156 protein-coding genes, 3 pseudogenes and 1 riboswitch (2 of these 160 cut by a window edge) are annotated in these 230,686 nt (G+C 47.7%); of the genes and pseudogenes, 33 read left to right on the plus strand and 126 right to left on the minus strand.

Annotated elements, in window-relative coordinates; translation table 11 throughout:
* A protein-coding gene (locus L6H70_RS14550; protein WP_236334260.1) for a HAMP domain-containing protein crosses the window boundary here: on the minus strand, nt 1-1,548 show its 5' end (the start). Its footprint begins 4,161 nt before the window's first position; the window shows 1,548 of its 5,709 coding nt (coding positions 1-1,548); it begins with the start codon at nt 1,546-1,548; its stop codon lies off the left edge, out of view.
* A gap of 106 nt (nt 1,549-1,654) precedes the next feature.
* The gene (locus L6H70_RS14555) at nt 1,655-2,932 is read right to left on the minus strand and encodes an ATP-binding protein (RefSeq protein WP_236334262.1); all 1,278 of its coding nucleotides are present in this window, start codon (nt 2,930-2,932) and stop codon (nt 1,655-1,657) included.
* A 241-nt stretch (nt 2,933-3,173) separates the two neighbouring features.
* Here L6H70_RS14555 and L6H70_RS14560 point away from each other — a divergent pair, with 241 nt between their 5' ends.
* From L6H70_RS14560 to L6H70_RS14575, 4 genes and pseudogenes are all read left to right on the plus strand, one after another.
* Entirely contained in the window at nt 3,174-4,166 is a 993-nt protein-coding gene (locus L6H70_RS14560; RefSeq protein ID WP_236334264.1) for a YiiG family protein, read from the plus strand.
* Between the two features lie 236 nt (nt 4,167-4,402).
* Complete coding sequence (locus L6H70_RS14565; RefSeq protein WP_236334266.1) at nt 4,403-4,693, plus strand: ArsR/SmtB family transcription factor; 291 nt, start codon at nt 4,403-4,405, stop codon at nt 4,691-4,693.
* A 72-nt stretch (nt 4,694-4,765) separates the two neighbouring features.
* Nucleotides 4,766-5,948, plus strand: a pseudogene (locus L6H70_RS14570) (MFS transporter).
* Nucleotides 5,949-6,056: 108 nt separating this feature from the next.
* On the plus strand, nt 6,057-6,329 hold the full coding sequence (locus L6H70_RS14575; RefSeq protein WP_236334270.1) for a hypothetical protein: 273 nt from the start codon (nt 6,057-6,059) through the stop codon (nt 6,327-6,329).
* 263 nt (nt 6,330-6,592) lie between these two features.
* On the opposite strand, the gene L6H70_RS14580 is transcribed toward L6H70_RS14575, so the two are convergent.
* Nucleotides 6,593-7,501, minus strand: coding sequence for an ArsR/SmtB family transcription factor (locus L6H70_RS14580; RefSeq protein WP_236334710.1), 909 nt, complete (start codon nt 7,499-7,501; stop codon nt 6,593-6,595).
* A 173-nt stretch (nt 7,502-7,674) separates the two neighbouring features.
* On the opposite strand from L6H70_RS14580, the gene L6H70_RS14585 reads away from it, so the two are divergent.
* Nucleotides 7,675-9,165, plus strand: a complete 1,491-nt coding sequence (locus tag L6H70_RS14585) for a glycoside hydrolase family 43 protein (RefSeq protein ID WP_236334272.1) — start codon at nt 7,675-7,677, stop codon at nt 9,163-9,165.
* Between the two features lie 125 nt (nt 9,166-9,290).
* Here L6H70_RS14585 and L6H70_RS14590 read toward each other — a convergent pair whose 3' ends face one another.
* The 8 genes from L6H70_RS14590 to L6H70_RS14625 form a co-directional block, all read right to left on the minus strand.
* Nucleotides 9,291-10,682 carry a PAS domain-containing sensor histidine kinase gene (locus tag L6H70_RS14590; protein WP_236334274.1) on the minus strand — a complete coding sequence of 464 codons (1,392 nt, stop codon included), beginning with the start codon at nt 10,680-10,682 and terminating at the stop codon, nt 9,291-9,293.
* Nucleotides 10,683-10,803: 121 nt separating this feature from the next.
* Complete coding sequence (locus tag L6H70_RS14595) at nt 10,804-10,950, minus strand: hypothetical protein (protein WP_236334276.1); 147 nt, start codon at nt 10,948-10,950, stop codon at nt 10,804-10,806.
* Nucleotides 10,951-11,044: 94 nt separating this feature from the next.
* On the minus strand, nt 11,045-11,980 hold the full coding sequence (locus L6H70_RS14600) for a glycoside hydrolase family 43 protein (protein WP_236334278.1): 936 nt from the start codon (nt 11,978-11,980) through the stop codon (nt 11,045-11,047).
* 35 nt (nt 11,981-12,015) lie between these two features.
* Complete coding sequence (locus L6H70_RS14605; RefSeq protein WP_236334280.1) at nt 12,016-14,400, minus strand: alpha-L-arabinofuranosidase C-terminal domain-containing protein; 2,385 nt, start codon at nt 14,398-14,400, stop codon at nt 12,016-12,018.
* A 306-nt stretch (nt 14,401-14,706) separates the two neighbouring features.
* The gene (locus tag L6H70_RS14610; RefSeq protein WP_236334282.1) at nt 14,707-15,777 is read right to left on the minus strand and encodes an SGNH/GDSL hydrolase family protein; all 1,071 of its coding nucleotides are present in this window, start codon (nt 15,775-15,777) and stop codon (nt 14,707-14,709) included.
* Nucleotides 15,778-15,986: 209 nt separating this feature from the next.
* Nucleotides 15,987-16,889: a carbohydrate ABC transporter permease gene (locus tag L6H70_RS14615; protein WP_236334284.1), complete on the minus strand. Its 903-nt coding sequence runs from the start codon at nt 16,887-16,889 to the stop codon at nt 15,987-15,989.
* Nucleotides 16,886-17,767 (minus strand): carbohydrate ABC transporter permease, encoded by an 882-nt coding sequence (locus L6H70_RS14620; RefSeq protein WP_236334286.1) that lies wholly within the window; start codon nt 17,765-17,767, stop codon nt 16,886-16,888. Before L6H70_RS14620 ends, L6H70_RS14615 begins: the two co-directional genes overlap by 4 nt.
* An 88-nt stretch (nt 17,768-17,855) precedes the next feature.
* Nucleotides 17,856-19,223 carry an ABC transporter substrate-binding protein gene (locus L6H70_RS14625; protein WP_236334288.1) on the minus strand — a complete coding sequence of 456 codons (1,368 nt, stop codon included), beginning with the start codon at nt 19,221-19,223 and terminating at the stop codon, nt 17,856-17,858.
* Nucleotides 19,224-19,372: 149 nt separating this feature from the next.
* Here L6H70_RS14625 and L6H70_RS14630 point away from each other — a divergent pair, with 149 nt between their 5' ends.
* From L6H70_RS14630 to L6H70_RS14640, 3 genes are read left to right on the plus strand one after another with little or no spacing between them, the layout of a single operon-like run.
* Entirely contained in the window at nt 19,373-21,172 is a 1,800-nt protein-coding gene (locus tag L6H70_RS14630) for a cache domain-containing sensor histidine kinase (RefSeq protein WP_236334290.1), read from the plus strand.
* A gap of 14 nt (nt 21,173-21,186) precedes the next feature.
* Nucleotides 21,187-22,767: a response regulator gene (locus L6H70_RS14635; protein WP_236334292.1), complete on the plus strand. Its 1,581-nt coding sequence runs from the start codon at nt 21,187-21,189 to the stop codon at nt 22,765-22,767.
* Entirely contained in the window at nt 22,748-23,740 is a 993-nt protein-coding gene (locus tag L6H70_RS14640) for an AraC family transcriptional regulator (protein ID WP_236334294.1), read from the plus strand. Before L6H70_RS14635 ends, L6H70_RS14640 begins: the two co-directional genes overlap by 20 nt.
* Before the next feature lie 40 nt (nt 23,741-23,780).
* Here L6H70_RS14640 and L6H70_RS14645 read toward each other — a convergent pair whose 3' ends face one another.
* Nucleotides 23,781-25,358 carry an alpha-L-rhamnosidase-related protein gene (locus L6H70_RS14645; RefSeq protein ID WP_236334296.1) on the minus strand — a complete coding sequence of 526 codons (1,578 nt, stop codon included), beginning with the start codon at nt 25,356-25,358 and terminating at the stop codon, nt 23,781-23,783.
* Between the two features lie 272 nt (nt 25,359-25,630).
* Here L6H70_RS14645 and L6H70_RS14650 point away from each other — a divergent pair, with 272 nt between their 5' ends.
* The 3 genes from L6H70_RS14650 (at nt 25,631) to L6H70_RS14660 (ending at nt 28,308) form a co-directional block, all read left to right on the plus strand.
* The gene (locus L6H70_RS14650) at nt 25,631-26,086 is read left to right on the plus strand and encodes a nuclear transport factor 2 family protein (RefSeq protein ID WP_236334298.1); all 456 of its coding nucleotides are present in this window, start codon (nt 25,631-25,633) and stop codon (nt 26,084-26,086) included.
* A 105-nt stretch (nt 26,087-26,191) separates the two neighbouring features.
* Nucleotides 26,192-26,779, plus strand: coding sequence for a TetR/AcrR family transcriptional regulator (locus tag L6H70_RS14655; RefSeq protein ID WP_236334300.1), 588 nt, complete (start codon nt 26,192-26,194; stop codon nt 26,777-26,779).
* Nucleotides 26,780-26,880: 101 nt separating this feature from the next.
* Entirely contained in the window at nt 26,881-28,308 is a 1,428-nt protein-coding gene (locus L6H70_RS14660) for an MFS transporter (protein WP_236334302.1), read from the plus strand.
* A 644-nt stretch (nt 28,309-28,952) separates the two neighbouring features.
* Here the strand turns inward: L6H70_RS14660 and L6H70_RS14665 are convergent.
* The 28 genes from L6H70_RS14665 to L6H70_RS14800 all read right to left on the minus strand — a co-directional run bounded on the left by L6H70_RS14665 (nt 28,953) and on the right by L6H70_RS14800 (nt 57,036).
* Nucleotides 28,953-29,240 carry a hypothetical protein gene (locus L6H70_RS14665; RefSeq protein ID WP_236334304.1) on the minus strand — a complete coding sequence of 96 codons (288 nt, stop codon included), beginning with the start codon at nt 29,238-29,240 and terminating at the stop codon, nt 28,953-28,955.
* Between the two features lie 335 nt (nt 29,241-29,575).
* Complete coding sequence (locus L6H70_RS14670) at nt 29,576-29,881, minus strand: hypothetical protein (protein WP_236334306.1); 306 nt, start codon at nt 29,879-29,881, stop codon at nt 29,576-29,578.
* A 409-nt stretch (nt 29,882-30,290) separates the two neighbouring features.
* The gene (locus L6H70_RS14675) at nt 30,291-30,809 is read right to left on the minus strand and encodes a hypothetical protein (protein ID WP_236334308.1); all 519 of its coding nucleotides are present in this window, start codon (nt 30,807-30,809) and stop codon (nt 30,291-30,293) included.
* 69 nt (nt 30,810-30,878) lie between these two features.
* On the minus strand, nt 30,879-31,076 hold the full coding sequence (locus tag L6H70_RS14680; RefSeq protein ID WP_236334310.1) for a hypothetical protein: 198 nt from the start codon (nt 31,074-31,076) through the stop codon (nt 30,879-30,881).
* Between the two features lie 62 nt (nt 31,077-31,138).
* Nucleotides 31,139-31,233: riboswitch (cyclic di-GMP riboswitch) on the minus strand.
* A 351-nt stretch (nt 31,234-31,584) separates the two neighbouring features.
* The gene (locus L6H70_RS14685) at nt 31,585-31,884 is read right to left on the minus strand and encodes an iron-sulfur cluster assembly accessory protein (protein ID WP_236334312.1); all 300 of its coding nucleotides are present in this window, start codon (nt 31,882-31,884) and stop codon (nt 31,585-31,587) included.
* A gap of 125 nt (nt 31,885-32,009) precedes the next feature.
* Nucleotides 32,010-34,763 (minus strand): hypothetical protein, encoded by a 2,754-nt coding sequence (locus tag L6H70_RS14690; protein WP_236334314.1) that lies wholly within the window; start codon nt 34,761-34,763, stop codon nt 32,010-32,012.
* Between the two features lie 33 nt (nt 34,764-34,796).
* The gene (locus L6H70_RS14695) at nt 34,797-35,651 is read right to left on the minus strand and encodes a copper amine oxidase N-terminal domain-containing protein (RefSeq protein ID WP_236334315.1); all 855 of its coding nucleotides are present in this window, start codon (nt 35,649-35,651) and stop codon (nt 34,797-34,799) included.
* A 75-nt stretch (nt 35,652-35,726) separates the two neighbouring features.
* Nucleotides 35,727-36,575 (minus strand): copper amine oxidase N-terminal domain-containing protein, encoded by an 849-nt coding sequence (locus L6H70_RS14700; RefSeq protein WP_236334318.1) that lies wholly within the window; start codon nt 36,573-36,575, stop codon nt 35,727-35,729.
* Nucleotides 36,576-36,662: 87 nt separating this feature from the next.
* A complete protein-coding gene (locus tag L6H70_RS14705; protein WP_236334320.1) occupies nt 36,663-38,528 on the minus strand; it encodes an Mbeg1-like protein in 1,866 nt (621 codons plus the stop codon).
* On the minus strand, nt 38,528-39,361 hold the full coding sequence (locus tag L6H70_RS14710; RefSeq protein ID WP_236334322.1) for a hypothetical protein: 834 nt from the start codon (nt 39,359-39,361) through the stop codon (nt 38,528-38,530). The genes L6H70_RS14705 and L6H70_RS14710 overlap by 1 nt, the downstream gene beginning before the upstream one ends.
* A gap of 100 nt (nt 39,362-39,461) precedes the next feature.
* The gene (locus L6H70_RS14715; RefSeq protein ID WP_236334324.1) at nt 39,462-40,709 is read right to left on the minus strand and encodes an alpha/beta hydrolase family protein; all 1,248 of its coding nucleotides are present in this window, start codon (nt 40,707-40,709) and stop codon (nt 39,462-39,464) included.
* Between the two features lie 111 nt (nt 40,710-40,820).
* A complete protein-coding gene (locus tag L6H70_RS14720; protein WP_236334326.1) occupies nt 40,821-41,120 on the minus strand; it encodes a WXG100 family type VII secretion target in 300 nt (99 codons plus the stop codon).
* 52 nt (nt 41,121-41,172) lie between these two features.
* Entirely contained in the window at nt 41,173-41,535 is a 363-nt protein-coding gene (locus tag L6H70_RS14725; RefSeq protein WP_236334329.1) for a WXG100 family type VII secretion target, read from the minus strand.
* A 22-nt stretch (nt 41,536-41,557) separates the two neighbouring features.
* Complete coding sequence (essC, locus tag L6H70_RS14730; RefSeq protein ID WP_236334331.1) at nt 41,558-45,448, minus strand: type VII secretion protein EssC; 3,891 nt, start codon at nt 45,446-45,448, stop codon at nt 41,558-41,560.
* Nucleotides 45,438-46,280, minus strand: coding sequence for a DUF5050 domain-containing protein (locus tag L6H70_RS14735; protein ID WP_236334334.1), 843 nt, complete (start codon nt 46,278-46,280; stop codon nt 45,438-45,440). Before L6H70_RS14735 ends, essC begins: the two co-directional genes overlap by 11 nt.
* A 14-nt stretch (nt 46,281-46,294) precedes the next feature.
* Nucleotides 46,295-46,525, minus strand: a complete 231-nt coding sequence (locus L6H70_RS14740; RefSeq protein ID WP_236334336.1) for an EsaB/YukD family protein — start codon at nt 46,523-46,525, stop codon at nt 46,295-46,297.
* A gap of 19 nt (nt 46,526-46,544) precedes the next feature.
* The gene (locus L6H70_RS14745) at nt 46,545-47,021 is read right to left on the minus strand and encodes a hypothetical protein (protein ID WP_236334338.1); all 477 of its coding nucleotides are present in this window, start codon (nt 47,019-47,021) and stop codon (nt 46,545-46,547) included.
* Between the two features lie 33 nt (nt 47,022-47,054).
* Entirely contained in the window at nt 47,055-47,534 is a 480-nt protein-coding gene (locus tag L6H70_RS14750; protein WP_236334340.1) for a hypothetical protein, read from the minus strand.
* A 15-nt stretch (nt 47,535-47,549) separates the two neighbouring features.
* Complete coding sequence (locus L6H70_RS14755; RefSeq protein WP_236334341.1) at nt 47,550-47,807, minus strand: hypothetical protein; 258 nt, start codon at nt 47,805-47,807, stop codon at nt 47,550-47,552.
* A gap of 55 nt (nt 47,808-47,862) precedes the next feature.
* Nucleotides 47,863-48,744, minus strand: coding sequence for a hypothetical protein (locus tag L6H70_RS14760; RefSeq protein WP_236334343.1), 882 nt, complete (start codon nt 48,742-48,744; stop codon nt 47,863-47,865).
* Entirely contained in the window at nt 48,741-49,724 is a 984-nt protein-coding gene (locus L6H70_RS14765) for a hypothetical protein (protein WP_236334345.1), read from the minus strand. The genes L6H70_RS14760 and L6H70_RS14765 overlap by 4 nt, the downstream gene beginning before the upstream one ends.
* Entirely contained in the window at nt 49,702-51,174 is a 1,473-nt protein-coding gene (locus L6H70_RS14770; RefSeq protein ID WP_236334347.1) for a TadA family conjugal transfer-associated ATPase, read from the minus strand. The genes L6H70_RS14765 and L6H70_RS14770 overlap by 23 nt, the downstream gene beginning before the upstream one ends.
* Before the next feature lie 13 nt (nt 51,175-51,187).
* On the minus strand, nt 51,188-52,015 hold the full coding sequence (locus L6H70_RS14775; protein ID WP_236334349.1) for a CpaE/TadZ family protein: 828 nt from the start codon (nt 52,013-52,015) through the stop codon (nt 51,188-51,190).
* On the minus strand, nt 51,994-52,875 hold the full coding sequence (locus L6H70_RS14780) for a CpaB family protein (RefSeq protein ID WP_236334351.1): 882 nt from the start codon (nt 52,873-52,875) through the stop codon (nt 51,994-51,996). Before L6H70_RS14780 ends, L6H70_RS14775 begins: the two co-directional genes overlap by 22 nt.
* The gene (locus L6H70_RS14785) at nt 52,876-54,264 is read right to left on the minus strand and encodes a CpaE/TadZ family protein (protein WP_236334353.1); all 1,389 of its coding nucleotides are present in this window, start codon (nt 54,262-54,264) and stop codon (nt 52,876-52,878) included.
* Nucleotides 54,265-54,696: 432 nt separating this feature from the next.
* Nucleotides 54,697-55,341 (minus strand): YczE/YyaS/YitT family protein, encoded by a 645-nt coding sequence (locus tag L6H70_RS14790; RefSeq protein WP_236334355.1) that lies wholly within the window; start codon nt 55,339-55,341, stop codon nt 54,697-54,699.
* A gap of 224 nt (nt 55,342-55,565) precedes the next feature.
* Nucleotides 55,566-56,222: a type 1 glutamine amidotransferase domain-containing protein gene (locus tag L6H70_RS14795; protein WP_236334357.1), complete on the minus strand. Its 657-nt coding sequence runs from the start codon at nt 56,220-56,222 to the stop codon at nt 55,566-55,568.
* A gap of 19 nt (nt 56,223-56,241) precedes the next feature.
* On the minus strand, nt 56,242-57,036 hold the full coding sequence (locus L6H70_RS14800) for an SDR family NAD(P)-dependent oxidoreductase (RefSeq protein WP_236334359.1): 795 nt from the start codon (nt 57,034-57,036) through the stop codon (nt 56,242-56,244).
* 151 nt (nt 57,037-57,187) lie between these two features.
* Here L6H70_RS14800 and L6H70_RS14805 point away from each other — a divergent pair, with 151 nt between their 5' ends.
* Nucleotides 57,188-57,544, plus strand: a complete 357-nt coding sequence (locus L6H70_RS14805; protein ID WP_236334712.1) for a winged helix-turn-helix transcriptional regulator — start codon at nt 57,188-57,190, stop codon at nt 57,542-57,544.
* Nucleotides 57,545-57,622: 78 nt separating this feature from the next.
* On the opposite strand, the gene L6H70_RS14810 is transcribed toward L6H70_RS14805, so the two are convergent.
* The 10 genes from L6H70_RS14810 to L6H70_RS14855 form a co-directional block, all read right to left on the minus strand.
* Nucleotides 57,623-59,101: a multicopper oxidase family protein gene (locus L6H70_RS14810; RefSeq protein WP_236334361.1), complete on the minus strand. Its 1,479-nt coding sequence runs from the start codon at nt 59,099-59,101 to the stop codon at nt 57,623-57,625.
* A 49-nt stretch (nt 59,102-59,150) separates the two neighbouring features.
* Nucleotides 59,151-60,590, minus strand: a complete 1,440-nt coding sequence (locus tag L6H70_RS14815; RefSeq protein WP_236334363.1) for a DHA2 family efflux MFS transporter permease subunit — start codon at nt 60,588-60,590, stop codon at nt 59,151-59,153.
* 76 nt (nt 60,591-60,666) lie between these two features.
* Nucleotides 60,667-61,623 (minus strand): SDR family NAD(P)-dependent oxidoreductase, encoded by a 957-nt coding sequence (locus L6H70_RS14820; protein ID WP_236334365.1) that lies wholly within the window; start codon nt 61,621-61,623, stop codon nt 60,667-60,669.
* Between the two features lie 214 nt (nt 61,624-61,837).
* On the minus strand, nt 61,838-62,257 hold the full coding sequence (locus tag L6H70_RS14825) for a DUF3237 family protein (protein ID WP_236334367.1): 420 nt from the start codon (nt 62,255-62,257) through the stop codon (nt 61,838-61,840).
* Between the two features lie 11 nt (nt 62,258-62,268).
* Complete coding sequence (locus L6H70_RS14830) at nt 62,269-63,168, minus strand: alpha/beta hydrolase (protein WP_236334369.1); 900 nt, start codon at nt 63,166-63,168, stop codon at nt 62,269-62,271.
* 120 nt (nt 63,169-63,288) lie between these two features.
* On the minus strand, nt 63,289-64,323 hold the full coding sequence (locus L6H70_RS14835; protein WP_236334371.1) for an ABC transporter substrate-binding protein: 1,035 nt from the start codon (nt 64,321-64,323) through the stop codon (nt 63,289-63,291).
* Between the two features lie 89 nt (nt 64,324-64,412).
* Entirely contained in the window at nt 64,413-65,381 is a 969-nt protein-coding gene (gene yjfF / locus L6H70_RS14840) for a galactofuranose ABC transporter, permease protein YjfF (RefSeq protein ID WP_236334373.1), read from the minus strand.
* Nucleotides 65,371-66,411, minus strand: coding sequence for an ABC transporter permease (locus tag L6H70_RS14845; RefSeq protein ID WP_236334375.1), 1,041 nt, complete (start codon nt 66,409-66,411; stop codon nt 65,371-65,373). Before L6H70_RS14845 ends, yjfF begins: the two co-directional genes overlap by 11 nt.
* 7 nt (nt 66,412-66,418) lie before the next feature.
* Nucleotides 66,419-67,930: a sugar ABC transporter ATP-binding protein gene (locus L6H70_RS14850; RefSeq protein ID WP_236334377.1), complete on the minus strand. Its 1,512-nt coding sequence runs from the start codon at nt 67,928-67,930 to the stop codon at nt 66,419-66,421.
* Nucleotides 67,931-68,021: 91 nt separating this feature from the next.
* The gene (locus L6H70_RS14855; protein WP_236334379.1) at nt 68,022-69,056 is read right to left on the minus strand and encodes an ABC transporter substrate-binding protein; all 1,035 of its coding nucleotides are present in this window, start codon (nt 69,054-69,056) and stop codon (nt 68,022-68,024) included.
* 265 nt (nt 69,057-69,321) lie between these two features.
* Between L6H70_RS14855 and L6H70_RS14860 the strand changes: the two genes are divergently transcribed.
* From L6H70_RS14860 to L6H70_RS14870, 3 genes are all read left to right on the plus strand, one after another.
* Nucleotides 69,322-71,124, plus strand: a complete 1,803-nt coding sequence (locus L6H70_RS14860; RefSeq protein WP_236334381.1) for a cache domain-containing sensor histidine kinase — start codon at nt 69,322-69,324, stop codon at nt 71,122-71,124.
* 1 nt (nt 71,125) lies between these two features.
* Nucleotides 71,126-72,724 carry a response regulator gene (locus L6H70_RS14865; protein WP_236334383.1) on the plus strand — a complete coding sequence of 533 codons (1,599 nt, stop codon included), beginning with the start codon at nt 71,126-71,128 and terminating at the stop codon, nt 72,722-72,724.
* 107 nt (nt 72,725-72,831) lie between these two features.
* A complete protein-coding gene (locus L6H70_RS14870; protein ID WP_236334384.1) occupies nt 72,832-73,686 on the plus strand; it encodes a sugar ABC transporter substrate-binding protein in 855 nt (284 codons plus the stop codon).
* 17 nt (nt 73,687-73,703) lie between these two features.
* On the opposite strand, the gene L6H70_RS14875 is transcribed toward L6H70_RS14870, so the two are convergent.
* Complete coding sequence (locus L6H70_RS14875) at nt 73,704-74,516, minus strand: glycoside hydrolase family 16 protein (protein ID WP_236334386.1); 813 nt, start codon at nt 74,514-74,516, stop codon at nt 73,704-73,706.
* 219 nt (nt 74,517-74,735) lie between these two features.
* Entirely contained in the window at nt 74,736-76,307 is a 1,572-nt protein-coding gene (locus L6H70_RS14880; RefSeq protein ID WP_236334388.1) for a glycoside hydrolase family 43 protein, read from the minus strand.
* A gap of 132 nt (nt 76,308-76,439) precedes the next feature.
* Here L6H70_RS14880 and L6H70_RS14885 point away from each other — a divergent pair, with 132 nt between their 5' ends.
* On the plus strand, nt 76,440-77,270 hold the full coding sequence (locus tag L6H70_RS14885; RefSeq protein ID WP_236334391.1) for an AraC family transcriptional regulator: 831 nt from the start codon (nt 76,440-76,442) through the stop codon (nt 77,268-77,270).
* A gap of 234 nt (nt 77,271-77,504) precedes the next feature.
* Here the strand turns inward: L6H70_RS14885 and L6H70_RS14890 are convergent, their stop codons facing one another.
* On the minus strand, nt 77,505-78,665 hold the full coding sequence (locus tag L6H70_RS14890; protein WP_236334393.1) for a glycoside hydrolase family 27 protein: 1,161 nt from the start codon (nt 78,663-78,665) through the stop codon (nt 77,505-77,507).
* Between the two features lie 465 nt (nt 78,666-79,130).
* On the opposite strand from L6H70_RS14890, the gene L6H70_RS14895 reads away from it, so the two are divergent.
* The 3 genes from L6H70_RS14895 to L6H70_RS14905 are packed head-to-tail and all read left to right on the plus strand — an operon-like array spanning nt 79,131 to nt 82,841.
* Nucleotides 79,131-80,045, plus strand: coding sequence for an ABC transporter permease subunit (locus L6H70_RS14895; protein WP_236334395.1), 915 nt, complete (start codon nt 79,131-79,133; stop codon nt 80,043-80,045).
* Nucleotides 80,042-81,010 (plus strand): carbohydrate ABC transporter permease, encoded by a 969-nt coding sequence (locus tag L6H70_RS14900; RefSeq protein WP_236334398.1) that lies wholly within the window; start codon nt 80,042-80,044, stop codon nt 81,008-81,010. The genes L6H70_RS14895 and L6H70_RS14900 overlap by 4 nt, the downstream gene beginning before the upstream one ends.
* 40 nt (nt 81,011-81,050) lie before the next feature.
* Nucleotides 81,051-82,841 (plus strand): type 2 periplasmic-binding domain-containing protein, encoded by a 1,791-nt coding sequence (locus L6H70_RS14905; protein ID WP_236334400.1) that lies wholly within the window; start codon nt 81,051-81,053, stop codon nt 82,839-82,841.
* Between the two features lie 155 nt (nt 82,842-82,996).
* Here the strand turns inward: L6H70_RS14905 and L6H70_RS14910 are convergent, their stop codons facing one another.
* A complete protein-coding gene (locus tag L6H70_RS14910) occupies nt 82,997-83,785 on the minus strand; it encodes an alpha/beta hydrolase (protein WP_236334402.1) in 789 nt (262 codons plus the stop codon).
* Nucleotides 83,772-85,334 (minus strand): carboxylesterase/lipase family protein, encoded by a 1,563-nt coding sequence (locus L6H70_RS14915; RefSeq protein WP_236334404.1) that lies wholly within the window; start codon nt 85,332-85,334, stop codon nt 83,772-83,774. The genes L6H70_RS14910 and L6H70_RS14915 overlap by 14 nt, the downstream gene beginning before the upstream one ends.
* 204 nt (nt 85,335-85,538) lie before the next feature.
* Between L6H70_RS14915 and L6H70_RS14920 the strand changes: the two genes are divergently transcribed.
* Nucleotides 85,539-86,330: a helix-turn-helix transcriptional regulator gene (locus L6H70_RS14920; protein WP_236334406.1), complete on the plus strand. Its 792-nt coding sequence runs from the start codon at nt 85,539-85,541 to the stop codon at nt 86,328-86,330.
* Nucleotides 86,331-86,462: 132 nt separating this feature from the next.
* On the opposite strand, the gene L6H70_RS14925 is transcribed toward L6H70_RS14920, so the two are convergent.
* From L6H70_RS14925 to L6H70_RS14980, 12 genes are all read right to left on the minus strand, one after another.
* Nucleotides 86,463-87,977, minus strand: coding sequence for a glycoside hydrolase family 43 protein (locus tag L6H70_RS14925; protein ID WP_236334408.1), 1,515 nt, complete (start codon nt 87,975-87,977; stop codon nt 86,463-86,465).
* 28 nt (nt 87,978-88,005) lie between these two features.
* Nucleotides 88,006-89,433, minus strand: a complete 1,428-nt coding sequence (locus tag L6H70_RS14930) for a glycoside hydrolase family 43 protein (protein WP_236334410.1) — start codon at nt 89,431-89,433, stop codon at nt 88,006-88,008.
* Between the two features lie 177 nt (nt 89,434-89,610).
* Nucleotides 89,611-91,131: a response regulator gene (locus L6H70_RS14935; protein WP_236334412.1), complete on the minus strand. Its 1,521-nt coding sequence runs from the start codon at nt 91,129-91,131 to the stop codon at nt 89,611-89,613.
* Nucleotides 91,124-92,932 (minus strand): sensor histidine kinase, encoded by a 1,809-nt coding sequence (locus L6H70_RS14940; protein ID WP_236334414.1) that lies wholly within the window; start codon nt 92,930-92,932, stop codon nt 91,124-91,126. Before L6H70_RS14940 ends, L6H70_RS14935 begins: the two co-directional genes overlap by 8 nt.
* Nucleotides 92,933-92,953: 21 nt before the next feature.
* Nucleotides 92,954-94,480, minus strand: a complete 1,527-nt coding sequence (locus tag L6H70_RS14945; RefSeq protein ID WP_236334416.1) for a response regulator transcription factor — start codon at nt 94,478-94,480, stop codon at nt 92,954-92,956.
* 131 nt (nt 94,481-94,611) lie between these two features.
* Nucleotides 94,612-95,523: a carbohydrate ABC transporter permease gene (locus L6H70_RS14950; protein WP_236334418.1), complete on the minus strand. Its 912-nt coding sequence runs from the start codon at nt 95,521-95,523 to the stop codon at nt 94,612-94,614.
* A 14-nt stretch (nt 95,524-95,537) separates the two neighbouring features.
* Nucleotides 95,538-96,524 carry an ABC transporter permease gene (locus L6H70_RS14955; RefSeq protein ID WP_236334420.1) on the minus strand — a complete coding sequence of 329 codons (987 nt, stop codon included), beginning with the start codon at nt 96,522-96,524 and terminating at the stop codon, nt 95,538-95,540.
* A gap of 98 nt (nt 96,525-96,622) precedes the next feature.
* Nucleotides 96,623-98,326 carry a type 2 periplasmic-binding domain-containing protein gene (locus L6H70_RS14960; RefSeq protein WP_236334422.1) on the minus strand — a complete coding sequence of 568 codons (1,704 nt, stop codon included), beginning with the start codon at nt 98,324-98,326 and terminating at the stop codon, nt 96,623-96,625.
* Nucleotides 98,327-98,648: 322 nt separating this feature from the next.
* Nucleotides 98,649-100,895: a glycoside hydrolase family 95 protein gene (locus L6H70_RS14965; protein WP_423802828.1), complete on the minus strand. Its 2,247-nt coding sequence runs from the start codon at nt 100,893-100,895 to the stop codon at nt 98,649-98,651.
* 50 nt (nt 100,896-100,945) lie between these two features.
* On the minus strand, nt 100,946-101,965 hold the full coding sequence (locus L6H70_RS14970; protein WP_236334424.1) for a zinc-binding alcohol dehydrogenase family protein: 1,020 nt from the start codon (nt 101,963-101,965) through the stop codon (nt 100,946-100,948).
* Complete coding sequence (locus L6H70_RS14975; RefSeq protein WP_236334426.1) at nt 101,962-102,924, minus strand: aldo/keto reductase; 963 nt, start codon at nt 102,922-102,924, stop codon at nt 101,962-101,964. Before L6H70_RS14975 ends, L6H70_RS14970 begins: the two co-directional genes overlap by 4 nt.
* Nucleotides 102,925-102,941: 17 nt before the next feature.
* Nucleotides 102,942-103,781, minus strand: a complete 840-nt coding sequence (locus tag L6H70_RS14980) for an amidohydrolase family protein (protein WP_236334428.1) — start codon at nt 103,779-103,781, stop codon at nt 102,942-102,944.
* A 129-nt stretch (nt 103,782-103,910) separates the two neighbouring features.
* Here L6H70_RS14980 and L6H70_RS14985 point away from each other — a divergent pair, with 129 nt between their 5' ends.
* Complete coding sequence (locus L6H70_RS14985) at nt 103,911-104,780, plus strand: AraC family transcriptional regulator (protein ID WP_236334430.1); 870 nt, start codon at nt 103,911-103,913, stop codon at nt 104,778-104,780.
* Nucleotides 104,781-104,916: 136 nt separating this feature from the next.
* On the opposite strand, the gene L6H70_RS14990 is transcribed toward L6H70_RS14985, so the two are convergent.
* Nucleotides 104,917-106,341 (minus strand): family 43 glycosylhydrolase, encoded by a 1,425-nt coding sequence (locus tag L6H70_RS14990; protein WP_423802830.1) that lies wholly within the window; start codon nt 106,339-106,341, stop codon nt 104,917-104,919.
* 775 nt (nt 106,342-107,116) lie between these two features.
* On the opposite strand from L6H70_RS14990, the gene L6H70_RS14995 reads away from it, so the two are divergent.
* Nucleotides 107,117-109,021 carry an ATP-dependent DNA helicase gene (locus L6H70_RS14995; RefSeq protein WP_236334434.1) on the plus strand — a complete coding sequence of 635 codons (1,905 nt, stop codon included), beginning with the start codon at nt 107,117-107,119 and terminating at the stop codon, nt 109,019-109,021.
* Between the two features lie 327 nt (nt 109,022-109,348).
* Here the strand turns inward: L6H70_RS14995 and L6H70_RS15000 are convergent, their stop codons facing one another.
* From L6H70_RS15000 to L6H70_RS15040, 10 genes and pseudogenes are all read right to left on the minus strand, one after another.
* Nucleotides 109,349-115,696 (minus strand): S-layer homology domain-containing protein, encoded by a 6,348-nt coding sequence (locus tag L6H70_RS15000; protein WP_236334436.1) that lies wholly within the window; start codon nt 115,694-115,696, stop codon nt 109,349-109,351.
* A gap of 18 nt (nt 115,697-115,714) precedes the next feature.
* Nucleotides 115,715-116,593: a carbohydrate ABC transporter permease gene (locus L6H70_RS15005; RefSeq protein ID WP_236334438.1), complete on the minus strand. Its 879-nt coding sequence runs from the start codon at nt 116,591-116,593 to the stop codon at nt 115,715-115,717.
* Nucleotides 116,590-117,570: a carbohydrate ABC transporter permease gene (locus tag L6H70_RS15010; RefSeq protein WP_236334440.1), complete on the minus strand. Its 981-nt coding sequence runs from the start codon at nt 117,568-117,570 to the stop codon at nt 116,590-116,592. The genes L6H70_RS15005 and L6H70_RS15010 overlap by 4 nt, the downstream gene beginning before the upstream one ends.
* 62 nt (nt 117,571-117,632) lie before the next feature.
* A complete protein-coding gene (locus L6H70_RS15015) occupies nt 117,633-119,054 on the minus strand; it encodes an extracellular solute-binding protein (RefSeq protein ID WP_236334443.1) in 1,422 nt (473 codons plus the stop codon).
* A 138-nt stretch (nt 119,055-119,192) separates the two neighbouring features.
* Entirely contained in the window at nt 119,193-121,625 is a 2,433-nt protein-coding gene (locus tag L6H70_RS15020; RefSeq protein ID WP_236334444.1) for a hypothetical protein, read from the minus strand.
* 74 nt (nt 121,626-121,699) lie between these two features.
* Nucleotides 121,700-122,758, minus strand: coding sequence for a LacI family DNA-binding transcriptional regulator (locus tag L6H70_RS15025; RefSeq protein ID WP_236334445.1), 1,059 nt, complete (start codon nt 122,756-122,758; stop codon nt 121,700-121,702).
* Nucleotides 122,759-123,296: 538 nt separating this feature from the next.
* Complete coding sequence (locus tag L6H70_RS15030) at nt 123,297-123,611, minus strand: FAD-dependent oxidoreductase (protein WP_341482748.1); 315 nt, start codon at nt 123,609-123,611, stop codon at nt 123,297-123,299.
* A pseudogene (locus L6H70_RS28810) lies at nt 123,593-123,670 on the minus strand (SDR family NAD(P)-dependent oxidoreductase); the annotation flags it as partial. The gene L6H70_RS15030 and the pseudogene L6H70_RS28810, both read right to left, overlap by 19 nt.
* Entirely contained in the window at nt 123,652-124,437 is a 786-nt protein-coding gene (locus L6H70_RS15035) for an SDR family oxidoreductase (RefSeq protein ID WP_236334448.1), read from the minus strand. The pseudogene L6H70_RS28810 and the gene L6H70_RS15035, both read right to left, overlap by 19 nt.
* Before the next feature lie 19 nt (nt 124,438-124,456).
* Entirely contained in the window at nt 124,457-125,458 is a 1,002-nt protein-coding gene (locus L6H70_RS15040) for an NADP-dependent oxidoreductase (protein ID WP_236334450.1), read from the minus strand.
* Between the two features lie 188 nt (nt 125,459-125,646).
* Here L6H70_RS15040 and L6H70_RS15045 point away from each other — a divergent pair, with 188 nt between their 5' ends.
* Nucleotides 125,647-126,195, plus strand: a complete 549-nt coding sequence (locus L6H70_RS15045; RefSeq protein ID WP_236334452.1) for a TetR/AcrR family transcriptional regulator — start codon at nt 125,647-125,649, stop codon at nt 126,193-126,195.
* Nucleotides 126,196-126,353: 158 nt separating this feature from the next.
* Here the strand turns inward: L6H70_RS15045 and L6H70_RS15050 are convergent, their stop codons facing one another.
* Entirely contained in the window at nt 126,354-127,403 is a 1,050-nt protein-coding gene (locus tag L6H70_RS15050) for an NAD(P)-dependent alcohol dehydrogenase (protein ID WP_236334454.1), read from the minus strand.
* A gap of 121 nt (nt 127,404-127,524) precedes the next feature.
* Between L6H70_RS15050 and L6H70_RS15055 the strand changes: the two genes are divergently transcribed.
* Nucleotides 127,525-127,953, plus strand: coding sequence for a MerR family transcriptional regulator (locus L6H70_RS15055; RefSeq protein WP_236334456.1), 429 nt, complete (start codon nt 127,525-127,527; stop codon nt 127,951-127,953).
* 164 nt (nt 127,954-128,117) lie between these two features.
* On the opposite strand, the gene L6H70_RS15065 is transcribed toward L6H70_RS15055, so the two are convergent.
* From L6H70_RS15065 to L6H70_RS15095, 6 genes are all read right to left on the minus strand, one after another.
* Entirely contained in the window at nt 128,118-129,731 is a 1,614-nt protein-coding gene (locus tag L6H70_RS15065) for a response regulator (RefSeq protein WP_279306758.1), read from the minus strand.
* Nucleotides 129,713-131,410: a cache domain-containing sensor histidine kinase gene (locus tag L6H70_RS15075; protein WP_236334458.1), complete on the minus strand. Its 1,698-nt coding sequence runs from the start codon at nt 131,408-131,410 to the stop codon at nt 129,713-129,715. The genes L6H70_RS15065 and L6H70_RS15075 overlap by 19 nt, the downstream gene beginning before the upstream one ends.
* A gap of 201 nt (nt 131,411-131,611) precedes the next feature.
* Complete coding sequence (locus L6H70_RS15080; protein ID WP_236334459.1) at nt 131,612-132,448, minus strand: carbohydrate ABC transporter permease; 837 nt, start codon at nt 132,446-132,448, stop codon at nt 131,612-131,614.
* A 1-nt stretch (nt 132,449) separates the two neighbouring features.
* The gene (locus L6H70_RS15085) at nt 132,450-133,346 is read right to left on the minus strand and encodes a carbohydrate ABC transporter permease (protein ID WP_236334461.1); all 897 of its coding nucleotides are present in this window, start codon (nt 133,344-133,346) and stop codon (nt 132,450-132,452) included.
* Between the two features lie 69 nt (nt 133,347-133,415).
* Nucleotides 133,416-134,768 carry an extracellular solute-binding protein gene (locus L6H70_RS15090; RefSeq protein ID WP_236334464.1) on the minus strand — a complete coding sequence of 451 codons (1,353 nt, stop codon included), beginning with the start codon at nt 134,766-134,768 and terminating at the stop codon, nt 133,416-133,418.
* Between the two features lie 122 nt (nt 134,769-134,890).
* Nucleotides 134,891-136,879, minus strand: a complete 1,989-nt coding sequence (locus L6H70_RS15095) for a right-handed parallel beta-helix repeat-containing protein (protein WP_341482747.1) — start codon at nt 136,877-136,879, stop codon at nt 134,891-134,893.
* A gap of 237 nt (nt 136,880-137,116) precedes the next feature.
* Between L6H70_RS15095 and L6H70_RS15100 the strand changes: the two genes are divergently transcribed.
* Entirely contained in the window at nt 137,117-138,082 is a 966-nt protein-coding gene (locus L6H70_RS15100) for an NAD(P)H-dependent flavin oxidoreductase (protein ID WP_236334466.1), read from the plus strand.
* 176 nt (nt 138,083-138,258) lie between these two features.
* Here L6H70_RS15100 and L6H70_RS15105 read toward each other — a convergent pair whose 3' ends face one another.
* The 20 genes from L6H70_RS15105 to L6H70_RS15200 form a co-directional block, all read right to left on the minus strand.
* Nucleotides 138,259-139,680 carry a glycoside hydrolase family 32 protein gene (locus L6H70_RS15105; RefSeq protein ID WP_236334468.1) on the minus strand — a complete coding sequence of 474 codons (1,422 nt, stop codon included), beginning with the start codon at nt 139,678-139,680 and terminating at the stop codon, nt 138,259-138,261.
* Nucleotides 139,680-141,353, minus strand: coding sequence for a glycoside hydrolase family 172 protein (locus L6H70_RS15110; RefSeq protein ID WP_236334470.1), 1,674 nt, complete (start codon nt 141,351-141,353; stop codon nt 139,680-139,682). The genes L6H70_RS15105 and L6H70_RS15110 overlap by 1 nt, the downstream gene beginning before the upstream one ends.
* A gap of 109 nt (nt 141,354-141,462) precedes the next feature.
* Entirely contained in the window at nt 141,463-147,729 is a 6,267-nt protein-coding gene (locus L6H70_RS15115; protein WP_236334481.1) for an S-layer homology domain-containing protein, read from the minus strand.
* Nucleotides 147,730-147,922: 193 nt separating this feature from the next.
* Complete coding sequence (locus tag L6H70_RS15120; RefSeq protein ID WP_236334483.1) at nt 147,923-150,202, minus strand: GH32 C-terminal domain-containing protein; 2,280 nt, start codon at nt 150,200-150,202, stop codon at nt 147,923-147,925.
* Nucleotides 150,199-152,676 carry a PfkB family carbohydrate kinase gene (locus tag L6H70_RS15125; protein ID WP_236334485.1) on the minus strand — a complete coding sequence of 826 codons (2,478 nt, stop codon included), beginning with the start codon at nt 152,674-152,676 and terminating at the stop codon, nt 150,199-150,201. The genes L6H70_RS15120 and L6H70_RS15125 overlap by 4 nt, the downstream gene beginning before the upstream one ends.
* Nucleotides 152,677-152,793: 117 nt before the next feature.
* Complete coding sequence (locus tag L6H70_RS15130; RefSeq protein ID WP_236334486.1) at nt 152,794-154,458, minus strand: type 2 periplasmic-binding domain-containing protein; 1,665 nt, start codon at nt 154,456-154,458, stop codon at nt 152,794-152,796.
* A gap of 117 nt (nt 154,459-154,575) precedes the next feature.
* Complete coding sequence (locus L6H70_RS15135; RefSeq protein WP_236334488.1) at nt 154,576-155,460, minus strand: carbohydrate ABC transporter permease; 885 nt, start codon at nt 155,458-155,460, stop codon at nt 154,576-154,578.
* A 35-nt stretch (nt 155,461-155,495) separates the two neighbouring features.
* Nucleotides 155,496-156,392, minus strand: a complete 897-nt coding sequence (locus L6H70_RS15140; RefSeq protein WP_074114231.1) for an ABC transporter permease — start codon at nt 156,390-156,392, stop codon at nt 155,496-155,498.
* 382 nt (nt 156,393-156,774) lie between these two features.
* The gene (locus L6H70_RS15145) at nt 156,775-161,304 is read right to left on the minus strand and encodes a GH32 C-terminal domain-containing protein (protein ID WP_236334725.1); all 4,530 of its coding nucleotides are present in this window, start codon (nt 161,302-161,304) and stop codon (nt 156,775-156,777) included.
* Nucleotides 161,305-161,640: 336 nt separating this feature from the next.
* Entirely contained in the window at nt 161,641-162,645 is a 1,005-nt protein-coding gene (locus L6H70_RS15150; RefSeq protein WP_236334490.1) for a LacI family DNA-binding transcriptional regulator, read from the minus strand.
* Nucleotides 162,646-162,917: 272 nt separating this feature from the next.
* Complete coding sequence (locus tag L6H70_RS15155; RefSeq protein WP_236334492.1) at nt 162,918-169,082, minus strand: S-layer homology domain-containing protein; 6,165 nt, start codon at nt 169,080-169,082, stop codon at nt 162,918-162,920.
* 169 nt (nt 169,083-169,251) lie between these two features.
* Entirely contained in the window at nt 169,252-171,051 is a 1,800-nt protein-coding gene (locus tag L6H70_RS15160) for a hypothetical protein (RefSeq protein ID WP_236334494.1), read from the minus strand.
* The gene (locus L6H70_RS15165; RefSeq protein ID WP_236334495.1) at nt 171,044-172,819 is read right to left on the minus strand and encodes a sensor histidine kinase; all 1,776 of its coding nucleotides are present in this window, start codon (nt 172,817-172,819) and stop codon (nt 171,044-171,046) included. Before L6H70_RS15165 ends, L6H70_RS15160 begins: the two co-directional genes overlap by 8 nt.
* 5 nt (nt 172,820-172,824) lie before the next feature.
* Nucleotides 172,825-174,396: a response regulator gene (locus L6H70_RS15170; protein WP_236334498.1), complete on the minus strand. Its 1,572-nt coding sequence runs from the start codon at nt 174,394-174,396 to the stop codon at nt 172,825-172,827.
* 126 nt (nt 174,397-174,522) lie between these two features.
* On the minus strand, nt 174,523-176,169 hold the full coding sequence (locus L6H70_RS15175) for an extracellular solute-binding protein (protein WP_236334500.1): 1,647 nt from the start codon (nt 176,167-176,169) through the stop codon (nt 174,523-174,525).
* A 71-nt stretch (nt 176,170-176,240) separates the two neighbouring features.
* Nucleotides 176,241-177,134 carry a carbohydrate ABC transporter permease gene (locus tag L6H70_RS15180; RefSeq protein WP_236334502.1) on the minus strand — a complete coding sequence of 298 codons (894 nt, stop codon included), beginning with the start codon at nt 177,132-177,134 and terminating at the stop codon, nt 176,241-176,243.
* 12 nt (nt 177,135-177,146) lie between these two features.
* Complete coding sequence (locus tag L6H70_RS15185; RefSeq protein WP_236334726.1) at nt 177,147-178,010, minus strand: ABC transporter permease; 864 nt, start codon at nt 178,008-178,010, stop codon at nt 177,147-177,149.
* A 378-nt stretch (nt 178,011-178,388) separates the two neighbouring features.
* Entirely contained in the window at nt 178,389-180,977 is a 2,589-nt protein-coding gene (locus L6H70_RS15190) for a glycoside hydrolase family 2 protein (RefSeq protein ID WP_236334504.1), read from the minus strand.
* Nucleotides 180,977-182,200: a glycoside hydrolase family 130 protein gene (locus tag L6H70_RS15195; protein WP_236334506.1), complete on the minus strand. Its 1,224-nt coding sequence runs from the start codon at nt 182,198-182,200 to the stop codon at nt 180,977-180,979. The genes L6H70_RS15190 and L6H70_RS15195 overlap by 1 nt, the downstream gene beginning before the upstream one ends.
* A gap of 42 nt (nt 182,201-182,242) precedes the next feature.
* A complete protein-coding gene (locus tag L6H70_RS15200; protein WP_236334509.1) occupies nt 182,243-184,705 on the minus strand; it encodes a beta-mannosidase in 2,463 nt (820 codons plus the stop codon).
* A 137-nt stretch (nt 184,706-184,842) separates the two neighbouring features.
* On the opposite strand from L6H70_RS15200, the gene L6H70_RS15205 reads away from it, so the two are divergent.
* Both L6H70_RS15205 and L6H70_RS15210 read left to right on the plus strand, forming a co-directional pair.
* The gene (locus tag L6H70_RS15205) at nt 184,843-185,676 is read left to right on the plus strand and encodes a helix-turn-helix domain-containing protein (protein ID WP_236334511.1); all 834 of its coding nucleotides are present in this window, start codon (nt 184,843-184,845) and stop codon (nt 185,674-185,676) included.
* Nucleotides 185,677-186,049: 373 nt separating this feature from the next.
* Nucleotides 186,050-187,432, plus strand: a complete 1,383-nt coding sequence (locus L6H70_RS15210; protein WP_236334513.1) for a glycosyl hydrolase — start codon at nt 186,050-186,052, stop codon at nt 187,430-187,432.
* Nucleotides 187,433-187,532: 100 nt separating this feature from the next.
* On the opposite strand, the gene L6H70_RS15215 is transcribed toward L6H70_RS15210, so the two are convergent.
* The 11 genes from L6H70_RS15215 to sigK (L6H70_RS15265) all read right to left on the minus strand — a co-directional run bounded on the left by L6H70_RS15215 (nt 187,533) and on the right by sigK (L6H70_RS15265) (nt 206,855).
* Nucleotides 187,533-188,582 carry a LacI family DNA-binding transcriptional regulator gene (locus L6H70_RS15215; protein WP_236334515.1) on the minus strand — a complete coding sequence of 350 codons (1,050 nt, stop codon included), beginning with the start codon at nt 188,580-188,582 and terminating at the stop codon, nt 187,533-187,535.
* A gap of 333 nt (nt 188,583-188,915) precedes the next feature.
* A complete protein-coding gene (locus tag L6H70_RS15220) occupies nt 188,916-196,061 on the minus strand; it encodes an S-layer homology domain-containing protein (protein ID WP_236334517.1) in 7,146 nt (2,381 codons plus the stop codon).
* A gap of 16 nt (nt 196,062-196,077) precedes the next feature.
* Nucleotides 196,078-197,361 carry a glycoside hydrolase 5 family protein gene (locus L6H70_RS15225; RefSeq protein WP_236334519.1) on the minus strand — a complete coding sequence of 428 codons (1,284 nt, stop codon included), beginning with the start codon at nt 197,359-197,361 and terminating at the stop codon, nt 196,078-196,080.
* Nucleotides 197,362-197,481: 120 nt separating this feature from the next.
* The gene (locus L6H70_RS15230; protein ID WP_236334520.1) at nt 197,482-198,807 is read right to left on the minus strand and encodes an ABC transporter substrate-binding protein; all 1,326 of its coding nucleotides are present in this window, start codon (nt 198,805-198,807) and stop codon (nt 197,482-197,484) included.
* A 200-nt stretch (nt 198,808-199,007) separates the two neighbouring features.
* Nucleotides 199,008-200,180: a glycoside hydrolase family 130 protein gene (locus L6H70_RS15235; RefSeq protein WP_236334523.1), complete on the minus strand. Its 1,173-nt coding sequence runs from the start codon at nt 200,178-200,180 to the stop codon at nt 199,008-199,010.
* The gene (locus tag L6H70_RS15240) at nt 200,167-201,369 is read right to left on the minus strand and encodes an AGE family epimerase/isomerase (protein WP_236334525.1); all 1,203 of its coding nucleotides are present in this window, start codon (nt 201,367-201,369) and stop codon (nt 200,167-200,169) included. Before L6H70_RS15240 ends, L6H70_RS15235 begins: the two co-directional genes overlap by 14 nt.
* A 24-nt stretch (nt 201,370-201,393) precedes the next feature.
* A complete protein-coding gene (locus tag L6H70_RS15245) occupies nt 201,394-202,227 on the minus strand; it encodes a carbohydrate ABC transporter permease (RefSeq protein ID WP_236334527.1) in 834 nt (277 codons plus the stop codon).
* Nucleotides 202,227-203,111, minus strand: coding sequence for a carbohydrate ABC transporter permease (locus L6H70_RS15250; RefSeq protein WP_236334528.1), 885 nt, complete (start codon nt 203,109-203,111; stop codon nt 202,227-202,229). Before L6H70_RS15250 ends, L6H70_RS15245 begins: the two co-directional genes overlap by 1 nt.
* Nucleotides 203,112-203,549: 438 nt before the next feature.
* The gene (locus tag L6H70_RS15255) at nt 203,550-204,611 is read right to left on the minus strand and encodes a LacI family DNA-binding transcriptional regulator (RefSeq protein WP_236334530.1); all 1,062 of its coding nucleotides are present in this window, start codon (nt 204,609-204,611) and stop codon (nt 203,550-203,552) included.
* Nucleotides 204,612-204,742: 131 nt separating this feature from the next.
* On the minus strand, nt 204,743-205,987 hold the full coding sequence (locus L6H70_RS15260; protein WP_236334532.1) for a glycoside hydrolase family 130 protein: 1,245 nt from the start codon (nt 205,985-205,987) through the stop codon (nt 204,743-204,745).
* Between the two features lie 316 nt (nt 205,988-206,303).
* The gene (gene sigK / locus L6H70_RS15265) at nt 206,304-206,855 is read right to left on the minus strand and encodes an RNA polymerase sporulation sigma factor SigK (RefSeq protein WP_236334728.1); all 552 of its coding nucleotides are present in this window, start codon (nt 206,853-206,855) and stop codon (nt 206,304-206,306) included.
* Nucleotides 206,856-206,988: 133 nt separating this feature from the next.
* Between sigK (L6H70_RS15265) and L6H70_RS15270 the strand changes: the two genes are divergently transcribed.
* Both L6H70_RS15270 and L6H70_RS15275 read left to right on the plus strand, forming a co-directional pair.
* Entirely contained in the window at nt 206,989-210,789 is a 3,801-nt protein-coding gene (locus L6H70_RS15270; RefSeq protein ID WP_236334535.1) for a hypothetical protein, read from the plus strand.
* Nucleotides 210,790-211,236: 447 nt separating this feature from the next.
* Nucleotides 211,237-211,950 carry a hypothetical protein gene (locus L6H70_RS15275; RefSeq protein ID WP_236334536.1) on the plus strand — a complete coding sequence of 238 codons (714 nt, stop codon included), beginning with the start codon at nt 211,237-211,239 and terminating at the stop codon, nt 211,948-211,950.
* Between the two features lie 357 nt (nt 211,951-212,307).
* Here the strand turns inward: L6H70_RS15275 and sigK (L6H70_RS15280) are convergent, their stop codons facing one another.
* Complete coding sequence (gene sigK / locus L6H70_RS15280; protein ID WP_236334538.1) at nt 212,308-212,853, minus strand: RNA polymerase sporulation sigma factor SigK; 546 nt, start codon at nt 212,851-212,853, stop codon at nt 212,308-212,310.
* Between the two features lie 234 nt (nt 212,854-213,087).
* Between sigK (L6H70_RS15280) and L6H70_RS28925 the strand changes: the two are divergent.
* Nucleotides 213,088-213,262 (plus strand): annotated as a pseudogene (locus L6H70_RS28925) (nitroreductase family protein); the annotation flags it as partial.
* Nucleotides 213,263-213,525: 263 nt separating this feature from the next.
* Here L6H70_RS28925 and L6H70_RS15285 read toward each other — a convergent pair.
* On the minus strand, nt 213,526-215,724 hold the full coding sequence (locus L6H70_RS15285; protein ID WP_236334540.1) for an alpha-galactosidase: 2,199 nt from the start codon (nt 215,722-215,724) through the stop codon (nt 213,526-213,528).
* Between the two features lie 307 nt (nt 215,725-216,031).
* Between L6H70_RS15285 and L6H70_RS15290 the strand changes: the two genes are divergently transcribed.
* The 3 genes from L6H70_RS15290 to L6H70_RS15300 all read left to right on the plus strand — a co-directional run bounded on the left by L6H70_RS15290 (nt 216,032) and on the right by L6H70_RS15300 (nt 219,521).
* Complete coding sequence (locus L6H70_RS15290; RefSeq protein ID WP_236334542.1) at nt 216,032-217,651, plus strand: type 2 periplasmic-binding domain-containing protein; 1,620 nt, start codon at nt 216,032-216,034, stop codon at nt 217,649-217,651.
* Nucleotides 217,652-217,727: 76 nt separating this feature from the next.
* Nucleotides 217,728-218,618, plus strand: coding sequence for an ABC transporter permease (locus L6H70_RS15295; RefSeq protein ID WP_236334544.1), 891 nt, complete (start codon nt 217,728-217,730; stop codon nt 218,616-218,618).
* Between the two features lie 12 nt (nt 218,619-218,630).
* Nucleotides 218,631-219,521, plus strand: coding sequence for a carbohydrate ABC transporter permease (locus L6H70_RS15300; protein ID WP_236334545.1), 891 nt, complete (start codon nt 218,631-218,633; stop codon nt 219,519-219,521).
* 84 nt (nt 219,522-219,605) lie between these two features.
* Here L6H70_RS15300 and L6H70_RS15305 read toward each other — a convergent pair whose 3' ends face one another.
* The 8 genes from L6H70_RS15305 to L6H70_RS15340 all read right to left on the minus strand — a co-directional run.
* Complete coding sequence (locus tag L6H70_RS15305; RefSeq protein ID WP_236334547.1) at nt 219,606-221,204, minus strand: cache domain-containing sensor histidine kinase; 1,599 nt, start codon at nt 221,202-221,204, stop codon at nt 219,606-219,608.
* A 165-nt stretch (nt 221,205-221,369) separates the two neighbouring features.
* Entirely contained in the window at nt 221,370-222,992 is a 1,623-nt protein-coding gene (locus tag L6H70_RS15310) for a helix-turn-helix domain-containing protein (protein WP_236334549.1), read from the minus strand.
* 197 nt (nt 222,993-223,189) lie between these two features.
* Nucleotides 223,190-224,479, minus strand: a complete 1,290-nt coding sequence (locus L6H70_RS15315) for an ABC transporter substrate-binding protein (RefSeq protein ID WP_236334551.1) — start codon at nt 224,477-224,479, stop codon at nt 223,190-223,192.
* A 149-nt stretch (nt 224,480-224,628) separates the two neighbouring features.
* The gene (locus L6H70_RS15320; protein WP_236334731.1) at nt 224,629-225,429 is read right to left on the minus strand and encodes a carbohydrate ABC transporter permease; all 801 of its coding nucleotides are present in this window, start codon (nt 225,427-225,429) and stop codon (nt 224,629-224,631) included.
* A gap of 47 nt (nt 225,430-225,476) precedes the next feature.
* A complete protein-coding gene (locus L6H70_RS15325) occupies nt 225,477-226,388 on the minus strand; it encodes a carbohydrate ABC transporter permease (protein ID WP_236334553.1) in 912 nt (303 codons plus the stop codon).
* Between the two features lie 85 nt (nt 226,389-226,473).
* Nucleotides 226,474-227,778: an ABC transporter substrate-binding protein gene (locus tag L6H70_RS15330; RefSeq protein WP_236334555.1), complete on the minus strand. Its 1,305-nt coding sequence runs from the start codon at nt 227,776-227,778 to the stop codon at nt 226,474-226,476.
* A 188-nt stretch (nt 227,779-227,966) separates the two neighbouring features.
* Nucleotides 227,967-229,571 carry a response regulator gene (locus tag L6H70_RS15335; RefSeq protein WP_236334558.1) on the minus strand — a complete coding sequence of 535 codons (1,605 nt, stop codon included), beginning with the start codon at nt 229,569-229,571 and terminating at the stop codon, nt 227,967-227,969.
* Nucleotides 229,546-230,686: the 3' portion of a sensor histidine kinase gene (locus L6H70_RS15340; protein ID WP_236334561.1), read on the minus strand. Its footprint extends 686 nt past the window's final position; the window shows 1,141 of its 1,827 coding nt (coding positions 687-1,827); its start codon lies beyond the right edge, outside the window — the gene reads right to left on this strand; the stop codon is at nt 229,546-229,548. The genes L6H70_RS15335 and L6H70_RS15340 overlap by 26 nt, the downstream gene beginning before the upstream one ends.

Here is a 230,686-nt window from a genome sequence, read left to right on the forward strand (position 1 = left end):
AATGGTATTCTTAAGCTCAAGAATTTCACCTTTCGCATTCACCGTGATCTGCTTGGACAGATCGCCTTTCGCAACCGCAGTAGTCACCTCGGCGATATTACGCACCTGATCGGTCAGTGTACCGGCCATAAAGTTGACGCTATCTGTCAAATCCTTCCATGTACCCGATACGCCTTTAACGTCCGCTTGACCGCCCAGAATCCCTTCCGTTGATACCTCCCGCGCCACACGTGTAACCTCGGAAGCAAAGTTGCTGAGCTGATCCACCATGATATTGATCGTGCTTTTCAACTGGAGGATCTCGCCTTTTGCATCAACCGTAATCGTCTTCGACAGATCACCCTTAGCTACGGCGGTTGTCACTTCCGCAATGTTACGCACCTGGTTGGTTAAGTTAGACGCCATGTAGTTTACGCTCTCGGTCAAATCACGCCATGTGCCGGAGACGCCTTTTACATCCGCCTGTCCGCCGAGTATCCCTTCCGTACCGACCTCGCGCGCCATACGGGTAACCTCAGAAGCAAAGGTCGACAATTGATCCACCATCGTGTTGATCGTGTTCTTAAGTTCCAGGATTTCACCTTGTACATCAGCTGTAATCTTCTTCGAAAGATCGCCGTTTGCGACCGCAGTGGTAACAACCGCAATGTTACGCACCTGGTTGGTCAGGTTGGAGGCCATGTAGTTTACACTTTCGGTTAAATCCCGCCAAGTACCGGATACGTCTTTAACATCCGCCTGACCGCCAAGCTTACCTTCTGTGCCGACCTCACGCGCCACTCGTGTAACCTCGGACGAGAACATGGAGAGCTGTTCCACCATGGTGTTGATCGTATTTTTGAGTTCAAGGATTTCTCCCCGGGCATTTACCGTGATTTGCTTCGACAGATCCCCGTTTGCTACGGCCGTTGTTACCGCCGCGATGTTACGCACTTGATCCGTAAGGTTGGTAGCCATATAATTCACGCTATCCGTCAGGTCTTTCCAGGTGCCCGAAACCCCTTTGACGTCTGCCTGACCGCCCAGAATCCCTTCCGTACCGACCTCGCGCGCCACCCGGGTAACCTCTGAGGCAAAGGTGCTGAGCTGATTCACCATCATGTTAATGTTGCTTGCTGTTCTCTGGAATTCTCCGGTGAGCGGTCTGCCTTCGATTTCCAGCTCGACCTTCTGGGACAGGTCCCCTTTGGCTACGGCGTTAATTACCCGCACCATTTCGCTCGTTGGTTGAATCAGGTCAATAACCAGACCATTCAATGAATCCGTGATGGTTTCCCATGATCCGCCTAGGTTTTTCTGTACGAATCTTTTCGAGAGATTACCCTCTTTCCCGACAACCTTGGCTACAGTCTGGACTTCATAGACCAGACCTTCCTGAATATCCATGATTTCATTAAATGTATCTGCTACCTTACCGGCTACACCCGTACGGTCATAAGGCATTCTGTAGGAAAAGTTGCCTTTCTTCATAGCCATTAAGGCGTTGAGCAGTTCGCCAGCGTCAATTTGATCATCGTTTTTCTCGTTAGTTTGGTTTTGATCCTTCATCCTCAACCCTGCCCCTTTTGCATCAAATATTTTGAATACTCTGATTGGTCATCTCATACCGAATCGCTTGACTGTAAACCTTGCCAAGAACCAGTCAGGATAAGAATCAGAGCCTAGTATCGCTGTTGATCGTAATATCCGTTCTCACGGGCTTCAGAGCCGGCTCGTCCCGCGTCTGAGTGAAGGAGTCCGGGCTTAAGTACGGCTTGGCATCAACCGTAAAAATGAACGTTGCACCGGGTTCATCCGAAGGTTCTACCCTTATCGTGCCTCCCATTAATTCGATTAGGGATTTACTGATCGATAATCCAAGCCCCGTGCCTCCAAACTTACGGGTAGTTGAGGCGTCAAGCTGGGAGAAGGGCTGAAACAGTTCAGGTATCTTATCCGGAGGGATACCGATTCCGGTATCCTTTATAATAAATTCAAGCGTAAGCGAATCCGACGTCTCGGCAAGCTTGTTAACCATTATGTATACACTGCCCTCAGGTGTAAACTTCACAGCATTGCCCACAAGATTATTCAATACCTGACGGAGGCGATTCATATCGCCTATTATCCAGGATGGCAATAAGGGATCGACCATTAACACCATTTCCAGATTCCGTTCCCTGGTTTGGGCTGTAAACAAATCAATCGTTTCATTCAGGCAGTGCTGTAGAGAGAATGGCGCCTCTTCCAGTTCGATCTTTCCGGATTCGATTTTGGAAAAATCCAGAATGTGATTGATCACAGAGAGCAGTGCATTGCCGCTCTTGTGAATAATCCCCGCCATCTCCGCATATTCCTCAGGTAAATCGCAGGCCAGAAGCAAATCCGACATGCCGATAATTCCATTTAGCGGAGTACGGATTTCATGGCTCATCATGGCCAGAAACTCTGATTTCACACGTGAGGCAATTTCCGCCGTCTCCTTGGCCTTGCTGAGCGCCTGGTTCGTTTTCTCCATCTGCTTTGTTTGTTCCTTCAACATTTCACTTTGGATCTGAAGGGTTTTGTTAGCTTCATACATGCTGACGTAGCCCTCAATTTTGGATTTGAAAATTTGCGGAACGAGAGGTTTCGTCATGTAATCCACTGCACCAACCGAATAACCGGCAAAGATATTCTCCAAGGTATTCCTGGTTGCCGTCATGAAGATAATTGGCACGTATTTATTTTTCTCACGGGTCCGGATGATAGCAGCTGTCTCGAACCCGTCCATTTCCGGCATTTGCACGTCCATGACAATGACAGCAAACTCCTCTTCTAATAAACACCGCAAAGCTTCCATCCCGGAATAAGCCCGAACCAGTCGATAGGGTTCTCCGCTCAGAATCGCTTCAATGGCCACCAGGTTTTCCGGGTGATCGTCTACGAGCAGGATGTTAACTGGAAAATTCATGACGTTCCTCACCTTCCAACTTATGGCTTGCTGGCTGTACGTTTATTATTTCAAAAACAAAGGTTATATACCCATATCTTCAAATGCTGAAACTCCGTAACCGGATTTAACTCTGGCTAATAGTGCCAACAAAAAAATTTGAAGATTTTGCTACTCAAGTCTCAAGACCTGCTTACCAAATAACTTTAAAATTGAACAAAAGAAAAGCACGAAAAATGACACAGTCGGAGGAATCCCTATTTTGAGAAAACTATCATCCGTTATTGCCATTATCTTGTTAGTTGCAATGTTGTCCGCTTGTTCTTCCGGTACATCCACCATGGGTCAAGCGCCTGCAGGCATTACGTCCGGCGAGAGCAAAGAAATTGAGAAATACAATGCGTATGTGATGCTGAATAACTTGATGACAGGTAGAATCAATGAGGTTCTGGTTCATTATTTCGAAAAGTTCGGGGTGGATACACAGCCTGTAATCGATGAGAACTTCAGCTTCATCATGCTTGATGTTGCTGAAACGGAACGGGAGGTTATTGATAAAGCCAACGGTTATACCGCAAGTCAGCCTGCTTTTGCAAACGCGGACCCCTTAGTGACCAAACTGACACCAGTCATCAAAGACTTGTTGTCCGTCCTCGACGATATGAAAGCCTACTATGATTCAAAAGGCTACGTGGATGATGATTTCGCAAAAGGAAAACAGCTGCATACCAAGCTGGTAAATGCCAATCTCGCTTATGAGACTGTCGCCAGCCAATACTTCACGGCTCTGCAAAAATTGGGTAACGAGCAGCGTCAGGCTGAACTGCAAAAACTCAAGGATGCAGACCAGCAGATCAGATATAATGCCTTAAAGTTCATGATAGATGCCGAGGCTACGGCTATTGAATTGGATGAACAGGGAATCACCGCAGGCAATGTGCTGCAGCTGGATATGGCGAAGTTTAAAGCCAAATACGACATTATGACCGCAGACTTGAATGCGCTCATGACCATCTCCAAAGACAAGGAACGAATTCAAAAAGAAGGGGTTAACAGCTTCAGCATCGGGAACTATGTAAATGCAGCCACCGAAGCAAAAGCGGCCGCTTCAAAAATTATTGAACGTATCAATAAAAAGGAACCTGTATCTGATTCTGACCTGAGCGGCCAGTTCCTGCACACTACGGACGGTACACCTGAGAATTTCAATTATCTGCTAAGCAAGGCAATCGAAAGGTATAATGAAATGAATTAAATTGATAGTTCAATTAAGAACTACGGCAGCCGCCAGATGGTCGGCTGCCTTTTCGTTACACTAATGGGCCGAATAGTTCCAATATGTGGGTTTATAATCAGGATGAAAATTTGTAATGAGGTGGTGTTAGTTCTGATAGCTAGAACTTGGCATGCGTTGTACTTTAAATAACAAAGAGACTATGGTGTTATTTTTTAAAGACTTGATTTGTAGGAAAATCTTAGTACAATAGTTTTATGACTACTAAAAAAATAATACATGATGAACTCAGAGTCAAAATATTTAAAGCATTAGCCGATGAAACCAGATTAGACATCATACGAGCTTTATACGTAACCAAGAAGGAGATGAATTGTGGGGAAATTGGAGACATTCGCGATACTTCGAAATCAAATACTTCATACCACTTACGTACTTTAAAGGAGGCGAGATTGATAAAGGTACGAAAAGAAGCTCAAGCGAAGTATATGACTATCGAATTAGAGACATTTCAAACATACTTACCTGGATTTCTGGATACGTTGTAGAAGGAAATTCTTTTTTTCTTTATTAGTTCAATAATCTTTGAACTATAGAACTAAATGAGAAGGGTGAATAAAATGTTTAAATTAACAACCTTATTTTTCCTCATCATGTTTGTGATCGGCACAGATACGTTTTTGATTTCTCCGCTTATCCCAACGCTACAATCTTTGTTCCATATTCCGACCGAATATTCGGGTTGGATGGTAGGATCTTATGCACTAGGCTATGCCCTATTTGCCCTGATTGCCGGCCCGCTTTCCGATGGTTGGGACCGCAAAAAGGTTATGCTTTCCGGCATGGTCTGCTTCTCGATTTCGACTATGTTTTGCGGCTTAGCCACAGGATTTTGGTCGATGTTCTTATTCCGCTTTTTAGCTGGCGTTAGTGCAGCATTCACAGCTCCTCAAGTTTGGGCCTCGATTCCTGCTCTGTTCCCAGCACAAAAAATTGCTAAAGTATCAGGAATCGTCATGGCAGGCTTGGCTGCCTCTCAAGCGTTTGGTATCCCTATTGGAAGTCTGCTTGCCTCCATCCATTGGTCTTATCCTTTTTTTACAATCGGGATATGTGCATTATTGGTGGCGTTATTCATTTTCTATGTTTTGCATGAAATGAAACCGAATCAAGCTCCACAGGCCAAGACTCCGATTTTCAGCAGATACCTCCCACTATTGAATAGCCGAACTGCGAGAAGGGCTTTTTTCGCTCATTTTTTATTTCAATGCGGATTCTTTGCTGCCTTTTCGTTCATAGGAAAATGGGGGGCAGATCGCTTTCATCTTTCCATTGATCAAGCGGGGTATATGATGTTTTTTCTTGGTCTCGGGAATATAGCTGGCAGCTTATGCGGTGCCAACGTGATCAAAGCTTTAAACCGTTTTAATACGCTGGTTGTGGGCTTTCTTGTCTCAATCGTATGTTTCATTGTTCTGCCTCACTTGCCATCGGTTTCGGCTTTCGAAAGTGTTTACTTTTTCGTATTCATGAACATGGGGGTCGCTTTTCCATTAATATTGGGTATGCTGAATTCATTAAATCCAGCCATCCGCGGCACGATCTCCAGCTTAGCCAATTCGATCATGTACGCTGCGACAACGCTCGGTTCTTGGATTGCAGGTCTGATTTACGCGGCTTTTAATGGTTTTTATGCAGTAAGCATTTTTGCGGCTATTTGCTTTGCCGGTTCGTTGTTATCTTTTATTTTCAGCGGTATTTTTGGCAAGGGAAGGGAAAACAAAGAATGAATTTGCATCATAAATGCATTGGAGCTGTTCTCAGCGCTACTGATAAAGCTTCAACTGGAAGGATGTTACAAGATTCCGTTTGTTGATGTATGAGGCCGGCTTTCGCGCATAGTTCTCTAAGATGAGACGCACACTATTAGGGCAAAGCAGCCGAGATAATATACTTATGCCCTTTGGCAAAATCATTCAAGAAAAAGATGAGGAGGCACAAGTAATGTCCAATAAAAAAAGTTACTATGCATTTGAGGAGCCGCTTGGCACCATCATTGAATTTCAAGCAACAAGCTTACAACAGGCTATGGTGATTAAAAAGAAGAAGGCACAAGAAATGGGAATTCCTAAAGAGGCTTTTGAACTTACAACCATACGCAAGAAACCAACCCAGAGCGCATGAGCCTTAATCGAATGGCTTCCTCATACATGCATTAAGCAATTGCGATTTCATCGTAAATGTCAATCTGCCGGGCATTCGGCATCATTGTTATTCTGGGTCATGGTAAGCTCGGACTTCATCTCGTCCAAGCTTACCGCTGGTTTCGCCCGGCCAATCGATTGATTACTCCGAATCCAAAATAAACCGGTTCCATTTGATCTGCCAGGCGACGTCATTGACCGGCCCTTCCGGCAGCGTCCACTCCTCAAATGGAGGCGCATCCTTCAATAACTCAGATGCACACGGATTACAATGTCTTGATCGTGATTACCGAATCCGGAGCCATAGAGTGTCAATCCCCCTACGTTTACTGCATGCTCATCGACCGCAAAACGCAGCGTCCAGAACGGTTCCCCCAGCCTGATATCCGCGAGGGTTACCCCTGACATCGGCTCTCCATCCATAAATGTACCTGATGCATCAATACGAATCGTCTTTAATAATCCGTATTGATTCACATTCCGATGCCACCATTCAGGAGTCAATTTCCCGCGTGCTGCTCTTCCGAAATCAGCTGGACTTGTCCAGGTGCCGAGGGAAACCCCGTTGAAGGTAAACTCAATATCCGACGGCCAATAATCTCTTAACCCGGGAGCCTCCGAGGCTATCTCTACCGAAATTTCGATGGCTTCTGCCGTCTGATCGGCAAGCAGATAGTTAGGCATTTTGTATTCGACATAACCCCATCCAAACCATAGAATGGCAGCGTGAACCCGCTCGGGGTCAAGAAAGTAACGCGGGTCGTCCCAAACTCCAATTTCTTTCTCCCGTGTACCAAGCCCGCAGGTAGGGTGAACTTCAAAGGCGGTGTAATGGCCGACTGAAATGCTTTGCTCCCTGAGCTTGGCGGATTGTCCGGCAGAAGGCAGCTCAATCTCGACGGCCTTCTTTTTTAGAAAGCACATTTTGTGCGTCCCCCCGTTCAATCTTACCCTGTGGCTTCCAACGAGCCCGGCTTGTTCGAGTTTCCGGATGTGCATGGTGACAATCGAAGGGCTGAGTTTTAGATGATCCGCAATATCCTTCACATTCATCTCGTTATCGGCAATAAGACTCATGATTTCCCATCTGACTTCACTTGCTAACGCTTCATATAACGGCATAAACCTTGGTTCCCTGTTCGCTTTGATGATCATCATAATCTCCCGGATTCATTTATTGAAATCACATATATATGAATTGATTAGAAATAACCTGAGGCTTCAAGTCTAATCCATTGCAAGAAATTAGACAATGGTGTTTAATTTCTTTAGCTGTTGATCAACTTAGATTTATATATGTGTGAATTTATGAAAGAGGTGGATAGATGAAGTACAACAACCCGGTCATCAAAGGATTTTATCCTGACCCCAGTGTATGTAAAGCAGGAGATACCTATTATCTCGTTTGCAGTTCATTTCAATACTTTCCCGGCGTTCCGGTCTTTGAGAGCAAAGATCTGATTAACTGGAAGCAAATCGGTCATTGTCTGACCAGGGAGAGTCAGATTCAGCTCGGTAATGTGAACAGCTCGGGCGGTGTGTTCGCGCCCACGATCCGGCACAACAACGGAAGATTCTACATGACTACAACAAACGAAACCGGTCATCAAAATTTCTATGTATGGACTGACGATATTTACGGTGAATGGTCTGAAGCAATCCCAGTGGATCAGGGGGGAATCGATCCTGATTTGTATTTTGAAGACGGAAAGGCCTTTTTCATGAGCAACGGGACAGACGATAACGGCATCGGCGGTATCGTCCAGTGTGAGATTGACATTGAAACAGGCGCCAAACTGTCGCCAAGCCGTTCCATATGGCAAGGGGTAGGCGGACGTTATCTGGAAAGCCCTCATATGTATAAAATTGATGGCCGGTATTACCTGATGGCGGCTGAAGGCGGAACGGAATACGGCCATATGGTCATTTATGCGCGCGGAGAGTCAGTTTCCGGCCCGTTCGAAGCCTATCCGGACAATCCCGTACTGACCAACCGCAATCTGGGCGGTTATGAGCTTCAGGGGGTTGGCCATGGCGATCTAATTCAAGATAATGATGGAAACTGGTGGATGCTGCATTTGGGCTTCCGGCAAACCGGCCGCTGGCTTACCTACCATCATCTGGGGCGTGAAGTGTTCCTTACACCGGTTACATTTGGCGGGGACGGCTGGTTCACAGCGGGACATAACGGCACAACACTTACGTGCTTTGAGACCGACCGCATCTCCAGCCAGGTCATTCAGCAGGAAAAGACGAGTTTCACTTTCCAGAACACCGATTGGAATCTGGACTGGTGCTATCTCCGTCATCCTGTTACCGCGAATTACCTGTTGGAACAAGATAAAGTAACGCTAAAAGGAACCGCAGTGACCCTGGATATTCCGGAATCGCCGACCTTTATCGGCCTTCGTCAAAGAGACTTCAACGCGGAAATTTCTTGCGAAGTCAGCCTTACCGGCGGTGAAGCCGGCATCACGCTCTACATGGATGAGAATCATCATTATGATTTGGCTATACGTAAAACTGCGGCCGGGTATGAAGCTATTGAGCGGCTGAATATCGGTGATATTAAATCGGTGGAGGCTGAAGCAGGTCTCGGAAGCGACAACCATGTTACTCTGATCATCCGGGCAAGCCATGAGCACTACACCTTCCTCATTCACGGGAACGGCAAGGAGACCCTATTGGGTACTGCACAGACCCGGTATCTTTCCTCTGAAGTTGCAGGCGGATTTACAGGCGTACTCATCGGTTTATATGCCTATGGGGAAGGCTCTACGGCTGAATTCTCCAACTTTAAGTGTGAGTATCTTTAAGATATCCATTGAAAAAGACACAGGCGGTACGAAGCAAAGGATTCTCCTGCTTCGTACCGCCTGTGTTTTAATATCGCCGCTTATCGCAATTAATAGAACAACTCACTAAATATGTATATGAATTCTTAAAGCACAGGCAACGTAATCTCTACAATCGTTCCAGACGGTGTGTTCGCCTTGAATAGCAAGGTACCCTTGTGATTGTTGATAATTTTCCTGCTGATCATTACCCCAAGCCCGTTGCCCTCCGATTTGGTCGTAAAGAAAGGTAGGCCAATCCGGTTTAGGACCTCATTCGGTATGCCCTGCCCCGTATCGGCGATTCGAATAACTCCAGTATCCTCCTCACGGTTCAACTCTACGGTGATCTCTGCTCCCCGCGGGCTTGCTTCAATCGCATTTTTAAGAATATTAATAAAAACCTGCTTCAGCTTGTTATCCGCACACCTAAGCGGCAGATTGGTGAGTTCCGTACGCAATACAATTTCATTGTCGGTCATATGTGCCTGGGCATTCAATAATACGACTACTTGTCTTACCAGCTGGACCAAATTACAGTCTGACTGATCAGACGGGGATTCCTTGCCCAGCAGTAGCAGCTCGCCGATAATCGAATTGATTCGATCCACCTCCGACAAAATGATCTCATGGAACTCCCTGCCCATCTTAGACTGGGCAAATAGCAGCTGGACGAATCCCCTGATACTGGTCAGCGGATTGCGGATTTCATGGGCGATACCTGCAGACAGCTCACCGATCATGGAAATACTTTCAGTGTACCGGAGATACTCTTCGGTTTTCTTTCGTTCAGTCATGTCGCGGGCGATGGAAATCACCAGCATTCGGCCATTTAGCTTAATGGGCTTCGCGCTGATCTCCACCGGAATTTGCTTCCCGTCCTTCGCAACCTGAATCCCTTCGACGAATATCCCATCTCCACTAAGAATAATCTCGAATATATTGCCGATCTCGTGCACCAGCGATCCCGCTGCAATGGAGTCAGGAGTTTTGTCCAGCAATTCCTGACGCGTATAACCCAGCATCCGGCATGCCGCCTCGTTCACGTCCAGAAGTTTCGATGGCTTACCGTCCTTATCCTGCTCATAAATGAAAATGGGATCGTTTGCTTCATTAAATAATTTATAGTATTTCAGCTCTGAGAATTTCATCTCCGTTATGTCTCTCAGAACACATATATAAGCCGTAATACGTCCTTCCGGATTTTTAATAGGAGAAATGGTTATTTTGACGCTGATCAGCTCTCCACTTCGTTTAATTCTGAAGGTATCGAGAGCAAACAGAGGCTGCCCCTGATCGATGAAAATAAACATCTGAGTAAGTTCTTCCCTCAGCTCCGGTGGGACATGCGGAAAATCATTTTCGTTCAGCTCTTGCGTGGTCCAGCCGTATAGCTCAACAAAGACCGAATTGGCGTAAATCACTTTTTTATCGGTGCCCAGAATGTAAATCGGATCCGGACTGTGCTCAACAAAAGAATACAACGAATAATGCATCATGTGGTAAACAGAGAAACCGCTCATTTAACCGCTCCCGCGACCAGTGTACTTCTCATCAATGGTAACATTTTGCACGAAGCAAATCTGTGATATAAAATAGGCAAAATGTCAAGAAGGATCATTAAAACCACTTTTTCCAAATGTCATACCAAAAACCGCTTCCCCGTAAATAAGAGAAAGCGGCAGCTTTGTAATCCGAAAACCGGGTTAACGGGGTAACGAACCGGTGATAGGCAATCCAATATTGCCCGGTATCCGGATCACTCATAATCGAATGGTGGTCGATGCCGAGCATATCCTTGTCTATATTTTTGCTGAGAACCGGATAACGTCAGGAAATCAGCGAATTGTCCCGGCAGCACCTAATCCCCGTCCCCGTAAACCGCCAGAAGCCGGCTGCACTCCCCGGCGGTAATCGGGAGAACCCCGCCGTGGCGCTTTTTGTTTTTGCCTAAGTCAAACTCCCCGTCCGCAAGCACCCGGAAATCGCCGCTCGTAAGGTCGGACGTCAGCAAGGGAAGATAACCCTTCCCTTCCGCATAGCGGTCCACAATCAGACACCATTCTTCACGGCCGCCCAGCTTGAAGATTTCCGGACCTTCGACACCCATGATGGCCTCCAGCACAGGTGCGCTTACGAAGCTGAAGGCGTCTTTATCCAGCGAAGAGCCTTGTTCCACCCGGATATTCTTGGTCGTTTCATCCTTGGAGAAACGGTAATACCTGCCGCCATCTGCAATAATCGTTGTATCAATGATATGATTGTCGCGCTCAATATACTTCTCTGCAGCCGTAAACTTCCGGAAATCCTTCGTACGCGCACTGTAAATTTTATGTTTCCGTTCGTTCTCGTGCGGCTCACGGGTAGCAGAAGCCCAGAAGACCAGAAACTCTTCTGCAGTCTCGTCGTAGACTGCCTCAGGCGCCCAGACGCATCCGGCGCCTTCCACACCAACGGTGACTGGCCAAGGTTCAGACCAGTTCACCAGATCCCCGGATTCCCAGACGATCATGTCGCGGCTTCCGGCGTCCACCGCCGCACCCCAGCCCTTGCCGCTGGCGATACGCAGATCCGTTGCGATCAAATAGAACTTGTCTTCCCTAGGCGAACGGATGATAAAAGGATCTCTTACACCCTTTTCCCCCAGCTCAGAACGCAGAACCGGCAGACCCCCGTTCAGATCCTTCCAGTGCAGGCCGTCCTCACTGTAGGAGAAATAGACCTGTTCACCATCTGGCTGCTCACCGATAAAATGAACTAAAAGATAACCGGAGTAGGTTGGTTTCGATTGGGACAAAGTAAGCCCTCCTTACAGGTATTATGAATGCTGTATTATGAATGCTGTATTCTGAACACAGTGACAGAATGCCCGGGGAAGTCATAATCGAAGCAGTTCCCTTCAAAGGTTATAGTCCGGCTGGAAGGACTGACCTTCTGCGGATCAGCGAAGCTGTTCTCTGCATTCAGCTCGATCCCGGACAGTTCATGCACTTCGGCCTTATTCGAGGCAGCACTCAGCTCCTTCAGCTCGATCCGGGCAGAAAGCGGAGTATCCAGCACATTTACCGCTTTGACGATGACATCTCCGGATGAATCCTCCAGGCTTGCCGTATAGTACAGCGGCTGAATTTCAGGAAGGAGGTCTTCTGCCTGGTTGATTATAGTGCCATTGATCGACGCGGTGATCAGACGGCCCGAAATGTGCAGCTCCAGCTCATAATCGGTGTCATTCTCCACAGAGAACAGGCTCTGGGTCAGGCATGAGCTCCGGCCGTCAACAACAGCACTCAATGTACTGTCCTGATTCTGCCAGCCGCCGATTTCCCAGTTCAGCCGGTTGCCTTCATCCTGCATGCCAAAATAAATCAGGAATCCTCGTACGCCGCCTGTTTTTCTGGCTGTCCATTTGAGTGTGTAGTCCCGTAAGTCGGTTTCACCCAGCAGGAAGGAGCGGAGTTCCTCCTCCTTGCTGACGGCCCCCTCAATATCGTTCAGTTCAACTGACTCTCCAATCACTTGTTGCTCCCCTGTAAGGTTATTCGTCAGCGTAATGTTCCGGTAGGAGACAGCCGACTTCTCGGCAGCGAGCACCATACGTCCCTTTACAGTTTCCTGAGAAGCTTCAGGCTTTTCCGGCAGATTCTCGGCATCGATATACAGAAGCCGGTCTCCCTGATGGTTCATGAACAGCTTCTGGACATAGTAATTCGGTGTACCGAAGACCTGGTGGTTATCAAACCAGATCATATCCGGCTTCCAGTTGACATAGCCGACATTGCAGAGCATCGGGGCGTAGCAGGCTAAGCCGACCGCATGGGCGTTCTGCTCCAGCCGGGTCATGAAAGCAGCCTCCACCAGGGCATTGTAATAGGTGTTCCCCCAGGAAGCGTATTCACCAAGAAAAACCTTGGGTTCATCGGCCTTGAAATGGTCGTACCGGTCCATGTTTGCGAGGAACCATTCCGGTGACTGGTAAAAGTGTTCGTCTACAAGATCCGATCCGTGCTCCCTAGCCGAGGTCCAGCCCCGCTCATATTCGCCGCCTGCAGCGAACGGTCCGCTGCTGTTAATCACCTGAATATCCGGGTATAGTTCCTTAATCGCCTTATGGAAATAAGGGTAACGCTCGAAGAACGGCTCTCCAACCTCCTCGTTGCCGATCGCAATATACTCGAGTCCGAAGGGCTCGGTATGGCCGAGTGAGCTGCGGATCCCGCCCCATTTTGTTGAAGCGTCGCCTCTGGCGAACTCAATAAGATCAAGCGCATCCTGAATCCAGGGACCGAGCTCGTCAATGGGCACGATGCGTCCGTGGTGAGGGTCGTAGCCTCCAGGCAATACTGGAATGGCTTTGGCACCGATGTCCTCACAGAACTGGAAGTATTCGTAGTAACCGAGGCCCAGCGTCTGATTATACCCCCAGTTATTGCGCCGCGCCGGGCGGGAAGCGATCTCACCGATCGTATTCTTCCAACGGTACATTGAATTCCGGTCATCCGGGTTTAGTGAACCGTCATGAACTAGACAGCCGCCGGGAAAACGCATAAATTTGGGCTTCAGATCTGCAAGCATAACGGCAATGTCCTCACGCAGCCCGTTACGGCGTCCACGATAGGTCTTCTCTGGAAACAGTGACACCCTATCGATCTCCAGTCTTCCTAGTCCGCCGGCCAGGATCACCAGCCTGCAGGCGGTGTCGGTAAATCCAGCCGTGAGAACCGTCTCATACTTCTGCCAATCCGCAGAATCCGCAATGATTTCCGCAGAAGCGCATACTGCTCCATTAGCCCCCTCCAAAAGCACACGCACAGGTGTGGTGAAGCTATCACTGCGCCGCATACACACTGAAAAGAGGTACTTCTCGTCTTCTTTGACAGCGATGCCTGTGTTGAAGCCTGCATTGGATAGCCCGACTCCCTCACCCGGCTCCTGAATATCGATCACCGCATAATGCGGATTAGCAGGATGAAACGGAGTTGCGCTCTCCACGCTTAAGCCGGCACGGCCACCCCCGCGCTCAACCTTCTCCCAGGCGGTCAAAGAATGGTAATCCTGATGGTCAATCGGATCAAATTCAAAGGAGCGGTTCTGGATCAGCTCCGCATACAGTCCTCCGTCCGCTGCATGATTTAAATCTTCAAAGAAAATCCCGAACAAATCCCCAAGCTGTGCCCCTGTCTCATGTGTATACACATTCAGCTTCGCTTTAGTCGCCATTGGTCTGGTCCTCTCATTAGGAATTTCACCTTAATTAATATTTACATTAATATATTAGTAATATCATTAACATTATAGTCAGGGGAAGCAGATTGAGTCAATGCTATATTCTTTTAAAACCTGTTGATTTATCTTGTGATCCGATTGGAAGCTATTTCAAAGTTTTTTATTTTGTTAATATATATATTAACTATTGTTTCTATTTTCAAAATTCCTTACCATGAAGGACTTCACAAGACTTCCTTGGAAACGAAAAGAAAACAAAAAGCAACTCATCCGCAGACGAGTCGCTTTGATGAAACCCAATCACCAATTCATAAGCTTTCTGATTTGAGCAGTCAGCTGACTGGCCGCTTTCCGGTGTGTGGCCTTAGACGGGTGGAAATCGGCGGCATAGCCGTCAGCTGCCAGCTGCTCGTCAAACTTCATTGCTGTTATATTGCTATCACCTGTTTCCCGGCTGTACACGCTAACAGCTTGTTCAACATAAGGATACAGCCGATCCCCCATAATTCCCAGCGTACACAAAATGGGGGCCTGTGGATTGTTGCGTCTGACCATTTTAAGAAACTCAACATACTCCCGAGCATATTCTGCCTGCTTACCGGTATCCTCTTTCGTGTAGGAATCATCGTTTGTTCCGAGGTTAATGACAATCAGATCAGGTACGAACCTGTTGAAATCCCAAGCTATTTCTTGGGGTACCAATGTATCGTCCAATCTCCCCTCGGATTTGCCCACTTTTTCATAGTAGTCGGGAAGAAGATGGGTGGTCAGCTTTTGATCATTTTCCGTATAGCCTGTAATGATGCCGTATCCGCTGTATGAAACCATGCTATAGTCGGCTTGAAGCTGCTGGGCTGTCAGGAACGCATACGCTTTCGTGACATCTTCTGTAGCTGTGGAAAAAGAGTGCAGCTCATGCTCATCATCCACGCCATAGCCGCAGGTAATGGAATCGCCGATGAATTCAATCGTATGTAATTGGGGCGGGGCAGGCTTAATGCCATCTGCAGCATCGACTGTGATCTCTTGAATCCCAACCGTTGACATCGCCGCTTCTGATAATTTAATTACCGAAACCGTAACCTCCTGCTCCATATCGCTTTCAAACACAGTATACGATTTCAAAGGCTGATCCATTTGATCGTCAATAACCCGTTTTCCGTTTACGCTGATGCCAATACGGGTCAGGTTATTGCCGGTTGAGGCAATAGCATCACCTTGTAATGTAATCTCCGCTTTCTTTCCATAGAATGAGAATTCCACACCGCCGCCTGAGAGCGCCAGCCACAGTACATCCTTATAGTAGTGGGTCCGCCCGATGATTTTGACATGATCCTCTGTTGCTTTAAATACCCTGGTTGTTTCCGGCATCTTTAAACCTACCTTCCTTTTCGGCTTCTATAGTTATTAAGCATTAATAGCAATGTACTCCCAAAGCCAGCTTATTGGCAAGCTTAGGCAACAACAAATTCCTGTACCGGTCTATAGCGGAAGTTCAGGATACGGTACAAAAAAAAGAAGCTACGCATAGATACGCAGCTTCTTTTTTGATATCTTCCCGGGTTTCGGGGGTTCCCTTATTACCCCTTAACCGAACCTACCGTTAGTCCCCCCACAAAATACTTCTGCAGGAACGAGAATGCAACCAGCAATGGCAGTGCACACAGCATACACGCTGCGAACAGCACATTCCATTGGGTAGGATTCTGCTGATCTCCCATAAAGCCGAGCATAGCGAGTGGCAGCGGAGACTGTGAAGACTTGGAAATAAAGGTCATATTGAAAAAATAATCATTCCAGATCCAGATGCCCTGGGTGATGATGACCGATACCGTAACCGGAATCAGCAGCGGGAATACGACCGTCCAGAAACGGCGCAAGAGCCCGGCACCGTCAATATGTGCAGCTTCCTCCACCTCTTCCGGGACACCACTGCGGATAAAGCCCGTGTACAGGAAGGTAGAGAACGGCAGACTGCAGGTTACGAACATCAGGATCGGCGTATACTGCGTGCTGGGAATCCCCAGACCGTTGATCATTTGGACGATTGGAATCAGCACCATTTGTCCCGGTACAACCAGGCCGGCCAGGAAAAAGAGATATAGAAACTGGCTCCATCTGCTGCGGATCCGGGCCATCGGATAAGATGCCATAGCAGCGAAGATGACCACGAGCACCACGGAAATGGTGGTCAGCACCACACTGTTGAGCAGGGCGGAACCAAAATGCATCCGCTCATAAGCCGTCCGGTAGCTCGCGAAGGAAATTTCATTGAATAAATTCAGCGGATTCGAATTATTGTCCGGAGACCGCAGTGAGGTGGACAGCACAATCACCAGCGGAATCAGATTGAGGATCATAATCACGATGACAAGCAGCTGAACCAGTGTCTTTTTGAGCAGTGCTCCAGTTTTGACAGATTTCCGCGCGTTTAAGGCAGGCTCAGGCTGCAGCATTTTTCCGGCTGTTGTTCCACTACTCATGCCGACACCTCTTTTCGGTTCATCAGCAGTACCGACACAGCAGTAACTGCGATAATTAAAACGAAGGAAATGATACCAAGCGCTGAAGCCTTGCCAAACATCTGCTCCGTAAACGCCATTTTATAAATTGAATAAATCAGGGTGTTAGTCGAAGTTCCCGGACCTCCATTGGTCATAATAAACGGGAAATCGAAGGCCTTCAGCCCGTTGATCAGGCTTAGCGTTGTGTTGATGGTTATTGATGTGGCGAGCAGCGGGAGCTTCACATATCGCAACAGCTTCCAGCCGCCGCAGCCGTCAATCCGTCCAGCCTCCAGCAGATCATTCGGAACCGTCTGCAGCCCGGCCAGGAAGATAATCATTGTGGTGCCGACGTTTTTCCAGATTTCTACGAAAATGATAGAATACAGCGCTGTAGAATAGCTGCCCAGGAAGTTTAGGTTATCGTTCGGAATCCCGAGCTTATCGAGGAACGTAGCAATCATCCCGCTGTCCGGCATATAGACATAGCTCCAGATGAAGCCGACTACGATGGCACTGAACAAGGTCGGAATGTAGGAGATGGAGCGGTAGAAGCCCTTCCCCCGGATCTTCATGTTCAACAGCAGCGCCAGACCGAGTCCGATCAGATTGCCTGCCACTACACTGACTACAGTATAAATGAGCGTATTGCTAATGGAGTTACCCAGTGTCCCTCCGCTAAACAAATCCTTATAATTGTCGAAGCCGATATAATTGAAGGATTGGGCATACCCGTTATAATCGGTCACGCTGTACTGAAACAGCTTCGTGATCGGAAAAATCCAGAAAGTCAGATAAAAGAGCAGCGCCGGCACCGCGAAAAAGTACATCGTTTTTTTCATTACAGTTGATTTCATCTCTGTCTTACCCTCCTGTCCAAAACTGTTCCGCCGCCCCGCTGTCTAGATATCCAGAGCGGACGAAACAATTCTCATATATGCCGAATTAGTTCTTCCATAATTCCTTGAATTTCTTATCCATTGCCTGTGTAACCTGCTCTGGAGTTGTCTTCCGTCCGCCGATAATTTCGGCGAAATTAGCTTCCATTTCTTCAGCCACACCGGTTGGCCACATCTGGTTCGGGAAGTACACGGACTTTCCGTTATTCAGATAGGAGTCGTTAACCTCTTTGAAGAGATCATGGTTCAGCGGCACGCCACTATATACACTGATCGAGTTATTGGATTCGGTCCAGGCCTTGAACAGATCGGACTGGCCGTCGAACAGATAGTTCATCACTTCCTTGGCGATATCCAGATTCTCCGATTTGGCATTTAGTGCGAATCCTGCAGCGGTTGCAGCGGATACATAGGTAGGCTGTCCGGCTTCATTCGCCGGCAGGGAGAAGAATCCGCGGGTAAAGTCAGCTGCACCCTTAGCCGTTAATGTAGCGTAATCCCACGTTCCGTCGAATATCATCCCTGCTTTGCCGTCGACAAATAGCTGTGCGGCCTGGGCGCTTCCAAGTCCCAGTGAATTCTTAACTACATAACCTTTGTCGTACAATTCTTTCATCTTGGAGATGGTATCGACCCATTTCGGATCGGTCAGCGATTTCTCTCCCGCTTGAAGTTTGCTGTCAAAATCCATTTCATCCGGGTACACCACATTCGCTGCGATTTGATACATTCCGAACTGCAGGAACCACGGGTCCTTGTCGGCCACCGAAATCGGTGTAATGCCCGCATCCTTCAGCTTCTGGCAGGCTTCCAGGAACGAAGTCCAATCCTGCGGCATCTCCGTAATTCCTGCCTGCTTGAACAATTCCTGGTTATAATAGACACCCAGGTAATCCAGGCCGCCAGCGATTCCATAAGGCTTACCCTCATACGACATATCATCCTTTGCGCCTTGGCTGATCTTATCCCAGAAGGTCAGGTCGGACAGATCGGCGGCATACCCTGCCTTGGCCATATCCAGCACGCCAAGTGATGCATTTCTCGGGAAGACCCAGAAGATATCCGGCCCTTGGCCAGAAGCGAGCTTGGTACGGATAGAAGTGAAGTACTGTTCATCCGGAAGCTTTGAGGTTTCCAGGGTAACATTCGGGAATTTCTCCTTGACGAGCTTAGGCATAATATCAAGTGCAAAGTCCTGCCCGTCCGGCGCTTTGGTACCGGATACCATCATCGTGAGTGTTACCTTTTTGGCGCCGGCTGTTGTATCCGCAGCGGCTGAAGCTTCCGGGGCATTGGTAGCGTTGGCACTGTTAGCTGCAGTATTAGCATTGTTTCCCGATCCGCAGCCGGCAAGAAGAGTAAACATCAACGCCAGCAGCATGGCTCCAGTACGTTTTTTTGTCCGCGTTTTCATTAAATAACCTCCCTATTGTTCTATGCTTCTAATTTCCGGCAGCCATTCTGTAAGGTGGCTGTATTGATATCTTAATCGTGAAAGCGGTATAATTACTTTTGCATTTAGGGTGCACTATTTTACGGCCAGCTAAATCGGAGGAAACGAGCATGAAATTTGTCAGTATCAAAACAAAACTTTTTCTGGCGCTGGTCCTGGTCTCCGTGATTCCGATTGTAATCGTCACTTATAATTCCTATCAGAGCTATACCGATTTGGTCAACCAGCAAACCTCACTTGTTGCCTCCAACACCGTTCATAATACCGTTCAGGGCATAGAAGATATTTTCGGAAATATTGAGCGCATCTCGCTAACCATTCAGCAGCAGTCGTCCAGTGCAACCGCATACAGTACAGTAAGTGATGAATTGAAGAAGCTGGCCGTCACCAGCGATTCCTACGATATTTTTATTATACAGAACAAGCTGAAGCTGATTTTCGAGAATTTGCTGCTCAGTTATGATTATATTAACGGGATTTATCTTTTCTCTCCTGACGGCAAGAACATTAGCTACGGCAGTACGGCTGAGCTTCAGGTGGACTACGTCCCGTTCCAGGATGACTGGTATCAAAAGACCATTGCCAGCAAAGGCCAGCTCTACATCGGCGACCCCGGCGTAAAGCCTTATATTATCAACTCTGAACCTTCTATTCTCTTTTCCCGTGCACTATACGATATGAAGACACAAGAGTTCCTTGGCGTATTCATGCTGGACTGCAGCCTGGATATCTTTAAGGGACTCAATCAGGATGCCGTTCCTAACATGAGCTATTTTGTCCTGGCGAATGACGAAGGCAACATTATCTATGACAGCACCGGTAAAAACATCGACACCCGGCTGCCTGAAACCTTAACCCGCAGAACGATGGCCATGCAGAGTAATGAGCTGGAATTTTACAGCGGGGACATTTTGACCGTGATCCAGCGGCTGCCCGTCTATCATTGGTCGGTCATCGCCAATATATCGCTAAGTGAGCTATATGAGAAATACGGGATATCCCGGAAACTGATCGTGTACATCTCCCTTACCTGTGCCGTCATTTTCATTCTGCTCTCTGTCCTGCTCTCCAACTGGATTACTAAACCAATCACACACCTTGCCAAAATCATGCGCAAAAATAAATCACAAAAGTTCATTACGACGGATATCGAGCCCCAGCGGACCGACGAAATCGGCTTCCTGTATAACGAATACAACAAAATGATGAAGGACATCGACACCTTTGTCAGGGAAAGCTACCAGAATAAAATCCTGACTATGGACTCGCAAATGAAAGCGCTCGAAGCCCAGATTAACTCGCATTTTCTGTATAATACGCTCGAATCCATCAACAGTATTGCCGAAATTGAAGAGGTAGACAGCATTGCGGTGATGACCAAATCTCTGGGAGATATGTTTCGTTACAGCATTAAAACCGACAGCGAGCTGGTGCCCGCACGGGACGAGCTGCAGCATGTGGATAACTATATGTCCATCCAGCAGATCCGCTACGGCAGCAAAATCTGCTATGTCAAAGAGATAGAACCAGCTGTGCTGGAAGCAAAAATTCTCAAGCTGATTCTTCAGCCTCTAGTGGAAAATGCCGTCTACCACGGATTGGAGAACAAGAAAGGAAGCGGTTTACTCCTGCTAAAAGGCTTCCTGGAGCCTGATACCGGACGGATTATCTTTGAAATCCACGATGACGGGATCGGCATTTCCGCTGAGCGGCTGAAGGAAATTCATGAGCTGCTGGAACAGCCGCCGGAGTTCCTGGGGCTGGGCCACCGGAGCAGGCAAAGCATCGGCATTAAAAATGTGCACTCCCGCGTCGCCCTGTACTACGGCTCTGATTTTGGCCTGGCCATTGCCAGTGAACCTGATACAGGAACGACTATCACCTTGACCCTTCCCTCCAAAAACACTTGAAAAGAGGCTGAGCCATGTACAAATTCATCATTGTTGACGATGAGCCATTGATCCGCCAGGGTCTGCTGAAAAAGATCCGCGGCGTGACAGAGGAGCTCAGCTTCTGCGGGGAAGCGGATAACGGCGAGGATGCCCTGGAACTTGTCCGCACGGCGGATCCGCACCTGATCTTCACAGATATGCGGATGCCGGTGATGGACGGAAAATCACTGCTTAGGCAGCTGCAAAGCCAATATCCCGATAAAAAGATCATCGTCATCAGCGGTTACTCCGATTTCGAATATATGCAGGAGGCCATCTCCGCCCGGGTAGTCCATTATCTGCTGAAACCGTTCAGTAAGGAAGAAATTCTTGGTGCAATCTCCAAAGCGGTAACCGCCATCGAAAGTGAGCAGTCTGCCAAGGCGGAGACACAGAATATTACCAGAGAAGCTGAACAGTTAAGTCTTCTTGGAGATATGCATGCCCTGCTGCAATATGTTGCCGGGTTCTATCCTGCTCAGAACCCCCCTGTATTCCGGTCTGCTCCCATGCGAAATCTGATGTCTTCCAGCAGAATGGTTTTGCTGACCCTTTATAATCCGGAAGAGTTAGCTGCCCAGGAACCTGTCTTAGAGAGAACACATCTGTTTCTTCCCCACCCTCAGAGCAGGAAGCTGGCTTTTTCCCTCCAGCTGTGTGACGCTTCGCTAAAGGACAGCGAGGTACTGGAACTGGCTGCTTCCGAAGCCCGGAAATTAATTGCCGGCATAGGGCCGCAGGCCTGCATTGGCATTAGCACTGTGAAAAGTGCTGTGACAGAGCTCCCTCAGGCAAGAGAGGAATCCATCTCTGCACTGAACTGCCGTGCAATCGCCGATCAGGGCCAATTTTTCCACTACCATCCGGGCAGCTACCAGGCTGGGCCTGTCATGTGGGAGGGAAGCGGCGACCTGATCTTCTTCATCGAGTCGGGCAACACGGAGAAAGTAACGGAACTGGTTCACAGTTACTTTGAGTATTACCGCGGACAGCCTGCGGCGACGATTCACCAGCTCAAAGAGAACTGCCGGTACCTCATCGCTGAGGTCAAAGCTCTCGTATCAGCCTATTTCCCTACCCAGGGCGGGCAACATCCGTCTTCAAGTCTGGAAGCCGTACTTGGCATTTCATTTGATGCGGAAGAAATCCGGCATTACTTCCTGACGGTACTCACCTCCATCGCAGAATTGTTGAAGGAGCAATCGGTCTATTCTTCTCCCAATGTCATCGACAATGTGAAGGTCTATATCCGCAAAAACATAAGCTCACCGGTCACATTAGAGCATCTGTCGAGCCTGTTCTATATTAGCCCGAGCTACCTCAGTTTTCTGTTCAAAGATAAAACCGGTGAGAATCTGATTGATTACGTCAACCAAGAACGCATTGAGCGTGCCAAGCTCCTCCTGCGCACCAGTGATGATAAGATTTATAAGATCGCCAAAGCGCTCGGGATCGACAACGCCAAATACTTTTTCCGGCTGTTCAAAAAAATGACCGGCTACACACCAGAGGAGTATCGCAAGCAATGTGATAACGGAAAGGGAGGCGGAGCGGATGGATCATGCGGAGCTTGAACATTTCCTTCGCCGCCATAATGCCATAGAAGTCAAGCAGCGGCTTACCCGCCGTAACATTGAGGAATTCGGCGGCAAAGAGTTGGCCCTGCCTGAAGGGGAACGGGTTCCGCGTCTGCCGGAACACTTCTTTTTCAGCCAGGGCGATTATCATATCAGCAAGCACCACAGGTATGCAGCCATGCCGGAGCATACTCATGCATTTATCGAGCTCAATTATATGTATTCCGGCCGTTGCCGGCAGACTATAGGCGGATCCAGGGTTGAGCTGACTCAAGGACAGATCTGCCTGCTTGATACGGATGTCCCCCATTCGATCTCCAGTCTGGATGAGGATGACATTCTAATCAATATTCTCATGCGTAAGGAAACGCTGAACGCAGCCTTTCTGACCCGTCTGGGGATTGACGGGAGATTATCCGATTTTCTGGTCAATGCCCAGTCTCCTTCCGCTGCCCATAACCGGTATCTGGTCTTCCGGTCGGAGAATTGCCTGAACCTTCATCATACCCTTGCCAGCCTGATGTGCGAGTATTACGATCCCCGGGATTTCTCGGCAGATATGATAGGCGGCTATATGGTCATCGTGTTCACGGAGCTTATGCGGGTATTGAAGCAGGACTCTGCCATAAACGGCCTTCCTTATACGAACAGGGCCGATCTGCTGGGAATTCTGCAATATCTGGAGTGCAATTTCCAGGATTGCTCCCTGAAGGAGCTGGCTGCACACTTTAATTTCAATCCGAATTATCTGGGTAATCTGCTGAAGAAAAGCACCGGCAAGACCTTCGGTGAGCTGGTACAGGAGTACCGGATGGCTTATGCTGCTCTCCTGCTTACCAGCAGCGACCGCCCCATCGGAGAGATTGCCGGCGAATGCGGCTATGAGAGCCTGAGTTTTTTTCACAAAAAATTCGCCGAGCGCTACGGGCTAACCCCCCTACTCTACCGCAAAAAAAATAAAACAACCTGAGACAGCGCGGCTGCGGCTGCTCAGGTTGTTCATGCTGTCCCTATAACTTATATTTACGGATCAGATAAGTTGGTGTACAGCTCCAGGCATGACAATAGCTGTTAATCAGAGGGCTGCCATAGGGGGAAAAGCTCTTGTCCTTGGGATCATACAGCTCCCAGAACGTATCCGCTCCGTCTTTAATCATTTGCCCCCAATACTTCTTCATCCCCCGGATGGCTAATTCCCTCTCGCCGACCTGAATCAGCGCCTCGATAAAGTGATGTACCATATACGGTGTAGACATCGGAATTGCAGAATTCTCGTCATCCAGAAGCCTCAGCATAAGTTCCTTCCCGTGCTCTGGTACCAGTACTCCGGCCAGCACCATCCAGATTTGTGATGCATACGATACCTGTCTTTGGCTGCCGCTGATGAAATAGCCGGACTCAGGATCCCATAAATGCTCCATTGCAGCTTGCGTAAGCGTTCCGATCACCTGCTCCAGCTCATCCTTTCTTTCATCTCCGAGCAGGCTGGCCAGGTGCAGCGCGCGCTTCAAATTATAAATTAAGATCGCCTGGGAAGGAGCCTGCTTGTTGAGTTTGGGATGCCAGTCAATGAAGGACCACCAGCTCTCGTCATCGGTTACGATCCCCCGCTCGTCCAGCCGCTCAAGCCCCAGCTCTATCTGCCGGTAAGCGGACGGCCACAGCTCTTCAAGTGTGCTCAGGTCCTCCGTAGCCAGGAAATAATCATGAAGCGTAGCGACAAAAAAGAGCGAATAATCATAGAGATACGTATCGTCCGCTATCACCTGCGGCTTCATGAACAAATTTGCTGTGATCCTGCCACGCTCATCCGGATAGGCTGCGAACAGATACAGACAGCGTTTCACCAGCTCATTGCCCGAGAATGTCTCATAATTGGCGAGCGCCTGAAGGCGCAGATCTCCCAGCCACAATCTGCGGTCCCGCTTAGGGCCGTCTTCGAATACCTCCTGCATACACTCCTCCAGTGTTTTTACGCTGACTTCATCGATCGCCTGCAATTCCGGGTCTGTATGGATAAGCGGAGATAGAGCAGACCGGTCAGCCGAGGTTACCGCCGTGCAGCTGATCTCTTCAAAGGATACCTTATATTTGGGTGAGGTATCGAGAACCTTCAGCTTGAGATAACGGAAGCTGTATCGCCGCTCCAGGTTCAATATGCCGGGGAGCACATCGAGATGAACCCGCTCCTCCTGCAGCCAGGAGCTGCTGAGCCATCCGTTATATTCGGAGAACGGTTCCGCCATCTCAACGGGCATTTCGCCCAGTGTGATTTGCAAATGAAGCGGTGCATCCGGCGGGCTCCCTACGGGAACGATCCGGATGGCCAGCTTTCCGACCAGATGTTCTCCGAAATCCAATATTACCTCTTCACCTTTGCCGAATAAGAGGTCAGCGAGGTCTTCCGCGTTTTGCACCCCTTCGGCCTGCCAGCCATGGATCATATGTTCATTCTTTATCACATGCACAATCTGCTTAGGGCTGCACTCCCGGTAAATAAGCCGGGGTTTCAGCTGCTCCGCGACTGCGGCAAATGCCTCATTTTTATGAATGGTTACTGCTTCCTGACGCTGCATAGCTTGTGTCATGAAATCTGTTCCTCCTTCGGTATGCTTCTCACCTCTTCAGTAAACCTTATTTCGGACGGAGTGAATATGCAGTGAATACAGCAAGTATTGCTCATATTACAGGTTCGAGTTAATAAAATTTTGAAATTAATTATTGACTGATCGATCCGGAATTGGTATTATGAATTCATCAAGAACAGGAGGTGCTGAGTGGTCAAAAGGAACGATTATTTTTTTGATTATTTCAGACCAATTGGTCAAATAAACTATTATCCAAATTGGAGGAACAAACGATGACAAACCAAACCGTAACGCAAGAAGCAGTACGTGAAAGAGCACAAGAGGCCTTCCGCAATCATCTGAAGCATCTGTCCGGCGGCGACATTAAGGCATGGGTTGACCTGTGGGATGAGAATGGCCTGCTCGAGTTCCCATACGGCCCCGCAGGGTTCCCGGATCAAAAGCAAGGCAAGGCTGAGCTTTATGAGTACATGCAGAACTTCCCGAAACATTTTGAGGTTCAATTCACTGATCTTGTCTTCCATCTGACGGTGGATCCCGAGCTTGTTATTGCGGAGTTCAAGTCTACCGGCAAGCATCGGGAAACAGGCAATCCTTACAACCAAACATACATCAGTGTCGTGGAGACCAAAAACGGTCTGATCACACGTTACCGCGACTTTTGGAATCCGCTAGTGGCGATCGAGTCCGTCGGTAGTGTTAACGATGCTGTACGCTTCTCGGAGTAATTCGCTGTAGAGTGACAGACCTTCTCTCTCACTGCCTTTTACTTCCTCTTCTTGACTGAACATTCTAATATCGCTAGCATGGTAGATGAGAAAGGCGGTTATCCAATGGCAAGAAACAAAGAATTCGATACCAATCTCGTACTGCATAAAGCGATGGAGGTGTTCGGGCATTATGGCTATGAAGGAACCTCCATGCAGCTTTTGCTCGAGGGCCTCGGCATTGCCCGTCAAAGTCTGTACGATACGTATGGCACGAAACGCGACCTTTTCCTAAAGGCGGTTAATCATTATGTGAATGAAAAGTCCTCTGCGGTAGTCGCTTATTTGGCGGAGACGGCGTCTGTGAAGAAAGCAATTACGGATATATTCGAGGTTATCGGTGAGACGCTCAGAGACGAGCAGCATCGCAAGGAGTGCTTCATTCTCTATAGCGCTATTGACCAGGTTCCGCATGACCCCGAAATTGCCGTGCTGTTCAATGAGGATAAAAAACGGCTGGAGCAGGCACTTTACGATGCTCTGGTCCGGGGAGTGCAGCAGGGCGAGTTCAGCGCCAACCGGGATTTGCAGGCGCTAGCCCGGTACTTGTACCATGCACGCTACGGGCTAACACAAGCGGCCAAATTGTCGGATGATCCGCTCGTCATCGAGCAAATTACTAAGATTACGTTATCTGTGCTGGACCAAGAATGAAGCGTCGCAAGGGGCTTCATTCCTTTTTACCCATTCCAGACCGAATGGTCAAATAAAATTTATTGCAGACACTGTTGTCTGCACGCGAAGGAGACTCGAACATGAACGCAACAAAATACAAAGGATTGGCGCTATTTATATTGGCGGTCTCGCAGCTGGTCATGGCACTGGATTATACCATTATTTTCGTGGCAATGCCGTCTCTGGGAAGTGAACTCGGATTTTCAGCGAATCATCTCCAGTGGGTGGTCAGTGCATATTCCCTTGCTTTCGGGGGTTTCCTGCTGATCGGCGGGCGTTTATCTGATTTGATGGGGAGAAGACGCATGTTCATAATCGCGATGGCGCTCTTCGGTCTCGGCTCGCTCATGGGCGGATTGGCAGAGTCGCAGCTTATGTTAATCGCGGCTAGAGGACTGCAAGGACTAGGCGGGGCGCTGCTGTCGCCGGCTACCTTATCGCTTATTATGTCAAACTTCAACGAGGGGCCGGAACGTAACCGTGCGATGGGCATCTGGGCATCCATGGGCGGTGTCGGCATGTCGCTTGGCCTGCTGCTTGGAGGGGCTCTAACGAGCTACGTCGGATGGGAAGCGACCTTCCTGGTGAATGTGCCGATTTCACTTCTAGCCGTTATTCTCGCACCGTTCGTATTGACTGAAAGCAAGGCACCGGCAGGCGCCAAGCATTATGATGCGGCTGGTACACTATCGGTAACTGCTGGTCTGCTAAGCGTTGTCTATTATTTGATTCAAGCACCGGTCGAAGGCTGGGTCAGCGCATCGGTACTTCCTTTCGCTTTGACCGGCGTGCTCCTGCTGGCTGCTTTCATAGCCATTGAAAAACGAACAAAGGAGCCGCTGATTTCCTTCCGCATGTTCCGCAATCGTAATCTTACAGGTGCAGCACTGACAGCGTTTCTGTTCTCGGCTTCATTCGGCTCGCTGTATTACTTCCTGACGCTGTATACGCAAGATGTGCTGCACTATTCGGCTATCCAATCGGGCTTTAGCTTCCTGCCGCTTACACTGAGTGCCTTCGTCGGCGCCAAACTCATCAATACCATGCTCGCAAAGGTCGGCGTGGCTGGTACGATCGCCGCAGGCATGGGGCTTGGAGCCGTCGGGTTCCTGATGCTGACGGGATTGTTTGCGAGCGGATCAGCTTGGAGTATCATTCCGGGTACAGTGATCATCGGTATCGGTCAGGCGCTAGTCTTTACAACGATGTTCATCGCGGGCAGCGCCGGTATTGAGCCGAACGAGCAAGGCATCGCTTCCGCACTGATCTCGACAGGTCAGCAAATCGGCGGAGCTATTGGTTTAGCGGTGATTATGGCAATTATCTCGGCAAGCCTGGGAACAGGATCAACTCTCGAACACCTGCAGCCGGCGGATCTCAACTCCGCGATCCATACTGCGTTCCTGATCTCCGCTGCGACCACGCTGCTCGGCATTCTGGTAGCCTTCCTGGCCCTGAAGCAGCCAAAGCCGAAGTTGGATGAGATCAAGGTAACGGCAACTCATTGAGGGAGATGATTGTAACAGGACCGAAAATTATTAAAGCAGCAAAGACCTAGGGTGAGAACTCTAGGTCTTTGCTGCTTTTACAGTTCGTTCTTCACTATCCTTGTCGCCCAAATCCTCTTCATCGTTGCCGTCTGATTTACGTTCAATCCCTATATGGTTGCTGACAGGATCGTACAATTACGTCAGCTGTTCCAGGGTTTTCTGGAATTGATTACTGTGTCTCAGCTCTAAGAGCTGATCTGCGTCGTCATATGTATATGTGCTTTCTCCTCAAGGGACTTGTGATTTTTTTTTAAAGACAAAAAGAAACCACATGGAGTTGTTACACTCGCATGTGGTTAGCTCAATACTTCTATAAATATTCTTTCCAGGTATTAAACAGATCAAAAAGTTGATTTTCATTTGCACTTTTTTCTATTTCACTAAGAGAGCAATTATTTACAACCGCAATAGGATTTAACCCAGCTTTCTTGAATCCTGTAGATAATAGGTCGATTAACATACACATAATTCTTTGGTTTATATAGTATTCCCCATTTCAAAGTACTATTTTCATTTAAAAAAACTGCTCCAAAATAGATGCCGACATCAATAATTAGCGAACTTGTCATATCACTAAATTTGAGTGTCTTGCTAGAGACCTCTTACTTCAGCCAGTCAGGAACTGCATCTATGTCTTCTTCTAACTCTTCCTCCGTTTTAGGAACCATTTCTATTTGCTGAATAAACCAAGACCACAGTTTAACTAATGATTCCTGAGACAAATTCAAATCCTCTTTATTGCCTCCCTTAGTCTCTACATAAAAAGCAGTTAGGGTTTCAATTCTCTCAGGTGCCTGTGAAGTGAACCAATCAAAATAATGGTTTGCTTCTCTTTTCGTCATAATATCAAATGGTATGATTTCAAAGGGTGCTACTAACTTCGGATACAAAACGACTCACCTCATTAATCGTTATTAGCTTTCTGCACACTTGCTTGTGCTGTGAACAGGCTCAGCGTCGCTTCTGACTTGAATTTCATCCATTTTCAGACCACCTTATAATACATTAATTATGAAACCAAAAAACAATATAAAACTGATCAGAAGTAATATACAACCAAATATTCTTTTAAATACTATAACAATAACTGGAGGATCTTTAACTGGCTTCATTAATTCATATGTTTTATAGTGTCTCATATATTTAGGGAAACATATAAATCCTATGCCAATTAGAAAAATTACAATTGCTTCGATAAGTAACATGAAAATCCCTCACGCAAATTTTATTTTTTTGGATTGATTACGATTTCACTATCTCGATTATTATTCATCTGAATATGTTGCCCTACCTTTGTTTCGAGTTTATATTCCCTTACAGGAGTTGCGATAGTTATCAAGGTTTCCACATACATTCCTTTTTCAGCCAACAGATTAACCAGGAAGGTCATGCTAAGGCGCTCACCGCCTGCACCGTACACCTTCCATTTACTGCTGTCTGCTTCCGAGACCTCGAGCGGCTCTGTAAGGCCAGGCTTAAGGCATTGATAAAGTTCAACTCCCAATGCTCTTTCTTGTACTGCTGATCCCATCCGTCCCGTGGTCCACCTGGATGCATGTCCGGATACTCTTCATCCGTCCAGCCGCATTTCTTCTTAAGTCCCGGTGGAATAAAGCCTGGTAGTACGACTTGGCAGTTTTCCGTCCCATTTTCGTTGCCATTGCCGTTGCCGTTACCATTGCCAGTACCGCCATGGGCGTAATCAATGGTCATCTTCATCCGATTACCATAGCTGTCGTGGTGTAACAGGCAAGGTAATTTATTAGTCTAAAATAAAGAAAACCACAAGAGCATGTATCTCTCGCTTACGGCAATTCTTGAAGCAAATTATTCCATTTTTTCCGAAGTTCCTACTAAAATGTCTATTTAAATTTACATTATTTAGCCGAAGCAAATGAAAGATCTATTAGCTTACCGCATTAAGTGTCCACAAATTCGTCCTAATCATTATTCCTTTCTTTTACGGAAATCATTATTTTAGACATTTTAAATAAATTAGCTTGATAATGTTTGCCCTTTTTTGCATCTATATAACCTGGGTACAGAGAATACGTGTATATTTCACCATCCACTGTAATCTTAACTTTATCGCTGGTTTTGTACTGACTGTAACGATCGATAATCATAACCTCTTTTGAATGATAACCCAATACAAATGCATCCATTGAAAGTTTATATATATCATTAATCATGAAAAGAATTAAAATAATTAAAGGAATTCCACTTATTAAAACAAAAACTATTCTTTTGAACAATCCATAAAATGATTTCAATTTCCTCATTAGAAATAGTGATAGTTCTACCAAAACCAAATAAAAAATAATCCACTCACGAGTTAATTCGAAAAGAAGTGCCCTACGTTCATAGCCTTCATACCTATGAAAAAGTACCACTAGTATTAAACATAGAATTATTAAAAAAGATACTCTCAGGATATTCCTGAATTTAATTTTCATCATAAATTACCCTCATTTTAATTCTTGAGAAAAGCCAGTACCAGATATAATAGATACTGTTCTCTCTCTAATTCATTTACCAAAAGTAGAACTTGTGACTGTTGATCTTCCTTCAACTAAGTTTGGAGTTTCAAAATACACATTACCAAAGTATTTTGATATTTTCTTAAAAGAATCTTGGGTTACAATCCCATCAGCTTTTTCCGCGGATACCTTCTGCCCTGTGGGTATACCTGCCATTATCAATCCTGCGGCCAGTAGCCCTGCCAACCATTTTTCGATACACTCTTCATGCTTCTCCCCCTAAAAATGACAACAAAAAACCAAGCCTCTTGAGTAACCCGGCTGCCAGGCCATGAATGAGATCATGACGGAAGGCCCGTGGCTTTGCGTCCCCGACTTTCGTACGAGTTTGCCTTTGTTCAAGCACTTGGTTTCCCATTGATAGTGCTTTATGTATAGTTAAAACGTCTGACATCATACAAAATTATACACAGAGCTACAAGTTATTACCATTGTATTTTTTATAGAACACATAGAAACTAAGTAGTTACAATTATTCATGCAAAAAAGGCTCCCTTACCGTTACGGTAGCAGAGCCCTTATTGATTCATTGCTTATTCTTGTAAATACTCCATAGCTTGCAGGCGAGGACCTTAGTGTACACGCTTAAATCCTTTGTTCTTGTTAAGGCTCAATCTCAAAATCAGAGCTTGACTATCCGCCCAACATGCTTATCCATTGAATTCCCCACTTGTCCGTTTCTTGATTTTTTCGCTTATTTTTCAAGAAAACCGGTAGATGGATTCGTGATAAAGAAGCCCTCTTGCGGCACATAAAAATATTGAATCCAAACGCCATCCAATAGCGGCTCACGCGTATCCAGCAAAACCTCGATCCCCTTGTCGGTAGCGACAATTTCATCATGCTCGGTTGGCGTATCAAGGGTCACATCATAATGGCCGTGATCCCCGTGATTCTGTGTAATGACTACACGAATCTTTTTGCCTTCCGCTTCCTGAGTGCTCAGCATATCCTTCAAAACTTTAGCTGCATTGCGATTAATTTTACATTTCATCCTCTAGCGACCTCTATTCTTCTTAAGATACAGTAAGAAGCTTATTATAACATATATTAAGGTACTATATATAATTTAGTGTAGAGAGTGAGTTGTCCACTTTGATGTTCTTTATTAGCTATGCCTTAGTTGTTCAGATCATCGTACATTGACCCCTTAACGCTCACCCGGATTTCATCCAGCGGCTTGATCCCAACCAGTTTACCAAGAGTATGGTAAGCGTTCGTGCTGGATGACAGATCAACATCAGCAATCCAGGCTTTGACATAATAATTGCCGTCTGACATACCGGCATCTGTATAGATCGGGGCATTGTCCGGATTAACAATAATGCTGACAGTTGTCTTCTCCGTGATTTTGTACATATGCTGGCCGTCTTTGACAAACTCCCGGTACAGGAAGGCATCATTGCTTCCTTTGGTACTGGACTGTGAATATCCTTCAAGGATATTCTTCCAGAAGATATGCGTCGCCTCCAAATTGTTCCGGTCCTGGGAGTGATAGATTTCCTCCACTTCCTTGGAATAGCGGGAACTGTCCGTGGACCGGTCCTCTACAAGAATTAGCGGCAACGCATTGACGCCTTTGGCATTCTCAACACTCAAGGCGGCAGGCTTACGGACAATCGTATTGCCTGTACGCTCAAGCGGCTCGTTCAGGAGATTGACCGGAACCTTATTGTTGTTGATATAGATCAGGTCACTTTCGTAACGGAACGAATCAATGACGGCTTTCACCAATTCTTTGTGATCCTTCGTATCATCCTTGTTGGGCTTATACGTAACCGTCTCCAGTGTAAAGTTATACACGCCGGCCGGGTTAAAGTAATATCCTGACTTAATCGGGTAATCGGCATTCTGAAGCTCCCGGTCCGTAGCGAATACTGCTCTGTCATAATCCGCTTTATTGTTAGTCATTTTTCTGGCCGCTTCTCTGCCCTGACGGTAAGCGTCGGCCATAGTCTGTCCTGTCTTCCAGACCAGATTACCGATCCCTTGCTGCGTGAAGGTCCGCTCGTACTGGCCGTTCACATCAGTCCAGTTGCTGAGGGCTCCGCTTTCGTCTGCATGCGCCATCCACCGGATGGTATCGATTTTATAAGGTTCGGTGGTCCACAGCAATCTTTTGCTCAAGGAATCCCTGGCATTACCTTCAATCTTGTCCTGGTATTCCTTATCAGGGATATCTTTGCGACCGTTGTAGATGAAGGTATTCACGGTAATCGAATCCTCTCCCGGACTAAACGGGGCAGAGGTGCTGCCGGACTCCTCGTGCGTCTTACATTCCCTCATCGGTTTGCCGTCCGTACCGCTTACTGTTTTGCAGGACTCATACGTGTGAATGTAATTCCGGTTTACTTCTCCGCTAAAGCTGACAGTTCCCGTTTTTGCGCGCGGCGTGTAGGCATTGCCCGGATTCAGCCACTCTCCCCCCAGCGGGTTGTCTCCGAAATCCGTCCGCTGCAGCTTTGCAGTGATGACAGGAGTTCGCGTAATGGTCGTCGCAGCCTCATTCACTGCCGGGTTATTGTTCACCTGGAAATTACGGAGCAGGCCAGGCATACCGTTAACTACATTAAGCGCACCTACAGCGTTGCCATTCCACCGGGAACTACCCGGAAGCTTCAGCACTGCTGTAATTTGGTTGCCATTAGCCAGGGGGAAACTAATCTCTCTGGACAGCACATTATAGTCAAGATCATATTTCTGTTTGACAGCAGGCATTGGCTGCACGAGCTTCAGCGTGGAACTGACCGTATTGTTGGTATAGACTACCTCTTCCGGAGACTTCCCGTAGTTCACCTGCAATTTTATGCTGACGCTGGTCTCCGGCATGATGAAGGATGCGTACAGCATCCTTTCACTGTTGCCCGGTATCGTAATAGGACCCGCCGCCTTTCGTTCGTGGCCTCTGTAATTGGCTGGCACCGTTTTGCCGCTCCCGTCTTTGATCTCCCAGGCGAAATCCGTTGTCCGGTCACCATCGAACGTGGAGTTGATCCTAACGCCCACCGTCACAGAGTCCCCGGCGACAGCCCCCGAAGGGAAGCTCTCAAAAGTTGCGGACAAATCATCCACCTGCAGCACGAACGGAGCAATCGGAATCCCGAGATACGTCAAGCTGCCATCGGGATGATTGATATAAATCCGGCCTGAACCCCAGGACAGGAAGGTAGGCGGCTGAATGACCTGTACATAGTCCACCCAGCTGCCTCCCTTGGAAGGTGTGGAGTTGAAATCATATACGACGCGGTCTTTATACCCGGCGTTCATGTTATTGTATATGAACTCGCTGTATGTTTTGCCGCCGTATTCCAGATTGAGGCCGGTCAGGATAGCTTGCTCAAAGGTTCCGTTTGAATTGGCGAGGTAATTATTCGAGGGGTCAGAGTAATGGTTGAACCTATTGTTCTTCACTCCGACCCGGGGGTTCAGCCACGGTTTCTTCACCATATCAAAATCCTGAATCTTGGTGCCGCTCCATCCCGCATACCAAGGGACCCCTTCGGCGGATACAGAATCACCTGTTAGATTATATCCTGAATATGGATACATATTATTCTTATGCACAAGCCGCTCCCCATGACTCGCCCCATATACCATTTCAAACGTATATTCTCTACTGTCAATCCGCTTCTGCAACAGATCTTCCCGCAGTTTCCCATTGTTCGTTTCCTGCACATAATAATTCAATTCATTGTATAACTCTTTCATATCTTTGTTGATATACTCCCGGGCTTCAGCCGGGGTCTGGGGAAAGTCCTCAGGAACGACTGAATTTCCTGTACCTACTGAGAATATCGTACCCGACATAAGCTGCAGCGCCATCACGGCAGACAGCATGATAACCGGGTATTGTATCCATTTTATTCTGCTCACTTCTTTCGAGTTCTCCTTCCCCATATCTAACGTCTATTTAGGTTCAAGCGTAATAGCCACATCATTATATTCCCTGGAATTCACTAGGATGGTATAATTCTGAGCGGAAAACTCCTTCATTGCCAGAATATCGCTAATTTTCGTCTTTGTTCTTGCATACTTCATAACCGAATCGACCACGCTATTTTCAACTTTCTGACGTAAAATAGCCTCTGCGTCTTTCGCTCCCTGTACCGGATCAGAACCGTCATCACTGAAAACAATGGTAAGCTGCAATAAAATTTGGCCGGCTGTCGGATTTTCATTCTCATATACGGTCATCCCGGACGCGGTAATATAAGCCGGTTCAAGATTAGGCCCCATCCTCACGTAATCAATCTTGAACCCGTGAACGTCAGCTGTCTGAGTCCCTGTGGACGGTACGGCAGTCATTCCTCCGCTTCCTCCACTTTCTCCGGTCGTAATGTATACCGTTTTCACGGAATCATCCCAATTCACATTGAGACCTAGTCCCTCATGGAGAAACCGCAACGGCACGAACGTTCTGGACTGCTTAAACAGTGCAGCAGTATCCATCTGTCTGGTCTTTCCATCTATGATGTAGCTGCTCTTGCCGATGTAGATAACCATCGTCATGCCATTCATCACAATTGTAGCCTTCTTGGCTGATGCGTCCCACAGGACCTTTGCTCCCAGAGCCTCTGTAACGAACCGTACCGGCAACTGAACGCGCTGCTGGTCATCAATGAACGGCTGGGCATCAGGGAAGCTTACCTTCTGTCCATCCACCACTACTCTAAGCGGTAAACTGGCGGCACTCGCCTGGAAAGAGGATGAGAACAGCGTAATAATCAAAAAAACGGCAAGCAGACTTGTTAATCGTTTCATGAATTATCCCTTCCTTCTATATAAGTCTTAATGAATGGAGGATTGTGTGCTGGCCCATTCCCTTTATCGGAGGTTTTATCTTAGCGCAAGGCTAATAGCTACATCAGCATATTCCTGAGAACCGACATAAATGGTGTATTTCTCAGAAGTAAATGTTTTGTCCGGCAGGATATCGCTTCTTTTCGTTTTGGTTCTTGCATACGCCATAACCGTATCAACAACGCTCTCTTCGACCTTCTGACGTAGAATGCTTTCGGCATCCTTTGCCTCCTGTACAGGATCAGCCCCTACCTGGCCGAAGACAATGGTAAGCTGGAACAGAAACTGCCCGGCTTCCCATTCATCATTCTCGAATACGGTCATCCCGGATTTAGTGATATATACTGGATCGAGATTTGGCCCCAACTTCTCATAATTAACCTTGAATCCGTGGACGTCAGCCGTCTTTGTTGTTGCAGTAGACGGTGCAGTAGGTGTTGCTCCGCCTGCTCCGGTCGTAATGTATACCGTCTTCACGGAATCATCCCAATTGACATTGAGACCCAGGCCCTCATAGAGAAAACGCAGTGGTACGAATGTTCTGGATTGTTTGAACACCGCAGCGGTATCCATCTGTTTCGTCTTTCCATCCACGGTATAGCTGGTCTTGCCGATATAGACGACCATGGTCTTGCCGTTCAAGATAACGGTTGCCTTCTTGGCTGGTCCGTCCCATAATACTTTGGCGCCAAGTGCTTCCGTAACGAACCGTACCGGCAACTGAACGCGCTGCTGGTCATCAATGAACGGCTGGGCATCAGGGAAGCTTACCTTCTGTCCATCCACCACTACTCTAAGCGGTAAACTGGCGGCAGTCGCCTGAAAAGAGGATGAGAACAGCGTAATAATCAAAAAAACGGCAAGCAGACTTGTTAATCGTTTCATAAAATATTGCTCCCTTCGATATAACTGTAATTAAATGCTGGAACGTGAAGCCTGCCGAAGGCTGCCAGTGGTCCCTTGTACCAATGATCAGGCACGGGCCAGTGCGGATAGTCTGGCCTCAGTGCTGCGGTAAGTATACACAGAATACTTGACCGCCTCCGACTGCTGCTTCAGTGTTTCTGATACGCGCCGTTCCTTGGCTCTGACTTCCTCACAGACACTCTGAAGTTCTCTCAGTTGAGCACGGACATAGCTTTCCGGGTAGGCGCCGGATACGCTGGCATTGACATCGGAGGCGATGCAGAGGATACGCGATATTACGTCCGAGATCTGATCTTCCTTCTGTTTCAAGCTTTCATGCAGCGCCTCAAGCCGGTTCAGGTTGGCCTTGATCTGAGCTGCTCGTGCCGCACTTGCGGCTGAGACTGCAATTTTGGCCACCGTCTTGATCTTCGATTTGATCTCACCGATCAGCTTGTCCGTAAAGGAACGGACATCAGATACGATTTCATCTTTCTTGCGGGTGATCGCAGATTTGACGGAATTAAAGATATCCCCCAGCTTTTTGACAGCCTGATCCTTCAGTTTGATGAAACGCTCCTTCTGGGCTTCCACAAATTTGATCGTATCCGCTACAAAGCGGTTAAAGCCATCCTTCAGATCCTTGAAGAATTGCGTTACAGCCCCCTTGACCTGCTGCGTAAATTGCACAACCTTGCTGCCGATCAGTTTGGCGGCATCGACTGCCTGAAACACAAGATTAGTGATGTACTCGACAGCTTCGTCGAAGAACGTCTCCACCATCTCCGTAATGTTGGCAATCCCTTCCTTGATCCACGGAATTACCTTATCGATAATGAATCCGATAACATACAAGGCCAGCACTACCTTTAAGGCACCAACCAGTACAGCAACCGGTCCGGCAATGAAGATGGCGGCTACCGCCGCAGCCGCGAAGAGAATATGCTGAATTTCAATATCACCGTCCCAGATTTTGAACACCTCCCGGACCAGCGTTTCCTTGAGGAAATTCGGCACCACCTCCAGCCCCACGGTGACATGGTGCACTATGTTGGGGATTACGGCACGCATCTGGGAGTCCGACCGGTGAAAGGTAGACTCGTCATCCTGAGCGAATGAGAACAGGGAATGATGCGAGAAGCCCGTTAATTCTTCCGATGTGGTATCGATATATATACCATCTGACGGATTTGTGAAGAGCGCCGGGACGATATCATGCTTGTTGCGGAATTCTCGGATCTGCCCGTTCTCGTTCATCTCGTCAATCCGGCTCTGGAATTGCGCCAGCAGGCCCTTGTTGAAGCCAGGCGCATTATAGGTCGAAGCCGAGATCAGCCTTTTTCTCTGTTCATCAGTCATAACAAAAGAAGAGTACAGCGCCAGGTTTCCTCCGAGAGAATGACCTGTCAGGTACAGACCATAATCGCCACCTTGGCCAAAATGTCTCATATATTCCGCAGCGTCCCTTTGCTGCACCGATTCAAGCTCGTACGCAGTCGTTCCGTTGTTCTTCCAGTCGTTCCGGTAGTATGGCTTATCGAGCGGCTCGCTGCCGCGGAAGGCGGCCACTTGTGCCCCGTTCTTCGTATCTACGGTAAAGGCGACAAAACCAGATTCGTTCTGTCTGTTATTAGACACAACGTTAGTGATTTCCCAGTCCTGATATTTATCTGTATCCATAGTGTGGAGAAGCTGGACCCATTGTTTCCATTCCTCGACTCCATTCAGCTCTTTAGGGTAACGCTGTTTCAGCTCCTTTAAGCCTTCACCTGCGGTATAGTAGTCGATTACTTCCCCAATGGTGATTTTTTCACCCTTCTTGATGTATAGGTTTTCGATATCCGTGTTAATGCCTCGACTATTAATAATATCCAGGTATACCAATTGGGATATGTTTTTTAATTCGACTTCGGTGAGCTTATTGTCGTCCATCAGGCTCCACCTCGTTGTCCCAAGCTTTCAATCCTTTTTTCCTTCCAGGTATCAAAGTAGGAGTTGATTTCCGCCCGTGTCTCTTTGATTTGCCCTTGGGCATTTAATTTGTAACCAACCATTGTTGCGATAAGAATTTCTCCAGTTTTCTTTTCCATATTTAATAAATGAACATTGACAGAGGAACTAGAGGACCTGGCTTCGTCTAACCGTTTGTATCCCTCAGGAGTGAGAAAAACCCAGGTTACTGTGCTGCTTACATAGTGATGCTCGGTCAGTAGCTCAGCAAATTCCAGATATTTATCAAGCTCCTCTTCCTGATCCATACTTCCCTGTTCGTCAACATAATTGCTGCCATCGAGATAAATAGAAATCAATTGAGTGTTCATAGGATAAAGTTTCAAAAATTCTGTATAGGACATTGACGTATCGTTCTCTTCCGGATAGGTCAGCCTGGTGTCATTGGCAATATCAATTCTGGCGTCCGGCCAATATTTTCGGGCCAACTCCTGAATCTTCGGTTCTTCGTTCCGCGCCACCCGCTGATTCAGATACTGATCATAAATCTGCTTGAAATCCTTTGTGATCTCCACCGGCACTTTCAGGGTCGGATCGTTCTTCGGACGCACAATCGCCTTCAGCGTATTGTTATTCATCGTCCCCCAGCTTCCGCCAATCCCGTCCAGTACAAATTCCTCACCGTATTTCTTCTGCATGGATTTCAGAATCTCTTCTGCAGCCCGTTCATCCCGAGGTTTACCGCAGCCGAATAGGCTGAATAGCGTTAAAAATGCCATAGGAACCAGCACCGCCTTTCTTATCATATTGTTCAAGCACGTCCACTCTCCTAACCTCATCAATTAAATCCCGCAGTGAGTCTAATATCCTCCCTGACGTCCCAACTTGTTGCTCCAGGCTTTCCAGCCTTTAACCTTACTCTTTGAAATCAAAATGCAGATCCGGCCACACAAATGCCGCGTTCAGCGACATTTCCATCAAACCGTCCAGCTCTCCTGTCATTTGCAGGGACAGCCATTCCAACCTGGCAGTCATGGGTTCAGCGAGACTGGTAAGAAGTTCTTCCAAAAGATCCGGCATCCGGCTTCCGTCCTGCCCGTACAGAATTAACACGCACAAGAAAGCTTCAGTGATCCGGTACAGCTCTTCAAGCAGGGCAGATGCTTCCTGCATAGCGGACTCGCTGTGCTCCAAAAAAGCTGCTCCCAGTTCCTCTTGTCCCAGCTTTCGTGCATGACTGTTCATATCCGACTTCCAATTCCGCCAAATCGCCTGAACATGCCGGTCATATTGCGCTGCAATTTGCGTGAGTGCTTCCCGGATTCGGCCCGGATCCATCCGTTCGCTAAGGGGTAGCACTGCATGAAACAGTTCGCCCGCTCCGCTGTCCTGCAGACCGGCTACCCGGAGAAAGGCAGCCGAGACTTCATCAAGCCTGCTGCCTTCCTCAAAGAGAATGTTCAGCTTCGACAACAATCCGAAGGCTTCCCCCGAATGGCCGGTGATGATATCCCCGCTGGAATCGGTCCTGTACCAGTGGCAGTCTGCATGCCCGAGCTGCGGTCCACTGGCAGTAACGTCCGAAGGTCCGGCGAACTGGAGCCTCTCACTGTGATTGCCAAGGGCAGAAATCATACTGTTATGTGCAAGGATGTTCCGGATCTGCGCCTGGCTGGTTCCCTGTGCCTCCGATAATTGCCCGATTCCGGGTGCATCAAAAACGACGCCATAAACGTCTTCCGCAAATCCAGCAGCGTACAGCGCCAAAGTCCCGCCAAGACCAAAGCCGGTTACGAAGCAAGCTCCGCTGCCTCGGTTGGCGCGAAGAAACTGGGCTGCCTGCTTCATCAGCGGATTCTCCCCGGATAGCAGGGTCTTCAGATTCTCAAGCAAGTCATCCGGTTTATATACGAAGATAATCCATCTATCATCATTTTCATTAGTAAATGCATAGCCTGCCGCTTCCGGCGCGCTCCATCTGGCCGCCAGCTTCAGATCAAGCAGTCTGCTGTCTGCCGGTGTTTCTTCTGTCACGGATCGGGTATCCATGTCCTTTTCGTAATCCGGGAGCATTCCGCAGATGGTTGAACCCGTCTGGACATCATTTGGTACAGTGTCCATGAACGAGGCCAGTCTCAGGTATTCCTTATCGTTCAACTTCACGAATGATTCCCTCCAGATCCTATGTATAGAACCCTGATAATATAGAGCATGACAAGGCAGTCAGACCGGTATTCCGGCCTGTTTGCCCTGCCTGTCAGACGATTCTTCTTATTATCTTCCGCGCAGCTTGCTGGCCATTTCCTGCTCAGCCTGCTGCTTAATGTTAGCGATTTGAGTAAGGTTCTTGCTGATATTTTCTACACAAGTAACCAGTTCTTTGAAGCTAGGCATAAGTCCGTCGAACTGCTGAACAAATGCGGTTTGGGACTCGCCTTGCCACCAGCCGCTTACTCCATGAATTTCCTTTTGCAGCTGATTGATCAGGGTCTGGGCATTATTGGCTTTGCTGCTGATTGATTTGGCAACGCTCAGAGCCTGATCCGGACTAAAAGTTAAATTGTTACCTGCCATTCTATTCACCTCCTTTCAAGTGCATGACTACCGCTTAATTGAATACGGGTATTTAACGGTTGTTCTGGGCCCGTTGCTGCTGTTCCCTTTCTCTTTCCCTGCGTTCCCGCTCTTTCTCGGCAGCGAGGCGTTCGGCCTGCCGCCTCTTCTCAGCGCGTTCCTGCTCAGCCCGCTGCACCTCGGAAGCGACCCGCTGGACCCCGCTTTCAAGCTGCTTCAGGCTACGCAGCAGCGCCTTCATCTCACTGTCCAGCGCCTGGTATTGCCCCTGCAGTGATTTGGAAGCCGTGCCGGACCAATATTCTTCGGCCAGGCGGTACTGGGCCTGCACCTCCATTGAAATCCGCTGCACATCTCCGGTTAGGCCATTGATACGCGCAGCGTCTCTTCTAATTTCGGATGGGCTGATCGACATAATCTCACCTCTGCTCCAGAATTTAAGTTACGGGTTGCAGACTTGCGGTTCCTTTCTTCAGCACGGCGCAGCGTAGCCCGGTGTACCTGTTCTTAACGATCAGATAACCATCGCCCTGCAGCATGTTACGTTCCTGCGAACCGTAAGGATAGGATACCGAATACAAATTTTGTTCCTTGATCCGTCCAAGGAGAATTCCCGTCTGTTCCTCGCGAATGACCTTGCCGAGACTGTCCCAGTTAGATGCAAGTTCGGAGGTATTGTCTGCGGCGATTACAGAGATTTTCAGTCCACGATCCTGCCGGATAATCCGTTCAAGCAGTTCGTGAAGTGCGAACATCTCATTTCCGGTGAACTCACTCAGCTTATCGATGACAAATACAATCGGATTCCAGCCGGCGGCGAGCAATACGGGATCGCCTCCTGACATCCGGCAGGCAACCAGCTCGGAGCGCCGCGATTCCAGCTTCTCCTTGAAGACTTCCACGAATTCGAACATGTCTTCCACTCCGGACAAATCCTTCACATAGGAACGGTTCATGATTTCGTAAAGCCCCATTCCTGAGGAATCGAGCGCATAGACCTCAAGACTCTTCTGCCGCTCGGCAAGCAGCGTAATCCAGGATACGAGCAGCGTGCTCTTTCCGGACATCGCGTCACCGGCGACCATAAGAACCGGAGTGGACTGCAGATCAATATGGACAGGCTGCAGATCATTGCTGGACAGCCCGATGGCCAGCTTTCCGCCTTCCCCGGGCAGAGCGGCCAGATCAATCGCTGCCGGCATGACAGGAATCGGCACCGCCCGGGTCGCTGCGGCCTGATAGAGCCGGTCGATGATGGCTTCGGTACGAAGCTCCCGGAACTCGGGAAGTGCAGTCTGGAACTCGAGCGGCGGCTTGCCGCGGACAAGTCCCCGGCCCGCGGTCTTCCCAGGCTCCAGTCCTTCGGTCCGGCCGACTATTCCGTCATATTCGCTTTTCTCCGTCATCTGCAAGCTGACGGCCATTTGGAAATTGACCGAGAGTTTATAGCGAACGAGCGCGCTGTTCGTCGCCGTTGCAATGAGATAAATACCGTATTTAAAACCTTCACGTGCCAGCACTACCATCTGGGTGTCAATGTCCTCATACGTTTCCGACAGCGCGAAATAGTTGTCGATCATCACCAGCACGGCAGGGAGCTCCCTTCCACCCCGGCGGTAATCCGCAAAGCCTTCACTGCCTGCCTCCTCAAAGAGTCCCCTTCGTTCTTCCATGATACGGAAGATGAACCGCATGAACTGGTCGATCTTCTCTTCCTGCTCCAGGGTCATAATGCCGCCGACATGCGGAAGCCGTTCCAGTGACTTCAGCGAGCTTCCTCCGAAATCCATGACATAAATATGGACCTCCTGAGGTGAATACAGCAGCGAAGCGGACAGGCACATTGTCCGCAGCAGGACCGTTTTGCCCGTTCCCGGAGCGCCGTATATGAACAAATTGCCTTCTCCGGCAAAATCAAACTCCAGCGCCTCCTGCTTTTGTCCTCTCGGATCGTCAAGCAGTCCGACGGGGATGCTTAATAGGGCATCACGCCTCGGCCGTGCATTCTCGCGTTCCCAGTAATTGGCGGTTATGATCTCTTCCAGGTATACCGTTTCGGGAAGCGGCGGCAGCCAAGGTCCTTTAACTGGACTAATACCGAACCGTTCAGCAGTCAATGTAATATGCTCGACCATCGCCTGCAGCTGGGAAGGCACCTCATGCCGGGCGATCTTCTCTTCTTCCAGCGGATATATCTGTTCATTCCGGCCGGTAACAGACACTTTATAGATACGCTTTATCTGATTTTCCAGCTTCTGCAGCTCACCTTGCGGGTCGTAATCCGCTCCCGAGAAAGCTGACTGGAATAGCTCGAAGATTTCGTCGTTCCCCACCTGAATATACGCGCGTCCCGGCTCTTTGATCATGGCTGCATCAGGCCGCTTAATCACATCCCGGCTGTCTGCTTCATCCTGCACCTTGAGACAGATCTTGAATTTCGAGTTGCTCCAGATCTGGTCGTCCACGACCCCGGCCGGTTTCTGGGTGGCCAGAATCAGATGGACCCCCAGACTTCTGCCAACCCGGGCCGTACTGACCAGCTCCTTCATGAAATCCGGCTGATCCTGCTTCAGCTCGGCGAATTCGTCGGCAATCATGATCAGGTGGGGAATGGCCGGCATGCCCTGACGGTCCGGCCGGCTATAATACAGCTTCTGATACTTATCGACACTGTTGACTCCATGCTCCGAGAAAACGCGCTGTCTGCGCATCAGCTCACTTTTAATGGATAGCAGTGCCCGGGCAGTCTGATTGCCGTCCAGATTCGTAATCGTCCCTACAAGATGAGGCATGCCCTTGAAGGCATCTGCCATGCCGCCACCCTTGTAATCAATAAGGACAAAGGCGATATCATGAGGATGATAGTGAATGGCCTGGGAGACGATTATGCTCTGCAGCAGCTCACTTTTGCCGGACCCTGTGGTGCCCGCTACCAGTCCATGCGGCCCGTAGCCGGTCTCATGCATATCAAGATATAAAGGTTCCCCGCCAGCCCGCACACCGATCGGAACGCTCATCCCCATATATGTTTTATTCCGTGTCCAATTCAGCAGCACATCGGTATCGGTCACCTTTTCCGCTTCCAGCATTTCCATCAAAGAGACTGAGGAAGGAAGCGCGAAGCTGGCATTTCCCTGCTTGATTCGCAAGGGGGCCAGTTTTCTGGCTGCAAAATCAAGACCCTTCAAGTCAGCCCGGTCAGGCGTAAAGGCCGTTTTTTCTCCGGTAGTCCGGTTAGCCATTTCTCCGCTGTTGCCCTGCAGGTTTACCACAGTTTTGCAGTTCATCGGCAAGTAAGCCGTGTTGGGAGCTACAAACACTGTAGATACGCCGAGCTTGGCGTTGCCGTTATACAGATATTTGCCGATCAGCTCGTTCTCCAGCAGAGAAGCATCCTCAACGACGAACAGGTAATGCGGCAGCGCTCCGCCTCCCGTGGTCCGCAGTTCCCGGTCTTTGAGAATGCCGTACATTTCGGACAGCACCTGATGGGCCAATGCCCTGCCGCACAGGATGAACCGGACATTCATGCTGTCATCCCACAGATGAGGCAGGAACTTCAGCCAGCTCCAGCGATCAAGCCCCGCATCATCAGTTAATACGACGATGCGCACATCATCATACCCTTGATGGGTAACCACCTGAAGCAGCATCGATTTCAGCATCTCCCCTGTCTTCACGGCATCACCGGCAAGACCGCAGATTTCCTGCTCCAGCAGATTGACCGTAATCGGTACGCCGGACACCTTCGCGTAATCCATCGCGAGCCGTTGGGGTTCCATGATTAGCGGATCAGTTTCCATAACAATCGCCTGCTTCGTATAACGAATCTCTACCGCAAGCGGAGCACTGCCGACGCCCAGGCGTACCGCCAGGAAGTCGTTATGGACCGGCGTTTTCTCCCACAGCCTGTTGTCAGTTTCCATAATCCTGCGGATGCATTGCTCCGGCTCAGGGAACATCTCATTCATGGCCGCAGTCTGCTGCTCTCTGGCTACAGACAACTCACTGCGCGTATCGGAAATGAACTGGAGATACTTGCTCTCACGCTCCCCTTTCTTATGCTTGTATTTGCGGATCTGTGTGACGGCTCCGCCAAGCGATCCGACCAGCGTCATTACAGTGGTGGCGACCGAGATCAGCAGGAAGATCGACTGGGAGGTCATAGCAATCAGCGCTGTAATCACCAGCATCACGATCGGCGGCAGCAGCAGCCCGTACCAGGAAATTTCCGGCTTCTCCTGAAGCATCGGCGGATTCGGAACTTCGACCTCACCGCCTGGAATATCCGGCAAAAACCGCGGCTGTCTTCTGAACTCAGTATTCATGTTCCATCCCTCCCGTCAGCGGAAGCTTCGTAGCCTCTCCACCCGCCAGCGGCAGCCGGTACCATTCCCGGTGGTGGCTGAAATAGATTTCTCCGTCCAGCACATGCAAATAATCAGCACTCTCCCCGCTGATGCGGATACTGCTTCCCGACTGGGGATCGACGCGGGATAGGCTGCTGCCGTTACGCCGGTTGGCGCAGTACAGGTAATGGCCATCCGTATTAAGCGAAGCGGCGGCAATTCCCTCTACAACCGTCGATTTCCCGCTGGTGAGATCAAGCAGCTTCAAGATTAAACCGCTGCTCCGGTCAGCATAGGCCAGCCGGCCGCCGACACGGACCATCCGTCCTGCGGACTCCGGACTGAGTGTCTCCGCTTTCCTCCCGTCGGCTCCGGTCATCCGGATCCCCTGACCGGAGGCGAATATCACGGTTTCGTCCTCCAGCAGGAGGAATCCGTTCACCTTCTCCTCTACCAGCCGGCGGTCAAATCGGCCGTCCGCGGCACAGCAGTACAGGCAGCCGTCTTGTTCATCGATATAATAGACCATATCACCGTGAAGAAGCGGCTGGGCGCAGGGCTTATCCAGCAGCAGCTTGCCTTCGCGTACGTCCGGAGCCGACCGGAAGAGGCGGTTGCCACGCCGCTGATCGCTGTACAGAATCCCGGTGCCCTCACTGCTGTTCATGAACCACATCAGGCTGTCCGTAACAATGTCAAAGCTTGTATCGTTATGTATGAGATAAGTACCGGAATATCCCTTGATGTCGGTAACAAGCAGGGAGTCCCCGCTCCGGTGAATCAGGCCCCCGTTTTGCAAATTGCCGTTCATGGTATTTCCCCTTCCTAGATGACGGTCAGCAGCGCACCATGGCACACGCCTTGTTCCTCGAGCGTTTTCCCTCTTTGCAGAATCCGCCCGAGCGGTTCGGCCTGCAGCATCTGCTCCGGTCGGTTCCCGAAATGAAGACTTTCGGATAGCATGTCGAGCAGCGGACCGACCGGTACGAAGGCCGGGACTTTCAGATCGGTCTGACGGCCGTCCTCGGTCTGCAGGGTAACCATTATGTAGTTCATAGAAGCCCCTCCCTTATCCTTAGTTCCTGACAGAGAGCAGATAGGTCCGCTCACTGATGAGTTCAACCTCACCTGAGCTTCCGGCTTCCTCGGCAAGCTGCAAAGCCTTGGTCTTGAACTTGTAAGCCGATCTTGCGTCGATATTCACCTGGGTGACTACCCGGCCGTTCAAATCGGTGCTCTCTACAAAAGCGAATCTGACCGTAAAATCATTGAACTTCCCGTCATTGGAGATAAAAGTAACCTCGTCCCCGGAATCATCGGATACACTGACATTCAACGTGTCCTCAAAGGCATCGGCAAAATAGTCCCTGAATCTTTCCTCATCCACTCTGGCATCCAATCCGCGAAGAAGCTCAACTTCAAGACTCCGGTCCCTCGCTGCCCGCAAGGCATTAGATACGGCGGAGCCCAGGGTTACCTTCTCCCTGAACAGATTAGCCAGCTCTACAAGCGGCTGAATCACAATAGAAGCCATAATAACGACCAGGATCATAACGGCTATATTCCTCACATAATTCCCTTCCCATTAGTCCGTATAATAGTCCAAATCCTTGTAATGCTTCAGACCTGTAGTCGACATGCTGAACGAGACGGGCAGCTCGCGTTCCAGCTTCTCCCCCCACAGGGTAATAGTAAAGGGATACACGGCCCGGATCTCCACTTCGAGTTCTTCACCTCTTTGCAGGTAAGGTTTATCCATCTCGGAGCTGTTATAATAGACCGTCTCATCATCGTCGCCAATGGCGCTGCGGCCATCCGCATTCGTAACCAGAATCTCAATCTTGTCTTCCTTATCCCGGAAGATCGGCCTCTTCTGCAGCCGCTCCAGTGCATCCTCGTAATAAGTTTCCTTCATATAGTTATCCCCGGCCACAATCTGGGAGACATTATACGTTTCGGTAATCAGCGTCAAATACCACGGGAAGAAAAAGGCTAAATTCAACAGCAGCAGAATCGCGACCGATGATAATATAACGCCGAGTACCGCCTTCGCAACACCACGCATATCGCAACCTCCGGATTAGGACGTAGTCATTTCTTTGATCTGTCCAATAAACAGAGTCCATATATCACTGATCCATGTATTTAAAAAGGTTCCGGTAATCAGTGAAACCACCGCACCAATAATTACAATGACACCTACCGTAACTGCAATCTCTTTCACCCCTACAGCGCCGCGCTCATCCTCCAGCATCCGGCGTATCCGGGTAACCGCAACCGGCTTTGCACTTATTACTTCCTTACCTGACTGTTCGTTCATCTTTAACCATCTATTCATATTAATTTCCTCCTGATCTCTTTTAAGAAGAGCTGATAATCTTGCGTTTGATCCTCTATTGAAACATTTTGATCGAATCGAGAATGGTAAACAGATAATAAATCAGGATATACGCCGCAAGCACCAGGATCAGGGCCATTTGGATCCGTGCGCCGCTGCGTTCCCTTTTCTCAAGCTCATCCTCCAGGGCCCGCACACGAAAGCTGTCCAGTTCATTCTTGAGATAAGCCATCTGAGAGATATTGTCGTACCCTTTCAACCGCGTTTCCATAATATCGCAGAACTTGATGACATAATGCAGGGGTACCCGTTTCTTCAATTGCTTCAGCGCGAACTCCTCACCGTACTCCGTGTTGTCCAGCATCACGCCCAGCTCTTCGCCGATATCAGGATTGGCGTTCGGGATATAATCTCTCAGCACATCGGCCAGATGAATATTCACAGATTTGATGTACTGGTAGTACACCATGCTGTAAAATGCCGGAAAATCAAGCGCGATGTTCCGGTTCTTGCGCTCAATCATTTTCTCCAGCTCGGAGACCGGATACAGCCAGCCCAGGATAATTAAGATCGCCGATAAATAACCGACAATAGTGTTGACCTTCATCATTAGAAGTGTAAGAAGTACAGCGCCCAGCAGATACAGGAGCTGCTCGATGCGGATTTCCTCCGGGCTTTTGCCGAGATCCAGCCGGCCTATCATTTTTTTGAATCTTAGCCTTTCAGTTCCACTGAGCAGGACCCCACCGTACCTCTGCGCAAATCTTAGCTTATAGCGTCTCAGCTTCTGCTTGAACTTTTCGTTCTTACGCTGCTTCATGTACTGGCGGGCGCGCTTCTTCTGGCTCCGGCTGACCGAGCGCATCATCGGATAAAATAAGGTTTTGACCAGGTATAGAATGGACAGCATGGTTGCGAGTTTAGCCAGAACGATCATTTCTTATCGCCTCCGCCGCCCATGTTGCCCTGAAGCACCTGGCTTCTGGCGAAACTCAGACAGACAATGCTGATCATAACCGTATTGATCATTTTACCTGCATCGGTATTGAGCATGAACGCCCGGAAGTCCTCGACGGTCAATGCGTACAGGAAAAACAGAACGATGACAGCCGTCTTCATCAGGAAATTCCGGTTCATTTTGCGAAAAATGGTTTCCTTCTTCAGGTTAATCTCACGCAGCACCGCATTCTCATCGACAATATCCAGGAAAATATCGGCCATCCCTTTGCGCTCGTTATATTCGAAAATAATGGCCTTCTTGGCAAAACTGTCAAATTTGGGCCCAAGCTGCCGGTTCAACAGCTGAATCGCCTGCTTGAAGGAATAACCGTTATTCTCACAGTTGTCGATGAACTGCCGGAAATAAGGCCGGAGACCGGGACTGATATATTCATCGCTCTCCATGACTTTTTTGATCGCTACCAGCACGCCTTCGCGGGCCAGCGGACAGATGACATCCTCAGCATCCATAATGTTCTCCAGCCGTTCCGCCTGAATCGCCCTTGACTGCATGACGAAGAAGGTCAACAGACCGATGAACATGGAGATCGTGATCAGCACGGACAGGGTTATGCTTTTCATGAACAGAATGACCAGAAGCGCCACAATAGCAAAACAGATACAGAGCATAGAGGTAAAGCTCTCCAGCGTGAACGGCATATTGAAATCAAGAATCAACCCTTCAACCATACGGTTGTATTTGGCGTAAATATTCTCCTTGCGCTTTACGATCCGCTCGCGTTTTACCCTGTCTACATAACGTTTGGTATTGTAGCGGCCCAAATGTTCCGCGAGGATATCCACCTGCTCCAGAAGGTAACCGCCCAGGCCCTGAAAGAATTTGACACCGAATATCGCGTTGAACAGAATAAATCCGGCCAGTCCGAGCATCAGGCTAGTGACTAAAGGCGTATCCATGGAACTCGTACACCTCCGATTCTTCCTCAGCCGGATCGGTCGTGAACAGCTCGAAACGGCTGCGTTTGATCCCGGCCTTAATCATCTGCTGCTGAACCTTCTCCGACAGCTTACCGACCCGGCGGTGGCGCCCGGCGATCCGGATAACCTTTCTGCCTCCATCCCATTCTTCGATGACATCGTCATATTCGTACCGGTATATCTGGTTGATCAGCGGGTTCAAGCCGTCCGCACCGAGAACTTCGGAAATAGAAGTGACTTTACGGGTGCCGTCCGCCAGCTTCTCCTGAAAAATAACGAATTTCACGGCACTGCATATATTTCGGAGCGCGAGCTCGGCCGGTTCATTAGAAGCCATGAGATAAGCCGTCAGAAAGCGGTAAATCGCCTCCTTATCTCCTTCAGCGTGAAGCGTTGAGAAAAAGTAATGTCCCGTCTGGGCAGCCCGCAGGGCCGTTGCGAATTCACCCGGCGTCCGCAGCTCGCCCGGGCCGATCCAGTGTGGGGACTGGCGCATCGCGTTGATGAGCAAATTCTCCATCGTCGCCGGACTTGAATCATCTTCCTCCGGTACCGATTCGTATTGCAGTACATCGTTTAGCACCCGTCCGTGCTCGCTTCCGCTCTCCCGCTGGATAAGCCGCATCTCTGAGGGATTCTCGATTGTGATGATGCGCTGCATCGGGTTGATCTCCTTGACCAGTATCTCATTCAGCGTCGTCTTGCCGCTTCCGGTCGGCCCTACAGTAATCCAGGATAGATCCGATTTAGGAATCAGCGACAGCAATTTGTACATATTGGAGGAGAAGGATTCATTCTCGACAAGCATCTTCGGGTTGATGGTTTTTTTGCTGAATTTGCGGATAACGAACGCCGGCTGGCCGTACGGTGATATTTCCGCGTGAGTCGCATTGACGCGGTACCCTTCGATTGTTCTGGCGTTCACCATCGGAATCTTCGGGATCAGCCGCATCTTGGAAACACCGATCAGCTTTGCGATGATCCGCTCCATATGTTCCCGGTCAGTAAAATGCTGATCCCACGGGATCGATCTTCCTCCGCTTTCGACGAAGATCTGATCCGGACCGTTGGCGCGGATTTCATCAATCGCCGGATTCTCCATCGCTTCGGTGATCGGGCCGTAATGCGTGATTTCATTAATCAGTGCGTTTTTCAGCTGCGGCAAATTAGGAAATCCCTCGACCGATGGCATCTGTGAATCCACGAATTCGTTGATATAGGCCTTTGTCATTTCCCGCTTCCGGGCGGGGTCGGTTTCCCTGCGGTAGGCATGTGTTGTAATTTTGGTAATGTATTTCTGGCACAGCTCCAGCGCTTCCTCGAAACTGATGATCGTATATTTACTGGCCAGCTCCTCCAGATTTTCCTTGGATTGGACCTGATGCAGCACCTTTTGCTGCATGTCGCTAATTTTCCCGCGTGTCAGCAAGGCTCTCTCTCCTCTATTGGTCCGCCAACCGGTCGGCCAGTTTCTGAATGTCCTTCTTGAAGTATTTGTTTACAATCGGGCTGTCCTTGATATATAGCCTGCCTTCATGAGCACAGGTGACGGCGTCCTTTACAAGCGGCAGAGCGGCAGCAATATGAAACCCTGTCTCATTCATAACCTTGTAATCAAACTCGATATTCTGCAGATTCATCATAATGACGCTCATGAATTTGGCGGTGCTGATACCGACCGACTGGGCGAAATCCAGCAGCTTAACCATGTTGACCGTCGCTTCCATCCGTTCAGAAGCCGTGAAATATCCAATGTGGCAGTATTTCATCGCCCCCAGACAGAATTCCAGAGGTGGGTTGTTCGGAATATCGATCAGCACAATGTCGAACATAGTCTTCAAGGTCTCGATAACTCGCTCCAGATGACTGAACTCAAAGTCGAAATATTCCTCCATCAAATCCTGCGGGCTGGGAGACAGCAAGTACAGCCGCTCATATTTCGTCTTCGTAAGCTCCTCGCGAAAATCAACCTTGTCGCTCTTTAGCAACTTGATCAGGCCTTTCCCCTTTTTGGGGGCAGCGGCATCGAAATGCTGGTACAGACTGGGGTAGAATACTTTCAGATCCACTACGCATGTATTAAGACCTTTTTGTGAAATCAGGTAGGCAAGGTTGCTGATCAGCAGTGCGTTATCAACAAAGTCTGTCGCAGGAATAAAGCCAATCACGCTATAAATCAGGCTGTTTTCCTGAAGCTCTGCTCCAACCAGATCTTTAGAAGATATTTTTTGAAATATACTATCCAGCCCTATTCGCCGTTTCCGATCCATGATTCCACCTCTTTCTCCAAGGTGGGCAGCTGATCTGCGATCACATTGCTGTCCTTCCGGCTCAGGATCGTAATCAGAAACGAATTGCCATCCAGTCCTTTAAATCTGGCAAAATTATTGATCTGCTCCGTCGTTCCCTCCAGCAGCAGTGCCCGCGGCTGAATGTTCTTCAGGAAATCCTTGCTCTTCATCACTTCCTGCTTTTTGTTCTCGTCCAGCTTCTGGACTTCTTTATACACTTCGTAAATGGAATGGCTGTTCGCGTTCAGCATATCCTTGACAACAATGCTGTCGAATAGAATTTCCGTCTTTTTAACCTTGTTCGGCGACTGGGAATAAACCGCATTCGGATTGCCGCCGTTCCCCCCCGCTTGTTCGACCTCATAAGTTACCCGGATTCTCACCCTGTCTCCAGGCATCAGAATGTCGCCTCCTACCTCAAGGAAGTTGTATGGCAGGGTAAGCACTTCATTGCTCTCCTCTACCTGGTACAGCCACTCATTTTTCTGCGGTTTCTCATCAATCAGCTGGTCCTTGAACAGCACTGTATTCTTTCGGAGGAAGTTGGCTGTCAGTTTCCCCTCGACCTCATCCAGGTCCTCAGCAAGCACCATGTCTTCTGTATATTCCTTTTTGATGATGTTGTATTTCTCAATCAGCTTGTCATCCAGCGCCACGAAGGCGGGAATGCCTTCGCTGGGCTTGACCCGCAGAACTTCGACGACATCGTTCGCATCCCGACTTGCCCTCGTAATCACTAGATAAGAGGCCACAATGATAATGATGCTGAAGAGCAGAGCCGCTCCCCGCTTGAACAGCTGTCTGTTCGGAGCCGCATTCTTAAGACTGCTCAAATCCATTTATCCCGTTCCCTCCAATAGGCGTAGAAGTATGTTTCCGTAAGCGCGCTCGTAATTAATGCTGCTGTGTACTAGCGGCACGTCAGATTCGATCTGTGAATCGAAATCGCTGCTGTAGGGGACGTAACCCGCTACTTTCATTTCATAGGTGAATTCTTCCATAAGTCCAGAGGTAAGCACCCGGCTCACAGCTTCCGGCGTAAAGCTCTCTCCCTGAAAACGGGATCTATCGTTATACTTAGTGACTACAAGTTTAGACTTCGCATTAAGATAGACCGCCTGTTCCTTAGGGAGACTGTTCTCCACATTTCTTAAGGTGCTTAATACGGAATACAGGTCATTAGGCACGCAAAGTCCAAAGCTATCGATATGTATCATGATTTCCAGGTACTGGCGGAGCAGGTCCAGCGGGAGGTCAAGTACAATCAGATTGAATCGGTTCCTAAGCAGGGACAAAAGTCCGGTGAGCCGCGCCTCCGTTACGAACTGGCCGATCAGCCTCGGATCATTGAATTCGTAGCCCAGCCCGGTCAGCCAGACGTTCTCCCTAATAGGAAAAGCCGTCGATGTGTAATCCTGAGGCCGCGCCAGAGTCCGGATCAGCGAGGCATTAATATCCTCATCACGCTTGGTCCGTTCATGGAATTTGCCGAAATACATATTCGTGCTCCGGTAGTCTATATCCAGATCTACAATCAGTGCGGTGAGTCCCCTCCGTCCAGCTTCGCTGGCTAAGTTGACTGCCGTGCTCGTCACTCCGCTCCCCCTGTGACCCGTTACCGCCACGACTCTGCTGATTCCCCGGCTGATCCGCTCCAGCTCCCGGGTCAGGACATCCGTGGGCTCCGGAGCCTGGCGTTCTTTGGTTTTCGGCCGGAACCGGTCAAGAAAGGATTTACGGGCCGGTTCTCCTTCCCGGCTGCTTCCCGCTTCCAGTCCGGGAAGCATTCCGCCCTCAGCGCCACGGGCAGGTTTTTGGGCTTTTCGCCCTGAAAATTCTCTAGTCCGCCGTAGGGCTTCCAGAAACAGCTTTGGTGTTACTCTTATGTATTCGCTGACGATAATTCCAACCTGGGGATATTTAGCCCGCAGATTCTCCCACTCCTGCTCTTTCCAGCTATCCAAGGTAATCAAGATGACCGGAACCGCGGTAGGCCTCAAGGCAGTCAGGGCACTCATCAAGGCTTCGAGATCGCGTCTGTCCTTCTCAATCTGCATGCTTAGCGCGTCATCTGTAATGAGGATTCCGTCCGGTTCGGGAGCGGTATCGGCAGCATAGCGGACCGATTCATTAAGCGTAAGCTCCGTATCGTTTATCACTTCGGTAATGCTGTCTATGTACTGACGTGCGACGGTTCCGTATCGGCCCGCGATTAATAGTAGTCTCATGGGGTCCTCCTTATGTATCAGGTACAGAAGCGGGGGAGAGTCCGCATGCCGGGCCAGTAAGACCAGAAAACGGGTAGCTACTCCGTAAGACTGAGAAATACTGGAAGTTTCTAAATTTCATAATGGTATATTAAACCATAAGATAGCTAACGAAACATGTTACTTTAGAATGAATTTCATTTAATATATTCCGCATTTTAACAATTTAATTTTGATATATTTTCGATCAATTAGGTCAAAAGTCATCCATTTCACTTTTTCTACCGGTCTCTGTAGGCACAAAAAAAGACCCTAACCAAGATTTGGTTAAGATCCTTTTGTATTAGGATGCAAATTAAACGTAAAATTTACCTGTTTACCAGGTCTTAGGTCTATAAAGTCTAACTCTGCAGTTGAGTGCAAAAGATAATCCTTTTATAAAAATTCTATCCTTTATCCGGCTGTTGGACCCCTCTTTGCCAGAAGCTTCTTCGTAAAATTCACATCAAAGAACTGAATGATGGGTCCCAGACCGAATACGGTCGCCAGTGTTCCCAGCCCGATGATGCCACCTGCCAGGAAGCAAACCAAAGCACAAAGAGCATCTGTAAACATTCGATGCCAAAAATATGAGATTTTCGGGAATCTTTTGTTCATAATCAGGGACAGGCTGTCATAGGGAGCTACTCCAACCTGTGATGTCTGATACAAGGATATACCAAAGCTGCAGACCACCACGCCAATCGCCACGGTGGCCACCTGCAGCCAGAACATCTGAGGTTCGCCCAGCAGATCTATCCAGATATTATAAAAGAAAGTGGCTATGTAACCCAGAAAAATGGCATTTACGAAGGTTCCGGCTCCAATTAACTTTCGTCCCCAGATAACTTGTATTACAAACAATACAAGATTCAGTAAAATTAGAAAATTGGCATATACGATACCGCTGGTGTCTGCAAGTGCCATCACCATGCCGCTGAAGGGATCGTTCCCCAGGCCAGACAGCTTAAAGATACTGATTCCCATGCCCAGAAAAACATTGCCTAAAACCATAATAATCAATCGTGTTAAATCCACCTTAAGCAAATACCTCTTCATATGGCCCGTCCTATGTTCATAGTATAGTTCTGCTTTTCACAAACAACGAGGTCATTATATCATAATTTCACTGGCAGGGCGGTACCTTCTTCCAGGCTAAACACCTTCCGGTAAAGAAATATTTAAACAGAAATGACCCGCAGGATGGCCATTGGTTTAAAATGTCCATCCTGCGGGTCATATATTTTTCCACAATGCCTACATTAGAATGTGTTGGACCCTCATTAACCGATTTTCCGGATAACGGCATCAGCAACGGCAAGGGTTGATTGAGGATTCTGTCCTGTAACCAGATTGCCGTCGATTTCAACGTGGCTCACCCAATTCGGGGCAGCAACATATATGGCTCCCAGCTCACGAATTTTGCTTTCGAGCAGAAACGGCAAATCTGATTCAAGGCCCGTCTGCGATTCTTCTGGATTGGTAAAGGCGTTAACTCTTTTTCCGGCCACAAGCGGATTGCCGTCCGATAATGTTGCACCGACCAGCCCGGCAGGGCCGTGGCAGACCGCAGCTACTATTTTGCTGTTCTCATAAAACTGCCGCAGAAGCTGCTGAAGCTTGGAGTTGCCCGGCAGATCATACATGGTACCATGTCCACCCGGGAGGAATATAGCATCAAACTGGCTCTCTGATACTTCCTCCAGCGGAACGGTGTTAGCAAGGTGCTCTTGAGCATTCAAAATTTCTGCCGGAGTATTAACATCGACACTGCCTGGATCAACCGGCGATTTCCCTCCAAGGGGACTCGCTACAACTACCTCATAACCTTGCTTCTGAAATGCTTCATACGCTTCGGCAAATTCAGATAACCATATTCCTGTTGCTTTACCTGGCTTAATCTCTGAATGATTCGTTACAACCATCAATATTTTTGTCATTCTGATCTCCTCCTTAAATTTACATAATAGACTGGATAATACCGCCTTCGACGCGCTGGGCAATGCCATTGATAGCCGCTGCGTTAACAGAGCTTAGAAATACGATTGTATCAGCTACTTCCTCTACGCTTGCGAAACGCTGAATTAAGGAGGTAGGTGTGCTTTCCTGGAAATACTCACGGATGAAGGGTTCCAGCTCCTGACCTTTCTCCGTAGCCAAGTCCGTAATGAATTTGGCAAATCCCTCTGTCCAGGTTGGGCCGGGAAGCACAGAGTTGACGGTTACGCCTGTCCCCTTCGCCAGTTCAGCCAATCCCCGGGATAGTGTAATGAGGGCCGTTTTAGAAACCCCGTAAGGAATCAGTTCCGGATAAGGCTTAATTCCTGCTTCGCTGGCAAGGTTGATGATTCGCCCCCAATTTTTATCAATCATACCAGGAAGGAATGCGCGGGAAAGCCTTACGGAACTGAGCACATTGGTTTGATAATAGCTCAGCCATTCCTCATCCGTAACGTCTACAAAGGGTTTAACTTCAAAGACCCCGGTGTTGTTAACTAGAACGTCCAAGGAACCCAACTCGTTGACCTTATCCACCAGAACCCGGCTTTCCTCGGCAGTGGATACATCGGCTGCAATTCCGTACACCGTACCGAATACCGACAACTCCTCAACAACGGCTTGAACCCCCTTCTCCGTTCTGCCATTGATAATGACACGGGCACCTTCCTGAAGGAAGCTCTTAGCCGTGCCCTTGCCAATTCCTCCTGTAGATCCTGTAACAAGGACCAGTTTATCCTCTAATCCTAAATTCATAGTGCTTACCTCCAAGCTGGTATTGGTTGACCGTTTAAGATCATGTGATCATTGTAGAGTGATAATTCGAATTAAAAAAGTACGCACTATTTAGTGCCATAGATACTTTATGGTACTATAGGAACTAAAAAGTGCTTAGGAGGTGCTTCAGATAAAGAGGTATAATATCCCCGTTGAGGCGGCTTTGGAAGTCATAGGCGGTAAATGGAAAGTAGTCATTCTCTGCCATTTGATCCTGGGCACCCGGAGAACAAATCAGTTAAAAAAACTAATGCCTGGCATCACGCAAAAGATGCTCACCCAGCAGTTGCGTGAGCTTGAGAGTGATGGCGTAATTGAACGAAAAGTATACAATCAGGTTCCGCCGATGGTAGAGTACACATTAACGGAGTATGGCTCATCTCTTAAAGATATTCTCGACTCGTTGTGCAAGTGGGGCGAGAATCATATCGTGAAGGTGCATGGAGTCAACCACGACCTCCTTGAAGAGAGCATACTGAATCATTAGAACAACGCACGCAAACAAGCAGGCTAGAACCGATAGCCTGCTTGTTTGTGTTTGGATAAGTCCAAAGGTGAAGTGGTATCATAGATCCGGAAGGTTACCTGAACGTTTCCCTACCCGGTAAGAGGTCGTCACCCCTTCGTAGTTCAACATCATGCTCATCCCCATTGAGCTATGCTCAAGATTATGACAATGTGCCATCCATAATCCGGGATTGTCGGCTTTTAGGAGTATTTCGTAACGTTCACCTTTCGTAGTCAACAATGTATCAAGATAAACGGGACTGCCCGTCAAAGGAATACCGTTCTTGCTCCACACGCGGAAGGAATGACCGTGTATATGAAACGGGTGATCCCCGCCTCCTTCGTTAATGATGGTGATCTGCACGTACTCTCCTTCTCTTACACTCATTGGGGGAATCTCGTGAAAGGCATGACCATTAATGGTTTTGATGAACATCGATTGGCTAAGTATAAGCTCGTAGCTCCGATCAGGCGTAGGTTTAGCTGAATGATCCTCCAGTAGCGGTGTTCCATAATCCGTGAAAGAGAACATCCCTTTATTTTCAGCTCGTACCGGCTCTACCCCGCTCCCTAGAGTTATAGGCAGATTCTTCATAGAATCGCTATGAACAATAACCTTTGTCCCCTTCGGCAGTTGAATAAGGATGTCGTAACGTTGGCCAGAACCTACAGGAATTAGAGTGTTTTCCAGACTCCCTGGTTCATGCAAATCATGCCCATCCATCGCAATTACTTTAAACGGAGCGCCGTCGATTGCAAAATGCAAGGTCTCATTCCCTGCATTGGTCAACCGCAGTTTCACCTGCTCGCCTGCTTTCCCCTCCACAGTTAATCCGCCGGTTGTTCCATTTAACAGCTGGGTGGAGTTTAGATCCTGATAAAATGCATTAACCTCAATGGATGCGGGCATTTCGCCAGCAGATTTAGGTTCGACGATAAGGGAGCCCACCAGCCCCATTTTAGCCTGTATGGAACTCATCTGATGGGAATGATACCAGTACGTTCCCGGCTCAGAGGCGATAAACGTGTAGGTAAATTGTTCTCCAGGCGCTACGGCGTTCTGAGTGACTCCTGCCACACCGTCCTGCGAGCAAGGAACATTGACGCCATGCCAATGAATTGTCACCCCGTCTTTAATATCCAGATTGCGAAGCTTGACCACAACCCTGTCGCCTTCCTTGACGCGCAGGACCGGGCCGGGTGATCCCCCGTTGAACGTCCATGCCTCTACCCTCTTACCGTTATCCAGCTGTAAGGAAGTACTAGCAGCCAGAAGTTCGAATTCGCGGGTAGGCGCTGTTGTCTCCCCGGCAACGATAGATTCGCAAGCTATGCTTTGTTGTACATGATTATGATGATGTCCGGCAGCCGTCATGATCTCACCAGAGGCATGCTGATGCTGGGCCATATTAATTTCAACAGGCTTCTGAAGCCGGATTTGCCAAAAATAAATGGCAATCAATGCCCCAATCACGATGATCAACAGTGCAGGAACTCCAAAGAAAAATACCCGTTTCTTGCTTGTCAGCTTAGACATGAGCCATGCTCCTTTTCTAATAGGACTGTGTTTACGATTTAGTTACTGATTAATCAATAACTTCACCATTTGTATGATTTCTTACGATGAGAATGACCAGGATAGCTCCAATAACGGATAGTGCCGCAGCCCCTAAAAAGACCCAGGAGTAGCCTCCTGTTAACGCCTCCGCCTGTAATGCTCCTCCGCCCAATAAATCTGTTGTACGGATGAAGGATAATGTCGTTAAAACAGCAAGCCCGACAGCTCCGCCGATTTGCTGGCTCGTATTGACCAGGCCGCTGGCAAGCCCTGCTTCGTTATCTGATACACCGTGAACAGCTAACTCTGTCCCTACAACAAAAGCTCCTCCTAATCCAATGCCGATCATAAGGGTCGGGGCCAACAGATGCACCGCGAATGTGGCGTTGCTTGGTGTCTGTGCCAGCCAGACAAGCCCTCCTGCCAGCAGGAGCAATGAAATAACCAGCGTGTTGCGCATTCCCATTCTTGCTACGACTGCAGGTATGGCGCCGGCAATAATGACTAAGGCACCTGCGAGCGGGAGCTGGGTGAGACCCGCCTTCATGGCATCATAATGAAGTACCTGCTGCATATAGACAGAGAGCGCAAAGAATAATCCTGTTGTAGCTCCACCGATAAGCAGCATTGCTAAATTCCCGCCAAGTACAAACCGGTTATCGAAGATCGCCAAGGGTAGAAGCGGATGGGATACCCGTTTTTCTATAATGATGAATGCATTAAGAGATACCAATGAAAGACCTGCCAATCCTAAGGTTACAGGTGATGTCCAACCGCCTTGCTCGATCTGTGAGAGTGCGGCAACAAGGGTTACGATTCCCGCAGTAACCGTAATTGCACCCGGCATATCCAGGCTTGTGCGTTCCCTCGCAATATCTTTCGAAACCAGAAAGGGAATAGCGGCTATGACGAGAAGCCCGATGGGCACATTTACATAAAATACTGCAGGCCAGCCAAACGATGAGGTTAATACTCCGCCTAAAAGCACGCCAGCTGCGCTGCCTATTCCAGCGACAGCGCCCCAGATTCCAAGCGCCTTGGCGCGGTCGCGCGGATCCATGAACAATTTGGCTACCAAGGCGAGTGCAGCCGGTGCCAGAAGTGCAGCTGAGGCGCCTTGCAATGCCCTTGCTGCAAGCAGCCATGTACCGGATTGGGCTAATCCCGCAACCCCAGATGCAAGCGAGAATCCAGCAACACCAATTATGAACAGCCTGCGGTGGCCATAACGGTCAGCCAGTCTTCCTCCCAGCAACAGCAGGCCCCCGAACGGCAGCACATAGGCCGTGATCACCCAGCTGAGCATATTTGTGTTCATTTGAAGATCTGTTCCAAGGGACGGAAGGGCAATATTGACAATAGATGCATCCAATACGACTAGAAATTGGGCAAGTGAAAGCACGATAAGCGCCCACCAGCGAAGCGGAAATACTTGTTGAATAGACGGATTTTGATAAACGGTACTCATAAGGCAACTCTCCTTTAATGGTTTTGTTTATAATTCGAATTTGTGAGTAATCAATCAATAACTAATTTACAATAGCTTACATACTCTTTTGTAAGGCCAGGACAGTGGAAGTAATCCCCTCTTGGAACGGTGTTACGGTGATGGGGCCGATTAACCGTTTGTATTTTTCTCCGCTTAGCGTCAAAGGATCCTCAGTTAAATACAGCATCTCGACCACTTCTTTCATGACAGGTACAAACATGCCCAGCAGGGATAAGCCTAGCTTTTTCATTGGAATGACCGGCTTCACCTGGCCGCTTGCCGTTTGAGCAATCCGTACGATCTCCCGGCCCGATAAGAGCCCGGCTCCCGGGATATTCCAGTTCTGGCCGTACGCGAAGTCTTTGCCTGCCAGATTGGTAATCATAGCCGCCGCATCCGGTAAATAGATGAATTCACGAGGGACCTTCATGTTCCCCACGAAAAATGCCATTTTCCCGGCAGCGATTGCTTCCAGAGTTGAACCTAGATACGAAGCTTCATTAGCCGTCGGTCCATAATAATCGGGCAAGCGGACTATCATGACTTTCGCCTTACTCCACCGCTTGCTGAACAACATCTTTTCATAGTCCAAGCGGATTTTTCCTTTTTTCGTATGAGGCTGCTTGGGATGTTCTTCTGTAACAAGATCCATCTGTTTTCTCCCGTAAGGGTAGATCCCGTCAATCGCTACCACTTTGACCGCTAGCCGTTCTGCCGCCTCCATTACAGATTCACCCAGCGGGATCAGTTTGCTTACCATTTCGTGATAGGGTACGTTCGCACAATGGAATAATACCTCTGCGCCGCCTGCTTGAGCTATAATGTCGTCAGGGTTCATGGCGTCTCCAACAGCAATCGTCAAATGCGCAGGATTTCCAAGGGTTGCAGCGAACCGTTCCAGTTTCGAACGTGAACGCCCAAATGCAATAGTACTTATCCCCCGTTTCACCAATTCTTCCGTGATTGCTGCTCCCGTCCCGCCCGTTGCTCCAATTACAATCGCTTTTTTCATTTTCATTACCCTCATTTCATTTGGTTTGTTATTGACCAATCACTAACTTAACCAGATCATACCAGCACGTTAGTGATTAGTCAATAACTAAATTTAAATTTTAAAGTGATTTTAAAGGAACCAGATATCAAATAAGGCAGCAATGACATTCCTAATGGAAATGCATTGCTGCCTTCTCGCCAAATCAATCTATTCATGTTCACAACGGCAATCTTTATACTGCCCTGTATATTTTTATATCTATCCCTGACTCAGTTGAATGTCCTTCCCCGACAAAGATACCGCTATTTAAGAAAGACAATGCTTTACTATCCGTAATCATTTTGGGTGACGTGCGGAACAGACAGGTCTTCAGCTCTTTATGGATATCCCCGTTATTTTCGATGTGAATTTTGCAGGGCTGCCCGGTATAGTCCTTTCCCTCCAGCATATACCTGGCCGACAGACTATGCCGGTCGCCGGATCTCCCAATGATCTGAGTGTCCACCCCGCCATCAAGAACTATTCCTTCGAAATATTTTCCCGTCACGGTGCCGGTGAAAGAAATCATGACTACGGAATCATTGTCGTTATTGCGTAATTCGGTCGACTTCTCTATTTGCACATGTACAGTGAGCACTTCCTCAAATTCCATGTGATCCCTCCTCAGCGTGGCCGGTTTAAGTGAGCAGATAAAAATTTAGCTGTAATGTCTAGCACCTGAGGACTCCAGAAGCCTGGCCCGTGATCCGCGCCTGCCACCTTATAGAATAATACGTTCTGTCCATGCGCTTTCAAAGCTTTATACATCTCTATACTCTGATTAATATGTACAATATGATCACTGTCTCCATGCACGATCAGAAACGGCGGAAGCGCTTTAGATAAATCCTGATGAATAGGGCTCGCCTTCTTCGCCAATTCTGTATGTTCCTTTACGGATCCGCCAATCAACAAGCCTTCCGGAGAGTCGGCTGCATCGTGGTCAAGGATATTATTATACTTCCCTAAGGTCAGCAGGTCCGAGACCCCGTAATAGTCGATGACTGCGCTAACTTCGTCTGACTGTTCACTGTATAGACCGTTATCGTACTCGCCCATGGTAAGTCCAGTCATCAATGAAAGATGTCCGCCGGACGAATCTCCCCATACCGCTACACGGTCCGTATCAACCCCATACTCCTCAGCATGTTTACGCATATACCGGATTGCACATTTCACATCTTCAACTGCTGCCGGGAAGGGTGCGATGTCGGTGTCCCGAATTTCAACGCTGGCTATCACGTACCCTTTTGCTGCAATGTGAGAGAGGTTCGGAAGACCGGAGTATACATCTTGTTTTCTCCATGCAGAACCTTGGATAAAGACGACTAGAGGAAACTTATAGCCGCTGCGGGATGGCATGATAATCTGCAGTTTTCTTTCCAACTCGCCGTAGGTTGCGTAAACTACATCAGGACGGTAAGTACAAGAATAATAGGACCCTCCTTCCGCAAAATCCCCATACAGAATCTGTGTTCCTTCGGGGGTTTCATTGGCTGCGATATCCGCTGCTTTCTGATCCACTGTTAACAACTCCTTGTATATAAAAAGTAGCCTTACCAGATTCTTCTTACAACAAATATACTATCATATTTAGGTTTAAAAAAGCATGCAGCGCTGTACGGCTCCAGCATCCGGCTCTTCCTAATATTTACGGTACTCCACTTCTTTAGCAGCCAGTTCCTGAGTGAAAATATCCTCGGGGGTGACCATCCTTTTGGGTAGGGTTCTCCCGGCCATGATTTCTTTTACAGCCTGCATCAGCAGAGGGCCAAGCAGCGGATTACACTCCACAACCGCATTAATATTCCCGTCAACCATCTGCTCGAATGCGCGCCGGGTGCCGTCTACAGAAATGATGATGATATCGCTGCCCGGCTTCAACCCAGCCTCCTTGATCGCCTCTACTGCACCTATTGCCATATCATCATTGTGGGAGAACAGCACCTGAGGCCACTTCTCTTTAGGCTGCTGCAAAAACTCCCTCATGACCTCCCGGCCACGTTTCTGAGTAAAGTCTGCCGGTTTCGTCTGAGTGATTTGATAATTACCATTTGCTTCAATGGTCTTCCGGAAACCTAATCCACGGTCGATAGAAGGGGTGGATCCCACGGTTCCCTGCAGCTCAGCGATTTGAATGATACCGGAGTGATGGCGCATTCGATCCATCATATATTTGGCTGCCTTCACACCTTCTTCATAAAAGTCGGATCCGATAAAAGTAATGTAGAGCGAGCTGTCCTCCACGTTCACAGACCGGTCCAAGATAATGACCGGTATACCGGCCTCCCTGGTTTCCTCAAGAATAGCCTCCCAGCCCGTCTGCACTACAGGTGCAATAGCAATCATATCCACATCCCTGCGGATGAAAGAGCGGATCGCCTCAAACTGTTTGTTCTGATCCTGTTCAGCATTCGTCATAAGCAGCGTTATTCCAGCTTCTGCGGCCGCCTCCTTGATAGAGGCCGTATTTGCCTCCCTCCAAGTACTCTCTGAGCCAAGCTGGGAGAATCCCAGGATAATAGGCTTCATGGGATTCGGCTCGCCAGGAGGTTCGTAACCAGTAATTAAAGGGGAAACGGGCGGAGGAGCTGTAGGCAGGGAATGCTCCCCACTGCTTATGGAGCAGCCGGACATGAGCAGCAACCCCAAAATCAGACACCATTTTACCAGTTTCATGGATGACCCTCCTGTGTGGTAGCGATTTCATATAACATAACAAAACATTGGGAAACAGACGAACCGTCTCCCAATGCATATATTCCCTGTTATTGTTTCAGTGAAGAACGGTTCGCGCTTAATACCCGCTGCAGAAGGATGAATACGAACAGCAGCAGGCCGATGACAATTTTGGTCCACCAGGAACTCAATGTACCTTCAAAACTGATGATCGTTTGAATTACACCTTGAATGAGTACCCCGAAAAAGGTTCCAAGTACATATCCTACACCGCCGGTGAGCAGCGTGCCTCCAATAACTACGGCGGCAATCGTATCAAGCTCAAAGCCTACCGCATGAAGCCCATATCCTGACAGCATATAAAAAGTAAACACAATGCCAGCAAGTGCAGAACATAATCCGCTTAAAGTATAAACTAAAACTTTAGTGCGTGCTACAGGAAGTCCCATCAGCAGCGAGGATTGCTCACTGCCTCCCAGCGCATATACATTGCGTCCGAAACGGGTATAGTGGGCGATGAAGATCGCTAAAGCTGCAATGATTAAGGCGATAATGGCACTGATCGAGATGAAGCTTCCGCCCGGCAATGCAATTTTGGTCTGTGCTACAGAGGTGTAGAACGGATTATCGATCGTTATTGTATCAATACTAATCACATAACATAGCCCTCTGGCCATAAACATCCCTGCCAACGTCACGATGAACGGCTGAATTTTGAAATAATGAATAATGGCGCCCATCCCGCATCCAAATGCAGCCCCCATCAGCAGTACCAGTGGTATAACAACCGCGGGCGACCAGCCATGCTGCTGTACTAGGCTGGCAGAAACCATGGTGGAGAGTGCGATAATAGACCCGACAGACAGATCGATCCCGCCCGATAGAATGACAAACGACATTCCAACGGCTGTAATAAGCAGAAACGCATTGTCTATAAGCAGGTTCATCAATACCTGTAGCGAGAAGAAGCCGGTATACCGGAAGGAGCCCGCGGTGAACATCAGAAGGAATAATAGAATCGTTACAACAATAGGTATATATTTGCGGTTAAGAGACATGACGGATACTCTCCTTTTCTCCGGGATAATGGCGCGTCTTCCAGCGGTAGAAAATAGCGGCCCGGAAACTGTCAGACTGAATCAGGCAGACAGCAAGAACAACAAACGATTTAACAACAAGCGTGATTTCCGGTGGTACACCGATCATATAGATCGTAGTAGTCAGTGTCTGGATAATCAGCGCACCAATTACCGTTCCTGTAAGATAGAAACGTCCACCGTTCAGGGAGGTTCCTCCAATCACGACGGCCAGGATCGCATCAAGCTCATACCATAGCCCCGCATTGTTACCATCGGCACTCGAGACATTGGAGCTGAGTATCAGTCCGGCAATCCCTGCGCACACCCCGCAGAATACATAGACCGATAGAATGACCCAATTTGCCCGGATACCCGCCATAAGGCTTGCCGTCGGATTGCATCCGACCGACTCAATGAACAAGCCCAGTGATGTTTTGCGGGTAAGCAGCAAGGCGACAATCAGCATCAGGACTACTACAAAAATAGAAAACGGCAGTGTGGCCAGCGCCCCCGAGCCAATGTAGGAGTATTTGCTGCTGCTAACTGTTATAATCTGCCCTCCGGTCACTAACTGGGCGATTCCGCGTCCGGCAACCATTAGAATCAGTGTAGCGATAATCGGCTGAATTCCGGCTACCGAGACCAGCAGACCGTTCCACGCCCCGAGGAGGACCGACAGTCCGACGGCAAGCAAAATTGAAATTACAATCAGTCCGAGCGCATTCTGGTCTGTGCCTTTACTGATTGTCAGGCAGGCAAGTGCACCTGAGATGGCGACGATAGAACCTACCGACAGGTCGATGCCTTTGGTAGCCACGACAAGTGTCATCCCGATGGCCACCAGTATCAGCGGGGCACCGAAATTAAGAATATCTATCAGACTGCCGTATAGATGTCCATCATGCATTGTGATTGAAAAGAAATCCGGCGAATAGAACAGATTGAACAGCAGCAATGCAGCCAGGATACAAAGCGGCCAGAATAGATGATGCTTGTATAGTTTTCCCATTCCCGTTTCAGCCCCCCGCAATTGCCTGCATAATTTGATGCTGGCTCATATCTTTGCCTGAGATTTCCTTAACCTTATGGCGGTCACGTAATATGGCAATCCGGCCGCTTACGCGCAGCACCTCCTCCAGTTCGGAGGAAATGAACAGAAACGACATGCCTTGTCGTGACAGCGACAGTACCAGCTTCTGAATCTCCGCTTTAGCTCCAATGTCAATTCCCCGGGTAGGTTCATCAAGGATGAACAGCTGTGGTGAAGTCAGCAGCCATCTGGCCAGCAGCACCTTTTGCTGGTTCCCTCCACTCAGGTTCTTAATCAGATGGTCGGGACTCGGAGGATTGATGTTCAGCATGCGGATATATTCATCCGCATACTCTTCCTGCTGTTTGCGGGAAATGGTGCGGAATACACCTTGTTTGGCCTGAAGGGCCAAGATAATATTCTCCCTGACGGTCAAATCGCCGATAATTCCCTCTGTTTTACGGTTCTCTGAGCAGAATGCAATCCGGCGCCCGATCGCCTCACGGGGAGTATGGACACCTTCGCTTCTTCCAGAGAATATCAGTTTACCGGAGTCCGGCTTGTCGGCACCGAAGAACAGGCGGGCCGCCTCTGTCCGGCCTGATCCGAGCAGACCGGCAAGTCCCACTACTTCTCCTTTATGGATGGACAGATCGAAGGGTTCAATGGCTCCCTTGCGCCCCAGACCATCCGCTTTGACCAATTCTTCACCAAGAGAATCCTTATACTCTTCAGCCAGACTAGGCAATTCCTCCAGTAAGTTAAGCTCCTTGCCAATCATTTTGAGCACAAGATCCAGCCGCGGCAGATCCTTGGCCATGTACTCGCCGACAAACTCACCGTTCCGCAGAATGGTTACGCGATCAGAGATCTCATACATCTGATCCAAAAAATGAGTGACAAATAGAATCGCCAGCCCATCCTGTTTCAGCTTCTCCATGATCCGGAAGAGCTGCTGCACCTCATTCTTGTCAAGACTTGAAGTCGGTTCGTCAAGAATCAGCACCTTGGCCGAAATATTGAGCGCTCTGGCAATCGCCACCAGCTGCTGCACCGCAACAGAATACATATAGAGCGGCTCCGTGACATCAATCTGCAGATTCAGGCGTTCGCTGAGGATTTCCTGAGCGCGCTTATTCATTTCCTTCCATAGAATTCTCCCGAATTTTCTCGGTTCTCTTCCGATAAATATGTTCTCTGCAACTGTCAGATTAGGGCATAGGTTCACTTCCTGATATACGGTGCTGATTCCCGCAGCCTGCGACTCCAGCGGACTCTGCACCGAAATAGGTGCCTCCTCCATTTCCACGCTGCCCTCATCTATCGAATACACACCGGTCAGCACCTTGATCAGCGTCGACTTGCCAGCGCCATTCTCACCCATCAATGCATGAACCTCACCTGGAAACAGACGGAGATTCACATTACTAAGTGCTTTGACACCTGGAAACCGCTTGTGAATCTGCTTCATCTGCAGTATGGGCTTCTGAGTGCTCATTTCGTCATCCACTCCTCTTTGTCCATAGAAACCACTCCGTCAGCTGCTTCAGAAGCCGGCGGAGTGGCACTATGCAAATCAATTTGCCTGATTAATATGGCCGGCTTGGCAAAGCTTCCTTCGCCTGCTCTGAAGTGAACGTCGATTCCTTCGTCACAATCCGCGCTTCTACCGGCTTGCCATCTACCACATTCTGCACAATGTCCATCAGCTGGGGTCCGAGCATGGGATTGCACTCCACGATAAAGTTGATTTTACCTTCACTTGCCGCCTGCATTCCGTCCTTGACAGCATCGACGGAGATAATCGTAATATCCTGGCCCGGTTTCAGCCCTGCTGCTTCAATCGCCTGAATCGCGCCGAGTGCCATATCATCGTTATGGGCATATAGAACATCAATGTCCTTATTGGCTTTTAAGAAAGCCTGCATAACCTCTTTGCCCTTAGCCCGTGTGAAATCGCCGGTCTGTGAAGCAATGACTTTGAGATGCGGATTGCTAGCAATCACTTCGGCAAAACCAGCCATCCGGTCATTGGCCGGAGCAGAGCCTGTAGTTCCCTGCAATTCAACAATGTTGATATCCTCTGTGGTATCCTTATACTTCTCAGACAGCCACTGACCCGCCTTTCGTCCTTCTTCCACGAAGTCAGAACCGAGGAAAGTTACGTACAGAGAAGTATCCTTGGAATCTACTGCACGGTCGGTCAGGACTACCGGAATTCCCGCATCCTTCGCTTCCTTAAGTACGGTATCCCACCCGGACTCTACGACCGGTGAAAATGCAATTACATCTACCTTTTGCTGTATGAAAGAGCGGATCGCCTTAATCTGGTTTTCTTGCTTCTGCTGCGCATCCGAGAATTTCAGGGTATAACCCGCTTCTTTGGCAGAATCCTGAATGGACTTGGTGTTTGCGCTACGCCAGCCGCTTTCCGCTCCAACCTGTGAGAATCCGAGCGTGATATCTTTGGCTTCCTTCGTATTGCCGGTATTTGCTGCTGGAGCTTTAGTTGCCTGGTTACCGGAATTCGCCTGATTTCCCCCGTTGTTATTGCCGCACGCCCCGAGCATTACCATAGATAGGGTAAGCGCAAGAACCGCTCCCATTTTCCCGATTCTCTTCATGTAATTTATTTCCTCCCCTTTGTCATTCACCATCATTTGGTGTTGGCCCCAGTATAAACCGCTTTCAAAATGGCAAGATACAGGTTCGCTTTGCCATTTGTTTTCTTTTTTTATGTTTTTATGGATTCATCTTAAATTTGGTGTATATTTTTGTTTGGAATGTGTAGATTTTGATTGCGCTTTCTTTACTACTCCCAAGAGGGTGGCATTTGTTATACACTAAGGTTTGAAACCATGTGAATCTTACACTGAGGGGATATTACCGATGAGGATGATACGTTTGATCTCCTCCAGCTTGAGGGCAAAATTGCTGGTCTTGTTCATCATACTGACCACCATTCCGCTGATTGCGGTTGGACTTGTTGCCTACCAGAAATCCTACACTTCGATCTCCAGCCACAGTAAAGCGGCAAGTATGCTGCAGGCAGATACGCTTGGACGAAATATTGATAATCTGTTTACAGACACAGAGCGGCTGCTGGAATTGAGCAAGAACCCGCAGGTCATCCACTTCCTGTTCTCGCAGTCGGAAACCTATCAGGAAGCCAAGGAGATTTTGCAGACTTTTGCACTATATAGGGACACCTACAAATATGAAGATGTTATGAATATCAGTTTTATTAATCTGTATGGCAAAGGCATTAGTGAACGAAAAGGAGTCTTCCAGTCCAATATCAATCCGCTGCGCAATCCGCATTTCCAGCTTCTCACCCAGTATCCGGATTCGGTGCTTAGAGTCCCTCCCGCCATGACATCCGGATTTGACCGTGTTGATGGTTTTACTTACCCGGACCAGGGCGTTATTTCTATAATTGCGGCTGTGAAGCAGCGGATTACCCATGAAGTCATTGGCTTCATCATTATTGACTTGGACGATTCCTTCTTTAAGGAATTTGGCGAAAACGTCAGTATCGGCAAGACAGGGTTCTTCTGCATCCTGGACCAGGAGAATCATCCTATCTATGTGCCGTCAGCCGGCAGGCAGGATTTGAATATTCTTACCTCAACAAACTTTTCCACTCCAGAATGGTCCAGCCGCAACAGCTTTGTATTAAATACGAAGGGACAGCCATGGTTTGTTGTTTACACCCCTTCGCTCACTACAGGCTGGAAGGTAGTGGGTCTTGCACCGCTTCAAGAAGTAGTCTCTGAGGCTAACCGGATCCGGCAGCTGATCATTGTCAGTGTGGTGCTCAGCATTGTATTCGTCATCATCATTCATTTCTTTTTGACCCGCAAGCTCACCCAGCCTATCCAGCTTCTTCAGCATAAAATGAGACTGACTGCAAGCGGCTATCTGGAGGCTAAAGTCAAACCTTCGGGCAATGATGAAATTGCTGATTTAGGTCAAAGCTTTAATATCATGGTTGAAAAAATAAAGGGGCTGCTGGAGCAAAGCATTAGGGAGCAGAAACTGCTGCAAAAGGCGGAGCTGCGTACGCTTCAGGCACAGATTAATCCCCATTTTCTGTACAATACACTGGATTCCATCGTCTGGTTGGCTGAAGCGAACAAGAATGATAGTGTCATCCATTTGGTCAAAGCGCTATCCCAGTTTTTTCGGCTCAGTCTGAATAAAGGACGGGATTGGGTCATGATCCGTACAGAACTGGCACATGCCCAGAGCTATCTGACTATCCAGCAGATGCGGTACCGGGATATTCTCGAGTATCAGATTCAGGTGGAACCAGAGCTTCAAGAGTATCCGATTCTCAATATGACCCTGCAGCCGCTGATTGAGAATGCAATCTATCATGGAATCAAGAATAAACGCGGTAAAGGACTGATTACGGTCAGCGGTTATGCGGAAGGCCATTCATCGGTCGTACTCACCGTTACGGATAACGGCATCGGCATCTCCGCCGAGCGGCTGGCGCATCTAAGGAACCAATTGAATCAGCCCGCCCAGGTAGAAGAAAGCGATCTTACGGAAGGCGGTTTCGGGCTGCTGAATGTGCATCAGCGTCTGCGCCTATATTTCGGAGAAGAATATGGACTCCAGCTGGACAGCACTGCCGGGGAATGGACAACAATCTCCGTCCGCATACCCAAGAACAAGGGGGCTTGACATGAAGAAGGTAATGCTGGTCGATGATGAAATTCTGATTCGTGAAAGTATACGGGAGTGTGTCGATTGGGAGAAGGAGGGTTTCATTTATTGCGGAGACGCCCCTGACGGCGAATTGGCTCTGCCGCTGATTGAACAGCAGCTTCCAGATATTCTCATTACCGATATCAAAATGCCCTTTATGGACGGGCTCGAGCTCAGTTCCGTCGTCCGCCAGCGGCTCCCGCAGATCAAAATTATCATCCTAAGCGGACACAACGATTTCCAGTATGCACAGACCGCACTGCGGCTCGGTGTGGAGGATTACTGCCTGAAGCCGTTCAGCGCTGCGGATCTTATCCAGCTGTTACATGCAGTAAGTGTCAGAATAGATGAAGAACAGCGCTTGAAAAGACGATATGCCTACACTCCTGAAAAGCTGTTTGCCGATCTGTGCGGCGGGCTCATCGGCACCGCAGCCGCTATTGAGGCGGCAGATCAGTTAGAACTGCAGCTTACCACTTCCTATTATGCGGTTGCCATTTTATCATTGTCCCCTTCCGATCCGCAGGATACAGAAATCGGCCACGAAGCATACCGGTCTGCCCAACAACTGTTAGACGAACGGCTGGGTGAGCTTCAGGATATTTTCATGTATAAACGAAGCCGTACAGAAACTGTAGTGATTCTGAAGGGAAGCCTGCGAGAAGAACTTTCCAGCAAGATGAAAGCCTTTACAGAAAGCTTGCAAATTAAGCTAAAGGCTGCATTTAACTGTGATCTGTCCCTCTCTCTTGGCAATGTTCAGGACCGGTTGCAGGGAATCCATATTTCCTATCTGGAAGCTGAGGAAGAGAAAACCTGGAAGAAGATATCTAAGCAAAATAAAGCTGCTCTGTGGGAGTCCTCCTTTGATTCTTTAACAAACAGAGTGCTCCCTGACCGGAACCGGCTGGTTGATTTCCTGAAGCTCGGCTCTTCAAAAGAAGCACCCGACTTTATCAGGCAGTTTACTGCAGAGATGAGCAGCTTAAACTGGGAATCCATGTACGCCTATTACTTAATCAACGATCTTACGCTTGAATTGGTTCTTACGGCCAAGAGAAGCTTTCAGACGGGCGGAAATACGGAGGATTTAATGAAAGATCTGCAGCAGCAGATCCGCAACATCGCAAGTTTCGAGGAGTGCCAGGATTACCTGCTTACACTGCTGGAGCAATTATGGAAATGGCGGCTGGAAGGTTCGGATAAATATGGAGAGCTGATTGACAAAGTCAAGCTGCACATCCGTCAGCATTATGATGATGACCAGCTCTCCCTCTTCGAAATCTCCAGACATATTGGCGTCAGCTCCAGCCATCTCAGTAAGATTTTCAGCCAGGAAACCGGGCAGACGATGACGGAATATTTAACGTTTACCCGGATCAGCAAAGCGAAAGAGCTGCTAAAAACGACCCGCTCCAAAACGTTCGAAATCGCTTTTCAGGTAGGCTACAACGATCAGCATTATTTCTCCAATCTGTTTAAGAAAGTCACCGGCTTGACCCCTACAGAATACCGGAAGCATGGCTTTGCAGAGGACCAGGGCAGGTTGGCCAGGGAAGGCGGTAGCAATCTATGAGATCAGGCTCAGGACATGCAAGGCGTTTCTTACTGCCGTTGCTAGCATCTCTGCTTCTTATAAGCGGATGCGAAGGCAATAGCACCAGAAACGACAGGCAGGAATTGATGGACATTATGCCTTCTCCTTCTGCCGAATTTGACAAACCGCCCCTTGTCTTTGGCATTATCTACCCGATGGTGAATCCAACCTATGAGACCATTACAGAGAATTCGGAGGCGGCCGCTACAGGCCACAACATCAAATTGCTGGTTCAAGCCCCGGATGAAGCCAATCTGGAACAGCAGATCCGGATCATGGAGATGATGATCAAGCAGGAAGTCGACGGAATTGCCATAGACCCTGTCGATTCCAAGGCCTTAATTCCGGTTATCAACAAGGCCGTTTCCAAGGGCATCCCTGTTATCTGCTTCGAATCCGATTCTCCCGACAGCAGGCGGGTTGCCTTTATTGGTGCAGACAATTACGAGACAGGAACCATTATAGGGCAGGCGGTTAATAGACTTCTAAACGGCAAAGGGATGGTTCTTGTGGAATCCGGCATGCCTCATATGTTCGGACTCAGCCAGCGGCTCGCGGGGCTCCAGGACTATTTGAAGGAGCAATCCGAAATAGATGTACTGGATATCCGCAACAACGATGGCAGTGAAGAAGGCGCGATGCGGCAGCTGGAGCAAATGATCAGTGCCCACCCGCATTTCAGTGCATTGATTAACCTCGATTTCGTTTCCAGCTCCAGCTCCATTCTGGTTTGGAAAGCCAAAGGTCTGAAGCGATACAACATTGCATTCGGCCTGACTCCTGCTGTAAAGGAATCGCAGGCAAATGGGCAGATCACCCGTATTATTTCCCAGAATGAACAGCACTGGGGGGAAGCTATTATCAGCACCCTGCTCTCGATAGCAAATGGTCAATCCGTACCGGAATTCGTCAATACGAAAATTGTGGAGATCCCTGAGTAGCAGGCTCGCACTGCTTACTAATCCCTTTGATAGAACCGGACATAATCGACCCGGAACTCGCTCGGATACACAGGCGCCGGCTTATCCCCGCTCTCCGGCTGCGGAATTTCATAAATGTTCAGCATCAGCTGCATGGGATAGTCCGGCGACTGCTTCGAGTGATGAATAAGCTCGTTATCGATGTAAAAACGGACCCCCTCCGCTGTCCAGTCTACTGCATAAATGTGAAACCGGCTGGCGTCGATAGGGAACTCCCGCTCGAAAAACTCCTCTTCGATGGCCGGATCCCCAAAAGGATGCAGGCCGAATCCGATGACCGACTTCTCCGTGTCTCCGCCATTCCAGCCTTTCTGCTCAAACACGCAGATCTCAGCTGACCGCTCCGGACGGTCCTCGAAACCGATCATCCAAAGGGCGCACAAATTATTGGGATGATATAGCCCCTTCGCCCGAAGCTCCAGATAGCCGTAATGAGGAGTAAACAACCTCTCCTCAGCCTGTTCTTCGCGGACCCGGCAGCTGCCCGAAAAACGGTGCTGGCCATACTCGCTGCCGAGCGGCCCGGAATAGACCCCGGTCTGGAGATTGCTGACCTTTATTCCTCCATTGAATTCGGGACTCCAGGGCTCCTGGTCTTCCGTAATTTGCAGGATCAGCTGGCTGTCCTCGAACCGGTAATTCGCCTGGGTCTTGGCACGGCTGCTCCATTGCGGCAGATAGAATGGGAGCCATTTGCTGCGGTTCAGGCTTCCCGAATCAAAATCATCCTCATAGACCAGCGTATACCCCGGCTTCTTCGTTTCATTTCTCGGAAAATCGTACCCCGGCATTGTTCACATCTCCTTTGCCTAATCTTCACCTGACCGTAAATGGTACAGGCCATTCTTAATTACCAAGCATAATTCAACTTTCCCTCTTGTACAATTATTTCCTTTTAGAATTCACCTTTACTTTTAGACAGAAAAAAAGGAACCTAAAGAGCTTCTATCCCCCTCCAGATTCCTCGTTTATTCCATATTCAGTTGTATTAGATAGGATGGGTATTCGCTTTAATATCCGCCATATTCAAACGAATCAAAATCTGCCACATTGTCAGAGGCTGTACCGTTACTTGTGCAATACATTCCTATGCAGCAGCCTACAAATCCTCCTGCCACCTCGGTACTCAAACTACTCGTATCTACATGTTCTGCAGCCAAATGATATTGATTACCGTCGGTACTGTAATAGAAGCTCAACTCCTGGCCTCTCGCAGCCATCTTTAAGTACAACCGCTGAGCATCAACATCGGCCTGCGCAACGTTGGTCTCCTGGCCATTGATACAGGTCACAACTCGTAAGACTTGCTTGTCATCATGCAGCACGCGCTCGAACCGGATATGAAACATTTCATTTTGAATGACAGCCAAACCTGCCGATTCATGGATGCTCCGCGCCTCAAACTCCATCACAGCCGCTGCTGCATAGTCAAAATGCTGTTGCCGCAGACAGACAAAGCTGAGATTATCCTGATCCTTGAACGTCTGGGGTTTTAGCTTTAGACGCAAGTATCCTTTACGTTCTGTCAATGAATATAAATCCGCCTTCGGATTTCTTAAGAACATCCACTTAAGTGCCAGCCTGTCACTGTCAAAATGGTCACAGCGCAATTGCGGCTCCACTGGAACCGGCGTCAATCCCATGACCCCCTGCTCCTCCAGAATTCCCCGGCCCTCATTGACTACAGGCCATCCGTCCTCCCAGATCACTGAAGCAAGGAATGTCTCCCGCCCCAAATTACTATAGCTGCCTCCATAAGGGCGTGAAGCGAGCATCACCATAAACCATTGACCGTCTTCACTCTGAACCAAATCGGCATGCCCTACATTAACTACCGGATAATGCTTGCCCAGATGACGATGCGTAATGATCGGGTTGTTCGGATTGCCGGTATAGCCCTCTGTCAGCTCCCGGCTGCGTGCAACGGTCACCGCGTGATTCGGTCCTGTTCCTCCCTCTGCAATCATTAAATAATAGAAACCATCTTTCTTGTACAGATGCGGCCCTTCCGGCCAAATCACATCTGTCATGGCTCCTTTCCAAAGTACATAGCTCTCACCTGCAAGCTCCATGGTCTCCAGGTTCAGTTCCTGAATCCATACTTCCCAGTTGCCGTCATATCGTACTCCGGTTGAGTTAGGCCTTGTACCCAAATAATAGGCTCTTCCGTCATCATCAAAGAAAATGGTAGGGTCAATCCCTATGGCTCCTTCAATAAAATAAGGTTCAGACCACGGCCCGGCAGGATTGGTTGCTGTCACAACGAAATTCCCGCCATGGGTTACATTAGTTGTGATCATATAGAACTTACCTTCATGATAACGTATCGTTGGGGCAAAAATCCCCGCGGAGTGCCTGGCTCCCTGTAAGTTCAATTGTGAAGGACGGTTAAGCACATTGCCGATCTGCTTCCAGTTCACAAGATCACGGCTTTGGAAAATCGGAACACCAGGAAAATAGGCAAATGTCGATGTCACCAAATAATAGTCATCCCCGACCCGGCATACTGACGGGTCCGGATAAAAACCAGGCATTATCGGATTAGTATAGGTAACTGAATGGTGATTACTAGCGGTTGTCATACTTTTTCATTCCCCCTCAAACAATCTATGAATTCAAAACAAGGATAGCGTTTACAAATTGGGATAATGGTATAATTGGGATATATCAAATACAGCTCTATGAACTTGATGCAAAGGATATAGGTGGAGCCTATGAAGTCAATGGATTACGGTTTCAGAGACGGTTCGATGTGTAAAGGAAACGGTTATAAACCTGTAAATTTGCACAAATGGGGGCCGGGTGTCCGCGATGTTTTTGCCTTGCACTATATTGTAAGCGGTAAGGGCTACTTGAGAACATGCCATACAACTTTTTCATTAACATCTGGCGAAAGTTTCGTTATATTTCCTGATACGGAAGTATACTATTATCCCGATCCGCAGGATCCGTGGGAGTATTATTGGATTGAATTTAACGGACTTAAGGCTTCACGCCTCCTGTCGATGATTCACATTGCACCTGATCATCCGGTATTGGAGGCATCGCCGCAGGATTTCAGACCACTCTTTCAGATGGTCAAAACAGCCGGAATGGAGCCGTTCGAACAGGAGCGTTCGGATGCAGGGCTGCATCTTTTGTTGTCCTATTACATGGAACACTACCCTAGTGACACAGCTTTTCTTAAAAAGGATTATGCCTTATCAGCAAGGGAATTCATTGAAATCAACTTTTGGAAGCCTTCATTATCAGTCCTGGACGTAGTCGAATTTGTGAACATTGAGCGCAGCTATTTGTTTCGCTTATTCAAGGAAGAGAACGGCATATCCATTTCCGGTTATCTGACTGCCTTCAGGATTCAGCGGGCCTGCGAATTATTGAAAAATACACAGTTATCCATCCAGTCATTGGCCTATTCGGTAGGCTACCAGGATCCTTTATATTTCTCAAAAGTATTCAAAAAAGCAACCTCATACACGCCGTCGGAATATAGAAAGGTCATCATGGAGCATCCTGCGGCAGCCAGTACTGATATTTCCGGCTGAACGGATGCGGTCAGGAGTCCTGCTTAGCGAAACAGCACACAATTCCCGGATTCCCGGAAATATTTGATCAATTTCTCAATGGGGCCGCGGCCGCATTTCAGCTGCTCGCCAAGACAGTCTATACACAGGAAATCTTGGGCATTTCGTGTAACAAGCTTAAGGTATATCGCTACATCATCCGTCATTAAGGGAACTCCGCAGGCTCTGCATGTCCTATTCATGTTCATGATCCCTTTACACTAATTTCGCCCGCACAATCAGGCAATCATGAGCCGGAACTACGGGAGCATATCTTTCTTTAAAGATACCTATTTCTTGATGCGTCCAGCAATCATACAACGACAGCGATTTTCCGGAAGCATAAGGTAGTCCGATATCCCAGAATTGCAGCGAGATTTCCCTTTGACCATCGCTTAAATTAAAGAAGCCGATAGCAACGTCTCCGTCAGTTAACACTTTCACCAGCATAAACACATCATCCGCATGAAACCATTGCGGTTCCGGCTTGATGCGATAAGCACCGCGGCCTTCCACATCCTGATTGATGGCAATCAAATCCCCGTTCATCAGAATATCCCTGGTTACCTGATTGGCTTTACGGATGTCGCTGCCAATCATCAGCGGAGATCCCATCATGCTCCATAACGAAAAATGGGTCTTGTACTCCACATCGCTGCAACCCCCGACCTGACTTCCGATAAAGTCGCTGTTGCTGCCTCCGTACATACCAACAACCAGCATATCCATATCATTATGGCAATAAGCTCCTGTATAACACGCTTTATCAAGCTGTGACAAAGCCAGACCCTTGATAGAATCCCAGCTATCCTGAATATCTCCTGTGGACCGGTACATATGGGCGCCTGACTCGCGGATCCAGTGATATACATTGTCCTCACCCCAATTGCATGCCGAGAACAGAATGTCTCTTCCGCAGTTTTTGAGTGCCAGACTCATCCGTTTGTACAGCAGCTCCCCTGAGATGTGTCTGGGCTTGAAGCAGTAATCATACTTCAAAAAGTCTACGCCCCATTCTGCCAGTAATTCGGCATCCTGGAATTCATGTTCAAAGCTTCCGGGATATCCTGCACAGGTATGTGTTCCTACACAAGAGTACATCCCAAACTTTAAACCCTTGGAATGGATATAATCTGCAAGCGCCTTCATTCCATTCGGGAATTTGACCGGATCGGCAACCAGCCTGCCATCCTTGTCCCTTTCCTTCAGGCTCCAGCAATCATCAATTACAATGTACTCATAACCCGCATCCTTATACCCCTCTGCAACCAGTGTATCGGCGGCTTCCCGGATAAGCTGTTCGTTAATATCCCATGTAAAGGTGTTCCAGGAATTCCACCCCATAGGTGGCGTCAAGCCGAGTTGTTGCTTGTTCATCAAAGTATTCATCCTTTCGTGTAACCCGTAGATTAAGTGTAAAAACAGATGCTTATTCTTTATGTATTTAATCATAGACGACTCTTTCGATCTATAGCTTGGCGTTGCTTTCACATGTACATTTGTTGCTTTTCTCCTGAAGAGCCGATCACTCTAATAAATTTAAATTATTCAATTTTATGTAAATTTTTAAGGGGTACAGCTGCACCTTAACGGTTTTATCTAATAATAGATCAATAAGTCGTGAGGATTGGTCATTGTTTGAAAGAAATCAATAACTTATTATAGTTGCATAGTTATGTAAGCGTTACCACCATGAAATGATAGGTGCAACATAACGTTAAAATTAGGCATCCGGCAAGGAGTCAATGTCTAAGGGAAGGAGGAGAGCATACCGGCCAGTAGGTTTTTAGGGCAGAGCAGCCCTGTTATAAACTCCAATTATACAAAGGGGGTAGAGAACCTATGCGTAGTCACAGCATGAGAAGCAATTCGATACGGAAATTCCTGTATATATCACCTTTTATGGTTTTACTGGCTGTCTTTGCATACTACCCGCTCTATGGATGGGTCTATGCATTCTTTGATTATATGCCGCCGATTCCGCTGTCCAAAGCGCCATTTGTCGGTTTCAAATGGTTTCATTCCTTGGTAGAAAACCAGGTGAAGGTCGATCAGCTGCTCCAGGTCATCAAAAACACCTTTGGCATTAGCGGGCTGAGTATTCTTTTCTCCTGGCTCCCCATGATCTTCGCTATTTTCCTGACAGAGATCAAAGCCGTCCGTTTCCGCAAATTTATCCAGACTGTAACTACCCTACCGAACTTTATCAGCTGGGTACTGGTCTATTCCCTGGCATTCTCCATGTTCTCCAGTGAAGGCGTCGTCAACGGATTTTTGAGCCAGATGGGGCTTATTGATTCTCCTGTACTCTTCCTTCAGAACTCAGAACATGTTTGGATTACGATGTGGGTATGGATCACCTGGAAATCACTCGGTTGGTCGGCCATCTTGTATATTGCGGCAATTATGGGGATTGATGAGTCTCTTTATGAAGCCGCTTATGTTGACGGTGCTACAAGAATGCAGGTCATCCGGCATGTGGTTTTGCCAAGTATGCTGCCGACTTATTTTGTACTGTTAATGCTCCAAATTGCCAGCTTCCTGAACAATGGATTGGAGCAATATTTTGTGTTCCAGAATGCCTTCAACAAAGACACCATACAAGTATTGGATTTATATGTGTACAATCTGGCCATGGGGGGCGGGAGCTATTCCGTTTCCGTTGCGATCAGTATGCTGAAAAGCCTGATTAGTGTTGCGCTGCTCTTTTCCGTAAACGGACTGTCCAAATTGTTAAGAGGAGAGGGCATCGTATGAGTGACCACCAGACAGAGCTGGCGCCGAATGCCAAGAAAAGCAACAGCCGCATCTCCAAAAAAATTAAAATGCAGGTCAGTCCAACCGACAAAGTGATTTCTGCTGTGATCTATGTCCTGTTTTCTCTCTTTGCATTTATATGCGTATATCCGTTCTACTCCATCATCATCAATACCATAAGCGCCAACGATCTCAGTGCCAAAGGCGAAATTGCATTTTGGCCGAAGGGAATCCATTTCCAGAACTATGTTGACGTATTTAAAATACCGGGTCTGTGGAATGCATTTGTCATTTCTTTGGGGAGAACGGTAATAGGCACACTTTTGACGGTCGGGGCCTCCGCCTTTTTGGGATTCATGTTTGCCCAGGAGGATATGTGGGGGAAAAAATTCTGGTACCGGTTTACCATTATTACGATGTTCTTCAACGCTGGTATTATCCCATGGTATTTGACCATGAGATCCCTGCACCTCACCAACAGTTTCCTGGCCTACGTACTGCCGTCCATCGTAGCTCCCTTTTTCATCATCCTAGTGAAGACATTTGTGGAATCCACACCGAAGGAATTGCAACAGGCAGCCAGTATTGACGGTGCCGGGATTATAACGATCTTTTACAAGGTCATCCTGCCTATCAGCAAGCCGATACTCGCGACTGTCGCCATATTCTCGGCAGTGAACCAATGGAACTCCTTTCAGGATACGCTATTGCTGGTTACAGACACCAAATTGTACAGTTTGCAGTTTATTCTGTATAACTACATCAATCAGGCCAGTTCCTTATCCACCATGGTCAATCTGCAAAATGCCGGTTCCACCGCCATGGCCAGTCTGTCCACCAAGCAAACCACCACATCGATTCGCATGACCGTTACGATCATTGTTGTCGCGCCTATTTTGCTGGTGTATCCGATTTTCCAGAGATTTTTCGTAAAAGGAATTATCATTGGTGCAGTCAAAGGTTAATTGGCACATGATGATAAATTAATCATTTGGGGGGCTGTAAATGAGTAAAAACATTAAGCTGGCGAAACAATCCTCAATGTGGCTTGGCACTGCTATACTTCTGTTAACAACTGCATTAAGCGGGTGCAGCAGCAATTCCAACAATGCAAGTACAGCAACACAGTCGCCTGATGCAGGTACAGCAACCGAGTCATCTACTCCGGCTACAGGAATCGACCACAGCAAACCGCTGACCATTACCGTGTTTGACAACGCGGCAAATTATCAGGGGGAGCAGACCGGATGGTATGGCAAACTGATTAAAGACAAGTTCAATATCACCCTAAATATTCTGTCTCCTCAGGTTGCTGGCGATCAGCTGTACAAGACAAGGTCGGCATCGGGAGATCTGGGAGACCTCCTGATTATTGATAACAGCCAGCTGGAGGAACTCATTCCGGCAGGTATGATTATGGATATCACCGATAAGATCAAAAATACGGAGTACCTGTCCAAATATGTGGACAATCACTTCAAGCCTTTCAATGCGGCATTCGAAAGCATCAATCCGGATGGCAAGATTTATGCGCTGCCGACCTTTACATCCGATACTTCCCCGACAACATTCTCGGAAGAACTCCCCTACTCCAGTCCGCTTATGCCTTGGGATTATTACAAGGGAATAGGGGCTCCCAAGCTGAACAATCTGACTGATCTTCTGAATGCACTGAAGCAGATGCAGGAGAAATATCCCAAGACACCGGACGGTAAGCCGATCGTTCCTATTACCTTGTGGAAGGACTGGGACAACGGAAGTATGGAAAATGTACGCTGGCTCAGTAACTGGTACGGTTATGAACAGCCAGACGGAACCTCAACCTTACAGCTAAATGCAAAAGGCGATATTGTTCCGCTTGTTGACGATAACAGTATGTACAAGAAAATCCTTAAGTTCTATTATGACGCCAATCAAATGGGGCTGGTTGACCCTGATTCGCCATCCCAGGACTGGAATAAGGTCTCTGAGAAGCTGACTAATAAACAGGTTCTGCTCTTATGGTATTCATGGGAAAGAGGCTTCTACAATACGATTGAAAGAGGCAATAAAGGCGACGGTAATGTGGCCATTCCGATCGCCGACACCCATATTATCCAGAATAGTGATGCTTACTTCGGGAACGGAAGAGTATTTGCAGTGGGTTCAAAGGCAAAAAATCCAGAAAGAATCATTGAGTTCATGGATTGGCTGGCCTCTCCTGAAGGACTGCGCTACTATACCAATGGATTCGAAGGCTTCAATTATGAAAAGACGGCAGATGGCAAGTTCAAGCTGACTGAAGTAGGACAAACGGCCTTCCAAGACAATACTCCTGTTCCTGAAGAGTACGGCGGCGGCGGATACCAGGATGGCCAAAGCAAGCTCAACACTATGATCATGAGCGATTTTGTAATAGATCCGGATACGAAGGAATTCTATAACAATACCTATTGGAGCTCAACCATAGAAGCGAACAAGACCGTTCTGACTACAGAGTGGCAGAAGACATATAATGCAATCACTCCGACCGAATACTATCAGAAAAACAATATGATCGATATCGTGCCAAATATTAATACAAGTCTCGGGTCGGATTCCTCGGATATTAAGAATAAACGGAGCCAGATCTCGGATTATGTGAAGAACACATCCTGGAAAATGATATTCGCCAAGGATCAGGCAGAATTCGATAAGCTCTGGACCAAGCTGAAGAGCGATGTAACCGGTCTCGGCTGGAATGATGTCTTTGCCGTAGATACGGAAAGAGCACAAAAAATCGTTAAAATGCGTGCCGATGCCGTCGCCAATAAGTAGTTCATTGTCACAATAAACACTAGCGTATAGCCTGCTCATCTAAATTCATATTCTTCAAAAATAAAGGACGTTCCCGGCAGCCATAATGGTCTGCCGGGAACGCCCTTTTTCGTTTTATATACGGCTGCAGGCAGCGGATACCCTGGAGCCGTCAGCTAAAAAATAAGCTTGGAGAACTGATATAAGCCGTTCTTCCAGACCGGCCAATCATGGTCGCCGTTTTCCTCCACCCAGATATGAGGCACGGAATGCTGCGACAAATACGCATGCGTCCGGTCGCTGACATGCTTAAGATTGTCCAGATCCCCGCAAGATAACCATAGCAGGCTGAGTTGCTCTGCGCTCTTCTGAGGCTCCGGAAGCAACTGCTCAGGCAGCTTCGTATTGGGAGCCGGAGAGAACGCCCCGATCCAGGCGAACCGGTCCAGATTGTTCAGGCCGATATTCAGGGTTTGCCCCCCGCCCATGGATAACCCCGCAATGGCACGGTGCATCCGGTCCGTAAGGACCGGATAATTCGCTTCAATATAAGGGATAAGATCTTCGAGCAAATCCGTTTCGAAGGTTTCGAAGGCCTGTATCTTGTCGGGAGCAAAAATATCTCCTTCCGCCCGGTCATTCCGCATCGCCCGCCCGTTCGGAAGGACCACAATCATTGGCTTCAGCATCTGCTCCGCGTACAGATTGTCCAGAATGATCTGGGGTTTGCCGTGATTGTACCACTCAGTCTCATCCCCGCCGATCCCATGCAGCAGATACAAGACACTGTATTCCTGCCCGGCGGAATAGCCGGGCGGCGTATATACCATCGCCTTCCGGGTATTGCCTACCGTTCTGGAAGGATATTCTATCGTACGGATCGTTCCCCGGGCAATGCCTTCCTTCTCCTTGTCATATCCGGCCGGTGCTGTCTGCATCTTATAATCCTGCTTACTCCCGTTCATTTCCGTTCATTCCTCTCTCCTCTATGATTGGATTACGCTTGAAATATTGCTCGACCAGAAATTGCATAACCTCAACCGGCGGCTCCTCCACCCCTTCTGCCTTGTCCGCGAAAACCATGCCGTAAGGTGCTTCCTGCGTACATGGTTTCCATAGCGGCAGCTGCTCACCAGTGGAATCCTTGCCGTTCGGATCGCCTGTGCCAATGAAATAGGCAAGATAATTGCACATCTGGCGGGCAAGATCATAATGCTTGCCCACAAAAGGCCGCCAGCATTTGGCCAGCGTTTCGAAGTGGAACCACAGATCCACCGAATGGAAGGTTCCGGGGTCATCCCAGCCCGGAATGTCGGCATCAAATGTGTAATAGTACATCGGAACACCGCTGCCGGAATTACTGTTGGCCTTAATGGCAACACGGACCGCATATTCTATATTGTTCACGGAAGCCTTTTGGAGCAATTCCTCCAGATTTCCTGTCTCTACGGCGCATAGCTTAAGATATTCTTCGGCTTCCCCGCCAAACATTTCTGCAGCCATGGCTTTGAATTCCTCCACGCTGCCGGCGCCTGGAACACTGATAAATTCGGAAGCGGTATTCCCCAGCATGACCGGCACTTTGTGGTGCTGCCCCTTCAAAAGAAGCTCATAAGGATCACCGGGACAGTACATCTGGTCTATTACCGTTCCCCAGAAGCTGCCGTATTCCAGCATTTTATCGCGGATATATACAGCCTCCAGCTTGCGGGCCTCTTCCAGCGTAGACACCCCCATAAATTCAAAGAAGGCTGCCCCCTCCTCCTCAGCCTGCCTGAGGGTACGGTCCAGCGGAGGCATGGGGTTGTTCGGATACAGCGGGGTAAAGAGGCCGCTCATAATCACGGCCCGCTGAAACAATCCATCATTCTGCGGCGAGATCAGTTGGCTCAGCACACTTGCGCCACCGGCCGATTGTCCTCCTATTGTGATTTGATCCGGGTCTCCGCCAAAAGCAGCGATATTACGTTTCACCCACTGCGTGCCCGCCTGCTGATCCAGATGTCCGAAATTCGCTGGAGCATCGGGGGATTCGGCAGTGATCTCGGGATGGCTCAGAAAGCCAAACACGTTCAGCCGGTAATTGATGGTCACAACAACAATCCCCCTGCGGGCAATGCGTTCGCCGTCAAACTCCATTTCAGCCGTATGGCCAACCTGAAGTCCTCCGCCAAAATACCATACAAAGACAGGGAGCTTCTCATCTGCGCTGAGAGCCGGTGTCCAGACATTCAGATACAGGCAATCCTCATCCATGGGCAGATCCGGATCGACCGCCCACTCGCGGGTATAGATATTATTCACATCTATGACCGTCGGAGCCTGCATTGAAATTGGGGCAAATTCAAACGCTTTCAATTTTCCGTTCCAGTTTTGGACAGGCTGGGGAGCACGCCAGCGGTTCTCCGCTACAGGCGGGGCTGCAAACGGAATCCCCTTAAAGCTGGTAATACGCGGATCTGCCGCCGGCAGTCCTTGAACAATACCATTTTCAACACGCACTTCTCTTAACATCCCGTTACTCCTCTCTGAATATCAGCACATCATACTTCTTCATTATTGATATTTTATAATGACCGGATACTCGCATATCAAAAATAAAATTCATAAGCATTTCCAAAAACCCTTGATTTACACTATAATTATAGAAAAATGGTGAATCCCAAACAATGATATATCCAGTCCAATAGTTGATGTATCCAAAGAAAGGAGAAGCTGATGCCCAAGATCCACTATGTCGAATTTGACGCTACTCATCCTGACGATTTTGTGTTCAGTATACCCGAGGGCCATGATGCCTGGCTTCTGGTGCTCACACAAACTGCGGCGTTGTTTGAAGTGAACGGAGAATTAAAAGAATTTCCGGCCCACTCTGCTATTCTTTATCCTCCTAAGCACACTATCTATTACCGTGCTTGTTCCAATAAGTACGTTAACGACTGGGTCCGTTTCGATGCGGACGAATCCTATATTACAGAAACCACTTTGCCTGTTGGTGTTCCCTTCTCGCTTCCAGACCCCGGCTATTGCCATCAGCTGTTTCAGCTGCTGACCTATGAGCATACTTTTCAGAATGACTACCGGGAGCTTTCCATTGACTACCTGTTTAGATTAATCTTCAATAAGCTGTGCGAAGCGTCCCAAGACAAGCTAAGCCCGCAATATTATAATCTTCTGAACTTGCGCAAGACTCTTTACAATAACCCCGGCCATCCTTGGACCGTTTCATTAATGGCAGAGCATCTGCATATCAGCGCAGGCTATCTGCAAACGATATACAAATCTACCTTCGGTATCTCCTGCATGGAGGATGTCATTCATTGCCGAATTCGGCTGGCCAAGGAAAAGCTTGGCTTTGGTCCGCATAAAATTGCCGAGGTCGCAACGCTTTGCGGTTATGCAAATGTAGAGCATTTCTGCAGACAGTTTCGGCAGCTTACGGGTTACTCCCCCAAGGCTTACCGGGAAACCCTCGCCTCCAAAGAGCCAAAGATTCCGGCAGAACCTTAGAGGCGCCAGACCCTAACTCCAGAACCAGAGTCTTAAGCAGTTTATCTCTAATGCAAAGGGCGGTCCATACGCGGCCGCCCTTTTTGTTGTACTTTGTGGCATAGTTAGCTCTGTACGTCTGCAGACCTAGCCCTAATTCCGCCTATGATAATGAAAATAATCGAAATCCGCATAACCGCCAGACTGATGAGTCGCATAATTAAACAGTCCAATTCTGTATCCCATAAAATGATCCAGCGTGTACTTCATATGCAGCATCCGGCCGATGGGCTTCCATGCTGTCCCGTCTTCCGAATAGAAGAACTGTGCCTGGTCGAGGCTATCCTCAAAATTGAAGTCAATTTTGAGATAAACCCGCTCACCGGTATACACGATACTCTCCACCGTCTCCTCGCGGCCTTCGCCGCCGTTAACACACATGTCAATGCTGAACTGTCCCGGCTTCCCGGCTGCAACCCTTATCGTGCCAAACCCATTCTGCAGGGCAACCAATCCTGCCCGGTCACCGGGCTTCATCCCCGAAGTCTCTACCACTGTCTCCGCGCTGCAGGCCGGACCTTCCGTACGTTGCGTCAGCGTATTGCGTGCAAATAGAATGCTGTCTGTTAATGGACCCGTGCGGAGGCGCAGATGGCCCGGCCGCTCTGTTACAGACCACAGCCCATTGTCAGGATTATGGTTCCACTGCCAGTTCAGGGCCAGGCGGTTGGCCGCATAGTCGAACTCATCGCTGATTACCAGAGGCTTCGGTTCCGCAACAGGAAGCTTTGTCTCAACCACTCGGGGAATGGAGCCATTAATCCCGATAACCGGCCAATCGTTCTCCCAGCTCACAGGAAGCACACAGGGAACCCGCCCCACAGCATCATGATCCTGGAACAGCACAGCATACCAATCATGATCCGGGGTATCGACAATGCCGCCTTGCGCCACACCTTTGTTATGGTAGCCCAGATCATCATCCAGAATAAGTTCCCGTTCATAGGGACCCAGAATCTCCCGCGAGCGGTAGCAGATTTGACGTCTGCGCATATTTCCGGTTTGCGGCCATTCAATAAAGAACAAATAGTAATAACCGTTCAGCTTATACGCATGACAGCCCTCGATCCGCAGACCGATGTCTTTCCTTTCGCCTTCGAGCAGCAGTTGATCGGTCCCACCCGGCTTCACAGCTGTAAGATCTTCCGTCAGCTCCTTAATAAGGATATCCCCATTACCGTAGATCACATAGTTGCGGCCGTTGTCATCCAGCAGCAAGCCCGGGTCATGGTGAAGTCCCGGTATCACCGAGCGCTCCCATATTCCATGTTCAATATCCTCCGTGCGGTAGATATAGAACCGGTCCATGTCATTGGATGAAAAACAAACGTAGAATACCCCGTCCTTGTAACGGAGAGATGCCGCCCATGAACCGTTTCCATAAATACCTCTTCCGTCCAGAAGCTGGTGGGCATCATTATCCTCAAAGGTTTCATATACATAATTTACAATTTCCCAATCCTTCAGGTTCACCGATTTCATAATCGGACAGCCCGGCATGGAATGCATACTTGTGCTGACCATATAGAATGCAGGGCCGACCCGGATTACGTCAACATCCGGAACATCCGCCCACATAATGGGATTAGTAAGCGTAGCGGTATTCACTGTATTGTACCTCCCTGGATGAATTCCTCTACTGCATGAACTGCCATGATACAAGCTTGAATAATGGCGTCCCTGTACTACCTGTAAACACCAGGTACAGGTCGCGGGTCCCCTCGACTCCGGCAACCTCCGTTTTTAACTCCATTGGATTCCCCGGAATGTTAGCGGCAGGAACAGGCAGTTTCCCAATCAACAGACCTGCAGGATCATCCAGATGCAGTTCAATCGTACCGCCGCCCTCAAGGCTTATGACAGAGGCACTGAATGCTGCGGCACCTTTACTTCCGAAATCGACCCCGGATAACCCGATCCAGTCGCCATTGTCAATATCCGTCACAAGCCGTTCTCCTGCGGCTGTCTCAAATTCCGTCTTTATGCCTGCGCTCCACCCTATGGTCACCGCTTGTACACGTTGATATGGGTTTAAAGGTTGGATTTGCTGCACACCTTTATAATCTGCTTCAACATCCTGAATGGACCCATCCTCATTATGGAAAAGGCGGCCCAGATGCGTCGAACGGTAGCCATTCGCAATCCCCTGTGCTTTGGACAAGGTCTGTGCGTGATAGGCGATATACCATTCATCATGAAATTGGAAAATGGCATGATGGTTATTGCCTGACACTCCGAAGAAATGTCCCGGATTCTTAAGTATCGTCTCATGATATGTCCAGGGTCCCATCGGTTTGTCGCTCGTCATATAGGCAATCTCTCCCGCAGGAGGACTGCCCTCCGGCCGTTCCCCATCATAAAAATTTGAACAATAGGTATAGTAATAGACGCCTTCCCGTTTATGTATGCCGGCATCCTCGAACATAAACGGGGCAGGAATAACCTCAGCAGTACCCACTACGCTGGTCATGTCATCTCCCAGCATCATCACCCGTGCTGTACCGGGCTCCGCATATTCTCCTTCCGGTACCCCGCCTCCGAAATAGATGTAACCTTGGCCGTCATCATCTACCAGAACCGCCGGGTCGAACAGCCAGGTTACATCCTCTACTCCCGGAGTGGAACGTAAAATAAGTGCCTCACCAATCGGGTCAACCCATGGTCCCACCGGACTGTCACTCGTCAGAACGCCGATACCGCTGGCATTATTGGCGAAATACAGGAAGAATTTATCCTTGCCTTCCATCACCTTGTGGACTGCCGCAGGCGCCCAGGACTGGGTAGCCCACTTGGCTGCCCCCTCCGGCCCCGCAACTGCAATTTCGCCATGATCGGTCCAGTTGACTAAGTCACTGGAGGAGATAACAGCAATTTTATTGATACTGCTGTATGTGTTTTCTTTTATTGCACCGGTCCCGTCATACTCCAGCGCGTCATGGGTCATGTACAAATAGACCCGGTCTCCGAATACCAGGGCATACGGATCGGCCCCATATCGATTTGCAACCACCGGATTACCGTTAGGCGGAACCTTTCCTATGGCTTGATTCAATTGAAGTGTCATTCCATTCCCTCCATTATTCAACTGTTTGCGCTTTCATTTCCGCCCGTTTGTGTTCACACCGGAACCCGGAGAGACCGGGTCCGGAAATGTGAAGTCCATGCTTGCTTCAGCGCCAGTTAAGTCTATGATATCGCATTGGTATGTGTTTACCATTACTATACTAAAGAAGGATACCCGTCATTTTTCAGCTCCAGCCTGGTTGCGGTAAGCGACCGGTTTCAGTGCAGTCCGCTTTTCAAACTCTCTTAAAAAATGATGATAATGTACATAACCCACATTCTCTGCAATCTTCCTAACGGTCTCCCCCGTTTCAATCAACTGCTTCTTGGCTTGTTCAATACGCAAATTATGAATATATTCTAGTATGCTGATGCTATTCCTTTTAATAAACGCCTGGCCCAGGTATACCGGATTGATATAAAAATGTTCCGCAATTTCTTTTACGGTTAAAGACCTGGAATAATTGTCCTTTAAAAAATATTCTACCTGTATAAGCGGATGCTCGGATCCGCGTTCTTTATGCTGCTTAATATATTCCATACATGAATTCAACAAATCCCTAAGGATATCTTCCAGCACTGCAAGCGACTTGGGCTCGGTTTTAAAAAATTCAAAGGAATCACTCCACTGCTCAGCCTTTCCTCCGAATTCCTTCACCAGCTCCATACTTTTCAGCATAATATCGATGCTGGTCATCTGCACAACCTCAGGCGCAGTCCGATTCACTTCAAACATTCTGAACATTTCCTTCAATTGGTCCAAGGCTTTCTGCTCCTGCAATCTTTCCACTGCACCCATCAGTTCCTCTGTCAGATCCGCAGAAGGAAGATTATAGCTAAGCTGGATCCGGGCATCCATGGTTGAATCAATCGGTCCGCTTGCTTCCGAATAAAAAAGATGGCGGGCGGCAGCCCCTACAGCCATCATATAGGATACTGGCAGCTCACGCAGAGACTGCACACTCGGCCCGATGCTCACGGACCCTTTCACGCTACTGTTCCGTGACAGCTCGGTATATACCCGTCTTGCCAGCTCTGCTGCAGAAGCTGAACTCTCCACGACAAGCCCCGCCTGATCACCGGGCATATCAATGAATAAGGCGCCCACCGCCCCAGAGAGCTTCCGGCAGATGTCCGTGATAAGGCATTTGGGGCCATCCACATGGATATAAGTCCATCCTGAAACCGCCTCGTCCAGACGATCCATTTGCTCAGCAATCTCTTCTTCCGGCTCCGCCCACTGCCCTTCAACCATTCGGGCGATCGCAACGGGAAGAAGCCGGTTCGCCAGCATGTCCTGCTGCATCTTGTGCTTGACACGCTTCTCCAGCTCGTCCGTAATATCAGCAAGTGCCTTCTCCCACTCCGCTTCAATAACAGGCTTCAGCAAGTAGTGCCTCACACCATAACGGATGGCTGTCCGTGCATATTCAAACTCGCCGTAACCGCTGAGAACGATGAATAGGGGCTGCTCCATGTCCAGCTGGCGTACGCGCTTGATTAGCTCCAATCCATCGATGCCGGGCATGCGGATATCTGTAATTACAAGATCTGGCGAGCATTCATCAATGGCGATCAATGCTTCTTCCCCATTCTCGCATGCTCCGCAGATTTCAAAGCCCAGTTCCTCCCAGTCGGTCAACGTTCTTAATCCCTCTAATGCAATCGTTTCATCGTCAGCTAAAACTACTTTAAACATGGGATTCCTCCACTTTGGGGACTAATGCCAGGTCTATAGGAATTTGAATGGTGATCGCCGTCTGTTCATACTCTGTGCTCTCAATGGTGAACTTGGCTCTGGAGTTATAATACAACATCAGGCGTTTATAGACATTTCGGAGTCCGATATTTTGCCCGGAGTCCTGCTCCGATTTAAGATGGGACTCAATCCATTTTAGCTTCTCCTTCTCAATTCCCTTTCCGTTGTCCGTCACAGTAATGATCAGACCAGCCTCGTTTCTGGAAGCAGACACGTGAATTTTCCTTGCTCCTTTGACTGACTGCAGACCATGCTTGCAGGAATTCTCCACCAGCGCCTGAACGCTCATTTTGGGAATCCGCCAATGCAGCACCGCAGGGTCGATATCAATGTCATAAGTGAACCGGCTCTGAAAGCGGAATTTTTCAATCTGCAAATACATCTCTATAAAAGATATTTCTTCTTCGACGGTAATCAGATCGTCCTTCCAGCTTAGCAGCCTGCGCAGAATAAGGGCCAAATTCCGGATAACATCGGTGACCTCTTCATACTTGTATTTTTTGCAAATGACCAATATGGCGTTCAACGTATTAAAGAGGAAATGCGGATCCACCTGACTTTCCAGATAGTTCAATTCGGCTCTTACCTGCTCAAGTTCAAGATCCTTTTTCTGGATTTCCAGCTTATATACATCATTGATCAAATTGCGGATTTTCTCTGTCATCAGATTGAAGCTGCGGATCAAACCACCGATCTCGTCCTTCCCCTCATACATATCAATGTTCTCAAACTGCTCGTATTTGACCAGCTTCATATGTTTGTAGAGCAGCCTTACCCTCAGATTATAGGATTGTAAAATAACTATCATTAATAGTGTGGGAATAATTATCGTCAATACAGCAAAAATTAACGAAATCCGAAGCGCATGGCTCATCTCACCATTGCTTTTTCTGCCTTCCGGGGTTCCGATCAGCCTCCAGCCCTCAGTATATCCTGCACTGCCCAAGGTTCGGACAATCTGCTTGGACGGCTGGCTGTCGTCCGTATCTACTTTCAACAATGCATTTTTATCCATTGAGTAGAAGGAATGATCCGATTCCAGCACGACACGATTCTGCTCATCCAGAAGCTTGAACTGCAAATAGTCGCGTTCCTTCTGGAACAGCCCCTTCACATTGTTCAACCGCAGATCGATTCGCAGATATTTATGGTAGGGCTGTCCAGAAAAGTTATCCAATTTGCGGATAAGGCTGACAAACACTTCCTGCTGGGGCGGATTGAGCGGGTTGGTTCCCTGATAAGAGGTTAACAGCACTTTGTCCGAGCCACTGGATATTTTGCGGTACCATTCACTCTTCTTGTCGTTGTCTGACAGCATAAAGTAACTGCCACCGTTCTGGAAGGTCGGATTCGTAGTATACACACCCATCCAATAAATATAGGAATGCAGATTGCTATATTGCCACATTTTGTCCCTCAGAACATCGCTATAGGCATCATAATATGCCTCATTATCCGGGTAGGCTACATCCATGATTTCATTATAAGCACGGTCTGCGGCAACCGTATTGCTGATCGCCACACATTCATTCACGATCTGCATCAGATCATAGACCACCCGGTCAACGGAAATCTCAAGATTCTCTCTTTCGCGGGTATCTACATTACGGCTGATCTGAACATAAAAGAGTCCGTTAATGCTGAGTATAGGGACAAGAACACACAGCAAATAGATAAACAGAAATTTGTATTTGAGCGGAATATCATTGACGATGGCTGATGGTTTCCTTTTGCCCTTCATGCTGCTCTCCTCCCCCTTGAATCAGCCCTTCTTGTACACCGAAGGCGAGACGCCATTTAGCGCTTTAAACTTGGCCGCGAATAAATCGGCATCCGAATAGCCCACACGTCCCGAAATATCCGAAATGCACATATCTGTCCGGCGCAACAGCTTCTTGGCTTTTTCAATCCGGTATTTATGAAGAAATTCGTTAAAAGAGATGCCATAACGTTTCTTGATCCGTTGTCCCAGATAGGCAGAATTCACGTGTAAATGCTTGGCAATATCCTGCAGCTTCAGCTTCTCCTGATAGTGCGCCCGCACATAGTCAATCGCCGCTGTAACAAGCGTGTCCTCCTGATTATTGTCTGCTGAGGCGAACCATTCAGCAACTTCGTGCAGATCCTCCATCGTCTGCCGCTCAAGCAGCGGCAGGCAGCAAGCGGTTACACGGGGTGGAAACCATTTATCCGCCCATATTGCCGGTTCTCCTCCTCTGACCTCGATTTCACGGAGCAGTTCAGCTTTGATGTTGCTCAAGAAAGCATCGATCCATGCAGATGAAGTACTATCCGCAGAGAAAATTTTAAATACATCGCTGAGTTGGGAGCTTAATGGTTCAAGCTGCCCTTCGGTAACCGATTGGAGCAGCGATTTCTTCATCCCTGCCGGAAGCAGCGCCATTTGATCCTTGTCCTGCTTCTGGAAGAAACTAATTTCGGGGGTGTTCACATCCGGCCGGCATAGTTCTGCCGCCAGGGCTTCATTATACGCAGTATTCAGAAATGTGGTACCTGTATGCTCAAGGCTTACCGAGAAAAGAACCTGTCTGCTAAACTGAGTCCGCATTTCATTAATCCAGCTTGCCAGCATCATCCGGTCTAGCTCCGGGCCTTCTGCCGGGAATACCAGCAAATAGCCATACTTACGGGTTCCGGCCATAAAAGGATACGCGGTTATATTGATAAACATTTCCTCGACACTCAGCGAATACACTTGTCTTCGCAAATGTGAGCTGTCGAGCGAATCTCCCTGAGCCAATACACAGCATATCCGGGAGCCCGGATGTATATTCAGCGTCTTAAGTGCCTCTTCCACTTCTTCTGCAGTATTCTCCCGCATGAGGAGACGGGATACCGTTTCCGCCTGTATGAAGGCGGAAACCGCTTCGCGCCGTGAAGCAAGCTTGCGCTCAGCGCGTATTTGTTCAGCTACAGTCTGCAGAGCCTCTGTCAATTCTCTTTCATCTAAGGGTTTGGTCAAATAATTGGACACACCGTATCTAAGCGCTTCCTTCGCATACTCAAAGTCAGCATAACCGCTAAAGATGATGAACTTCGGCTGGAAGTCACTTTCTGCAAATTTCTTAATGAGTTCAAGGCCATCGATCACAGGCATACGTACATCAGTTATGACCAAATCAGGCCTTGTGCTATGGATAAGCTGCAGCGCATCTTCGCCATCCAGAGCTTCGCCGCACACTTCAAAGTCCAGTTCCTCCCAGTCCACTAAGAATCGAAGCCCTTCAAGCATCAGCGGCTCATCGTCGGCAAAAAGTACCTTAAGCATTGGCATCACCCTCTTTATGTCTAAATTCTCTGATTTCTGAAAGCTATACCTTGTGGAACAGGAGAAACCGCTTCGGTCACTGCCGAAACGGTTTTCATTAACATACAATCATTTAGATATTATAAATTCAGTTATTCTTTAACACTACCCAAGTTTAATCCTACCACGAAGTACTTCTGTAAAAAAGGGTATACGAACAAAATCGGCACTGCGGTAACGATAGTGATGGCTGCACGGATGGAAGCCGGTGTCACCAGGGCCTGCATCTGATTGTGCTGATTGCCTGCCAGCGCAGAAGGATCGTTGTTCGTGCTCATGGTGGAACCGAGCAGCTTCATCATTTCATATTGCAATGTGCTCAGATTGATATCTGAAGACGCATACAGGAACGTGTCAAACCAGGAGTTCCATGCGCCTACGGCGATGAATAAAGCTACGGTTGCCAGTACAGGAGTACACAGTGGAAAAATGATTTTCCAGAAAATTCTGAATTCTCCCGCACCGTCGATTTTTGCCGACTCTATGAGGCCGGCCGGGAGGGAACGGATATACGTACGGATGATAATCAGGTTGAAGGCGCTGACCATGCTTGGAAGTATATAGACCATAAAGCTATGAAGCAGGCCTAAATCTTTAATAAGGAAGTAATTCGGAATCAGTCCGGCATTGAAATACATGGTCAAGATGAACAGCATGCCAATTTTTTTACGGAGAATGTATTGTGGCTGCGCCAGTGTATACGCCAGCATCGTAGTCAGAAAAACGCCGAATACCGTCGAGAGCACCGTACGGGACACAGAGATAAAAGCGGCATGGTAAATCGTCCCTGTAATAAAGACGGCTCTGTAGTTCTCCATGGTCCAGGCACGGGGCCAGAAATATATTCCACCGGCAAGAGTGTCACTGCCGTCATTGAAAGAAACAGCCAGCGTGTGGAGGAATGGATAGAGCGTGATGGCAACCACAAAGAGCATAAATATGGTGTTGATCGTATGAAATACAATCGGCTCAATGCGGCCTGAACTTTTCGTCACAGCTTTCATATGGGCTTCCTCCTCTATACTAATCGCTCTTCGCCGAGGCGTTTTGCGATATAATTTGCGATGAATACGAGAATGACACTGACGATGGTTTTGAAGATCCCTGCAGCCGTAGCCAGAGAATAATTCCCCATAGAGATACCATACTTCACTACAAAGATATCAATGGTTTGCGACCAGTCCACAGTAAGACCGTTACCAAGCAAATATTGGAGTTCAAAGCCGGCATCCAGAATATGTCCGATGTTCATAATGAGCAAAATAACAAATGTGGATTTGATCCCCGGAAGAGTGACATAGCGCATCTTCTGAAAACGCTTAGCACCGTCAATGGACGCTGCCTCATACAGAGAAGGATCGATCGAGGTAATGGCTGCCAGATAAATGATGGTACCCCAGCCCACCTCTTTCCACACGTTCGAAGCCCCGATAATGCCCCAGAAATATTTTCCTTCACTGAGCCACATAATCGGTTCTTTAATTAAGTGAAGCTTCATTAAGACGATATTGACAATTCCGTCATCAATCGACAGTGAAGTAGCAACGATGCCCGCTGCAATAACCCAGGACAAGAAGTGCGGCAAATACGAAATTGACTGAACGATACGCTTGAAAAACCTGGCTCTGATCTCATTTAGCAGCAAAGCCAGACCGATTGCCGTAACAGTGCCAAGCACAAGGTTAATAAAGCTCATGGCGATCGTGTTGCGCAGCACCATCATAAAGGTCTCATCTGAAAATAGAAATTTGAACTGCTGCAAGCCTACCCACTCTTGCTTGCCGAAAGAGAGCGCCGGGCGGTAGTTCTGAAAGGCCATTAACCAGCCCCAAATGGGAGCATAGTTAAAGATTATTAAATAAATGGCAATCGGTACGGACATGAAAATAAGCTGCTTCTGCATTTTCAGCGTTTTCCAGCTAAGACTCACACCGATTTCCGGATCGACTCTGCGTTTTCGGGTCTTCTGAGTTTTGACCTGTTTGTCCAGTACGGCATCAGACATTAGTGTTCCCCTCCTGTAAAATCATTCTCTCCATACTATCCGGATTAATGAAGAGCGGGAAATACGATTTCCCGCTCTATTCTTTGTCTTGAAATCGACTACTTCACACTCCACTTTTCGATGCGCTGCTGGATACCTTCATTTATCCGGTCTTCATAAGCCTTGATGTCCAGCTTATGAATGCGGTCGACATAATCTTGCCAGACCCCTTCAAATTCATCGGGACTTGCCATAATGGCCTTCGGCAAATATTTGACTTGAAGGTCATTCAGCTTGGACTGCGCAAGCTTGGCTGCCGAACCGTCCTTAAGAACGATGGAGTAAGCAGGGAAGTAGATAAAATTTTCTTTCGGTTCCTTGAAGAATTCGGACCATGTTTTCTTGTTATACGCTTTCAGGATTTTCTGATCATAAGGTTTCAGACTGTCGAAGAATTCCTGCGGCTGAGTTCCGGCATCAGCTGCATTCCCGTCGCTGTAGGTCCCTTGAATTTTCGGCATATAACCAAACATAGTCGTGATTTTGTTAGCCAACTGCCAGCTTGTTTGATCCGCATTTGCCCGTTGTTCCGGCGTCCGGTAGAACATGCCGTCTTCCTTCACTTCATAGTCTTCGCCTTTGATTCCCCATTGGAGAGTTTTCTGCCAATCTTCTGTAATCATCTGATCCAAGAATTTGATAATCCGGACAGGGTCCTTGGCATTGATCGAAATACCTAATCCGCGGTTGGTGCCGACCGCTCCGCGGTCACGATACCATTCCTCAGCGCCCGGATAGAGCAGAGGGAAGCCGATATAGGTATTTTCAATTTTACCCTGGGAAATCAAAGAGGTTTCCCCATCCTGGAAGTTCCAGTGCTGGTCAAACATACCGATGACTTTGCCGCTTGCGATTTTAGCCAGGTACTGGTCGTAGTTTTGTACGAAAGCTTCTTTATCCATCAAACCTTGAGCGTTAATTTCATTAAGCTTCTTATAATAGGTCTTAGAAATGTCCTTATCGGCAAAAATCTGCGCTTTGTTGTTGTCTACAATAACGCCGCCGTCATTCGGATGGCCCGCCAAATGCTCAGGAGCGTTCTGAAGCGGGAATACACGCCAGTCGAAGTTAAGCGATTCAAATCCGATCATATCCGGGTGCTTTGCTTTATATTTAGCGATGATATCGAAATATTCATCCAGAGTCTTAGGAGTCGGATATCCCATTTCCTCAAGCACTGCCTTTTGAAGCCAGAAGCCTGGTCCCTGGTAAGTTGGTTCGGTAATCTTTCCTTGATATACCCCATAGCTTGGCAGAACGTATATATGTCCGTCGGTCTCATCCTTGATCTGATTCCAGACCGCGGCATAATGTTTTTTCAGGTTGGGAGCGTACTTCTCAATCAAATCTTCAAGCGGAATGTACGCCTTAGCATTGAGTAATTTGTCATCGCCCGACATAAGGTCCGGGTAGTCTCCTCCGGCAATCATAACCCCCAGCTTCTGCTGCAGGTCGCCCACCAGAAGCTCCGTTTTAAAGCTGACGCCGGTTTTTTCTTTAATCAGTTTGAGAATCTTGTTGTCATCCGTAGGCGTCTGCCCGGGACTGGCCAAAAATACCGAGAATGTTGCAGGAGCATTATCGTCTCCATTTGCCGCCGAACTAGCGTTTCCTGCATTTGCCGCCGGACTAGCGTTTCCCCCATTCGCTGTGTTGCTGTTTGCGTTGTTTGTGTTGTTCGAGCTGCAGCCTGTCAGTGCCAGCGCAAGCGCGAATGTACCAGCTGCTAATGCCCGGGTGGAACGTTTTGCCGTTTTATGCATTTTGTTATGCCTCCCCTTTTTGGCTAATTGCTTTTTGTTTGCTGTAAATCACCTGGTGACATCATTAATTATACCTTCCAAGAATACGCTTCCAATTCATAAACTATAGTTCTTCCCCCCTAAAAATACGAAAAGATGAAAACGCTTGCTATTCCTATACTCCATAGACTTGTTAAAGTACACGGCATGTTCATACCGGATTATAGAAGACAGTTTTCTTTGGGCGAAGCTTCTGCCTAAGCAGAATAGGGCTGGCGTTAATACGCCAACCCCAGCCAGCTGTTTTCTATTATACAGAAAAATAGGCCTCTACCTGTTGTTCTTAACGGGGGAATGTATGGGTGCTTCCGGCTTCTCCGGTGAATGAGACGAAATCAAGACCTGGACCCTCCAGCCGGCAAGGACCGGAAACCGTGCAAGTCACAACGGCTTTCGTAACAAGTCCCTCTGCCCAGGTGAAATCGAGAGTATATCCGCCCCTCGCACGCAGACCCTTGACACTTCCCTCGCTCCAGCTTGGCGGCAATGCGGGCAGCAGATTGATTCCCCCCGCATGGCTCTGGATCAGCATCTCGGCAATCCCCGCCGTACCCCCAAAATTCCCGTCAATCTGGAATGGCGGATGGTTGTCAAACAGGTTAGGCAGCGTGGAATGCTCCAGCAAAGCGCGGACATTCGCATAGGCTTTGCCCGCATCCTGCAGCCTGGCCCAGAAATTGATGATCCAGGCCCGGCTCCAGCCGGTGTGCCCGCCGCCGCTGGCCAGCCTGCGCTCCAGCGTCGTCCGGGCCGCTTCAGCCAGCTCCGGTGTATGCTCCACGGTGAAGGCGTCGCCGGGGTATAGCGCAAATAGATGGGAGATGTGCCGGTGCCCCGGTTCCACCTCTTCATAATCCTCCATCCACTCCTGAATCTGGCCGTATTTCCCGATTTGCGGTTTGGGCAGACGCTCCAGAGCAGCGGCGAGTTCCTTGCGGAACGCCTCGTCCCTGCTGAGAATCTCCGCACTTTGGATGCAGGCCCCAAACAGCGCATCTATAATCTGATAATCCATCGATGCCCCTGCGCAGAGCACTCCCGATTCACCGTCCGGCAGCTTATAGGTATTCTCAGGAGAAACGGACGGGCAGGTAATCAGCCGGCCTTCGGCGTCCTCCATCAAATAATCAAGCAGGAACTGGGCTGCCTCCTTCATCGTCTCATACGCCTGCACCAGGAAATAACGGTCCTGGCTGAACCGGTAATGCTCCCAAAGATGCAGGCATAGCCACGCGGCGCCTAGCGGCCAGAAGGATGCCGGCAGGTAGGTATCCTGCGGAGCCGTGTCCGCCCAGATATCTGTATTATGATGCGCGGTGAATCCCCGGCAGCCATACATGACCCTGGCCGTGACCCTCCCTGGCTCCCGCATCCGCCCGATCAGATCAAACAGCGGCTCATGACATTCAGCCAGGTTACAGAGCTCCGCAGGCCAATAATTCATTTGCGCATTGATATTAATCGTGAATTTGCTGTCCCAGGCAGGGGTGAAGCTGTCATTCCAGATTCCCTGCAGATTGGCGGGCAAAGAGCCTTGGCGGCTGGAGGCGATAAGCAAATAGCGGCCATACTGGAAATAGGCCGCGATTAGCCCGTTGTCCTCCTCTCCCTCCCGAAACCGTTTCAGCCGTTCGTCGGTCGGCAACGCAAGCTTGTGCGGGTTCTCCGGCAGTGCCAGCTCAACGCGTCCGTACAATTCGCGGTAATCCGCGATATGCCGGGCCAGCATCTCTTCATAAGGAACCCGGCCCAGCTCTTCCAGCTGTCTTTTGGCATAAAGCTCCGGATCGGGATGACGGAACGTTGTTCCTGCGGCCAGCAACAGCGTAACTGAGCTCGCGCCATCCACAAGCAAATACTCGCCAATGGTCCGGCAAATGCCGTCTTCTGTCACCGCCTTTAAGGCAGCAGCAAAAGAGCTGCCTCCCTTGCCGGCGCACTCCCCGCTCATCGTAAGCCCGCTGTTCAGCCACTTCTCTGTCTTCTCCAGGTATCTCCAGTTGTGACGGTTAAACCTTGCCTTTAAGGAAATCCCGTCCTTATGATCTGCAGAAATTCGGATGACAATAGCCTGATCCGGATAGCTGGCAAACATTTCACGGGTATACTGGACCTCACCGATCCTATAACTGACCCGGGATACGCCAGTCTCCAGATCAAGCTCTCTTCTGTACTCTTCAGCAGGCTGTTCATGCCCCCCAAAGGACAGCAGCAGCTCGCCCAGCGGCAAATAATGGCGCTGCGCTTCAGGAAGACCCGCCATCGACATTCCAGCCAGTTCCTCTGCCTCCCGCAGCCTTCCCTCCAGAATCAGCTGGCGGATTTCGGGCAAATGAAGCAGCGCATCCCCGTTGTTGCGGTCACGCGGACCGCCGTACCATACGGAATCCTCATTAAGCTGCAGCTTCTCCTCGGCTGTACCGCCAAAGATCATAGCCCCGAGCCGCCCGTTTCCTATCGGCAACGCCTCGTTCCATTCTTCCGCCGGCCCGCTGTACCACAACTGCTGTTTGTGTTCCATGCTAGTCATAATTGTTACGCTCCTTCAATCGGCATAATATAAACATAGCGATATGATAATTAGTCCAACTCAACCAACGCCTTAATCACCTTCGATTCAGGTCTCAGCCAGTTTTCGAACTGGCCGATCATGTCTGCAAATGCACTGCGGTGGGTAATGTAACTGTCAACATCAATGTAACCCTTCTTGATGGCATCAAGCACGCGCTCAAAGTCCTCCCGAGTGGCATTTCTGCTGCCCTGCACGATCATTTCGCGCGCATGAAAATCGGGATCACTAAAGGCAATCATGCCCTTCACCAAGCCAACATAGGTCAAAGTCCCCCCATGGCCGACAAACCCAAAGGCACTTTCCATGGATGAGATGTTGCCGGTGGAATCGATGACATACGGCAGAAAGTTCCCGTCAGTAAGCTTCGACAACTGATCCTTCGGCTCCCGTAGTGCGCTTACCGTATGCTCAACCTGTGCCCATTCCCGGCAAAAATTCAAACGTTCATCGTTTACATCCATGCCGATCACCTTTGCACCGGCGTATTTGGCCATTGCCATCACGCCTAGACCGATCGGACCGGCACCGATAACCAGGACTTGATCGCCAGCGCCAAGACCGGAGCGACGGACAGCATGCGCGCCAATTGCCAGGGGCTCCAGCATCGCCGCCTGATCCAGCGTCAGCCCTTCCGTATTTAATAGATTGGCTAGAGGCAAGGCTACCCGTTCCCTCATTCCGCCGTCCAAATGAACGCCGAACACCCTCATTTTCTGACAGCAGTTGGTTTTGCCGCTCAGGCAGGCCCGGCATTTGCCGCAATGAAGATATGGAATGACACTGACCTGGTCGCCGGCCCGCAGCCCCTCCAGGTTGTCGCCAATGTGCTCAATCGTCCCTGAAAGCTCGTGTCCAAGCACACGCGGATAGGTAAAATAAGGCTGGTTGCCCCGGTAAGCATGCAGATCGGTACCGCAAATACCGATCCGGCGAATCCTTACAATCGCTTCGCCCGCATGGAGTTCCGGCTCCGGCAGTTCCTCCCTATATACGAATTTTCCAATTTCCTCGCAGATAATTCCCTTCATGATAAGCGCTCCCCGGTCTGATCCCGTTCTTCATTCCATTCCGGCCGGCCGCTCGGCCACGTTGCGCCGTCGATCGGCTTCAGGATCTCCAGCACTTCCTCCAGCAATTGTCCGTCCATCGGTTCATCCGTCCATAATATATTGTTGCGGATATTTGCCGGTGTCGCCGTGCTTACCAATGTCGTCGGAATGTGTTCATTACGGGTGGAGAACTGGACCGCCAGCTTTGCAATCTCCTCTCCCTTGTCCAGGCAATATTCGGCAGCGCGCTTACAAGCTGCCTGGATGTCCCTACTCGCCGGATGCCAGTCAGGAACCTGGCGGGTGCTCAGCAGGCCCATAGAAATAGGCGAAGCATTCATCAGTCCGGTTCCCTGCCGCTCCAGTAAAGGAAGGAGGCCAAGCAGTGTGGTATCGTTCAGGGAATAATGGCAGTATGACAGGATAACATCCAGAGTTGTACGGGACAATACCGTTTCGAAGATCTTCAAGGGCAGGCCAGTCACACCGAAGAAACGGATCTTACCGGATTGCTTCAATTCCTCCAGTGCAGGGATCCCTTCTTCCATGACCTGCTCTATCGAACCAAATTCGATGTCGTGCAGCAGCAAAATATCCAGATAGTCCGTTCCCAGCCGGCGCATGCTTTCTTCCGCGCTGCGGATTACCCGGTTTTTGGAGAAATCAAATTCATCCTGACCGTAACGTCCAGCCTTCGTGCTGATAATGTACCGGTCCCGCGGAACCGTCTGCAGCGCCTCTCCCAGGACTGTCTCCGCTTTCATCAAACCGTAATACGGAGAGACGTCAATGAGATTAATCCCCATGTCGATAGCGGTATGAACTGTACGGATTCCCTCTTCCTTAGGAACCTCCCGAAATACACTTCCAAGCGAAGATGCCCCGAAACTTAACACGGATACATCCAATCCCGTATTTCCCAGCTTTCTGTATTTCATCGCGCGGAACCTCCAGTTTATAGTGAATTTAACTTGTAAAACCTTGCTGCATTCGCTCCGAAGATGGGCTCTATCTCTTGCGGTGACAACCGGTCCTGCAACGCCAGCCGCAATACGCCCATGACTTCATCATACGTTGCGGCTTGAAGGCATACGGGCCAATCGCTGCCGAACATTAGCCTTTCGTGTCCAAAGAGGTCCAGCACCCCATGAACATAGGCAGTGAAATCCTCTTGCTTCCAGCCCTGGGAATCAGCCTCCGTCACCATCCCGGAAAGCTTGCAGTAAATGCCCGGATGCTGCGCAATTTCCGCCATATGGCTTCTCCATGGCTCTAATCTGCCCGAAGCAATCGGTGGTTTCGCCAGATGATCGACCACTCCTCTCAGTCCGGGAACCCGTTCCAGCAGCTGTATAAGCTGTGGAAGCTGATCCGCCAGAACTAGCAGGTCGACAGGAAGGTCCTCATCCGCAAAGTATGAAAGCGCTTCTATATAATTGGTAGATAAAAGAATACCGGGATCCTCCATCTCCTGTATCATCACGCGGATCCCGGTGAATTTCGGGTGCTCGCAGAACCTCCGGTATTGCGCTTGGAATGACGGGTTCTCAAGGTCCAGCCAACCGATCACGCCCGCTATGGAGTCCGTTTTTTCGCTTAATCCAAGAATATATTCAGTCTCATCCACCGTAGGTGCAGCTTGTACCACAACCGTTCGCCATATCCCGTGTTTTTGCAAATGCGGTTCAAGATCGGTGGGCAGATAATCCCGGAAAAGCACCGGAATTTCGGGTGTAATCCATCCGTAATCGTTTCTGTCTATCTTCCAATAATGCTGATGAGCGTCAATACGCATCATCCCACCTCCATTCCATCTTATTGTAAGCATCGGATAAAAGAATAAAAATAGCTTAAAGAAACAAATTTATACCTTATTTTGATATGATGGCTGTAAGAATCTAAGTTCAACGAAGGAGGCGGGGCAATGAAACCGATCCGTAAGAATTTCGGCAATGAGTTGCCGTTTTCTCTGCTTCTACACTACAAGGAAACAAAAAGCCCGCAGCGCGAGCTCCCCGACCATCAGTATCACTGGTACGAGTTTGTATACGTCTACCGGGGAAAAGGGACTTTTTTTATCGATCAGACCTTTTACGAGATGCGCCAGGGTGACATCATCGTCGTTCCCGGAAATACGGTGCACCGGGGTTTTCCCGACAAAGAGGATCCGGTAATGTCCTCCGCCGTTTTTTTCAGCCCCTACCTTGTTAATAACAACACGTTCAGCGAAACGTATGCCTATTTGAAGCTATTTGACGCAGCCAAGAAGAATAAGCAGTACAAATTCACCCTGTCTCCTGAACATGCCCAACTCGTAGAAGGCGATATCGATGCCATCCATGAGGAATGGGAGCAGAGACGCCCAGACGGCGGCCATGCCATGGCCCTGCTTCTCCATCTTGCGCTGCTTCACTTAAACCGGTACTGCCTGCCGCAGGCTGCCGAGCTTGGGGCCACGAACGAATTGGTTCCGGATTGGTTCCGTGAAGCGCTCGCCTTTATCAATGACCATCTTGACCAGCCGCTGGAGCTTAGCGCGCTGGCGAAACGGGCGGCTATATCTCCGGCCCATTTCAGCCGTGTCTTCAAGCAGCGGCTGGGTATGAATGCGACTGATTATATTTCAACCAAACGTATTTTCTCGGCCAAGGATGGTTTGCTCCAGTCCAATGACAAAATTGAGCAGATCGCTATGTCTTGTGGCTTTGAGAGCATGCCCCACTTTTATCGTACGTTTAAAAAATATACGGGCATGACTCCCGCCGCCTACCGGAAGGGCAACCGGCCACACTGAGGCACTCCTTGTTCTTCATGCACTGCGCTGGAGTCAGGCTATCAGCATGCAGCTACTTTTATTTTAATAGAAAGCAGCACCAGAGGATCCCCGGGTGCTGCTTCCTTTTCAAGGCGTATTCAGCTTTCGCTTCCGGTTATTCCAAAGTAAATGAAGCCAGACTGGCCCCTCCATGGCCGGTATAGGTGAAATACAATGCTTGCACACCGTCCGGAATAGCCAGATCTGTAGAGTGCTCCTCCCATACATTCGCGAAACCTACCGGTATCCGTCCGAGGGCCGGTCCATCCCATGATGTCTTTATTTCAAAGGCGCCCTGGCAATATCCGCGTACCTTAATTTTGACTTTCCGGATTCCCTCGCATGCAAAATATTTAAACCCGGCAGTAGCGGAATCCGTCATATTGGCAATATAGCCGATTTCCTCGTCGCCATCCCTGCCGTCTTGTGTAATCTTCGGAAACCGGCTGTCCATCCATGCTCCCATGGGGCCAAAGCCTCCGGTGTAGATTTCCTGATCTTTGCAGAACAAATGGCAGGCCAGATATGCCGGATATTCCCCCCGGCCTTCAAGCGGTCCCCCATTCGGACCGCAGGATGTAATCTCCACCTGGGGAATCGTGCCGTCCCCGCGGAATTCAATCCTCTCGATACAGCCCTGCCGGCAGAATGCCGTTCCATTGGTGTGGCGATGATAAAAAATGTACCATTCCCCGTTGATGTGGGCGATACTGCCATGGTTATTGCCGCCGTAATACATCGGCTGATCCGCCGGCTTATATGTATCGATATGAAGATCGCAATTGCTGACAATGACTCCCTGGTAGATGAAGTCCCGGGTCGGATGCTTGCTGGTCGCATAGCACAACTCATGCATGGAGATTGAGGAATAGATCAGGTAGTAGGTATCTCCTTTTTTGCGGATGGATGGCGCTTCAAAGAACTCATACCCTTCGAATCCGCTCCCCTTACTGTAAGACTGGCTCGGCGCAACAAACACAGGCTCTTCGACGATCGTGAGCATATCCGGGCCAAGCACCGTTGCCATGGCACCGTGTCTGGATGAGTCACCAAAGCCACAGAATCCGGTATACAGGTAGGTGTTCTCTCCTTCGGTCAGCACGCCCGGGTCGAACTGCGGCTCGTCGCCTTCCCTTTCCCCGAGGCGTATGCCATCGGCATATCGAACGTAGCCGTAGAACTCATATCTGCCGCCCGGTGAATCGCATACAGCTACTGAAACAACCGGAACCTTGTCAAGAACATAGTAGAGATAGTACCGCCCGTCCGGGCCAACGGTGACATCGGGAGCATACAGACACATGTTTCCTTCCGGATTAAGCGGATCATCTGTAGTCTGATAGATTACCCCCTCATACCGCCAGTCCGCCAGATCCTCCTCCGGAGCCGACCAGCAGACATAGTCATTCAAGCAAAAGGCGTGTCCATTAAAACGGTCATGCGAGCCATACACATAGACTCTGTTGTCAAAAACATGTGGCTCACCGTCGGGGATATATTCATAGGAGGGCAAATATGGATTTAATCCTTGTTTTTTCACCATAGTAATTCATCCTTGTCGTATATAATTTAGTCACTTCCAGTATAGGGATGCGGCTTGAGCGAAGTCCATGACATATAGGCACGTAACATTGATCTATTCTTAGATGATTTGCATTGATCCGTAACACTTTCCTTTTAATAAATCTAAAAAAGAGATACAGACCTCAACATTTGCTATAATCGAAAAAGGAAAGGAGGTGCTTACAGTTGGAGAATCTCATACGATTGTCTGGCACTGTTCCCACTCATGCAAAGCCTGATACTAGGATAGGCGAGACTTTGCGTGGGGTGAAACGTTTTACTTTATCGCTAACTAAGCCTTTCTAAATAGATGGCTTTGCACCTTATTTTAAAGACTGAAATAAGGGGCAGGCAGCGTGAAATATAGAAATGCTTCAAAGGTGTACTACTCCGGAACATCCATATGCAGGTGAGTTTGTTTGGACCAAACCAAGCAATTATCGGCGTCCCGGTGGAGCTCGAGGTTTTCAAGTGAATATGCTTTGCTGAAAGATCTGGGATTGCTTTGAGGTACTGTCTGAATTTTGTTGCAGCTTAAAATCAGCGGGCAGTTGAGACTTCGTTTGAAAAGTCTTACTGCACCGCTGTTTGATTTTAAATTAGTTTCATGGAAGATCATTGATTTTTGAAGAGGGGCGATCGATATTAGCTGGTTAAGTGATCTCTATAAATTACAAAAGCAGGAACCCAGAAAGGACATCGAACCCTCTTTGGTTAATGCCATCTTCCGGATTTATGACCGATTTCCCAGGATGGGTCTTAGAGAGCGTACCGGTCAGCAGGATATGTCTCTGGATATAGCTGATGCCTATATAAATGGCCGTAACGCCATGATTGAAGCCGGGGTGGGAATCGGGAAGTCCTTTGCGTATCTCATTCCGAGCCTGCTTATTAATCAGGTGTCGCAGCAGCCGGTCATTATTGCAACCTCCTCCATTCAGCTGTCAGAGCAGATACATAAGGACCTGAGGGTGATCGGAAGCCGGCTGGGATTTACAACAGTTCGTTCTGTCGTTGGAAAAGGTATGGGCCAGTATGCCTGCCGGCACAGGGCAGCGGGCTTGTTCGAGCCTGATAATTCAAACGCTCCCCTGAATCCACTTGCCCAGCGTATTTTGAATTATGAGATTGATGAAAGAGCGGATATTAAGGGCGGAATTAGTGATGCTGAATGGGCTAACGTTTGCGTGAATGATTGTACATTTGAACGTTGCCAGCATAAAAATGGATGTTTGTTCTATGATATGCGAGCTAAAATCAATGCTAAGATCGGCGATATTGATTTCATTATCGTAAATCAGGATCTGCTTATCCGGGATTTGATTAAGAAAAAGGAAGGCACCCGGGGCATCATTACAGAACGGCCGGCTCTGATCGTGATTGATGAGGCTCATAATCTGGAGGCAAAGGTTAGGGATGCAGGAACGGCTGAGTTTACCTTCCGCAGAACCTGCCGGATTCTGGATGACGCTTTGCAGATTCTTTTTAAGCAGTCTGGGGATAAAAGCCTTTTTTCACAATCCAAATTTCTAAAAAGATGCGTTGAACATATTTTTAAACAGATCGAAGCGGATTTACTCCACGCAGCCAAACAGGATAATGACCGTATAAAAGTGTCTCCGATTACAGGTATACCGTTAACCCGGGTCGCCCATGATTTGAAGGTTCTTACGCTTAGCCTCTCGGTTCTAACTTCTCGGAATGAGCGGGAAATCGATGATGTTTTTGAAGCCCTGAACGGGCTTTTAGACCTCTTTAAAGTCCTGGCCGGAGTGGAGGATAACTACCTCTTATGGGCAAGCAATACCCTGCGTGAAGCTACGGTCAGTATCTGTCCCAAAGATATAAGCCAGTTTTTAAAATATACGTTATTTAACAATAAGACCTCTGTTATCCTAACGTCAGCAACCCTGTGCCAAGGCGGAGATACACTGGAGGAACAATACGCTTATTTGACGCAATCCCTCGGTTACAAGGGTGACTATATGGACCGCCAGCCTTCACCCTTTGATTACAACAGTCATGCCATGATGTACATCTCGGGCAATATTCCATACTACCGCCATGATAAACGGGAGATATATCTTGAAGCAGCCTATAAAGAATTGGTTAGACTCTGTAATCTGACACAAGGAAGAACACTGGTCCTTTTTTCAGCTAAGGAGGATATGAGGTACATTCATAAGAAGCTGCTTTCGGGATCAGATGAGTTCACGTGGGCACTCCATGTACAAAAAGAAGGATCTTCCCAGGACGGGGTGATCGCTGATTTCCGGGGCAGTAAAGGCGTCCTCCTTAGTACCGGTGTCTTCTGGGAAGGAGTGAATATCGAAGGCTCCGACCTGTCGCAGGTCATTATTTTCCGTCTGCCCTTCCCTGTTCCAGCCGATCCTATCTATGAATATAAGGCAGCTTTGGCAGAGAATCCTTTGCAGGAAGTATTTGTACCGGATATGCTTCTTCGGTTAAGGCAAGGAACCGGACGTCTGATCCGCAGTGAAACCGACCTTGGTGTACTCAGCATTCTCGATTCCCGTCTCTGCGCCGCAGCCAATAAGGATTACCGGAAGAAGGTATTGGACACTTTACCGTTTAAAAGGGTCACCGAAGATTTCACGGTTCTGGAGCAGTTTGTCAAAGAAAAGGGGATTAATTAAAGCGGCCCTCCGCAGAAACGCTGGCTTCAAGTGGTCCAGCTGTTTCGCAAAGTTCGATTGAAACATTTCCGGCTCCCATAGTCTAATGACAACAGCAAATTTGGTTTCGAGCCTTTTTCATCGTTTTGAAAATAAAAACGGCTGTCTCACTAGCAGAAAAATATGCTTGAGACAGCCGCTTTGCTGGTTTCAGTCTTGCTTAAACCTGACAAGCATGTGGGTGAATCGGTGTATGTTTGGATAGAATGGAGATGCCGGGCACTGATAAAGTCCCAGCATCTCCGCCGTTTGGCCCCGGCATGTCCGGTTTACAACCCGGAGAGCCGCTTATTCAGCTTGACTAAGCAGACGGTAGATAACAGCCGCTGCTTGGGCCCGGGTAGCTTGTCCTTCAGGGACAAAGCGTCCATCCGGCATGCCATTGATCAGTCCGCTGTTGCGCATCGCTTCCACAGCTTCAGCAGTATCCTGCGGCAATTGCTTCAGGTCGGTGAACGGAGCGGTCACCGCTCCGGCTTCACCCTTCAATGGAGCATTCACGATACCTGCGAGGCGGTAGATCATTAAGGCCATTTCCTGGCGGGTAATTTGTTCATCAACCCCGAAGGAGCCGTCGGCTTTTCCTTTCACAATCCCCAGCTTTTGTGCGCTGGCTATCGGGCCAGAGTACCATGCCCCTGATTTCACATCACTGAATGCCGGGATGGCCGTCTCATCCAGCAGATCGAACGCGCTCATCAGAATTTTGATAAATTCCGCACGGGTCACGTTAGCCCCTGGTTTAAACATGCCTGCTTCCGCTCCCTGGATAGCTCCTCTGGCCGCCAGCGCTTCAATACTGTCCACTGCCCAGCCCACGTTCGCTACATCGGTAAATGCAACGTTCGGGCAGAGTACCGCATAGGTTCCGCTATGCTTCATGTTAAATTCGAACATTCCGGTGGCGGCACTGTACTTGCCGCCTGCAACAATCTTGGCTGTTCCGGCATCACTCAGCGTGTAGGCAACCACCTGATGACCCTTGTCGCCAGCCTTTAGCACATAAGGCAGCGCCAGCTTGATGCCCTTCGCTTGCAGCGCGGTGGCCGGAAGTGCCGCTCCGTCAATGCTCAGCGTGATATCGCTGACCGTTCCCGCTCCCCTGAGGGCGCCAGCTTGCACCGGAAGGCCCGCACCGTCCACGGCTTTGACCAGCAGCGAGAGACTGCTGTTACCCGTGTACGATTTCAGGAAACTCTGCGGCAGGATCACGTCCGCCGAGCCAGTCTCAAGCTTCAGCATGGTCACTGCTTTCGCTGCGGCCAGTGCTTGCAGCGGAAGCTCAACTGCCACTTGCTTCACACCAGCCGCCGCTTTAACGGTAACTGTCAACGTGCCGTCTTTGATGTCCTTGGCGGCAGCTTCGATATCACCGGCGGCTACCTGCACTTTGACCGTTCCGTCCGCCAGCACAACTGGCTGCACAAAGATACTGCCTTTGCCTACGGCAGCAATCGCGCTAGGGCTAGGTTTAGGCGAACTTGTGCCGGAACCGGACGATGGAACGTACGGCGTAGCCGTTGGCGTCGGCGATGGTGTCGGCGATGGTGTCGGTGTTGCTGACGGAAGCAGCTTTAATCCGCTAATGGCCGATGTCAGCCCGCTTAACGCCGCATCAATATCCGCCTGCGTAGCAGTTCCGCTCTCCAGCAGCAGCGAGGCCTGGCTTATAGCTTCTGCGAGAGCCTTCCAGCTCGCTTCGGTATACAGCTCATGCTTCAAACCTTTCGCTTCTTTAAGCTTTTCCTCCAGCAGACTGGTATTTACCGGTGGTTGAACAGCTACAAGCGTCAGCGTATAGGTACGCGTTGTAGCCTGGTCGACAGCCGTTACCTTCACTTTGTAGCCTGTCTGCAGATCCGTTGCCAAAGTGATAGCGTCTTTTTCATAGACGGCGAAGGTAACTCCCGCCCGTAAAGTTAAGCCCTCTTTCAACTGATTCAGCGTCGTAGTCTCAGGCACAATAATTTCATTCGCCACCTGATCCAGCGAACCGCCCGGAATCGTGATACTACTGATGGAAGCATTGTGCACATCCACTGGCTTGAGGGCTTCAAAAGCGTTCTTCAATGCTTTGTAAGCCGTATCAATATCGCCTTCGGTGGATGAGTCATTCTTGTATACCTCTGTTGCAGTCAGCAGAGCTGCATGCAGCGCATCCCACTGTTCCGGCGTTCCGCTGTAGTTATCTTCGTTCACTGCCGGGTCGGCAGCCGTGTCGATCGCCGTTTTCAGACGCGTCTTGTCATACTTGACGTAGATGCGGCAGCTTGCCCGCAGCTCACTTCCTTCCACCTTGCCCAGAATAACAAAGTCGGTGGCAATGGTCAGCTTGTTCGGTGGAACTTCATCCCATACCACGCTTGCCTGACCTCTTGTTTTGTCCGCATAGGTTACAGTCACTTTGGCAGGCAGAATCGGCATCACGTTCACTGTCGTATTAACCGAGACCGGCTCAATAGCTGTAATTGCTCCGTGATCGGCCGGAACCGGCTCTTCTCCTCCAGCATTGGCCGAAATAGCGCGCCATTCCTTAAGTCCGGTAAAAGAGCCCCCTTGCTTAACCATCGTCAACCGCAGCTTGTCGGTCGTAATCTGATTAAAGGTGACATTGTTGAAGCTGTCCTTCTCCATCTTCTTCTCGCTTAGACCGCTGACCGGTACGAATTTACCCGCCCCGCTGTCCCAATATTCGAAACTGTAGTCGGAAGGAACGACTACTCCGCCGCCATCATCGAAGAAATACAGCGAGCTTCCGGATAGAGTCACCGGACGTTTCCACGAGTATTGTACCCAGTGACTGCTGCCGGGACCACCCCAGTTTCCGTATTGGGTTTCAACTTCTTTGTCGTCAATATTATTGGAAGTAAGCGGGATATATCCGTCATTCACTGCATACACGTTCTCCCAAGCTGAAGTATAGGAAGCGCTTGGTGTTGCCAGCAGGGCCGCATTTTTGTAGCGCAGATTGTCTATGGCCGACCGGAGCTGGTCCGTCACAGTCTGTACTTCCTCCAAGGTATATTTGTCTTTGCTCAGCAGCGCCTTGGCTGCGTCCAGCGCAGTTTGCAGTCCCTGCCACGATTCAGGCGTAAAGTCATCCCGATTCCGCACAAGTGGTCCCTGTGCCGAATTCCGGTCCGCAAACTTCGCGATCATATTGGACAGTTCGGCAGTCGCTACGAATACAGTAACCGGCACATCGATCTTGGTAACCTGATCTCCGTCGCTGACGCTCAGCTCGTATTTGTATTCGCCCACTGTCTTGAACGTCGCTTTCAGGACAGCTTGATCCAGCACAGGCGCTTCAACTTGTCCTTCGCCGGAGACAAGCTTCCACTGATAGGTCAGCTTTCCGCTTGGCAGACCGTCATCCTGGATTGTCGGCACAAGGGTCAGCGGAGCGCCCTGCTCCACCTTCACCGGCGTATTCAGCATCACCTTCGGTGCACGGTTGGCCGCAGGCGTAACCTGCAGATTGTTGTTATAAATCTGAATTTCCTTGATACCGGTTGCAAAACCTGAAGCATGGGTGAAATTAACGCGGATTGCCGCAGTATCCACCGACTTGAACTCCACATTGTTGTAGTTGGAGGTTACATAATCCGGATAACGGAATTGCCCTTCCACCGGTTTCCAGGTCGTACCGTCAGCATCCAGATATTCCACGCCAAATGTCTGCGGAGCGTCATATCCATTAGGACGCCGGTCATTGTAGAAGTAAACCTTCACATTATCCACCTTACGGGTGCTGTCGAACTTGAAGGTCACCGTATCGGACCGATTCGGCGAGCCGCCGAACAAAGCCGTATTAGACGTATGATTGATGGAAGCAATCGTTGAGCCGTCCGCCAGATTTTTCACGTCCGAGCCACTCTTAGTATAGCTCGATTCAATAGTGGTTCCAGCCGCAAGCGCCAGATTCTCGCCGCTGTGCACAACGTCAACACCGGCTTTGTTGAACATATCAACCGCTTTTTCATTGCCGGCCAGAGAAGTCTCATCAGCTGCGGCCAGTTTGACAGCGCTGCCTTTTTGGTATAATACCTGTGTCTTCGAGTTGTCCCCAACCGCGCCCGGAACATCACCTGCAGGTTTCTCCACTTTGCCAGTAGCCGTATCAAAAATAATATGCGACATTTCATTGGTGGTCATCACACGCTCGCCATTAATAAAGAGTGAATAACCGGCCGGAATGCCTTTGTAGTACGGATTGCTGTCGGTGTATTTTGCCGGGTCCTGCCAGACAATCGACAGGTTGGCATCATGATAACGCACATTGTCCACTGCGAAGTGGTCATATTTGATATTGATCGGCCACAGCTCGATTTTGTTATCGGTTCTCGGCTGCAATCCGGCCATATCTTCCAGAACCGTGTAATTCATCATACCCAGCGTATCGTGGTGAATCCATGCCCGCACCATTTTTCCGCTCGGATTCGGCGGGTTATCCTTAGTCCAAGGTGTGCCGAAGAAATAATCCTCCAGCCAGAAGAACTCATTGGAATCCAGATGATCTGTATCGCCGGGATTCACTGTATGCAGCCATGCGCCCCAGTCGAACAGTGTTTTATAGGTGTCACTGTTGATGTTGTTCACCGGGTAATAGCGCAGTGAAGCACGAATCGTATTGATATAATTGCCGAAGTTACACCAAGCGAACTGGTCTGTGCCAAACGCATCCGTCTCGCCGTTCTTGAAAGCATCCACCCGCTTCATAATGCTGTTCTGATCAGCAGTGAAGAACGGGAAGATCGGATAATAATCAGGGTCAGCGTAATCGTACAGTTGGGTCAGATACTTGGATTCATATCCAGCATCTCCTGCTTTTGGCACGACACCGAAGTTGAACACGAACATGTTGTTGTCGCGCCACGGATCGAATACATCCTTGCTGCCTTCCACTTTTTTATGCAAAAAGCTGCCGTCTCCGTTGGTATCCGCCTTACCGTCGCCGTCAAAGTCCTTATTGTCATACCACATATTCGTCAAAACGGCTTGCTGGATCTTACCGGCAATCTCTTTCATTTGCGCGGCTTTCGTCATATCGCCAAGCTGCTCATACATTTGCTGTGCGGCTACTGCATTGGCATACTCCGTGGACGATCCGTCCAGACGAGCATAGTTGCCGCCGCCTTTCCAGTGCATCGAGACCGTGTCTCCATCGTTGCCTGTAATCGGCCCGTGGTTATAGTAGACCAGGTTCGGGTCTGTGCCCTTGAAATGAGCCAGCGTGCCAGTTACATCGTTCGCTGAGAAATCAGCAAATTTCTTCAGCACCTTATCCCCGCCACCGTAGATTTTGTAGGCTTCCCAGCCTACCTGCGATGAGTTCTGCATCATATCCCAGGTCCAGATGTTGGGCCGGCCAGGGTTATTTTTATAGTTGGCGTTCTCGGAATATTCGCCTTGGGCCAGCCATGTGCCGTAAGCATAAGAGGGGTCACGCAGCCATTTTAAATCCTGCAGCGCCCACGGCACGCTGACCGTGATGCCGTTGTTATAGCCGAGTACCCCCTCCATATTCATCGGGAACTGCCAGTCATTGCCGGGAATGTTGGCTTCCAGCAGATTATAGCGGTTGCTCCACCAGCGATAGTAAAGCACCTTCTTCACATTCTCGTCAGGAACATCGATGTACGGAATATTTTGCGCCCACCACTCGTTGTACTGCTTAACCTGATCTGAGAAAGCCTTTTCATTATTAGCTGACTTGAAGTCGGCATATTGCGTCTTGGAGGCAGGAATCTCATCTGCCAACCAACCCATGACGACCTTCTGGTCAACTGATCCGCCGGCCGGAACGGTAATCTCTTTGACGAGATCATTGCCCGCAGGACTCATGCCGTCTCCGCTTAAGTGAACATCGACATAAGACATTGCTTCCACATACTTTTCACCGGCCCTTCCGACCATGATCGGAGCGGCAACCCGATTGCCAATGAGTTCATCACCTTCCGCCTTGGAGACAAATGGCGATTTGACCGTCATCGTTACTGTGACCGGCTGGCTTCCCTTATTGGTAAGCTTCAGCAGGGTAACGGCGCTGTTGTAAGCGGAAATGAATTTGCGCTGGTTGATTTCCAGTCCGCCGCTGTTGTAGGTCTGATCCTCGTGGCTGGGATAATTTTGGCGCTTATCCTTATCCTCCACCATGCCGCCCGTGGACAAGGAGATATTGTACATCGTATCCTTGTTGAGCGTATCCGCATAATGCACCGTGCCGACAAAACCAAGCTGCGAATTGTCCTGTGTCTTCATATACAGGGCGCTGCCGCGGCTGAATAGCATGTTGGCGCTGCTGTCATCACCGGCATTATCGTCGGGAATGACGCCTCTATTGACAAGCAGTGAATCCAGCCACGGCAGATCGGAATTGTCTTTGGCGAACTTGTCAAAATCAAAATCCTCAATTTTCTTCATCATCTGGCCGATGGTCTCCTGGCTGAAATCCACCGGCTGCTTGACGATTTGGTTGCCATCCTTCCATTTCGCCGGACCGTAATCCGTGCCTACTCCTTTATGCACAAAATCCGTCGTATAGTTCGCCGATGCAGGCACAATGCCCGCATTCAGGGTAACTGCCGTACACAAGGCCGCTACCCACATCTTCCGAGTCCATTTCTTTGTTGGCATACTTTTCTTGTCTCCTCTCTAACCTTTAATCCCCGTCAACGTAATACCCTCCACAAAATATTTGTTGCCAATCAGGAAAAATACTAGGCAAGGAGCTGTAACGACCAGCGCAAGCGCCATAACCTGCTCATAATTCGGAATCCGCATCCCGTTGACAATGTAGAGACCCATCGGCAGAGTATAGTCGGCTTCCGTCTTCAAATAAATCATCGTGTAGAAAAATTCGTTCCAGCAGTTAATGAAGCTGAACAGTGCAACAACAATCATCGCCGGGCGAATCAGCGGCAGCATAATGCGGGAATAGATGCGGAAATGGCCCGCGCCGTCAATTTTGGCCGCCTCGCTTAATTCACCGGGAATGGTCATGAAGAATTGCCGCAACAGAAAGACAAAGTACGCATTGCCGCCCGCGCAGAAAAAGGCGGGAATGATCAGCGCTGGCTTGCCAGCCAGTCCAAGCGAAGTGTACAGCGAGAATTGTGGCAGCAGGGTTACTGCACTCGGCAGCATCATGCTGCTAATGACGAGCACGAACCACATCCCGCGCAGCGGGAACTTCAGCTTGGCGAAGGCATATCCGGCAAAGCTTGTCGTAAGCACGGTGCCAATCACATAAGGAACGACAATGGACACCGAGTTCCAAAGCTGCCGCCAAAACTGAATGCGCTCCAGCCCCAGCTTGAAGTTATCAGCATTCAGTTGCTCCGGGAAGAACACGGGCGGACGTGCCAAGATCTCCGAATGACTGACAAAAGCACCACGCAGCAGCCAATACAGCGGGAAAGCGAAGATGAGTCCGAGCAGGCAGGACAGCGTAATGAGCGCAATATGAATGGCTTTGCTTCTGCTTTTTGCCCGCTTGATGCTGGAATATTTCATCGTTGCCGATGCTGTCATAATCTCACCCTCTTTCTTGTGCCCATGGAATCGTCCCGCTTAAACGAGCCCTGAAAGTAGAATAATACGCCGGTAATAACCATCGTAATCAGGAAAACGATCCAGGCCTCGGCGGACGCCAGCCCGCGCATGCCCACTTGGACAAAGGAGTGATCATAGATCATAACGTTGATGAAATAAGTCATCCGGTCAGGCGCACCGTTTCTCGACAGCACCACGCTCTGGGTATAAATCTGGATGGAAGTCATCATACACATGATCAGCTGGAAGAAAAGTACCGGCTTGATCGTCGGGTAAGTCACCTTCAGAAACTTATGCCACGCATTGCCGCCATCCATCTCAATGGCCTCAAGCAATTCGCCAGGAACATCCTGCAGTGTGGCAATAAAGACAACGATCGTCCCGCCGCAGGTCCACAAGCTCATGATGAACAGAGTCTCGAAAATTCGGATCGGGTCTGTCAGAAATTCTACTGGCGCTATTCCCAGCTGCAGCAAAAGCCAGTTGACAAGTCCGCCTTTGGCCTGATTTTGCAGCAGCATTTGCCACACAATCGTAGTCGCCAGCATCGGCACCACGGACGGCAGAAAGAAGATGGCCCGCAGCAGATTTCTGCTGATAAACTTGCGGTTCAACAACAATGCAACAATCAGGCAAAAGACGATAACAAGCGCCACATTGACGAAAGCATAGATCAAGGTTACCGTTATCGACTTTTTGAACTCGGAGCTGGGATTATTGAATATATATCTGTAGTTATCCAGCCCGATCCAGTCCATTACCTGACTTCCGCTCAAAATCGTAATTTTATGAAAACTGTAAAATAAGCTGGCCAGCATCGGGTAGAGCGTCAGTACCAAAAATCCGATAATGGCGGGCGCTGCAAATAAATATCCGGCAACCGCCTCCTTGGTGGCGCCTTTGGCGTGTTTCTTGACATAGACGGGTGCCACACCGGTTTTGCTCTCTGGGTTCATAAGCACAGCCCTCTTTTCAAATAAAAGCTTTATACTTTTGGATTAGTGATGTCATGTCAGTTCTAGGACACTTTACCGCTTTCCCACAGCTTCTTGATCGCCGGCATGATCGAATCATAAATTTCCTTAACGGTCTTCTTGCCGGACAACGCTTGGTCAATTGATTTCTCATACTCCGTATTCATCTTCAGGTAAGCCGGAACGTAATAAGCAGGCCATTGCACGATGGCATCCTTAGCGGTGGAGTAGCTAAGAATTGTTTCTTTGGCACTTTCCGGCAGATCGGCGGTCCACTTATCCACCAGGGCGGGATCCGTATACCAGTCTGCCTGATTCGGCAGCCATGCACCGCTCTTCAGCAGCTCCAGACTGTTCTCAGGGTTAACCATGTAGGCGTAGAATTTTTTGGCTTCTTCGATATGTTTGGAGGTATTGTACACAACCAGCGGAGCGCCAGCGTTCATTGTCACTGCTTTCTCCATTTTCGGCAGCACGCCAATTCCGATGTCCTCGTTGCCTTTGATGTTGGCCAAATCCCAGGAACCGCTGATCGCCATCGCATATCCGCCGCTCAGTGCATCCACAGCGGAACCAATCCCCGTGCTCCAGGTGTAAGTGAATGGGGAAGCTACCTTATCCTTGTTGACCAGATCGGCCAGCTTTTGAATTCCCTCTGCGCTCTTCGGTGAATCCCATTGGAACTCCTTACCGTCCGGTGATACAATACCGCCGCCGTTCGCATTGGCTGCCCAGAAATGGTGGAATTCGCGGCCGGCAGTAAAGCCCAGGCCATAGTTCTCGGTCAGTGAAGCATCAAACCCGGCATCTGCAGCCGTCTTGCCCTTCGAATCCTTGGTAAGCTTCTTAGCATTGGCTACAAAAGTATCCCAATCCCAGGCGTCTTCTACTTTGGTAGGAGGATAAGAAACACCGGCTTCATCAAATTTCGATTTGCTGTAGAACAGCAGCTCCATTTGGTTGGAGAGTCCCACACCGATTACCTTTTGTTCCGGGGAATGAATAGTAATAGCCGGAAGTTTCTCGGGGATACTTCCGTCTTTCAGCAGATCGGAGATATCCGCCAAAATGCCCATTTCATTGTACTTTTGAATGTCGCCTTCACCCATGTAGCTGATGTCCGGCAGCTCACCGGATTGCAGCCGGGTCTGGATAAAGGTGTCGAAGGTTCCGTCAGCCGGCAGCACTTGCGCGTTAATTTTGACTCCGGTATCGGCCGTATATTTCTCTGCGGCTGCTTCAACCAGCTTCTTTTGCACATCATCCCCCCAATACAACAGCTCCAGAGTAATGTCCTTCGCGGATACATCCTTTTTGTCCACCGCTGCTTCCGATGCCTTCGGTGCCTCGGTTGCCGCATTTTTGGCATTGCCCGAGTTGTTCGAATTGCCCGAACAGCCCGCCAGCGCTGAGAACGCCATCGTTAGTGCAAGAGACAAAGCCAGATTACGTTTGCCAAATTTCATGTTTGTTCCTCCCTTATGTCAAAGCTATTTATTTCAAGTCAAACGAATCTAATCGTTTAACTTAAAAGCAGCAAAAATTTGCCTAACCGGATGTTTAACCGGTGCATAGCGGCGGCGGGATACAATCAGCGGATCAATTTATAGGCAGGCGCTGAACCGTCCGTCCCGCAGTCGGACTCTAGGCTGCAGTGTTCCTTGAGGAGCGCGGAATTCCAGCTTGTCTTCAAGCAACAGAACTCTTGACGGATAAGCCGCATAACTTGTCACAATCCAGCCGTCTTCCTCTACGGTAATGAACCCGTTGACGCAGCGCATCTGACCGCCGCCATCCCGGTATAGGTAAACCGTCGTCCCGAAGCCAAGCAGATAGGCGACTAGTTCCTCGCCCATATCCCAATCATCCCCGGACACACCGGAGAACAGCGAAGCGAACAGTGGATCGCTTGCACCCACGAACACCGATTGTCCGAACCGGTTCCGTGACAGCTCCGGCATATTCAAATTCGGCGCGGCCACACTGTAGGTAGAAGCTGCTTCTCCCGGCGCCAGACGTCGCGGCGTGGAGCGCACGTTCCAGTCATAGCAGTTGAACACTGCCATCGTGGAGCGGTAAGCCGCTTCTAGATATTCTGGGTCACCCAAATGCTCATAAGCAACCAACGCCGACGCGGCCACAAGTCCGCCCCATAAGGAGTGGATCATGGGAGATAATGCCTCCCACCAGCGATCAGGATTTTGCAGCCTATAATCATTGCTGAATCCGATGTTAGCCAGAATAAGCTGCCCGTAACGCTCAGCTTCGCCGGTAATGCCTAGATGACACAGGGTTTCACAGGTCGGACCGAAGCCCGCATTATCGTAAAAATGCTCTGTAATCGCCCCGCCGTATTGCTGAGCGCCGATCTCCATGCTGCGGCCAAATAGCTCCCATAGGTTCAGCAGCCGTTCATGCCATTCGAACAATCCCCCTGCTTCCAGATCCTTCAGCAGCTCCTGAATAAAGAGAATAAAAACGCCGTTCAGGCTTGACTCGTTCTTCTCCCGCTGGCCCGGATGGCAATCCGGGTTCAGCCGCATGCACATAACTTCGGCAGCCCACCTCAGATATACCCGGGGCGGATTCAGCTTCAGCAGCCCGCCATCCATCCGCGACAGCAGATAGAAGACGTGGCCGATGTAGTCGAAGTCGTAGATGCGGTAGAAGTCTCCGTATAAAGGACGCGGCCTGGAAAAATCACCGTCTATGAACCAATGTGACTTCATATCCAGCACCGCAGCAGCCTCAGCCTTGGCTACCTGCTCCGGTACGGGAGTGGTCATGCTGTTGTTCATCAGCAGAAACGCCATCTTGCCCAGCGATTCCCCCTGGTTGGACAGCGGCCGGAACGCGTGGGGCCGTTCCGCCGCCTCCGCGCCTTCATAGCTGTTCGCCGCCAGCCACTCTGCCCGCTTCTTGAGCAGCGTGCCGACCGGCTCCAGCACGTTCCAGACCAGCACATCGCGGCGCCCATCCTCAAGCCTCAGCTCCAGCTTGTGCTCTCCCGGATCGCTTCGCTGCAGGGATAGCATATACCCGCTGCCTGCGCCGTTCTGTCCTGCTCCCGTTAGTAGCAGCGCCTGCGCCGTAACATCCTCCTCACGGATGGTATCAGAGCCTTCCGGCGCAAAGTATAGGCGCAGTTCGCGCAATGCCTGTCCATCCGGCAGGTTGAGCGAAGCCTGGAATACCCCGTCCCTCGGCAGCACAGGCGTATAGCTCCAGCGCGGATGCCCAAGGACTTCGCCCCGGTGGTAAAATTCATCCATATCCCGGAACGGAAGAAAGACATATTCCCACACTTTCGTCTGTTCCGGTTCAAGCTCCAATGTCTGGTAAGCGTTGCCATAAATCCAATCTGCTGCTGACGATTCACTCATTGAAGCCCCGTCCTCGACCAGTGACAACCGATGGTAAAGCAAGCCGTCCAGCGAAGGCGAAATCTGCTCCAGAAAGCAGTTGCTATACCGGCAGTAGGAACCTGTTGCCACCGTTGTACCTCCCATGCTGTATACACCCAGATGCGGTCCTTCATTGCTGCGCCGGACGGCGGCGAATTTGGCGAAATCTCCGCCAAGATGGCTGAACACAGCGCAGGATTCCCGCATATTGCGCAGCACATTCTCGTCGCGGTACATTACATAAGCCAGTGAAAACCAAACATGAAACCCGTTGATGTCAACTGGCTTATCCGAAGGATTTGACAATTTGACCGCCCACCGCAACTTTTCACCTTCCAAAATATACACTAACGTGATCACAACAGGGGAGACAGTAAATTCTACAGTTGCATGACATGGGCCCTCCTGTATAATTTCCGGCGTGAAGTCAGCGCTGACCAAGGTTTCCCCATTTAGCCGCATCGTCCATTCTCCGAACAGCTTATCTGCGTCATCTTTATATCCGGCCTGCTGCAAATAGCCTGGGTCTATCACCCAATTCATCTCATGGGGATCATCCCGCATGACGAGGGCCTCCATCGCCCCGCGCCCGCTAAGTTTGATCCTGTATTTCTCATTGCTCAATATAGTCATCAGCCATCACCTCTTTCACATGCTGCCGCTAATCTAAACGTTTAAATTAGCGGGAAAATAAATGATGTGAAACATCATTCCTGTTTCTGTTCCACATCACTGTTTAATACTCCCACCGAATCCCGCTCGATTAAGCAGCATTCCGGCATAACGAGCTTCTGTACCTTGTTTCCGTTAATTAAATGATAGAGCGTTTCAATGGCCTGATATCCCATCTGATGCAGCGGCAATCCCATCGTTGTTATTCGCGGCCTCAGGTAATCGCTGAATTCACGGTTATCAAAGCCGATGACCGACAACTCTCCCGGAATACTAACTCCGCACTCATCCGCCGCCTGCAGTACACCAACAACCATCACATCATTCATCGACAGGATAGCCGTTGGGGGCTCCGGCAGCGCAAGCAGCTCGGCTGTCAGACGATAACCGGATTCCCGCTCCCAATCCCCCATCTTGATCAGCAAAGGATCAAAGGGCAACTCGAAATCGGTGACCGCTCTGTAGTAGCCATTCAGCCGCTGTCTGGATGGAATGGAATCCATCAGACCACTGATAATCGCAATTCGGCTGTGTCCTTTACGGACAAGATACGACATCGCTTTATAGGAAGCCTGCTCATCATTATATTGGATCGAAATATCGTTTTGTGTATAACCGTAAGTATATACGATGGGTTTGTCTTCGACATCGATAAGCCCTGTTAAATCACGGGTATGTACACCGATATAAATGAATCCATCTACTTGCTTACTGAGCAGCTCGGACACGGCGTTGGAGGCATAATTGCGGTAAGCTTCCAAATCGCCGAAGTTGTGGCCAACCCGCTTGTCCAGTCGAAGGTTGACAAGCAATATATGCAGGTCGTGCCGGTCCCCGAAGTCGTTGATGCCGTCGATAATTTCAGGTGCGTTGAATACCGTTACATCTTCTGCGATTACGCCAATCGTATTTGTACGATTCCGTTTGAGGCTCTTGGCAATATCATTCGGTTTGTAGTTCAGCTCTTCTATGGCATCTGTCACCCGCTTGTGCGTTTCCGGACGGACATTACGGGTACCGTTAAGCACATAAGAGACCGTAGCAATTGAAACATTGGCCTTGAGAGCAATGTCTTTAATGCTAGTTTTCCTCATAGGATTCTCCTGTCTAAGCACCGAACCATAGTCCATTAGCTGTTTAAACGTTTAGATTTGTAAGTGACCTCTAAAATTTACCACATAAAATTCCTCCCTGCAAGCACTTACATTACTTTTTTTTCAAAATAATTTGCAGCAATTCCCAGGTTCAAGGGATGCATCTAGACAGCGAAACAAAGATAACCCAGCGATATTGAATAACGCTTCGAGTACCGGACCGATCGGAGAAGTTCAGCAGCCTGAAAGTCTCTCGTAGCGGGTACTGCAAATGGAGGTGCAGACCGGAAAGGGAACGAGAAAACACATACCGGTAGATGACTGAGCACGTCCGTAAAGCTTACGAGGAGTCCAGAAAAGCTACATGATGAGCACTAAACTCAGAAGCAGTTATTGCCGCTACATAATAGAAGCAACCTTGTACATTTCCAAGCGAAACTAAACAACCTGAGTCCGTATGAATAACGAACTCAGGCTGCTTGAGCATTATTTTATATTTGCTGTTTTACCTGCTTAGACCTACCGGATAGTTGATGGGTTAGCTATCCTTTCCAAGTATCTGATCTGCTATGTATTCGGACTCGTATACCGCTGTCGGTGTAAGTCTGGGGATCTTCTTGTCAATTACATCTCCGCTTGCATATATATTCGGGACGCTTGTTTGAAGGTGGTCATTAACCACAATGCCATTTCGACTTGCCTCTATGCCCAGTTCTTCCAGACCCAAATTCTCAACGTTTGCAACTCTTCCGGTTGCATCCAGTACATAATCGCATTCTATCTCAAATCCGTTTTTGGTCTTTACCAGATATCCATCCTTTGTCTTGATAACCCAATATCCTGAATAGCTGATTTAAGCTCTTCTAATTTGTCTTTCCTTCTGGCTACCAAAATTAAGTTTTTGCCTCGTATTTTAGAATCATTTGCCCCCAGGTATGCGTGATGAAATCCGGTGCGAACTTCATTGAAAAGCGCATAACTTTGGTAAAACCAGCGTTCACCCGCAGTTTGTTTTTTTCCATCCCTTTAATACCCGCATAAACAAGCTTCGCTAACGGCAAAGAGATCATCTTATTCATGAACCCTTCGTCATACGTGTCTGTGAGATTGGTTTCAGAAATAACGGGCGGGCAAAGCTCCATCACATGAATATTTTTTCCTTTGGCACGGATTTGCTCACGTAATGCATCACTGAACATGTGGACGCCGGCCTTCGTTGCTGAATAAGTCGGTGCGTTAGCAACTGTAATATTAGCAAGAAGTGAGCTAACATTAACAATCATGGCCTCCTGTTGTTTGGCTAACAGTGGCAACAAAGCCTTAGTGACATAGATTGTGCCGTTCAAGTTGGTGTTGATTTCTGCGGTAAGCTGCTCATAAGTGATACTTTCATCAAACAAGTCAAATTCGTGCATGATACCAGCATTATTAAAAACAATATCCAGCTTCGGATAGTATACAGCCAGTTCTTTGGCAAGCTGCTCAACGCTTTTCGGATCACTAACATCTGCCGCTATCCCAATGAGTCCGGGATTGTTTTTTACTACCTGGTCGATGCGCTCTTGTGAACGCCCCGTAATGATGACGGTATTGCCCATTTCGAGAAAACGTTTAGCAAAGGCAAAGCCAATCCCGGAGGTTCCGCCTGTCACCAATATCGTTCTATTTACTAATTTCATTCTTCATCATCTCCTCCCCTTAAAACTGGATGATCACTTTCCCCTTGGGATGACCTGCTGCAACAAAATGCAGTGCTTCGTTAATATCTTCAATGTGGAATTCTGTCGGGTCCACCGCGGGTACAATTCCGTGATCTTCAATGATCTTCGTAATTTTTTTCAACTGGTCGCCATCACTGCGCACAAAAATAAAATGATACTGAATATTCTTTTTCTTCGCTTTGTAATCATACTTAGCCCCGGCAATGGTGAAGAGCTTGAGCTTCCAGCCTGATAAGCCTATATCTTCGGCAAAACGTTTGTTAGGACCCGTACGCAGAGAAAGAAGTCGGCCGCCTGCTTTAATAATTGCAAGTTCATGATCAAATTCGCTTGGTCCCAAGGTATCTATCACATAATCTAAGTCACGAAGTTGTTCCCAATAGTTCTCTGTCTTGTAATCAATATATTGGTCGGCACCAGCCGCCATCGTCCGTTCACGTGCTTGCGGGTTTCCGCTGACAATGACCTTAAGCCCCATGCTTTTGGCGATAGGAATGGCCATTTGGCCAAACGAACCCGAACCTCCGGGGATAAACACGCTTTTGCCAGCTTTAGCAGCTAATTGTTCGTGTAGTCCTTGATAGGCAGTCAATCCTGTTAATGGCGCAGCAGCACCAGTCACAAAATCCAGATTAGCAGGTAAGTGCCCGATAGCATCTGCACTAATTGCCGCGTACTCAGCAAAAGCACCAATTTTGTGTAGCGGCAGGCGTGAATAAATGGCATCACCCACTTTAAATTCTTGGACGTTCTTACCAACCTTCTCAATAACACCCGTCAGCTCGTTACCGAGTACCAGGGGAAACTTATAATCCTGGATCAGCTTCACGCTTCCGGTGGCGATAAGCAATTCCAAATGATTAACCGCTGCTGCCTTCACCTTGACCAAGACTTCGTTATCACTTATTTCCGGGATTGGAATATCGTTGACTTCTACTTTGAACTTTTTCGAATATTTGGTAATCTGCGCTGCTTTCATATTTAATGGCCTCCTTTGCACTGAATAATAAGTAACATTTATTAGTTTTTGTAACTTGCACAACTAGCATAATACCAGAGGTTACAAAAGTCAACAATTGTTACTTGCTATTGTATATGCTAAAATACAGGCAGGTATATAAACGATGATTAAGGCATTTCATTGATGAAGGAAGGGTTGACAGCACAGTGGCTAAAATCACACAAGAGCTCATTATTGAAACAGCGGAGGCATTAATGGAGCGCACGGAAAAATCCGAAGTAACGCTCTCGCAAATTGCGGATGAATTAAGTATCACCCACGCAGCACTATATAAGCACTTCAAAAATAAACAAGAGCTCTGGGCAGCCGTCTCTAAGAGCTGGTTCAACCGGATGATCTCAGAACAAATCCAAATCGATATGACTAATTCGGCTAACCCCAAAGAATTGCTCCACGATTGGCTTTGGGCATTTGCTAATGCCAAAAAACTCGCCTATAACGAGAATCCCAAGATGTTTGCCTTGAATACGCAATACGTCGACAGCAATCCACTCGTATTACGCGACGTTCTCTGGGATTCCTACCAGATCATTGACGGCATCATGGATTATCATGATCCCCGCTTTGAACGGGCAGAGGCGATTCTCTCCGCGTTTGCAGTGTTCAGTCTCCCTTCTTTTAAAGAATCATGGAATTTCCCGGACTACCAGGACAGGTTTGAGCGTATCTGGCGTTTAATCAAACAGGGGCTTTGAAACCTAATTACTCCTAAACCTTTTTTGAAGCTTCGTCAAATTGGGGGTTCTCCTAAAAAAAAGCAACTTGTCCGGTAGACAAGTCGCTTTTTTAACAATTTATTTATAAGAAAATGTTAATCCTCAGATCCTTCGCAATCTCCCGCTGTGTCCGATTCTTATTCGTTCCCCATCGTGCTGATATCGATGACAAACCGGTAACGGACATCTGAAGCAAGTACACGCTCCCACGCTTCATCAATCTGGTCTGCAGAAATAACCTCGATCTCCGATGCAATATTGTGTTCAGCGCAGAAATCAAGCATTTCCTGCGTTTCACGGATGCCGCCAATCATGGATCCGGCGAAGGAGCGGCGTTGACCGATCAGTGAGAATACATTAACTGCCAGCGGATCAGCAGGCGCACCGACATTGACCAATGTACCATCCAGCGCCAGAAGCGAAAGATAGGCATCGATATTAATCTGCGCGCTTACAGTATTTACAATCAGGTCGAACGAACCGGCAAGCTGCTTGAATGTCTCCGGATCATTAGTCGCATAATAATGGTCCGCACCTAATTGCAAGCCATCTTCCTTCTTTTTCAGTGACTGTGATAGTACAGTAACCTCAGCTCCCATGGCATGAGCAATCTTCACAGCCATGTGTCCAAGTCCGCCAAGACCCACCACAGCTACTTTTTTGCCTGGAGCGGCTCCCCAATGGCGCAGCGGTGAGTAGGTAGTGATTCCGGCACACAAAAGTGGTGCAGCAGCGTCAAGCGGGATGGAATCAGGAATCCGGACCACGAAGTTCTCTGTTACCACGATGTGGGTCGAATATCCGCCTTGCGTATAGTGCCCGTACCGGTCGGTAGCTCCATAGGTGCCCGTATTTCCATGCAGGCAATACTGTTCCTCACCTTTATGGCAACTACTACACTCTCCGCAAGAATCAACCATACAGCCTACCCCTACCCGGTCACCAACGGAATACTTTGTAACTTCGGAACCGACCTGACTGACAATCCCGGCGATCTCATGTCCCGGAACGAGCGGATACTTGACCGGTCCCCACTCCCCGCGGGCTGTATGAATGTCCGAGTGGCAGATCCCGGCATATTTAATTTCAATAAGAATATCGTGCGGCTGAAGATTCCGGCGCTCAATGGTGGTTAGCTTGAACGGGCCCTCCTGGCTGAATGTAGCACGTGCATTTACTTTTATCATAGTGTTACCTCTCTTCTAGTTAAGTTATTAAAATCGCAATTCAGACTTTACAAGACATATGTTATTACTTAAAGTTAACTCTAAGTCAAGCACAAATTACAATCGAGACTGGAGATACAGGATGAAAACATACTCAATAACTGAAGTGGCAGAATACTTTAACATGACACCACATACCCTGCGTTACTATGACAAGGAAGGTCTTATGCCTTCAATAGAGAGGAGTTCCGGGGGAAAACGCGTTTTCAAAGAATCGGATATAGAAGCTTTAAAAGTAATTGAATGCCTGAAGTCATCCGGAATGCCGATTAAGGAAATTAAACATTTTATTGAGTGGTGCTCTGAAGGCGATTCCACCCTGCAGCAAAGATATGACATGTTCCTGGAGCGGAAAGCTTCCGTAGAAGCACAGATGGAAGAATTAAAAAGAACGATGGAAGTCATAGAATATAAATGTTTGTACTACCAGACTGCCTTGGATAGCGGTACGGAAGCTGTTCATAAAAATACTAAAATAAAAATTCATCCCCTCACTAATTTGTATAAATGATACATCTTCAGTTCAATAAAAAAGTCATCCTGCTAAATCATGTTCAGCAGATGACTTTTTTATCGAGCGTGTATACTCTTCCCCGCCGGTAACGAGTCCGAAACGCCCGCCCACGGCTTCTTTCTCACTCTCGTCCAAAATGTCGAGGATACGAGTATTGGTGATTACTTCTTTGAATTTCTCTTATATTCCTGAATGGAGACCCCCGTCACCTTCTTAAAGCGATGGCTGAAATAATAGGGATCCTTGATACCAACCTTATCCGCAATCTGATATGCTTTCCATTCGGTTTCATTCATTAACTTTACAGCCTCGTCAATTCGAAGCTTTAATAAATAATCTGTGAAGCTCTGACCTATTTCTTGTTTGAATATCCGGCTTAAGTAACTGGAGTTAAGATGAAATCTTTGAGATACAAATCCCAAAGTGAGTTCCGGGTTGCAGAAATCCTCCATTAGGTAAGTAAGGACTTCATCAATAATACTTCCTTTTTTTTGGGTTCTTTTGCCATGAATATATACTGAAATTTCCTCAGCTAATTTGGATAGCAGAACACTTAGTTCGCTAAATGTTTTACATTCAAATATACGATTAAACTGGCCGGTAATGGGTGCACCGCCAAGCAGGTCAGGGCGAATCTTGGTAATTCCTAACTCTGACATGGCGAATGTAAGCAGAGAAATGAAATGTACTCCTAGAGAATAGGCTTGTTCGATTGTCGCACCACGAGTCGAAGCTAACGATAAAAACAGGTTATCAATGGATCGCTTGGCTTCATCCTTCAGTCCTGTTCTAATATAGAAAATGACCTCTTCCATCTCGGTTAATTTCAAATCCTTGGGATCATCGACGAGCCGGATGTCCTCACCAAAGGAAATAACCTGGCCCCCACCGTATAAATTCCCATAACGCAGTGCTTCTAAAGCTTCTTTGTAACTCTCTCTTAACCGGTTAAGTTCATAGTAAGAATTTCCAACGCCTACAGTAGTCTGATATCCCATTTTATCTTTAATCACACGAATTGCCTGTTCACCGATCATCCCTAATTCGATCTCATTATTCCAGCCAATGATAACCACACGGCCGCCGTAATCATGAAACAAACTTACTCCTTCACGCTCTTGGACGATAATTTCCACAATTTTTTTGCAGCCCATACTGAGAATCAGTTTCTGTTCTTCGTCCACCTCCCCATCCGGGAAGACATCCAGAACAGCTACGGAACAACTTGCGGCAAATGATTCTCCGAAAAAGTATTCATATCTTTTATTTAATTGAGCAAGGTTAGAAGTACCAACTAGTAAGTCTAATAAAAATTTCCCCTTCATTTCAAACGTGTTTTCTAACAGTTCTGTCTTCATTTTGCGATATTCGTTCCAATGCGAGGTTTCCTTCTCGATCACATCTTTTAAATCCAATGCCAATTTTCGCAGTACATCCGGTTGAATAGGCTTCAATAAAAAGTCATGAACTTTGAATTTCACCCCCTGCTTGGCATACTCAAATTCCGGATAGGCTGTTAAAATCACTATTTTAATGAACGGGTCTTTTTCCTTCGCAAGTCTGGCAAGCTCCAAACCATCCATGTATGGCATATTAATATCTGTAAATACAATATTTGGTTTTAATACTTCAATCAAATCTAAGGCTTCGTTCCCGTTACTAGCCTCACCAATAAATTCAATACCCAAGGCACTCCAGTCCAGCAGAACCTGAAGAAGCTTTCTTGTATTTATCTCATCATCGACGGCAATCGCGGTTATCCTTCCTTTTTCCACTCTGAATCCTCCATATAAGGTATTTCAATCCTGATATTCATCCCGTTACCGGGTGAGCTGCTAACCGAATAAGATAGGCTATCCCCATAAAATAAGCGAAGCCGCGTAATCGTTCCACGTAAACCAAAGCTTGCGGCGTTGTGATCGAGTTCTTCCTCTTTAATAGAACTGAGCTTGTCTTCCGGAATTCCTATTCCATCATCCTCAATAGTCAAAACCACGTAACGACCTGCAAGTGTGGCTGAGATTATAATATTCCCGGTTTGTCCCATAGGACGAATCCCATGATATATGGAATTCTCAACTAGGGGCTGGAGAGTTAGCTTGGGAATCGGAAAGTTATATAGGTCGGCACTTATATCGTATACTACTGTAAATAATTCAGGATATCTCATGGATTGGATCGTCAAGTAGTTCTCGGCTATATCGAATTCTGCTTTCAAAGTGATGATCTCATTCCCTTTGCTTAAACTCAGGCGGTAATATTGAGCTAATGCAGAGATGAGCTGGTACGTTTGCTCCCTTTCCCCTGCTAAGGCCAAATACCCTGCTGACTCAAGGGCATTGTATAGAAAATGAGGTTTTATTTGTTGGTGCAGAATATGAAGTTCCAATTTCCTTCGCAGTCTTTGGGCCTCTTTTACGTTATCTATCGACTCTTGAACCGTAACAATCATACGATTATACCGATCTTGCAGCTGACGGATTTCGTTCGATTTCGGATTGAGTAAGACCTGCTGATAATCACCGGTCTCAGCTTTTCTCATCGATTTTAATAAGCTTAATATTGGATGAATAATGGACCTTGTAATCCAGATAAATCCGATAAATATAAAAATGAAGTTAAAGGCAACTATAGGGAAGAGAACACGGTTTACAGCATTATAAGGATTAGGCCACTCGCTCATGGAGAAAGCGGTTGCATAACGCCATCCGCCAACCTCAATCTTTTCAAAAATGTACCGTTTGCCGGCTATGGACTTAATAAAGGAACCTTGGGCATGGGATAGGAATTCATCCGTTTGTGCGAACCGGTTAAGTTGAGGGTTCTCAAATTGGATCAGGGGTGTATCCTCACGGTCCACCATAACATCATATTTCTTTCCCTCAATAGGGTGTTCATATAGCTTTTTGATTTGGACAACCGGAACATTAATCATGACAATACCAATATGTTCAGCCGTGTTTAGATCATTTACCAATCGGATAAATGAAAGATATTGCTCCCCTTCGGCCGACGGCTTTAATATTCCCCCTGCATTGATGTTCCAGATCAGACCGCCATTTTTTCGTACAACATCTGGATACCATGGTGCTGTCTTTATACTCGTCGCATTCAATTTGGACTCCTGTAATTCAAGGGAATAATATAAGTCGTCGTTGCGGAATAAATAGACAGAAGCCACATTGGATTCAGCCAGAAAAATCTCATTCAATACTTTGCGAATCATTGAGTTTGAGGATACGAACCCGTCATACGTAAATTCTGTCTTTAAAGTATCCTGAATAGTACTGCTGGCAATAACCCTTTGAGAATATTTCGAGGTGCTCTCGAACAGAGAGTTCATGCTGGATTGAATGGCATAGATACTTTGTTCGGAAACCTCCGCGATCTTTTCATCCACCAGCCCACGGTTAAACCTCTGGTATAAGACACTGCTAATCAGCAGAGAAATCAATAGCAGAAGTATATAATAGGTTATCATTTGCGTCCTTATCTTCGAAAACTTCACCAACGAAATCACCTTCTCCGGGGTATTCCTAGTAATCTTTCGTTTCCAGGCTTCATCTCGAGTATAGCATAGACAAGATTCTTCAAATGATTGAATCTAACCAAGCGAGCCCTCTGAAGAAGGCTCGCTTAAATTTTCTGACTATTATTAGCCCTTTACCGCCCCGGCAACGATACTCTTTTGTACTTTATCACTTAATAAAATATAGATGAGAATAGTAGGTATCGTTGCGATTACCATGCCTGCAGCAATCGGGCCGTACTCTGTGGTATGAAGCCCTCGAAGCGAGTTAATGGCAACCGTAATGGTCATCAGTTTGGTATTGCTGATAAAGGTGGTGGCGAACATCAACTCGTTCCATGCGGCCAGAAAAGTGAATATCGATACGGACACGATCGCCGGCTTAATTAAGGGCAGCATGATTTTAAAGAAGACTTGATAGATATTGCAACCGTCCACTACGCTGGCTTCCTCCAATTCACGGGGGAGACTGGAGAAGAACCCGACCATAATGAACATAGCCGCAGGAATAGCGTTTACCGTATATGGAATGATCAATGCCCAGGGGGTATTTAGCAAATGAGTTTGTTTTAGAATTTGAAAGATGGGCAGCAGCGTTGCATGAACCGGAATCATCAGACCGGACATAAAGACAGCAAGTACGACTTTACTAAGCTTCCATTGCATCCGGGTGATAGCAAAAGACACCATCGCCGACAGTAATCCCGAAGCAAGCACCGTTGCCCCGGTATAGAGCAAGCTGTTCAGGAAGTTTAATCCTAAATTAGAGCCTACGAATACATTTCTATAATTGGATAACAACCATTTCTCAGGGAATCCTATTACATTGCTTCCGGTTATTTCAATATTGGATTTGAACGATGTTAAAACCAACCAGACTAGAGGAGCGAACTGAATGATTGCAAACATGACAAGAAAAAGCTGAAGCCATGCAGTTTTGGAGTTCCATTTGAGTTTGACCATGCTAGCTGTCTCCTTCTTCGTAAGACTTGAAACCCCGCTGAAGTATATAATAAAAGACGAGACATTCCACTACCATAAAGACCGCCATTGCACTACCGTACCCGTACATATTTCTTTTGAAAATTGTGGCGTACATAAGGGTGCTTGGCACATCCGTCGCCGGTGCGGGATTACCATTCGTCATAATAAATGTCAGATCAAAAAATTTCAGAGAACCGATTACAGCAAATACGATACAGATTTTAATAATAGGACTGATTAAAGGGATTACGATGGAAAACATACTGCGTAGAGCGGACGCGCCATCAATTTTTACAGCATCAAATATCTCTTCGGAGATCCCTTTAATTGCTGCATATAACAAAAGCATATAATAGCCAATCCATTGCCAAACCGCCGGCAACATAATGCCTGATAATGCCGTTTTTTCTTCCGTTAGCCAATCATGCTGCCAGGAACCTAGTCCAACCTTATCCAAGAAAACATTTAGAACACCGTAATTGGGGTTAAGAACGGATAAGAACAAAAGTCCAATCACCGCTGATGAAATGGTTACCGGGATGAAGAATAAGGTGCGGTAGAATTTCTCTCCTCTTACCCCTCTTCCAAGAATGTATGCCAGGATGAAAGCGAAAGGAATCTGCAAACAAACTGATAAAAGAGCCAAGTAGAATGTATTCCATATCGAGTGAACAAACTGCATATCATAGCTGTCATCTACAAACAGATCTTTATACCACTTCAGCCCAACGAATTTGGCTTCTCCGATACCGTTCCAATCCAGCATACTGTAATAAAAGGATTGGACAATCGGGATAAAACCTACAAGTATGAACAGTATTAAAGCGGGCAGCACAAACACTGCAATGGCTTTCTTATTGCCAAATACCGCATGCATAATTTTTCTCTCCCCCTTAGTGAACTGGTGAAGCTTGCTTCACCAGTTCACTCTTTATGTGTATCTCTACTATTGGCCAGGATTGATTTTACTCTGCAGTTCTTTATTGAACTCTTCAGGAGAGCTTTTGCCAGCTGTAAATTTCATTAATGAACCGAACATAGACTCGGTCTCGTTACCGGACAACATCTGGTCCCACCAGTAGGAGAAAGCAGTTCCCGTAGAAGACAGTTCGCCAATCTTAACAGCAAGAGGATCTACCTTCGAGGTATCGCCCATCTCACCCTTCCAAGCAGAGGACCCGGAGCCAGCCAAATATACTTCTTTACCCATGGTCTCCATAAAGTACTTGTATACTTCCCACACCCGATCTTTATTTTCTACTTTGGCATTAATCATGAACGTTTCTCCGGATCCCCCGTGCCATTCATCAACGCTTCCTTTTCCTCCTGGGATCTCAGGGAATTTCACGACATCTATTTTACCCTTTACCTGGGAATCAGCTGCATCAATTTGCCCGTTCACCCATGCTCCCATATACAACATGGCCGCTTTACCAGTCAGGAACATACCGATGGAATCATCATAAGACGTCCCTAATGGGTTGGCACCGAATGCTTTTGCATCCAGAAGTTCTTTATATTTACGGCTGGCTTCCACAAACTCCGGAGTATCAAAAGAACCCTTTTTGGTCAAGGCAGCATTAACAGCTTCCACCCCACCCATCCGAATATCCAGAATAGAGTTCCAGAACATAGCAGGCCATCTATCCTTGGCACCAAGTGCGATTGGGGTAATCTTCTTCGCATTCAAAGCTTTAATGGCACTCATAAGCTCGTCCCAAGTGGTTGGGATTTTCGCGCCAGCGGCTTGAAATAATTCTGTATTAACATACAGGTTGGCTGTTGCAATATTGGTCGGAAGCCCGTAAAGCTTATTATCATAGGTGAAGTTAGCCGTGGTTCCAGGTACCAGCTTATCTAAAGTTCCATCTGCAGCCAGGTCATCAAGCGGGAGAGCTCTGCCGCCTGCGATAAACGGTTGGGCGAAACCTCCACCCCAAGAAAAGAAAATGTCAGGCAATTCATCCGCAGCAGACGCTGTCTTAATTTTGGTCTTGTACGCCTCTCCGCCAAATCCCGAATGTTCAATTACTACATCTGGGAACTTCGCCTTTGTTGCCTCTAGAGCCTTATAAAAACCGATAAATCCTCCGTCCTTGGAATTTGGGTCGGAAAATTGTGACCACATGGTAATTTTGATTTTCTCATTCTTATCTTTGGCAGAATCCGTATTTGAACTGTCGCTGCTGGTGTTGCTATTGTTGCTGCTGGTGCTGTTATTTCCACCGCAAGCTGCAAGCGATGATGTCATAAGAACGGCCAAGCTTAACCCCATGAACCTCTTCATCCATTGTTTCATTTTGTTTGCCTCCCTTTTTATAAACCGCTTACATCTCTAATGTTAAATGATTTCTTTCTTTTGAAACATGAAATCGCTTTACTAAAAGATAGAATCTTTTTACTTGATTTTTGTTTTGGAACTTACCAAAGCTTAATCAGATTTCCCCCTTTTTTCAGAAGACTGATCGGTCCAAGGACGCTTGTCCCGTCTTTGGGTTCATTTAAGAAATCCGTATCCAGGATCAGCTCGCCACCCTCCGGGTTATCAAACTCGGCGTCCACGATTCGTACCCGGGGCAAAGTGGCTGTCGTATGAACTTCACCCTCTAGGTTGTCGAAACTGTCAGGCAATTCAATGGATAGGAAACCCTCATCTCCAAGATCGATAATCTCAATGGATGGATCAAAGCTGCCCTCAACCAGCTTTACCTGCTCCCTTGCAAAAGGCTCGGCGCCATTTAAATATGCATTCCTGTTGATATATACAGGCTGCTCCACAAGCTCAAATTCTTCCAGATCTCCGTGAAGCTTGTGAACATTCTCGATATATTCGGTAAGCGAGGTGGTGTAGTTGTTATAATGGGAGGTTCCCGCCCCATCCAATCCTCTTTTTCCCACAAAAACGTTGTTATAAAAACGGTCATCCCCGCCGTAAGTAAGTGAGAAACCTGCAACTTTGGTGCTATGCGGAAGGTGGTATGGAGTGGAACGATTCAGTACCTTTCTGTGGATGATCTTGCCTGCGATCAGATTGTTAATATAAACCCCGCCCTGCGATACATTCTCGAAAGCATAATCCGAGGTTAGGATGTTGTGGTCGACGATGCATGGTCCATGGCTGACCTCCAGGAATAAATCGCGGTAATTCCGATAGAACAGGTTCTTGCTGATTCTGGTGCCTTGGATCTGCCAATCAAGCCACATCCCTAAGGTACAATCATGAATCCGATTATGGTGGATATGAACATCGATCGGGGCGTGAAACTTGATCCCGGCAATCTCATGGCCCCAAAACTCCCGTTTGATAGCAATGTTGTAGATATGATTATGATGAATTTCACTGAAGATACAGCCCAGATGTCCGACAATACCATTCTGCCCGCAATCATAAATGGTGTTATGCCGAATAAGGTGTGAACCGATCGTTTCCTTGCTCCAGCCCTGCCGCTCTGCGGTAAATACCGATTCCAGCTGGTATTGGTACCCAGGCTTATCCTTCCGGATGGAACGGTAGTGCTGACCGGTGGAGGCTTCTTTTCCGATGCTGATAGCGCTGCACTTGGCATCATGGATGATATTATGTTCGATAATCCAGCCTTTGCTCCAATTCGTACCAAGGAGACCAGGCTGATCGGCTGTCGGAGGTGCCCAAGGGGTTGCGGCATGTGCCATTTCAAAACCTCGGACCGTTATATAGTCCACACCTGTCATTTCAGGGTAGAAGCAAGACCGGCGAACATTCACCTCGACGAATTCCTCGTTAGGGTTGGCCCCTTGGAAATTGGCGAATATAATTGTTTGTTCTTCACCCACTTCCGCGTACCAAACGTAAGCAGACTGCTTTGGGTGATGTAGAGGGATGAGCTCCCCTGTCCATAGATCTTTCACCTCTGTACGAATGGTTGGAGCTTCCAGCTGGTCAAATCGGCTCACCTCAAAAAAAGACATGCCATTCAGATAAATATCCCCCAGATGTTTGGTCTCTTCAATAGTGACAAGCCAGTCTCCGAATATCTCTTCCCTATAAGGGTTAAAGGTGCCGAACATCGTGCTGGGCAGAATGGCTTTCCATATACTTCCGTTTACTTGCTGCCAATCCTGAATGTGTTCGGAGCCCTTAATAATGACCTTCTCACCCAGTGCGGCTTGATAGATGATTCTTCGTTTTTCGCTTAACCCTTTATGTCTCGGTCTGACCCATTCCCGGTACAATCCTTCATGGACCGTAACGGTATCACCCGCCACTGCGACGGAAGCGGCTTGGTTAATTGTGAGAAACGGGTCGTTCGGACTTCCTGTTCCCTGGTCCGATCCGTTCTTCGCTACATGATATTCAATCTTCCTATAACCTCCTGTTACTAGCCTATTCTGCCACATATGGACCTTTTCAAGGGCAAGTACGAAAATCATAAAGGATAGAAAAGTAGAAGACCATGTAAGCGTTTTTCTATTTTATTGTATTCTTTTTACTATTTTCACAGAGAGACTTGCTCTTTATTCATGATTCATTTTTTGAAAGACATGATATTTAACATGGATTGGGCATGTTTACAGTCACATCCGGAAAAAACTTAACTGTGATACGATTTATCTTATTACTCAAGAGGAGTTTTAATAATGTCAACAACTTGCGAAAGAGGTGTGTAATTGAAACTTCCAACAATTCGATTCGGACATATTAAATCGAGAGTTCCTGTTATCCAAGGTGGAATGGGTGTAGGCATATCCTTAAGTGGACTAGCCGCTGCAGTTGCCAGTGCAGGCGGGATCGGCACCATCTCTGGTACAGGAATCACTTCAGAAGAGCTGAGAATGCATATTCGCAAAACAAGAGAACTCTCTAATGGGGTTGGCTATATCGGTGTGAATGTACTATTCGCAGTGAAGGACTTTGCCGAAAAAATGAAGATTGCTTTGGAGGAAAAGGTTGACTTTATTATTTCCGGAGCCGGAATTTCTAGAGATATTTATGCTTGGGGCAAAGAATACGGTACTCCTGTCGTAACTATTGTTTCATCCGCCAAATTAGCCCGGATTTCCGAAAGACTCGGTGCCTCCGCAGTCGTTGTGGAAGGGTTCGAAGCTGGGGGCCATTTAGGTACAGACAGATCCATGTTTGATATCCTTCCTGAAGTCTTAGAGGCGGTTTCGATTCCGGTTATTGCTGCGGGTGGAATTCTGACGGGGGATGATATCGCAAAAGCCCTTCGGCTTGGTGCATCTGGTGTTCAAATGGGTACCCGTTTTGTGGCTAGCCATGAGTGTGATGCTCCCTTAGCCTTCAAGCAAAAGTATGTAGATGCTCAGCAAGGAGATACTGTTTTAATCAAGTCTACCGTGGGGCTGGAAGGTAGAGCGATTCGGAATGAATTTACGGACCGGATCAGCAATGATGCCAAATTAAAGATAGTCAAATGCTATGATTGTCTAAAGGTTTGCTCCCATCGCTTCTGTACAATGGAATCCCTGCTCACTTCCCTTAGAGGAGATGTTAAGAACGGATTGGTTTTTGCTGGGTCCAGAGTTCATGAGATTAAAGAGATTTTGTCCGTACAGCAGATTATCGATAATTTGATGAATGAGTATCAAGGGGCATTGAACCCGGCAACTTAAGGTTGATATACGAATCAAAAGCACGATTAAAGTGGTTAAATAATTATATTTTCCGTTCGAACGCTTCTTTTACACCTTGATAGAGCTTCATGAGCGCCCTGAGCCCTTTATTAAATTAAAGATCTCACCTTAACTTACTTTAAGATGAGATCTAAAGTTTATTATTGTGAAAACTCTTAAAGAGTTTCTATCTTGACCCGTTTAAATTCCGCTGTACCTTGACTAACGAATAGTGCAAGCTTTCCAAGCTGAACATCATATATTCTGGCACTCAAAGCCACTTCTCCTCCGACATAAATTTCACAAATCGTGCTGTCCACGAATACCTTCAACTCATACTCCTGATCCGGCAGCAGCTTAATCGGACGTTCCAGTTCCACATCGTAAGGAAAGGTTTTGCCCCCTTCTTCTGTTTGCATAATCGGTCCACGGAAGGTAATCCGGCTTCGTTCGGGTTCCAACGTGATATAGTAGGCAATATCCAGACCCTCGTCTGCCCTGAGCATGATCCCCAAACCTTGGGTCGAACCGGAGAAAGAAACGTCGGCTGAGATTTTGCACAAATCCGGCAATTCTTCCTCTGTGATGCAGCCGGCAAAGGAATAAGGGGAATCGCATCGGATCAAAGCTCCTGTAATCTCCCACTCTCCAGCAACTCCATTAAAATGAGCAGGTAACTGGTGGGTGAAAGCCGAGTCTATGGTTTCTGGAACTTTTACACCTAGTGTCCCGTCCAGGCGCTGTAGGATTTCATGCACAACCAAATTACCTCCCCAATCCCATGTATCATAATCTTTGCCAGAAGCTTCCGGCGGATTCCAGCCAAACAGATCGTCATTTTTTGTCGGATTCCAGCCGAACAAATAACGTTTCTGGCCATCGGATACTGACTTAGCCGCATAATAAGCCCGTCCATCAAAGGCCTCCTCCGGCGGTGTAATCCATGGTCCGTTCAAGGAACGACTCATCCGGTAAAAGGTACCGAATCGCCCAGTATAAGAAGAATAAATGAGGTACCACCAGTCCCCCATCTGGAATAAATCCGGGCACTCATGAGCTCCAACATGCAGGTTCGGCGCATACAGTGGCTCCCTGTATTCCCAATGTTTGAGATCCTTAGAGGACAACAAGCCTGTGCAGCCTTTCCGGTTCGTCGGTCCTTTGGCCAAAGCTGCAATCAGCATCCAGTATTGTCCTTCCTCTTCATTCCAGAAAACAAAGGGATCACGCCAGTCCGCCAGTTCATAAATTTCACCATCTGGACCAAAAGTGTCTTCAGGAATAGGCTCCCATGTTTGCAGATCCTTACTGACGGCATGACAGGCAAACTGTTTTCCATCAGGAAAAATACAATAGAACATATGATAGATATCATCAACCTTGAGGATGTGGCCAGTCCCACCTTCGATTTTACAAGCCCCATCTTCCCTGTAATTCACGAAATCCTTCGTTCCAAGTAAATGCCAGCCTTGCTCCAGACCTTCACGATAATTATCTCTCCAGCCATGCAGATAAAAGAGTTTAAACTCCCCATCTTCATAATAGGGGATTACATCTCCCACCCAGGCGTTCTCCGGACGATAGAAAAATTCCTTCATTAATCATACCTCCCGTTATTTTGAATGGCTAAGCGTTCATCCAACGAAACTGGTATATAAGCATCACTTGTGCCTTGTTCCTGATACCAGTAGACGGTGGCAGCGTACAAACATTGGTTACTCGGGCCCCACTGATTTCCTTTATACTTTTCAATATAGCCTTCGAAGGAATTCATGAAAGGAACATTGTCGCAAACTTGAAAACGGTTCACTGAGGTGTGTCCATTGGCATCTAATTCAACAAAGGGCTGACTGGCAAAGGCACTGTCGAACATAGGGAACGGCGGCTCTGCCGCCCAGGCATAGCCAATATAGTCCTCGCTGCCCGTTCCAAAGGTAGACGGAAAAGATTCGCCATCCACAAAAAATTTCTCGTCTCCTTCTCCCCACCACCAGTCAATGGTTTTCCGGTCTCCTATCCCGTACCACCAGGCCTCAGCTTCCTCATCCGGCTTCTCCCAAGTATTGTAAACGTGAAGATGGACACCGCAGAATCTTCCCCGGCCTTTTGTCAGCAGCAGCGGCCAATCCGGCCAGCGGTCACCACCTTCCATAAAGCGTTCGGTATCCAAATACAGATACTCGTCCCGATGCCATTTGGCATGAAAACGCAAGAGGTTATCTGTAATAGAACTCATTAAAGATGTATATTGAAATTCAGCCGTTATCTCACACGGCTCCGTACCGTCATTTACAATTTCAATCCTTGCACCATCTGAGAACGGCATGTACCAATAGCTGTACATTTCATGTTCATTCATTCCCAGAGGTAGGGAACGGTATGGCTTAATCCCTGGCGCGCTGCCGAAAAAATCACCCAATGGCGCCCATACAGAAGGATTCTCTTCATTATCCCATTTCATTGAAATGGCCAATTGTCGGACTAAGCTCCGCTGTCGTTCCTCGCTCTGCCTTCCAATATCAGTTCTTATGCGGATCATAGAAATAGCGCCAGCCCCTTGTTTATTAAACAGTACGGCTTTGCCGCCTGCCGGAACATTTACGGTTTCTGTAATGTTCTTGTAAGAGGTTTCTTCTGTTTTTTTAAAAGACCGGGTTCCCCTTTGCTGTAAAATCCGGTCCGCTTCAGCTAGCACAATAGCCGACATTTTATCTATGCTGCCGTTAAAGGAAGGCAAACGGATATTGGAAGGAAACGTAGTATAAGTAATGTGATAATAAGCGCCCCAGCCTTTGTCCAGAAGCACTTTGCAATGTTGCTGAAAAGGTATGGGGATAAAACAGTTTCTTCCTCGTGACAGCGTAGGTGCCAAATTGGGAAAGTTGGCCGGGGCATCCTCTCGATTAAATCTGTCAAAATAATCACGAAAGGGTTGATCGATCACTGGTGTATCAGAATGATCGATAAATATCCGGATGTGCCCTTCCTTGGGAAGAGCTGACCATACTCTCCAGATCACACCGGGTCCATCCAATTCCAAGGCCACAATACTCTCACCCTCCTGGCGGAGGAAACCTCCCCCGTCATCGTTAGCTCCCCAATCCTCGTATAGCCCCGTCTCGGTGTTATAAATGGATCTCCGATCATAACTGGAGAAACAACCCGACTTCTCACCGGCCTGCGGAGGAAACGCTAGTGCTTCAAGATCATATAGTCTTCTCACAAGGTCTCTATACGTATAAACGCTCTGTTCTGGCTCCACTTCAGTCATATTGTGTGAACTCCTTCTTCAGTAAGATGATACTCAGTATAAATTAGAGAAAGCCGGAGTCATGGCGAAGGCTGACATCACCTTGCTTCCCCCGGCTTTCCCTTAACCGTTATTTATTGACTTCATCCAGCAGCAGCGAGATGATTTGCGCGCTCTCCGCACGATTCACCATTTCATGAGGCATGAATACCTGATTGCCGCGCCCGTCAACTATCCCAAGCTCCTGTAAGGCTGCCACTGCACCTGAAGCCCAATCGCTTATCGAACTAGCATCCTTGAAATTGCTTTGACGATTAACATCAGCCTTCTGTCCTGTATGAAACAGATATGCTTTGTAAATCATGGACGCCATTTCTTCACGACTTATGGTGTCCTCCGGCGCAAAGGTATCTTTGCTTCTTCCAGTGACAATTCCCGCTTCGTATGCTTCTGCAATAGAGGAAGCATACCACTTCGTGGGTGCTACATCCTCGAATGTAGTTAAGTTCGTTCCTGTTAATCCGAGTGCACGAGTGATCAAGGAAGCGAACTCAGCTCTGCTTACATTTTGCTTTGGTGCGAATGCCGTTTCACTCACTCCCAGGACAATTTGCTTTGCAGCCATCCTTTTTATAACATCATAGGCCCAGTAGGAGGCATTCACATCTTTAAATGATTTATCATAAGTAAGGACGGCATACTTGCTGAAATGATTCACCTTTGCCGTCCATTTACCGTCCGCATAGGTTCCATCCCGATACTCCAGTCTGCCGTCATCTGCGATGTAATAAATGCCCGTGTGATTTTGGCGGGAGTTCTCCTGCGAACTCAAACTGATTGTTACGGGTTTGGAGAACTTTTCAATCGTCTGTTTCGTTCCATCAGGTTTTACAATGGATAACTTGAAGTCATAGATCTCTCCAGCCACGGAGATGGCTGCCTGATTCTTTTGTCCAGCTTTATCAACCAGCTCTTTGCGCTGCTCTGAAGATAAAGTATCCATTTCAAAAGAGATCTTCGCCTGCCCAAGCTCGCTGTCCGTAACCATTGCCTCCAGATCCTTTAATACCTCTGCAGGAACTTCAATCTCCACATCTGAGCTTTTAACCTTAAGTGTATTCTTGCCGTTATTTGCAGCCATTGTCACCGGAAACAGCACCTGCCGCTCACTCTTGGATATTTCGAAATTCAAGCTACTCTGACTGCTCTGACCATCAGGTTTGCTTCCAGGGAGCACAGGATTAGCCGGAGGACTGGTAGGGACAGGTGTAGTTGGATCTGTTGGATCTGTTGGATCTGTCGGATTGGTCGGATTCTGCACCTTAACCGGTACATTGAAATCATCGACATTAATATGTCCGAAACCGCCTGTAGATTGGTCAACCACCTTAATGTAAAGCTCCTGGCCGATATACTGTGATGCATCCCAAATCTTCCGTTGATACTCCTCATAGTTGGTGGCAGTTTCTTTAAATAGTTCTTTACCGTCCGATACCCGGACCAGCGCAACATACAGTTTATCGATATCACGCCCGCCACTGACCAGGAAGTTGATCTTGCCGTTCCCGCCAAGGACGAAATTCTGTGATTTCAGTGTTCCCGTTAAGCTGTCACCACCGGCTGCCTCGTTAAAACCCCACAAATGATATCCGCCCGGAATTTTATGCGACGGATTGAAGTAGATCGTGTTCCAGAAAAACTGAGCATCGGTCACATGAACATCCTGGAAGGCGTCTCCTTCAGTAATCCAGCCTGTTAAGTCTCCTGTAGCAAAATCATGGTTAGGCAGATCCGTAATATCGGTATACACCGAATTGTCCCAATTGTCAGGAACATCGACTGGAGCAGCCGGCTCACCCGTCAAGGCATTCATATTCCATACTTCCATCGACTTGACAGTTATATCGTTGTCGGCCCAAACCTGCAAGCCCAAGGAATCGTATCTTCCCACATAGACGCGGGTTGTCAGTTTTTTCTTGTAATTGGCAAAGGCTTCGACAACCGAGCGGTCCAGGAAAATATGCAGCTTCAGGTTCTCTCCGTCCAGATCCACGTACCCGCCTTGAATGCCGTCCACGCGCACATCCGGATCAATGCTGCTCTTGGTCCGGTCCACATTGAACGTCCCATTTGTCTTGTCATAGTAAATCAGCGTTTCCTCCTGGCCGTTATCGGAGCGCCGTACCTTAAGACCGAATTTCTGGGCTTCACCCGGATCAATCTCCATCATAATCTCCAGCATGTCGCCTTTGACATTGTGTATCAATTGATTGGCGGCAGCCAAATTTTTGTCCGAGAAATCAACCACCTTATCTCCCCGGAGACTCTGCAATTCTTGAATCGGTTCAATACGCAATTGATCATGCTCATCCAGGCTTAGGGAAACTGGCAGTGCCAGATTATGAGCCCAACCAGCCTGATATTCAGCCTGCGGCGTTCTTACATTCTGCACCATGGAGTATACGACCGTTCTTCCGTCGGGGGTAACCATACCGCTCTCTGCGGTCAAATAACCATCCCCCACATCCATTTTGGAGGGTGCGTCCTGATCAGGTATAAATTTGAAGTTATCTCGATCCCAGGATCCAATCCAGTAAAAGACTTCAACATCTCTTTGCACATCGTCAGCTGGAGGAACCTGCTCCGGCTTCTCATGGGGATTAACCATGAAAATGTATTTTTGTTTTCCTGCACTATCCTTGCCTAGCGGCAATAATACCGGCAGTTCCCATACTGTACCGAGCTCCGGATACAGATTTCTGTTACTAACATATAAAGGCCCCTTATATTCCCAGTTGTACATATCGTCAGACACGTACACCAAAGCTGTACCGCTGCTGAAGTCTTGAAGACCGGATGTCACCAGCTGATACCACTTATCTACCTCCTTGTCGTACCAAACGAATGGATCACGGAACTCGTTGTGAATGCCATTTCCATTCTGCTCGGTTACAGGCTCTGGATATTTCACCCACTTCTCTAGTTTAGGGTCTGACAAATCGGCCGGAGTTGCCAGCCCTGTTCTTTGATTCGGCGACAAAGAGTCATTGCCGGCGGTATAGAACAGAACAGGATTGCCGTCACGGTCATACGCTGCGCTACCTGACCATGTTCCGTCCGGATCAAGCGTGCCCGCTTCTGGTGCAAGTGCTGGCCTCACATTTTCCCAATGGACCATATCGTCACTCACCCAATGTCCCCAGTGGATTTGATGCCAGAATGGACCTTGCGGGTTATGCTGATAAAATAAATGATACTTGCCGTTATAATAAATCGGTGCATGCGCTTCATTCATCCAGTTTTGCGGAGGCATCGCATGGTACTGCGGACGGTGCTGATCACCGTCAAACACACTAGGATCCTCATCAATGTCACCATTTGGAATTTCCGGAACCACGCCGCCGTGGAGCGCCTTCACATTCTCATACTCAGCAAGGATCTCTTGACCCGTGAGCGCTTTGTTCTGCAGTTTCACTTCATCGATAAGTCCGCTGAACATATTGTAGGAGAACAATCCCGCAAACTCTGCAGATTTATTGTTTTTTCCGATAATCAGATTTTCCGTAGAAGGTGTAATTGGAACGTTGACAGGAGTCGCCTCAGAAGCTACTTCCTGACCATTTAAAAATAATTTAATGATTCCGTCCTTTTTGTCGAACGTAGCTGCTACGTAATTCCATTTGTATTTTTCGAGTGGATGGTCTTTAACCCATACCTGAATCCACTGTCCGCCAATGCCGACCTGCATTGACCATGTGCCGTGCCGGTACATCCCCAAAGCAAATCCTTCTGTCTTATCCTGATCAGACTGGTTCACGATAGCAGACAGCTTGTTTCCGTCTCCCCATTCGTAGCTGCGTGGAGCGACCCAAGCCTCAATCGTTAACGCGTCACTTACTGGAACGGCATCTTTTGCATTAACCTCGATATCATTTGAGTATCCATCGAATAGCAAAGCGCCACCTTTTACTCCGCGCGGAGTCCATCTTGGATCTTTGGAGTCCATATATCTGGCGTTATTAAATACGTAGTTTACATCATGATCAAGATTACTTACTTCCTCATGTGCCTTTTTTCCTACGCCTTCATCAAGGTTCATGTAGAAAATGGTTCCCGTATTATTCGCTTGAAAAGCATCAACGGAGATACGGGCTTGATTGGATTGATCGATAACTTTGACATAAAGCCTCTTATTATAGTGCTTCTGCATTTTCCAAGAAATCTTCTCATTCGCACTGACATCCCCGGTCTTCTCTAGCAACGTGTTCGTGCTGGCATCATATAATGCGACGTAGGCTTCCTGCGGGTTGACGATGTCTAAAACTGTGAAGTTAATTGTCCCGGTCCCTCGAAGCGTAAAGGTATTGGAGGTAATCGAGCCCTGTCCTTCCAAAGTGGACTTGGCATAATAGTTACCTTCTTTGCCAGCTTGGGCATCATTGCTCACTTGAAATGCGTTGCCCTGAGCGGTCCAGCTCTCTAAATTCCCGGTTTCAAAGCTGGGATTCTGGATTTCTGTCGGCATAATGTTGTCTACCATGACTCCTTCTTCGGGTACGAGTTCATTGAAGGTGTGGAAGGCGTCCGCAAAGATGACTCCCCAATCCGCATGCCCATTATCGACGATCTCCAAATACAGCTTCTTCCCGATATACTTGGAGAGGTCGGCTTTATACTGCTCCATATTCGCAAGTCTCAGGCCCTGTGCGGGATCGGGGAACCCGGATTCGTTAAATTCGGTGTTGCCGTACCTGGCAATCAGTTCACCTGTGTCCGCATTGATGACGTTCATGTACACTTGATCCGTATGCTTGCCTCCGCCCAGTCTGAAGGTAATCCAGCCTGTTCCGCCCAGCTCGAAGGTGCTGGACCGAAGCTTACCAGTCGCAGACTCGTTATACTTCAATCCGTTTAAATGATAAGTGCCTTCCTGGTTATACGGGATTTGTTCAACCCAATAGGTGGTTTCGTCCGACACGCTGTTCGGTCCAAACGCTTCGCCTTCTACAACCGTCCAGCCTGTCAAATCTCCGGTTTCAAAGCTTGGATTCTGGACTTGATAGCGTTTGAAATCCGGCTTAATATCTTTGGCAATAATGCCCTCGGCTGGCTCGGATTCATGGTACATCAGGAATGCGTCCGCAAAAATCAGTCCCCAATCGGAGGTTGCATTATCGACGATCTCCACATAAAGCTTCTTGCCCAAATATCCGGAGAGATCTGCCTTATACTGCTCCATATTGGCAAGCCGTAGACCCTGAGCGGGGTTCGGAAAGCCGACGTCGGCAAAAGCACTATTGCCATACCGGGCAACGACTTGTCCCGTCTGGGCTTCCACGATATTCACGTATACTTTGTTAGGATTTTTCGCACCGCCAAGCTTGAAGCTGATCCAGCCGCTGCCGCCCAGCTCGAAGGTGCTGGACCGAAGCACGCCGGTCGCAGCCTCGTCATGTTTCCAGCCGTTTAGATGATAAGTACCTTCCTGATTGTACGGGATTTTTTCTGCCCACCAAGTGGTTTCGTCAGATACACTATCCTGACCGAACGCTTGGCCCCTGACAACTGTCCAGCCTGACAAATCCCCAGTTTCGAAGCCTGGGTTTTCGACTTCATTGGGACTGTTTATTTCAATATCCGGCTTAATATCCGTGGCAACTGTGCCTTCCGCAGGCTCGGATTCATGGTACATGAAGAATGCATCCGCAAATACCACTCCCCAGTCCGTCGTTGCATTATCGACGATCTCCACGTACAGCTTCTTGCCTAGATATTCAGAAAGATTTGCCTTATATTGCTCCATATTAGCAAGCCGCATGCCCTGAGCGGGACTCGGAAAACCAACGTCAGCGAAGGCGCTATTGCCATACCGGGCTATCACTTGACCCGTCTGGGCCTCCACGATATTTATATAGGCCTTGTTTGGATTTTTCGCGCCACCAAGCTTGAAGCTGATCCAGCCGCTGCCGCCCAGCTCGAAGGTGCTGGACCGAAGCACACCGGTCGCAGCCTCGTCATGCTTCCAGCCGTTTAGATGATAAGTCCCTTCCTGATTGTACGGGATTTGTTCTGCCCACCAAGTGGTTTCGTCCGATACGCTGTCCGAACCGAACGCTTCACCATTGACAACTGTCCAGCCGGTCATATCGCCGGTTTCAAATCCAGGATTCTGGATTTGATAGACAGTATCCGTAACTGACACTCCCTCGTTAGCCTTGGGAATAGGATAGACTGCATCCGTAACCGACAATCCTGCGTCAGCCGTAGAGGTGAGCGCCTCCCGGGTACCCACTTTAACTTCGGCTGCGGCCGAGATTCCGGGAGCAACAAGCTGAAGAACCATCACCCCTATAACCATTCTGGAGATCCATACTTTGTTTCTTTTGACTTCTCTCATCAATGAGCCTCCTTCGTCATTTCTTATTCATGGCAAACATTCATACCTAATTATGAAATGGCTCTCCGTACACAAGGATGCATAGTCATGAAGTAAGAGAGGATTGAATGAAGCGTTTCCAAATCGAGGGGACAAAGCGGCTTAAGTGTTTTGTTGTATTATCCAAATAGTAAGGAGCGCCTAAGCGCTCACACTACCATATGGATTGCATTTCCCATATCTCCATGGATTTAACCAACAGTTCTCCAGTTCCCCAGATCTCAAGTCCCATAGCATCCTTACGGCTTGGATACACCCGGGTCGTCAGGCTTTTTAATCCGTTGGCATACGCTTCGACCATAGAGCGGTCCAAATAGATGTGCAGCTTCAGATTTTCTCCCAGTAGCTCCAGCTTACCACCCTGAACCCCACTGCATTTTTCTCCCGGATGTTGTGTCGTTTTTGTCCGGTCGGCCAAGAGCATGGTCTGATTGAGATCATAATACAACAGGGTTTCTTCTTCCCCATCCGGTGATTTCCGGATCTTGATTCCGAATTGCGCAGCACTGCCTGGCTCAATCTCCACTTGAATCTCAAGCATGTCGCCTTGAACATCCTTGAGAAGGTCATTAGCATCGGCCAAAGACTTATCCCGGAGCGATAACCGCTTCTCTCCTCGCAGCGATTGAAGCTCCTGAATCGGCTCGATTCCCAGCCGTCTATCCTCTCGCAAATACACGCTTAGCGGCAAGCCCCCGTTATGAGCCCAGCCCGATTTGTATTCCAGCTCGGACGTACGGTCACCTTGGGCAATTGTGAAAATAATATTTCTGCCTGTGTTCGGATCAACCATGCCACTCGGGCCTGTAAAATGGAAGTCACCAACATCAATCAATTGAGGTTCTTCTTGATCTGGAATGAATGATATCTTCTGCTTATCGAATTGTCCGATCCAATAGAACACCTCGACATCGGCGCCAGGTCCCACAGGGCTAACCAGTAAAAGATGTTTGTTTTCACCCTGCTTATCCATGCCAAGAGGAAGAAGCACAGGAAGCTCCCAGATAGGTCCAAGATAAGGGAATTGCTGAAGATCAGCCTGATAAAATGGTCCTTTGTAGGTCCAATTGAGCATATCCTCTGACATAAATGCAAGGGCTGCCCCGCCTCCACCTTCAATCCCCGATCCGACCAGGGCATACCAGACATCCTCATCCTTCCAAACGAACGGGTCACGGAAATCCCCGAATGCCCCCATTCCCTTCTGCTGTACAATAAGCGGCTCTGGATGTTTGATCCAATTAACCAGATCAGGGTCTCCATCTTCTGAGTAAGTGCTTCTTGCAAGTGCCACGCTCTGATTCGGCGAAGCACTATCATTCCCCGCGGTAAAGAACAGGACAGGAAGTCCGTCCGCATCGTAAGTTGCACTTCCTGACCAGATCCCGTCCGGTGCGAGCTGATCCTTCTCCGGTGCCAGAGCAATAGGAAGATCACGCCAATGCACCATATCCTTGCTCACCCAATGCCCCCAATGAATATGATGAAAGTATGGTCCTTGCGGGTTATGCTGATAGAACAAATGATAGTACCCGTCAAAATAAATCGGTGCATGCGGTTCATTCATCCAGTGAGCTGGCGGGCTGACATGATATTGCGGTCTATGCCGGTCTGCCAGCAGTGGTGTACGATCCAGCTTGATGTCATCATATTTCACTTGCGGCACGATGCCTCCGGGTACGGAATCCAACACCTCCTGATAAGAAGCTGCTACTTCCTCATTACTCAAGGCGCGGTTATAAATCTTCAGTTCATCCATGATTCCGCCGAACATATGAAGGCTGAACGCTTCTACAAGCTTGCTGCTGTGATTGTTTTTGCCGATTAGCAGATCTGTGTCCACCGCTGCAGCCATGCGGGAACCACGCGCAACAGTATCTGAAGCAATCTCACTGCCATTGAGAAACAACTTAATTTCTCCATCGTCCCCATTGAAGACAGCGTTTAGGTAAGACCACTCATTCTTTGGCAGTTCATAACCGTCCGGTGACCAGATTTCCTTCCAGTCTCCTCCCTCTAGTCCAATTTGGAAAGACCAGGAGCCATGGCGGAACATTCCCAGCAGAAATCCCTGTTTATTCTCCATATTGTGTTGGTTCACGATGGCGGCGAGCTTGCTGTCATATCCCCATTCATAGGTGCGCGGAGCAACCCATACTCCGATACTGAGAGCTGAGAGATATTCCGGTCTTCCATGCTGCCCTTCAAGGTGAGCGGAATGAGCAATGTATGACGAGTAACCATCGAAGAGAAGCCCATATCCCGACACCCCCTGTCTCCACGGCGGAGTACAAGATTCAGTGAACTCTGTTTGGTTAAAGACGTACTGGATATCATCCTGGGTTCCGGTTACACTCTCCAGAGCACTTGCTCCGGTTCCTTCATCAAAGGCCCAGTACATCATTAAACCTTGATTATCGATTAATCCGTTCATACATTCACCCTCCCTACTAACTGCTCTGTGCTGCCTTCAGTCTTATGAATGGAATTAAGAGTATGGATATGAAGCGAGTTCAGCTCTGCACTCCCTGCCACGGTACTTATCAACACTTTTTCAATTGGGTTAATCGGAAAAACTTGATCAGTTAACGCGACTATTCCACCATTTGCAAACACTTCAACCACACTACGATCCACCCAGATACGCAACTTGATGTTTCCTTTGTCCGGAACCAATCTAGCACCGTGCTTACATGCAAATGACGGGTTGAAATCAGTGAGTCCTGACTTAGAACGATCAATAAACAACCACTCTCGTTCAGGATCATAACCAATAATCGTTTCACACTCTTCGGAAGATTTTAATAGGATATGAACTTCGTCTCCGGAGTGGACAACAAGATCGACCTCAATCTCCAACAGATCTTCGTTCGTCTCGTGAATTAAAGGGTTCTCGCTCGTTACCGCTACATCGCTCCATGAGTGCGTCTCTTTCCGCAGCTTTTCTATCTCCTGAACAGGCATTTGCGATAGAATCACGTTCCCGTTCCGGTTGGTTAGTGATAGTAAGCGAGGGAGGGTCATGGCACCTCTCCAGGAAGCGGTTGGTACTTGATTGGCATATTTCCAGTTGTTCATCCATCCGATGATTATGCGCCGTCCGTCTTCCTCTGGAATATCAGACCAAGATACTGCGGCATAATTATCTCTTCCCTCATCCAACCACAGCACGGTATCCGGCGCATTCTCATTTACAAATTTGAAGCCATCGAAGCTTCCAATGAAATATTGGGTTTTAGAGCCTTCCGGACAGTCTGGATTGTCACCGATACTTACCAACAGGACCCATTTTTTCGAAGTGGACCCATCGATGGATAACTCAAATAGATCTGGACATTCCCATACACCGTAGTGTGCACCATCCGACTTTCCGAATTCGCTGGCAAACTCCCAATCCTTCAAGTTAGCAGATTGATAAAAGCGGATATGGTCTCCACATGCAAGAACCATAATCCAGAGGCCAGCTTCCTCCATCCAGAAGACCTTGGGATCACGAAAATCGGTGATCTCGATATCACTCAGAACCGGATTTCCGGAATAAAGTGTCCAGCTTCTGCCTTTATCCTTACTGTATGCCAGGCTTTGGCGCTGCCGCGGTCTATCTGAATCTGGGTATATATCAGCATGAGTGAATATTGAAACCAAGCCTGAACCGCCATCAAATAATCCGCTGGTATCGTTCCAATCCACAACTGCGCTACCAGAGAAGATGGCCCCATTATGATCCGGAGACAAGGCTACAGGAAGTGTTTCCCAGTTCACCAAATCCTTGCTTACCGCATGTCCCCAGTGCATAGGACCCCATACGGTGCTTCCGGGATGATGCTGAAACATCAAATGGTACTCTCCTTCAAAATAGACCATACCATTCGGATCATTTAGCCACATAGCAGGCGGAGAGTAATGGAATTGGGGCCTGTATGATTCTTGGGACAAATCAGTGCCGACAGATTGAACTAATTCAGCAGCCTGCCGATAGGTTGGAATTGCCGGAATGGCTCCTTTTTGTGTTGTAACCAAAGCACCCACTGCATTGGCGAAGCTTATAATCGGGACCCAGTCCTGATCTCTAATCTGCTCGATACTGCACCCTCTCTCCAGCAGCTGATAGAGGAACCCGCCTAGAAAAGCATCTCCCGCTCCGGTAGTGTCAACAGTATGAACTTTAAAACCTGGCACATCAGCAAATTTAAAACCAGAGCCAAACCGGACGAAGCACCCTTTTTCAGCCTTAGTCACCAGGACCACTTTCACCTTGAATTGTGACTGAATTTGACGGGTACCCTCTTCCAAATCAGTAAGACCCGTAATAAACTCAAGTTCTTCCTCAGAGATTTTAACAATATCCGCAAGAGCAAGTCCTTCCTTTATCCTGGACTTCGCTTCCTCCAGATTGCTCCAAAGTGCAGGTCTTAAATTTGGATCAAAAGAAATCAGAGCTCCATTCTCTTTTGCATATATACATGTTCTTAACGTTGCACTAGCAGAAGGTTCATGGGTCATCGATACAGATCCGAAATGAAAGATTTTTGAACCTTTGATATATTCCAGATCAATATCATCAATTCCGAGTAACATATCTGCACCTGGTTTACGGATAAAGCTAAAAGTGCGGTCGCCATCGTCTTTCAGATGAACAAAAGCTAGCGTTGTACTCGCATTCTTCTCCTTGACTAAACCCTCAGTATCTACACCATTTCCCTGCAAAACTTGGGTAAGATACTCTCCAAACTGGTCTTCACCCACTTTACCGATAAATGCCGTAGATTTTCCAAGCTTTGATAGAACAACAACCACATTCGCAGGAGCTCCGCCGGGATTACATTCAAATAGCTGCTCCCCCTTCTCGGACAAGCCTGCCGGAGTAAAATCAATCAGTACTTCACCTATTGCTGTAATGTCAACCATATGGTTCTCCACCCCTAATCCATCATATATATACGACTCTCTAATCCGAAAACATATGTAGCAAGCCTGAGTGAAGGCACCTCATTCAGGCTTGCTACATGCCTTAACTATCCTATTTTATTTTTGGGCTGCCAGATAACGGTCATACCCATCTTGGTATACCTTCATCAGCTCATCCAGGCCCATATCTTTAAGCGAAGCCAGGTAATCGCTCCACTCGGAGTCAGAGACCCCTTTCAACATAAATTTAGCGCGCATGGAGTTTGTATACGTTTGTATCTCCGGTTTCAGCTTATCGATAGTTTTCAATTCTTCTTCAGTAAAGAAGATATTGGGGTATTTCTCTTTCTGCATCTGCGGTACAAATAGATTTTTGATATCATTCAGTCTTTGCTGTGCCCGTGCTTCAGGAGGTGCAATGTTTTGGAAATCCTCACCAGTGAATACGCCGCCGCCACCTAGTGATACGGTTTGACGGAACTCTCCCGGATTACTGATATCCGACTTCTGAACCAGTTTGCCATCGGCAGATTTCTCAAACCATTCGCCAATAGGGCCCCAACGGACTTCGGCAGTGGTTTCCGGTTTGTAAATCAAATCCAGCCACGCAGCAATCAATGCTGGATTCTTTGCTTCTTTTGTGATTACCGATCCGCCTCTAGAAATCGCGGAACCACTGTTCCACTTAACAACCATATCTTTAAAAGGAGGTACGATCGGATAATGTTTGTCGCGTCCAGGACCGACTACATCTGTATGATCCCACCAGAGAAATGAGCCAAGAGTTTCCGGCTCCGTCTTCCCTTTTGCATAATATTGGGTATATTCTTGAGTAAAGGATTCTTGATCAACAAGTCCTTCTTTCACCCATTTCGCAATCTCGTTTACAGCGTCTTTATAGCCATCTTGAATTGCTGCGTAGGAAACCTTTCCGTTGTCCACATTCAAATGCTCAGCATAGGCGTTGTTACCAGGCTGGTATGTTTTATCCGGTACACCGAAGGCTCCAAACAGATAACCAATATCACCCGTCCAGAATGCATTGACGAAGGATAAAGGAATTTCATCCGCTTTACCGTTGCCGTTTGGATCTTTGGTCTTAAAGGCAAGCAGAACATCATGATATTCTTGAAGAGTGGTTGGCATTTTCAGCCCCAGCTTTTTCAGCCAATCCTCGTTAATATAGAGGAAATCCGGGTTCGACCCAATTTCTTCTTGACCCGTGCCTAACTCTTCACCTGCAGGAAGAGAATAAATTTTGCCGTCAGGTGCTGTGACCTCGGCTTTGATATCCGGTCTCTTGTCAAACAAAGCCTTCAAGTTAGGCATGTATTTGTCAATTAGATCATTTAGGGGTATAATAGTGCCGTCCGCACCATATTTCATCAGTTCTGTATCTGTAAATCCGGCTCCGAAGAACATTTCAGGCAAGTCGCCACTTGCAATGAGCAGGTTCTTCTTCTCGTTATAATCCGTCTCGACAATAGTATTCCAATCGATATGAACATTTGACATTTCTTCCAGTTTTTTAGCCATGGTCATTTCGTTATAATCGCTTGGTGCGAGCGGAGCTCTCTTAGCAACCACCTTTAAGGTGGTTTTTTCTTTTAGTGGAAACTGAATAGATGCACTGTCTTCTGTTTGATTTCCACTATTCTCTGTATTCGTACCTGTCTTACCATTGTTGCTACTGCTGTTATTGCTGTTGTTGCTGTTACAGGCCGTAGCAAACACGGAAACGGCCATCATTACTGCCAATAGACCCGCAGCTTTTTTGTTCATTCTTCTTAACCTCCCTATTAAATCTGCTCATTGTATACTTCTTTCATCCGGGATAAACCAGTCCCATTCTAGTCCAGTTTCGCAACACCTCCTTAACGATCATTGAGAGGCAAACTCTTACCCTTTTACTGAACCTACCATTACTCCTTTGACAAAATATCTTTGCAAGAACGGGTATAAGGCTAACAGCGGTACAGCAGAAACGATAATAACACCGAACTTAATTAATTCTGTCACACGCTGTTTGGCCAGCATGTTATCAATATCCATAAGCATATTACCGGACGGTTGACTTTGGATCAGAATGTTACGAAGAACCAACTGCAACGGGAACTTTTCACCATCACTCAGATAAATTAGAGCATCGAAGAATCCGTTCCATTGGCGTACGACCGCGAAGAGGACAAGAACTGCAATAATCGGTTTAGATAAAGGTAGAACAACACTCCATAAGTATCTGAGATTCCTCGCACCATCTATGGCCGCTGCCTCTCGCAACTCTTCAGGTAATTCCTCGAAAAAGGTTTTCGCTATGATAATCAGGAAAGCATCCATTGCACCGGGGAGAATAACTGCCCACATCGAGTTCATTAAATGCAGATCTTTTACAACCAGATAAGTAGGAATAATACCGCCATTAAAGAACATCGTGATAATAAAAAAGGTCATAATTACATTTCTTCCATAAAAATCTTTCCTCGAAAGTGGATATGCCGCCATAATGACAAGAGTCGTGCTGACAATTCCATTTAGTACCGCATAAAGAATAGAATTTTTATAGCCATTCCATATTGAACTGTCGCTAAAAATCCTTTTATATCCATCAAAGGTTATACTTTGTGGCAGTAGCCAAACATCACCCGAATAAATTTTGTTTGGATCACTGATGGAAGCGATCACTATAAAATATAAGGGATACAGAATCATTAACGTGAAGCAGCCTAGAAACAAATAATTGATTATATCAAAAACCAAATCGGATTTCGTTTTTCTCTTTAACATGGTTTTTCTCCCCCTTCTAACAGGCGTTTTCGCCTCTAAAACAAGCCCTTGCCGCTTATTTTCTTGGTTGTTTTATTCACAATGACCAGTAATATCAGGTTTATCACCGAGTTAAACAGTCCGATCGCTGCCGAAAAGCTGTATTCCGCTCGCTGAATCCCTACCTTGTACACATAAGTCGGAATAATCTCAGATGTAGCCACATTTAAATCAGTCTGCATAAGGAATGCTTTTTCAAACCCAACATTCATCAGATTGCCAACAGCCATAATGAACAAAACAATAATTGTAGGAGCAATACCTGGTAAATCAATGTGCCGAATCCGATGCCACTTGGATGCACCATCCATAACCGCTGCTTCATGTAAATGGGGGTCGATTCCAGCCAAGGCGGCCAAATAGATAACTGACGCAAATCCTGTTTCCTGCCATACGGATGAGAATATGTACAGAGGTCTGAACCATTTCTCCTCTCCCATAAACATAATCGGTTCATGACCGAAGGCGGTTACAATATGGTTAACCAAACCGCTGGTTGGGGACAGGAAGATGAACAGCATGCCGACCAATACGACGGTTGAAATGAAATACGGCGCGTAAATCGTAGTTTGAATGAACTTCTTCATCTTCTGCTGTCTCAATTGATTCAGCATAATTGCTACAATAATCGGAAAGGGAAAAGCTATAGCCAAATTGAGCAAACTTAGTAAAAGCGTATTCCCCACAATTTGCTTGAAATTGTACGATTCAAAAAAACGTTGAAAATGTTCTAGTCCTACCCATTCACTGCCCCAAACCCCTTTGGAAGCTACAAAGTCTTTAAAAGCGATTTGTACCCCATACATAGGCCAATATTTAAATATTGCAAAATAGGCCACTGGGATCAAAATCAATAAATACAATTCATAATTCTTTTTCATTTTCCCAAGCATGTATTTTCCTCCATCTCCAAGGTAAACGATTACGTAATAGACAAGAGCTATTTCTATAATTTTATAAGCTCCCCCGCTCCAAATGCCAAAGTTGACATGTGCTCCGATTATATTAAAAAATAAGAGTTTATTTTTTAATATAAATGCACTTGCCAAACCCTTGATTCCAAAGACAGGTAAACGTTTGCGTAATCGTTTTTATAAATTGATTTTATTTGTTTTTGAGAGCGTTGTCAATAAATTTTCCTTCCCCTTAAATTTCTTTTTCCAATTGCTCAAAATCCGGTTCATACAGTGGAAAACGGACAGAGAATCCCCCCTGTCCGTTTTTATTCATATAACGTTCCCCCGGTCCTCGAAAAGGCCGGTAGTTGGATTATATTTATTCCACAAGGACCGGCACATTCACATCGTCTACATTAATATGACCAAAACCGCCAGTCGCATTGTCGACAATCTTTATATAGCAAGCGGTTCCAACATAAGAAGCTGCACTCCAAGTAACGCGAGTATAAGCTTCATTGCTGCTGCCTGTTGCTTTTAGCAGCTCAGTGCCATCCGAGGCCCGAACCAAAGCAACGTATAAATTGTTGATATCATTCCCTCCGCCGATCAGAAAATCAATGGATCCGTTACCGCCCAGGGTAAATGCCGCAGATTTCAGCACACCTACCTGAGAGTCTCCCCCATCCTTAAACCCCCAGAGATGATACGCACCGCTTTGATTAAAGGGGCCGCCCCAGCCCCAGTTCGTATCCGCCACAACATCCGCATCACTGAACGCATTACCGCTTACAATCGTCCATCCGTTCAGATTTCCGCTCTCGAAGTCATGGTTTGTCAAACTGCCAGTCTGCTGCGCAGCTTGGGTGGTTACTGTGACACTGTTGCTTGCTGCCGAGATATTTCCTGCAGCATCCTTTGCTTTGAGCGTATAAACATAGGACGTACTTGCTGTCAGCCCGCTATCTGTATAGGTGGCAGTCGTACTCGTACCTACTTGTGCCCCATTCCGGTAAATCAGGTATCCGGTTACTCCCACATTATCCGTAGAAACCGTCCAACCCAGGGATACAGAATTCGTGGTTGTCCCGGTTGCTGCCAGATTTGCTGGAGCTGCCGGAGATTCTGTATCAACAGCTCCACCCTGGACCGGCACGTTTACATCATCCACATTAATATGGCCGAAGCCGCCAGTAGCATTGTCGACAATCTTAATATAGCAGGCAGTTCCAACATAAGAAGCGGCATTCCAAGTAATCCGGCTATAAGCTTCATTGCTGCTGCCTGTTGCTTTTAACAGCTCAGTACCATCCGAAGCCCGAACCAAAGCAACGTATAAATTATTGATATCATTCCCTCCGCCGATCAGAAAATCAATGGATCCGTTGCCGCCCAGAGTAAATGCCGCAGATTTTAGCACACCTACCTGAGAATCTCCCCCATCCTTAAACCCCCAGAGATGATACGCACCGCTTTGATTAAAGGGTCCGCCCCAGCCCCAGTTCGTATCCGCCACAACATCCGCATCACTGAACGCATTACCGCTTACAATCGTCCATCCATTCAGATTTCCGCTCTCGAAGTCATGGTTTATCAAACTGCCAGTCTGCTGCGCAGCTTGGGTGGTTGCTGTTACACTATTGCTTGCTACCGAGATATTTCCTGCAGCATCCTTGGCTTTGACCGTATAGGCATAGGACGTACTTGCTGTCAGCCCGCTGTCTGTATAGGTGGTTGTCGTACTCGTACCTACTTGTACCCCATTCCGGTAAATCACGTATCCCGTTACTCCCACATTATCCGTAGAAACCGTCCAACCCAGAGAAACAGAATTCGCGGATGTCCCGGTCACTGCCAGATTCTGCGGAGCTGTCGGAGATTCTGCATCAATAGCTCCACCTTTGACAGGGACATTAAAATCATCAACATTAATATGGCCCCAATCATCCGTCCGCTCATCGACTATTTTAATATACATGGATGTGCCTATATATTGGGTAGCATCCCAGTATCTCTTCGTATACCCTTCCGTAACTCCTTTAGTACTTGGCCAATTCCAATAGCTTCCCGGTCCAGTTGATTTAAAGAGTTCTTTGCCGTCTGAAGCACGAACAAAGGACACATACAATTTATCAATATCAGAACCGCCACCGACCAGAAAACTAACCTGACCATTACCCCCGAGTGTAAAATTCTTAGATTTCAATACCCCTGTTGCAGAATTCCCACCACTCAAATTTCCCGAAAAATGGTATTCACCAGCTTGATTAAAGGGTTGGTTATTCCCGAATGTCGCTATATTTGTTACCCCCGAATTTGAAAAAGCTGTTCCGCTCTCTATGATCCACCCGTCTAAGTTACCGCTTTCAAATCCATTATTCGTAATATTCACGGATGCCGGCGGAGCAATTACATTAACTGTGCTTGAAGTTATTTTAGCACCGTCTCTTGTTTTGGCCGTAATAATTGCAGATCCCTCGGATTTTCCAGTTACTGCTCCATTAACCACCGACGCAACAGACGTGTTGCTGGAACTCCAGATTACATTTTTGTTCGTTGCATTTGCTGGTGCAACTGTGGCATTGAGCGTTTTTTTACCGCCTACCATTACCTCTAAACTGGCAGGACTCAGGCTGACACCGCTGACTGCCACAGGGGTATAGGCGGAATTCATTGCCCAGACTTTCAGTGATTTCACAACGATTGAACTGGTGTTTGCATCTCCCCACAGTTGAAGGCCTTTTGCATCTGTTCGGGTAGAATAAGTTCGTGTGGTGATGGATTTAAGTCCATTCAAGTAAGATTCCACCATAGATTTATCCAGGTATATGTGTAGTTTGACATTCTCACTACCGATATCTACAGTACCTTTTTGAATGCCTTTGTTTTGACCGGCAATGGTTTTGGTACGGTCAACACCATACTCTTTATTACTGTTTTTGTAATAGATTAATGTCTCTTCTTCACTGTTAGGAGATTTTCTGATTTTGATCCCCACACTGTCAGCAGAACCACGGCTCAATTCCATTTCGATCTCAACCGTATCGCTTTGAATGGAAGAAAGTGCAGCATTGGCAGACGCAAAGCTCGTATTTGTTGTAATATTTACAAGTTGCTGGCCTCTTAAGGACTGAAGCTCAGTAATTGGATTGATCCCCAGTTTACCGTCAGGACGCAGCGAAATTTCTACAGGCAGTCCTGCATTATGCGCCCATCCTGCGTCGGATTCTTCCTGGGAGTTTCTTTCCCCTTGAGCAATAGTGAACATAATATTACGACCTGTTTGCGGATCTTTAAACCCGCTTGGGCCTGTAAAATGAAAGTCTCCAAAATCCATTAATTGAGGCTTGGGATCATCAGGTGTGAACTTTGCAGTAGAAGCATTCCAAGTCCCAATCCAATAGTACACCTCCACATCCGCCCCGCTTCCGACAGGACTAATCGCCAGCAGATGCTTGCCGTTTCCCAGCGACATCATAACCGGTAATTCCCATACACCACCTAATTCCGGATAAGTTGACGGATTGGTTTGATAGATTGGCCCGCGATAGGTCCAATTCATCAGATTAGGATCCGTTGTAGAGTAAACAGCGGCTGATCCCCCCTGCCCATCGTAACCCGTACCTACCAGCATAAACCAGGTTGAACCATCTTTAAAAACATACGGGTCTCTGAATTCACCCAATTTCCCGTATTGCTGGGCTACAGCCAGTTTGGGCTCTTTTACCCATTTCTTCAAATCGTTATCCCCATCAGTCTGAACGGTGCTGCGGGCAACCCCTACGTTTTGATTGCTGTTAAGGTATGCTCTAGAATCGTTGCCGGCAGTGAAGAAAAGGGTAGGATTCCCTGTATCATCAATGACTGCGCTCCCAGTCCAATCCCCATCGGGATCTACCTGGAACAATTCCGGTGATAATGCAGGCTGCACGTCTCTCCAATGCACCATGTCATCGCTGACCCAGTGTCCCCATTGCATATTGTGCCAATACGGCCCATGCTGGTTATTCTGATAGAACAAATGGTATTGCCCATTATAGTACAACGGAGCATGGGGTTCGTTCATCCAGTGACCCGGTGCGATAGCATGATAAGTAGGGCGATAGCGGTCGCCGTCGTAGACACTCCGGTCAAAACTAAGGTCTGGTGTCGGCAGGTTTCCCCCCAGAGTTGACATGTAGCTCTGATAGGAGTTATCTGCTTCAGCATTTGTGTAGGCTCCGTTGTATATTTTCACTTCATCGATAAGTCCGTTAAACATGTTTAATGGAAATACGCCAAGCTGGGTGCTCTGATTGTTTTTACCGATCAAAAGCTGATTCCCTGAGGGTGTGATTGTGGAATTTGCCGGGATACTGCTCTTAGCCACTTGACGTCCGTTAAGGAACAGCTTCATGGTGCCAGCCGCTCCGTCAACTGTAGCAATAATATGAGACCATTCATTTCTGGGTATAGGCTCATAGGACCAAACCTCATACCATTGCCCACCCGAGCCGATTTGAAACGACCATGTTCCATGCCGGAACATCCCAAGGATAAATCCCTGTTTTCCGGATTTATCATTCTGGTTAACGATTGCTGAGAGAGTGCCGTTGTCACCCCATTCATAGGCTCTTGGGGCAACCCAAGCTTCAATCGTCATACTCTGAGAAGGAGTGGTGATCGGAGAGTGTGTCACCCAATTCGAGTATCCGTCAAATAGTAAGGCTTTACCAGTAATCCCGTCATTACGCCATACCGGATCACTGGAAGGCTTGTAAACTGCATTATTGAAAACATAGTTAATAGAATCATTCGAATTGCTGACGTTTTCTCTTGTCGTTTTTCCGCTTCCCTCATCAAAATTCCATTCTGCAACTTTAGTAGTCGCAGCTTCGGCTTTAGATTTATAGATCCCAAACGGCACCATTAACAAAGCAGCAAGCATACCAACCAATACTTTTTTCAACTGTACACTTTTTAACACAAGACACCCTCCCATTTTCACATATGTTCTCCTTCGTACCCGGCAATAATTTTAGACCGTCACCCTTCCAGCAACAAAAATTTTGAATTTCTAATACGCTATGCGGTATGCATCACCCCCTCTCAGAATAAGTTGCTGCAACCAAAGCACAGAATGATTACGCTTTCATTGTCTGTATAAAAAAACTCTTTACACTGAGGAGGAATTATGCATAAAAAATCCCTGATAGCGAAAGAGTTTAATCGTTTACGTAATCGATTACTTACAGAAGAAAAAAAGTCAGAGCGATTGTCTGACTATGAAATTTGCTTGTAAGCGATGTTCTTCTTTTCCGGAAATGCCTTCCTCAATCCTTTGCAATATCACTTCAGCAGTTTTTACTCCAAGCTGGAATGACGGCTGCTGAATAACCGTTAACGGCGGATGAGTTACCCTTGTCCACTGAACATCATCGAATCCAACAACCGCCAACTGGTCCGGTATACGAATCGAATGATCCTGCAAATATGTCATTGCGCCCATTGCCATCACATTATCCGTCACAAAAATAGCTGTTGGTTTCATCTCTAGCAAATCCCCCATGTTACTGTATCCGTTCTCAAAGCTCACCTCTCCAATACGAATCAACGAATCATCCAATTCAAGGCCTGCATTCATTAACGTTTCCGTATAACCTTCATATCGTTCAATCGTTGTCGTTACCGAAAGAGGGCCGGATAAAAAAGCAATTTTTTGGTGGCCTTTGTCTAGAATCTTCTGTACTGCTTCCTTAGTTGCAGTTTTGTTGTCAATAAGGACGGAATCCCGTTCACAATGATCAGGGACCCGATCAATATAAACCACAGGATAATCCCCGAATAACTGTTCATAATCACAATCCCTGCTGGCCGGAGCCACAATCAGTCCGTCAATCATTTGTGAATCAAACATACTGATTTCTTTGTTTTCCGCTTCAACATTATCACTGGAATCACTCAAAATAAGATGATAGCCCTTTTGTTTCAATACACTTTGAACTCCGGCTGCTACCGACATAAAATAAAAGTTGGAAGTTTCAGAAGCAAGTAGGGGTGCAAGAAACGCAATTATATATGACCTGCGGCTGCGTAGTGAACGCGCTACTGAATTGATTCGGAAGTTCAACTCATTCATTGCAGAATGCACCTTCTGTTTCGTCTCATTGGACACAAACCGAGTCCCGTTAATGACATGTGAAACAGTAGCTGTAGATACATTCGCCCTTGTAGCCACATCTTTAATACTGACATTCTTTTTTTCAGTCATCACACTACACCTGTCTCATTTCGCATTAAGCAGATCCGATACTTCAATTGTTATTCCCACTGTGTTCATTGAAGTAAACGATTACTTACTATATAATATATTTTCACTAGAAGCTTTTGTCAAATAATATTGTGATTGTATTTTTACTAAAAGTTTCTTGTTTCACGCGTCACGCACTCAATTGTCTATAGGCGCACCAAAAACCCGCCTGCATTAAACTGCAGGCGGGTTTTGATCATCATACAACTGCCAATTGCTTTGCTATGAGGTCATTACAGCTGCTCCAGCAGCTTGAAGATTACAACAGCAGCCTGTGCCCTAGAAGCAACCTGCTTCGGCATAAAGGTGCCGTCAGTCATCCCCTGAAGGATACCCGAACGGCGAACGGCATGAACAGCTTCCTTCGCGTAGGCACTTATGGATAGTTCATCCTTAAAGCCCGCTGTGTCCTTACTGCTCATTTGCACATCCAATGCCTCAGCTGCACGATAAATCATAACCGCCATTTCTTCCCGAGTAATCTTGTCATTAGCGCCAAAAGTACCGTCCATCTTCCCTTTGACAATCCCCAGCTTATGGGCTTTGAATACCGCCTGCGCATACCAGTCCGTACTCTTCACATCCGTAAAAGTTCTGTTTGCCGTATCCGTGTAATCCAGGGTATTCATCAGCATTTGAACGAAAGCGCCGCGGGTTACTGGGGCACCCGGTTCGAAGCGCTCTCCTCCTACTCCTTGAATGATTCCTCTTGCAGCAAGTCCTTCAATGCTGTCCACTGCCCATGGGGAGCGATCGAGATCGTTAAATGCAACCCCGGCATATGCAGCGGCATATTGGCTGAAGTGCACTGGATTAAAAATAACGCTGTCCGAAACGGCAGTGAATTCCCCCTTCTTTACAACCTCAAGCTGTCCTTGCTCTGTGATGAAATAAACGACAACTTGACTCGGTTTCTCGGAAGCAGCAATGGCATAAGGAATCGATACCTGAACTTGATTGTCTCTAAACTCTCCGATCTTGTTGCCGTCCGCGCTTAGACTGAACTCATATACAGGCCGGTTCCCAAGACGCGAGCGCAGATCGGCCGGTAATTGATCGGGATTCAACCTGGTCACTGAGAGCGTCAGATCCGATGACCCTGCCGCCTGCTCCCTGATCAGACTGCTTCTGAGTGTAACAGTCGCAAGTCCTGTATCTATATTCAAGTCTACATCCTTATTGCCCGATACAAGCGGCTGGGCCGGGACATTAAGTATAACCGCATCGGTTCCCTCAGCAGGCTTAATGGTGATGTTAGCGGCACCTCCCGAATTTTGCTCCAGAAGCTTCATAAGATCGGAAGCTCCAAGCGTTACAGTGGCCTTTCCTTCCCTGTTTACTACAGGGACTACGGTTAGTGTACCGCCCTCAACTGTCACTGTCTGGGATGGTGAAGTCGTTGGAACCGTTGAAACACTGCCCCCCGGAGCTGATGTAGGCGAAGGCGTTGGTGAAGGAGTAGCGCTCGGAACAGGCGACGGCTCTGCCGTACCGGCTGGCTTGTGAACTGTTACCGCTGCCACCGCAGTGAATCTACCGTCAACCGTTGTAACAGTAATCGTAGCAGTTCCTTCTTTTTTCGCTGTTATGCTTCCCGCATCGTTAACGGATACGATATCGGTATCGCTCGAGGTCCACGTCAGTTCTTTATTGGACGCATCCACTGGCAGCACCGTCGCTGTCAGCTTCCGGGTTTGCCCTACTGTAAGCTCCAGCTCCGTCTTGTCCAGTGTTACGCCTGTTACAGATACGGCGTTCTTGTACAGTTCGATTTGGTCCACATACAGAGATCCTGAATTGACCGGGGTATCGGACAGTTTATTAATGTAGAGATTGAATTGGATAATATCTTCAGGATCTAGGACACCCGACCCTCCATACCATGAAGGGTAGTCAAAATCGGCAAAAGGAAACTTCACATATTGTCCTTCCGTGCTTCCGTCCAGTATCACACTATGCTCCATATAAGCTTTTGAACCCAGCTGAACCTGAACCGTAAAGCTCAGTTTGGAGGAGTTAGGTTGAATCCACATTTTTACGCCATCATAATCCGTCCAATTGACATGGGGCAGATCAGTAACCACACCGGCATACCCGTCGGGATTCAAATCATAAGACAGCTTCAAGCCATAAGCGCCTTCATTTTTTACGTCCGGGTCCAGACTTGGCGTAAGTTTGCCGGCCGGGCGTGTATTACTGTATTTGGCAGTAAATTCATCGATATTCGCATATCCGTCGAAATTATCGATGCTCCGGGTCTGGATAAACCGGATATCATCCAGATAGATTGCCCCGTCAGCCGGGCCTTCTCCCTGTTTCACCATTAGTCCGAACGACTCAATATCCTGCATATTCAGATTAGTGAGCGGCAGGTTGACATAAGTAGCTTTTGAACCGGATAAGCTGATTTCCCGCTCCCAGGTCTCTCCGTTGGCTGTCGTAAGCTTTACAACAAGTGGCCGTACATGTCCATCAGGCTTAACCCAGAATTGCAGCGTATCATAAGCCGTACGGTCCGCTTTGATCAGGTCTTTTACAATAGATGCATAGGATGTCGAACCCATACTGAAGTTCAATTTCAGGCCGTAATCTCCGCCGTTCTTCTCACCCGCATGAAGTTCAATGGAAATTCCGCCACCAGCAGCATCAGCTGTGTAAGCTCTGTTTACGAGAAGAGATTCTCCGCCGTAATATTCGCCGTTATCGATAATAGATGCAGGTGCCGCTGACGGAAAAGAAACTGATCCGTTTCCTACCCCAATTTGAATTCTTCCAATCTGCGGAAAAGAAGACTCTGATGAGAAGACTGGAGGATAAACAATCTTAAGGAATTTTACCCCTGCCGGCATATCGGTAATTTCATAATTCGTCTTATACCAGTTTCCTCCGAGTGAGCGGATCGAGGCCTCAATTCGTGCGAATGTCTTCCCGTCCTCGGATCCATAGAACGTAAATTGCTGGCTAGGTCCGGGTTCAGCCGGTTGATAGCTTTCCAGTTTAACACTGTTCATGCTGCCGGTACTCCGGTACTGAATAAAGGCTTCATCTTCCCCGACGCGGATAAGTCTCGAAGCGTCCATACCCGCTAATTCCGCATCACCTTGTTCGAACCCGACATTGTTGCTGTAAAGCGCCATGTATGCCGCATCTTCTAGCTCATCCGTGATCACACCATCGGACAACAAGGGATGAACCGGAGTGAGCTTCCTTCCGTCACCTTCGAAATGAATAGAGACTTTCGTAACTTGTCCCAAAGATTTGTTTCCGTCAGGATAGCGGATTTTTAAATACGTTGTATAATCCGCATTACCCGAATAGTGGTAGGTGTTTCCGTTTTTCTCTGGAGAAACCTTGGAATATTGAATACCATCCTGTGACAGCAGGAACTCAAACTCCCCGCCTGAAACCGTCACGTCAAAAGTAAGGATGCTGCTCGGTGTCCGGTATACGACAGACTCATTATCTGAATAATACTGCTGGTTATTGTCAGCACTAGTATCCTCAAGAACATAATGGGCGGTTACCGGTCCAACGATGTTGGAGTAATCACTGCCGCCGCTAATGTTATCGCCTTTTACCCGGTAGTAGTAATCCGTTCCAGTAACCCCGGTCAGATCACTAAACATGTTCTCCCCAGGATTCACATCATCCAGAATGTTCTTGCCTATTACGGACCAAGGACCTCCGGGAGTTTCGGAGCGTTCAACTGTATAAGAGCTTGCACCAGTCGATCCTTTCCAACGCAGCTTGCTCACTGAGCTGGTTTCAAACAATTCCGGCGCCGGCTCAGGCGCGGGAAGCATCGGGGTGTTAATCCCGTCAATGGCATAAGCTTTTTCTCTCATCAGGCTCATCAGGTTACGTTCATCCTGATAATCGCCGGAAGGCAGTCCAGGCCAATGATAAGCTCTATATAAAATGCCGTCTCCCGGATCATACTCACTATGCTGGATAAAGCCTCCGTTATTGCTATGCGGCCGCAAACTCCAGATCAGTGCTCCGGATGCTCCGCTATTAATGACCTCATCCAGCATCGCTTCCACCTGACCTGTTTGAATCAATCCAAATTCCCCTACGACAAACGGCTTTTTGCCCTTGGAAAGCGCCTGATCCTCACGGACTCTTGTAGCAAAATTGCCGCTGTAGTAATGACTGGTTACAATATCGATATTCGGATCATTGAGCGCCGTATCGGTAATATTCTTGTAGGTATGGGATGAAGAATTAGGATCCGGATATACGATCAGGTTCCCGTCCATAAATAATTGATTTTGATTGATTTTTTTATAGTGTGCCGCACTTTCGGCTTCTACTACAGGCGAAACCATCAGTTCATTACCGGATTCCCACGCCAGAATAGCCGGATCGTCCTTGTAGCGGACGCCTGTATACGTATTAATGCGATTCAGAACTTTATCCATGATCAATTTATAATCGCTCAGAAGCAGAGGGTTGGAATAAAACGCTTTGTTTTTTGCATCCTTATCTGTAATGCCGCGGAAAGCAGCCAGGTCACTTACACCGCCAACTGCCCAATCCCAATGGTCGATGAATGGAATAATGACACGCAAACCATGTTTATTCGCCAATTCCAACAGCTTATCCATGGATTTAAACGCTTCTTCATTCAGAACACCCGGTCCCATAATATGTCTGACTGTGCCGGGAGCCTGATCACCTTTTTTGAAAGATAATGAATACGTCCGGAAGACCTTTCCCCCCATTTGCTTGATGCTGCGGATGGCATCCTCCTGTTCAAAAGCAGTCGGCATAATCCCGCCGGCTTCATCCTCATTGAACAGTGCTCCGGGATAATTGTATGAGTTAAAGCGGAACTCCTGCTCTCCGTCCATCAGCTTGTCTCCCGATTTGGTAATAAAATGAGTGAACACCGATGGTTTGGTTACACGGGCAAGATCAAACTCAGTCATAGCCGAAGAAAGCTTGGATTTACTTGCCGCAATGGTACTATTGTCTGATAACGGGTCAGCTGCCACTGCCTTAGCTTCACTGATCGCCTGGTTAAATGCACTGAACGCTTCTGCCGGGTATTGTCCAATGTCATTGCCTTCTACAGACTCGGAGCGGATCTTATCGGCCAGGCTGATTTGGTATAGCAGCTCATCTCCCGAACTCGCAGCGGATACCGGACCTGTAACATTACTTTCTGCTGCCATACCCAAGACACCCTCACTGTCGAGCGGCGTTACCTGAAATTTAATGTATTTTCCAATCTGTTCATCTGTCAGTACGAAGGTTGTCTCCGAATAACTGTCCTTAATTTGCGTGAACTCTCCGTCCGGAGAATCCGACTGCAGCCAGGAATAGATGGAATACCCTTCAGAAACACCGGAGGGATGTGAATATTCATAAGTCCCCGTCAAGGTTCCCGTTACTTTGGCCTCACCGCTGAGAGCTACCTGCTGTGCTTGAGGGGTGCCAGGGGCGTAAGGTTTAGTGATCGTGAAATCATCGAAATAAGCGTCGCCTGTTAAATCGGATACATAAATAATAACTGCCGACTGACTCCCGCTGTTAAAGGAAAGGCTGTATTTCTTCCAATCGGAAGACGCGGTCGTCTGTGCCTCGGCTAACGCCGCTTCACCAGAGCCTGCCAACACTTTAAAATACGATCCCCCGCCGCCCTTCATGTAGAAGGAAAATGTATAATCCCCAGCCGGCTCCACCTGAACTGTATTTTTAATCCCTTCGTAATCCTGGTTAGCGCTTGTAATCGCCAAGGCATGCTGGCCGCTGTGGTAAACGGTGTCCGTAACCGAGAACTTCGAAGGAACACTGGCGTTCCAGCCGGTGAGGTCTCCTGTTTCAAGACCGCCATTATTAACCAGATTATTTCCCGGTTCCGCCGGCTGTGCGTCCGATCCGGTAAGCACAAAATCATCGTAATACGCTTTTCCTCCGGCATCGGATACATACAGCTTCACGCTTGCGTTACTACCCGAGTTAAATGTAACCCTGTACTCAGACCACTCCGCCTTTTCCCCGGTATAATTCTCGGTAATGGTGGATTCATCGCTCCCTCCCAGTACCTTATAGGCCGCTCCTCCGGCTCCTTTTCCATAAAAGGATAAGGTATAGTCGGTATTAGGGATAACATCTACGCTGTATTTAATCCCATTCCAGTTCTGCGGCCCGCCAACCTCAAGGCTGTAAGTTCCCTCATGCCTTTCGGCATCCGTCACGATAAACTTGGCGTTCCCGCTGGTATCCCAGCCTGTTAAGTCCCCTGTCTCAAAGCCGCCGTTTACAATCAGATTTGCTTCGGCTGCGCTTACACTTTGCGGTGACCATAATCCTGCTCCTTGGAACATTGTAGCGATTAACACTACGACAGCTAAAAGTAATGATAGTTTACTGCGGAACTGTTGAAGCCTCATGCGGTTCTCCCTCCTCCTGATAGAAAGCGTTCTCATCATTGACAAAGTGACCCCCTTCAGAATACAAATCAATAGCTGCTCTTATTGTAATCATCGTAAATATTTATTTCAACATTTTACTATATTTTTATTAAAAAATATTTATACAATATAATGTAATGACATAAACTCATTTCAACAATATTGTCGTAAGAAAGACAACACCTCTTCCAGGCAAATCAATCTCTAAGCCTTTGTCCAGAAATGCAGTATCATGTATGCCCGAAGGTACAGGATAACCTTCTGAATCTGTCTTTTGCTCTTGTTCAAAATAACGGTATTCCCGCAAAGTGACGGCTTGATGAGCAATTCCATCCACGCGCAGCAATATTGTCCGGGGAGTAATCGAATTATTGACTATCGCATAGGACATCGCATAGCCATTATCGCTGTACATCCGCATTCCCGCACTTCTCAGTCCATGAAGCTCAAGACCTGCGGAGTGGAAGATTTGGGAGCCTGCCGGGAACAAGCGGGTCAACAGTGACCAGACATAATATACCGGCCGTAAATTCTCCTCTTCAGGAACGCCCATTTTTCCGCCCCAGGAATTCCATAAGCCCCATCGTTTTAACGATCTCGGGTCCATTTTCCCATAGCCGTTGTCCTGTCCATGCATGGCATCATCCAGATCCCAGAGCGCGATGCCGGACAATCCGCTTCTCATGCTCTGCACAGCCAGATCTACCATGCTGACCCCATACCAGAATTCCTTTACATTTGGCTGTGAATCTCCATCCGTTTTTCCTGTCAGCATACCAGCCTCGGTAAGATAGAAGTCTTTCTCTCTTCCCATTGGATCATTGGCGGCTGCATAATCTTTTTTGGCGGCAAACACCATCTCCATCTGTCCGCTAACCACCGTATGATAATCAGCATAAATATGGATGTCATAGGCTCCGAGTGAATCATGGAGCTGATCAACGGTAAGCTGAATCCAGTCCGGATCCCACACGGTATCAGGACCAATGATCTGGATCTGGTTATCCAGTCCACATGCCTGGAGTTCTTGTTTCAAAAATCCGATGCCCTTCTTCCACTTTTCAAAATCTGCGACCAGCGACCATGGCTGATTGGCTTCATTCACCAGATTATAATAACGGATCACACTGTACCTTTTTGTTATCAGAAGATGATGCAATAGTCCAACAATCATTTTTGCCCATTTGGGATTGTCTACATCGACTTCGCCTATAGCAGTTCCGGTAAATTTAACCGGAGGCTCCCACTCCCCGAACACAATCGGAATGCCGCGGCTCTGCGCGTAGTCCAGAAGCTGGTACAGAGGCCGCATAAACTCCGTATTATCCAGGTCATAGACGGGAGTTCCGTCATCTTCAAACCCAATACAGTAAAAGTTGGCATAGATCATCGTCCGCAAAAACGCAGGTTTCAGGTGGTCAAGCCGTTTCGCAAGCTTTTCCCATTGCGTCTCATCCAGCGGATAATCCGTGAAGGGATCCCACTGAATGCCCACACCCCGGTAATTGTTAATCTGAATGGCTGAAGCATCCAGCAGCAGCTCACCAGATTCCCGCTCAGGCAGCAGCGGATTAACCTCTGGCTGTATAATCACATCGTTAATAGTAAACGTCTCGGTATCAATAGATTGGCTTGGCTGCTGTTTGATAATGAACTGCAGCGTTGCCCTGGCTTCAATGGGAAAATCAATATAGAATTCATAGCTGTAATCTTGCAGGGCTTCACTTACAGTTATCTTTTGACGGGCCAAATATTTGATACCCGGATTCTCGGCATCTGCCACTTCAATGTCCACGGTTCCTGTAATGCTTGACTGTAAATGAAACCGGATATTGTAGTGCTTATAAGGCTGAAACTTAAGGCTTGGTTGAATAATCCGGGTTGTTATTATCTTACCGTTACGGGGAGCAGGAAGTTCAAGTGAAACATTTCCCATGCTGTTAGTCATCTAGAGTCTCCTCTTCACTATAATTTCGGGACAGCATCGCAGGGACGCGGATGTGAACCACGGTTCCTCCACCGGGGCTGCTGGAAATTGTGACTCCATAAGACTCCCCGAACTGCAGCTGAATTCTTTCGTTCACATTAATAATCCCGTAGCCTACCTTGCTGCTATTCGGATTGAAAATATCCTCAATTACTTCCTTGTCCATCCCAATGCCGTTATCCCGGATATAAAAGTGGATTTCATCGCCGATACGATGCGCCTCCACCTGTACGAACAGTTCCGTCATCTCTTCCATCCAGGCATGCTCGATACAATTCTCCACAAAAGGCTGTAGAATCAGTTTGACCGTTGTAAAAGCATAAACTTCAGGATCCACGTTCAGCTCATATTTCAGTAAATGCTCATGCTTGATTTGTTGAATCTGCAAATACTCCTTAACCTGGGCAAGCTCTTTTTCAATATCGATCACAAATTTGCCCTCATTTAACGTCAGCCGGTAAAATTTCGCCAGGCCCGAGAGCATCTGCTTCAGCTTTTCCTTCTCATTCATCGAAGCCAGTGTCTGAATGGCAGACAATGTATTATACAAAAAGTGGGGATTGATCTGGGCTTGCAGCGATCTCAGCTCTGCATCTTTAATCTGCAGCTTGCTGATATATAAATCCTGAATCAGCTGCTCCATATGCCCGCCCATCTGGTTCAGTGCCATGGAGATATCTGTGAACTCGTCTTTGCCGCTGATTTTTATTTTTCTGCTGAAGTCCCCGTCCTGAAAGGCATGGACTAATTTCAAGATACGGTGAACCTTCTTGGATAAAGAAAGCGTCACCAGATAGCCCAGAAAGGCCAGTACCAGAAAGCTGGCCAGACACACCCATAGCGTAGCCAGCTTAAGGCTGTTGATTTTACCGGACAGAGAGCCTTTGGAAACGTAGTTAATCAGAGTCCAATCTATGCCGGGAATGCCCTGTCTAAGGGTTACATATCCCTCCCGCTCTCCCCCTTTCGCTTCTGCAGCAGACGGCAGGTTCCCCGGGGTTGAATTCACTACGGATTTCTGCTGATTAAGCACGACATATTGGGCAATATGGGCCTGATCCTCCTCCAGACGGAATATATCCTCCACATGGGTGATGATCCGGACCAAGCCTATCGTGCGCATATTCATGAAATCTACTAGAGGAGATACATAGGAAATATTATTAAACGACACATCGTTGTCGACTTGAACCCACTGCTGCAACCGGGTGATATCCTGCACCTTTTCCTTGGGGTAATACCAGAGCAGATTAGATTTATCCAGCTTATCCGCGCTATAAATCTGATACGTCTTTCCCAGTCTCAGCGGGTCCAGCTCCGGTCCATACGCATCGTAAATTTCCGGAAGCATCTGATCTTCCACATATATCTGAATCTGAATATCCATCTGTTTGGTAACCATCACGTTATAGAGCTTCGGATGCAGATAATTTTTTACAATCTCGTAATTCGTATAGCCCGATTTTTCCATTTTCATATAGTTTTGCAGCGTCTGATCAAAAAGAATGAAATCCGAAATATTCTGGACTTCCTTCATCCGGTATTCCATGCCGTTGGAGATTAAATCCAAGGAGCGCTGCATGTCCAGCCTGTTCCGGTCATTAATCGTTTCCAGTGAAGTACGGTAGGAGTAGCTGCCTAGCAGAATAACAGGTAAAAGCACCAGCAGCAGAATAACGACAAGCAGCTTATAGTTGGATTCAATGAGATACTGTTGTAATTTAGGCATGCGCATCAGGGCCGGCTCCTGTATTCACTTGGAGACATTCCAAACTGCTCTTTAAACAGCTTGGTAAAATACGGAAGGTGGTTAAAACCGTTGGCATAAGCTGCTTCATAAATTTTCATGCCCGGGTTTTCCCGGAGTAGGACTGCCGTTTTAGCCAGTCGCATACGGGTGACATACTCGCTGAAGTTGTCCCCAGTCTCCTCCTTAAAGATATGCCCCACGTAATTAGGAGTGAAAGAGAAATGAGCAGCTACCTTCTTCAAGGTCACTTCTTCTCCCAAATGACGAACAATATACTCTTCAATCTCCTGCACGAGCCGGCGTTTTTTCCTGATTTTATTCACATTTAAATATTCAGAAATATGGAACAGGTTGTTCCGGAGCCAACGTTCTACATCATTCAGCGTCTCAAAGTGCAGCAGCAGCTCCAGTTGATTAAGTTCAATTTGCGGGATTTGAAAGAGCTTCACATTCATTTCATTCAAGAACCCGTCCAGTTTGGCTATAAGATACAGGGCAATATTCCGGGGAATGGCATAGGCCTGTAAGGAAGCGGCACAAGTGACAAACTCCTTTATTCCGTCGTAAATCCCCAGCACCTCATACTCGGATACATGATTCAGCAGCTTCACAATCAGTTCGTCCAGATCTTCAGTGCTGCTGAGCATCTCCTGCTTCACCTGGGGTGGAGTAATCACTTGACCTTTGCCCAAATATATTTTAGCCTGCAGACAACCTAATGCTTCCGTATAGGAGCGGCTTAAATGATCTATCGTCTGTACCGGATTGCCTACGCCCACGGTTATCGTGAACACTGTCTTGCGTCTGATCTGTTCAACCAGAGACTGCACGTGCTGAATCGCTTCCTTATTATCCAGAACAACAGCAACCTGCTGTTCGTTGAGCCGGCTGAAATAATGCAGGTTATGTTCTTGAAAAAAGCCCATCATCTCCCCGAAGACCTCCTTGGTAAGGTCGGCCTGCTGTTCGATTGCCGTCAGGTTTCTTTTGAGCGCCAGATCATCCATCTCCAGAATGCCAACACACAAGTCCTCCTCAGGCATCGCTAACGGTTGGGCATGTAGGAGATGCAGCAATTCGGCAGACAACTGATTATTTACAATCCATTGCCGGATCATTTCGTTTTTGGCGAGCGAAAACCATTCCATATAGCTGCTCTTCATCCGCTTTGTAGCCCGCTCTTCGTCAAGCTGGTCACTGATGGATTGCATGGTGTTCATTAATTCATGGTCATCTACCGGCTTGAGCAAATAATCCTTCACATGCAGCGCCATCGCCTGTTTGGCATATGAGAAGTCTTCATAACCGCTGATGATCACAATCTTGAGCCCGTCATTCCAGAGTCGGCATTGCCTGGCCAGCTCCAGGCCTGACATTAAAGGCATTCTTATATCTGTGAGCAGAATATCCACATGATGCGCTTTGACAAACTCCAGCGCCTGCAGGCCGCTGTTGAAGCTTCCCGCAATATGAATGTCCAGCTGCTCCCAGACAGGATGGTTTAGCAATCCCCGCAGAACCAGCGGCTCATCGTCAACAAGTACTGCAATATACAATAGTATCACTCCAGTTAATGCATGATAGTGCCATTATACCATCCCGTATACCCGGCACTTTTCACTGCCTGGCCTGGACTATCTTAGTGGAAAAAGGCCTCAGTGATGAACTGAGACCTTCATCTTTTATTTTCCCAGTTTTTCTTTATTTTCTTTCCATTTGGTCTGCAGATAATCCATCAGTTCCTGATGTCCTACTTTCATCGATTGCTCGTAGCCGGATTCAATAAGCTTGTCGATTTCCGCTTCACTTTTGGCAAACATAATCTTCCCGAAGGTTTCTGTGTAGATGTCATTGACACGCTGGGCAATGAGGCCTTCATTCGAATCCGATGGAGGAGTAATGCCTCCAAATTCAGTAGTATCCTGCGTTGTTTTCCAGGTTACATTCATCTGGGCAACTGCAGTCTGATTGCGTTTGTCTTCAGGCAGTGTCATTTCGATTTTCCCCTTGGAACTATCTACAAAAGAGCTATTCCCGACATAGTTCCAGTCAAACAGCTTGGCAGCTGTCTTTTCATCATCCGATACGGTCGTCCAATTTTCGTTGGCAATAGGAGAACCTTCGGCATCCACCTCATCCCACAGCCATCCCGGAGGCCCGAAGCAGAGCACATTTTGACCTTCTTCACTGGCCATCCAGTCATAAAAGGCGAATATAGCTTCTGGATCTTTAGCACTTTTCGTAATTAAGGAGACGTTCCAGCCCAAGGTACTATAAGGATTGTTAATGATCTTATTTTTATCCAAACCTGCCTTGTGAACCGGCCAAATCACCTCATAATCGGCTTCCGGGTCATTTTTCTTCCATTCCAGCTCATTGGTGTTTGAAGGCTCTGTCACATCATAAGCGACCAGCACCGCAATTTTTCCGGTATTTAGCTTCTCCTTGATTTGATCTTCCTTTTGGGTCAGCAGATCCTGTGAGATCAGCTTCTCCTGCACCAGCTTATTGATATATTTCACCGTCTCCGCATATACCGGATCTTTATAAATAGATTTGAAGGTATCCCCTTCAATATAGGCTTTTTGTTCCACATATGTTGGCAGACGCCCTTCCGCAAAGCCGGAATACATAAAGATGTTGCCTTCTGCGCCTTTGTTCAGGTCAAGCGGAGTGACATCCGGATATTTCTCCTTAACCAGCTTGAGGTAGCTGTAAAGATCGTCATAGGTCTCCAGTTTCGGGGAGCCCAGCGCCTTGTAAATCTTGTTGTTGATCATCCATCCCGCATTGCCAAGAGGCTTGTTGGAATACCAGTTAGGAATCTGATACAGCTTGCCATCCGAAGCCCGGAGCATGTTCAGCGTGCTTTCCCCGACCAGTCTTTTCAGATTCGGATATTTATCAAGATAATCATCCAGGGGAACCAACTGACCTGCTGCACGAAGGCGTTCATAATCCGTACCAAACTTGTCCGTCCAGATGACATCCGGCAGTGTATCTGAGGCTATCATCGTATTCAGCTTTTGTGCGGCCGCACCGTCAGAGGTAATGACCTCCATCGTCACTTTTTTGTTGTCGAGGATCCACTTGGAGGTCGCATCCTTTCCCCATTCTCCGGGAGCGGTATACCAGTCATAATTTCCGTAGAATGTATATTTGAAATCACTCTGACCTAGGACCACGGCCTGCCTCCCCTCCTGCGCTGAACTGTTCGTTGTCTCTACATTGGCCGTACCCTTGGTGTTATTGCCGGAACAAGCTGTTACGGTAAGAATAAGAGCGGAAGAAACAGCCAATACGTTGAACCACTTACCTGATCTCTTCAAATGAACCCCTCCATCTTTTTTATAGGAATAGCTGTCGCTACAATCCCCGGAATCTTGCCAGAGCAGTCTGATTACCCTTTAACAGCTCCAATCATTACACCTTTGACAAAATACTTCTGAAGAAAAGGATAGACACACACAATCGGAAGGGTAGCTACGATCATCGTGGTCATTGTAATAGATTTGTTGGTTACGGACCGGGTCCGCTGCATGAACTCCTGTGCCGATGCATTGGAATTTACCATCTGCTCCATCATTACTGTGGAACTTAAAACCTGCTGCAGGATGGTCTGAATGGGTTTCAGATTTTGATTGTTGATATAGATGCTGGCTGTAAACCAGTCATTCCAGTGATAGACGGCCGTAAAGAGGCCCAGTGTTGCAAATACCGGCTTGCTAAGCGGCAGAATCACCCGGAAAAATGTCCCGAAGTACCCGCAGCCGTCCATTTTTGCCGATTCCTCCATCTCCGGCGGCAGTTCTTCGAAAAACGTGCGGAAGACGATCATATTCCAGACACTTACAATGGACGGAATAATCATCACCCAGAAATTGTCCATCAGCCCCAGGTTACGGTTTACAATAAAAGCAGGAATTAAGCCCCCGCTGAACACCATGGTGAAAATACAATAAATCATTATGGCTTTGCGCCCGATCAGGATCTTCTTGGACATCGCGTAGGCAAACAGCCCAGTAAAAAACAGTGACAGTACTGTACCCGCTGCTACTCTTATAACAGAGATCATAAAACCGTGCAGTAGCGCATCATTTTTCAGTACAAAGAGGTAATTGTCAAACGTAAAGTCACGCGGCCAGAAGGTGACTCCTCCGTGCGCTGTATCTGTCCCTGAATTCAGGGAGATAGCCAGTGCATTCCAGAACGGATAAAATGCAGCAAACAGCAGCAAGATCAGAAAGAAATATATCAGGCTTATAAAAGTTTTGTCGCCTCTAGTCAGCTTCAAGCTTATCCCCCCTTACCACAGGCCGCCGCCGTATTTTCTTGCCATTTTATTAGCTCCGAATAGCAGCACAACGCTTATTGCCGATTTGAACAATCCCACTGCTGTGGCATAAGACAATCTGGAACTCTGTATGCCATATTTGTAGACATAGGTATCGATAACCTGAGCCACATCCTGCACCACCGGACTTGACCCCAGAAGCAGGATGTCTTCAAAGCCGGCGCTTAACAGATTCCCAATAGCGAGTACAAAAAACACCATAACAATAGGCATAATGCTCGGAATCGTGATAATGAACATCCGCTTAAATCTGCTTGCACCGTCAACGGCAGCCGCCTCATAAATTTGCGGATCAATAGAAGCGATGGCAGCCAGATAGACGATGCTAGAAAAGCCGATTTCCTTCCACACGTTAGCACTTGCGAGAATTACCCAGAAATACTTTGAAGTAGAGAGGAAATTGATCGGCTCGTCAATCAACCCTGTCTTCTCAAGCAGCAGATTCAGGCTGCCGTTATCCACAGCAAGAATAGAAGCAGCAAACCCTGAAATAATGACCCATGACATAAAATGAGGCAGATAGCTGACGGTCTGGGTCAACCTCTTAAACCACATCCGGTTTACTTCATTCAGAAATAAAGCAAGGATGATGGGAGCCGGAAAGCCGATACATAGTTTCAGCAGACTGATGACGATCGTATTGCGCATTACATTTGAGAATTCCGGAGACTGGAAGAACATTTCAAAATGCTTCAAGCCTACCCATGGACTGTTGGCCATTCCTTCAAAGATGTTATAATCCTGAAATGCCATTAGGACCCCGTACATCGGTAAATAACTGAATATAAAGATCAGAATAACGGCGGGGAGAACCATAACCTGAAGCTCCCACTGTCTGGACAACTCGTATAATTTCCCCCTTTCCCGTTTGTATATTGTACTTTTATTCGTTGCTGTTCTCATCTCTCATGCACCCCCCGCTGAATTCAGCTTGTTCTTTGCTTCTGTATTAAGTTTACAAGGACCTTCATAATCCCAGTAGAGAGCACAGCAATGATAAATTACAGGAATTACGGTTTGTTTATGAGCGTCAAATGCGTACAAGGATAGAAATTCGCCAGTTCATACCTTTACTAGTATAGAAATCAACGAAAAATAGCAGAAATTACGTCTGCTGAAGGTTTTCATTATAAAAAAGACCCTCAAAAGACAATATGTTCTTGTCTTTTGAAGGCTTTACTGCGTTAGGGATACTCAGCTTTTTAATTGACCGTTCAATGACGATACGCTCAGACCTTCAAGTGACACTGGCCGGCCCTGACGATCTGTGAATTCCACCACTTTGGACTCCCCAGGCAGCAGGTCAAAGTAATTGATACTGCAGCGGATGTGCTCGAGAGGTAATTCTAGTTTCACCATACGAACCAAACTGCCTACAGCTGTAACCGTGACTCTTCCGAACGTTTCTTCGATTTGAACTTCAAGCTCTGCGGCTTGTAGTTCAATGTCTTTGGGATCACACAGATAATAAGTATTCTCCGGCGCAGCGAAACCGGAAGCCGATAACCGGACAAAAGTCCTCGATACCGGATTTCCGTTTAACAGCTGTTCTTTGTTGAACACAGCCGCTTGAAGGGAGCTGTTCTCCGGAACGTCTACATCGGTATCCCGGGAATACAGCAGCCGTCCCGAAAAGTCGTAAGTCTCCAGCCTAACCTGCCCATTCATGGCTTCCAGTTTGTCATTAACGATCCAAATCTTCACATCATCCTCCTCATCATATACCAGACTAAGAAGAAGCGGATGAAAGAACGTACGGGCATAGTAATAAGAAGCCTTCGGCATCAGCTCATAATCAATCAACGACCAGCTTGTACCGGGCCATGAATCTCCCAGCTGCCAGATCAAAGCGCCGCTATTATGCGGTTTTAATCTTCTGTAATGCTCAATCCCATACTTTAGACCCTCGGCCTGTGTCAGCATGGAATAATTCAAATATTCCTCTATATTACGGGGTATTCCTGTGTAACCTTGCATTAACAGCAGACCTTTTTTATGATTGGTATCCTTATTCCGATAAGCCATTTCTTCGCTGCCCAAATAAAAATGGCCCTCTGGAATATACTTTTCCAATGTATAACGATTAGCAGAAGCATGGAGCCCGAATTCACTGCTGAACAAGGCCTGATCGTTTTTGAAATTTTTGAAGCTGACTCCCTCCACGGTGTAATCGATAACCGGCACTTCTCCCGCTTTGCGCGGATATACGGAACCATGCCATACCTGCCAGTTATGACGGTCACCCATCTCCGGATCATTGGCATCATTGCCTCCAAAAGGCGAGGAAGGCCAATAAGGCCTGCTGTCATCCCAAACGGAGAGCAGACTGGGCAGCAACTCATGATAGATCCGTCTGCCATAGAAAGGACAGTTAATATCTCCCGCCGATAATTTCATATCATACAGCCAGTCAATTTCGTTATTTCCGCACCAGAGCGCCAGGGAAGGATGATTACGCAAACGCTTGATATTATCGATCGCTTCCCGGGCTATATTCTCCATAAAATTGCGATTAAAGTCAGGGTACAGTGCATTGGCAAAAGGGAAGTCCTGCCATACCAATATACCTAGCCGGTCGCACTCCTTATAGAAAATATCCTTCTCATAGATGCCTCCAGCCCAGACACGTAGCATATTCATATGTGAAGAGACAGCGAGTTCGATTAAATCAGCATACTTATCATCCGGAATGGCTCCTATGAGGTGATCGGCAGGAATCCAGTTTGCACCTTTGGCATAGACCGGAACCTTGTTGAGTAAAAATGTAAATGACGGTTGTCCTTCTGCTGTTTGTGTCTGCAGCTCAATCGTTCTGATGCCAAAGCGTTCGCTACGCACGTCCAAAACCTTGTCTCCTGCGGACAGCTCTGTCTGCAGCTCATATAGAGCGGGAGTTCCCAGGTCATGGGTCCACCATAGCAGAGGATCCGGCACTGCCAGAACGGCCTCAAGCTTTAGCGAACGGTCTCGTATCTGGGCATTCATTGAAGCAGTTGCTGAAGCGGCTAACTTACCGGAAGGATCCACTAGTGTAAAACGGCAGGTATATTTGACACCCTCGTTCTTGTTGAAATAGTCTTCCCAGCTCCTTCTGCCCCCAATTTGAACCTCCGCTTCCAAGGCAATATCCGCACGGGTCTGATCAAATTGTAGTGTTTTGGCGTATACGTTCTCCAGTCTCGCTTTGTTCCAGACAGTGAGAACCACGGGTCCGCAAATACCGGCGGTTACCATCCTCGGGCCCCAATCCCAGCCAAAGTTCATAGCCGCTTTGCGTATCCAGGGACGTTCTTTCGTATAAGAGGACCACTGAAGCGGTTCGAATTTTTTGTAATAAGGAGCAAGCGGATCAAATCTTACAGCAATAGTATTCCGCCCCGGCTGAATAAGACCCGTGACATCGAAATTGTGGGACATCAGCATGTTGTCTGTTCTGCCGGCTTCCAAACCATTAATATACACAACAGCCAGAGTGTCTAATCCTTTGAAGGTTAACTCACTCCGCTCCTCTATACTCTGGGGCGAATACTCAAAAGAGGTTCTATACCACCACTCTTTATCTTCGATCCATCGCGAGGACTGGTCATTGTGTCCATAGTATGGCGAAGGAATAATCCCCCGCTTGATTAGTGTTGAATGCACATCCCCCGGCACCTCGGCAGCCATCCAGAAACGGTCATCAAACGAAAGGCGTGAGCAGTCGGCCGGTGCCGCTCCCGGCTCGAACCCCTGCATTCTCCAGCCACTCGCCAGCTCCAGTTGAACCACTTTAGCCTGGCTCATCAGATGTATTCTCCTGCGGCATTGAATTTGCGGATATGAGAGACCAATTGATCGTATGGCACCCAGGCGATGCCGACCTTTTGATCAGCAGCACCATAAGACATCATCAGCTCCCCATTCACAACAATCCCCCCGGTCGTGAACAGACAAGGTGTAGGATAATCCGAAGGCATTTCCCAGTCCCTTTCTGCATACATCAGCCGGTCCGGACAGCGGTGAACCACTACCGGAAAATCATTGGCTTGTTCTTTAATGATCATGAAAGATTGTGTATACCCAAACTCAACATTCTTTTTGCCGTGATAAGCTACAAGCCATTCATTATTATCGAGCTTCAGCGGCGGCCAGCTGGCACCAACCCGGTGTTCTTCCCAATCGAAAACAGGTGCAGCAAGCAGCCGGTGTGTAGCTTTGGGTGAGGCAAAATCTTCGATAGATTCAGCCGCAGCCAGATAAATTGAAGGCTTCTGCACCTCCTCGCCTTGATCAAACGGCAGCACATTCATCGGCCTGTGCAGCATCAGATACTGTTCTTTGCCTTCTATCATCATTTTGTCCGGAAATAAAAACACATCTCGGTTATCACTGACATGCCCTTCAGTAAGCGGCCCTACATATTGGAAGGACGCATCGTAATTCCCCTGCTTTAATTGTTCCAAATCGAGTTTATAAAGCACTGTTACCGTATCGTTCACACGTGCAGTCTGCAGGAAGGGATCCTCTTCACTGCCCTGCATAACCCAATCCGGAATATACTCGTAACGTGTCACTACTGGAGGGTCCTGATCACTAAGCCAGTAAGGACCGGGAGGAAACGGCCGGCAGGCAGCAGTTAAGTACAGCTCATTCTCTATTTCAAAGATCCGCGGATCCTCGATGCAGCCATTGGCATAATTCCATACTTTATTCCCTTTACTATCTGTGATATACAGTTCATCCTCTTCATACCCCAGTGCGGGAGCCAGCGCGGGTCTTGAGAAATCGGCATCCCAGGTTTCTCCTGCATCTTCACTTTTTGCATAACCCAGGAAGATTGGATAAGGATCATGACAGCCCTCCCTGCGTTTTTGCGGCCAAGGGCCGGTGGCACGGAACAGCATATGGATGGTGTCTGAGGCAGGGTCTTTAACGATCGCTGGGTTCAGTACCATCTTGTCGGCCCAGCTGCAGCCTGGAACAGGCTCCAGTACAGGTTTGTCTAAATAGCGGAATTGTGGTTTCATAGTGTCCTCCCAAGACGTTTTTTGGCAATGTATTCGCAAGTGCTATACGTAACTGTCTATCAGGCTGCGCACAACAAGCTGTTCTCTTAATTCTTCAGGGGTTAAACATGTAGAGAATCCTGCTTTGGATGCTGTAATTACCTTTTCTTCATGGGCAGACAAATGAAAGTAATTGTCACTGAAAACCGCATCCGCCGTTTTTAAATCCAGTTCCACAAACATGGCGAAGCCGGAAGAGGTCATTACAAATTCATAATATTCGTCTTGCTCGGAAATACGGACTTTCAGCTCAGCAGGAGCAAGGCTAAAATGCTTGGCGGGGACAAATATGTTAACACCCGAGCTTAGCACCTTTCCGCTTGCCTCCAGACTATATTCCAAGTAGTGCGAACGCAGTTGGGCGTCAGAGTCAAGCCGGCTGCTGAAGTCGAGAGTACAGCAAAGAGCAGTAGATAATGGTGCAGCAGACACTTCAAGCTCACCGGATAAAATAATGACCGAGCCGGCATCCCGCAGTTTCCAAACTAACTTGCCCTTTAATTCTGTGAATGTCTCGTTACTGACATGCAGAGATACCCGGCTTCCCTCTTCAGCAGCAGACACCAGAACCGGAGAATAAAACCGTTTCGCCATATAATGCAGTGCTTTCCACCGGCCGAAGGAATCCAGGCTTGCCCATGAAGCGACAGGCCAGGAGTCGTTCAGCTGCCAATACACAGCTCCCATGCATCTTCCCCTGTTTCTGCGCCAGTGCTCCACTCCATACCTTACCCCTTCAGCCTGTATCAGCTGGGAAGTGTACAGGAAAGAACCAAAATCTTTGGGATACTTGAAATATTGTGACATGTAGTGCAGCATAGGCGACAGGCCGTCCTCATGCTTCTGATGGTTCTCCATTACTGGAGAGAATACATTCCGGTCCCCGGGTAGCGTAAAGGTCTCGACGGTTTTTAGTGAAGGAAACGCCTGCAGCCCGAACTCGGACATGAACCGCGGATAGCGGTTGCGGAAATCCGTGAACGGTTTGCGGCCATGCCAGATACTCCAGTCATGCATATCCCCGAAATCCTGATTATTCGGGCGGTCAAATCCGCCGAACGAGGTTGGAGATGCCAGCCAATAGAATGTGCCCGGATCTACTTCCCTGGCGATTTTCGGAAGTACATATTCAAACTGCTTGATATAATCGGCTTTCAGCTTCAAAGACTGGTTAATGTCCCAATCCACCCAGGCCCATTCCATTTCGTTATTGCCGCACCACAGCGCGAGACAGGCATGATGACGGATCCGTTTCATGTTCTGGGTAATTTCCTCAGTAATATTGGCTTCGAATGCCTCTGTGAAATCATAGACGGCACAGGCGAATAGATGATCCTGCCAGACAAGCAGGCCATATTCATCGCATAAATCATAGAAATAATCGTCCGGATAATACCCCCCGCCCCACACGCGTATACAGTTGAAATTTGCGGCGATACAGTCCTGGATGATCCGTTCAGTCTTTTCACGGGTACCCCGTCTAATAATATTGTCTTCAGGCACATAATTGCCGCCCATTGCAAAAATGTCGTATCCGTTCACCTGAAAGGCGAACCCTTTGCCCCACTCGTCCTCCTGCTGGTTGACGGTAATCGTACGCAGGCCAATGCGAAGTTCTCTTTGATCCAGAATCTGATCACCACTGGTTAAAGCAACCTCAATTCGGTAAAGTGGCTGTCCGCCAAAACCGTTCGGCCACCATAGCTGGGGACTTGTTATCTCTGCCACAAAATGTACAACCTGTTCCCCAGTTTCACATTGCTGCAGTTCGATACTCTTACCCTCCGGGGATAAAAGATTCATTCGGGCAACTACAGGGCGGGATGGTGCATATTCCAGGCCTACCCGGATATCCAGCTTTACAGTTTCAACCTCATGGTGCTGGGTTACATATACCTCGCCCAGCCTGACATCCGATAATCCGATTAAGGAGACTGGCCTCCAAATCCCCATATCCGGCAGTGTTGGCCCCCAATCCCAGCCAAACATGTAATGCGCTTTGCGCAGGTATTGAAATCCCTTAGTCCCGTTAGTGGACCAGATCGGATTATCGTTCTGCTTATCCCTTATATAGCTTAGCGGAGAATGGAAGATAATACGTAGAACGTTCTCGCCTTTCGATAAGAAAGGCTTTACGTCAAATTCATAGGACCGGTGCATATTGTCTGTAGAAGCAATCGCGATACCATTGAGGCTTATATCCGCCAGTGTATCCAGTCCCTCAAAACGTAAAATCAATCGTTCTTGCTCCAGAAATTCCCCGCTCAAGACGAACCGTTTCTCATATTCATAATCGTATTCTGATAACCGGACAGCCTCGCGGTCATTCTCCCGAAAGAACGGATCTTCCATTCTTCCGGCATTCAGCAAATCTAGATACATGGAGCCCGGCACATTGGCCCCGATCCATTCCGCTTCCCCGCAGGGCCTCATGGACCACTCGCCGCCTAAATCCAATATATTCATAGCTGTTCAAACACCATCCTCATTGTGTTATTACTTCTTGTCGTAGAATAGTGTAACAAGCTAATCCTTACATTACTTGTCTTGTGCCTTCATGTTTATTGTGGTATTTTAACATCATTCAAGAGGAGGAGAAGTTGATGAAAATCTTCAAATATACCGCGGAGTCTCATATGGGAACAGATACGGAGTCACATTTTTTTACCGTCTCTTCGCTCAAGCACGCCTCTCCCATCCACTCCCATGATTTTTTCGAGTTGTTTCTGGTGACCCGGGGACGGGCGCTCCACATCGTGAATGGGGCCTCCCTTCCCATTGCCGAAGGAACGCTGGTTTTCATCCGTCCTGATGATGTTCATTATTATGAGCAGGAGGGTGATTACGATATGGAGTTTATTAATATCTGCTGCACCAAGCAGGCCATGGATACTGTTTTTGCTTTTCTGGGAGACGCTATTCATCCAGATAGCCTGTTATCACCTTCGCTCCCTCCAAGCATTATTCTGTCCCCCATGGAAAAGGAGCAGCTGAAGGACCGCCTTGAACATATTGGCCTCGCCGGGGATAAGTCTCGGGGTTTGCTGCGCGCTGTGCTGGTTGAATTGCTGATTCATTATTTCTGGCAATTTCAGCATAAACAGGAGGACCCGCTTCCCTTGTGGCTGGAATCCCTGCTGATCCAAATGAAGCGCAAGGACAACTTCATCCAGGGCATTCCTCGAATGTACGAATTATCCGGACGCAGTCCGGGACACATCAATCGGGTCTTCAAAAACCGGCTCTCTACGACTCCCGTTGAATACATTAACGGACTCCGGCTGGAATACGCCAAACATCTGCTCGCGACCACCAATCTTAGCATTACGGAAATTTCCTTATCCTGCGGGTTTAACAACCTCAGCCATTACTATCATCTCTTTAAAAGCAGCTTTGGAGTTACGCCGCTGGAGTTCCGCGCCCGCCATTCCCCATAACAGTTATCCCTTGGACCGAACCGATTAGTGTAGGGCACAGCCGGGTCCCTAAATCGGTATGAATCGGTACGCTAAATCCTGTGACCAAAGCAGAGATAATAAATCCTCCCCCCCACGCCTACATACCCGGCATCAACCCCAACCCAAATATTGTGACTTCAACTCCAACTTGCATTCCCAGCCTTCTTTCCTGATCATCCTCATAATTTGCTCTATCTCCAAAGACCCTCTCTCAACTTTTTTTAATTATATATATAATAAATTATTATATTATTTGAATTTATTTAATTATTTAATTTATTTTTGTTGACTTAAAAATTTTCCGGAAATATAATCAAAGCGAAATGTAAGCGATATCAAGGAGGAGTGTTTAATGAGGATCCAGTCGAGTAAGTCGTTGATTATGCTAGTAATCGTGGCAATGGTTATGGCAGGGATTTCATTCGCGCCAGGGAATGTCTCAGCCGCTACAAATTTGGCGTACGGACGTCCGGTAACGGTCTCTTCCACCGAAAGCTCCAGTTACCCTGGAAGCAATGCGGTGGATGCCAACGGAAATACCCGCTGGTCATCAGCTTTTTCTGATCAGCAGCACATTATTGTCGATCTCGGCAGTTCGCAGCAGATTTCAAGTGTCGTCCTTAAGTGGGAAGCCTCCTATGCCAAGGGCTATCAGATTCAGGTATCCAATGACAATTCCAAGTGGCTTACCGTACACTCCAACTACAATGGCACCGGAGGCGTGTCCACCATTGACTTCACTCCGGTCAAAGCCCGCTATGTCAAAATGTACGCTTTCAGCAGAGCAACCGCCTATGGCTATTCTCTTTACGAATTCGAAGTGTACGGAAGCTCCTCCAAGGTTGGTGTACTGGATTATTTGAAGGGGATTTCCGGCAATAGTACCGTTCTCGGCATCCATAACCGCGAGCCCAACTCCAATCCGGCCCTTCAGACCAACCAGATGAATACGACTGCAGGACGCTATCCCGCACTCTGGAGCGGAGACTTCCTGTTCTCCTCAAACGATGTCGCCAATCGTTGGACAATGATTTACGAGGCCAAAAAACAGTGGGATAACGGAGCAATTGTCAATATTATGCTGCATGTCGTCCCTCCGATACAGTCCGAGCCCGGCAGCTGGGATGGCGGAGTGGTCAGCCACTTGAGCGATGCGCAGTGGAGTGATCTGATCACAAACGGCGGCACCTTGAACAAAGCGTGGAAAGCCCGCCTCGACAATTATGCCCAGTATCTGCAATATCTTAAGGACAACAATGTAACCGTCCTGTTCCGGCCCTTTCATGAGATGAACCAGGGTGTATTTTGGTGGGCAGGCAGACCAGGAACAAATGGAACAGCGGCCCTTTACCGGCTGACGCATGATTATCTGGTCAATACTAAAGGGCTGACCAATCTGGTGTGGGTATGGGATATGCAGGATCTTGACCTAAACTGGAGTACCTATAATCCTGGTAGCAGCTATTTTGATATTTTCGCGCTTGATGTCTATAATGCGGATGGTTTTACCACCGCAAAATACAATACAGCTCTAAGCATAGCAGGTGGTAAACCGATTGCAATCGGCGAATGCGACAAGCTACCGACCTCCGCGGTGCTTGCCTCACAGCCCCGCTGGGCATTTGCAATGAGCTGGGCGGAGCTTACCTTCAGCAGCAATACAACAGATCAGATAAAAAGTCTGTATAATGCCTCCAACACCGTAACCCGCGATCTACTGCCGGCATTGAAATAATAGTTGTTTCCTGATTACTTTCTGTAAGAAAAGCAAAGACGCCATTTCGGAGCGAACCGGAAATGGCGTCTTTATTATATGTTAGTTATACAGGTAATTCTTATTGTGCGGTAAAAGGTTTCACAGACGCACGCTGGATCAGCTGAGTGGACAATAGTACATGCTCAGGTGTAATATCCGGTTGCTCAATCCTGCGAAGCAGCACCTGGACTGATCGGATGCCGATATCACCCTTAGGAACACGAACCGTGGTCAGCTTCGGCTGCATCATTTCGCATAGCGTCAAATCATCAAATCCGATCACGGAAACATCATCCGGACAGCGTAGACCCAACCGGTCCATTACACTAAGTACTTCAAAAGCCGTCAAATCGTTGGCACAGAACAAGGCTGTGAGCGGACTTGTGCCTTTAAGGCTTTTCTCCAGACTGTCCGGCAATTCGGAGGATACATACATCCCCGTCCCGCTGACCCCGATTCCGGGGATCACCAATGATTCAACCTCAACCTCTTGCTTACGCCCAAAATCCTCGATTGCCTCAATGAATCCTCTGTACCGCTCCCGAAAACTCCACGATGTATTCTTGTCGCCGACAAAGCCAAGCCGTCGGTGACCGTTCTCCAGCAAATGTCCAGTTGCTCTGTATGCCCCCAAATAGTTATTCGCCAGGATATGATCGATTGTCGGGTCCATCAGATTTGCGTCCAGCATGACGAACGGAAAATGATTGAACTTCAACAGTTCAATATAGCTGTCCGGCAGATGACCCATCACGATCGCACCATCAACCTTTTTCTCAAGAATACTAGTCGGCAACGCATCCTTGGAACCTAGCGTGAGATCTATGCTGGAGAGAATCATGCTGAACTTATGCTGATTCAGCTCAAACTCAATGCCCTGAAGCACCTTTCCCCAATATTCTATATCATCCAGATAAGCGCGGGGCATCAGTACTGCGATATTCCCAGTCTGGGCTGCTGAGAATTTCATCCGCGTCTGTTTAACCCGGTAGCCCATTTCCTCCGCTTTCTTCCAGATATTCTCCTTGGTTACCTCATTGACACTCGGATCATTTGATAGCGCTTTAGAAATCAGCGCCTTAGAGACGTTCAACTCATCTGCAATCACCTGCAACGTTACTTTTTTCATAAAAAGCCTATCCCACTTTCCGGAATTAGTAAATTTTGAGTTTCTTCTGCTAGATATAGCATATCTCTTTAATAAACAAATTTCAACTTTTGTTTAACTGATTTTTAATATTATTAAAAATATAAACAATCGTTTCTAGTTAACGGGAATAAAATCATGCTTATGGTAAACCTGCGGATTTTTCTGAAGCCCGGTTCTAGTAATTCAATATAGCTATCTTCCACTAAATGGTTCAGGCTTCCGTATATTCTTTCCTTTTACTATAAAAATAGAGCAGCTATCCTCCTGAAGGAAGAATCGCTGCTCTGCTTCATTTCACTTTAAACGTGTCCCTTATCTGTTTAGAAGCCTGTATAAAAGTTGTACACTCTCTGCACGGGTGGCGCTGAGGTCAGGATGGAACCGGCTGTCGCCGTCTCCCTTCAGGATTCCCGCAGCTGTAAGCTTGGCAACCGCTCCGGCAGCCCATTCTGCTATCGCACTGCTATCCTTATAGGTCAAGGAGGACAAGCTCTCGGGAAAGGGTTTACCGCTGCTCTTCATAGCCCGGTCTACCATGACTGCCATTTCCTCCCGGGAAACCGGCGCATCCGGATCGAATTGATTGCTGCTTCTGCCGAGGACGACTCCCTGCTCAACCGCAGCGGCTACAGCATCGTGATACCAGGAATCTGGGCGGACATCCCTGAAGTCGGATGATGATGCATCTCCAGTCCAATGATAAGTTCTGGCGAGCATAGCCACAAATTCAGCCCGGGTTACGGCCCGCTGCGGACTAAACTGCAAATCTCCGGTCCCGTTAACCACATACTTGGCGCTTAAGGCTGTGATTGCCGGATAAGCCCAATGCGTATCAGGTACATCACTGTAGGATTTACGATATTCCAGGACAGCATAGCCGCTGAAATGATGTAGCTCTCCCGTAATCGTTGTGGTACCGGCACTGCCGCCGATGTACTCCGCGTGCCCATCCTGGGTGATGTAATAAATGCCGAGAAGCTCCTGGTTTATATCCTTTCCAAACGGAAGCTCGATCTGCACCGGCTGGCTAAACTGGCTTAAATTGCGCTTACTTCCGTCTGCTGCTTGAACCGACAGATTAAAGTCGTATTTCAGTCCCCTGGAGAGCAGTTGTTCTCCATTCGCCGGCTTAAGTGCCGGAACCGCTGAAGTACTGATAGACAAAGTAATTATCGCACCTTCCCTTGCCCCTTGTTCCAGCAGCTGGCTTGCCTGGCTGAGCACAGCTTGCGGCAGGGTCAGCTTCAGGCTTGGAGTCACAATCTGAATTCCCCGGCTGCCGAGCACTTCGGCCAAGCCGGCTGGAACCACAACTCCATAGTCACTACCTTCTATGACTACCGGACTTACCTTGTCCCCGGCAGCCTGTATTTTCCGTGTCAAATCCGTCAGGCTAAAAGACACAGGCCCTGTAGAAGGTGATGCACTTGCGGAAGGTGTGGATACGGGAACTCCAGCATTCTCATCCGGCACCGGCGATGGTGTTGGTGTTGGTGTCGGCGAAGCCGTTACTTCTGGTGTGACCGTTGGCGTCACTGTCGCCTCTGGTGTTGCCGTTGCCTCTGGTGTTGGTGTTGATTTTGGTGTCGGTGTCGGTGTCGGTGTTGGTGTCGGTGTTGCTGTCGGTTCCGATCCGCCCGGCAAGTCGCCGGTGCGGACCAGCTCGACATCCTCAACCGCAAGCCAATTGCCGCCAAGATCCTTGGAATGGAACCCGGCTGTAAGCATACCATCCTTCACTTCGATACCGGAAATTTTCACATAGACCCAAGTGCCAGTCCCTGTTGGAATGGCAATCTTTCTGATTTCATTCCCTGCAGCAGCGGTCATTTCTACAGTCTGCTGGCCGCCTTTGGATTTGGTCCAAGCCCGGAGTTCATAAATGCCGGCTGGAAGATTCGTCGCCGCTTGCGAGGTAGTTACCTCATAAGCTGCCGCATTCCAGTGCACCAGACGGTACGTACCGGTACGGATATCCGTCGCCTCAAGCTTGACTGTACCATCTGCAACGTTCGCACCATTAACATCGGTATGCGTCCAGTGCTGTGGAAGCAGCGGCCATGCGGAAGCATCAATGACTTCGTCAAAGCTCGGATTCAGGAGATAATTATGCAGCGCCGGTTGTGTGCCGCCCTCAGTATACGGATTATTTGGTACATTGACTTCCAGCTTATGGCTGTCGGTATGCACAGCCGTATCATTGTACAGCTCGATGGAAGCTTTAATCTCACGCGAGCCGTTTGCAATCTTTGAAGTAGAGTATGACCAGGTGCCATCGTTTTTGACAGCAGCATAGAACACTTGCTTACCCGCGCGGAGTGCAATATACTCCGCTCCAACTGCCGTTCCTTGGAATGTGTATGGCAGAGCAGTAATCACATTCTCCGTCTTGTCGATCGTTACATTGCCGTCCTGCAACCTGCCCGTAAAATCTGCTCCGTTAATATCATCGATATACATCGTACCGGAGGATGAAGCTGATTCAGCGGACGCGCCAAGATAGAAGGAAACGGTCGAAATATTGTTCGCAGCGTCCGGACGGGCAGTCTGGTCCGTGCTGTACCAGCTTGGATAGCGGAAATCATCAAATGGAACATACATAATCCGCGGATCAGTTCCTTTTACAATGGTTTTCGTCTCCCAGAACTTCCCGCTGGCATCCGAGAACTGGATCGCCAGTTCATTATTCGAGCCGTCCGGCTGGAGCCAGAAGCTAAAGCCGTCATGGCCCTTAAGATTCAAAAAGTCGGGACTGAAGCTGCCGCCGGCATAACCGGGACCGGAGAAATTGTAATCAATCTTCAGACCGTAGCCGCCTTCCGACTTATGCGCTGCATCAAGCGAGACCTCGAAGGCACCTCCCCCGGTATTCCGGGCAAATGCCTTTTGCAGCAATGCGTTATACCCGCCATAGCCTTCAAAATTATCCAGCTTGGCTGCATTGGCAAACTTGATGTCATCCACCGTTATTGTGCCAGCCGAAGGAGAGCCTGCTGTTTGCTCTATAATGATCGAGAAATGGACGATATCACTCCAGTCTGCAGAACCCTGACCGGCACTGCGTCTGACCTCAACCGTCCGGCCTTCCGTACCGCTAACCGGAACTTCGGCATCCCACACCTTGCCATCCTCCGCGGTTAACCGGAAGATGAGCTTGGCGGCAGATCCGTCGCCTTTTACCCAAGCATGCAGGGCATCGAATTGCGACAGATCCGCATGATCCAGCGCTCTGCCTGTACCTGCAGAACCATACTGCCCAAGATCATAGGACAGTTTAACACCATAGCTTCCGTCATTTTTATTAGTAGTATCCAGCGACACCGCTAATTGCCCGCCATCTGGAAGAGCGGCATAACGGGCCGCAATATTGCTGTCCAGGCCGTAATCATACTCTCCGTCTTCCATGACATTCACCGGAGGCTTGTCAGTCAGCGGGATACTGTTCACCCCATAACCGATCTCCACAAGTGCGATACCTGGTGTCTCTTCATTGGCAGAGGCCGGATAGACTGCCTTGATATAACGTGTGGAGGCCAGAACGGAAAAATCGGTATAGATGACTTTCTTCCATTCACCAGAGACCGTACTCTCGCTGACCGCAGGCGATACAGCTGTATAAGTCTCTCCATCAATGGAGGCATAGAAGGTCAGACGGTCTGACTTATTCGCATAGGTAGTAAATCTGTAGGCATTCACATCACCGCTCACTCCATAGATAACCGAGCCATCTCCGCTGCCGCTGCGGACCAGTACCGATTTTTGCTCCGTTTCAGCTGATCCATCCTTAAGCACAAGACTGCCGGACTTGACCGGAGAGCTGTCAAAGGTACTGTCTACCACAAACCCGTTGGTCTGAAGCGAAGGCAGTGTCGCATAACCGCTTCCGTCATAGCTATACGTTAATTGCACCTTATCGAGCTGAACCGTATTGCTGCCTGGAATACGGAATTTAACAAACCGGATACCTGCCGGTAATTGTCCCGCAGTATACTGGCTGCCGGAAACAGCTGGCTGAATTTCCTTATAGGTCACGCCGTCCTCCGAAATGAACCAGCCGATAGTTACGCTGCCGACAGCTGTAATGCTGATTGTACTCAGCGGTACAGGCGATCCGTAAACAAGGAATCCGGGTGCTGCCGTGGAGACATAAGCCTTGTAGCCTACTCCCAGTTCATTGCCGTCAGGCGAACTGGTCAGCACATTGGAAGAGCTGTCATACGTGTAAACCTTACGTTTCTCTTTGTCGTTATAGAGCAGGCTAAGCTCATCCGTAATTACATGCTCCGCAGCTGTCGAAACCGAGTTGGACCATTCCGAGGTTCCGGACTCATTAACGCCGCGGACACGGTAGAAATACGTCACTCCGCTAATCGCCTGCTCATCATGGAAGGATGGTGTTCCTGCCCGGCCACCGTCCGAGAAATCCCTTGTTACCGTGATCCAGTTTTGTCCGTCCTCCGAACGCTGAACCTCATATCCGGAAGCTCCGACCGAGCCCTGCCAGCGGATATCCGCAACGGAAGCAATCGGGAACAGGACAGGCGCATTGGCTGGAGCCGGAATAGCCGGAACAGCCGAAGTCTTATCCTTATCATCCGTCTTCATGTAGTGGGCGTATTTGAATACGGTCCGGATAATTGGCGTTTCGCTGTAATAATCGCCCGAAGAGAAGCCCGGCCAGTGATAGGAAGCCCAGTTGCCGGGATTTTCATCATGCCAGAAGAATCCCCCGTCTTCCTTATGCGGACGCAAGGACCAGATCATGATGCCGCTAGTTCCATTTTGCAGGGCCGCATTAAAAAGAGCTTCGACCGGAGCCTGAGTTGTATAAAGCCCGAATTCACCAAGAATGTACGGCTTCTTAGTCTTGGTCATTTCCCGATTAGCATTGATTTTATCCAGGAAGTTGCCGGTGTAGAAATGGTTGCCGACGATGTCGATATTGGCATCAGCCAGTGAGTCTGCATGTACCGCGAACCGTCCGTCCAGCAGAAGCTGTGAAGGCTGCTCTTCTTCCTTAATGTAACGCGCGATTTCGGTTGTCCACGATTGCGGGAATTTATCCTGGTTATAGCCCCCAAGCTCATTTCCCGTCTCCCAGGCGAGAATTGCCTTATCCTCTTTGTAAGGCACACCCGTGATGGTATTGACCCGGTTCATCATATAATGAATGACCTGCTTGAAATCCGAGATCACCAGCGGATCAGTATAGAATTTCCAGGCATCATCATCACTGGCGGCGTCACCGCTGATCGTCCCCGGATAACGGAAGTTAACATAGCTTTCAATGCCGCCTTCCCATTGCCATTGATCCACAAAAGGAATGATCAGCCGCACACCATACTGATTGGCAAGAGCCAGCAGATTGTCCAGCTTGCGGAATCCGGCTTCGTTAAACTGCATTACACCGCTTTCGTCCGGCCCCAGCACAAGCGCATAGCTTGCATTAGCATTGTCGTACCGTTTGACCGGAGGGACATAGGTACGGGTTACCTGACCGCCCATCTCGGACAATGTCCTGATCGCATCCTCCTGGGAGAATTCCGGATCACGCATACCGCCCGGATAGTTCAGAGAGGCGAATCTGAATACCTTATCACCTTCCATGAGCTGGTCTCCATTGACCGTAACAAAATCCGCGAATACCGAATCCGGTGTCCCTGCAGCGCCAATTTTGACCGGCGCACTCTGAACAGGACTGCCAAATTTGCCTCCAGCATCCACTGGTGTGACTTCAAACTTGATATAGGCGTTACTATGGGAACGCTGAAGAAGAAGTTGATTAGCCACCGCCCCGTCAATCGGCAGATAGGCTCCATTTTCTGTATCGCTCAGCAGCCAGCGGTAAGTGGATGCTCCTTCAGGAGTGCCGGACTCACTGCTGTATTGATAGCTGCCTGTCAGAGTCTTACCGATCTCCGGCGTTCCTTGGATCGTAACCTGTCCGGCCGTTATACCATCATCCTGTCCAAGAATTGCCGCCAGCTTGTCCGCCAGCTTCACATGGGCACTCTCGTTCGGATGGGTTCCATCGATATAATCTGCGTCGGAGAGCCAGCCTGTTGTATCAATATAATGAACCTTGCTGTCACCAGCAGCTTGACGGGCATTCACAGCGCCTTGCGTTTCCGCTGCATATACTCCGTTGAACAGGCGCTGGGCGTAAATATCTGCATTCGGATACTTGCTCCGGATATCAGCCAGGAACTGCGTGTAAGCCGTTTGATAGGTCTCGGAGGGTACATTAAACGTTTTATCGTTCGTCCCCACATTGATTACGACCATATCTGGCTCTGGACCAGAGAAGTCATAAGCTGTATCGTCGCCAGAATCCGCATTTTTGAGTTTGAAAAACTGCTTGCTGAGTCCCGCTTTATTGGCGATGTAGCTGCCGCCGGACCACTGGTCCACTAGGCCCATCCCCGACTGGGCAATCTGGGTATGCTCATAGCCGAGCTTCTCCGCCGCCAGCCAGCCATAGTCGGACAGCGCCAACTTCGGCAGCAGATACCCCGCGATAATGGAAGCGCCTGTGAATTCAATCGTTTTGGCTCCCACTTGCGGTGCAGCTACGGAAGCGCCTTCATCAATAATCAGACCTTTGAATTTCAGGGACTGGTCTGTATAAGGGGTAGCCACCATCAGAGTGTGTGTCCCCGGGGATAAAGGCACCGGCGTCAAATTGACAGTACCATTCACAGAAGTATAGCGGCTCTCCACTCCATCAATTTTTACATAGAGACTTACGCTGGATCCAACGTTAAGCTTTACCGTCGTTCCGGTAAAGTTCACTTTGAAGTAAGTGCCTCCCCATGAGGTGGAATAGGCCGAGGCATCGCGGGTATCCCACCGTCCGAAATAACGGATGCCCGGATCATCCGGTAGCACATTTACCATTTCAGAAACTCCACTCTTTACTTTTTCCAGAACCACATCATCAAAATACACAGTACCTGTAGCTTTGAGCACAACACGAATAGATGTATAATTACCGCTGTTAAAAGAAATATTATATTCTTTCCAGCCGCCGCTTGCGTCCGTCGCCGTCTGATCCTGAATAGCTGTGTTGGAGTTGTCAGCTGAAGCAATCCGGTATTGCAGGATAGCCGCTGCATTCTCCGTCTTCGCAAAGAAGCTCAAACGGTAGTCCGTGCCTGCCTCCACTACAATCGGGAGCTGCCGAACATACGGATAGCTGCTGTCTCCCTGAATTTTCAGCGAATGGCTTCCACTGTGATAGACATCGCTGGTTACAGTGGTCTTGGCCGCATTTCCCGACTCCCATGGGGCTAGTCCCCCGCTCTCAAAATCGCCTCCGACAATCAGATTACTGCCGGAACCCTCTGCTGCATATACATGATTATTCCTCACCGGTACAAATAAACTGGTCAGCATGGAGAAGATCATCAGCATGGTTATCCCACGCTGAATGACTTTTCTGCCCGAATAATGGATCATAGCCCAACTCCTCCTTTTAAAAAGCCTCCGACTCTACCGGTTCTGAATATGGCCCTTCCTCGCCGCCTAAACTCAGAGCTTTCATGCGGTAATAGGCTTTCACTGTCTTAACCCTGAGCGGGTCCTTCCAGCCTCCGCCATCATTGGCTGGTCTTCGCTCAATAATCGTTGTCCATGGCCCTTCCGGACCTTCTGTTGATTTTTCCAGGGTATAAAATGCTCCGCCGGATACGCCTCTGAAAGAAATTCTGCCTTCGGCTGCACTCAGCAGAAGCGGTGCGTCTGTTATTTCTTCCTCAGGAACTATTCTCCCTCTAATCTGGTAAGCATGACCGCGCAATAGTTGAATACGGTTAAGATGATCCTGGTTTAATCCGCTGCCCGGGTAGTGGACGGAAAAGCCGTCATAATGTTGGACATATCCGCCGTGATCATCATGACCGAACAGTGACCAGAAGCATGTCCCCGATATGTCTTCATTCAGCTCTGCCTCTTTCAGAAAAGCATGAAGTTCACCGTAGGACCAGCCGTATTCACCCGCAATGAATACTTTTCCCGCGCCGCTTACAACCTTAGCATCCGCCGACAACTCACCGGAATCTGCCGGATAGTAGTGCACATCCATAATATCCAGTTGTGGAATGTCCAGCTTATCTGTATCAATTTCGAACTGCTTACCGTGACTGACGAGGTGGTTCTGATCAATCCCTTTAATATAACTGCAGATATCTTCCACCCATGCGGCAGGTGCGCTATTCAGCTCGTTCCCCAGCTCCCAGGCCATAATCGACGGATCATCCTTATAGACCACACCGCTGATCGTATTTCTCCGGTTCAAGACCTGCTCAATATACCATTTGAAATCCGCAATCACTTCAGTATCTGTGTAAAAAGCATTCTCGTCTTCAAGGCCGCGCCACTCGGTAAAGGTGGACTTACCACCGTGATAATACCTCCAGTTGCAGACAAACGGAATGATTACCCGAAGGCCGCGCTTTGAAATCTCGTGAAGTGCAAAATCCACTTTAACAAAGGCATCTTCGTTCAATTCCCTTAACTGCGGCATCAGTGACTTCGGATGGCCTGCGGATACGCCGAGTGTGTGCGATCTGATAGCGTTGGCTCCCATCATGACAGCCGTATCCAGTGCATTAATTACTCGGAACGGAGTTGGCCAGTCAATTCCGCCTACATTCTCATCCAGACCCAACCAGTAAATGTTCGGGCCGGCAAAGCGATATGGCTCCTCTCCAATAAAAAGCCTGCTTCCCTTCTTTCTTACAAAATCTTGTTCTCCCATCACGTCTCATTCCTTATCTCTAAATAGTTAGGCATTTCTTAATGCAGATAGACCTGCGGCGGATTAGCCAGAAGGTCAATCCGCCGCAGTATTAGAATATTTCTTGTCCGCTGGGCCGGTTTACTTCGCTACATCCTTTTTCGCCTTGGCCCAGGCTTTGTTGTATTTATCCAGTATGGTTTGCGGATCTTTGGCGAGCACAAATTCCTGCACCAGCGCTTCTTTTGTGATCTGGGCTTTGTTCACGACATCGGTAACCTGAGCATCGTCGGGTACCGCTTCGAGCGTAACTGGGTTAAAACTTTTGAATTCCTGCAATTGCGGAACTGCTGCTTCCTTATCCTTGATGACCGGAATGAACCCTGCGAATTCGTCAAATCCGGAATCTTCAAGCATCCACTTTACAAATGCTTTAGCTGTCTCCAAATGTTTGCTGTCCTTGTTCACTCCGTAAGCCCAGTCAGGTGCCAGTGTTACGTTGACAGTACCCGTATTATCATACGGAAGCGGGAAGAAGCCTACGTTGTCAGATGTTGTACCGCTGGAAACCACTTGCGGGATGACCCAATTCCCGAGCATGAACATTGCGAATTTGCCGCTCGCTACATCCTTCTTGGACTGCTCCCAGTTCGTGGAGTTCACATCCGCTTCCAGATAGCCCTTCTCATACATTGTCCGGATGATACTCATCCCCTGCCCATAAGCATTGTCCATCTGGAAGGGCTCGTCACTGTTAATGCGCTCATTGTTTAGATTCGGGTTACCTGCAATACTGGTTGGAATCTCAGAAGCCCACGGGTACAGTGGCCATTGATCCTTGAAGTTAGAGGCAAGCGGTACAATTCCTTTCACCTTCAGCTTTTCGCAGGCAGCGTAGAATTCATCAAGTGTCTTCGGCAGCTCAGTAATTCCGGCATCTGCAAATGCTTTTTTGTTGTACACAATGCCTGTAGTTGTCGCACCGACCGATATACCGTACAGCTTGCCCTCATAGGACTTGAAATCCTTGAAATAGATATTATCTGTCAAACCCAGATCATCCAGCGGGGCAAAATAATTTGGCAGATCGGAGTTAGGAATCGTCGGAATCAGCACCACATCAGGAAAATCTCCGGAGGACATGCGAATCTTAGTCGTCTTGTCCAGATCGGTGATCGCTTCGAACTTTATTTCTGCGTTCGGATACTTCTCTTTGAACCGTTTCGCGTAATCATCGTACTCTTTGCCGATCATATCTGTACGGTTTGTAAGGAAGGTAATGGTTCCGCTGATATCCTTGTCTGCGGAAGTATTGCCGGCGGCTGGCGCCTCACTGGCAGGAGCATTGGTGCCGCCAGCATTGCTTGTTGTTTTGTTTCCGGTGTTCGCATTGTTATTATTGCCACAAGCCGCGAGCAGGACTGAGGCCATAATCATACTTACAACAGCGGTGGTGCTTTTCTTCATCTTGAATCCCCCTTGATTTGTGTTATCGCTTACAAAACGAATATTAACATTTTTAAAACTAATATTCAACAGTTTAATTTAAAATAATTAAACATATATAAATTTGTTTACAAAATGTTTAAATCAACATTGCAAATATAATAACAAGCCGGAACTACTAATTTTTCAAGTGTTCCGGCTTCTCAATCACTGATTGACCATCAACCCAGATTGCGTCCAATCAGCGCAGAGCGCTGCTGTACACAGGCATAGGACCGCATCGCATCTTCCGGCGTATTTTTGACGTAATCCACCAGTCTGTCAACAGTAGTAGCCGCAACATGGCAACGGGTATCTGAAGAAGCGTAATAGAGAAACAATTCCCCGCTCTCTGTAGCGATCATACCGTTACTGAAGACGACATTAGACACATCCCCGATGCGTTCCTCCCCTTCAGGAGCAATCAGATGCCCGCCGGGGCGGTAGGTCTGAATCCATGGCTTATCAAGATCGGTCATAAAGGCGTAGAGGACATAACGCAGCCCGGCAGCCGTATTGCGCACACCATGGGCGACATGCAACCAGCCGTCTGGAGTTTTGATCGGCGCGGGTCCCTGGCCGTTTTTCACTTCCTTAATGGTATGATAGGCCCGCTCGTCAATAACAATTTCCTCACCCACAACAGCCGGATTCATCGATTCTGACAACCCCCAGCCGATACCACCGCCGGAGCCAGTATCAATGAAACCGTCTTGTGGACGGGTATAAAAGGCATATTTACCGTCTACGAATTCCGGATGCAGCACAACATTACGCTGCTGAGCCGATTTGGTCTGCAGATCAGGCAGCCGCTCCCATGACTTCAGATCCGTTGTGCGCACAATACCGCACTGGGCAACTGCACTTGACAGATCGCCTGCAAGAGCAGCTGGATCTTTGCGTTCGGTGCAGAACAACCCGTAAATATAACCGTCCTCATGCTTAACCAGCCGCATATCATAGACATTGACATCCGGATTCTCCGTCTCCGGCAACACAATCGGGTAATCCCAGAAGGTAAAACCATCCACACCATTCTCGCTTTCAGCAATAGCAAAAAAAGATTTCCGGTCAGCGCCTTCCACCCGGGCAACAAGATAAAACTTTCCGTTCAGCTGAATGGCGCCAGGATTAAACACGCAGTTTACTCCCAGTCGTTCCATGAAATATGGATTGGTCTGCGGATTGAGATCATATCTCCAGGACAGCGGAATATGGCGGTTCGTCAGTACGGGATACTCATAACGTTCGTAAATGCCGTTCTCCGAGAAAAGAGGCTCATTTTTCCGCCCGACAACCTCCTCATACCGCGCCTTTACCTGCTCATAACGTTCCTGAAAATTAGAATTGATCATTATGTTCTTCCCCTTCCAGTCGTTCCAATATTTCAAAGCATGCTCGTCCGTTGTGATACGGACATTTCCATTCATTGACCTTCGGCTCCGGATAAGGCAAACCAGCCTCATTCACTTTCCAGAACCATTCGCCGTGCTCCCGGTCGAGCATATAGTTCTCGATGAAATCCCAGCTTGCTTCCGCCGCAGCATAATACTTGGATTCGCCAGTGAGCTGCCAGGCGTTAATGAAACCCACAGCCGCTTCCGCCTGCGGCCACCAATCCTTGTCCCTGTCGATAATGCCTTCCGGACCAGCCTCATTCCACAGACCTCCGTCGTGATCAATGCCTTCCGCCAGCACAGCATCTGCCATCGCCAGTACAACAGGCCTAATCCGCTCCACAATTTCCGGGTCACCCAGCACCTCTGCCGCCTCGTACAGCAACCAGCTTCCTTCAATATCATGTCCGCAGGAAATCCGGTCGGACTTAAGCCTCCAATCCTCATCGAAGAACAACCGGAAGTGCCCGGTTTGCGGATCCACAATTCGTTCAGCAGTCAGCAGGATCAGATTGCGCAGCCGTAGACGGAGAATATCCGCCGGCCAGACACGGTAAGCATTGGTGTAAGCCTCTAAAATATGCAGATGAGTGTTCATAGATTTCTTCTCATTGAGATCATGACTGCCGAGTCGCAAATCCTGCTCCAACTGCCATTCCCGGGTGTATGCCTCAAAATATCCGTTATGAATCGGGTCAAAGCTACGTTCTACAAGACTGACGATATGCTGAAGACGCGGTAGCAGCTCCCCGTTACTTGTTGCGAGCATATATTCCGACAAGGCATATAGCACAAAGGCTTGGCCATAAATTTGTTTTTTGGTATGCAAGGGCTGCCCTGTACTGTCCAGCATCCAATAATAACCACCATATTGCCGGTCCAAAAATTGTTCTTCAATCACATCCAGAGCCCGTTCGGCCAGACGCCGCCACTCTCTATCCCCGTCATACCTGTATGCCCTCGAGAAGGTCCACAGCAGCCTCGCGTTTAGCACCAGCCCCTTGGGCGCGCTTTCCACAACCTGAGAATTTCCGTCAAGTGCTCCATAAAAGCCCCCATGTTGTTCGTCCACCGTTTTACTGCTCCAGTAGGACAGAATACGCCTTAATTCCTGCCGGACTTCTCCGGTTAAACGTTGATTATCCATCATTGTCCACCTCCATTTCCTTCTTTATCCCTTAACTGCCCCGTTGGTTACACCGGCAAAAATGTAGCGCTGCAAGAACAGATACAGCAGCACTGTCGGCACCATGATAATCAGAATCGTGGCACATATATAGCTCCACTGGGCCTGATTGTTGCTGGCAAACCGCATGATCGAGGTCGAGACCATTACCAGCTTCTGCTTAGGCATATAAAGGAAAGGAATATACAACTCGTTATAGATATTAATCGTCTTCAGGATAACCAGCGTTACGGTTGCCGGACTGAGGAGCGGAAAAATAATCGAGCGGTAGATCCGGAACAGGCTAGCCCCGTCAATCATTGCACTCTCGTCCAGTTCTTCCGGAATATTGCGGATAAACTGCAGGTAAATCGTGATCTGCAGAACGTCTGCTCCGACAAACAGCAGAATCGGCGCAAACAGCGTGTTGAACACACCCAGAGATTGAATCAGCGAAAAGATAACCACCTGAGTCGTAATCGTCGGAATAATACTGGCAAACAGGAACAAACCTAGAATGAGTCCTTTTCCTTTAAATGCAATGCGTGCCAGCGCATAAGAGACCATTGTCCCAAAGACGATATTCCCTACCAACGAGACCGCAATGACCAGGAACGTGTTGCCGAACGCCTGCAGAATATCAGCCTTGTCGATGACAATGCGGAAATTCTCGAAGTTCAGAAAACTGGCCGGCAGCGCGAACGGACTGGAGCTCTCATCCGGTCCTTTGAATGCGTTCAGCACGACGACATACGGCGGAAATAATACAATAAGGCTGGCGATCCCCAGCAGCACATATTTGAGCCACTGCACGGGATCAATTTTTCTATTGGTAATCATTAGGCATCCCCCCTGCGTTTAAGCGCCACATTCTGTACCAGCAGGATGACCACCGTCAAAATAAGCAGCACTATGCTCATGGCAGAGGCAAGGCCATAGTTATTGAAGGTAAAGGCCGTCTCCGTTGTCTTCAGCAGGAAGGTCTCACTGGAGCCAACCGGTCCGCCTTTTGTAAGCACAAACGGCAAATCGAATACTGCCAGTGCCCCGCTCAAAGTCAGGAACATATTCAGTTGAATAACCTGAGTCAGACTCGGTAGCGTCAAATACCACAGTGACTGGAAGCGGTTCGCTCCATCGATGGTAGCGGCCTCATACATATCTCCGGGAATAGACTGCAGGGCGCCCAGATAGATGATCATCGTATAGCCCATATACCTCCAGAAGCTGACCGATGCGAGTGAGAAATTAACAAGTGAAGTATCTCCCAGCCAGCTGTGCTGAAGTGAAGACAAGCCAGCCATTCCGAGCAGCGCATTCAGCGAGCCATTGTTGGTATCGAATACATACTGGAACATAAAGGCGACCGCGACACCGTTCATAATATAAGGAACAAACAGCAGAACACGGAACAGATTGCGTCCTTTGATTCGCGAATTCAGAATCACTGCGAACAGAATCGCAACGATATTTTGAAGCACCCCGCCAAGCACATAAGGGATCTGATGAATAAATACACCAAACAAATCCGGATTGGTAAATACCTCCTTATAGTTGTCGAGTCCCAAGAAATTTACCGTCTTACTGATTCCGTCCCAATCCGTGAAGCTGAGATACAGCAGTCTTACCGCTGGATAATAAGTAAACAGCCCTAGCAAGCCAAGCGGAATAAAAAGAAATGTGATTAAAATGAGAATTCGTTGTCTGTTATAAGAGTTTCCCATCCGCCGCACCGTCCTTCTTGTTGTTCAATATCCAAAAGCACATGTCCAATCCCCCTGGTTCATTTTTGATATCGCTTACAGTAAGATTCTATCATGTTGAATTTTTTTCTTCAACAATTAATTAAACTTAATTCAAAATTATTAAAAACTATTTACATTAATTTCTTTTCGCATTCACTTTCTGGTGCAAGCTCCTTATTCACATTCATTAAACATCCTCAATCTTCCATTCCATAGCTTCTTCATTTTATACCCCCTATGTATACTTGGTTTCTTCTGCAATTCAAACTCTATCATAATCATTTTGTTTCTTCAACTATTTTATTTGTTTCATTAAACATATCGGTTTGTTTAAGTAAAAGGTATTATTATCTCTTTCGCAACACAAAAAGCATCTACTCCAAAATGGAATAGATGCTTCTCATTTTTATTCCCAAGCTATTCTCCGGCCAAATCCGCCGTTTCAAGAACTTTGACCGAAGAACGTTCGATTAATTTCGTTGCCAGCAATATTTGTTCCGGAACAGTCCCAGGATGCTTGATTCGTTCTAGAATAGTCTTAACTGCTCTTGAGCCCATATGTTCTTTCGGTACCTGGACCGTCGTCAGTTTGGGTATCATGAATTCAGACAGTGATAAATCATCGAAGCCAATGACCGAAAAATCTTCCGGACAACGGTATCCCCATTCCATCAAATAACGCAGTGACTCAATTGCCAGCATGTCATTGGCACAGAAGAATCCGGTAACCTGCTGCCCGGTTATAGACAAACGGAGCTTATCCATAAATTCGGAATTTATGTAATTCCCTCTGCCGCTGACGCCGACACCCCGTACCCAAGTTATACTGACCTGATCTTGACTAGCCGCATTATGATGCTTAACCGCCTCTTCGAATCCCCTGTCCCGTTCTTTAAAGCTCCACGCCGTTTCAACATCTCCCACAAAAGCAAGTCTGCGGTGCCCGCTTTCTATCAACCTCTTGGTGGCATTATAGGCTCCAATGTAATTATTCGCGAGAATATGGTCATGCTCTGCATTCTGGACATTCGAATCCACCAGCACAAACGGCAACTCTATTGCCTCCAGGGCTTTCATGTACGGTTCTGGAATATGCCCGAGCAGCAAGGCACCGTCAGACTTCGACTCGCTAATGCTGGATGGCAGCCCCTCTTCAGGGTCTAGTGAAATATTAATTCCGGACAAAATCATACTGAAATCATAAGCTGATAGCTCCTTGTCGATACCGCGTATGATTTTTCCCCAGTATTCAATATCATCTAAATAGGCTTCCGGCATCAGCACAGCGATATTGCCGGTCTTGGTAAATTGAGATGATTTACGCAGCTTGTCAAAACGGTATCCCATATCCTGAGCCATTCTCCATATTTCCTCACGGGTACTATTATTGACTGCAGGATCGTTAGAGAGCGCTTTGGACACAAGAGCTTTAGACACTCCGACCTGCTCGGCAATCATCTGTAAGGTGACCTTCTTCAATTGTCTTGCTCCTTACGAATTATTTTCTTAAGCATACTTTTTCTTTAAACTTTTTTCAACACAAAAACCCTTGAATGACCGGCAGCAAAATGCACGTGCCGGTTCATTTCAAGGGCGCTTATGACCTAACCTTAATTCAAGATAGAACCTTGATGAAGCTGTTTACCTTCCTTATCATACTGGCGGATATGGTTTACCAACTCCTCCAGGTTAACCCAGGCTATCCCTACTTTTTGATCTGCTGCACCATAAGACATAATTAATTCACCGTTTAGGATCACTCCCCCGGTAGTAAAGAGACATGGAGTCGGATAATCGGAAGGCATTTCCCATTCCCTTTCCGCGTACATAAGCCTGTCGGGACAGCGGTGAATTAAGACCGGATAGTCATTGTCCTGCTCTTTAATAATCATAAAAGATTGTGTGTACCCGAATTCCACATTTTTCTTCCCATGATAAGGGACAAGCCATTCCCCCTCTCCCACCTTAACAGGAGGCCAGCTCGCCCCTACCCGATTTTCCTCCCAATCAAAGATTGGCGAAGCAAGCAAACGGTGCTCTGCCTTAGGTGAGGCAAAATCCTCAATGGCTTCTGCCGCCGCCAAGTAAATAGATGGCTTCTTTATACGTTCTCCTTCCGGGAATGGCAGAACATTCATAGGCCTGTGAAGCATTAAGTACTGATGTTTACCGCCTATCTTCATTTTCTCAGGAAACAGAAACACATCCCGGTTATCACTGACATCGCCTTCTGTAAGCGGACCTATATAATCAAAGGCTTCTTCATAGTTTCCGTGCTTCAACTTCTGCAAATCCAATTTATACAGTACAGTTACTGTATCATTGGAACGGGCCGTTCTGATAAACGGGTCTTCATCGCTTGCTAGGGAAATCCAGTCTGGCACATACTCATACCGTGTTTCTACCGGCGGATCCTGATCACTAAGCCAGTAAGGCCCTGGAGGAAACACCCGGCAGGCAACCGTTACATAAAGTTCACCCTCAACCGGGAAAATACGCGGATCCTCAATGCAGCCGTTGGCATAGTTTCTAACCCTGTTCCCGTGAATATCTGTAATGTAAAGCTCATGCTCCTCGTAGCCAAGCACTGGTGCCAGAGCGGGTTTAGAGAAATCCGCATCCCATGTCTTGCCCAAGTCATCACTTTTGGCATATCCCAAAAATATAGGATAAGGATCATGACTGCCCTCTCTCCTCTTCTGCGGCCACGGTCCTGTCGCACGGAAGAGCATATGAATCGTATCCGAATCCGGGTCTTTGACAATCGCGGGATTCAGGACCATTTTGTCAGCCCATGCACAGCCAGGCACTGGCTCCAAGGCAGGTTTATCCAAGTAACGAAATTGTGGTTTCATAAGTTCCTCCTCAATAAAAATCGAATCCCTTCTGAGCATCTCACTATTTTGTTAGTGCACAACACTCACGAACCCACTTTATCACAGACATTCATTTCTTTCAATTAATTTTAACTGTTTAATGAAACTTTATGAAATTTAATTTAAGATATACGATTTTCATCTTTTCTATATGCCCTACTGTTTTGTGCCTTAATAACTTTGATTCTCAAGTTTCCTTACTCTAAAGCTTATATTGAAAACAAAAAGCAACTCATCCGCAGATAAGTCGCTAAGTAAAGGACCTTTTATTACCGAATATTACTCTGTAAATCGGTTACCGCTTCGCCTTATAAAACTCATGATAAAGCTTCATTAGCGCCCTTTTCTCTATCCGTGACACATAACTCCGCGAAATCCCCAACTCCTTCGCAATCTCCCGCTGCGTCCTTTCTTCCCCGCCGGTGTCGAGGCCAAACCGCCCAACCACCACTTCCTTCTCCCGGTCATCCAGAATATCGAGATTGCGGTAAATCTTGCTCTTCTCGATCTTCAGATCCACTTCTTTAACGATATCATCTGCGTCAGAACCGAGGATATCGATTAGTGTAATCTCATTGCCTTCCTTATCTGTCCCTATCGGATCATGCAGGGATACATCTTTTTTGGTCTTTTTAAGCGATCTCAAATGCATGAGGATTTCATTCTCGATACAACGGGCGGCAAAAGTGGCGAGCTTGGTACCTTTGTTGGGGCGGTAGCTCTCGATGGCTTTGATCAACCCGATGGTGCCGATGGAGATGAGGTCCTCCATGTCTTCGCCGGTGTTGTCGAATTTTTTGAGGTTATGGACACGATGCGATGTCAATCTGCACCTAAATGAATAAATGTTGTCGTATTTTTGTTGTCCGTAAGTTAATACATACCAAGCAATCCAATATTTCTATATAATTGATGCATCAATCGTAAATCAAAACAAACTTTCCGAAATGTGCTAAACCTTAATGAACAGGAGGTTTATTATGCTGGATATAACAGGAAATGATATTGCAGAACTGAATGACTCAGACCTTAGATCACTTATTGGTTTACTCTGTGAAGCAGAACTGCGAATTAAGGGATTACCAATTGCAGGAGTTACTTGGGGTGGAGACCAAAATGCCGGTGATGGTGGTATAGATGTTCGTGTAGAAGTATCTTCTGTCTTACATGATGACGGTTTCATTTCTAGATCGAATACGGGATTTCAAGTAAAAAAGCCCGATATGCCAAGAAATGCAATTATCGAGGAAATGCGACCAAAAAATCAACTTAGACAGGTTATTAAAGACTTGGCAGATAATAAAGGCGCCTACATTATTGTTAGCAGCCAAGGCTCCACTGCCGACTCAGCTTTAAGAAGCCGCAAGGCAGCTATGCAAAACGCTGTTGCTGACTACCCAAACGCAACTCAACTGAAGGTCGACTTCTTTGATCGTGGACGCATTGCCAGTTGGGTTCGTGCCCATCCTTCTATTATTTTGTGGGTACGTCAAAAAATAGGTCGTTCTATTCAAGGATGGAAATCATATGACAACTGGGCAAATTGTCCAGGGGGAAAGGAAGAAGCCTATATTACGGATGAGCAAGTTCGGTTATATAATTCCTCTGGTTTAAATTCCGAAGCCCTTTCCGTAACAGTAGGCATAAATCAAATACGGAATACTCTTAGTCGTCCAGGCTCCTCAGTTCGTTTAGTAGGATTATCAGGAGTCGGAAAAACACGCTTAGTGCAGTCTTTGTTTGACGAACGAATTGGTCAAAATCCACTTAATACTTCCCATGTATTTTATTCAGATATTAGTGACAGTCCCCTTCCCGATCCGAGAAATTTTGCAGAAATGCTAGGTGCTCTTCAAAAACGAATAATTCTAGTAATTGATAATTGTCCACCAGATTTACACAGGAGATTAACTTCCATATGTTCGGCAGCTGGAAGTCAGCTCAGCCTTCTCACGGTCGAATATGACGTAAGAGATGATCAACCTGAAGAAACTGAAGTCTATCGTTTAGATCCAGCTTCCCGTGATTTAATTGAAGAGGTCATCCTCAATCGTTTTGCTCATATAACTCAAATTGGTGCCAGAATGATCGCTGAATTTGCAGGCGGAAATGCACGTATTGCCATTGCGTTAGCAAAGACAATTGAAAGGGGGGAGGATATTTCTCAATTGAGAGATTCCGATCTTTTTGAAAGATTATTTCAGCAAAGGCATTTACCCGATAACAGACTTCTTAAGGCAGCGGAAGTTTGTTCACTCGTATACTCTTTTGACATGCGTACTGAAGCTGAAAATAATGAACTAAAATTACTAAGCACCTTGGCGAGTCTAGATATTCGTGAACTTTACGAAAACATCGTCGAACTCAAACGGCGTGAACTTGTTCAGCAGCGAAGTTACTGGCGGGCAGTGCTTCCTCAAGCGATTGCAAATAGACTTGCAGAAAGAGCGCTTCAGAATATACCTACTAATATTATTACTGACACTTTTTTAAACAGTGGATCCGAGAGACTGCTAATATCGTTCACAAGACGACTAGGCTTTCTGCATAATTCACAAACAGCGCTGCAAATATCTAGAGAGTGGCTTTCAGAAACGGGTTTGCTTGGAGATGTTATGAATTTAAATCAGCTTGGCATTACCTTACTAAGAAACATAGCTCCGGTAGAGCCTACTTCAATTTTATCTCTTCTTGAGAGATTAACTGATAAGGAGGAATGTCATCTATTTTTTTCGCGTGAAAATATTTATTTTGATGAATTCACTAGGCTCCTTAGGTCAATAGCATATGATCCACTTTTGTTCGAAAGAGCTTCTCATCTTCTATGCTGCTTCGCTTTGACAGAAACACCTGACGAAAATAATAATTCCATAAGGAGATTGCTAAAGTCTCTGTTCAATATTCACCTCTCGGGAACACATGCAACCCCTGAGCAGCGACTAAAAATAATCTCATCCCTACTAAATTCTGACTCAGAGAACCGAGTTGATTTAGGCTTATCACTGTTAGAAGCATCGCTGGAAGCATGGCACTTCACATCTTCTTATGGCTTTGAATTTGGGGCTAGAGCAAGAGATTATGGCTGGTTACCTAGAAGTAATGAGGATGTGAATCATTGGTACAAGACATTTCTTGATTACCTTTTACCCCTTGCTGGTTTTGAAAACGCATTAGCCTCTAAGCTTCGAGATCTCTTGGCTGTAAAATTTAGAGGGTTGTGGACTAAAGCTGCAATGTATGATGAGTTAGAAACGGTTATCAATTATATTTCTGCGAAGCATACATGGAATGATGGTTGGACAGCGGTTAAAAGCACTCTTCGGTTTGATGGAAAAGAAATGGCTCCAAATGTTGTAATCAGACTAAATAACTTAGCAGATATTCTTGCACCTATTACTCTGCTTGACAAAGCAAGATTATACATACTTTCTAGTCATAAAAATAGCATTGATCTAATTGATACAATTGATAAAGACTCAGATTTAATGGAGGGTGTAGCCACTTTACATGCAATCACCTGCGGTTTAGGAAAAAAAGTTGGGGGGAATACGGCGTGGGTAGATGAATTACTACCAGATCTTTTAAGCCATGAGGGGACAAGAATATTTGATTTTGGAAAAGGGCTTTCGGAAAGTACCTATAATTCCGAGAATTTATGGGCGAATATGCTGAAACAGTTATACTCTATACCTGAATCGAAGCGTAACTACCAACTACTTCGTGGTTTCTTGAATGGGCTTTCTAATACTAATAACGAGTTGTGTGAAAAATTATTGGATGAAGCTATAACTGATCAACTCTTATCTTCAGTTTTTCCTATTATTCAAATGAGTATAAATATTGATAAAAAAGGATTAAATCGGATAAAGAAAGCACTTGAGCTTGAACATACTCCAGTTTGGATGTATAGAAATTTAAAACTTGGAAGGACATTAGATGATGTAAGTGATAATGATTTTTGTGAATTAGTAGAAATCATTGCCTCAAAAAGTGAAGGCGATAATATTGCGATTGAAATTCTTCATATGAGAATTCATGGGATTGAAAAGGGAACGTTTAGTGAAAAGATTATGGAATTGGGACAAAAGCTACTCCTTCAATACTCCTTTACTCGTACTAATATGACTCACAAAGATTATGAGCTAGGTGTATTAGTAGAATACTGTTTCTACACCGCTGAAACTCAAGAGAATATGAGAGTAGTAGCCGACAAAATAGCTGCAGAGTTAGAAAATCATTATTTTTTCCCGACAGACTATGATCACATCTTAAAGGCGATTGCCTTAACACACCCATTAATTTTCCTCAATGTTTTTTTATTAAATAAAGAAGTAAACTATGGGCTAACTCGACTAATTTCTGATGATATTCATTCTTTTATTAACCCAATGTCTGTCATTGAAGACGATGTGGTTCTTTCTTGGTGTAATATTAATCCGGAAGTCAGATACCAACTAATCGCATCAGTTCTTTTGCCTTATAAGAATAATGAACACAGAATCGGGTGGACCCCTATCGCCACTACTTTGATTAAAGAATCATCTAATCCAATTTTAGTTTTGAAGCAGTTTAAGCGCCGTTTCAGACCTAACTCATGGAGTGGTTCTCGGGCAGATTTAATGGAAAGATTCATTCCTTTAATATCACAGCTAAAAGATCATGACGACGCCATTGTTTCACAATGGGCAATACAGGAAGAAAGAACATTCATCGAAGAAATTCGTACTGAGCGCGAATGGGAAATGGCTCAAGATCGAGAACACGACGAACGTTTTGAATAGCTAACGCCCACTTATTGTTGTTTTCTAAACGTTGACTTAATGGGATATGCTGAAAACAGACTGCCTGATCATTTGGCAGTCTGTTTCATTAAATCTGTTATTTCTTCACGATCTAGTTTACAAAACTTGCACTCCCCTCATGCGTGTTCTATTCTCGACCCTTGAAACGTACCATCACAAGCTGTCCAACCCACCATAAATTCACGCTGCTTCTGATCTACGCTGGTGGTGACGAGACTGAATCAGCCAATCATAAAATATTCTATTTCTAAACATCGAGGACATCCAGGTTGGGGAAGAGTCTTTAGATCCACTTCTTCAAGGACTTCAACAACCAACTAAACCTAGAAAATTTTTATTCTATGTGATCTTGATGCCCTATTTACTGAAACAAAAATTTATGCAGCTCGTATGTACAACATATAAATAAGGGAGCGAAGAAATTTTATGAACAATGCGTTAGCATGGGTGGCTATTTTTATCGGGTTAATTGTACCAATACTTTCTATACTATACTTACCAAAAACTAAGGGTGAATTATTCTTCTATTCATATTTGCCAAGTATTTTTATGTCCTTGATATTTATAACCATAGGACTGAGATACAGCACATGGGCACCTATTCATCAAAAAGTAGGAGTATATATCTTTACGATATATTTTCTTGAGTTATCCTTCTCCTCCTTTTTCTTTATTTTTTATGTCTGCAAAGAGATGCTTCGACAGCTTGTTTCTCCAAACCCTTGGGATGCAATAAACAAAAAAGCTTCATTATTTATTCGATTTTTTTTAGTGACTATCTTCATGCTTTTATCTAGTTTTATGTTTTCACCGTTGTATAGTCTATGGAATATCCTTTCAACCCACAACATAGAGCTTGGTATAGGTGATGCCTTCTATTATGGCATATCAGTTGTTTATTCAATACCTCAGACGGGATTGTTTCAGCAGTTTCAGCATGAAGTAAACAGCGATATAATGCTAAGGATCATTCAGGTGGTGCATATATTAACCACAAAGCTAATTGAATTCATAGTTTTAGGCTTCATTATTAGTCAAATTAAGGATCTATTGTTATCAAAAGAAACGCCTGAAGCAAGCTCTAACTGTGATGAACAACACCTCCTTAGAAATACGCGGAGCCGCAGGATACATAATTAAGTTCAGATAGCGAGTTTATTTAACTTAGAAGCAATACTTGGCTTTTACTAAAAAAGAGTGCCAGCAGTAACTGCGCACTCTTTTTACTATCGAAAAATGATGACTTACGATCGGAGGATCTTCCACCCACTACATATCTTTCGTCTTCCGGACCTTCATCTAAATTGATTTCGCTTTGGAATGGGCTTAGAACCTTCTCATTATCATCATAATTACGTAGCAGTTGGATAGCAGGTCATATATTTCCGGGTATACTATAACCGATGGCTCCTTCTTCTCGCTCTGCTCTGAGTTGATTTATGTAAAGAAAAAGCAACTCATCCTTAGATAAGTCGCTTTTTTTGGAGAATCGAAGTCTTACCTCTTCGCCTTATAAAACTCATGATACAGCTTCATCAGCGCCCTCTTCTCTATCCGCGACACATAACTCCGCGAAATCCCCAACTCCTTCGCAATCTCCCGCTGCGTCCTTTCTTCCCCGCCGGTGTCGAGGCCAAAGCGGCCCACCACGACTTCCTTCTCCCGGTCATCCAAAATATCCAGATTACGATATATCTTGCTCTTCTCGATCTTCAGATCCACTTCTTTAACAATATCATCTGCGTCCGAGCCGAGGATATCGATTAATGTGATCTCATTGCCTTCCTTATCCGTCCCGATCGGATCATGCAGGGATACGTCCTTTTTGGTCTTTTTAAGCGATCTCAAATGCATGAGGATTTCGTTTTCAATACAGCGGGCAGCAAAAGTAGCGAGCTTCGTGCCTTTGTTCGGGCGGTAGCTCTCAATGGCTTTGATCAATCCGATGGTGCCGATGGAGATCAGATCCTCCATGTCTTCGCCGGTGTTGTCGAATTTTTTGAGGTTGTGGACACGAGGCGATGTCATTTTCTCATACCTCATTACTTTCGTGTGTTCTTCAGTATCATTTTCCAGATTACCCTTTAGTGGTTGAGTCTTTTTAACTTTTCACAATATTTGTTATTGTTGACTGATAATGCATCCACCAAATTCTGACTCGGATTTTGCTTGTTGAGCTAGGATACAAGCCTAAAGAAATCAGAGACTTGCAGTTGAACACAGTTAAACCTAGGTATGCAAATGCCTGAATCTGAATCACGCCATTTCAACACATTAGACAGGGCTCGTATCTATGCAGCTCATGCTGGTTGCACGTAGCGCACGGATATGATATCAATGCTATTGGAGATTACGATAGATCGAGGATTGATGTTGTATTCAGCTTAAATAAGGAACGTAACCAACGGTTATGTTAATTACGATTGGTAAAGGAGCTAAGGAAGGTAATTAATCCTACCGCTTGTGATAGCCAGACATCTGAACTCTAGAGTGATTTGGTATAGGATTGGGGACGTTTATCGTGGAATTGCTACAGAGCACTTTAGTGTTCTTTATAATAGCTGGATAGTCTCACGCCATCTTCATCGGATGACGGAGGTATTCTCCACTAAATCATTTTCACGAAGATTGTCGTAGAACCTCAAATGAGATATTTAGCAATACAAAAAGCCTGTCTTTCGACAGGCCTTTAGCATTAACAGCTTGTGGCCGTTCTCATTCTTTCCCGGCTTTCCGCACCCTCCAGACCCTACTCCTGAAATCACCATGAAGATCAAACGGCACACGGATGCCTGCATACATCAGCTCGTCACCGCCATAAGTCATTTCACCGTCATCAACGATATACTTTGCATTCTCATCTAATCCCTGTAAACGCAAGCTGCGGAATCCCGGATTCGGCTCTGCCAGAACACGGCAATAGAACAAGAGCGCCTCGGTGCGGTCCTCAGAAACCACCATCCATGCGGCTTCATTCCCTTCAAACGGATTCAGAAGCCGGTATAAATCTCCTTTCATGACAAGCTCCCTTGCCTCTTTATAGAATTGAACCTGCTCTTTCACCAGACTCTGCTCGGATTCATTAAATGTGGTCAGATCCAATTCGTACCCGAACACACCGGTTAAAGCCACATGCCCCCTTGTTTCCAGCGGTGTGATACGTCCGACCTGATGGTTAGGCACATCCGATACATGCGCCCCGATTGAGCTGACGGGATACACAATGCTTGTTCCATATTGAATCTTCAGCCTGCTGATAGCGTCCGAGTTGTCGCTAGTCCAGGTTTGCGGCATGTAATACAACATCCCTGGATCAAAACGTCCGCCGCCGCTGGAACAACTTTCAAACAAAACATCCGGAAATGCCGTGGTAAGTTGTTCAAGGATTCTATACAGCCCTAAAATGTAGCGGTGGGCAGTTTCGCGCTGACGTTCTGCAGGCAAGCCTGCTGAACCTACCTCGGTCATATGGCGGTTCATATCCCATTTCACATAGGTAATCGGGGCGCTCTGCAGAATGCCGGAAATTTGCTGTACCAATTCATCGCATACCTCGGGGCGCGACAGATCCAGGATAAGCTGGCTTCGGCTCGTCGTGCGTGATCGGCCTTCTACATGGATGCACCAATCCGGGTGAGCTCTGTAGAGCTCGCTGTCTACCGATACCATCTCGGGCTCAAACCATAGTCCGAACTGCATGCCTTGGTGATTAATACGCGACACCAAGTCCTCAAGGCCATTTGGCAGCTTCTCCCGATTAACAAACCAATCCCCAAGCGAGCTAGAGTCATCGTTCCTTTTACCAAACCAACCGTCATCCAGTACGAATAATTCCATACCGAGTTCTTTGCCTTTGGCTGCAATCTGCACCAGTTTCTCTGCGGTGAAATCAAAATAGGTCGCTTCCCAGTTATTAATCAGAATCGGCCGGACTAGGTCACGGTACTTACCCCGGCATAAGCGCGAACGGTACAATCTGTGATACGTACGCGACATTCCCCCTAGTCCCGTTGACGAGAATACCATGACTGCCTCGGGAGTTTGGAAGCTTTCACCCGGTTCCAGCAGCCAGGCGAAGTCGAAAGGATTTATTCCGATGGACACTCTAGCCGTATCGTATGAGTCTACTTCCACATTGGCCAGAAAATTTCCGCTGTATACCAGATTAAAGCCATAGACGTCACCCTGCGACTCATCTGCACCCTTTCGCATCAATGCAATGAACGGGTTATGATGGGGGCTGCTCGCTCCCCTGCGGCTGTCGACAGATTGATTGCCCTGAAACAGCGGTCTTCTAATCATAGAACGTTCTTTAGCCCACGCTCCCGATAAATGAAGCAAATCAAAATTCGCATCGTTAAAGTCGATATTCATACTCGCGGCACGCAGCAAACGTACCTTCTCTCCGCACTTATTAATAAATCTGACGGATCGCGTAATTACATTCCATTGAGCCAGTACCGTGTAAGAAAGAATAGCGTAGAAATCCAGTAACTCATCCTTCATAGTGATCTCTAGCGTCTCCGCTTCGTCATCTTCTTCCATATAAACGGCAGGTAATTGCTCAAGCGCAGGTTTGCCCTTAATAATCCGATGGGTAACATATCGAAGATCGCTTGTTGTAGAACCGTTTATTTGTTCGATCTGATATGCTGGTGTGCGCAGATCGCTCCTGCCAAATCCGGGATACTCCTGAGGCAGCTCGTCTAATGAGAATGAACGGTCCTGCGGATCGGGGTTGGGGGATAGCGGCCTATGAGCGTGAATGAGCCTATTAGAGTCCCGAAATTCATGAATCCGTTTCCCCCAGTAGCGGTGTGCTAGATAACCGTCCCTAATAATTTGAATAATGTAGCTCGTTTCTGAAGTCGATAAATGAAAACTACGGTTCTGCTCGTCATATAAAATAGACATCTTGAATCCTCCTGTTGTCCTGCGCGCGAGCGCTTTTTCACTCACCTCCACCTTACATTTTGCAGCCTGATATGACAATACAGGTAGCTTGCACTTCCTTTACAGGTTTAAGTAACTTTTTTTACTGTTATGGCATTAAACACGGCGAAGTCAAAAAAGTAGAGGAAGGGCGTTAATAATGTTTATTCCCCTCCCCCATATTCTCGCTTAGAATTAATTGCAGGTTGATTGCACCACACCAACTATGATGATAAATGGGGGAAAAGGTATGACCAAGAAAAAAACTGCTTATTTTCTGTCATTATGTATGTCCATGGTATTACTTGCAGCATGCAGCAGCAACGGCAGCCCGGGGAATGGGGCTAACCCTACGGCAGCAGCCAACAACAATGCCACAACTGTTTCCAACGAGGTGGATTCATCCGATCCGGCATTCAGCGCTTATAAAGATCCAGTCACCATCCACACGGTAACTTCCGAATATCCCTCGGCTAAGTATCCTGAGGGCGACGATATTACCAACAACGTCTGGATAGACAGGTATAAAGAAAAATACAATATTAACGTCGTTACAGATTGGGTCAGCGATGAGTACGATACGAAGCTTAACTTGGCCATTTCATCAAATGAGCTTCCTGATGTTTTTAGAGTTAACGCTTCTCAACTGCAGCAGCTTACCGAAGCAAATATGATCCTGGATTTAACCGATGTCTTCGATAAGTACGCTTCCGATCGTTTGAAGGGCTATATGGAGGCTGACGCCGACAGCTACGAGTCCGGTAAGAAAGACGGGCAGCTTTACGGTATACCGCAGCTGCACTGGGGATTAATCGACCAACCGGATTTTATGTGGATACGCAACGACTGGAAGGAAGAATTGGGGATTAAAGATCCACAAACGGTCGAGGATCTGAAGAATACTGCGTTGAAATTTATGGAGAAACACGGGGGTTACGGTATTGCTGTCGACCAGACGCTGGATTACCTGAATCTTCTTGCTGTTTCCTGGAATGCCCATCCGGATATGTGGCTGGAGGATGGCAGCGGCAAGCTTGTGTATGGTTCCGTTCAGCCTGAGATGAAGGATGCCCTTAAGGAATGGGCAGAATGGTACAAGCTGGGGATCATCGACCCGGAATTTGCTATTAAAGATTTCAGCGCGATGAACGCCGATGTCGTTGCAGGCAAGGTAGGCATGCAGCCTTATTATCAATGGTGGGGATATAACCCTGGTGTCGATACCGTTTCCAATTTGGGCAAGGACGCGATTTTCTATCCTTACCAGCTCCCAAGCATCACTGGAGGGGAGGCGAAGCATTCCGTCTTCTTTGCAAACGGCAGCTACATCGTCGTCAATAAATCGTTCAAGAATCCTGAAGCGGTCATCAAGCTCCTTAACGATTACGCCTACATTGTTGATGAAGGTGTCGGAAAGGAATCAAAGGAAACGTTATCCAGCTTACTCGACAATGATTTGGCCCATGTGGTCGGCGCCTTCCGTGTCCTTAATCCAAACTCCGACTACGAGCAGTTTGAGGCCGTATCGGCAGCTTTGAAATCCGAAGATACAAGCGGCCTCACCACAGCGGGCATGTGGCAGAAATATAACAATAGTGTCGAATATATAAAGAATTCAACGCCGAGCGCCGTAGGCGATTATCTGCAGCAGGGTGCGCCGCGTTCTGCGTATAGTCTGTCAAAGCAGGTCCTCGACAGCGGGAACTATATCAAAACGGCGCTTTGGGGAGCGACACCCGAGGTGCTAGCGGGGTACGGCACGACTCTGGACGATATCCTGACCGAAGGGTTTACCAAGATTATTATGGGAGCCGAGAATATCGATTACTTCGATACGGTGGTCCAGAATTGGAAAACTGCAGGCGGAGACGATGCTACTGAGGCCGTGAACGCAGCCTTCGGAAAATAAATTCATTGACCCAAAGGGGATGCGGATTCTCGCTCCCCTTTGTTATTCCAAAGACATCAGAAACGGAGGATTAGGGATGCTAAAAAAGTTAAAACAGCAGAGCCCTTACCATCTCATGCTGCTCCCCAGTATTATCCTGGTATTCATCTTCAGCTATATTCCTTTTTACGGGCTGGTCATTGCATTTCAAAAATATAATCCCGGTCTGGGCTTCAACTCCCCTTGGGTTGGATGGGACAACTTTGAGCATGTATTTAACCAGCCAAACTTCGTCCGAACGATTTGGAATACGTTGTACATGTCCGCCTTCAAGATTATCGGTGGTATTGTTGTTCCGGTAGTCTTCGCTTTGCTACTGAACGAAGTTGCCCGCAGTGCCATCAAACGAACCTTTCAAACACTGGTGTATATTCCAAATTTTCTATCCTGGGTCATTATGGCTGGCATTCTGCTGGATATCCTTAGCTCAGACGGTATTGTCAACAGCTTTCTGAAGCTGTTCGGAATCGGTTCCATCCCCTTCCTGGGCAGTCCGTCGATCTTCCCGTGGACCATGATTGTCAGTGATATCTGGAAAGGCTTCGGCTTCGGTACAGTAGTATACCTGGCAGCCTTAACCAGCATCGATCCCGGGTTATATGAGGCTGCCGTCATCGACGGGGCCAAACGGTGGAAGCAAACCCTGTATATAACACTGCCGCTCCTGATGCCGACGATTGTCCTCATGTCCGTCTTATCCCTTGGCACCGTACTGAATGCCGGATTCGACCAAATATTCAATCTCTATTCTCCTGTTGTTTACCAGACCGGCGACATTATCGATACTTATGTTTACCGCCTTGGCATACAACAAGCCCAATATTCGATCAGCGCTGCCGTCGGGTTATTCAAATCCATAATTTCCTGTATCCTCGTCGGAGTGTCCTATATCCTTGCCTATAAAGTTGCCAACTACAAAATCTTCTAAGGAGGCTTTGTCATGATTCAAGACAAAAGCATAGGGAGACGCATATTCCACGCGGCAAACTATACAATATTAATCTTAACTTCTCTGCTCTGCATCTTGCCTTTCATTAATCTGCTGGCAGTCTCCTTCAGCAGCAGCGCCGCTGTGTCGGCGGGAAATGTGGCGTTCTGGCCGGTAGATTTCACCACGAAAGCCTATGAATTCGCGCTGACCGGCGGTAAGTTCTTCACTGCTCTTTGGATTTCTGTTCAACGGGTTGTGCTGGGGACGCTAATCAACCTGATATTAATAGTACTTACCGCGTACCCGCTGTCCAAATCCAACCTGAAGGTGACAGGACGCAATGTATATATGGCATTCTTTATCATAACCATTCTTTTCAATGGCGGGTTGATTCCGACTTACCTTGTCGTGGTCAAAACTGGACTCATTGATTCCATTTGGTCCCTGATTCTCCCCGGAGCCCTGCCGGTATTCAGCATGATTATTCTCATGAACTTCATACGCGGTTTGCCGGAAGAGATTGAGGAATCGGCGATCATTGACGGAGCGGGTCCCTTTCAAATTCTGACCCGTATCCTCCTTCCTCTCCTTAAACCGGCGCTTGCCACCGTAGGCTTATTCAGTATTGTAGGTCACTGGAATTCATGGTTTGATGGCATTATTTATATGAACAATCCGGTGAACTATCCGCTGCAGAGTTATTTGCAGACGCTTCTTCAGAGCTTTGAACAGATTATGCTGAAGTCAGGAACCGACTATACCCAGTTACTTTCCATGATGAACGCGCGGACGGGACGTGCAGCTCAAATGTTCCTGGGCGCCATTCCTATCTTATTGGTTTACCCTTTCCTGCAAAAGTACTTTACGAAAGGTCTAGTGCTCGGCAGCGTCAAAGGATAAAAATTATGGTTTGATCAAGGTCAGTTGGATTTACTAAAAGCAGCGCGTCCTGTACTTCAGGAACCGCTGCTTTCTTGTGGTTAATTATGATATACCGGGCAGCAGAAAGGTGAAGGTCGTGCCTTCCTGAACAACACTCTTTACTCTTAGTCCGTAAGACTCTCCAAAATGAAGTCTGATCCGGCGCTGCACATTAAACAGTCCGATCCCCCTCGCTTCTTCCTCCGTCTCTTTGGCCCAGCTGTCCAGCAATTCCTGAATCGTCGCTTCATCCATCCCTGCGCCGTTATCCTGAACTTCAATGACTACATCCGCCCCTCTTGAGTAAACCCTTATCGTAATATTCCCGTCCTCTTCCAGTTCAGCGAAGCCGTGAAAAATCGCATTTTCAATAATCGGCTGCAGAATCATCCTTGGAACCCGGTACCCCAGCAGCTTTTCCTCAATCTCATAACTCATATGAATACAGTCATAATATCTTACATTTTGAATCGTGATGTAATTAGAGACATTGTCCAGCTCCTCACGGATCGTAACGAGTACCCCGTCAAACCGGGCGGTGTAGCGGAGCATTGAAATTAACGCTTCAGTCATGTCAACGATCTTATCTGCCTTTTGCATGGAGGCGATCCATTTCACGGAACCCAGAGTATTGTATAAGAAGTGAGGATTAATCTGGGAATGAAGTGCCCTGATTTCAGCCTCGGCTTTTTCCATTTCCTCCTGCTGGACTCTTTCGACCAGTCTTTTCAGCTCGTACGACATCTTGTTGAAACGGTTGAACAAATGCCCGAACTCGTCACTTGAACCGATATGCTTGACTTTCTCGAACTGGCCTTGCTCGACCAGAACGATATTGTTCATGAGTTTTTTAATCGGCCGGGTAATAACATTGGAAAGAAAAATGGAAATAACTGCAGCGAACAGGGACATTACTACGGCAAGTGTAACGAGGCTCCGGCCCAAAATTTCACCTTCATCGGTCAGCTCATCCATAGGCATGTATAAATAGGTCGTCCAATCCTTTTGGCCGAGCGGGCTGGTCACAACAATATTCTTGGAATCATCCGGACGTACATTGTCCCGGAACAGCGTGCCAATCAGCCGGTCATCGACGTTATATACGATTTTATCTTCGCTGTCGACAATCATAAACCTTGAACGTAGTGCTTCCTGTAAATTACGATTGACAATCTCGATAAACTTTATATCTATACTGACAACGATTACACCTAATAGCCGGCCTGTCGCCGCATCGTATATTTTTCTGGCATGGGAAACCGTCAGCGTTTTACTTTCCATCTGCTCGTCGATTCGAGTCGACAGGGTAATCGTTCGATCCTTCGTGTGCATGAATTTCTTGAACCAGAGCTCGTTCGCTACTTTGAAATTGTCATTGATCGGGTGATTGGGACTGACAAACAGATCCGGACCGCCGTTTAAGTTATATAGGTATATAGAGAATACGCGGTCTTTCATCATAATATAGTTCATTAAACTGTTGTAGGCGGCGATTTCCTTTTGCTCTCCGCCATCCCGCAGAAAATCCTGGATCGGATAACTTCCCTCATGCGTCGCCGATAAGCTGCTGCTTAGACCATTGCTCGCCAGCAGTGATATTTTCTCGATTTCTTTTAAAAATTCATCTATACGTATGTTGGTTTGCTTGGCCAAATCCTCCATTAAGCTTCGATAGTTATGTTCCAATAATCGTTCCGAGGAATGATAGGATTTAAAGGTCATTACAACAACTGGAAATATGATCACCAGCAGGCAAATCAACATGATTTTTGTTTTAATACGAATGGGCTTACCTTTCCGCATGACGCACCTCTTCTTCATTTGGCATCAACTCGGTGTATAATGCTTCTCACGATATTCCTCCGGAGTGACCCCCACCGTCTTCTTGAAGATTTTGCTGAAATAGGTGTAATTGTGATAGCCGACTATGTCCGCAATCTCATATACCTTCATTGTTCCTTCGCTGAGGTACACCTTTGCCTTTTCAATCCGGACCCGGGTCAGGTAAGAGATGAAGTTCTCTCCCCTCTCCTGCTTGAAAATCCGGCTGAGGTAAGAGGGATGAACATTAATCTGACCGGCTATGCTTTGCAAGGAAATGTCTTCAGCGTAATATTTGTTTATAAGGCTGACTGCAAGTTCAGTATACGAGGTTTCACGCATAGTCCCCGAGTTGCTGTCCAGGCATTCCGTCATGTATTCCAGCATACGCTGATGCACCTCTACCCAGCTCTCCCCTTTTAAAACGGTTTCATAAGGCGAATGCCCAATGAAAGGAATGCATGGTCTTTTCCCGGAAGGTAATAAATGTGCATTTATCTTCTCTACCAGCAGAATATATTTTGTGCGGATACTGCTCTCGTCCGTTTGCAGGGTTTTAAGCTCGGTGCGTATCCCATCTAAAAAAACCTCGGCCTGTCTCTTATCCTTAGCAGCCCAAACCTTGAGCAGATCTTGTTCTTCCTTAGCACTAATCAGGGAGGCTACAGGTTTACGTACAGGCTGTTTAATCAGATCCTCATAGAAAAATACATGTTGGTCATCATTAAAGAAGCGGGCCTTCAATGCCTGTTCGGCTTCCTTATATGCAGCTTTTAAGTGCTTAAATCCCGGGACCTTTGTGCTTACCCCAACCGTGGCACTCAGGCTCATAAAATCCCTTAAGGAGGACAGGATCTTACCGCTTAGCCTTTCTATATCACCGCGCTCCGAGCGGCTCCCGGCTAGAGTATTCACAATAACCAGATACTCGGAAGAATTGCCGATGACGATTTCCTTCACCCATCTGGTTGGAATAACCTCCTCCATAATATTCAGGATAGAAAATCGCAGCAGCTTTTCATCTTTCTCGATATACTTCTTCTTTAAGGCTTCAAAATGATTGACTTTCATGATCAGGAAAATCAACTCGGAGGATTGAACCCGGATATGTAATTCCTCTGCCTTAGTCCGGGCTTCCTGTTCGCTGATGAACCCGCTAATCAGATCCTTAAAAAAGTTCTCTTTCAAATGGCTGAGACTGAGTGAATAATCATAAGGTTTGTTACCCGCGGCTCCCTGGCTGATGTGCTCTGCTTGCCATTTCTCTCTAAGTGAGCTGAGCAGTTCGGTAAGAGCAGCGGGGGTAATCTCACTTTTGATCAAATAATCCGCCGCCCCTAATTTAAGCGCTTCCTTAACATAATGAAACTCATCAAAATTGCTTAAAATCACATATTTACAAGCCTTAAGCTTATTCGAGGTTTCTCGTATAAACTGCAATCCGTCCATCACCGGCATCTTGATGTCGGTAATGATAAGGTCCGGTAAAACTTCCAGGGCGATATCCATTCCCTCTTTACCATTCCCCGCCTCGCCTACGACTTGAAATCCATGCTGTTCCCAATCTATCATGCTGCGGATCCCTACCCGCATTAATAACTCGTCATCTACAATCAGCAGCTTATACATGATCATCCCCCTGCGATCTGCTTGTTTTATATTCCGACAGGCGTTCACTCTTCCTTAATTATAAGCGATAATGCCGATATTGACCTAAAAAGATTAATAATGATCTAAAATAAACACATTTACTCATTCCCGTTTTTTCCTGCAAAAAAAACCTTTCGTTCATTAAGAACGAAAGGGACTGGCGTTTATTCGTTGGATTACCGCTTATCGGCTACACTATCAATAACAAGCTGAATTTCATGCAGGGTTTCTTCAAGACTCTGGCCCGCCAGATAACGGTTGACGGACTCCTGAATATGGGTCTGGAGCGATTCGGTTGAAACGGTATGGGGCCAAAACAAAATGGCGTTGTCACGCGTAACAGCCTGCGCAATTTGTGCTGCGACCGGGTCGTCTATCCGGGCCGAAACGACGGAGGGAACCGCCGAGGCTCCTGCAGCCAGCTTCTCCTGAGTTGCTCTTCCGGTCATAAATGTGACAAACCTCTTCGCTTCCTCCGGGTACTTGGTCTTTGAATTAATCACCCGATAGGTTCCTACATTAATATTGGGGACGGTCTTCATACGGCCCGGAACACTCATAAAACGAATATCATTGGAAGGGTTACGCTGTCTGATGCTCGGAATGTCCCAGGTGCCTGTCATAATCATCGCCGCCTGGCCATGTCCGATCAGATCCTTAGACTGCTCATGCTTTAAGCTCTGCCAATTGGAAGGAACGTAGCCCCGGTCTATGATTTCCTTGTGCATTTTGATGGACTCTACGAAGATAGGGTCAGTGATCTTGATCTCCCCGCTTTCCAGCTTCCGCGTCCACTCCTCGTCTGCACCTGCATTGGACATGATGGAGCCCCAGAAGAATTGGGCGGTCGACCACTCCGAATCCATGGCAATTGGAATCACTCCCTCACCCTTGAGTTGCTCACATACTTGAAGCAGTTGATCCCAAGTCCGGGGAAGCTCAAGTCCTAGCCTGTTAAACAGCGTCTGGTTGTACAGCAGACCGTCGCTGTGCATGACCTCAGGCGCACCGTATACTTTACCATCTATCGTAACGGGCTTTAACGAATTAGGATAGAAGTCATTCACAAAAGCCGTATCTGTAAGCTCCAGATACACGTCGCTGCGGAGTGCACGAAATTCTTCAAACAAGCTTGGGGACCAGGTGTCAAATATATCGAGCGGCTCGCCGCCTAGCAGCCGGATCTTAATTCCGGCCGTATAGTTGTTATTCTGGATAAAATCGGCTTCGATCTTAATCCCCGGATTCTGCTCCTCGAACTGCCTGATTGCATCGTAATATACTTTACCCGCTTGTGCCGTATCCAGCAGGTAGCTGGAATAGCGTAGCACGATCTGCTCACTGGAGGTTTCCGCGTTCTCGCCGATCATGGATACATTCGTCCTGCTGCCGGTACTGCTGCAGGCCGACAGACTGCATGCTAATAATATAATGCTGGCCACCCGTCCCCGGCTTGCAGCGTTCATAACACAAAGACCCCTTTGGTTGTCATTTTTCTTATCGTATCCGGCATCTTAATCTTGATCCTTCATCCTAAATCATACACTCCAGCTATGTGCATGTGGAAGCCATATTTAACATACTTCAATGAATTACCGCATCGGTTGCATCCTGCCTACAGTTTTCCGCCGGATGTTGCAACGCCTTCAATAAATTGCTTCTGGAAGATAATATATAATATCAGCATGGGAATAATCGCTAGGACGGAGGCTGCCATTAATTCGGGATAATCGACCGAATAGGCTCCCTGGATTTTTGCCAGTGCTGACGACAAGGTTGCCGCATCCGAGTTCGTATTAACAATCATTGGCCACATCAGATCCTTAAAGGCAAACAAAGCGGTGAATATACCAAGCGCCACCATACCCGAGCGGACGAGAGGAAGCATGATTCTTAAGAATGTTTGTCCGATATTGCAGCCGTCCAGTTTAGCGGCCTCCTCCAGTTCCTTCGGCAATCCCATAAAAAATTGGCGCAGCAGGAAGGTGCCGAATGCGCTCACAAGACCTGGAAACAACAGCGCGAATATTGTATTACGCATGCCTAACGAATCGACCATCAGGTATTGCGGGATAATGAAAATCTGGGTAGGCACCATCATTTGGAAGAGAACAAGTCCAAAGAAAAAGCCGCGTCCGGGAAACTTTAGACGGGCGAAGGCATAAGCGGCCATGGCGCTAAACACAATGGAGCAGATTACTCTCAGAACGACCATGGCAAAGGTGTTCCAATAGAGCCTGGGAAAGTTGTTTTGCCGCAGCACTTCAATATAGTTCCCCCACCTCCACTGCGTAGGAAAAAAGACAAACGGATTCATGGACGTAGATTCGGTTACGGATTTAAATGAAGTCAGGAGCATCCAGAAGAAAGGCAAAATCATAAGGATTGCCCCGATGACGAGCAATACATGAATCATTGAATGACGGGGGATTCGAATCTTTGTATCCACAGCACTAGTCCTCCTTACATGTAGTTGACCCATTTTTTTTGCCCCCTCACCTGAAGGAATGTAATTACCATGATAATAGCGAGCAGCAGAATAACAATTGCGGATCCGTAACCTTTGTTGGAATATTTAAAGGAGTTATTATAGAACAGATACACAAGGGAAACGGTATGCTCATAGGCCGGGCTGGTCACGTCAATCATCATATAAATGACATCGAATACCTGCATAGCCTGAATGACCGAAGTTACGACAACAAAAAATAATGTCGGCGATAAAAGTGGTAGCGTAATGACGAAAAATTGCCGAAGCTTAGATGCTCCGTCAATTTCGGAGGCTTCGTAGAAATCTTTAGGAATCTCCTGTAAACCCGCGAGAAGCAAAACCATATTGTATCCGATAACGCTCCAAATCCCTATGATGGCTATTGAAATCAATGAAACTTTTGGATTGCCTACCCAATCGACGGCATTAATGCCGATTCTGGACAGCACGTAGTTAATTAACCCGAAATGTTCATTGTAGAGCCATCTCCATACCATGGTGACGGCAGCAGGAGCCGCAACCATCGGAATGAAGTAGATCGTACGGTAAAGCGACTTCCCCCGGATTTCTCCATTCAGAAGTACGGCTACGATCAGAGATAACGCGATGCTGATCGGAACGACAAGCACGGCATATAGCAGCGTATTACCGACAGCATGCCAGACCTGAACGTCATCAAACATCTTGCGGTAGTTATCCAGACCTACAAAGATATTTCCCCGGCCGAAATCTCCGCTCTTAAAGAAACTTAGATAGGCTGTTTGAATGATCGGGATGATATTCAGCACGATAAGTCCGATCATTGTCGGCGCAATCAGAAACCATCCCCAGGACCATTCGCTCCATGTCTGTCTGGAAATTCTTCTGGATACCACTTTACTCATGGATTCTCCCCCTCTCCTATCCCTAGGCAGCAGCCTTCCGGCTGCCGCCTAAAAGGATGATATATTTGAATAGTTCTTCTACGGCCTACTTCTCCTGAGACAAGCTTTCGTTCATCACCTTGGCCGCATTTAGTGCCGCTTCCTTAACCGGAATCTTCCCGGAAAAAGCTTGACCAAGGGCTTCATTGACCTTGTCTTCCCATACCGCCGTCGTGTTCGAGTATGGACGGATAACGCCATAATCGACCATATCTACAAATGCTTTGATGTTAAACGTCTTGTTTGAGGATATCCACAGATCCGCCGCACCGTTATATGCCGAGATGGCGACACCGAGTTCGGCTTGACGCTCTTGCCCCTCCTTAGAGCTGAGGAATTCGACGAATTGCCAAGCTTCTTCCGGATGCTTGGTATTGTAAGCAATAGCATGACCCAAACCGTTGTAAATAGAAGCCTGCTTCTCCTTCTTAGGCAGAACGGCCACATCGAAATTCTTAGCCATATATTCGTTTTCGGTAAATCCGGACAGATTCCAAGAACCGAAGTAACCCATGGCTACCTTGCCGTTTTTGATCAGCTCAGCACGTTCAGCATCGTCAAAGACTGCGGGAGAGAGACCTTCTTTGGCAAAATTAACATAATACTCAAGCGCTTCGATAGTCTTAGGATCGTCATAGCCCGATTGTTTATCATCCGTGATTACAGTGCCGCCATTCTGATAAATGAAATTATAGTAGCCTTCCTGATTGTGCAGCGGAGCAAGAAATCCGTAAACGCCGTCCTTCGTCAGTACCTTAGCCGCGCTGTACAAATCGTCCCAGGTCCATGTTTCGTCCGGGTGTTTCACACCTGCTGCGTCAAACATCGTCTTGTTGTACCACAAACCAATCGTATCGAAATCTTTAGGAATAGCATATTGCTTGTCTTGGAAGTTATAGATCTGGTTCAGTCCTTCCGGATAATTCTCCAGCTTGACCGATTGGCTGCTCTTAATTCTGTCACTCAGGTCGAGCAGCATTCCGTTGGAGGCATAACGGTAAATTTCGTTGGAATGCATCCAGAATACATCCGGCAGCGATCCCCCTGTTGCTCCTGCTTCAAGCATTGTCCAATATTCGGACCAGCCCGTGACTTCGATGTTGATCTTAATATCCGGATGATTATCCTCAAACTCGTCCGCCATCGTACGCAGCCCTTTTTCCTGATTAGAATCCCAAATCGCGTAAGTCAGGGTAACCGGATCTCCGCTCGGTTTTTGGCTGGCGGAAGCGGACGGAGCTGAAGACGCCGCCGGAGCTGAAGGCGAACTGGAAGTGTTATTGCCGCCGCATGCCGTAAGAGCAGACGCGGCAAGTCCGATCGCCATTAATACGGATAAACGTTTTTTCACTGAAAGACCCCCTAGATAGTTAAATGTCTTGGTACATTTATGATCTTAACGGGTCTTATCCGTGAGCTAAATCCACATTCTTTACGATCATACTTCCTTTCTTTACATCTTCTTTCCAGACTAAAAAAGCGCATAGATCCCTATGCACTTCTTTGACTATTGCTATTCTATTATTTACTTTTTCGTCCTTACACGGCGCTGGCCCGGTATTCTTCAGGACTTACTCCGGTCACCTTTTTAAACAGCTTACTGAAGTAAGCCGTATTAGGGTAGCCTACCCGATTAGCGACTTCATAAATACGGATGCTCTTTTCCTTTAGCAGGGCCTGAGCTTTTTCAATACGGATCTTGGTCAGGAAATTAACAAAGTTTTCGCCCGTTTCCTGTTTGAATACCCGGCTGAGATAGGATGAATTCACATTGATAGCATCGGCAACGGATTGCAGTGAAATATCTTCTGCATACCGCTGTAGCATTATAGTTTTGGCTTGTTCCGCATAACTCTGGGGGCGCTCTGGCAGGTCAAGGTTATGCTGCTCGCACTCCACTAAATACCGGCGGGCCAGCCGGTCCATCCCCTCTAAAGTCTCTTCCAGAAGAATTTGCTCGTACATGTTACGGCCATCATCATTTAAATTCGGCAGACTTGGGTAACAGGAGGAGATCAGGGATAGAACAGACAAATAAGCTTTCCGAGCGGCTTGTTCCGTATAACCTTCCTGGCGAAGCTTCTCATTCAGCTTCGTCATAAACCGGATAGCTCCTTCCGTGGAGCTCTCCACCTCCAGACGAAACTTTCTCTCATCCTCCGGGGTAATTGGAAAGATGTCTATATCTCTGTACCTTTGCGGAAGACAATCATAATACGCTATTCGCTCCGCACCATCAAAGAACAAACTCTTTAGCGCCATATCAGCTTCTCTGTATGCCTTTTTCAAAGTACCAAAGCCTAAGCCGACGGAGCTGATTCCTATTGTAACGGTAATGTTGAGAAAATCCTTTAACGTTTCCTGAATCCTGGCAAACATAGCGTTACAAAAAGCGAACTCCGTTCCCTTCAGCGCCTCCCCTTCCATATTCATAACGAGCAAATACTCCGCTGAATTCTCGACAATAATCTCGCGTTTTCTCTTTCGTGAAATAATCTCTTCCAGGATGTTAACTACGGAATATCTTAACAGTTTTGCGTCCTGTTCCACGTATTTTCTGCGGATATGTTCAAAACGGTCGATTCGCAGCTTTATCAGAACCATCGGACCCTGCTGAAGCGCAATATTCAGCGCATCGGCCTTCTCGATGACCTCGCCTTCCTCGCGGAACCCGCTAATTAATTCCTTGAACAAGGTTTCCTTCAGATAGCCGATCCCCTCCTTTACCTGTTCCTTTAACACAGCAGCGTCTTCCTCTTTAGAAGCCTTGGCGATGCGCTTCTGCACCTTATCCAGCACGTTCAGCAATTCTTGCGGCTTGATGTCGCTCTTGATGAGATAGTCCTCGGCTCCAAGCCTGATCGCTTCCTGCGCATAATGAAACTCGTCCAAACAGCTTAAAATAACATACCGGCAGCCCTCGTGTTTGCGGGAATGTTCTCTTATGAGTTCAAGTCCGTCCATTACTGGCATCTTGATGTCAGTAATGATGAGCCCCGGCTGATGGAGCTCCGCCAGCTCCAGTGCTTCTCTGCCGTTTGCCGCTTCGCCGACAATCCGGAAGCCATGCTTCTCCCAATCGATCATTGACTTCAGCCCGATTCGCATGAGCAGCTCATCATCGACGATAAGCACCTTGTTCATTTCCGGTCTCCCCCTTCTTAACTTTTGGTATCTTTATGGTGAACAGCGTTCCCTTTCCCTTTTCACTGCAGAATGTAATTCCGTAATGCTCACCGAATACTCTTTGTATGCGGTTGTGCACGTTGAATACCCCGATACTGCCAGGAATCCCTTCCGGATTATACAGCCTCTTCCTTAATTCGGCGGAAACGGCTTCATCCATTCCGGTTCCATTGTCACTTACCTGAATGGCGATATCATTTACACCGCTGGGCATCACCACTATCTTCAAGCTCCCATCTTCAATATCCGCGATTCCGTGAAAGATAGCGTTCTCCACAATTGGCTGGATGCTCAGCTTTAGAATTTCATAATCGAGAAGCTGTTCATCCAATTCATAATGTACCGTAATGCGATTAAAGTACCTCACCTTCTGAATCGTCAGATAGTGAGCGATGTTATCCATTTCTTCACGAATTGGAACCATCCGGTTCTCGGCCTTAGAGGAATAGCGTAGGATCGAGATAAGCGCCTCAGTCATCTCGACGATCTTATCCGCCCTCTGCATCGAAGCGATCCATTTGACCGAATTCAGCGTGTTATACAGAAAATGCGGGTTGATCTGAGCTTGAAGTGCCCGGATCTCTGCCTCTGCCTTCTCCTCCTGCTCTTGATAGATACGCTCAACCAGCTGCTTAAGTTCAGAAGACATCTGCTCGAAGCGCCTGGCGAGAAGTCCGATTTCATCGTTGGAACGGACGGAGGGCAAATTGTCAAACTTGCCCTGCTCAACGAGTGTCATATTTCTCATAAGCCGTTTAATCGGTCTCGTGACCAGGCCCGACAAATAGAACGAACTGATTACAGCGAACAATACCAGTCCAATGACGATCAGCCATAAATTTCGTATCAGTATATTTCCTTCTACAGCCAGTTCTTTAACCGGCATGTACAGATAGGTAGTCCAATTATGGGCTTCGAATGCCGAATGAATTAGAATATAGCTTTTGCCTCCGGATTTAACTACTTCTCTTGGGGTGTCTTTATGAATTTCAACAGCCGGGAGAAACATGTCACTGAAGGATCGGCCGATTCGTGAGTAATCGGTATTGAAAAGCACTCGGTTCTGTTCGTCA

The sequence above is a fragment of the Paenibacillus auburnensis genome, from assembly GCF_927798115.1.
Lineage (GTDB): Bacteria > Bacillota > Bacilli > Paenibacillales > Paenibacillaceae > Paenibacillus_AQ > Paenibacillus_AQ auburnensis.

Coding starts and splice junctions, on each gene's coding strand:
- L6H70_RS14555 (WP_236334262.1), bottom strand. CDS start 2,932: ATGAATTTTCCAGTTAACATCCTGCTCGTAGACGATCACCCGGAAAAC.
- L6H70_RS14565 (WP_236334266.1), top strand. CDS start 4,403: ATGACTACTAAAAAAATAATACATGATGAACTCAGAGTCAAAATATTT.
- L6H70_RS14575 (WP_236334270.1), top strand. CDS start 6,057: ATGAGACGCACACTATTAGGGCAAAGCAGCCGAGATAATATACTTATG.
- L6H70_RS14585 (WP_236334272.1), top strand. CDS start 7,675: ATGAAGTACAACAACCCGGTCATCAAAGGATTTTATCCTGACCCCAGT.
- L6H70_RS14590 (WP_236334274.1), bottom strand. CDS start 10,682: ATGATGCATTATTCGTTGTATTCTTTTGTTGAGCACAGTCCGGATCCG.
- L6H70_RS14595 (WP_236334276.1), bottom strand. CDS start 10,950: ATGAGTGATCCGGATACCGGGCAATATTGGATTGCCTATCACCGGTTC.
- L6H70_RS14605 (WP_236334280.1), bottom strand. CDS start 14,400: ATGGCGACTAAAGCGAAGCTGAATGTGTATACACATGAGACAGGGGCA.
- L6H70_RS14610 (WP_236334282.1), bottom strand. CDS start 15,777: ATGCCGGAAACAACCAGGGTATTTAAAGCAACAGAGGATCATGTCAAA.
- L6H70_RS14615 (WP_236334284.1), bottom strand. CDS start 16,889: ATGAGTAGTGGAACAACAGCCGGAAAAATGCTGCAGCCTGAGCCTGCC.
- L6H70_RS14620 (WP_236334286.1), bottom strand. CDS start 17,767: ATGAAATCAACTGTAATGAAAAAAACGATGTACTTTTTCGCGGTGCCG.
- L6H70_RS14625 (WP_236334288.1), bottom strand. CDS start 19,223: ATGAAAACGCGGACAAAAAAACGTACTGGAGCCATGCTGCTGGCGTTG.
- L6H70_RS14630 (WP_236334290.1), top strand. CDS start 19,373: ATGAAATTTGTCAGTATCAAAACAAAACTTTTTCTGGCGCTGGTCCTG.
- L6H70_RS14635 (WP_236334292.1), top strand. CDS start 21,187: ATGTACAAATTCATCATTGTTGACGATGAGCCATTGATCCGCCAGGGT.
- L6H70_RS14640 (WP_236334294.1), top strand. CDS start 22,748: ATGGATCATGCGGAGCTTGAACATTTCCTTCGCCGCCATAATGCCATA.
- L6H70_RS14645 (WP_236334296.1), bottom strand. CDS start 25,358: ATGACACAAGCTATGCAGCGTCAGGAAGCAGTAACCATTCATAAAAAT.
- L6H70_RS14650 (WP_236334298.1), top strand. CDS start 25,631: ATGACAAACCAAACCGTAACGCAAGAAGCAGTACGTGAAAGAGCACAA.
- L6H70_RS14655 (WP_236334300.1), top strand. CDS start 26,192: ATGGCAAGAAACAAAGAATTCGATACCAATCTCGTACTGCATAAAGCG.
- L6H70_RS14660 (WP_236334302.1), top strand. CDS start 26,881: ATGAACGCAACAAAATACAAAGGATTGGCGCTATTTATATTGGCGGTC.
- L6H70_RS14670 (WP_236334306.1), bottom strand. CDS start 29,881: ATGGGATCAGCAGTACAAGAAAGAGCATTGGGAGTTGAACTTTATCAA.
- L6H70_RS14675 (WP_236334308.1), bottom strand. CDS start 30,809: ATGATGAAAATTAAATTCAGGAATATCCTGAGAGTATCTTTTTTAATA.
- L6H70_RS14685 (WP_236334312.1), bottom strand. CDS start 31,884: ATGAAATGTAAAATTAATCGCAATGCAGCTAAAGTTTTGAAGGATATG.
- L6H70_RS14695 (WP_236334315.1), bottom strand. CDS start 35,651: ATGAAACGATTAACAAGTCTGCTTGCCGTTTTTTTGATTATTACGCTG.
- L6H70_RS14700 (WP_236334318.1), bottom strand. CDS start 36,575: ATGAAACGATTAACAAGTCTGCTTGCCGTTTTTTTGATTATTACGCTG.
- L6H70_RS14705 (WP_236334320.1), bottom strand. CDS start 38,528: ATGGACGACAATAAGCTCACCGAAGTCGAATTAAAAAACATATCCCAA.
- L6H70_RS14720 (WP_236334326.1), bottom strand. CDS start 41,120: ATGGCAGGTAACAATTTAACTTTTAGTCCGGATCAGGCTCTGAGCGTT.
- L6H70_RS14725 (WP_236334329.1), bottom strand. CDS start 41,535: ATGTCGATCAGCCCATCCGAAATTAGAAGAGACGCTGCGCGTATCAAT.
- essC (WP_236334331.1), bottom strand. CDS start 45,448: ATGAATACTGAGTTCAGAAGACAGCCGCGGTTTTTGCCGGATATTCCA.
- L6H70_RS14735 (WP_236334334.1), bottom strand. CDS start 46,280: ATGAACGGCAATTTGCAAAACGGGGGCCTGATTCACCGGAGCGGGGAC.
- L6H70_RS14740 (WP_236334336.1), bottom strand. CDS start 46,525: ATGAACTACATAATGGTTACCCTGCAGACCGAGGACGGCCGTCAGACC.
- L6H70_RS14745 (WP_236334338.1), bottom strand. CDS start 47,021: ATGATCCTGGTCGTTATTATGGCTTCTATTGTGATTCAGCCGCTTGTA.
- L6H70_RS14750 (WP_236334340.1), bottom strand. CDS start 47,534: ATGCGTGGTGTTGCGAAGGCGGTACTCGGCGTTATATTATCATCGGTC.
- L6H70_RS14755 (WP_236334341.1), bottom strand. CDS start 47,807: ATGAATAGATGGTTAAAGATGAACGAACAGTCAGGTAAGGAAGTAATA.
- L6H70_RS14760 (WP_236334343.1), bottom strand. CDS start 48,744: ATGATCGTTCTGGCTAAACTCGCAACCATGCTGTCCATTCTATACCTG.
- L6H70_RS14765 (WP_236334345.1), bottom strand. CDS start 49,724: ATGGATACGCCTTTAGTCACTAGCCTGATGCTCGGACTGGCCGGATTT.
- L6H70_RS14775 (WP_236334349.1), bottom strand. CDS start 52,015: ATGGATCGGAAACGGCGAATAGGGCTGGATAGTATATTTCAAAAAATA.
- L6H70_RS14780 (WP_236334351.1), bottom strand. CDS start 52,875: ATGGATTTGAGCAGTCTTAAGAATGCGGCTCCGAACAGACAGCTGTTC.
- L6H70_RS14785 (WP_236334353.1), bottom strand. CDS start 54,264: ATGAGACTACTATTAATCGCGGGCCGATACGGAACCGTCGCACGTCAG.
- L6H70_RS14790 (WP_236334355.1), bottom strand. CDS start 55,341: ATGAAGAGGTATTTGCTTAAGGTGGATTTAACACGATTGATTATTATG.
- L6H70_RS14795 (WP_236334357.1), bottom strand. CDS start 56,222: ATGACAAAAATATTGATGGTTGTAACGAATCATTCAGAGATTAAGCCA.
- L6H70_RS14800 (WP_236334359.1), bottom strand. CDS start 57,036: ATGAATTTAGGATTAGAGGATAAACTGGTCCTTGTTACAGGATCTACA.
- L6H70_RS14810 (WP_236334361.1), bottom strand. CDS start 59,101: ATGTCTAAGCTGACAAGCAAGAAACGGGTATTTTTCTTTGGAGTTCCT.
- L6H70_RS14815 (WP_236334363.1), bottom strand. CDS start 60,590: ATGAGTACCGTTTATCAAAATCCGTCTATTCAACAAGTATTTCCGCTT.
- L6H70_RS14820 (WP_236334365.1), bottom strand. CDS start 61,623: ATGAAAAAAGCGATTGTAATTGGAGCAACGGGCGGGACGGGAGCAGCA.
- L6H70_RS14825 (WP_236334367.1), bottom strand. CDS start 62,257: ATGGAATTTGAGGAAGTGCTCACTGTACATGTGCAAATAGAGAAGTCG.
- L6H70_RS14835 (WP_236334371.1), bottom strand. CDS start 64,323: ATGAAACTGGTAAAATGGTGTCTGATTTTGGGGTTGCTGCTCATGTCC.
- yjfF (WP_236334373.1), bottom strand. CDS start 65,381: ATGTCTCTTAACCGCAAATATATACCTATTGTTGTAACGATTCTATTA.
- L6H70_RS14845 (WP_236334375.1), bottom strand. CDS start 66,411: ATGGGAAAACTATACAAGCATCATCTATTCTGGCCGCTTTGTATCCTG.
- L6H70_RS14850 (WP_236334377.1), bottom strand. CDS start 67,930: ATGAGCACTCAGAAGCCCATACTGCAGATGAAGCAGATTCACAAGCGG.
- L6H70_RS14855 (WP_236334379.1), bottom strand. CDS start 69,056: ATGAAGAGAATCGGGAAAATGGGAGCGGTTCTTGCGCTTACCCTATCT.
- L6H70_RS14860 (WP_236334381.1), top strand. CDS start 69,322: ATGAGGATGATACGTTTGATCTCCTCCAGCTTGAGGGCAAAATTGCTG.
- L6H70_RS14865 (WP_236334383.1), top strand. CDS start 71,126: ATGAAGAAGGTAATGCTGGTCGATGATGAAATTCTGATTCGTGAAAGT.
- L6H70_RS14870 (WP_236334384.1), top strand. CDS start 72,832: ATGGACATTATGCCTTCTCCTTCTGCCGAATTTGACAAACCGCCCCTT.
- L6H70_RS14875 (WP_236334386.1), bottom strand. CDS start 74,516: ATGCCGGGGTACGATTTTCCGAGAAATGAAACGAAGAAGCCGGGGTAT.
- L6H70_RS14880 (WP_236334388.1), bottom strand. CDS start 76,307: ATGACAACCGCTAGTAATCACCATTCAGTTACCTATACTAATCCGATA.
- L6H70_RS14885 (WP_236334391.1), top strand. CDS start 76,440: ATGAAGTCAATGGATTACGGTTTCAGAGACGGTTCGATGTGTAAAGGA.
- L6H70_RS14890 (WP_236334393.1), bottom strand. CDS start 78,665: ATGAACAAGCAACAACTCGGCTTGACGCCACCTATGGGGTGGAATTCC.
- L6H70_RS14895 (WP_236334395.1), top strand. CDS start 79,131: ATGCGTAGTCACAGCATGAGAAGCAATTCGATACGGAAATTCCTGTAT.
- L6H70_RS14900 (WP_236334398.1), top strand. CDS start 80,042: ATGAGTGACCACCAGACAGAGCTGGCGCCGAATGCCAAGAAAAGCAAC.
- L6H70_RS14905 (WP_236334400.1), top strand. CDS start 81,051: ATGAGTAAAAACATTAAGCTGGCGAAACAATCCTCAATGTGGCTTGGC.
- L6H70_RS14910 (WP_236334402.1), bottom strand. CDS start 83,785: ATGAACGGGAGTAAGCAGGATTATAAGATGCAGACAGCACCGGCCGGA.
- L6H70_RS14915 (WP_236334404.1), bottom strand. CDS start 85,334: ATGTTAAGAGAAGTGCGTGTTGAAAATGGTATTGTTCAAGGACTGCCG.
- L6H70_RS14920 (WP_236334406.1), top strand. CDS start 85,539: ATGCCCAAGATCCACTATGTCGAATTTGACGCTACTCATCCTGACGAT.
- L6H70_RS14930 (WP_236334410.1), bottom strand. CDS start 89,433: ATGACACTTCAATTGAATCAAGCCATAGGAAAGGTTCCGCCTAACGGT.
- L6H70_RS14935 (WP_236334412.1), bottom strand. CDS start 91,131: ATGTTTAAAGTAGTTTTAGCTGACGATGAAACGATTGCATTAGAGGGA.
- L6H70_RS14940 (WP_236334414.1), bottom strand. CDS start 92,932: ATGAAGGGCAAAAGGAAACCATCAGCCATCGTCAATGATATTCCGCTC.
- L6H70_RS14945 (WP_236334416.1), bottom strand. CDS start 94,480: ATGCTTAAGGTACTTTTTGCCGACGATGAGCCGCTGATGCTTGAAGGG.
- L6H70_RS14950 (WP_236334418.1), bottom strand. CDS start 95,523: ATGAAAGCTGTGACGAAAAGTTCAGGCCGCATTGAGCCGATTGTATTT.
- L6H70_RS14955 (WP_236334420.1), bottom strand. CDS start 96,524: ATGTCTGATGCCGTACTGGACAAACAGGTCAAAACTCAGAAGACCCGA.
- L6H70_RS14960 (WP_236334422.1), bottom strand. CDS start 98,326: ATGCATAAAACGGCAAAACGTTCCACCCGGGCATTAGCAGCTGGTACA.
- L6H70_RS14965 (WP_423802828.1), bottom strand. CDS start 100,895: ATGACTAGCATGGAACACAAACAGCAGTTGTGGTACAGCGGGCCGGCG.
- L6H70_RS14970 (WP_236334424.1), bottom strand. CDS start 101,965: ATGAAGGGAATTATCTGCGAGGAAATTGGAAAATTCGTATATAGGGAG.
- L6H70_RS14975 (WP_236334426.1), bottom strand. CDS start 102,924: ATGAAATACAGAAAGCTGGGAAATACGGGATTGGATGTATCCGTGTTA.
- L6H70_RS14980 (WP_236334428.1), bottom strand. CDS start 103,781: ATGCGTATTGACGCTCATCAGCATTATTGGAAGATAGACAGAAACGAT.
- L6H70_RS14985 (WP_236334430.1), top strand. CDS start 103,911: ATGAAACCGATCCGTAAGAATTTCGGCAATGAGTTGCCGTTTTCTCTG.
- L6H70_RS14995 (WP_236334434.1), top strand. CDS start 107,117: ATGGGTCTTAGAGAGCGTACCGGTCAGCAGGATATGTCTCTGGATATA.
- L6H70_RS15000 (WP_236334436.1), bottom strand. CDS start 115,696: ATGCCAACAAAGAAATGGACTCGGAAGATGTGGGTAGCGGCCTTGTGT.
- L6H70_RS15005 (WP_236334438.1), bottom strand. CDS start 116,593: ATGACAGCATCGGCAACGATGAAATATTCCAGCATCAAGCGGGCAAAA.
- L6H70_RS15010 (WP_236334440.1), bottom strand. CDS start 117,570: ATGAACCCAGAGAGCAAAACCGGTGTGGCACCCGTCTATGTCAAGAAA.
- L6H70_RS15015 (WP_236334443.1), bottom strand. CDS start 119,054: ATGAAATTTGGCAAACGTAATCTGGCTTTGTCTCTTGCACTAACGATG.
- L6H70_RS15020 (WP_236334444.1), bottom strand. CDS start 121,625: ATGACTATATTGAGCAATGAGAAATACAGGATCAAACTTAGCGGGCGC.
- L6H70_RS15025 (WP_236334445.1), bottom strand. CDS start 122,758: ATGAGGAAAACTAGCATTAAAGACATTGCTCTCAAGGCCAATGTTTCA.
- L6H70_RS15035 (WP_236334448.1), bottom strand. CDS start 124,437: ATGAAATTAGTAAATAGAACGATATTGGTGACAGGCGGAACCTCCGGG.
- L6H70_RS15040 (WP_236334450.1), bottom strand. CDS start 125,458: ATGAAAGCAGCGCAGATTACCAAATATTCGAAAAAGTTCAAAGTAGAA.
- L6H70_RS15050 (WP_236334454.1), bottom strand. CDS start 127,403: ATGATAAAAGTAAATGCACGTGCTACATTCAGCCAGGAGGGCCCGTTC.
- L6H70_RS15055 (WP_236334456.1), top strand. CDS start 127,525: ATGAAAACATACTCAATAACTGAAGTGGCAGAATACTTTAACATGACA.
- L6H70_RS15080 (WP_236334459.1), bottom strand. CDS start 132,448: ATGGTCAAACTCAAATGGAACTCCAAAACTGCATGGCTTCAGCTTTTT.
- L6H70_RS15085 (WP_236334461.1), bottom strand. CDS start 133,346: ATGCATGCGGTATTTGGCAATAAGAAAGCCATTGCAGTGTTTGTGCTG.
- L6H70_RS15090 (WP_236334464.1), bottom strand. CDS start 134,768: ATGAAACAATGGATGAAGAGGTTCATGGGGTTAAGCTTGGCCGTTCTT.
- L6H70_RS15095 (WP_341482747.1), bottom strand. CDS start 136,879: ATGATTTTCGTACTTGCCCTTGAAAAGGTCCATATGTGGCAGAATAGG.
- L6H70_RS15105 (WP_236334468.1), bottom strand. CDS start 139,680: ATGAAGGAATTTTTCTATCGTCCGGAGAACGCCTGGGTGGGAGATGTA.
- L6H70_RS15110 (WP_236334470.1), bottom strand. CDS start 141,353: ATGACTGAAGTGGAGCCAGAACAGAGCGTTTATACGTATAGAGACCTT.
- L6H70_RS15115 (WP_236334481.1), bottom strand. CDS start 147,729: ATGAGAGAAGTCAAAAGAAACAAAGTATGGATCTCCAGAATGGTTATA.
- L6H70_RS15120 (WP_236334483.1), bottom strand. CDS start 150,202: ATGAACGGATTAATCGATAATCAAGGTTTAATGATGTACTGGGCCTTT.
- L6H70_RS15125 (WP_236334485.1), bottom strand. CDS start 152,676: ATGGTTGACATTACAGCAATAGGTGAAGTACTGATTGATTTTACTCCG.
- L6H70_RS15130 (WP_236334486.1), bottom strand. CDS start 154,458: ATGAACAAAAAAGCTGCGGGTCTATTGGCAGTAATGATGGCCGTTTCC.
- L6H70_RS15135 (WP_236334488.1), bottom strand. CDS start 155,460: ATGTTAAAGAGAAAAACGAAATCCGATTTGGTTTTTGATATAATCAAT.
- L6H70_RS15140 (WP_074114231.1), bottom strand. CDS start 156,392: ATGCTTGGGAAAATGAAAAAGAATTATGAATTGTATTTATTGATTTTG.
- L6H70_RS15145 (WP_236334725.1), bottom strand. CDS start 161,304: ATGGTGCCGTTTGGGATCTATAAATCTAAAGCCGAAGCTGCGACTACT.
- L6H70_RS15150 (WP_236334490.1), bottom strand. CDS start 162,645: ATGACTGAAAAAAAGAATGTCAGTATTAAAGATGTGGCTACAAGGGCG.
- L6H70_RS15155 (WP_236334492.1), bottom strand. CDS start 169,082: ATGAGGCTTCAACAGTTCCGCAGTAAACTATCATTACTTTTAGCTGTC.
- L6H70_RS15160 (WP_236334494.1), bottom strand. CDS start 171,051: ATGACTAACAGCATGGGAAATGTTTCACTTGAACTTCCTGCTCCCCGT.
- L6H70_RS15165 (WP_236334495.1), bottom strand. CDS start 172,819: ATGCCTAAATTACAACAGTATCTCATTGAATCCAACTATAAGCTGCTT.
- L6H70_RS15185 (WP_236334726.1), bottom strand. CDS start 178,010: ATGGTTCTCCCCGCCGTTATTCTGATCTTTATATTCAGTTATTTACCG.
- L6H70_RS15190 (WP_236334504.1), bottom strand. CDS start 180,977: ATGAGCCAGGCTAAAGTGGTTCAACTGGAGCTGGCGAGTGGCTGGAGA.
- L6H70_RS15195 (WP_236334506.1), bottom strand. CDS start 182,200: ATGAAACCACAATTCCGCTATTTAGACAAACCTGTACTGGAGCCTGTT.
- L6H70_RS15200 (WP_236334509.1), bottom strand. CDS start 184,705: ATGAATATATTGGATTTAGGCGGCGAGTGGTCCATGAGGCCCTGCGGG.
- L6H70_RS15205 (WP_236334511.1), top strand. CDS start 184,843: ATGAAAATCTTCAAATATACCGCGGAGTCTCATATGGGAACAGATACG.
- L6H70_RS15210 (WP_236334513.1), top strand. CDS start 186,050: ATGAGGATCCAGTCGAGTAAGTCGTTGATTATGCTAGTAATCGTGGCA.
- L6H70_RS15215 (WP_236334515.1), bottom strand. CDS start 188,582: ATGAAAAAAGTAACGTTGCAGGTGATTGCAGATGAGTTGAACGTCTCT.
- L6H70_RS15220 (WP_236334517.1), bottom strand. CDS start 196,061: ATGATCCATTATTCGGGCAGAAAAGTCATTCAGCGTGGGATAACCATG.
- L6H70_RS15225 (WP_236334519.1), bottom strand. CDS start 197,361: ATGGGAGAACAAGATTTTGTAAGAAAGAAGGGAAGCAGGCTTTTTATT.
- L6H70_RS15230 (WP_236334520.1), bottom strand. CDS start 198,807: ATGAAGAAAAGCACCACCGCTGTTGTAAGTATGATTATGGCCTCAGTC.
- L6H70_RS15235 (WP_236334523.1), bottom strand. CDS start 200,180: ATGATCAATTCTAATTTTCAGGAACGTTATGAGCAGGTAAAGGCGCGG.
- L6H70_RS15240 (WP_236334525.1), bottom strand. CDS start 201,369: ATGGATAATCAACGTTTAACCGGAGAAGTCCGGCAGGAATTAAGGCGT.
- L6H70_RS15245 (WP_236334527.1), bottom strand. CDS start 202,227: ATGATTACCAATAGAAAAATTGATCCCGTGCAGTGGCTCAAATATGTG.
- L6H70_RS15250 (WP_236334528.1), bottom strand. CDS start 203,111: ATGGGAAACTCTTATAACAGACAACGAATTCTCATTTTAATCACATTT.
- L6H70_RS15260 (WP_236334532.1), bottom strand. CDS start 205,987: ATGAAACCACAATTTCGTTACTTGGATAAACCTGCCTTGGAGCCAGTG.
- L6H70_RS15270 (WP_236334535.1), top strand. CDS start 206,989: ATGCTGGATATAACAGGAAATGATATTGCAGAACTGAATGACTCAGAC.
- L6H70_RS15275 (WP_236334536.1), top strand. CDS start 211,237: ATGAACAATGCGTTAGCATGGGTGGCTATTTTTATCGGGTTAATTGTA.
- sigK (WP_236334538.1), bottom strand. CDS start 212,853: ATGAGGTATGAGAAAATGACATCGCCTCGTGTCCACAACCTCAAAAAA.
- L6H70_RS15285 (WP_236334540.1), bottom strand. CDS start 215,724: ATGTCTATTTTATATGACGAGCAGAACCGTAGTTTTCATTTATCGACT.
- L6H70_RS15290 (WP_236334542.1), top strand. CDS start 216,032: ATGTCCATGGTATTACTTGCAGCATGCAGCAGCAACGGCAGCCCGGGG.
- L6H70_RS15295 (WP_236334544.1), top strand. CDS start 217,728: ATGCTAAAAAAGTTAAAACAGCAGAGCCCTTACCATCTCATGCTGCTC.
- L6H70_RS15300 (WP_236334545.1), top strand. CDS start 218,631: ATGATTCAAGACAAAAGCATAGGGAGACGCATATTCCACGCGGCAAAC.
- L6H70_RS15305 (WP_236334547.1), bottom strand. CDS start 221,204: ATGGAGGATTTGGCCAAGCAAACCAACATACGTATAGATGAATTTTTA.
- L6H70_RS15310 (WP_236334549.1), bottom strand. CDS start 222,992: ATGTATAAGCTGCTGATTGTAGATGACGAGTTATTAATGCGGGTAGGG.
- L6H70_RS15315 (WP_236334551.1), bottom strand. CDS start 224,479: ATGAACGCTGCAAGCCGGGGACGGGTGGCCAGCATTATATTATTAGCA.
- L6H70_RS15320 (WP_236334731.1), bottom strand. CDS start 225,429: ATGATTCATGTATTGCTCGTCATCGGGGCAATCCTTATGATTTTGCCT.
- L6H70_RS15325 (WP_236334553.1), bottom strand. CDS start 226,388: ATGAGTAAAGTGGTATCCAGAAGAATTTCCAGACAGACATGGAGCGAA.
- L6H70_RS15335 (WP_236334558.1), bottom strand. CDS start 229,571: ATGAACAAGGTGCTTATCGTCGATGATGAGCTGCTCATGCGAATCGGG.